The following is a 230686-nucleotide window of genomic DNA, read 5'->3' as shown; positions in this document are numbered from 1 at the left end:
TTGGTGATCTTCACGCGGGTGTCGGTGTCCGGCGTGTACGACGACAGCGCCCGTTCCAGGCCGTCGAGTTCGTCGAAGACGGGATCGGGGGCGCCGTCGCCCTCCAGGCCGAGTTCGGCCCGCAGGTGGCGTACCACCGCTTCCGGGGTGGGGTGGTCGAAGACCAGTGTCGGCGCCAGCCGTCGAAGCCCAGGTCCTTGAAGGCCCGCTCGGTGTCGACCGACTCCGGCTCCTCGTGACCGAGCACGGCGGCCACGCGAGACTGTACGAGGTCGATCAGCAGAGCCTCCCGGCCCGCCTCCGAGGCATCCGCCAGGGCGCGTGCGAGCGCGGTGGCCGCCTCCCCGCTCTCCGCTTCGTCCACCACGGCCACCGGGACGGTGTCGCTCACCGGCACGACACCCGGCTCGAGCCAGTAACGCCGACGCTGGAAGGCGTACGTCGGCAGGGCCACCCGCCCCCTGCCCGCACCGGGCACCACTGCGGTCCAGTCGACGTCGACGCCGTGGGTCCAGGCGGTGGCGAGGGCGGTGTGGAGTTGGGTGAGGTCGCCGTGGTCGCGGCGGAGGGTGCCGGTGACGCGGGCGTCGGAGCCGGTGGCCTCGATGGTTTCTTCCAGGGCGAGGGCGAGGACGGGGTGGGCGGTGGTCTCGATGAAGTGGCGGTGGCCGGAGCCGAGCAGAGCGCGGGTGGTTTCTTCGAAGCGGACGGTGTGGCGGAGGTTGGTGTACCAGTAGTCGGCGTCGAGCTGGGTGCCGTCGATGGGTTGGCCGGTGACGGTGGAGTAGAGGGGGATGGTGGTGGGCTGGGGGTTGATGCCGGTGGCTGCTTGGAGGACGGTGTCGCGGATGCTTTCGACTTGGGCGGAGTGGGAGGCGTAGTCGACGGGGATGCGGCGGGCCCGAACTCCTTGGGTGTTGCAGGTGGTGTGTAGTTCGTCGAGGGCGTGGGTGGTGCCGGAGACGACGGTGGAGTGGGGTCCGTTGACGGAGGCGATGGACAGGTCTTGGCCCCAGGGCTGGATGAGTTCGTGGGCTTGGTGGTGGGGGAGGGCGAGGGAGGTCATGCCGCCGAGGCCGGCGAGGGGGAGGAGGGCTTGGGAGCGTAGGGCGACGATGCGGGCGGCGTCGTTGAGGGTGAGGGCTCCGGCGATGTGGGCGGCGGCGATTTCGCCTTGGGAGTGGCCGATGACGGCGTCGGGGTGGATGCCGTGGTGTTGCCAGAGGCGGGCGAGGCTGACCATGACGGCGAAGAGGGCGGGTTGGACGACGTCGACGCGGTCGTAGCCGGGGGCTCCTTCGGTGCCGCGCAGGACGTCGGTGAGCGACCAGTCCACGAAGTCGTTGAGCGCGGTCTCGCACTCGGCGATGTAGGCGGCGAACTGCTCCGAGGTGTCGAGGAGTTCGCGTCCCATGCCGGTCCACTGCGAACCCTGACCCGGGAACACGAACACCGTCTTTCCCGCTACCGCTCTGCCCGGCTCCACCACGTACGGTGCTACCGACTCCTCCCCGAGCGCGAGCAGTCCGTGTAACAAAGTCCCGTGGTCGTCGGTGACGAGTGCGGCGCGGTGTTCGTGGGGGGTGCGGGTGGTGGCGAGGGCGTGGGCGATGTCGGTGGGGTCGGGGTGGGGGTGGCGGGGGAGGTGGGTGTGCAGGCGTCGGGCCTGGGCTCGCAGTGCTGCCGGGGTCTTGGCGGAGAGCAGCCAGGGTGCGGCGGGTACGGGTGGGGCGGGTTGCTGGGGGTCTTGGGTGGGGGCTTGTTCGAGGATGACGTGGGCGTTGGTGCCGCTGATGCCGAAGGCGGAGACGCCTGCGCGGCGGGGGCGGTCGGAGTCGGGCCAGTCGACGGGTTCGGTGAGCAGGGTGACGGCGCCGGAGGACCAGTCGACCTGCGGGGTCGGCTCGTCGATGTGGAGGCTGCGGGGCAGGACGCCGTGCCGCATCGCCATCACCATCTTGATCACCCCGGCCACACCGGCGGCGGCCGACGTGTGCCCGATGTTCGACTTCACCGAGCCCAGCCACAGCGGACGGTCCTCGGGACGCCCCTGACCGTAGGTGGCCAGCAGGGCCTGCGCCTCGATCGGGTCACCCAGGGTGGTGCCCGTGCCGTGCGCCTCGACGGCGTCGACCTGTTCCGGTGACAGCCGTGCGTTGCGGAGCGCCTGGCGGATCACGCGCTGCTGGGAGGGGCCGTTGGGGGCGGAGAGGCCGTTGCTGGCGCCGTCCTGGTTGACGGCGGAGCCGCGGACGACGGCCAGTACCCGGTGACCGTTGCGGCGGGCGTCGGACAGGCGCTCCACGAGCAGCACGCCCGCGCCCTCGGACGGCCCGAACCCGTCGGCGGCCGCGGCGAACGCCTTGCAGCGGCCGTCCGGAGCGAGCCCCCGCTGGCGGCTGAACTCCACGAAGCCGGACGGGTTCGACATCACGGTGACCCCGCCCACCAGGGCTGCCCCGCACTCGCCCCGGCGCAGGGCCTGCGTCGCCAGGTGCAGGGCCACGAGCGACGATGAGCAGGCCGTGTCGACGGTGAGCGCAGGGCCTTCCAGCCCGAACGTGTAGGCCAGCCGGCCGGACAGCACGCTGGCGAAGTTGCCCGTGCCGAAGTACCCCTCGACGGCCTCGGGGACGCGGGCGTGACCCCACGTGTAGTCGACGTTGCTGATGCCGACGAACACGCCGGTGTCGCTGCCGCCGAACGACTGGGGGTCCAGGCCCGCGTGCTCGAACGTCTCCCAGGCGACCTCCAGCATGATGCGCTGCTGCGGATCCATGGCGAGTGCCTCACGCGGGGAGATGCCGAAGAAGTCGGCGTCGAACTCCGTCGCGTCGTGCAGGAAGCCGCCCTCTCGCACGTAGTTGCGGCCGGGGCGGTCGGGGTCGGGGTCGTAGAGCTCCTCGGTGTTCCAGCCTCGGTCGTCGGGGAACTTCGAGATCGCGTCGCCGCCCTCGGCCAGCAGCCCCCACAGGTCGTCGGCGGACCGTACGTCGCCCGGGTAGCGGCAGCCCATGCCGACGATCGCGATCGGCTCCGTGTCCGCGGCCTCGGCCTCACGCAGGCGTCGCTGCGTCTGCTTGAGGTCGGCGGTGACCCGCTTCAGGTAGTCGAGGAGTTTCTCTTCCGTGTTCGGCATCCGTGACACCTCCATGCGTGCCTGGGGGTCCTGATCCGGGCGGTCAGGACAGTCCGAGGTCCCGGTCGATGAGGTCGAACATGTCGTCGGCCGTGGCCGAGGCGAAGTCGCCGTCCGTCGCGCCTCGTTCGTCCGGGTCGCCGGACGGCGAGGCCGTCCCGCCGGACGCCGCGGACCTGTCCGCGAGCTTCCAGAGCATCTCCTGGAGCCGGTCCTGCACGGCGTGCAGCAGGTCGGCGTCGGCCGGACCGTCGGACAGCGACGCGTCCAGTCGGTCGATCTCCTCCAGGACCGGCAGCCGGGCACCGGAGACATCGGGCAGCAGCTGGGCCTCCACGTACGCGGCGACCGCGGCCGGGGTGGGGTGGTCGAAGACGAGCGTGGCCGGCACCCGCAGTCCCGTGGCAGCGTTGAGGCGGTTGCGCAACTGGACCGCGGTGAGGGAGTCGAAGCCGAGCTCCTTGAACGCGCGGTGCGCGTCGACGGCCGCACCACCGGTGTGGCCGAGCACGGCCGCGGCGTTCGACTGGACCAGGTCCAGCAGGGCGGCCCGCCGGTCGTCCGGGGACATGTCGGCCAGTTCCCGCGCCAGCGTGGAGGCGTCGGAGCCGCTCTCCGTCTCCTCGGCCAGCTCGGCGAGCGCGCGGCGCGCTTCCGGGATGTCGTCCAGCAGGGGGCTGGGACGCAGTGACGTGAACCCGAGGACGAAGCGTTCCCAGTCCATGTGGGCAACCGCCACGAACGTCTCGTCATGCTCGACCGCGGCCACGAGCGCGGCGACGGCCCGCTCCGGCTCCATGTCCAGCACGCCACGCCGGCCCATGTACGCGGCAGCGCCCTCCGCGGCCATCATTCCGCCCGCGGCCCAGGCACCCCACGCCACCGACGTCGCCGTACGCCCGTGAGCCCGGCGCCGCTCGGCGAGCGCGTCCAGGTAGGCGTTCGCCGCCGCGTAGGCGCTGTGGCCGCCGCTGCCCCACACACCCGCGTTCGAGGAGAAGAGCACGAACGCGTCGAGCGGGGCGTCGGCCAGCAGCTCGTCCAGGTGCCGGGCGCCGAGCACCTTCGCGGAGAGGATCTCCTCCACCTCCGCGGGGGTCAGCTCCTCCACCGCGCTCTGCTGCGGCACGCCCGCGGCGTGCACCACCGCGGTCAGCGGATGCGCGTCGGGCACCGAGGACAGCAGCCGCTCGACCGCGTCCCGGTCCGCCACGTCACACGCGACGACGCTGACGCGCGCCCCCGACGCCGCCAGGTCCGCTTCGAGTTCGGCGGCTCCGGGCGCCTCGGGTCCGCTCCGGCTGACGAGCAGCAGGTGCTCGGCGCCGGACGTGGCGAGCCACCGCGCGACGCGGCCGCCCACACCCCCGGTTCCTCCGGTGACGAGCACCGTGCCGCGCGGCTTCCACGATCGCACCGGCGCAGCGGCCCCCAGGGGCGCCCGTACCAGCCGGCGTCCGAACACGCCCGACGCCCGCACCGCGAGCTGGTCCTCGTCGCCGTGCTCCGCCAGCACCCCGACGAGCCGGACGGCCACCTGGTCGTCGACATCCCCGAGCTGTCCCGGCAGGTCGATCGTTCCGCCCCACCGCTGTGGCTGTTCCAACGCCACCACGCGTCCCAGACCGGCCACCGCTGCCTGCTCCGGCAGCGCGTACTCGGTGGCGGACACGGACACCGCCCCGCTCGTCACGCACCACAGCGGCGCGTCGACTCCTGCGTCGCCCAGCGCCTGCACCAGCGCGACGGTCGTCGCCAGAGCCGACGGAACCCCGGGACGTCCCGACTCCGCGGTTCCGGCACCGCACGCGAGCAGGGACAGCACCCCGACGGGCTGCTCACTGTCCGCGAGGTGCTCGCGGATGCGCTCGCGGAGCGTCTCCCGGTCGAGCCCGGCGGCGTCGACGGACAGCGTGCTGACCTGCGCCCCGCGCGATGCCATGGCCCGGGCGACGACCGCGCTCCACGCCTCACCGGACCGCTCCGGACCTGTCACCAGCAGCCAAGTGCCGGTCAACGTAGGCAGGTTCGGGACGGTAATGCGCTTCCAGGAGATCCGGTAGCGCCAGCTGTCGAGGGTCGCCTGTTCACGCTGCTGACGCCGCCAGCTGGACAAGGAGGGAAGCACCGCACTCCAGGACAGCGCCTCACCGTTGCCGTCGAGGCTCAGCGTCGAGGAGAGCGCCTCCAGGTCTTCCCGCTCCACTGCCTCCCAGAAGCGCGCATCCGTGTCATCGGCAGGGCCGGCAGGACCCTGCGAGGCGGAGAGCGGCGCCGACTCCAGCCAGTAGCGCTGGCGTTGGAAGGGGTAGGTGGGGAGGTCGAGGTGGTGGTGGGGGGTGTGCCAGGTGGTGGGGAGTCCGGTGGTCCAGGCGTGGGCGAGGCTGGTGTGGAGGTCGGTGGTGGTGCCTTGGTTGCGGTGGAGGGTGGGGATGGTGGTGGCGGTGGGGTGGGTTTCGGTGATGGCGGGGATGAGGACGGGGTGGGGGCTGATTTCGAGGTAGTGGGTGTGGCCGTGGGTGGTGAGGGTGTGCAGGGTGTCGTGGAAGCGGACGGGGTGGCGGCAGTTGTCGTACCAGTACTCGGCGGTGAGCTGGGTGCCGTCGATGGGTTCGGTGGTGACGGTGGAGTAGATGGGGGTGGTGCCGGGTTGTGGGGTGATGTCGGCGAGGAGGTGGATCAGGTCGTCGTGGAGGGGTTCGACGTGGGGGCTGTGGGAGGCGACGGTGGTGTCGATGATGCGGGCGCGGGCGCCTTGTTGGCGGGCCCAGTGGGTGAGGGTGGTGAGGTCGGTGTGGGGTCCGGCGACGGTGCAGGTGGTGGGGCTGTTGATGCCGGCGATGGTGAGGCGTCCGTCGTACTGGGTGAGCTGGTGTGTTACTTGGGTGGCGGGGAGGGTGAGGGAGGCGATGGCGCCGTGTCCGGTGAGGTGGTCGGCGAAGAGTTGGGAGCGTAGGACGACGATGCGGGTGGCGTCGTCGAGGGTGAGGGCTCCGGCGATGTGGGCGGCGGCGATTTCGCCTTGGGAGTGGCCGGTGACGGCGTCGGGGTGGATGCCGTGGTGTTGCCAGAGGCGGGCGAGGGAGACCATGAGGGCGAAGAGGACCGGTTGGAGTATTTCGATGCGGTCCAGGGGTTCGCCCTGGCGTAGTACGTCGGTCAGGGACCAGTCGACGTACGGGGTGAGGGCGGCTTCGCATTCGGTGATGTGGGTGGCGAAGACGGGTGAGGTGTCGAGGAGTTCGCGTCCCATGCCGGGCCACTGTGAGCCCTGTCCGGGGAAGACGAAGACGGTTTTGCCGCGGTTCTCGGTGGTCGCGGTGACGACTTGCGGCGAGGGCCGGCCCTGCGCGAGGGCGTGCAGCCCTTCGAGGAACCCCTCCCGGTCCTCGGCGAGGACCGCCCCGCGATGGTCGAGTGCCGCACGCGTGGCGACGAGGGACGCGGCAACCTGCGCAACAGGCAGCTCAGGGCGGCCCGTGAGATGGGCGTGGAGCCGATCGGCCTGCGTCCGCAGCGCCTCGGGGGTATGGCCGGACAACACCAACGGCATGGTGGAGTCCTCGTCCACGGGCGACAGCTCCGGCACCTCTGCGACGTGTTCGAGGATGACGTGGGCGTTGGTTCCGCTGATGCCGAAGGAGGAGACGCCGGCGCGTCGGGGGCGGTCACCGGCCTGCCAGTCCACCGGTTCGGTGAGCAGTGAGACGGCGCCGGCGGTCCAGTCGATGTGCGGGGACGGCTCGTCGACGTGGAGGGTGCGGGGGAGGATGCCGTGGCGCATGGCCATGACCATCTTGATGATGCCGGCCATGCCGGCGGCGGCCTGGGTGTGGCCGATGTTGGACTTGATCGAGCCCAGCCACAACGGCTGCTCCGTGGGCCGGTCCTGACCGTAGGTGGCGAGCAGGGCTTGGGCTTCGATCGGGTCGCCCAGCGCGGTTCCGGTGCCGTGCGCCTCGACGGCGTCGACGTCGGCGGGGGTGAGGCGGGCGTTGGCGAGGGCCTGGCGGATCACCCGTTGCTGCGAAGGGCCGTTGGGTGCGGTGAGGCCGTTGCTGGCGCCGTCCTGGTTCACAGCCGAGCCGCGGACCACGGCGAGCACCTGGTGGCCGTTGCGGCGGGCGTCGGACAGGCGCTCCACCAGCAGCACGCCCACGCCCTCGGAGAAACCGGTGCCGTCGGCCGCCGCCGCGAACGCCTTGCAGCGGCCGTCCGCCGAGAGCACCCGCTGCCTGCTGAACTCCACGAACTCCAACGGCGTCGCCATGACGGCGACCCCGCTCGCCAAGGCCATCGTGCACTCGCCGTTGCGCAGCGCCTGTGCGGCCAGATGGAGCGCCACCAGCGACGAGGAGCAAGCCGTGTCGACCGTGACGGCCGGCCCTTCGAGACCGAAGGTGTAGGCCACGCGCCCCGACGCGACACTGGACGACGTGCCCGTCCCCAGATAGCCCTCGATGTCCTCGGGCGTGTGCGGGAGCCCCGTGCCGTAGCCCGTGTTGACCGCACCGACGAAGACACCGGTCTGACTCCCGCGCAGACTGCGCGGGTTGATGCCGGCCCGTTCCAGGACTTCCCAGGAGGTCTCCAGCAGCAGGCGCTGCTGCGGATCCATCGCCAGGGCCTCGCGGGGCGAGATGCCGAACAACTGCGCGTCGAAGTCGGCTGCGTCGTAGAGGAAGGAACCGGATCGCGTGTACGACGTTCCGGACCGTTCGGGATCCGGGTCGTACAGCCTCTCCAGGTCCCAGCCGCGGTCGACCGGGAAGTCGGAGACGGCATCACGGCCCTGGACGACGTACTGCCACAGGTCGTCGGGCGACTCGATGCCGCCGGGGAAGCGGCAGGCCATGCTGACGATGGCGAGGGGTTCGTCGGGTGCGGGGGCGGTGGTGGGTGGTGTGTTGATCGGCGTGGGGTGGGTGGTGCCGGTGGTTTGTTGGTGGAGGTGGTGGGTGAGGGCGTGGGGGGTGGGGTGGTCGAAGGTGAGGGTGGCGGGGAGTTTGAGGCCGGTGGCGGTGGTGAGGCGGTTGCGGAGTTCGACGCTGGTGAGGGAGTCGAAGCCGAGGTCTTTGAAGGGCTGGTCGGGGTTGATGGTGTCGGGGGTGGTGTGGCCGAGGACGGTGGCGATGTGGGTGCGGACGAGGTCGAGGAGGATCGCCTTCTGCTCGGTGGTGGAACGGCCGGCCAGTGTCCGAGCCAGCGCCGACTGGTCCGCGGCACCCCCCGTCGCGGCCGTACGCCGTGCGGGCCCCCGCACCAGCTCGCGGAAGACCGGGGGCAGCGCCCCGCCGGCGTGCTGCTCGCGCAACGCACCCGTGTCGAGCCGCACGGGCACCAGCACGGCATCCGACTCCCGCAGCGCCGCGTCGAACAGGGCCAGCCCGTATGCCGGGGACATGGGTAGCAGCCCCGTACGGCCGATCCGCGCGAGGTCGGTCCGGTCCAGGTGCCCGGTCATGCCGCTGGCCTGCTCCCAGTGACCCCAGGTCAGGCTGGTGGCGGGCAGTCCGTGGGCGTGGCGGTGGTGGGCGAGGGCGTCGAGGAAGGTGTTGGCGGTGGCGTAGTTGGCCTGCCCCGCCCCGCCGAGCACGCCGGCGGCGGAGGAGAAGAGGACGAAGGCCGACAGGTCCAGGTGCCGGGTGAGGTCGTGCAGGTTCCACGCCGCGTCGACCTTGGGACGCAGCACCGCCTCGAAGCGCTCCGGGGTGAGCGTCGGCACGGTGCCGTCGTCGAGGGCGCCGGCGCAGTGGATGACGGCCGTGAGGGGGTGCTCGGCCGGAATCGAGTCCAGCAGGTGGGTCAGTGCGGTGCGGTCGGCGGTGTCGCAGGCGGCGATGGTGACGTGCGCGCCCAGGTCCCGCAGCTCGTCCGCGAGTGGGGCGGCGCCGGGTGCTGCCATGCCCTGGCGGCTGGTGAGGAGGAGGCGGCGGGTGCCGTGGGTGGTGACGAGGTGTCGGGCGGTGAGCGCGCCGAGGGTGCCGGTGCCACCGGTGATCAGGACGGTGCCCCGAGCGTCCGGGGACTGCGGTATCCGCAGCACGATCTTTCCGATGTGGCGGGCCTGGCTCATGTGCCGGAAGGTTTCCGGGGCCTGGCGGACATCACGCACGTCCAGCGGCAGGTGCGTCAGCGCGCCCGTCTCCAGGAGCCGTACGACCTCACCCAGCATCTCGCCGATACGCTCGGGCCCCGCCTCGGCCAGTACGAAGGCCCGGTAGAACACCCCGGACACGTCCCGTACGTCCGTCCTCCCCATCTCGATGAAGCGGCCGCCGTCGCGCAGGAGGTGCAGGGAGGCGTCGATGTATTCGCCGGTGAGGGAGTTGAGGACGACGTCGACTTCGTCGAACTGGTCGCTGAAGTCGAGGGTGCGGGAGGAGGCGATGTGGTCGTCGTCCAGGCCCAGGGCGCGCAGGGGGTGGCGTGGACGGTGGCGCCCCAGTGGCGGGCGAGTTGGACGGCGGCCATGCCGACGCCGCCCGCAGCGGCGTGGATGAGGACCGACTCCCCGGCCCGCAGGTCGGCGAGGTCGCGGAGGCCGTAGTAGGCGGTCAGGAAGACGATCGGCACGGCGGCGGCCTGCTCGAACGACCACCCCTCCGGCATCCGCACGACCGTACGGTGATCGACCACCGCGAACGGACCGAACGACTCGGGGATCAGCCCCACGATCCGGTCGCCGACCGCGAACTCCGTCACGTCCGGCGCCACTTCGACGACGACCCCGGCGCCCTCGCTGCCCATCGTCGCCTCACCGGGATACATGCCGAGCGCGATCAGGACGTCGCGGAAGTTCAGCCCGGCGGCACGGACGGCGACCCGTATCCGGCCCGGTTCCAACGGCTGTGCGGCCGCGGTGCCCGGAAGCACCGACAGACCCTCCAGCGTGCCCGGACTGCGCGAGTCCACCCGCCAGTCGGAGCCGTCGGCCGGCAGGGCGAGCGCGCCGGACACCGCACCGCGCACGAGCCGGGGGACCAGCACCGCCCCGTCGCGGAGGGCGAGTTGACTCTCGTCGCTCGCGGCGGCCCCGGCGAGCACGGCAGCCGATGCCTCCGTGCCGTCGGTGTCGAGCAGCACGAACCGCCCCGGGTTCTCCGCCTGCGCCGACCGGATCAGCCCCCACAGCGGAGCGGTCACCAGGTCGGTCGTCCGGTCCTCGGGCGACGCGGCCACCGCGCCCCGGGTGAGCACGACCAGGCGTGAGGAAGCGAACCGGGCGTCGCTGAGCCAGGCCTGCACCCTGTGCAGCAGCTCATGGGCGGCGCGGCGCACCCCATCCACGACGTCGGCGATGCCGGATGCGGCGTCGGCAGCGTCGGCTGTCGCGTCGGCGCAGGACAGCAGGACGGTCTCGGGAACCTCGGCCGAGTCGTCGGACACCTCGTCCAGCGGAACGGGCGTCGTCGAGTTGGCAGCGAGGGCCGGCAGACCCACCCATGCCACGCGGTACAGGGACTCCAGGGCCTTGCCCGACGTCTGCCGCACCTGGTCGGCGGAGAGCGGACGCGACACCAACGCGCCGACGGTGGCGACCGGGTGCCCCTCGGGATCGGTGAGCGACACCGCCAGCCCATCGGCACCGGACGGGGAGTCCGCACGGGAGGGGGAGATGCGGACACGGAGGACGCCCGCGCCCACCGCGTCCAGCATGACCCCGCTCCACACGAACGGCAGCCGCACCTGAGCGTCACCGCCCACCTGGTCGAGCAGGGCCGGGTGCAGGGCCGCGTCGAGCAGCGCGGGATGGATCCCGTACGCGGAAGCCTCCTCCCGCACCTGCTCCGGCAGCGCGACCTCGGCGAACATCTCCTCGCCGAGCCGCCAGGCCGCCCTCAGCCCCTGGAAGGCGGGCCCGTACCCGTAACCGGCGTCCGCGGCGTCCGCGTAGAAGTCGGCCACGGGCAGGGCCTCGGCCCCGGAGGGTGGCCACACCGCGCCGGGAAGCGCGACGTCGGCACGGTCGGCGTCGCCCGCCACGGCGAGCACGGCACGGGCATGCCGCGTCCACGGGGCCTCACCGCCGTAGTCGCCGTCGCCGTCGCCGTCGCCGTCCGGCCGCGCGTACACGCCCAGTTCGCGCCGCCCCTGCGCGTCGGGTACCCCGAGCACGAGTTGGAGCCGTACGCCCCCGCGTTCCGGCAGGAGGAGCGGTGCCTCCAGAGTGAGCTCCTCGACCAGATCACAGCCGGCCTCGTCCCCGGCACGCAGCGCCAGCTCGACGAAGGCCGCACCCGGCAGCAGGACGGTCCCGGCGACCGCGTGGTCCGCCAGCCACGGCAGGGCCTCCCGGGACAGCCGCCCGGTCAGGAGGACCCCGTCCTCGCCGGCGAGCCGGAGAGCCGCGCCGAGCAGGGGATGACCGGCACCCTCCAGGCCCAGCGAGGACGCGTCACCGGACGTCCGGGTCGCGGGTTCCAGCCAGTACCGTTCGCGCTGGAAGGCGTACGTGGGCAGATCCACCGGACGCGCACCGCGCCCGCCCAGCATGCCGACCCAGTCGACGCCCACCCCGCGCACCCACGCCATGGCGAGCGACGTCCGGAAACGGTCGATCCCGCCTTCGTCGCGCCGTAGCGTCCCGACGACCACGGCTTCGCGCTCCACCGCGCCCACGGTCTCCTCGACGGCCATGGTGAGGACCGGGTGCGCGGTGGCCTCGATGAACGCGTTGTGATCGTCGCCGAGCAGAGCGCGGACCGTCTCCTCGAAGCGGACGGTGTGGCGGAGGTTGGTGTACCAGTAGTCGGCGTCGAGCTGGGTGCCGTTGATGGGTTGGCCGGTGACCGTCGAATAGAGGGGGACGGCTGTCGGCTGTGGGTTGATGCCGGTGGCTGCTTGGAGGACGGTGTCGCGGATGCTTTCGACCTGGGCGGAGTGGGAGGCGTAGTCGACGGGGATGCGGCGGGCCCGAACTCCTTGGGTGTTGCAGGTGGTGTGTAGTTCGTCGAGGGCGTGGGTGGTGCCGGAGACGACGGTGGAGTGGGGTCCGTTGACGGAGGCGATGGAGAGGTCTTGGCCCCAGGGCTGGATGAGTTCGTGGGCTTGGTGGTGGGGAAGGGCGAGGGAGGTCATGCCGCCGAGGCCGGCGAGGGGGAGGAGGGCTTGGGAGCGTAGGGCGACGATGCGGGCGGCGTCGTTGAGGGTGAGGGCTCCGGCGATGTGGGCGGCGGCGATTTCGCCTTGGGAGTGGCCGATGACGGCGTCGGGGTGGATGCCGTGGTGTTGCCAGAGGCGGGCGAGGCTGACCATGACGGCGAAGAGGGCGGGCTGGACGACGTCGACGCGGTCGTAGCCGGGGGCTCCTTCGGTGCCGCGCAGGACGTCGGTGAGCGACCAGTCCACGAAGTCGTTGAGCGCGGTCTCGCACTCGGCGATGTACGCGGCGAACTCGGGCGAGCTGTCGAGGAGTTCGCGTCCCATCCCGGTCCACTGCGAACCCTGACCCGGAAACACGAACACCGTACGTGTCACCTCCAGGGCCGTGGCCTGGACGACGCCGGGGTGGGGCGTGCCCTCGGCGAGGGCGGTCAGGGCGTCCGTGAAGTCGGGGCGGTCGGAGCCCAGGACGACGGCGCGGTGCCCGAACGTGGCGCGCTCGGCGGCGAGGGCACCCGCGACCGCCGACGGCTCCAGCTCGACGGCCTCGTCCGACTGCACGAAGGAACGCAGACGCGCGGCCTGCTCGCGCAGTGCCTCGGCCGTGCGGCCCGAGACCAGCCAGGGCAGTGCGCCCGAGCCGGCGTCGGACGGTGTGTCCTGGTTCGCAGCGGTCGTGTGCAGCGCCTGTTCGAGGATGACGTGGGCGTTGGTGCCGCTGGCGCCGAAGGAGGAGACACCCGCCCGGCGCGGACGGTCGGACACGGGCCAGGCGACGGGCTCGGTCAACAGGGCGACACGGCCGGAGGTCCAGTCGACGTGCGGGGTCGGCTCGTCCAGGTGCAGGGTGCGGGGGAGCAGCCCGTGGCGCATGGCCATGACCGTCTTGATGATCCCGGCCATGCCGGCGGCGGCCTGGGTGTGCCCGATGTTGGACTTCACCGAGCCCAGCCACAGCGGGCGGTCCTCGGGGCGGTCCTGTCCGTAGGTGGCCAGCAGGGCGTCGGCCTCGATCGGGTCGCCCAGGGTGGTGCCGGTGCCGTGCGCCTCGACGGCGTCGACGTCGGCCGGGGTCAGGCGGGCGTTGGCCAGGGCCTGGCGGATCACCCGCTGCTGCGAGGGGCCGTTGGGGGCGGTGAGGCCGTTGCTGGCGCCGTCCTGGTTCACGGCGGAGCCGCGGACCACTGCGAGCACCCGGTGGCCGTTGCGGAGGGCGTCGGACAGCCGCTCCACCAGCAGCACGCCCACGCCCTCGGACCAGGCCGTGCCGTCCGCCGCCGCGGCGAAGGGCTTGCAGCGGCTGTCCGGGGCCAGTCCCCGCTGCCGGCTGAACTCGGTGAAGAGCACCGGCGTGGTCATCACCGCGACACCGCCGGCGAGCGCCAGCTCGCACTCGCCGTTGCGCAGCGCCTGTGCGGCCAGGTGCAGCGCGACCAGGGAGGAGGAGCAGGCGGTGTCGATGGTGACTGCGGGCCCCTCCAGACCGAAGGTGTAGGAGACGCGGCCCGACACAACGCTGGAGGAGGTGCCACTCAGGAAGTGCCCCTCCACGGTCTCCGGGGCGACGTTCGCTGCGTACTCCTGGTACATGGCTCCGGCGAAGACGCCCGTACGGCTGCCCTTGAGCGTCGCCGGGTCGATGCCGGCCCGCTCGAAGACCTCCCACGAGGTCTCCAGGAGCAGCCGCTGCTGCGGGTCCATGGAGAGGGCTTCGCGTGGGGAGATGCCGAAGAATCCGGCGTCGAAGTCGGCGGCGTCGAGCAGGAATCCGCCCTGGCGGGCGTAGGAGGTGCCCGGGTGGTCCGGGTCCGGGTCGAAGAGCGCGTCCAGGTCCCAGCCGCGGTCGGCCGGGAAGTCCGAGACCGCGTCACCGCCGTCCACGACCAGGCGCCAGAGGTCCTCCGGCGAGCGGACGCCCCCGGGGAAGCGGCAGGCCATGCCGACGATCGCGACCGGCTCGTCGGTGCCCGCGGCGGCGACCGGCACGGGTGCCACGGTCGACTCCGCGGCTCCGGTCAGCTCGGTGCGCAGGTGACGGGCGACCGCGGCCGGAGAGGGATGGTCGAAGACCAGGCCCGCGGGCAGCCGCAGACCGGTCACCGCCGCGAGGCGGTTGCGCAGCTGCACCGCGGTGAGCGAGTCGAAGCCGAGCGTCCTGAACGGCTGCGCGAGGTCGAGCGAGGACGGGTCGGCGTGACCCAGCACGGCCGCCGCCTCACCGCGCACGAGCGCGGCCAACTCGCGCTCCTGATCGGCCTCCTGCAGACCCGCGAGACGACGCAGCAGCGCCGACCCGCCGTCGTCCGTGCCGTCCGCCGTGGCGCGACGCACCGGCACGCGTACGATCCCGCGCAGGACGCCGGGCAGCGTGCCGTCCTGCGCACGGCGGCGCAGTGCCGACGGATCGAGCCGTGCGGCCACCACCAAGGGCCGATCGGCGCGCAGTGCGGCGTCCAGCAGCGCCAGGCCCTGTTCGGCGGGCATGGGCAGCACACCGGACCCCACGATCCGGGCCTCGTCCCGCTCGCCGAGGTGCGCCCGCATGGCGCTGGACGGCGCCCACAGACCCCATGCGACGGACACGGCGGGCAGCCCCTGCGCCCGGCGCCGCTCGGCGAGCGCGTCGAGGAACGTGTTGGCAGCCGCGTAGTTGGCCTGCCCTGGGTTGCCGAGCACGCCGGCCGCGGACGAGAACAGCACGAACGCCGACAGGTCCAGGTCACGGGTCAGCTCGTCCAGATGAGCGGCCGCGTCGGCCTTGGGCCGCAGCACCCGCTCCAGGTGCTCCGGGGTGAGCGCCGCCACCGTGGCGTCGCTCAGCGCGCCGGCCGCGTGCACCACACCGGTCAGCGGACGGTCCGCCGGAACGCTCGCGAGCACCCCGGCCAGCGCCTCACGGTCCGACGCGTCACACGCGGCGAACGTCACCCGGGCGCCCGACGCGGCCAACTCGTCCGCCAGGCCCCCGGCGCCCGGGGCGTCCGCGCCCTGACGGCTCAGCAGCAGCAGATGCCGGACACCGTGCTCCGCGACGAGGTGCCGGGCCACCAAGCCGCCCAGAGTCCCGGTACCGCCGGTGACCAGTACGGTCCCTTCCGAGGAGAAGGGGGCACCGGCCGCTGACGACTCGGCCTCCGTCCCCGACGGCACGGACGCGCGTGCCAACCGGGGTGTCAGCAGCGCTCCTTCACGCAGCGCGGCCTGCTCGTCGCCGGAGGCCGCCAGACGGCGCACCGCCTCCTCGGGAACGTCCGTATCGCTGTCGAGGAGCAGGAAACGGCCCGGGTTCTCGGACTGCGCGGAGCGCACCAGACCCCACAGCGCGGCCTGCGCGAGATCGTCCACGCCCTCGCCGGGCAGCACAGCCACGGCACCGCGGGTGACGACGACCAGACGCGAGGCGTCGAACCGGTCGTCCGCCAGCCACGTCCGCACGGCGTCCAGCAGCGCGGACGTCCCCTGCCGCACCTCGTCCGTGACCGCACCGCCCCGACCGGGGCCACAGAACAACAGCGCGACCTCCGGCACACCCGCCCCGGAGTCCAACGCCGCGACGAGCGCGTCGACATCGGGGTACGAGGCCGCAACGGCCCGCGTCGCAGGGGCGTCCGCGCCGATCGCCACCCAAGAGGGCGCCCCGCCAACGGTGTTCGGGTGCCGGTCGGGTGCGGAGACAGGGACGGGGACCCAGTCGACCCGGTACAGGGCCTCCTCGTCGGCCGACCGGGCGCTCTCGCGTACCTGCTCCGCGCTGACCGGCAGCACCGTGAGCCGCTCGACGGTGACCACCGCACCGCCGGCGCCGTCCGTGGCGACGAGGGTGAACTCGTTCTCGCCCACGGGCGAGATCCGCACCCGAAGCGCTGTCGCCGAGGCGGCGTGGAGGGAGACACCCGACCAGACGAACGGCAGTCGGACCGTCGTGTCGCCCCCCGACCGGTCGAGCAGCAGAGCGTGCAGTGCCGCGTCGAACAGGGCGGGGTGGAGACCGTACCCCGCTGCCTCCTCGTGCCGTTCGTGGGGCAGTGCGACCTCGGCGTACAGGTCCGAGGCGCCGCGCCACGCCCTCCGCAGTCCCTGGAACGCCGGACCGTACCCGTACCCGGACTGCTCGGCCTCCGTGTAGAGCCCCTCGGTGTCCAGCAGTCGTGCGTCGGCGGGCGGCCAGTCGGCCGGCGGCGGTACGGCGACGTCGGCGGCCTCCGCCGTGAGCGTGGCCGTCGCGTGGTGCCGCCAGGGCGTGGTCGGGTCGTGCGGGTTCTCCGGCCTTGAGTGGATCCGCGCGGTCATCCGCCCGGCCGCACCTTCCGGGGCGACCGTGATCTGGAGCTGCGTCGCACTCTGCGCGTCGAGCACCAGGGGGTTCTCGAGCGTCAGTTCGTGGATGTGCGGGGTCGCCGTGTACTGCGCCGCGTGGAGCACGAGCTCGGTGAAGGCGGTGCCGGGCAGCAGCGTCGTCCCGTGCGCGGAGTGGTCCGACAGCCACGGGTGGGCGTGCGCCGTCAGACGCCCGGTCAGCATCAGCCGACCGGTCTCCGCGTGATGGATCGCGGCGGTCAGGAGGGGGTGCTGCGTGGCGTGCAGGCCGTAGGCACTGGGGTCGTCGGCCGTGGTGGTCTCGGTGAGCCAGTAGCGCTGGCGTTGGAAGGGGTAGGTGGGGAGGTCGAGGTGGTGGTGGGGGGTGTGCCAGGTGGTGGGGAGTCCGGTGGTCCAGGCGTGGGCGAGGCTGGTGTGGAGGTCGGTGGTGGTGCCTTGGTTGCGGTGGAGGGTGGGGATGGTGGTGGCGGTGGGGGGGGTTTCGGTGATGGCGGGGATGAGGACGGGGGGGGGGCTGATTTCGAGGTAGTGGGTGTGGCCGTGGGTGGTGAGGGTGTGCAGGGTGTCGTGGAAGCGGACGGGGTGGCGGCAGTTGTCGTACCAGTACTCGGCGGTGAGCTGGGTGCCGTCGATGGGTTCGGTGGTGACGGTGGAGTAGATGGGGACGCTGGCGGCCTGTGGGCTGATGTCGGCGAGGAGGTGGAGGAGTTGGTCGTGGAGGGGTTCGACGTGGGGGCTGTGGGAGGCGACGGTGGTGTCGATGATGCGGGCGCGGGCGCCTTGTTGGCGGGCCCAGTGGGTGAGGGTGGTGAGGTCGGTGTGGGGTCCGGCGACGGTGCAGGTGGTGGGGCTGTTGATGCCGGCGATGGTGAGGCGTCCGTCGTACTGGGGGAGCTGGTGTGTTACTTGGGTGGCGGGGAGGGTGAGGGAGGCGATGGCGCCGTGTCCGGTGAGGTGGTCGGCGAAGAGTTGGGAGCGTAGGACGACGATGCGGGTGGCGTCGTCGAGGGTGAGGGCTCCGGCGATGTGGGCGGCGGCGATTTCGCCTTGGGAGTGGCCGGTGACGGCGTCGGGGTGGATGCCGTGGTGTTGCCAGAGGCGGGCGAGGGAGACCATGAGGGCGAAGAGGACCGGTTGGAGTATTTCGATGCGGTCCAGGGGTTCGCCGTGGCGTAGTACGTCGGTGAGGGACCAGTCGACGTAGGGGGTGAGGGCGGCTTCGCATTCGGTGATGTGGGTGGCGAAGACGGGTGAGGTGTCGAGGAGTTCGCGTCCCATGCCGGGCCATTGCGAACCCTGTCCGGGGAAGACGAAGACGGTTTTGCCGCGGTTCTCGGTGGTCGCGGTGACGACTTGCGGCGAGGGCCGGCCCTGCGCGAGGGCGTGCAACCCCTCCACGAGCCCTTCCCGGTCCTCGGACAGAACGACGGCCCGGTGCTCCAGGGCCGCGCGTGTGGTCGCGAGAGCGGCTTCGACCGCGTGGGCGTCGAGCGCGGGCTCGGACTCGGCAAGGGAGTGGAGCTGCGAGGCCTGGGCACGCAGAGCCTGAGCCGTCTTCCCCGAGAGGACCCAGGAGACGGGTCCGCTGTCCCGCTCCACGGGCTCGCTGGACGAGGCGTCGTCGACGGGGGCCTGTTCGAGGATGACGTGGGCGTTGGTTCCGCTGATGCCGAAGGAGGAGACGCCGGCGCGTCGGGGGCGGTCACCGGCCTGCCAGTCCACCGGTTCGGTGAGCAGTGAGACGGCGCCGGCGGTCCAGTCGATGTGCGGGGACGGCTCGTCGACGTGGAGGGTGCGGGGGAGGATGCCGTGGCGCATGGCCATGACCATCTTGATGATGCCGGCCATGCCGGCGGCGGCCTGGGTGTGGCCGATGTTGGACTTGATCGAGCCCAGCCACAACGGCTGCTCCGTGGGCCGGTCCTGACCGTAGGTGGCGAGCAGGGCTTGGGCTTCGATCGGGTCGCCCAGCGCGGTTCCGGTGCCGTGCGCCTCGACGGCGTCGACATCGGCGGGGGCGAGGCGGGCGTTGGCGAGGGCCTGGCGGATCACCCGCTGCTGCGAAGGGCCGTTGGGTGCGGTCAGGCCGTTGCTGGCGCCGTCCTGGTTCACAGCCGAGCCACGGACCACGGCCAGCACCCGGTGGCCGTTGCGGCGAGCGTCGGACAGGCGCTCCACCAGCAGCACGCCCACGCCCTCGGAGAAGCCCGTCCCGTCGGCGGTCGCGCCGAACGCCTTGCAGCGCCCGTCGGGTGACAGCACCCGCTGCCTGCTGAACTCCACGAACTCCACCGGGTTGGGCATGATCGTGACGCCGCCCGCCAGCGCCAGCGAGCACTCGCCGTTGCGCAGCGCCTGAACGGCGGAGTGCAGGGCCACGACCGACGAGGAGCAGGCGGTGTCGACCGTGACCGCCGGCCCTTCGAGACCGAAGGTGTAGGAGATGCGCCCGGAGATGATGCTGCCGATGTTGCCGGTCAGCGAATGCCCCTCCACTCCCGGCCGGGCCTGCTGCATGCCGACGAGGTAGCCGAGATTCCCGGCACCGACGTACACGCCCGTGGCACTCCCCTTGAGGGAGTCCGGGGCGATCCCCGCGCGTTCCAGGACCTCCCAGGACACCTCCAGCATCAGGCGCTGCTGCGGGTCCATGGCGAGGGCCTCGCGCGGCGAGATGCCGAAGGGCGCGGGATCGAACTCCGCCGCATCGAGGAGGAACCCGCCGGATCGGGTGTACGAGGTACCGGAGCGGTCCGGGTCCGGGTCGAAGAGGGCGTCCAGGTCCCAGCCGCGGTCCGTCGGGAAGCCGGTGATCGCGTCACGGCCCTCCGCGACCAGCTCCCACAGGCGTTCCGGGGTGTCGGCGCCGCCGGGGAACCGGCAGGCCATGCCGACGATGGCGATCGGCTCCTGGTCCTTCTCCTCGACCGCGCGCAACCGCTGCCGCGTCTCGTGGAGGTCGGTGGCGACGCGCTTCAGGTAGTCGACCAGCTTGTCCTGGTTAGCCATGTGCCGTGCTCCTCCTATGAGCAAGTCGCGGAAGGCGGCGTCCCTCGTTCACGAGACCCCGAGTTCGTTGTCGATGAAATCGAGGACCTCGTCAGGCGTCGCAGCCTGGAGCCGGTCCGCGACACTGGCGCGCGCGGCAGAGTTCTGCGCTTCCTTCCATTTCGCCAGGAGCAGTTCGAGGCGGGTCGTGATCGTGCCGTCGTCCTGACCGTCGGTCCCGACCGAGGCGAGCGCCGACTCCAGGCGGTCGATCTCGCCCAGCACGGAGACGGAGTCCTGCGGCCCTTGCGGGGCGAGTTGCTCCAGCAGGTGCCCGGCGAGAGCTTCCGAGGTCGGATAGTCGAAGACGAGCGTCGAGGGCAGCCGCTGTCCGGTCGCCGCACCCAGTCGGTTGCGCAGTTCGACAGCGGAGAGGGAGTCGAAGCCGATCTCCTTGAACGAGCTCGTCGCCCCCACCGCGCCAGGCGAGGCGTGCCCGAGGACCGCTGCCACGTGCGTGCGCACCAACTCCAGCACGCTGGAGCGCCGTTCGGCCGGACTCTGCGACGCCAGCCGCTGAGCGAACGACGGTCCCTCGGCCGCGTCCCGCGCTGTCGCCGCGGTACGCCGTACGGGCCCCGTCGCCCGCACCAGGTCCCGGAGAAGCGGCGGCAGAGCCCCCTCGACCTCGCGCGCGCGCAGCGCCTTGAGGTCCAGCCGCGCCGGTACGAGCAAGGCTTCCGTGAAGGTGCCCGTAGCGGCGTCGAGGAGCGCCAGAGCCTCGTCGGTCGGCATGGGACGGATGCCGGCACGGGACAACCGCGCGAGGTCGGCCTCCGACAGCTCCCCGGTCATGCCGCTGGCCTGCTGCCACTGGCCCCAGGCGAGGCTGGTGGCGGGGAGGCCGTGGGCGTGGCGGTGGTGGGCGAGGGCGTCGAGGAAGGTGTTGGCGGCGGCGTAGTTGCCCTGGCCCGGATTGCCGATGACACCGGCGACGGAGGAGAAGAGGACGAAGGCCGACAGGTCCAGATGCCGGGTGAGGTGGTGCAGGTGCCAGGCCGCGTCGACCTTCGGGCGCAGGACGGCGTCGAGCTGGTCGGGGGTGAGCGCCGGGACGGTGCTGTCGTCGAGGGTGCCGGCGCAGTGGATGACGGCGGTGAGGGGGTGCTCGGCCGGAATCGAGTCCAGCAGGTGGGTCAGTGCGGTGCGGTCGGCGGTGTCGCAGGCGGCGATGGTGACGTGCGCGCCCAGGTCCCGCAGCTCGTCTGCGAGTTGGGTGGCGCCGGGTGCTGCGGTGCCTTGGCGGCTGGTGAGGAGGAGGTGGCGGGTGTTGTGGGTGGTGGCGAGGTGGCGGGCGGTGAGGGCGCCGAGGGTGCCGGTGCCGCCGGTGATCAGGACGGTGCCGTGTGGGTCGAGGGGCTGGGGTATGCGCAGGACGATTTTTCCGGTGTGGCGGGCCTGGCTCATGTGCCGGAAGGTCTGGGGGGCTTGGCGGATGTCGCGTGTGTCGAGGGGGAGGTGGGTGAGTGTGCCGGTCTGGAGGAGCTGGACGATGTCGGTGAGCATGTCGCCGAGGCGTTGGGGTCCGGCTTCCATGAGGTCGAAGGCGTGGTAGGACACGTGGGGTGGGGTGGGGCGGATGTCTGTCTTGCCCATTTCGATGAAGCGGCCGCCGTTGCGCAGGAGGTGCAGGGAGGCGTCGATGTATGCGCCGGTGAGGGAGTTGAGGACGACGTCGACTTCGGTGAACTGGTCGCGGAAGTCGAGGGTGCGGGAGGAGGCGATGTGGTCGTCGTCCAGGCCCAGGGCGTGCAGGGTGTCCCACTTGTGGGGGCTGGCGGTGGCGTGGACGGTGGCGCCCCAGTGGCGGGCGAGTTGGACGGCGGCCATGCCGACGCCGCCCGCCGCGGCGTGGATGAGGACCGACTCCCCGGCCCGTAGATCGGCGAGGTCGCGGAGACCGTAGTAGGCGGTCAGGAAGACGGCCGGCACGGCGGCGGCCTGCTCGAACGACCAGCCCTCCGGCATCCGCACGACCGTACGCTGGTCGGCCACCGCGAACGGGCCGAAGCACCGCGGGAGCATGCCCATGACCCGGTCCCCGACCTCGAAGCGCGAGACGCCCGGACCGACTGCGGTGACGATCCCTGCTCCCTCGCTCCCCAGGGACAGCTCACCCGGGTACATGCCGAGTGCCATCAGGACGTCGCGGAAGTTCAGCCCGGCCGCGTGCACGGACACCCGCACCTGTCCGGGACCGAGGGGAGCGAGGACGTCCGGGCACGCAAGCAGCTCGAGATCGTCGGGTGTCCCCGGGCGCACGGTGTCGAGCCGCCAGGCGTCGGCGTCGGACGGCGGACTCAACTCGCCGTCCGTGACCGATCGGAACAGCCGAGGCACGAGCATGGCGCCTTGGCGCACGGCGAGTTGCGGCTCGGCGGACGCGACGGCCTCCGGCAGCGCGGCGTACGAGGCCGGGTCGTCGTCGAGATCCAGCAGGAAGAGCCGGCCCGGATGCTCCGACTGCGCCGACCTCAGAAGGCCCCAGACACCGGCGTGCACCAGGTCGCCGACGTCCTCTCCCGCGTGGGTCGCCACGGCGCGCCGCGTCACCACGACCAGGCGTGAGTCATCCAGCGCCTCGTCCGCCAGCCACGTCTGGACATCGGCGAGTGCCTGCCTGGTGGCACGGTGGACCTCGGCCGGGAGACCGTCACCGTCGGCAGGATGCGGGGTGACGTACGGCAGGACCACCGCCTCCGGTACCGGCTCACCGCCCCCGACTGCGGCACGGAGCGCCGACAGGTCGGAGCAGGTGCGTAGGGAATCGCGCGCCTCACCGAGGACGACGGCCAGTTCACTCGCCGCGGCAGTGATCACGGCCCAGTCGCCGTCGGCACCCTGCGACCCGGGGCCGTCGACGGCGAATGGAGACCAGTCGACCCGGAACAGAGCGTCGGAGTCGGCTCCGCCACCGTCGGCTGTGCGCAGCTGTTCGTCGGAGACCGGCCGCAGGACGAGCGAGCCGATCGACACCACCGGCCGCCCGGTCGGGTCCGACGCTTCCACGCTGAACGTGTCGTCCGCCGAGCCGGATACGCGGACCCGCAGCTCCGTCGCTCCGGTGGCGTGCAGGGTCACGTCGCTCCAGGCGAAGGGGAGCCGTGCGGACGGCCGGACGCCGGAGTCGTCGAGCAACACGGTGTGCAGGGCGATGTCCAGCAGGGCCGGGTGGATGCCGAACTCGCCCGGCGAGAGGGCGGCCTGGCTGAGCTCCTCGGGCATGACCACCTCGGCGTACAGGTCCTCACCGTGCCGCCAGGCGCTGCGCAGACCGCGGAATCCCGGGCCGTACCCCTTGCCGTGACCGTCGTAGAAGTCCTCGACCGGCAGGGGCACGGCGCCCGTGGGAGGCCAGACGGTGTGGCCGGCGGGCTCGGCGCCGTCACCCGTACCGAGCGAGCCGCTCGCATGGCGGACCCACGACGCGGTGCTTCGACCGTCGTCCTCGGGCCGTGCGTACACCTGGACCGACCGGCTGCCGTCGGCGTCCGGCGGTCCGACGAGCAGTTGCAGCTGGACCGCGCCGTGACGGGGCAGGACCAGCGGCGCCTCCAGCGTCAGCTCCTCGACCCGCGAGCAGCCGACTTCGTCACCGGCCCGCAGCACGGCCTCCACGAGGACCGTGCCCGGAAGCAGCACGGCTCCGCCGACCGTGTGGTGCGCGAGCCATGGATGCGTGCGCAGGGACACTCGGCCGGTGAACAGGTGCTGCTCCGAGTCCGCCAGCACGGCCGCCGCGCCGAGCACCGGGTGGTGGGTCGCCCCGAGCCCCAGCCCGGCCGCGTCGACCACGGCACCTGACCCGGACGGCAGCCAGTAGTGCTGGTGGTCGAAGGGGTAGGTGGGCAGGTCGATGTGCCGGTCGGCGGGGTGCGGCCAGGTGACGGGGGTGCCGTGCACCCAGAGCTCGGCGAGGGCTGTGCGCAGGGCGTCCGTGTCGGTGCGGTCCTTGCGCAGGACGGCGGTGGCGTGGGTGTCGTCGAGGGTGGTGCGGGTGAGGGCGGTGAGGGTGGCGTCGGGTCCGAGTTCGAGGAAGGTCGTCACACCCTGCTGGGTGAGGTGGTGGAGGCTGTCGGTGAAGCGGACGGGGCGGCGGATGTGCTGGGTCCAGTAGTCGGGGGATGTGAGGTTTTCGGCGGGCTGTCCGGTGGTGTTGGAGATGACGGGGATGCGGGCGGGGTGGTAGTCGAGGGTGGCGGCGATCTGCCGGAAGTCGTCGAGGACGGGGTCCATGTGGGGGGAGTGGAAGGCGTGGGAGACCTTCAACCGGCTGGTCTTGCGGCCGAGGGCGCGGCAGCGGTCCGCGATGGCTTCTGCCTCGGCGGTGTCACCCGATATGACTGTGCTGCTGGGGGAGTTGAGGGCGGCGATGTCGACCCCCGGGGTGAGCTGCTGGGTGATCTCGTTTTCGTCGGCCTGGATGGCGATCATGGTTCCGCCGGTGGGTGCGGTTTGCATGAGGCGTCCGCGGGCGGTGACCAGGCGTGCGGCGTCGGGCAGGGTGAGGACGCCGGCGGCGTGGGCGGCGGTGAGTTCTCCGATGGAGTGGCCGAGGAGGTAGTCGGGGCGCAGGCCGTAGGTGTCGGTGAGGAGCCGGTAGAGGGCGGTCTCGACGGCGAAGAGTGCGGGTTGTGCGTACTGGGTCTGCTGCAACAGCTCCGGGTCGTCGCCGAAGACGATCTCGCGCAAGGGCCGTGGCAGGTGTGGGTCCAGTGCCGCGAAGGCTTCTTCCAGTGCTGCGGCGAAGGCGGGTTCGGTGTCGTAGAGCTCGTGGCCCATGCCGAGGCGTTGGGAGCCCTGGCCGGTGAACATGAACGCCAGCCGCCCCGGCCGCACGCTCCCCGTCACGACCCGGGGGCTGTCCTGTTCGTCGGCCAGTGCGTGCAGGCCCTCCAGGAGCTGGTCGCGGTCCGGGCCCAGGACCACCGCACGATGCTCCAGGGCCGCCCGTGTCGTCAGCAGGGCGGTGCCCACGTCGGCGGCGGGCAGGTCCTCCCTCTCCTGCACGTACGACACCAGCCGTGCCGCCTGGGCGCGCAGTGCCGTGCGTGAGCGGCCCGAGACCACCCACGGCGGGGTGCCGGTGGGTCCGTCGCCGGGCTCGTCCGTGACCGGTGCCGGGGCTTCGAGGACCACGTGGGCATTGGTGCCGCTGATGCCGAAGGACGAGACGGCGGCCCGGCGCGGGCGGCCCGTCTCGGGCCAGGTGGTGTCCTCGGTGAGCAGGGAGACGGCTCCCGTGCTCCAGTCGACGTGCGGGGTGGGCTCGTCGACGTGCAGGGTGCGGGGCAGCAGGCCGTGCCGCATGGCCATGACCATCTTGATGACGCCGGCGACCCCGGCCGCGGCCTGTGCGTGCCCCATGTTCGACTTCACCGAGCCGAGCCACAGCGGACGGTCCTCCGCCCGCTCCTGCCCGTAGGTCGCGAGGAGTGCCTGCGCCTCGATCGGGTCACCGAGCCTGGTGCCCGTGCCGTGCGCCTCGACCGCGTCCACCTCACCTGGGGTCAAGCGGGCGTTGGCGAGCGCCTGGTGGATCACGCGTTGCTGGGAGGGGCCGTTGGGGGCGGTGAGGCCGTTGCTGGCGCCGTCCTGGTTGACGGCGGAGCCGCGGACGACGGCCAGGACCCGGTGGCCGTTGCGGCGGGCGTCGGACAGGCGCTCCACCAGCAGCAGTCCGACACCCTCCGACCAGCCCGTGCCGTCGGCCGCCGCGGCGAAGGACTTGCAGCGGCCGTCCGCCGCGAGGCCCCGCTGCCTGCTGAACTCGACGAAGACGCCCGGCGTCGCCATCACCGCGACACCGCCCGCGAGGGCCAGTTCGCACTCGCCGTTGCGCAGGGACTGGCAGGCGAGGTGCAGGGCGACGAGCGAGGAGGAGCAGGCGGTGTCGACCGTGACCGCCGGGCCCTCGAGGCCGTAGACGTAGGCGATGCGGCCCGAGACCACGCTGCCCTGCGTTCCGGTGAGGGCGTAGCCCTCGACGCCCTCGGGGAGCCGGTCGCCGGGGCCGGCGTAGTCGTGGTGCATGAGGCCGGCGAAGACGCCGGTCCGGCTGCCCTTGAGGGCGGTGGGGTCCAGTCCCGCCCGCTCGAAGACCTCCCACGAGGTCTCCAGCAGCAGCCGCTGCTGCGGGTCCATGGCGAGGGCCTCGCGCGGGGAGATGCCGAAGAAGGCGGGGTCGAAGTGGCCCGCATCGTGGAGGAACCCGCCCTCGCGGGCGTACGAGGTGCCGGGCCGGGCCGACTGGGGGTCGTAGAGGCCCTCCAGGTCCCAGCCGCGGTCGGCCGGGAAGCCGGCGATCACGTCCCGGCCCTCGGCCACCATTTGCCACAGGTCCTCCGGCGACCGTACGTCCCCCGGGTAGCGGCAGGCCATGCCGACGATCGCGATCGGCTCGGTGTCGGTGGCCGCGCGGGTGACCGCCGGCGGCCGGCTCACGGCGGTGGGCGTGGTTCCCAGGACGGCGGTCCGCAGCCGTTCGACGACCGAGGTGAGCGTCGGGTGGTCGAAGACGAGCGTGGCCGGCAGGCGCACCCCGGTGGCGGCGGCGAGCCGGTTGCGCAGCTCGACCGCGGTGAGCGAGTCGAAGCCCAGTTCCTTGAACGCCCGTTCGGCGTCGATGGTCTGCGGCGAGCGGTGCCCGAGGACGGCGGCGACATGGCTGCGCACGAGCGTCAGCAACTGCTCGTCGCGCTCGGCGTCGCCGAGCCCGGACAGCCGTGTGGCGAGTGCGGAGCCGTCGGGTTCCGCCCCGCGCCGCGCGGCTTGGCGCACCGGGGTACGGACGAGCCCCTGCAACAGGTGGGGGAGCAGGCCGGAGGCGGCCCGCTCGCGCAGCGCCGCGCCGTCCAGCGCCACCGGCACCAGCAGGCCGCTCCCGGCGCCGTCGGTCGCCGCGTCGAACAGGGCCAGGCCGGTGTCGGAGGGCAGGGAGCGGATGCCCGAACGCGCCATCCAGGACAGGTCGTCGGCGGCGAGGTGGCCCGTCATGCCGCTGCTCTCGGCCCACAGCCCCCACGCCAGCGACACGCCCGGGAGGCCCTCGGCACGCCGGCGTTCGGCCAGCGCGTCGAGGAACGCGTTCGCGGCCGCGTAGTTGGCCTGACCCGGGTTGCCGAAGACACCCGCGACGGACGAGAAGAGCACGAACGCGGAAAGGTCCGATCCCCGCGTCAGCTCGTGGAGGTTCACGGCCGCGTCGACCTTCGGCCGCAGCACCCGCTCCAGACGGGCCGGGGTCAGCGCACCGATCACACCGTCGTCCAGTACGCCGGCCGCGTGCACCACCCCGGCGAGCGGATGCCCGTGCGGGACGTCGGCCAGCACCCGGGCCAGCTCGTCCCGGTCCGCCGCGTCACAGGCCGCCACGGTGACCTGCGCTCCCGCCGCGTTCAGGTCCGCGACGAGTGCGCCGACACCAGGGGCGTCCGCGCCCCGGCGGCTGGTGAGCAGCAGGTGACGTACGCCGTGCTCGGCCACCAGGTGGCGGGCGACCAGACCGCCCAGCGTGCCGGTGCCACCCGTGACGAGCACCGTGCCGGACGCGGACCAGGGCGTCGCCGCCTCCGCCTCAGACTTCGCCTCCGACTTCGACTCCGCGTCCGCCTCCGCGGTCGTCGCCCGGCGCAACCGCGGGACCCGGACCTCGCCCCCGCGCACGGCGAGCTGGGGCTCGTCCGTGGCGAGCACGGCCGCCACCGCGGCGACCACCGAACCGCTGCCCTCCTCCTGGGACCCTCCGTCGGCCTCCGGTGACCCCCCATTGGCCTTCACCGACGCCTCGCCGGCCGCTACGGACGCCCCGCCGGCTGCCAGCGACCCGCCTTCGGCCTCCACGTCGACGAGGACGAACCGACCCGGGCTCTCGGCCTGGGCCGACCGCAGCAGCCCCCACACCGGCGCGAGCGCGAGATCGACCCGTCCGCTCTCCCCGCCTACGGCGACGGCGCCCCGTGTCACGACGACCAGCCGCGAGGACTCCGTGTGCTCCGAGGCCAACCACTCCTGGGCGACGCCGAGCACCCGTTCGGCGGTGTGACGAGCCGCGGCGGCGACCTCCTCCTCACCGGTGGGTGCGGTGACCGGGAGGAGGACCAGCTCCGGGACCGGCTCACCCGCGTCGAGTGCCGAAACCAGCTCGGCGACACTCCCGTAGGCGCGGACGGACGCCCCGAATTCCGGACCGGCGTTCCGGCCGATCACGGCGCAGGACGCCGAGGCCGGCCGGTCCTCGACGGTCGTCGACGCGGTGAGCGTCGTCCACTCGATCCGGTACAGGTCGTCATGCCCCGCCGAGGACACACCGCGCACCTGCTCGGACGTCACCGGCAGCAACGTCAGCGAGCCGACGGTCGCCACCGGCCGGCCCGCGGGGTCCGCCAGGTCCAGCGAAACCGAGTCCGCACCGGTGCGCGTGGCCCGTACCCGCAGGGACGTCGCCCCCACGGCGTGCAGGGCGACACCGGACCAGGCGAAGGGCAGCCGCACCGACGCGCCCTCACCCACGGAGTCCACCAGCGCGGTGTGCACCGCCGCGTCGAACAAGGCGGGATGGATCGCGTACCGGCCGGCCTCCTCCACCTGCTCCTCGGACAGCCGGACGTCGGCATACACCTCGTCGCCGAGCCGCCACGCCCTCTCCAGCCCCCGGAAGGACGGCCCGTACGCGTAACCCGTGAGCGCCGCGTCGTCGTAGAACCGCTCGACCGGGAGCACTTGAGCACCGCGCGGGGGCCACTCGCTCAGCTCAGCGGCCTGTTCACCCCGGGCTGCCGAGACGGCACCGGTCGCGTGGTGCGTCCACGGTTCGTCGGGGTCTGCCGCGTCTCCTGGCCGGGAGGGCCGGACGGGTCGGGAGTAGAGGCGCACCGTGCGCTCCCCGCCGTCGCCGGGCGCGTCGACGACGAGCTGGATCTGCACGGGCGCCGCCAGCGGCAGCGGTGTGTGCAGCGTCAGCTCTTCGACGTAAGGGCAGCCGACCTCGGCACCGGCGTGCAGAACGAGCTCGGTGAAGGCGGTGCCGGGCAGCAACGGGGTCCCGTGCGCGGCGTGGTCGTCGAGCCAGGCGTGCGTGCGCGGGGCGATGCGCCCCGTCAGCGTGACGCGGCCCGTCTCGGCGTCGTGCAGGGCGGCGGTCAGGAGGGGGTGCTGGGTGGCGTGCAGGCCGTAGGCACTGGGATCGTCGACGGTGGTGGGCTCGGTGAGCCAGTACCGCTGGTGCTGGAAGGCGTAGGTGGGCAGATCGGGGATGTGGGTGTCCCCGGATCGCGGCCTGGTCCAGGTGGTGGGGAGTCCGGTGGTCCAGGCGTGGGCGAGGCTGGTGTGGAGGTCGGTGGTGGTGCCTTGGTTGCGGTGGAGGGTGGGGATGGTGGTGGCGGTGGGGTGGGTTTCGGTGATGGCGGGGATGAGGACGGGGTGGGGGCTGATTTCTAGGTAGTGGGTGTGGCCGTGGGTGGTGAGGGTGTGCAGGGTGTCGTGGAAGCGGACGGGGTGGCGGCAGTTGTCGTACCAGTACTCGGCGGTGAGCTGGGTGCCGTCGATGGGTTCGGTGGTGACGGTCGAGTAGATGGGGATGGTGCCGGCCTGTGGGCTGATGTCGGCGAGGAGGTGGATCAGGTCGTCGTGGAGGGGTTCGACGTGGGGGCTGTGGGAGGCGACGGTGGTGTCGATGATGCGGGCGCGGGCGCCTTGTTGGCGGGCCCAGTGGGTGAGGGTGGTGAGGTCGGTGTGGGGTCCGGCGACGGTGCAGGTGGTGGGGCTGTTGATGCCGGCGATGGTGAGGCGTCCGTCGTACTGGGCGAGCTGGTCTGTGAGGTGGGTGGCGGGGAGGGTGAGGGAGGCGATGGCGCCGTGTCCGGTGAGGTGGTCGGCGAAGAGCTGGGAGCGTAGGACGACGATGCGGGTGGCGTCGTCGAGGGTGAGGGCTCCGGCGATGTGGGCGGCGGCGATTTCGCCTTGGGAGTGGCCGGTGACGGCGTCGGGGTGGATGCCGTGGTGTTGCCAGAGGCGGGCGAGGGAGACCATGAGGGCGAAGAGGACCGGTTGGAGTATTTCGATGCGGTCCAGGGGTTCGCCCTGGCGTAGTACGTCGGTCAGGGACCAGTCGACGTACGGGGTGAGGGCGGCTTCGCATTCGGCGATGTGGGTGGCGAAGACGGGTGAGGTGTCGAGGAGTTCGCGTCCCATGCCGGGCCATTGCGAACCCTGACCGGGAAAGACGAACACCACCTTGCCGACACCGCCGACGCCTCCCGTGAGCACACCCGCTCCCGCCTCACCCCCGGCCAGGTCCGCCAGTGCGGCGAGCACGTCCGCGCGGTCGTGTCCGACCACAGCCGCGCGCTGGTCCAGGGCCTCCCGCCCGTGCAGGAGGGTGAACCGGACGTCGGACAGAGGGATGTCGGGCCGTTGTTCGACGAAGGAGTGGAGCCGGGCGGCCTGTGCGCGCAGCGCCTGCGGATCGTCCGCGGAGAGGACCAGGGGGGTCGCCGACGCGTCGTCCTCGGGGGACGACGGCTCCTGGTCGTCGAGCACGTCCTCGAGGATCACGTGGGCGTTGGTTCCGCTGATGCCGAAGGAGGACACGCCGGCGCGTCGGGGACGGTCCCCGACGTGCCAGTCCACCGGTTCGGTCAGCAGGGACACCGCGCCCGACGTCCAGTCGATGTGCGGGGACGGTTCGTCCACGTGCAGGGTGCGCGGCAGCAGCCCGTGCCGCATCGCCATGACCGTCTTGATCACGCCGGCCACCCCGGCCGCGCACTGGGTGTGCCCGATGTTGGACTTCACGGAGCCCAGCCGGAGCGGCCGGTCCGCGGGCCGGTCCTGCCCGTAGGTGGCCAGCAGGGCGTCCGCCTCGATCGGGTCGCCCAGCCGGGTGCCGGTGCCGTGCGCCTCGACCACGTCGACGTCCGCCCCCGAGAGCCGGGCGTCGGCGAGGGCCTGGCGGATCACCCGCTGCTGGGAAAGGCCGTTGGGTGCGGTGAGCCCGTTGCTGGCGCCGTCCTGGTTGATCGCGGAGCCGCGCACGACGGCCAGCACCCGGTGCCCGTTGCGGCGGGCGTCGGACAGCCGCTCCACCAGGAGCACGCCTGCGCCCTCCGCCCATCCGGTGCCGTCGGCGGCTGACGAGAAGGACTTGCAGCGGCCGTCCGGGGACAGGGCCCGCTGCCGGCTCAGCTCGACGAACATGCCCGGCGTGGCCATCACGGTCACCCCGCCGGCCAGGGCCATCGTGCACTCCCCGGCCCGCAGCGCCCGGCAGGCCATGTGCAGGGCGACCAGCGAGGAGGAGCACGCCGTGTCGACGGTCACCGCGGGTCCCTCCAGGCCGAGGGTGTAGGCGATCCGCCCGGAGGCCACGCTCGGTGTGCCACCGGTCAGGAGGTAGCCCTCGGTGGTCTCGGTGCCCTGGTGCAGCCGGGGTCCGTAGTCCTGGAAGGTGGTGCCGACGAACACCCCGGTGCGGGTGCCGCGCAGGGAGCCAGGGGCCACGCCGGCCCGCTCCAGCGCTTCCCACGACGTCTCCAGGAGCAGCCGCTGCTGCGGGTCCATGGCGAGGGCCTCGCGGGGGGAGATGCCGAAGAACGCGGCGTCGAAGTCGGCGGCGGAGTCCAGGAACCCGCCCTCGCGCACGTAGTTCTTCCCGGTCCGGGTGGGGTCGGGGTCGTACAGGGCGTCCATGTCCCAGCCGCGGTCGGTGGGGAACCCGGAGATCGCGTCGCCGCCCTCGGCCACCAGCCGCCACAGGTCGTCGGGGGAGGCCACGCCCCCGGGGAAGCGGCACGCCATCGCCACGATCGCGACGGGGTCGTCGTCCGGGGCCGGGGCCGCCGACGCGTCGGGCGTGTCCTGCGGCGCGTCGCCCTCGACGAGGGTGCGCAGGTGCTCGGCGAGCCGGGCCGGTGTGGGGTGGTCGAAGAGCGCCGAGGGCGTGAGGCGGAGTCCGGTGGCCCGGGTCAGCCGGTCGCGGAGTTCGACCAGGGTGAGGGAGTCGAAGCCCAGCCCCTTGAAGGTGGTGCGCAGGTCGATGTCACCGGGCGCGTCGTGCTCCAGCACGGTCGCCACCTGGGCCCGGACCACGTCCGCCATGGCCCGCTCGCGCGTGGCCGGTTTCGGCGCCGAGGTGCTCCGCCCGGCCTCCCGCCCACCCCGTCCCGACAACCCCGGGTCGTCCGCCGTACCGGCCTTCACACCCTCGGCTTCGGCCGTGCCGGCCGACGCCTCTTCGGGTTCGGGCCTGCCCGCTGCCTCGTCCCGCGGTGCCGGTACGGTCTCGCGCGGATCGCCCGGTGCCGCGGGCACGTCGATCCAGTACGGGCGTCGCTGGAAGGCGTACGTCGGCAGGTCGACGCGTACGGCGCCGCAGCCGTCGTAGAAGCGCCGCCAGTCGACCGCGACCCCGTGCGCGTGGAGGCGGCCCAGTGCTCCGGCGGCCGCGCGGACCTCGGGACGCGAGCCGCGCAGGACGGGGACGAAGGCGGTGTCCGTCGAGGTGACACAGTCCCGGGCCATCGACGTCAGGACGCCGTCCGGGCCGAGTTCGACGAACGTCGTGACGCCTGCCGCCTCCAGGGTGCGCACCCCGTCGTGGAAGCGGACGGCCTCGCGGGCGTGACGCACCCAGTAGTCGGGCGAGCAGACCTCGTCGGCGGTCGCCGGGCGACCGGTGACGTTGGAGACCAGCGGGGTGTGCGGGGCGTGGTACGCCAGCCGGGCCGCGGTCCGCCGGAACGCGTCCAGCATCGCGTCCATGCGGGGCGAGTGGAAGGCGTGGCTGACGTGGAGGCGTCTGGTCTTGCGGCCCTCGGCCCGCCAGCGCGCGGCGAGTTCGAGCGCCGCGTCCTCGTCGCCGGAGACCACCATGGCGGTCGGGCCGTTGACCGCGGCGAGCGACAGCCGCGTCCCGTGCTCGGCCAGTGCGGCACGCACCTCGTCCTCGGTCGCCTGTACGGCGATCATGGCGCCGCCCGTGGGGAGTTCGCCCATCAGCCGGCCCCGTGCCGCCACCAGGGCACAGGCGTCGTCGAGGGACAGCACCCCGGCCGCGTGGGCCGCCGCGAGCTCGCCGACGGAGTGGCCGACGAGGAAGTCGGCGGTCAGACCCCAGTGGCTCAGCAGCCGGTACAGGGCCGTCTCGACGGCGAACAGCGCGCGCTGGGTGTACTCGGTGCGGTGCAGCAGCGCCGCCCCGGGCGAGTCTTCGGCTGCGAACACAACGTCCCGCAACGGGACTTCGCGGCCGAGGTGGGCGTCCAGCAGGGCGCAGACCTCGTCGAACGCCTCGGCGTAGACGGGGAACGCGGTGTGCAGTTCGTGTCCCATCCGGGCGCGCTGGCTGCCCTGGCCGGAGAACAGGAAGGCCGTGCCGCCGTGCAGCGGCTCACCCCGCAGGACCTGCGCGGAGGGCTCGTCGGCCGCCAGGGCGTCGAGGGCGTTGAGGACGCCGTCCCGGTCGGCCGCCAGCAGCACCGCGCGGTGCTCGAAGGCCGTACGGGTCGTCGCCAGCCCGTACGCGAGGTCCAGCGGCCGCACGGCGGGCTCGGACCGGACCGCCGTGGCCAGCGCGCGGGCCTGTGCGCGCAGCGCCGGTTCGGTGCGGCCGGAGACGGGGAGCAGCAGCACCGGGGTGGCGGAGGTGCCGGGTTCCGCGGGCCGGGGGGCCGGCGCGGGTTCGGACAGCACCAGGTGGCAGTTGGTGCCGCCCATGCCGAAGGAGCTGACGCCCGCGACCAGGGGACGGTCGGCCCGCGGCCACGACTCCAGTGCGGTCTGCACCCGCAGGTTGAGTGTGTCCAGGGGGATGTCGGGGTGGGGGGACACGAAGTTGAGGTGCGGGACCAGCCGGCGGTGCCGGACGCACAGGGCGGCCTTGATCAGACCGGCGATGCCCGCGGCGCCCTCCAGGTGGCCGATGTTGGTCTTGGCGGAGCCGACCCGTACTGGAGCCTCGGCGCCCTGGAAGACCGCGCCGAGCGCGGCCGCCTCGAGGGGGTCGCCGCGCCGGGTGCCGGTGCCGTGCAGCTCGACGTACTGCACGTCGGCCGGGGTGACGCCGGCCCGCGCCTGGGCCAGCCGCACCACCTGCTCCTGGGCCCGGGCACTGGGCACCGTGAGCCCCTCCGTGGCACCGTCGTTGTTGACCGCGCCGCCCCGGATCACGCAGTACACGGTGTCGCCGTCGGCGACGGCCCGCTCCAGCGGCTTCAGGACGACGAGGCCGCCGCCCTCGCCGCGCACGTAGCCGTTGGCCCGCGCGTCGAAGGTGAAGCAGCGCCCGTCGGGGGAGAGCCCGCCGAAGCGGGCGGCCATCAGGGAGCTGCCGGGCACCAGGTTGAGGTTCACCCCGCCGGCGAGGGCGAGGGTCGACTCGCCGCGCAGGATGCTCTGGCACGCCTCGTGCACGGCGACCAGCGCGGAGGACTGGGCGGTGTCCAGGGTGAGGCTCGGACCGCGCAGGTCCAGCACGTACGAGAGGCGGTTGGCGATGACGCCGCGGTTCACGCCGGTCGCCGTGTGGCGGCCGATGGACGCCGCACCGCCCTGGCGGGTGAGGGCGGCGTAGTCGTCCCAGATCGCGCCGACGAACACGCCGGTGGCGGTCTCCGCGAGGTCGGCCGGCACGATCCCGGCGTCCTCCAGGGCCTCCCAGCCGAGCTCCAGCACCAGGCGCTGCTGCGGGTCCATGGCGGTCGCCTCACGGGGCGACAGGCCGAAGAACGCCGGGTCGAAGCCGCTGACGTCGTCGAGGAACGCACCGAAGCGCGTGCCCGGGTCCGTGGTGTCCTCGGCGACGTTCCAGCGCCGCTCCGGCACGCGGGTGACCGCGTCGACGCCGTCACGCAGCAGCCGCCAGTACGCCTGGGGGCCGGTCGCCCGGGGGAAGCGGCAGGAGAGACCGACCACGGCGATCGGTTCGTGCCGCGCTGTCGCCGCGTTCTCCTGCGTGCGTGCCGCGGAACCCACATGCCCTCCCGTAATTCTCCGTACCCGGAAAGTCCGACGGACCTGGAAAGACCGAAGAAAAGCAGCGCGCTCCGAAAGGAAATAGGGGAGCACGCCTCTGTCGGAGCGTAGGAGGGGCTGATCCGTGGACCAACCCCTAACCGTGCGGGGCCGAGTCTGGGGGAGGTAGGGGGAAGGTCAGGGGTGGGGCGGCGGCCTGGTGTTTTGTAACGTAACCCCGCCGCGGCCCACCTCCCATAGTCCCCTTGCGCGTACTCCCCGGCTTCGCGGTCCACTGACGAAAGGACTCATGGGCATGGCACAGCAGCGTTTCCCGACGGTTGCGGTCGTCGGGCTCGGCATAACGGGTTCCGCCCTCATGACATTACTGGCCCGTACCGGACACCGGGTGGTCGCGGTCGACGTGGACGAGGCGGCTCTGGAGCGCGCCCGGGACCGGGCTCGCGCGGCGGGAGTGGAGGGTGTCGACTTCACCACGCGGTTCGCCGACGTCGCCCGGGCCGATCTTCTCGTCGAGGCGGTGCCCGAACAGCTGGAGGCCAAGCGGCAGGTCCTGCGCCGCGCCCACGAAGTGTGCCCGGGCGCCACCGTGTTCGCGACCACCACGACGTCCCTGTCGGTGACCGGTCTCGCCTTCGAGTCCGGGCGGATGGCGAGCACGATCGGCCTGCACTTCTTTCCCACGGCCCCTGAAGACGGCCTCGGAGCCGTGGAGTTGATCGCCACCCCGGTCACGGCCCGGGCGCTGCTGGACGACGTCCGCGAGCTGCTGCACGGCCTCGGCAGCACCGCCGTGTCCAGCACCGACAGCCCCGGTTTCGTCGGCGGCGCCCTGACGATGTCGTACCTGAACGGCGCCGCCGCCATGTACGAGCAGCGCTACGCCGCCGAGGAGGGCATCGACGCCGCGATGACCCTGGGCTGCGGCGTGCCCCTCGGCCCGCTCGCGCAGCTCGACGCGATGGGCCTGGACACCGCCCACGACACCCTGGAAGCGCTCTACCAGCGCACCGGGGACCGCGGTTACGCCCCGGCCCCCGTGCTGACGCACATGGTGGCCGCCGGGCTGCTCGGCGTGAAGTCGGGGCGCGGCTTCCACGACTACGCGGGCGGACGGGCGGCCGGCGACGCCCGCACAGGAGCGCAGGCGGCCGTGCCGCGCACCGTCCGCACCATCGGCGTGGTCGGCTCCGGCGTCATGGCCACCGGCATCGCCGAGGTGTGCGCGCGCTCCGGACACCCCACCACGCTGGTCGCCCGCAGCGGGGTGAAGGCGAAGGAGGCCCTGGCCGCGGTCGGGCGCTCACTGGAGCGGCAGGTCCGCCGCGGCAGGCGGACCCCCGAGGAACTCGCCGCGACCACCGCCCGGCTCAGCGGCGCGTCGGCCTACGAGGCGCTTGCCGACTGCGACCTCGTGGTGGAGGCCGTCGCCGAGGACCTCGCGGTCAAACGGGGGGTGTTCGGCGCACTGGACCGGGTGTGCCGGCCCGGCGCCGTGCTCGCCACCTCCACCTCCAGCCTGCCCGTCGTCGAATGCGCCACGGCCACCGGTCGCCCGCAGGACGTGCTGGGCATGCACTTCTTCAACCCGGCACCGGTCATGAAGCTCGTGGAGGTCGTACGGACGGTGCTGACCGCCCAGGACACGGTGTCCACCGCCCTCGCGGCCGCCGCCGCCCTCGGCAAGCGGCCCGTCCAGTGCGCGGACCGGGCCGGCTTCATCGTGAACGCCCTGCTCTTCCCTTACCTCAACCGGGCGGTGTGCATGATGCGCGAGGGGGTGGCCACCGCCGACGAGATCGACACGGTGATGACGGCCGGCCACGGCTTCCCGATGGGCCCCTTCAAGCTGCTGGACGTGATCGGCCTCGACGTCTCACTGGCCATCCAGAAGACCCTGCACCGCGCGTTCCGCGAGCCGGCGCTCGCCCCTGCCCGCCCGCTGGAACAGCTGGTGGAGGCGGGTTACTTGGGACGCAAGGCGGGACGCGGCTTCCGCTCGTACGACACCGTGTGACACGGCACCCACGGGGCCGTGCCCTTCCCCTCGGGGACCCCCAGCTCGCGGCGCACCGGACGCCGCGAGCCCTGTCGTGCGACCGCACACGACAGGGCTTCGAGGGCGCGGCCCCAGGGGCCGCTAGCGTTCGGCTGCCGTCGGTCGTGCCTGCGGTGTCCGGAACCGGTTGAGGGCCGCCAGGTGGCGTTCCCTGGTCTCCGGGTCGCGCACGCCCAGTCCTTCGGCCGGGGCCAGGCCGAGGACACCGACCTTCCCGCTGTGCCGGTTGGCGTGCACCTCGCGCGTCGCCTCGCCGGTAGCCGTGAGCGGGAAGACGGCGGACAGCGTGGGATGGATCATGCCCCGAGCGATGAGCCGGTTGGCCTCCCACGCCTCGCGGTAGTTGGCGAAGTGGGTGCCCACGATCCGCTTCAGCGACATCCACAGGTAGCGGTTGTCGTACTGGTGCTGGTACCCGGCCGTCGAGGCGCACGTCACGACGGTGCCGCCGCGGCGCGTGACGTAGACACTGGCACCGAACGTCTCCCGGCCCGGGTGCTCCACGACGATGTCGGGGTCCTGGCCGCCGGTCAGCTCCCTGATCCGGGCGCCGAAGCGCCGCCACTCCCGCGGATCCTGGGTCTGCGGGTCCTTCCAGAAGCGGTAGCCCTCGGCGGCCCGGTCGATGACCAGGTCGGCGCCCATCGACCGGACCAGCTCGGCCTTGCGGGGCCCCGACACCACACACACCGGCACCGCCCCGCCGTTGAGGGCGAGTTGGGTGGCGTAGGAGCCGAGGCCGCCGCCGGCGCCCCAGATCAGCACCACGTCCCCCTGCTTCATCCCGGCCCCGTTGCGGGAGACGAGCTGGCGGTACGCCGTGGAGTTGACCAGCCCGGAGCACGCCGCCTCCTCCCAGGTGAGGTGCTCGGGCATGGGCATCAGCTGGTTGGCCTTGACCAGCGCCAGTTCGGCCAGGCCGCCGAAGTTGGTCTCGAAGCCCCAGATGCGCTGCTCGGGATCGAGCATGGTGTCGTCGTGGCCGTCGGGGGACTCCAGTTCGACCGACAGGCAGTGCGCCACCACCCGGTCGCCCGGTTTCCAGCGCCGCACCCCTGGCCCGGTGCGCAGCACCACCCCGGACAGGTCGGACCCCAGGACGTGGTACGGCTGGTCGTGGCGGGCCGCGTCCGGGCCGGAGCGCGCGTACCGCTCCAGGAACCCGAACGTGGGCAGCGGTTCGAAGATCGCGCTCCACACGGTGTTGTAATTGATCGCGCTCGCCATGACGGCGACGAGCACCTCGCCCGGTGCGGGCAGCGGGGTCGGCACGTCCTGGACGTGCAGGGACTTGCCCGGGTCCTTGTCGGCGGTGGCCAGCCCCTCGAACATGGCTGTCTCGTCCCTGAGGACCACTGCCCCGCGGTAGTGGTCGGGCACCGGCAGGGCGCCGAAGTCCCCCTCGACCGCGTCCTCGGACAGTACGGCACTGATGATCTCTTCCACCCTGGTCCCCCTACGTGGCGATGGACTGGCAGTCGTTCTCGTACGGGCTGAACTGGAGGTCGGGCGGCAGCTGTTCACGGCGTGAGATGTGCAGCTTCCGGTAGACCCGGGTGAGGTGCTGCTCGACCGTGCTGACGGTGATGTACAGCTTGGCCGATATGTCGCGGTTGGTGTATCCGCAGGCGGCCAGGGCGGCCACCCGCTTCTCCGACTCGCTGAGCTTGGTGAGGGCGGACGGCGCGTGTCCCTCGGCCGACCAGTGCCGCCGTGAGGCCGGCACAGACCGGGAGGCGGTGGACTGCGGAGCGCCGCCCCACGCCGTGGCTCCGCACTCGCGGGCCATGTGGCGGGCCCGGCGCTTGGCCGCGGCGGCCCGGGTGGTGTCGCCCAGGGCCTGCTGCGCGTCGCCCAGGGCGTCCAGGACGCGGGCCATCTCCAGCCGGTCCCCGGACGTCTGCAGGGCTTCCACCGCCTTGGTGAGCAGTCGTGGGCGCACCTTGGCGTCCGCGGTCATCGCGCGTAGCCGCAGCGAGATGCCCCGCACCCGGGAGTTGATCGCGTCGCGCATCTGGAGCTGGTCGGTGATCAGCCGCTCGGCCTGTTCCGGGTTGCCCAGTTCGAGCCAGGCCTCGGCGGCGTCCGAGCGCCACGGCAGCAGCGTGGGACGGTCGACGCCCCAGCGCGCGGCGAGCCGGCCGGCGTCGAGGAAGTCGCCCAGGGCGGTGTGCGCCCGGTTGGTGGCCAGGTAGTAGCGTCCCCGGGCGCGCAGGTAGCGCAGTCCGTACACGTTCTTGAACAGCGCTTCGGGCACCGACTGGTTGAGCCGTCGGGCCGCGGACTCGTAGTCGCCCATCGCGGTGTACGCCAGCACCAGGCTGGACAGGGGACCGCCGATGAAGAACACCCCGGTGTGCTCCGGGACGGCCGCCAGCGCGCGGTCGGCGTACTGTTCGGCGTCGGTGAGCCGGCCCTGGTGCAGCGCGATCTCGGCGCGCAGGGAGGCGAACAGCACCTCCCAACCGGGGGCGTCGCGCCGCTCGGCCTCCTGCAGGAAGGCGTCGCACCAGCTCTCGGCCAGGTCCACGCGGTCGTGGTGGATGAGCGACTTGATCGCCGTGGTGACGGCGGTGAGGGTGGTGTCGGTCAGCGGCGACACCCGCAGGAACCGCTCGATCCCCGTGGCGTGGACGGGATCGGGCCGGCCGCCGTGCGAGCTCAGCAGACGGATGTCCCGGCCGGACGTCGCCGGAGTGGCCGGCGCCAGGGCGTGGGGGAAGTGCACGTCCCACTCCCAGGGGTGCATGATCTCGGTGTCCGCCGGCAGGGCCTGGCCGGGACCGGTCGACTCCTGCAGCCGGCCGAGGACGTGACGTGCCTCATCGAGGCGGCCGTGGGCGACGAGCAGGTTGGCCAGCGGCGCGATGAAGGGCACCGGCAGCAGCCCGGACCACAGGGCGGAGAGGGACTCCGCCAGGTACAGGCTCTCCGCGGTGGCCGGGTTGAGGCGCCACATGACGCAGGCGAGCCGGACGGTGATCTCCGCCCGGGTACGGGCGTCGGTGGAACCGGCGTGGGCCAGCTCCAGGAAGGCGACCGCCTCCTGTGCCCGGTCGGCGGCGAGTGCCTCCTCGGCCGCCTCCTTGAGTGCGGTGACTCCCCAGGCGTCCGGCGTGCCGCCGCCGGCGAGCAGGTGGGCGGCGACCTCGCGGACGGAGGCGCCGTGCCGGTGCAACAGGGTCGCGGCCTTCAGGTGCAGGGCGCGCCGGTCCGCGGGGGTGATGCTGTCCAGCACGGCGGCTCTGGCCAGGCGGTGGCGGAAGCGGTGCTCCGCGGTGATGCCGGTGGCGTCGAGGGCGTGCCGGGCCTGGGCGAGCGCCGCCGCCGACAGGCCCGCAAGGGGGCCCAGCAGGGCGGTGTGCTCGGACTCGCCCAGAACGGCCAGGGCGGTGGCGGCGTCACGCATGCGGCTGCCGCCCCGGTGCAGACAGGTGAGCACGGCCCGGCTGAACGCGACGCCGGGCTCGGCGCGTTCACCCGACGGACCCGCGAAGCGGCGGGCCGCCAGGTGGTCCTCGATCAGCGCGCGCAGCAGCAGCGGGTTCCCCCCGCTGACGGAGTGCAGTTCCCGCGTCAGGTCCTCGCCGGCGTCGACCTCGGGGTGGTTCGCGAGCATCGCGGTCACGCCGTGCAGGTCGAGCGGGGCGAGCCGGACCCTGCGGAAATTGGGCTGGCGCAGCAATTCGGTGTCGAACGTGGGGTCTTGGGGAGCGCACGACAACGACTGGGTGAACAGGGTGAGAATCCTGCTCCGGCGGGTGTGGCCGACGAGGTGGAGGAGGCAGTGCAAGGAGGCGGCGTCCACGTGGTGCAGGTCGTCTACGCTCACCACCACCGGTAAGCGGACGGCTATATTCCGCAGCGCTGCGGAGAACTGTGCGTAATCTCCCCTTTCCACGTCCGCGAGGAGGTTTTGGCCGGCGGTTGCGGGGAATGAAGGGTATTCGACGAGTTGGCGTACGACGCCGAGCGGTGTTCCGCTGCCGGACAACGAGCCCACGGCGTGCAGGACCAAGGCGCCCCGGGCCGCGGTGTAGTCGCCGATTCCCTCCAGAACCGTGCTTTTCCCGCAGGCGACTCCGGCTTCTATCAGTACCGTCCGGGATATTCCGGACGCCGCGTCGTCGAATGCTGTGTGAAGCGTACGCCATTCTGTTTGCTGTTCAACGGATTCCATGACAGAGAAGGGCACCCCCGTATCCTTTGCCGTTCTGGCCGTTCAGAGCTGGCTGTTGTTCGGCGCGCGAGATCCATCCTTTGCCGGTTGCATGGACTTCCTTTAATGGCGCTTTGCTCGCTGCGGTGCAGGACCGGTCGGAAGTGGTTGCGGGACCGAACGAAATGGAATCCTGAAACGCCGACTGCCGTCAACTGATCGACTGGCAAATGCCTGACGACGTTGTCCTAAAAACCTGCACCCTGGCCTCGGGGGACCGCTGTCGCCGCCCGCCGCGGCTCTTCTTCGAGCCGGACGGCGTTCGGGCGGCCCGCAGGTGGAAGCGGTGCCCCCGGTTGTACACCGCACGCTTGTGCGGGCGGCCGTGTGTTCGCCGTTCGACTGTCTGAAAGCGATGCTACGTCGGCCGGCGGGGGCGTGGAACAGTGCAGTCCGGGAGATCAGGGGGCGTTGAGGGGGTGGATAGGGGTTGCCCCTGCGCGTGAAAAGGTTACGCGCCACCGCCGCTCCGGCGAAGTGGCCGGAGCGTGATGGACGTGGAGACCAGGTGAGGGATTTGACGTTACGTCAGGAATTTCCCTCCTGCTGACGCCAGCGCTCCAGCATTTCCGACAACTCCTTCTGCATGAACTCGAAGAAGGGCAGTGTCGCCGCGAGCTTCGCCCCGGCGGGGGTGTCCCTGCCGAGGGTCTCGACACCCTCGCGCAGGCTGTCCTCCCAGCGGACGAGTTCGCGGTCACGGCGGCGCATGAGCTCGTACCAGACGTTGCCGTCCACCCGGAAGTGGTCCTGGCGGGCGCCCGGTTCACGCTCCCGGATGGCCAGGTTCACCTGCGTCAGGTACCGCACGGCGCCCGAGATGGCCGCGGGGCTCACCTGGAGCTGCTCGGCGAGCTCGCCGGCGGTCAGGTGATCGGAGTCCGAGGCGAACAGGGCGACGAAGACCCGGGCGGGCATCCGCGGGAAGCCCGCCTCGGTGAGCGCGGCCGCGAAGCGCTCGATGAACTTGAGCACGGCCTCCTGGTCCCGGGCCTGCGTCGGCTTCTCGGTCACCCTGCGTCGCCTCCTTCACTCGTGCGTGCGGCTGGAAGTTTACATCATTCATTGACTTCACGTATGTGTGAAACTAATGTCGCGCATGAAAAGCGTGGCACATCAGAAACAACCGAAGGATGGAGGCCGTCATGAGCGTCTCGGATGCCCGACGATGGTGGGCGGTGGGCGCCCTGGCGTTGAGTGCGCTGGTGGTGGGCCTGGACACGACGGTCCTGAACGTCGCCCTGCCCACGCTCGCCACCGACCTGGAGGCCTCGACCAGCGAACTGCAGTGGTTCGCCAACGCCTACAACCTGGTCTTCGCCGCGGTGCTGCTGCCGGCGGGGCTCTCCGGTGACCGCTATGGCCGCAAGAAGCTGCTCGTGGTGGCACTGGTCCTGTTCGGCGCCGCCTCCGTCGGCTGCGCCTACTCCGGCTCCACGGACGCCCTGATCTGGTGGCGCGCCCTGCTCGGCCTGGGCGCCGGGTTCATCTTCCCGCTGTCCCTGTCGGTGCTCCCCGTGATGTTCTCCGACGAGGAGCGACCGAAGGCGATCGGCATGGTCGTGACCGCCAGCGCGCTCGGGCTCCCGCTCGGCCCGATCGTCGGCGGCTGGCTGCTGGACAACTTCTGGTGGGGCTCGGTCTTCCTCATCAACGTCCCCATGGTCGCCCTCGCGATCGTCGCCGTCCTGCTGCTGCTGCCCGACTCCCGCAGCCCGGAACCTCCGGGGCTCGACCTGGTGGGCGTCCTGCTCTCCAGCGCCGGCCTCGCCGGCATCACTTACGGGGCCATCAAGGCCGGCGAGAAGAGCTGGGGCGACGGCACGGCCCTCACGATGCTGATCGGCGGCGTGGTCCTGATGCTGCTGTTCGTCGTGTGGCAGCGCCATCTCGCGGCGCGCCCCGACGGCAAGCCCCTGGTCGACCTCTCGCTCTTCAGGTCACCCGCGTTCACCTGGGGCGCGGTGATGGCCACAGTCGTGTCGTTCGCCCTGTTCGGACTGCTGTTCACCGTGCCGCAGTACTACCAGGCCGTCCTCGGCGCCGACGCCCTCGGCACGGGACTGCGGCTGCTGCCGATCATCGGCGGCATCATCGTCGGCGCCCGGGTGGGCGGCAAGGTCACCGCCAAGGCGGGGCCCAAGCGGCTGGTCTCCGTGGGCTTCCTGCTGATGGCCGTCGGACTGTTCATGGGAGCGGTGACCGACACCGACACCTCCTACGGCTACGCGGCCACCTGGATCGCCGTCGTCGGCCTCGGCACGGGCCTCGCGCTCCCCCTGGCCGTCGACTCGGCGCTCGGCGCGCTGTCGACCGAACGCAGCGGCGTCGGCTCCGCCGTGATCCAGACGGTCCGCCAGGTCGGCGGCACCATCGGCGTGGCGCTCCTCGGCACCATCCTGACCTCCTCCTACCACAGCCACCTGGAGGTGGGTTCGATCCCCGACCGGGCCGCGGACGCGGCAGGGGAGAGCGTTTCCGCCGGCGTCCTCGTCGCGCAGAAGCTGCACTCGCCCGCCCTGCTCTCCAGCGTGCAGGAGTCGTTCGTCCACGGCATGAACGTGATGCTGGTCGTCTGCGGCGCCATCGCCGTCGTCGGCACCGTGCTCGCGGCGCTGTTCATGCCGCAGCAGGCGAAGCGGGAGCAGCCGGGCACCGACCCCGTCGCCCCGGCCGACGCCCAGCCGCGGGGCGCGCTCTAGCGTCCCCCTCGACCGCCGACGGCCCGGCCGGCCTCCCCCGACGGTCGGGCCGTCGGTGTTTTCCCGGAGGGTGCCGACCCGGTCGGCCGGAGCACGTCGGCGAAGATAGGGGTTACACGCCACCCGCTCCTTGGCTAGGGTCGCCGCCAGGGCCACGCCCTAGGTGTCAGGAATGGTGAACGTCGTAAGGGGGGCGGCCCGGTTGAGTACATCGGTGGGCAGCGGTACGTGGATACGGCAGTACCGCACGGCCGGGCCGGGGGCGCCCCGTCTGGTGTGCTTCCCGCACGCCGGAGGCTCGGCCAGCTTCTACTTCCCCGTGGCCACCGCGCTCAGCCCGGACGTCGACGTCCTCGCGGTGCAGTACCCCGGCCGGCAGGACCGCATGGGGGAGCAGCCGCTCACGGACCTGCGGCGCCTCGCCGACCAGGTCGCCGAGGCACTCGAGCCCTGGCGCGACCAGCCCCTGCACCTCTTCGGACACAGCATGGGCGCCGTCATCGCCTACGAGGTCGCCCTGCGTCTCCAGCAGTCCCCGGGTCCCGGCCCGGCCGCGCTCTACGTGTCCGGCCGGCGCGCCCCCTCCACCCGGCGCACCGAGACCGTGCACCTGAGGGACGACGCCGGTCTGATCCGTGAGCTGAAGACACTCGCCGGGACGGACGCGGCCCTGCTCGCCGACGACGACGTCCTCGCCATGATCCTGCCGGCGCTGCGCGCCGACTACCGGGCGATCGAGACGTACGAGCACCGCCCGGCGCCCCTGCTCACCTGCCCGGTGACCGCCCTGCTGGGCGACGCCGACCCCAAGGTCACGCTCGCCGAGGCCGAGGTGTGGCGGGAGCACACCGACGAGGACTTCGACCTGCACGTGTTCCCGGGCGGCCACTTCTACCTGACGACCCACCAGCCGGCCGTGCTGACCCTGCTCCGGGAGCGTCTGAAGGCCTGACCCGGGTCATCCGGTGTCTCAGCCGTCCCCGGGCGCCCCGTCCCAGCGCACCAGCGCGGTGCCGAGGGACATTCCTCCGCCGAACCCGGCGAGCAGCACCGTGTCCCCGTCCTCCAAGAGGCCCCCGCGCCGGACCGTGTCCAGCGCCAACGGCACGGACGCCGCACCAGTGTTGGCATGCTCGGCCACCGTGAGGTGGGTGCGTGCCCGCGGCAGTCCCAGCAGGGGCAGGACCTCCCGCAGCATCATGCCGTTGGCCTGGTGCGGGACGAAGTGGTCCACCGCGTCCGGGGCGATGTCGCAGACGGTGAGCAACCGACGTACGCCTGCCGGGAGTTCGGTCGTGACGAAATCGCGTACGGCGCGCCCCTGCATGTGGAAGTAGTGCTCGCCCGAGGCGAGTGTCTCCTGCGACGCCGGCCTGCGGCTGCCCCCCGCGGGAACGCCGATCATGTCGTGGTGCTGCCCGAACCCGATCAGGTCCGAGCCCACGATGCCGTACCCGGCGCGCACCGGACCGAGCACCACCGCGCCCGCACCGTCCCCGAACAGCACCGCCGTGCGCCGGTCGGCGGGGTCGATGATCCGCGAGTACACCTCGGCACCCACGACCAGGCCGTGCCGCCGTGCCCCCACCGTGCCGCCGGAGAGCAGCGCGGCCACGGTGACCAGCGCGTACACGAAGCCGCTGCACACTGCGTTGAGGTCGAAGACGGCCGCGCCCTCGGCACCGAGCCGGTGCTGCACGAGGCTCGCGGTGGCCGGCTGCGGCTGATCCGGGGTCGATGTGGCCACCACGATCCAGGCGAGATCCCCGGCCCGCACGCCGGCGTCGGCCAGGGCGGACGCGGCGGCGGCCACGGCCAGGTCGGAGGTCGCCTCGTCGGCGGCGGCGTAACGGCGCTCGCGGATCGCGGTCTTGCGCACGATCCAGTCGGCCGTCACACCGGCGCGTTCGGCGACGACGGAGTTGGGCACCGTCTCGACGGGCAGGAAGGAGCCCGTGCCGCGTATGCCGATGCCGAAAGGTCCCCGTCGAGCGGTCACAGGCTGCTCCAGATGGATGGTCCGCGCGCGTCCAAGTGCCCCAGTGAGCGTAGGAATCGGTGCGGCGGGCCGGTAACCCCTAACGTTCCCCGCCGCCCCCCTTACTGGCGACTTCGTCGATCGTCTCGTCAATCCGTGGGCGCTCCGGGCATCCTGTTCACCGGCGTCCGGTGGCCGTGCCGACGGGGGACACGGCCGACGCCCATGCGTTCCGGGGGGAACCACATGCCACAGTCACCGCACCGCACCGCGTCCGAGTCGTCGATGGGCCGAGGCGTCCTGAAGGGGGCGTTCGCACTGCTGGACGAGTTACGGCGGCAGGGGGGCGAAGCGGGACTCACTCAGATCGCCAACGCCTGCGGGCTGCCCAAGGCGAGCACCCACCGGCTGCTGCACCAACTGCTCATGGTGGGCGCCGTCGAACGCCACCGCGGCCGCTACCGCGTGGGCGGCCAGCTCTACCGGATCGGCCAGGCCTGGCAGCCCCATCCCGGACTGCGCCTGGCCGCCCGCCAGCCCCTGCACGGGCTGCGCGCCGCCACCGGCGCCAGCGTCGTGGTCACCGTCCTGTACGAGGACCTCGCGCTGACCATCGCCTCCGTGCCCGGCGAGGTCGAGCCGGTCGCGCCGGTCCGCGACGGCATGGGCTTCACCCTGGACACCGCCGCGGGGCAGGTGCTCACGGCCGGCCCGCCCCGCCGGGCGGCGGGCCGGCCGGAGACCGCCCTCCTGGAACGCGAGCAGGTCATGGACGGGGTGTGCTGCGCGGCCCTCCCGGTGTGTTCGCCCGACGGTCGACTCCGCGCGGCCATCACCGCGATGGTGCCGCCCCACCGACGGCTCCAGACCGTCGCCGAACACACCGCCCGGGCCGGCGCCGCCATCACCGCCAACCTCGGCAGGGCCGCGAGGAGCACCGCTCCGTTGCCGCCCGTGCTGCGCCACTGAGCGGTTCCGCTCAGCGGAACGCGCGTAGAGAAGGCGGCGTCCGACAGGCAGGGTGAGTGCCGTGCCGGTCAGGGGGACCGGCGCGCACCACGAAGGGGGAACACCATGAACGTGCGACTCGCCGGCGTCACCGCCGTCACCGCGCTGGCTCTCGTCACCCTGCCGGGCACCGCGGGTGCCGCCCAGGCCGCCACGCAGTCCGCCGACCACGGCGGGCACTGCGTGCTGGACCTGACCGGCCGGGCCCGGGTCAGCTGCTTCGACACCTTCAGCGGCGCGATCGCCCACGCGACCGGCGGCAAGGTGCAGCTGCCGGCCGGGGCGACCCAGGTCGAGGGCCGCTACCTGACCCAGCTCCGCCAGGCCAACTCCGCCGCCCTGAGTTCGGTGGCGATCGGCACGCTCTACAACGACGCCAACCGCAAGGGCCACTCGTGGACCATCACCCGTTCCTCGGACTGCGACGCGGACCCGGACATCGACTGGACGTACAGCAACCTGTCGGGCGTGAAGGACGCCTCCGGGTTCGACTGGAACGACGAGATCGGCTCCGCCGTCCAGTACGGCCAGTGCGAGGCGGTCTACTACGAGCACTCCTACTTCCAGGGCGCCCGGGTCAGCGGGGACTGGTCGGGAGGTGCCCTGGACGACGAGGTGTCCTCCATCGCGTGGAGCTGACCTGACCGGGACCGACGGTCCCCGCGGCGGCAGCGGCAGGGCTGCCGGGGCGTGCGGCCCCCGGCAGCCCTGCCGCTGCGGTCCGTCCCGCGGGCGTGGGTGCGCCGGTCACACCTCGGCCGTTCCGCTACCCCACGTGCCGTCCCGCCCCGACGCGGCCCCGCCGGTAGGCTGCGTCGGTGCGTACGGTCGAGCTCCTGGTGGATGACGCGGCGGACCAGGTGGTCCGGGAGGCCTGGCGGCGGCTGGCGGACGCGGGGCTGCCCAGTCAGGCCCGGCACGGCTCACCCACCAACAGCCCGCACCTGACCCTGGCCGCCTGTCCGGAGCTGACCGGTCCGATCCGCTGGGAGCTCGCCGAGGTGGCGGCCGCCCTCCCGCTCCCGGTGCGGTGCACGGGACTCATCCGCTTCGAGCGACCCACCTCCGTACTCGCCTGGGCGCTCGCACCGGACCCGGCGCTGACCGCCCTGCACCGCCGGGTGTGGGAGGCGGTGGCCTCCGACAGTCCGCCCGAGACCCTCAACCCCCTGCACACGCCGGGACGGTGGAGTCCGCACATCACCCTCGGCCGCACCCGGCGTGCGGGCGCCTTCGCCGACCGGCGGATCCCCGGTCTGCTGCCCATGCCGCCGCAGTCCTTCCTGCTCACGACTCTGCGCAGCTTCGACACCCACACCGGCACCCTGGAGGTGCTGGAGCCCCGCGGGTGAGCACCCACCCGCGCGGTGCTGCTCGAATGTTTCGAGTTTCTTTCCGAACGCCGGCCTAGAACATAGGGCTTGTGTGGTCGGAGGTCAATCAATCACGCACCCGTGGGTGGAAGTTGCCGCACAGGGGCGGGGGTCCGACAGCCTCTACGGGGCCCAAAAAACGCGGCTGCCGCGCCGGTTGACGTCCCCTCCGGCGACCCATACCGTTGCGCCGCGCTCTTCCGAAAGCGCCTCGAAACATTCGGAACTCCACTCTCCCTAGGAGGAGTGCTAGTGAAGGTGCCCCGCCTCGTCCTGGCAGCCGCCATGACGTCGTCCCTCGCTCTCGTCCCCCTCGCCGCCGCCGGCTCGGCCGCCGCGGCCGAGGCCCCGGCCCACGGCGGCAAGGAGCGAACGCTCCGCCAACTGGCGGCCGACGACCGGCTGCGCGTCGGCACGGCCGTCGACATGTCGGCGCTCGCCGACGACACCGACTACCGCCGGATCACGGGTGAGCAGTTCTCCACCGTCACCCCGGAGAACGTCATGAAGTGGGAGGTGATCGAGCCGCAGCGGGGCGTGTACGACTACGCCGCGGCCGACCAGCTGGTCGCGTTCGCCGCGCGGCACGGGCAGAAGGTGCGGGGCCACACGCTGGTCTGGCACAGCCAGTTGCCCTCCTGGCTGACCACCGGCGACTTCACCGCCCAGGAGCTGCGCCAGATCCTGCACCGCCACATCACCGACACCGTGCGGCACTTCAAGGGCCGCATCTGGCAGTGGGACGTCGTCAACGAGGCGTTCAACGACGACGGCACCCTGCGCGACTCGATCTGGCTGCGCAAGCTGGGCCCGGGGTACATCGCCGACGCGTTCCGCTGGGCGCACGAGGCGGACCCGCACGCCAAGCTGTTCTACAACGACTACAACATCGAGTGGTCCGGCCCCAAGAGCGACGCCGTGCTCGACCTGGCCGGCCGCCTGAAGGCCGAGGGCGTTCCCATCGACGGGGTCGGCTTCCAGGGGCACTTGGGCATCCAGTACGGGCTGCCCGGCGGACTGCCCGAGAACTTCGCCCGCTTCGAGAAGCTGGGCCTGGACACCGCGGTCACCGAGGCGGACGTCCGCATGGTCCTCCCGGCGGACGACGAGAAGCTGGCCACGCAGGCCGAGGGCTACCGGCTGCTGCTGGACGCCTGCCTGCGCACCCGGCACTGCATCTCGTTCACCGTCTGGGGCTTCACCGACCGGTACTCCTGGGTGCCCGGCGTGTTCGAGGGCGAGGGCGCCGCGAACCTCCTGGACGAGGACTACGGCGTGAAACCGGCCTTCCGCGCGGTCCAGAAGGCGCTCTCGGGCCACGCCCGCACGAAGTCGGCGACGCGGTAACCGCTGACGCCCACCCCGCCCCGCCCTGTCCGGCACGGCCCCCTCCTGCGAGGGCCACCCGGGCGGGGCGGGGCTCTTCGCGTTCACCGCCCCGGTCGGCCCGGTGATCGAGCGAGCCGAGTCGCCCTCCGAAGTCGGTACCGGACACGGGAGTTCGCCCCCTCACCCCACCGCCGGCCCCGCCGTCGTCTGGCGCACCACCAGCCGCGTCGCCAGTTCGATCCGCCGGGCCGTGCCGTCCGGGTCCGCCGGCTCCAGCAGCATGCGGGTCGCTTCCTCGGCCATGTGGCGCAGGGGCTGGTGGACCGTGGTGAGGGGCGGGCTGGTCCACTGGGCGAGCGAGACGTCGTCGTAGCCGACCACGGACAGGTCCCGCGGGACGCTCAACCCGCGTACCCGCGCCGCCTGCAGGACGCCGAGGGCCTGGAGGTCGCTGCCGGCGAAGAGCGCCGTCGGCGGGTCGGGCAGCGCGAGCAGCTCCATGGCGTGCCGGTAGCCGCTCTGGACGTGGAAGTCGCCGTACCGGACGAGGGCGGGGTCGACGTCCAGGCCGGCCATGGCCATCGCGGAGCGGTAGCCGTCGAGACGCGCCAGGGAGCACATCAGGTCCTCGGGCCCGGTGATCACGGCGACGCGCCGGTGCCCCAGTTCGGTGAGGTGACGGGTGGCGGCTAGGCCGCCCGACCAGTTGGCCGAGCCGACCGAGGGGACGTCGGGGTCCGGGTCGCCGGCGGGGTCGATGATGACGAACGGGATGCCGTAGGAGCGCAGTCGGCCCTTGACGGGCTCGGGGAGCGTGGAGAAGACCAGCACGACGCCGAGCGGCCGCCGTCGGAGCACCCCCTCGATCCAGTCCTCGGCGGGCGCGTGCCGGGTGCCGCTCTCGGTGAGGACGACCGTCGCACCGTTCGCTTTCGCGACGTTCTCGACGCCCAGGATGAGTTCGACCGCCCACACGCTCTCGAGTTCGTGGAAGACCAGCTCGACGAGCGGCGCCCGGGAGGGGCCGGGCGGGCGGCGCCGGTAGCCCTGGGCCGCGAGCAGGCGCTCCACCTTGGCACGCGTCCGGTGGGAGACGTCCGCACGCCCGTTGAGCACCTTCGAAACAGTCGGCAGCGAGACCCCGGCCTTTCGGGCCACGGTCGCAAGGGTCACACGTCCCTCGTCCGTCGCGTCGTCGTCATCGTCCATGCAGCGCAGGATAGGTCACCGGGGTCACGGCCGGGGTAACGCTTTGGTCGCGTGGCTGCAAGGTCATTGACCAGAATCCGGATCGGCCCCTACTGTCCGTCCGCATGGACTTTCGGCAATGATGCCGAAACTTTCGAGAGGCGGACGATGAAGACACGCACGCGGTTGCACGGACTGCTCGCCTGTGGCGCCACCCTCGCCATGGCCTTGAGCCTGACGGCCTGCGGGGGGAACGACAGCGGCGGTTCGTCGAAGGACGGGAAGATCCACGTCCTGGTCTACGGCGACGCCAGCAACAAGGTCGAGAAGCAGATCGTCGAGACCTTCAACAAGACGTCGGACGTCAAGGCCGTGCTCGACACCATCCCGGGTGCCGACTACCAGCAGAAGCTGCAGACGATCATCAGCACGCCCCAGGCGCCGGACGTCTTCTTCAACTGGGGCGGCGGCAGCATCCAGCCGTTCGTCAAGGCCGACCTGCTGATGCCGCTGGACGACTTCATCGCCAAGGACCCGAACCTCAAGGACAAGTTCCTGCCCTCGGTGTTCAACAGCGCCGTGGTCAACGGCAAGTCCTACGGCATCCCGATGCGCGGCACCCAGCCGGTGCTGCTCTTCCACAACAAGAACGTCCTCGACAAGGCGGGCGTCCAGCCGCCCAAGACGTGGGACGAGCTGCTCGCCGCGGTCAAGACGCTGAAGAAGAAGAACGTCACCCCGATAGCCCTCGGCGGCGGCGACCAGTGGCCGACGCTGATGTGGTTCGAGTACCTCTACGACCGCGTCGCCGGCCCGGAGCTGTTCCAGAAGGCCCTGGAGGGCGACAAGGACGCCTGGGCGAGCGCCGACAGCAAGAAGGCCCTCGGCCAGATCAAGGAGCTGGTGGACGCCGGCGCCTTCGGCACCAACTACGACTCGGTGAAGTACACCAACGGCGCCTCCCCGGCGCTGGTCGCCTCCGGCAAGGCGGCCTTCGAGCTGATGGGCTCCTGGTACTACTCCCAGCAGCAGACGGACGCCAAGGACTTCGCCGCCAAGGGCCTCGGCTACACCACCTTCCCGACGGTCCCCGGCGGCAAGGGCGACCCGGCCAACGTGGTCGGCAACACGAACAACTTCTACTCGGTGCTGAAGAAGACCAAGCACCCCGAGGCCGTCGCGCAGTTCCTGAAGCTCATGTACTCCGACGAGTTCGTCAAGGCGCAGATGGCCATCGGCAACCTGCCCACCACGACCAACGTGCCGAAGTTCCTGACCACGTCCGCGAGCCCCGAGTACTCGCGCTTCCAGTACGACCTGGTCGCCGCCGCCCCGTCGTTCCAGCTCTCGTGGGACCAGGCCTACCCGCCGGCCGCGAGCACCCCGATGCACCAGGCCGTGCAGCAGTTCTTCAACGGCCAGCTGGACGCCGACGGATTCATCAAGGCCATGCAGGCCCTGCCCACCGAATGACACTCATGACCACTCAGACCACGAGTGCTCCCACCGCCGCCGAGACCCCCAAGAAGGTCCGGCGGCGGCCGGAGGGCTCCTCCGCCGTCCTCGTCGGGCGCCCGGGCTTCGTCTGGGCGCTGCCCGCCACCCTTTTCTTCGCCCTCTTCGCCATCGCACCGCTGATCATGGTGGCGGTGCTGTCGTTCATGAGCTGGAACGGCCTCGGCTCGCCCCAGTGGGTCGGCACCGACAACTGGAGCCGGATCCTCGACGACCCGGTGATGATCAACAGCATCTGGCTCACCCTGCTGCTGACCGCGCTCGGCGTCGCCATCCAGACCCCGCTCAGCATCGTGCTCGGCGTGTGGGCGGCCGGCCACCAGCGCAACCGCGCCGTCCTGTCCGCGATCTACTTCATCCCGCTGCTGCTGTCCTCCACCGCGGTCTCCGTGCTGTGGCGGGCGCTGCTCGACCCCAACTTCGGCATCCCCGCACGCGCCACCTGGCTGTTCGGCGACGGCAACCTGTTCGGCAAGCAGGCCACCGCGATCGGCGTGCTGGCGTTCGTGAGCACCTGGCAGTTCACGCCCTTCCACACCCTGATCTACCAGGGCGCCGCACGCGCCGTACCCGACGTCCTCTACCAGGCCGCCGAGATCGACGGCGCCGGACGCTACCGGCAGTTCTTCCACATCACCCTGCCGCAGCTGCGCAACTCGATGATCACCTCGATGATCCTGATGATCGTCGGCGGACTCACCACCTTCGAGACGGTGCTGATCCTGACCCAGGGCGGCCCGGGCAGCGACACCACGATCAGCGCCTACTACATGTACCAGAAGGCCTTCAAGAGCTTCGACTTCGGCGCCGGCTCGGCGATCGCGCTCTGCCTGGTCGTGGCGGCCACCATCATCTCGCTGATCGTCGTGCGCGTCTCCGGCTACGACAAGATGCGCAGCGACATGGAGGGTGTGTCATGAGGCACCGCCCCAACTACCTCGCCGGCGCCGGATCGTTGGTCTGGCTCCTCTTCGTCGGCCTGCCGCTGTACGTGCTGCTCGCCGCGACCCTGCGCACCCGCGAGGACTACGCGAAGAACGGCCCGGTGTCCTGGCCGGACACCTTCACCCTGCACAACTACACCGGCGCCTTCGACTCGGGCTTCGGGCAGTACTTCTTCAACACTCTGCTGGTCACCGTGTGCGTGGTGGGCATCGTGCTCGCCCTGGTGCCGCCGCTCGCGTACGCCATCGTGCGCAGCCGCAGCCGGGTCACCTCGCAGATCTTCCGCCTGTTCCTGCTGGGCCTCGCGATCCCCGCGCAGGCCGTCATCGTCCCGATGTTCTACCTGATCAGCGAGGCCGGGCTGTACGACAACCTGCTGGGCGTCATCCTGCCGACGGCGGCCTTCTGCCTGCCGATGTCGGCGCTGATCCTCAGCGGCGCCATGCGGGACATCTCACCCGAGCTGTTCGAGGCGATGGCGATGGACGGGGCGACCCCGCGGCGGATGTTCTTCCAGCTGGTGGTGCCGCTGTCCCGCGGCGGCCTGTCCACCATCGTGGTGTTCTCCGCCCTGCAGGCGTGGAACGGCTTCCTGTTCCCCCTCGTCCTGACCCAGTCCGACTCCACCAAGGTCGTGACGCTCGGTCTGTACAACTTCCAGACCGAACACGGCGTCGACATCCCCGGCCTGCTGGGCGCGGTGACGTTGTCCATGGTGCCCGTCCTTCTCGTCTACCTGTTCGCCCGTCGCGCCCTGGTCCAGGGCCTGATGGGCGTCGGAGGAAAGTGACCCCCAACGTGGCCGTTGAGACCACCCCCGAAACCCCTCAGATTCCCTTGTGGAACGATCCCGCCCACGACATCGACACGCGGGTCTCGGCGCTGATCGAGGCCATGACCCTGGACGAGAAGATCGCCCAGCTCTACGGCGTGTGGGTCGGCGCTTCCGCCGAGGGCGGCGAAGTCGCCCCGCACCAGCACGACATGGACGACGCCGTCGACCTCGACGCCCTGCTCCCGGCCGGGCTGGGCCAGTTGACCCGGCCCTTCGGCACCGCGCCCGTCGACCCGGCGCTCGGCGCGCTGTCCCTGATGCGCACCCAGGCGCGGATCACCGCCGCCAACCGCTTCGGCATCCCGGCCGTGGCCCACGAGGAGTGCCTGGCCGGCTTTGCCACCTGGCAGGCCACCGCCTACCCCGTGCCACTGTCCTGGGGCGCCTCCTTCGACCCCGGACTGATCCGCGAGATGGCCGCGGCGATCGGCCGCGACATGCGCGCGGTCGGCGTCCACCAGGGCCTCGCACCGGTCCTCGACGTGGTGCGCGACGCCCGCTGGGGCCGCGTCGAGGAGACCATCGGCGAGGACCCCTACCTGGTCGGCACCATCGGCACCGCCTACGTGCAGGGCCTGGAGTCCGCCGGGATCATCGCCACCCTCAAGCACTTCGTCGGCTACTCCGCCTCCCGCGCCGGACGCAACCTCGCCCCGGTGAGCGCGGGCCCGCGCGAACGCGCCGACGTGCTGCTGCCGCCGTTCGAGATGGCCCTGCGCGAGGGCGGCGCCCGCTCCGTCATGCACGCCTACACCGACACCGACGGACTGCCGTCCGTGGCGGACGAAGCCCTGCTGACCGAACTCCTGCGCGACACCTGGGGTTTCGAGGGCACGGTCGTCGCCGACTACTTCGGCATCGCCTTCCTCAAGATCCTGCACGGGCTGGCCGGCGACTGGGCCGACGCGGCGGGCACCGCCCTGCGGGCCGGCGTCGACGTGGAACTGCCCACCGTCAAGACCTTCGGGGCACCCCTGACCGAGGCCGTGCGCGCCGGACGCGTCCCCGAGGCCCTGATCGACCGCGCTTTGCGCCGCGTCCTCGCCCAGAAGGCGCGGCTCGGCCTGCTCGACCCGGACTGGAGCCCGGTGCCGCCGGCCCTGGCCGGAGCCGACCCGGGCGACCCCGACGCGCTGCGCGGCACGGTCGACCTGGACAGCCCCGCCAACCGCGAGCTGGCCCGCACGGTCGCCGAGGAGGCGGTGGTGCTGCTCAGCAACGACGGCGTCCTGCCGCTCGCCGCACCGCGCCGCATCGCCCTGGTCGGCCCCAACGCCGAGGAGGCCACGGCCGTCCTGGGCTGCTACTCGTTCCCGCAGCACGTCGGCGTGCACCACCCCGACCAGCCCGTGGGCATCGAACTGCCCACCCTGCGCGAGAGCCTGGCGCGCGAGTTCCCCGGCGCGGACCTGACCGTGGTGCGCGGCACCGGCGTCGACGACGGCGACACCTCCGCCCTCGCGGACGCGGTGGCGGCGGCGCGCGACGCCGACGTGGTGGTGGCCGTCCTCGGCGACCGGGCGGGCCTCTTCGGGCGCGGCACCAGTGGCGAGGGCTGCGACGTGGAGTCGCTGGCCCTGCCCGGCGCCCAGCAGCAACTCCTCGACGCGCTGCTGGACTCGGGCACGCCGGTGGTGACCGTGCTGCTCGCCGGACGCCCCTACGCGCTCGGCCGGGCCGTGGAGGAGTCGGCCGCCGTCGTGCAGTCGTTCTTCCCCGGCGCGGAGGGCACCCCGGCCCTCGCGGGGGTGCTGAGCGGGCGGATCAACCCGTCCGGGCGGCTGCCGGTCAGCGTGCCCCGCGGCTCCGGCACCCAGCCGTCCACCTACCTCGGCGCGCGGCTCGCGCAGGCCAGCGAGGTCTCCAACGTCGACCCGACGGCCGCGTTCCCGTTCGGGCACGGCCTGTCCTACACGCGGTTCACGTGGAGCGACCTGGCCGTCGACGCCGACACCGCCGGGACGGACGGTGAGGTGACCCTCGCGTTCACCGTCCGCAACGCCGGTGAGCGGCCGGGCACCGAGGTGGTCCAGCTGTACCTGCACGACCCGGTGGCGTCCGTGGTCCAGCCGGTGCAACGGCTCGTGGGCTTCACCCGGGTGTCCCTGCGGGCCGGCGAGTCCCGGCGGCTGCGGGTGACCGTCCCGGCCGACGTCGCCTCGTTCACCGGCCGCGACGGCCGGCGCGTGGTCGAGCCGGGTGAGCTGGAGCTGCGGCTGTCCGCGTCCAGCGGCGACACCCGGCTCACGGCACGGGTCACGCTGGACGGTCCGGAGCACCACGTGGACCACACCCGGCGCTTCCACGCGCTGTTCGAGGAGGACACCGCCATGACGGCGTAGGGGGGCCGTCGGGCGGGGAAGACGGGTCGGTCGCGGAGGAACGTCGTCCGTGGCCGACCCGTCGTCGTGTGCGGTCTGGGAAGCTGCCCCACGGTGACGACCACTTCGCGGAAGGGAATGCCCACGTGCCTCAGGACGACCTCCCGGCGCACCCGCAGGCCGCCCTGTCACCGGAGCGGGCGGCCGAGATCGACGACGTCATCGACCGGATCACGTCCTGGTGCGGGGACCGGGAGGACGTCGTCGGACTCCTCCTGGTGGGTTCCTGCGCCCGGGGGACCGCGCGACCGGACTCCGACGTCGACCTCGTCCTGCTCACCACGGACCCCTCCCGCCACCTGCTGGAGGACGCCTGGGTCGCGGACCTGCGGCTGGGGGAGGTGATCCGCACCCGGTCGTGGGGGCCGGTCACGGAACGCCGCTGCCGTACGGCCTCCGGGCTGGAGGTCGAGCTGGCTGTCGGCTCCCCGGACTGGGCGAGGACCGACCCCGTGGACCCCGGGACGCGACGGGTCGTCAGCGACGGCGCCCGCGTCCTGCACGACCCGGCCGGCGTGCTGGCCGCGCTCGTCGCCGTCTGCTGAGGTCACTCCCCGTCGCGACGGACGGCTTCCACGCTCACGGCGTGCGCCAACGCCATGATCGTGACCTGGGGGTTCACCCCGGGCGAGGAGGGCAGCAGACACGCGTCGGCGACCACGACCCCCTCCGTCCCGCGCAGCCGTCCGTCCGGGCGCACCGGGGAGTGTCCGCCGTCCGACCCCAGGGCCGCTGTCCCGGTGGGGTGGAAGGCCGACAGGTGGAGGCGGCGATGACCGGTCCGCCCGACCAGGTCGTCCAGGGCGTCGGGCGAGGTGACCGAGGGGCGTGCCGGGAGGCCGGTGAGGACCTCGCGGGCGCCCGCGGCGAACAGGATGCGCCCCATGTGGCCGACGGCCCGCAGCAGGCGGCGGCCGTCCTCCGCGTGGAGGGCGTACGAGGCGAGCGGCCGGTGCGCTCCTCGGACCCGTCCCGAGGGGCGGTCCGAGACCATCGCGCCGAGGAGGGCGAGGCGGGGCGCGTCGTCCAGCTCGCGTTTGAGCGCCGCCCCCAGGTGCGGGAGGACGAACGAGGTCATCCCCGGCGGTGCGGCCGTCGCCTCGATGAGGATCCCGTCGGCGTGCCACTGGTCGACACCGACGCTCTGCAGGACGTTGGGGCCGGCCCCCGGGCCGGTGACGGGTTCGCCGAACCGTCCGGCGAGGCTGACCGCCGGGTGGATCGCCAAGTTCCGGCCCACCCGCGGGTGACCCGCCAGACCCGAGCGCCGCAGCAGGGCCGGCGTGTGGAGGGCGCCCGCCGCCGCGACCACGAGGCCGGTGGTGAGGGTGAAGACCGAGCCGTCCGGGCGCACCGCCTCCACCGCGACGGCCCGGCGGGCACCCCCACGGTGCTCGGTGACGATCCGGGTGGCGCGGGCACGGGTGACGATCCGCGCCCCCGCCGCGCAGGCCCCCGGCAGTACGGACAGGTGCACGGCCCTCTTGGCACCGGTGGGACAGCCGGCGACGCACTCACAACACCCCCCGCACCCCTCGGCGTTGCGGCGCAGGGCGGCGGCGGACCACCCCAGGCGGTCGGCACCGAGCAGGGCCAGCGCACCGTTGCGGCCGAGGACCGCCGGGTCGGGTACGGCGACGCCCAGGAGCTGCTCGACGTGGTCCAGGTGGCGCGCGAAGTGCGCGGGGTCGGCCAGCTCGACGCCGTGCTCACGGTGCCAGCGCCGCAGGACGTGGTCTGGTGTGCGGAAGCAGGTGCCGGAGTTGACCAGTGTGGTGCCGCCGACGGCCCGCCCGAGCGGCAGCAGCACGGGCGGCAGGCCCCAGGCGAACGTGGCGCCGCCGTCGCGGTAGGCGTCGGCGAAGCGGTCCAGGGGCGGGCGGGAGGCCAGTTCCCGGGTCGAGAAGTGCCGCCCTTCCTCCAGGACGACGACCGAGCGCCCGGAGGCCGCGAGGGTCAGCGCCGCCACGGCCCCTCCGGCGCCCGAACCGATCACCACCGCGTCGGCGCGATGGGTGTCCGGCCAGTCGGACGAGGGGCACAGGTCCAGGGGAGGATCGGCGCGCGCGAAGGACGCAGCGGCGCGTGTCCCGTGGCGACTCGACCCCGCGGCCAGCAGCACCGGGACCTTCACGCTGTCGAGCAGCGCCTCGCAGCCGGGCAGGCGGACCAGCCGCCGCAGGAGCCGCGCCCGGGCCTCCGGCGGCAACCGGTGGGCGCGCCGTGCGGTGGTCAGCAGGGACAAGCCGTCCAGCGCCAGGTCCGCCGCGCCGAGGCCGGCACGGACGCCCGGCGGCAGGGACGACGCGAAGGCCGACAGGCGTTCCGGCACCCGGCGTTCCCAGGACGCCCCGTCGGTGTCCTCGCCGATGTCCAGCAGTACGGCGGCCAGGGCCCGGCCGCGGTCCGGGGTCACCGCAGCCCCACTTCGGCGTGTGCGGTGCCCCGTACGTCCCAGACCCGCTCGGTCCGCCACCGGCCGGCGCTCCGCTGCTCCAGACGGACGTGGACGTCGGCCCGCTCACTGTTGTGGCAGGTCGCCCCGGACCCGTCGGGGTCGGTGTAGGCGACGGCGGTCCTGCGCTCCGCGGGCAGGTGCACGCGCACCGTGATGCGGTGTCCTCCCGCGCGGCCCTGCACGCTCCAGGTCGGCAGCTCGGGCCTCGCCGTGAACCGCCCCGCACCGCACACGCCCAGTGCGCTGCGCCAGTCGCCCCGCGGCCAGTCACGTCCGGCCCGGCGCAGTCGCAGGAACACCAGCGGCGGAAGGCGCCGCAGCAGCGGCAGGGTGGACACGGCCGCCACCACCTCCAGGACGGTGTCGTCGTCCAGGTCGGCGTGCAGCCAGGCCCAGCGGTGAGCGTTGCCGCGGCCCACGATGCGGGCACCGGCCCCCAGGGCGTCGGCCACCGGGAGCGACCGCCCGTCGAGGCGCACGGAGCCGGAGCAGCGCGCCCGCACCTGGGGGACGACGTGCACGGCGGGCAGCAGCCGGCACCGCCAGGCGAGGCGGGGGAACGTGTGCAGGGGCGCGGACCCCGCGCTCACCTCCAGGTCCCAGGCCAGCCGGCCGGCGCTTCCCCGGAGTCGGCGGGCGGTCGCGAGGGCCGCGGGGGAGTGGAACCCGGGTGCCCCGGCGGCCACCGCGTCGACTCCGGACGACGGGTCTCCGCCGAGGGGGTGCGGGCCGAAGCGCTCGATGACCGGGGACGTGCCGGGCGGGTACACGGCTGCCCAACCATGGGTGTAGGGATCGCCGTCGACCGGGCGCACGAGTTCGTGGTGGAACCAGTACCCGGTGCCGGTGACCGGGTCGGAGAAGGTGCTGTACCAGACGTTCAGCCGGCCCGGGCGAGCCGAGTCGTAGGCCCCGGCGGCATCGGAGGCTGCCGGGAAGCGCCAACTCGCCAGGAAGCCCGGCAAGGCGCGCAGGCGGAACCGCAGGACGCCCTCCCCACGGGACGGCACCGAGGCGCCTCCCGCGCCGTCCGCCTCCGCGGGCCGCAGGCGGACGGGCAGGAAGGTCATCGACCGCAACGGGTTCCGCCAGGTCGGGGACTTGTGGCCCTCGAGCACGTAGGCGTGGCCGTCCCGGGCCGTGAACCGCACCTGGTAGTCGATCCGGCCCCGGGCCAGCGGGGCGATGAGCATGCGACCGCAGGCGTGCGGGTCGTCGGCCCAGCCGCTGATGCGCACGCGGCCCGTGACATCGGCGGTGGTCGAGCCGAGCGGCCGGACCAGGTGGTGGGCGTCGACCCGCAGGTCGAGCCGCAGACCCCGCTCATGGCTCCCGCCGGAGTCGAGCCGCAGCGTTCCTTCCATCGTCTCCGCGAAGTGCGTCGTGCGGCCGTCTCCCACGTACGACACCGTTCCTCTCCGAACGGAACCCCAGCAGACCGGTGGCCCCGGTGGCCGACTGGCTCAGTGGCTCATCCACTGCCGGAAGGGAATCAGCCCACTGCCGCCGGGTCAAGACCCCCGACCGGTGTGCGCCGACCCGTCGTTACCTCCGACGCCCGTGCCGGGCAAGGTCGGCGGTCATCTCCTCCGCGGTCAGCCGGAAGTAGTCCTCGGCCGCGCGTCCGGCCTCGTCGGCCTTGCCGTCCGCCACGGGTTCCACCACGCGGAGGACGCGGTCCGCGACGGTCGCGGGGTCCGCGAAGGACGTGGTCATGAGGTGGCGGACGGGCAGGTAGGCGTTCAGCAGCGTGTTCGTGAGCAGGACGTAGACGCGGTTGCCGGTGGTGCGGGCGAGTTCCCGGTGCACCTCCAGCTCGGCCAGCTGCGCACCGGCCGCGTCCGGGGCGCCGGCCACCGCGTCGACCGCGGCGCGGAGCCGGACCGCCTGCGCGGCGCCGCACTCCGCGGCGGCCTTGCGGGCGATCAGCGCGCCGATCGCCCGCCGGGCCTCGAACACGTCCGCGAGCCAGCCCCCGTCCTGGCCCACCAGCAGCGGGAGCAGGTCGGCGCCGCCGGACTTCAGGAAGTCCAGCACCCGGGTGCCGACGCCATGCCGGGTGCGGAGCAGGCCCGCCTGCTCCAGCCGGGACAGGGCGTGCTTAAGGGTAGTCCGGGTGACGCCGTAGGAAGCGGCGAGCTCCCGCTCGGGCGGGAGCAGGGAGCCGGGTTGCAGCGCGCCGTCCAGGATGCTCGTCCGCAGGCGCTCCTCCAGCACGTCGACGACGGACTGGCGGACGATCGCTTCGGCTGACATGGCCGCACCCCTTCGCTTCGGTCCCGGCCCCCACCACGGGGTCCGGACCGGACGTCGCATCCTGGCAGGCAGTGGACCAGCGCGGACTTCCCACCGTCAAGCGCGGGCGGGGACGCGTACCGCCTCCGCTGCCGGGGCCGGGTGAGCCGGGGGAGCCGTCACGCCGTCGACGCGGCCTTGCGCCGGGCCGCACGGTGGCTGATCGCGCCGAGCACGGCGCCCACCGCGAGCACCACGAGCCCCCGCCACCAGACCTCGGCCTCGACCTGGGTGGCGAGCACCACGCAGGAGACCGCTCCCAGCACGGGCAGCACGGTGGGCGTGCGGAAGTGGTCCGCCGTACCGGTGTCACGGCGCAGGACCAGCACCGCGATGTTGACCATGAGGAAGACGACGAGCAGCAGCAGGACCAGCGTGGAGGCCAGCGTGGCCACGCTCCCGGTCACCGCGAGGACCATCGCCAACAGCGTGGTGGCCGCGATCGCGACCCAGGGCGTACGGCGGGCGGGCAGCACCTTCGTCAGCACCGAGGGCAGCAGCCCGTCGCGGGCCATGCCGAAGGCCAGCCGCGAGGACATGATCCCCGTCAGCAGCGCGCCGTTGGCGACGGCCACCAGCGCGATCGCGCTGAACAGCCGCGGCGGCACCCCGCCCGCCGCGTGGACCACCTCGAGCAGCGGCCCGCTGGACGCGGCGAGGCGGCTGGTGGGCACGGCGGCCGACGCGGCGATGCCGACCAGGACGTACACGGCACCGGCCGTGGCCAGTGCGCCGAACAGCGCGCGCGGGTAGGAGCGGCGCGGGTTGCGGGTCTCCTCGGCGACGTTCACGGACGTCTCGAAGCCGACGAAGGAGTAGTAGGCGAGGACGGATCCGCTGAGCACGGCACTCGCCGCGTTCTCGCCGGGCGTGCCGAGCTGGGTGAGCCGCCCGACGTCGCCGTCGCCGCGCAGCAGCAGCCAGCCGCCGAGGGCGACGATGATCAGCAGCCCGCCGACCTCGATCACGGTGGCGACGACGTTCGCCCGCGTCGACTCCTGGATGCCCCGCGCGTTCAGCGCGGCGAGCAGCGCGAGGAAGACCACGGCGACGCCGGCCACCGGCAGGTCGACGAACGCCGACAGGTAGTCGCCGCCGAACCCGCGGGCGAGCGCGGCCACGGAGACGACACCGGCCGCGAGCATGCAGAAACCGGCGATGAAGCCGGCGAACGGCCCGAACGCCTTGGTCGTGTAGTGGGAGGCACCGCCCGCCTTGGGGTACTTCGTGGCCAGCTCCGCGTAGGACGAGGCGGTGAGCAGGGCGAGCAGGAGGGCGACGAGCAGGGGGACCCACACGGCCCCGCCGGCGTCCGAGGCGACCTGCCCCACGAGGACGTAGACCCCGGCGCCGAGGACGTCGCCGAGGATGAAGAAGTACAGCAGTGGGGTGGTGAGGGCTCTCTTGAGGCCGGCGCCGGAGGCGGTGTCCGGCTGTGCGTTCTGGACCGAGGACATACGACGCGTGTCCCCCACGACCGGGAAAACACGCACTCCACGTCCGTCACCTGGGTCACTCCGCCACCCGTCCGCGTCAGGACAGGGTGTGGAACTGGGGACCGTAGGTGCTCCGCCTGCCGGGGATGCGGGTCTCCATCAGCTGCAGTGCGGGTTCTTCCAGGCCGCGCATGGCGTGGACGGCCGCACCCAGGGCGCGCGGGCCGCCGCCCGCCCAGGCGGCGTCGAGGGAGGTCAGCACGGTGGTGTAGGTGGTGTCGAACCGGTGGAGGAGCTGCCGTACCGGCGCCGGCGGGCGGGACCAGCCGCCGGCCGGGACCCGCGCCATGGGGCGGGTGTCGGGGAAGGGGACGCGCGCCCCAGTGAAGGTCCAGCCCCGGTCGGTGACGCGCAGCTGCCGGCCGTGGTAGATCTCGCTGAACGCGTAGTAGTGGGCGGGGTGGTCGTCGGCGAAGGAGTCGGCCGGTGAACTGCCGGTGCCCTCGCCCTGCTCCCTGACGACGTCGATGGCGCGCTCCACGTCGAGGAGCGTCCTGACCGGCCGCAGGTCGTCCGAGCCGATGCGCGTCTCCAGCTGCCCGCGGGTGGACAAGTGCGGGGACGCCAGCCAAAAGCCCTCCAGCACGGCCGTGTAGAAGTCGCCCACGGAGGGGGAGGCGCCAGGCTCGCGCGAGAGGGGTGCGTCGGGTGCCTCGATGGCCATCATCACGTCGTGCACGAAGGACCGGGTGAGCCCCGACAGGTACACGGTGACCCCCGGGTGCACGCCGCCGGGCAGGGGGCCGGGGTAGGTGGGTGCCCCCGCCCTGATCCGGGGCGTCCCGCCCACGGCCACGAGGAGGTTGCACGCCACGCCCAGGTGGTACATCTCGTCGTCGATGATGCGCCGGATCAGGCGCGCGGTGTTCGAACCACGGTCCTTCACCGACCACCAGCCGCACAGGTACGGCGGGATCGTGGACAGCTCCAGCTCCACGGCGACCTGGAGGGCGGACCTGAGCCACTCGACCCCGCGGCCGGCCGCGGGCACGGCCAGAAGGCGGGCCACGGCGCCGGACAGCCGCGCCCCGGCCGGTGCCCCGGTGCCCGCCGCGGCCGGGGCGGGCACCGCGCCGACGGCGGACGCACCGGCCGCCGCGGCGGCGGTGGCCAGCAGGGTCCTGCGCTTGGGCTCCGCCACGGTCGGCCTCTTCGCGTCCTCGGTCATGCCCGCCGTCCTCGCCTTGGCTCACGCTCCGGGCCCCGCCTGCGCCGCAGCGGTACGAGGCTCATGATCAGCTCGTGAAGCTAGCAGGGGGCACCGCGGAGGACGGGCGCGTCGGGGGAGTGCGGGCCCCTCCACCACCCGGTCAGGCCAACCCGGATGCGCCGGGGGCCACCGGAGCGGGACGGTCGGCGGCAGGCCGGGTGGTGCGAACCGGTGATCACTGGCTCCGGGGTTTGTTAGGCTCCCCTTGCCTCCCGCGGGGGAAGTCCGGTGAGAACCCGGCGCTGACCCGCAACGGTGTGCGCGGGACCGAGAGTTCGGTCCCGTGCGAGCCCGATCGCCTGTGGGGGGCGTGTCGACCCGTTGACTGCTCGCCGTGGACTGCGAGGAAGGGGCCGTGCACGGCCGCACGCGCCGTACGGGCTGCTCCTGCTCGACGTCCAGCAGGCGGCCCGTGTGAAGGACGGCCCCGTGCGCCGACGTACGGCCCCCAGCCGGATACCCGTGCTGCCGCTCGGCCTGGCCCTGGCGCTGCTGCTCCTGCTGTCCCTGGTCGGCGGGGTCGGCCTCGGCGCCGCCGGCGTCGGCCGGGGCGAGGTGCTGCGGTTCCTGTGGGCCGGGCTCACCGGCGGGACGGTGCACGCGCCGGACGCCGCCTCGTACACCATCGTCTGGGAGATCCGGCTGCCGCGCGTGCTGCTCGGCGCCGTGGTCGGAGCGGGCCTCGCCGCCGTCGGCGTGGCCGTGCAGGCCATGGTGCGCAACGCGCTGGCCGACCCGTTCGTCCTCGGCATCTCCTCCGGCGCGGCGGTGGGCGCCAACGCCGTGATCCTGCTGGGGGCGTTCGCCGGACTGGGCGTCTGGGCGCTGTCCGCGTCGGCGTTCGCCTCCGCGCTCGCCGCCATGGCCCTCGTCTACGCGGTGGCCCGCTCGCCGCACGGGCTGACGCCGCTGCGGCTGGTCCTCACCGGTACGGCACTGGCGTACGGCTTCGAGGCGGTCACCACGGTCATGGTGTTCGGCGCGGCCCGGGGCGAGGCGGCCCGGTCGGCGATGATGTGGCTGCTGGGCAGCCTCGGCGGCGCCACCAGGGCCCACCTCCCGCTCGCCGCGGTCACCGTGGCCGCCGGGTGGGCCTGGCTGTACGGGCGTGCCGGGGCGCTCGACGCGCTCGCCATGGGCGACGAGACCGCGTCGGCGCTCGGTGTCCGGCCGGCCCGGCTGCGTCGGGAGCTGTTCCTCGTCACCGCGGCCGTGACCGGGACGGTGGTCGCGGTCAGCGGCGCCATCGGGTTCGTCGGGCTGATGGTGCCGCACGTCGTCCGGATGGTGGTGGGCGCCGACCACCGCCGGGTGCTGACGGTCGCCCCGCTCGCCGGGGCCGTGCTCCTGGTCTGGGCGGACGTGCTGTCCCGGCTGCTGTTCGCCCCCGCCGAGCTGCCGGTCGGAGTGATCACCGCGGTGGTCGGGGTCCCGGCGTTCCTGCTGCTGATGCGGCGGGGCGGCGGCTACGCGTTCGGGGGGCGCTGAGCATGCGACTCGACATCGAGGACGTCACCCTCGAAGTGGCCGGGACCCGCCTGGTCGAGCACATCGACCTCACCGTGGGCAGCGGGGCGTTCGCCGGACTCGTCGGCCCCAACGGCAGCGGCAAGTCGACCCTGTTGCGCGCGCTGTACCGGGCGCTGCGGCCGGCCGGGGGAGTGGTGCGGCTGGACGGCGACGACCTGCACGCCATGGACGCGCGGGCCGCGGCCCGCAGGCTGGCGGCGCTGCCACAGGAGTCCTCGGCCGAGTTCGACTTCACCGCCGCCGAGGTGGTCGCCATGGGCCGGCTGCCGCACCGCGACCGCACCGCCGCCTCGGACCGGGAGATCGTCGCCCGGGCCATGGAACGCACCGGCGTCGCCCACCTCGCCGACCGCGGCTTCCTCGGCCTGTCCGGCGGCGAGAAGCAACGCGTCCTGATCGCCCGGGCCCTGGCGCAGCAGCCCGGCGTCCTGGTCCTCGACGAACCCACCAACCACCTCGACGTCGCCCACCAGTTGGAGGTCCTGTCCCTGGTCCGGGACAGCGGCCCGACCGTGCTGGCGGCACTCCACGACCTCAACCTGGCCGCCGCCCACTGCGACGTCCTGTACGTCCTCGACGGCGGCCGGATCATCGCCCACGGGCCACCGCACGACGTGCTCCGACCCCCGCTGCTCGCCGAGGTGTTCGGTGTCCGCGCCCACCCCGTCCGGCACCCGGTGACGGGCGCCGTCCAGCTCCTGTTCGACCTGCTGCCGCCCCCCGCCTGAAGGACACCCATGCGCAAGCCGCTCCTCGCCGCCCTCCTCTGCCTCACCGTGACCGCCACCGGATGCGGCGCCACGGTCGAGTCGTCCCCGGACGCGAAGTCCCCGGCGGTCACGCTCACCAACTGCGGCCGCGAGGTGACCTACGACAAGGTCCCCGAGCGGGTCGTCACCAACGACGTGGGCATCACCGAGCTGATGTTCGCCCTGGACCTGGAGGACCGCATGGCGGGCTACGCCATGCCCGACGACAAGGGGGAGCTGCGCGGCGTCCCCTGGAAGGACGGCTACGACAAGGTCGCCTGGCTGTCCAAGGACCAGCTCACCAAGGAGAACGTGCTCGACGCCCGCGCCGACCTCGTCCTCGCCGGCTGGAACTACGGCTTCCGCGAGGACAGCGGCTTCACGCCCGACGCCCTGGAGAAGCTCGGCATCCCCTCGTACGTGCTCACCGAGTCCTGCCGCAACGGCCGTTCGAAGACCGCACGCGGCATCATGCCGCCCCTGGACGCCCTGTACACCGACCTCACCAACCTCGGCCGGCTGTTCGGCGTGGAGGAGCGGGCAGCGGCCCTGATCGCCGGGTTCAGGAAGACGATCGCGGACGTCCGGGCGAAGGCACCCGCGGGAGCCGACCGCCCCTCGGTCTTCCTCTACGACAGCGGCCGGGACACTCCCTTCACCGCCGGCCGCTACGCCGCCCCGGAACAGATCATCACCGAGGCCGGCGGGGTCAACGTGATGCACGACGTGGCGGACTCCTGGACCACGGTCGGCTGGGAGAGCGTCGTGCGGCGCGACCCGGACGTCATCGTGATCTGTGACTACGGCGACGTCAGCGCCGAGCAGAAGGAGGAGTTCCTGCTCTCCCACGCCCCCCTGCGCGACGTCTCCGCGGTCCGGCACCGGCGGATCATCTCCCTGGACTACGCCGACCTGGTCGAGAGCCCGCGCAACCCCTCGGCGATCGCCCGCCTCGGCGCCTACCTGCGCGGCGTGCCGGGCGACTCCCGCTGACGCCCTCACCGGGGCGGCGACGCGTCGGCCGGGCGCCCGAGGCAGGGGGCGAGCAGACGGCGCGGTGACGGGGCGACGTTCCCCTCCCCGAGGTGGACGGCGGTGACCTCCCGGTGCGCGCTCTCCCGCAGCGGCTCGGCCTCCACCGCCGTCATGGCGTACACCAGCGCCTCACACATCCGCCCGGCGCGCCGGTAACGCCGGCTGATGGCCTCCAGGGCGTGCAGTCGCGTCTGGTGGAAGTGCTCGCGCGCGTCCACGAGCCAGTCGTCGTACCAACTCGGCAGCAGTTCGTCACGGAGCTGGGCGGGACGTCCGAGCCCGGAGCGCTGTCGTGCCGGCCACTGGCCCCGTTGGTGTCGCTGACGAATTCGGGTGCAGCAGCGAGTGGTAGCGCAGGGCACCGGCCACATTCGGGTCCGTCTCGCACCTTCTGCGCCGTCGGGGTGCCTCTTCACCGTGGCGAACGCGGCCCTGCTGTCCGTACGCCTCCGCACGGAGAACGCGGCCCCTGCGGCAGGCGTCCGCTGCCCCTCACCGGACGGGCAGCGGACCGTCACGACGCCCCTTGCACCCCGCCCCGTTGCGCCCGGACGGCTGCCGTGAGGGCCTCGCCGAACGCCCGGGCGCCGGCGTCGTTGGGATGCAGCGCGGCGGCGGGACGGTCGGGCGCCAGGCCTTCGATGTAACGGTCGCCCGGGGCGGCGCAGATGTCGTGCCCGATGCCCGGGCGGTAGGTGTCCACGAAGGTGGCGTGGTGCTCCTCGGCGGTCCGCCGCAGGACGGCGGTGAGGCGGTCGATCGTCTGCTGGAGGTAGGTGGCGTCCTGGTCCCAGAGGGGCTGGACGGGGTAACAGCCGCCGGGGCGCACGTAGTTGCCGTAGCCGACGACGAATACCTCGGCGTGCGGAGCCCGTCGGGCGATCTCGTCCAGGACGGCGGCGAACGTCGGCGCCCATGCGTCGATGCGCGCCGCGAGCCTGTCGGTGCCGCCGGCGGTGTTCCGCTCCGCGCAACTGGTGCCCAGGGGCGGCGGTAGGACGTTGACGCACCTCAGCGCCTCGGAGAAGAGCCGGACGTCGTTCGCGCCGATGGTGATGCTGACGAGGTCGGTGTTGGGGGAGAGGGCGTCGTACTGGGGCGGGACACCCGGGTGCTGGGGGGTGCTCAGGTCGCCGGTGGTCGCGGCCGAGCAGCTGACGTCGGTGAGGTCGGCGCCGAGGGCCCGGGCGGCGACGTGCGGGTATCCGGCCAGGGAGCGCAGGCACGCGGGGTCTGCCGGGTCGGCGGGCGGCACCAGCGGCTCGGCCGCGTAGGAGTCGCCCAGCGCGACGTAGCGCGAGGACGGGGAGGGGGCGGCCGAGGCGGCCCCGTCCGGTGCCGTGACCGCCAGGGCGGCGACGGAGAGCACGGTGGCGAGGGCCAGGCGCAGGGCTGTCTTCAAGGACGTCTCTCCGTCCGTGTCCGTGAACATCCGGGGTGGGTGGGAGCTTCGGGGTTCGGTCGGGGCGTGCGTGCCCGGGGGGCCCGGTCATGGCCTTGTGCAGTGAGCCCACGACCCCAGAACCACCGACAGCATAGCGTGACGGAGGGCTGCACACGGTGACGGGCGTCGGGGTGGGGGCGCGACGCACCCGCACCGTGCCGCCGCGTGGCCGCACCTCCGTCAGCCGCGGCGCAACTCGCTGACCGTCTCGCCGAATTCACGTTTCATGGCCCTGCCCAGGTGCTTGGGGTCGGGTACTCCCCAGCGGGCCGCGATGACGGCGGTCGAGACGTGCGCCGACGCCGGGTCGAGGAGGTCCCGGCGGATGCGCACCAGGCGTTCGTGCCGTATCCATGCGGCGAACGTCAGGTCGCCCCCATGGAACAGCGCGTGCAGGTGCCGGACGGAGATGCGGTGCCGGCGCGCGACCTGTTCGGCACAGAGCCGGGGGTCGCCGAGGTGGGCCAGGACGTAGGCGCGGATGCGGTCGACCAGGTCGCTGGTGACCGGAACCCGCTCGGGGGAGGAGTCCGCGAAAGCGGCGAGCAGCAGCGCGGTGAGGGCGTCGGCCAGGTGGGTGCCGGCCGCGCCCCGCCGGGGGAGGCCCGCGTCGGTCGCGGACAGCGCGTGGCCGAGGAGCCGGCCGATCCCGCCCGCCGTCGGCACGGGGAGCGCCGTGCGCCGGCCGATCGAGCTCGCGTACCCGCCGAGGCTCGCCCGGGGGACGCAGAGCACGGTCATGTCGATGCGGTCGGCGCCGATGAGCCGATAGGGCCGGGTGTTGTCGCAGGCGAACAGTTCACCCGGTCTCACCCTGGTGGTCCGGTCGGCCTGGGTCGCGATGACCGGGCCCTGGTGGTGCAGGTTGAAGTGCATCCACTCCCTGTCGGTCGAGGTGATGCTGCGCTCGTCCCGCGTCACCACCGCGCCGGTGGCCCGGACACGGGCGACGACCAAGGGCCCGACGGCCGTGTGGTCGACCACCGCCTCGAACCCCCGTGGGTCGGGATCGGTCACCCGCAACGGGGCGAACAGCCCTGACGCCACTGCCTCGAACGACTCGGTTCCCCGTAAACACATGCCCTTGCGTTCCGTCATGCCGATGCGCCCCCCAGCCGCCGACTGGACAAAAACCCTACAGCCGGGTCCTGGTGGTGTGCAGGGGCTGGGGAGCGGGCAGCGACCGGCAGCAGCTCGGAGGGGTCGCGGATCTCGTCGTCCCAGTGCATCGCGTGAAGCACCAGCGCGTCCCCGTGGACCCCGAGCAGGCCCAGGCGCTCCCGCCCGCTCCACGCGTAATTCGCCACAGTCCACCTTCGAGGAGCGGCGCAGTGCCTGGACGAGCAGCTTGTACGGCTTGGCCGCCAGCAGGAGACGACCGTGTTCGTCCCCCGCTCGACACCCGCAAGGCTGGTCCAGAGGGTGCGCCGAGTGTTCTGTGCTGCGGCGCCGCAGTGCGCGCCGCCGGGACGACAATCCGGGGGAGGGGGGAGGGTACGTGTGTCGTGGAAGCTGTCGTTAAAGGCGCTTGGTAGCCGGTTTCGGCGGTTGGTGGGGGTTTCCACGATCGCTGGCAGAGGCGGTGACCATGAGGCGTGAGCCTCTTGCCGGTGCGGCCGGAAGAACGACGGCTCTCCGTCCGGAGCACGGATGAGAGCACTGACCTCTTCCCAACTGCCGGGCCGTTCGCCGTGGAGAACGCGGCGCACCTGGTCGGCGCTGAGGTGGTGCCCGGTGGCGACGGCGACGCTGTGTGCGGGGGGGACTGGCCGCGCGTTGATGGAGAGTACGCAGAGCTGCGGCGAGGGAGGTGCCGACGTCTGGTTCTTCTGTCACGGGTTGTTGGCGCGGGCGGCGTGGGCGGATAGCCGTGGCGGTCACGTTCGTCCTGCCAGACCTTGCGTAAGGCGTCGATGTCAGCTCCGAGCGTGAGGGCGATCTTCTCTGTGAGGTCCAGGCGGGAAACTTCTCGCCACTCAATACGCGGGAGGTGTAGCCGGCAGCGACCTGGACGCGCAGTCCCAGTTGGCGCAGGGGGATGCCGCTGGCGGTCTCCAGGCAGGGCCTGCCTGCGGCTGGGCGGGGGCCAGGTGGGGGCGTAGCCGTCCAGGCGGCGCTGCACGACACGCTCGTGGTAGGTGTGCCGGCCCGTTTGCGGGCTGATGCTACCGGGCGTCCGCTGCCCTCCCGCCCTCGCTGCGCGGCCTTCGGACCCTCACGGCTCGGGGCCGGGGGAGCCGGAACGGCTGGGAGACGCATCCGAGCACCGCGGAAGAGCCCGAGTGGCACCTCGGTGAGCGGGGCGAACGGGCAGTGACGACCGCACCTCCTCCTCAAGTGCGTGCCTCCGTTGGGCGTAGCGGACGCCCAGCGGGATCATCACTCGTTCGGGCTAATTTCGGCGCCTGGCAGTGCAGTCCAGGGCGCGGTCCGGTCACGGTGGGGACATGGACGGCCCGCGGACAGATCAGGTCGGTCCCGGGCCCGAGGCGGTGCTGCGATGGGCCCGGGCAGTGGGGCTGGCGGTGGACGAGGGGGAGCAGCGGCGGCTTGCCGCGATGAGGCTGGATGTGCTCGCTGCAGGGGCTCTGCCGCGGGCCGGCACCCGTGACGTTGCTCTGACAGCCCAGTGGGCGGCGTTCATCTGCCTGGTGGACGACATGATCGATCGGCGAGGCACAGGGCCGGTTCCTGGCGAGGTGGAGGCGTTCACTGCTCCCTTGCGTGAGGTCCTGGCCGTCGGCGGTGGTGTGCGGCCTGCGGCGACGTCTGTGCCTGCCGTGGTGCTGAGAGGGCTGTGGGAGCGCACGGCCGAGGGGATGTCCGACCGGTGGCGGGAGCGGTTCACCGAGGATTACACCGACTTCCTGGACGCGACCGAGGAGGAAGTGGCCCTGCGCCGTGAGGGTGTCCGGCTGTCTCTCGAGCCGTACGTGCGGTTGCGCCGCCGCACGATCACCCTGCTTCCCCTGCTCGACGTGCTGGAACGCACCGGCCATGCCCCCTGGGTGGAGTGTGGGCAGGTCAGTGTCCGACTGGGCGAGCTGCGGCAGGCGTTGGCGGATGTGGCCGGCTGGACCAATGACCTGGCCTCGGCCGCCGACGACGCGGCTGCCGAGCAGGAAAACCTGGTGACCGTCCTCGCCCGGCAGGACGGCTGCTCCCCGGCCGCGGCCCGTGCACGGGCCGCGGACTTGATCGCCGAACGCCGCCGCGACTTCAGCACCGCCGCCACCACCCTGCGCGCAGGCCACGGCGTGCCCCTCGAGCGGCAGGCGGACGTGTGCCGGTACGTCGACCTGACGCAGACGTTCATGGCCGCCACGCTGCGGTGGCTGGCCCGCACCGGACGCTTCACCCCCGAACCCGGGCAGCCGGCACCCTCCCACACGTCGGGGCCGCTGCTCTGACCCGGAAAAGGACCATCCGACCGGGCGCAGCAGGCACAGGCCGGACGACGATGCGGAGGAACCGAGCCCGATGAGGATCGCTGCCCCGGCCGCGCGCGTACCCCCCTGGCCGCATTCCGCGCTGCCTGTCGAACTGGTCCCCGCCACCGCACGCCTGCGTGCTCATGTCCTGGGCCTGGTCCGGCCGGACGGAACCCTCCACAGTCCCTGCCGCAGCCGCGTCCTGGAATCCGCACTGCTCCTGGCCCTCCTGGACCGCACCGGGTTGGAGCCCGCTGCCCGCAGCCGCGTGGCCGCCTACCTGTCCCTGCACTGCGACTCTCCCGAACCACTGGACCGGCTTCTGGCCCGGGCCGCCCTGCGCCACGAACCCGCCCCGGACGGTCTGCTGGACGTGGAACGGTTCCTCGCCCGGGCCCCGGACTTCACCGGCCCCCGCAAGCGCGCCCTGCTGCACGCGGTCCTGACACTCCTGGGCGCCGTACCAGCCGGGGAGATCTCCGTCCCTGAGGCCTTCCACCTGCACGGTCTGCACACCTGGGCGCGCGTTCAGGTCACCGCCGTCAAGACGATCCTCGCCCACGCCCACGGACACCGTGCGGTCGATGAAGGTGATCTGGAACTGCTGCGCTCCACGCAGCGGCCCGGGACCGTCTGGGAGGCCAATCTCCTCATCCACCTGTCGGTCCTGCACGCTCTGGTCCCTGTTGCGGGCCAGTACCCGCTGGTCGTCGAGGGAGTGCGGACCGCGCTGCGGCACCAGCGTCCTGACGGCGGGCTGCCGTTCATCTACGACGAGGACACCTGGTCCACCGCCACGGCCGGAGTCGCCCTGCACGCTGCCGGAGCCGGCGCACAGGCCGTGGACCGCCTCGCCCGGCGCCTGGCTGCTATCCAACACCCCGCAGGCGGCTGGTCCTTTACCGAGAGCGTCCAACTCCCGGACGTGGACTGCACCTCGGTGGCCGTCGAAGTCCTCCACCTCGCCGGCCCCGCCGTCTACCGCGTCCCGTTGCGCCGCGCACTGGGCGCACTGCACGCTCTGCGGGGCAAGGACGGCGGCTTCCCGACCTACCTGGCCGACGCGCCGTCGGAAGCCTGCATGACCGCCGCAGCAGCCAACGCCCTCAGCACTCAGGGCCCCACCCACCGTCATGAGGTCGAAGCGGCCCTTGTCCACCTCGCCTCACAGCAGCGCCCTGACGGTTCCTTCCCGCCGGACTGGAGCAGCAGCCGCCTGCACACCGTCTTCCGCGCCGTCCTCGCAGCATCCCGGCACCCCGGAACCAGTCCCGACAGCCCCGCGCGGCGGATCATCACAAGGGGCGTGGCCCTGGTGGCAGACTGCCAGAACGCCGATGGCGGGTGGGGTCAGCAGGACGGCGACGCGAGCGACGCGCTCAGCACCGCCTACGCCCTGGCGGCCCTCAGCACCCAAGACACTCCGGGCCCCGCAGCCCGGGGCGTCGCCTACTTGCTCTCTCAGCAGCGCCTCGACGGGTCGATCTCCAGCGTGGCGGACTCCATCGGACCTCGCCCGTTCGGCTTCACCGTCCCCGCGCTCGCCGACGTCTTCACCCTGCTGGCCCTCGGCCACCTCGCCCGCCGCCTGGGACCCCCACCATGCCGTACCCCTCCCATGGACGCTGACCCCGAGGGCGAACCCGACACGGCCTCGTCCCCAGCCGTCGCCGGGCTGCCGATCCGTCCGTGAACATGCCGTTCAAAGCCGGACCACGGCCTCGAAAGCTCTCGTACGGTCCGCACCCGCGCCCTGCCTGGTTCGTTGATCACACGATGCCGTGGGTACAGGGCGCACGGCCGTCAGGGATGGGGAGGCAGGCGTGATGGTTTGGACGGCCACCTCGGCCGACCGCTGCGCTCAGCGCAGCGTGGTGGTCATGGGGGAACGGGCGGTATCGGTGCGGCGACGGTGTTGCGGTTGGCTCACTCGGGCTGGGACATGATCGCTGCCGCGCGCAGCCAGGAGAAGGCGGATGTCCTGGTCGCCGCCGCAGCGGGGCGATCACGCACTGCCTGCGGGTGGATATGGCGCACGCCGGGGTACGAGTGTCGGTGGTGGAGCTCGGTGCTTTCGTGACGTCGATGCTGGACCGGACTGTCGCCGACCTCACCAACACCGCCCCCAGCGGCAGCAGAGCGGGGCATGACCGCTCGCGTGACCTGTTCACCGCGGTGAACCAGCGGGTACCGGGGCCTGAGCCGGTGGCCAGAACGATCACCACAGCGCTTGCCGCCCGCCGCCCCAAGCTCCGTTACACGGTCGGCCTCGACGCCCGCTTCCTCATCCCGCTCCACACCGCCTCACCGCTGCGGCTCTCCGACCGCATCAAGCACGCAGTCACCGGCCTGCCCCGCACAGCACCCAAAGCGCCCACCGCGGCTGTGGAGGCAGCGGCATGAACGCCTACAGCCGGATCACACAGGTCGCGGTCCACCAGCCCGACCATGCCGCCCGCCGTGCTGCTGTCCCAGCTCGTGGAGGGCGACGAGGAGAGCTTCAACCTGGCCCTTGTCGCCGGTCGGCTTCGGCTCGATGCTTATTGCCTCGGCCGTCTTCGACGCCCTCGAAGCACACCGCGCCCACTACCAGGTCGCCGACCGCGCCGACGACCCCGACGCCGGCATCAACCTCGACGTCCTCGGGCTGGCCTGCCACGCCCGCCGCCGCGGCTGGGCCGTCCGCGTCGAATCCTCGTACCTCCCGCAGGACCTTGTGCAGGCGGCTCGACCCTTCTGACCGACTTGTCCGGGTCGCCGGGGTGTCGGTGCCGACGACGCTTGCCAAGCCTTTACCCCCGGCGAGTCCCGGGCCATGACCGAGCTCGACAACTTCTCATCGCGTCTGATTGTGCAGAGAGGCATTCGGGTCGGTTCCCGTGCAGTGGTTGACAGCGTTCGCATCGGCCTTCATGCCGACCAGCAGCGCCTACTCCACCGGGGTGGGCCCTGGTTCACCGCCTTGTGCTACTTCGCGTTGGACGGGAGGCATCATGCCGTTCGCGGAACGGTGCGATCCGCGGCTACATCATCTGGCGCAAAAAATGCGCGTCGTCCGCTGCCCTTGTGCGGTCGTGAAGCGGGCGAAAGTTGTCGGATGGGGAAATAGGTGTATTGAGCTGAGTCGATGAGCTGTCGCCAGGGGAGCGCGGGCCGTTCGGGACCGGAGGTCCTGCGTTGCCGGTGACTGATGCTCAGCAGGTGGCGCCACAAGGGCTGTTGCCCGTCGTCCGGTCATCCGGGCCGGGGTGGACGCCGCCTTCCGGTATCGCCTTGTGAAGGCGCGCGCCGGCGCTGCGGTGGGGCGTGACCTGCTCGTGCTGGGCAGTCGGCGGGGGCCGTGCCGCTGTCAATCCCTCGATCCAGCCGAGTCGGTGGGCGGTCGGGCGGGTGCCGAAGGGCCGGGACGGCGGCCTCGGGGGTGGTACGCGGGGTATCGGGATGCGCGCCAACTTTTCTTCCGCACCCCGGGTTTGAGTGTGAAACGGCGGGATACACGCGGTCATTGGCGGGTTGCTGAACGGCCACCCCCTTCGATTTCGGGGGGTTGCCATCCGATGACCCAACGTGAAAACTGTGAGCGCACTCGGCCCGGACGAACTGTGTCGAAGCGCGTTCTTGACACGCACATCGTGGAATAGGGGATTCGCGCAGGGCCGCTGCGCGTGAGAGATCACTGGGGGGACGTGGTGGTGTCTGCAAGGTGTCCTGGCCTCGTGTTGCCAGGCTGCGCACGGGCGGGTCTGTCCGCCGCCCGGCGGGCGTCCGGTCCGCTCGGAACCGCCGCCCCGCCGTCCCTTTTCCGCCCCCAGGTCCGCTGACCAGCCGGACCGGCCACGTCCAGGCGGCGGACCGACCGCCGCCCGCAGCCGGCCGACCCGGCCGGACCACGCACCGGCCACCTGGCACGGAGACACCACCCCGCGGGACCACCGTCCGACGTCCGCGCCCCTGACGGCCACCGCTGCCCGCGGCCGGCCACGCGGCACCGCCGGTCACCCACCGCCGGGCCCGCGCGTCCTCACCCAAGGAGAAACGGTGACAAGCACACAACTGACCGGGGCCGATTCGCCCCTTGACGCGTTACCCGAGAGATGGCGGTCCTTACGCGACGCGGGCCCCGTGACGTACGACGAGGAGCGGCGGCAGTGGCACGTCGTGGACGCCGAGGGCGTCGCGGCGATCCTGTCCGACCCGGCGACGTACTCCTCCGACATGACGCCGATCGCCCCCACCCAGGAGGACTTCGAGACCTTCACCCAGGGCAACTTCGTCGGCATGGACCCGCCGGAGCACCGCAAGCTCCGCACCCTGGTCAGCCAGGCCTTCACCCCGCGCGTGGTCCACGGACTCGCGCCGCGCATCGAGGCCATCTGCGCGCGGCTGTTCGACGGCGTCGCCGACCGCGACCGCTTCGACCTGGTCGACACCCTCGCCTACCCCCTGCCGATCATCGTGATCGCCGAACTCCTCGGGGTCCCCGCCGAGGACCACCGGCTGTTCCAGGAGTGGGCCGCGACCCTCTTCGGCGGCGACCAGCTCGGCGACAGCCTGGACATGGCCGACCTGGAACGCGCGCTGGAGGCCATCGCCCCGACCGTGCGCGAGATGAACGGCTACGTGCTGGACCACATACGCCGCCGCCGGGCCGACCCCGGTGACGACCTGACCAGCAGACTCCTGTCCGCCGAGGTCGACGGGACCCGGCTGGAGGACCAGGAGATAGTCGGCTTCGTCGCCCTGCTGCTGGTCGCCGGGCACATCACCACCACCGCGCTGCTCGGCAACGCCGTGGTCACCTTCGACCGGCACCCCGGCACGCTCGCCGCGCTCCGCAAGGACCCGGACCGGGTGCCCGTCGCCGTGGAGGAAGTCCTGCGCTGGCTCCCGCCCTTCCCCGAGCTGGGCCGGCGCACCACCCGCACCGTGGAGCTCGGCGGCCACGAGATCCCGGCCGACACCCTGCTGATGGTGCACCTGGGGGCCGCCAACCGCGACCCCTCCCGCTTCACCGCGCCGGACGTCTTCGACCCGGCCCGCGATCCCAACCCCCATCTGACCTTCGGGCACGGCATCCACTTCTGCTTCGGCGCCCCCCTGGCCCGGCTGGAAGCCCGTATCGCCCTGCAGATGATGATGGATCGTTTCCCCGACATCGCGGTGCCCTCGTACGCCGACGTCACGTACCAGAACCCGGCCGTCATCGTCGGCGTACGCCACCTGCCGATCGCCGTCACCAGGCCGTAAAGCACGTCGACGCGCACCCCCCGCACCGCTCACCGCGGGCCGGCGCGTCCGCTCTCCCGCACCCGCTCTCACCAGGAGTCACGTCCCCATGCCCTACTCGACCGCCGCGCCGGCCACCGACCGGCCATCGGCCCCCTCACACCACGAGTTGCGCAGTCACCTCGACTCCCTCGCGCGCATCCACCGCGTGCCCGGCGCCCAACTCGCCGTCCACACGGGAACCCACCTCGTCAGCCTGCACACCGGCACGGCCGACGCCCTGACGAACACCGCGTTCACCGCGCGGACGGCCGTCCCCCTGGGTTCCGTCACCAAGGTCGCCACCGCCACCGCCGTCCTGCTCCTCGCCGACGACGGCGACCTCGACCTGGACGATCCCGTCAGCGACCTGCTGCCCGACTTAGCGGGCGAGCTGCCCGACGTGACGGTCCGCCACCTGCTGAGTCACACCGCCGGCCTCCCCACCGGCCCCGACTCCGACAGCGCCGTCGGCACCACCGCCTCCCGCTACCTCTCGACCGTCTGGACCGCCCGGAACACCCTCTTCGCCCCGGGCACCGGATTCTCGTACTCCAACGCCGGCTACGTCGCCGCCGGCCGCATCCTGTCCGAAGTGACGGGCATGACCTGGCAGGAAGCGGTGACGGCACTCGTCCTGGAACCCCTGGGCATCGTCCCCGCCTTCCTCGGTGACACTGCCCCCGCGCGGCCCCTCGCCAGCGGCCACGCCCTGAACACGGCCACGGGCCTGGTGCGCCCGGCCCACCAGAACCTCGCCCCGGTGGAGGCCCCGGCCGGAGCCCTGCTGGCCAGCGCCGAGGACCTGGTCACCCTGGGCAGAGCCCTGATCGGCAGGTCGGCCGCGTTGCCGGCCGCCGTCGCCGACCGGATGCGCCGCCCCGAACGGGCCGCCGACGCCGGTGCTCTGGCGGACTCCTGGGGCCTGGGTCTCGCCCTCTTCCAGCAGGACGGCCGGGCGTGGTGGGGCCACGACGGCAACGCCCAGGGCACCTCCTGCCACCTGCGGGCCGACGCCGACACGGGCGTCGTGGTCGCCTTCACCGGCAACGCCGGTGCCGCCACCGCCCTGTGGCGCGACATCGCCGCGGAACTCGCCCGGCTCACCGGCATCCGCGTGCCCACCGGCCCGTCCGCCGACACCCGCCGCGGACCCGCCGTGACCCTCACGGACTGCGCCGGGACGTACCGCAACGGGAGCATCGAGTACACCGTCAAGCTCGACGGGGAGGGCAAGCCGACCCTGTCCGTCGACGGCGACTACCCGATCCCGCTGGTGTGCTACGCGGACCTGGCCTGCGACCTGGTGGACCCGTCCACCGACCGGCTCGAACCGGGCGGCCGCTTCCACCGCGACCCGGTCACCGGGGTCATCGACCGGCTGCAGATATCCGGGCGCACCGCGCGCCGAATAGGCACCGGCTGACCGCACGCGGCACCGGCACCCGGCCGGTCACCCGCCGCACCGGCACCGGCTGATCGCGCGTCGTCCAGGCGCCGGTCCGCCGCCCGCGGACGGGTGCCGACGGGCCCGGCGCCGCAGCCGTGACGTCCGACCGCGCGCGATCCACGCCGACTGACCGTGCGCGCGAAGGACGCCGACGATCCGTGCGCGCGACCGGCGCTGGCTGGCCAGTGCCCCAGGACACCGACAGGCCGGCACTCCTCGAACGCCGACCGACCGGTGTCCGGGGGACGCCGACCGCCCGTCCGCCCGATCGGCACCGTCCGCCCCGCGGCCGGTCCGGCACCGTCCGCCCGCGTGGCACCGGCACGGCCCGGTCGCGCCCCGCACCCGCCCCGTACGCAAGGACTCCCGCCCCGCTCCGGTGTGCCCACGGGCCGCCCGGAAGCGGCGCGGCGGGCCCGCGCGCCGCCACCGCCCGAAGGACTGCACCCCGATGACGGACCTGCACGCCCAGCGCCCCGCCACGCCCCCGTCGGCCGGCTCCGTCCCGCCGGCCCCCGCTCACGTCGCCGCCCGTCACGTGCCGCTCGGTGAGCTGTTCGCCCGGCAGGTCGCGCGCGACCCGGACGCCCCCGCGGTCACCGACGGCCGGCGCACCTGGTCGTACGGGGAACTCGCCCGCAGGGCCGGCCGGCTCGCCACCCACCTCGCCGCGCACGGGGCTGGACCGGAACGGACCGTGGCACTGGTCCTGCCGCGCTCGATCGAACTGATCGCGGCCGAGCTGGCCGTGACCCTCGCCGGGGCGGCCTTCCTCCCCGTCGACCCCGACTACCCGGCCGAGCGACGGGCGTTGATGCTCGCCGACGCCGCGCCCGCCGTCGTCCTGGACGACCCGGACCGGGTGAGCGCGCTGCTGGACGGCGAGGCCGGAGAGGGCGAGGAGGCGGACCTCGCCCCCAGCGGCGTGCACCCCGACCACGCCGCGTACGTCATCTTCACCTCCGGCTCCACCGGCACCCCCAAGGGCGTCACCGTCACCCACCGGGGCATCGCCGGTTTCGCCGCGGCGGCCGCCGAACGCTACGCCGTCGGCCCCGGCGACCGCGTGCTGCAGTTCTCCTCGCCCAGCTTCGACGCCTCCGTGCTGGAGCTGTTCATCTCCGTGCTGTCCGGCGCCGCCCTGGTTGTCCCGCCGCACGGGCCCTGGCTGGGCGACGAACTGGCCGCCGTCCTCGCCGAACACCGCATCACCCACACCCTCATACCGCCGGCGGCCCTCGCCACCCTGCCCGACCCGGCGGACCTCGGCGGGCTGCCGTCGCTGCGCACCCTGATCGTCGGCGCCGAGGCGTGCCCGGCCGCCCTCGTCGACCGGTGGGCCCCCGGCCGCCGCATGATCAACTCCTACGGGCCGACCGAGGCCACCATCGTCGCCACCTGGACCGGACCGCTGGCCGCGGGCACCGGGACCCCCACCATCGGCGGCCCGCTGCCCGGCACCGAGGCCCACGTCCTGGACGCGGCGCTGCGCCCGGTGCCGCCCGGTGGCGAGGGCGAGCTGTACGTGGGCGGCGACGGACTGGCCCGCGGCTACCTCAACCGCCCCGGACTGACCGCGACACGCTTCGTCGCCCACCCCTCCGGGCCGGCCGGCGCCCGCCTCTACCGCACCGGCGACCGGGTGCGCCGGCGCGACGACGGCGAGCTGGAGTTCCTCGGCCGCGCCGACCGGCAGGTCAAGGTGCGCGGCTTCCGCATCGAACCCGGCGAGATCGAGGCCGCACTGACCCGGGACCCGCAGGTCCGCGAGGCCGTCGTCGTGGTCCGTGACCAGGACCCGGGCCGCGGCCGGCTCATCGGCTACGTCACCCCCGCCGACCCCGCCCACAGACCGGGGCCGGCCCGGCTGCGCGCCGCCCTCGCCGCCGCGCTGCCCGCGCACATGGTGCCCTCCGCGATCGTCGTGCTGGACGCGCTGCCGCTCACCCCGCAGAACAAGATCGACCTCAGGGCGCTGCCCGCCCCGGGCGCGGTGCCGACCGAGCGGCACGTCGCACCGCGCACCGACGGCGAACGCACCCTGGCCGCGATCTGGGCCGACGTCCTCGGCCTCGACACCGTCGGCGTCGACGACGACTTCTTCGACCTCGGCGGCGACTCGATCCTCGCGGCCCGCGTGCTGACCCGCATCCGGGAGGCGTCCGGTGCCCGGCTCACCCTGCGCGACGTGTTCACCGCGCGCACCGTCGGCGCTCTCGCCCCGCTGACCGCCGAGCCGTCCGCCGCCCCGCCGGAGCCGATCCCCGCCGCCCCGCGCTCGGAAGCCGTACCGCTCTCCAGCGCCCAGCGGCGCCTGTGGTTCCTCGACGACCTCACCGACGGCGGCACCGAGTACAACACCGGCGTCGCACTGCGCCTGCGCGGCCCCCTCGACCCGCCCGCCCTGGAACGCGCCCTGCACCGGCTCGCCGCCCGCCACGACTCCCTGCGCACCACCTTCGCCACGGTCGACGGACAGGGCGTCCAACTCGTCGCGCCCGAGCCCGACCTGCCGCTGCGCACCGCCGACGTCGGGCGCGTGCCGGCCGACCGGCGGGACAGCGCCGTCGAGCGCCTGCTGACCGAGGAACTGCGGCGCCCCCACGACCTGACGACCGGGCCCCTGACACGGGCGCTGCTCGTCCGCCGGGCACCCGAGGACCACGTGCTGCTGCTGGCCCAGCACCACATCGTCACCGACGGCTGGTCGGTCGGCGTCCTGACCCGGGACCTGGCCGCGCTCTACCGCGCGGAGGCCGCAGGCGAACCCGATGGGCTGCCCGAACAGGACGTGCAGTACCCGGACTTCGCGCTGTGGGAGCGCGGGCGGCGCACCGCCGACGCCCACGCCGACGACCTCGCCTACTGGAGACGCCACCTCGCCGGCCTGCCACAGCTCGAGCTGCCCACCGACCGGCCGCGCCCCGCGGTGCGCACCACCGCCGGCGCCGCCCACCGCCAGGACGTACCGCCCCAGCTGGTGGACCGGCTGCGGCAGCTGGCCGCGGGCCGTGACACCACCGTCTTCACGGTGTTCGCCGCCGCGGCGGCCGTGCTGTTCGCCCGCTACTCGGGACAGCGGGACGTCGCGTTCGGCACCGTCACCAACGGCCGGGACCGCCGTGAACTCGAGGACGTGACCGGCTTCTTCGCCAACACCGTCGTGCTGCGCGGCGAGGTCGACGACGCCGCCACGGTGGACCGGTTCGTGCAGAGCATGAGGGCGACCGTGCTGGACGCGTTCGCCCACGACGGCGTGCCCTTCGACCGGGTGGTCGAGGAACTGGCCCCGCCCCGCGACCCCAGCCGCACCCCGCTGGTGCAGGCACTGGTGGTGCAGCAGGCCGCCCCCGCCCGGCCGCCGGTCGCCGCCGGACTGCGCATCGAGGACCACCCGCTGCCCCGCCCGGCCGCCCGCTTCGACCTGGTGCTGGAGTTCGCGCCGCGCGCCGACGGCGGGCACGAGCTGACGGTCGAGTACAACACCGACCTGTTCGACGCGGCGACCGTGGCCCGGATGGCCCGGCAACTGCACCACCTGCTCGAAGGGATGGCGGACGGCCCCCAGCGGACGCTGGCCGACCTCCCGCTGCTGTCCGACGACGAGCGGCGCGTGCTCCTCGACTCCTGGAACCCGCCCGTGGCGGCCGCGGACCCGGCCGCCGACACCACGCTCCCCGCGCTGTTCGAGGAGCAGGTGGCCAGGACGCCCGACCGGACCGCCGTGACCTGCGGCGACGCCCGGCTGGACTACGCCGGCCTCAACCGGCGCGCCAACCGTCTGGCCCGCCTGCTCGCGGCGCGCGGCGCGGGACCGGAGTCGCTGGTCGCGCTGTGCCTGCCGCGCACCGCCGGCCTGCTGCCCGTGCTGTGGGCCGTCCTGAAGTCGGGCGCCGGCTACCTGCCCGTCGACCCGGCCTACCCGGCCGAGCGCATCCGTTTCATGCTCGGCGACGCGGCCCCCGCTCTCGTCCTCGCCACCCGGGAGACCGCGCACGCGCTGCCCGAGGACTGCGAGCCGCTGCTGCTGGAGGACGTGGCGCCCTTCGTCACCGACACGACAGCCGACGCCCCGGCCGGTGCCGACGCCGGCCTCGCGGACCCGAGCGGTGCCGCAGCCGACCCGACGGACCCGGCCGGTGCCGACGCCGGCCTCACGGATGCCGGCTTCACGGATGCCGACCTCACCGACGCCGACCGCACGGCGCCCCTCCATCCGTCCCACCCCGCCTACGTCATCTACACCTCCGGCTCCACCGGCCGGCCCAAGGGCGTGGTCGTCCCCCACCGCAGCGTGGCCGCGCTGGCCTCCTGGGCCCGCGACACGTTCGGGGCGCGCGGCTTCTCCCACGTCGTCGCCTCCACCTCCCTCAACTTCGACGTGTCCGTCTTCGAGCTGCTGTGCCCCCTGCTGGCCGGCGGCAGCGTCGACCTCGTCGCCGACCTGACCGCCCTCGCCGACCTCCCCGCCCCCACCGACGGCTCCGGCCCCCGCCGGGCCGGGCTGCTCAGCGGTGTGCCGTCGGCGCTGTCCCGGGTGTTCGGCGGCACCGGCGCCCTGGAGGCGGACACCGTCGTCCTGGCCGGTGAGGCACTGCCCGCCCGCACCGTCCGGGACCTCAAGGATGCGATGCCCGCGGCCGAGGTGGCGAACATCTACGGCCCCACCGAGGCCACCGTCTACGCCACCGCCTGGTTCGCCGGCGGCACCGTCCCCGACCAGGCCCCGCCCATAGGACGCCCCGTCGCCCGCACCCGCGCCTACGTCCTGGACCACCTGCTGCGCCCCCAGCCGCCCGGCGTCACCGGCGAGCTGTACCTCGGCGGCGGCGGACTCGCGCGCGGGTACCTGCACCGCCCCGGCCTGACCGCCGCCCGCTTCGTCGCCGACCCGTTCGGCGTCCCCGGGGAGCGCATGTACCGCACGGGCGACCTGGTGCGCTGGAGCGCCGACGGCCAGCTGGAGTACCTGGGCCGCGTCGACCAGCAGGTCAAGGTGCGCGGCTTCCGCATCGAACTCGGCGAGGTCGAGGAGGCCCTGCGCGGCTGCGCGGGCGTCGCCGAGGCCGCCGCCACCGTCCGGGACGCCGACGGCCACCGCCGCCTCGCCGGGTACGTCGTCGCCGCCCCCGGCGCCACCGTGGAGCCCGAGGCCGTACGCCGCGCCCTCGGCCGCACCCTGCCCGACTACATGGTCCCCTCGGCCGTCGTGGTGCTGCCCGCCCTGCCGCTCAACCCCAACGGCAAACTGGACCGCGGCCGGCTCCCCGACCCGGCGCCCGCCGAACGCGCCGCCCGCCACGTCGCGCCCCGCACCGCCACCGAACGGGCCCTCGCCGCCATCTGGGCCGGCGTCCTGCACGTGGAGCGGGTCGGCGCCGACGACAACTTCTTCGCGCTGGGCGGCGACTCCATCCTCAGCATCCAGGTCGTGGCCCAGGCCCGGCAGGCGGGCCTGACGATCAGCTCGCGGGACCTCTACCAGCACCAGACGCTCGCCGCCCTGGCCCGCCGAGCCGACGAGGCCGGCAGCCGGCGTGGGGCCGCCCCGGCCGCCCCCGTCGAGGCCACCGGCACCGCGCCGCTGACCCCCATCCAGCACTGGCTGTTCGACAGCGCCGCCGAGCGGGCCGGGCACTTCGCCCAGACGCTGTCGCTGGACCTGCCCGCCGACGTCGACGAGGGCGCGCTCCAGGCCGCCCTGGACGACGTGGTCGCCCACCACGACGCGCTGCGGTCCCGGTTCCTCGCCGACGACGCGGGCGTACGGTGGCTGATCGACCGGCCGGCCACGCGCCGCCGCCTCACCCGCCACACCGGCCCGGACACCGACGCCCCGCACCTCGGCCCGTACGACCTGGACCACGGCCCGCTGCTACGCGCGGTGCTGCACGACCGGGGCGACGGACGCCCGCCCGTCCTGCACCTGTCCGTGCACCACCTCGTCGTGGACGGCGTCTCCTGGCGCCTGCTCCTCGAAGACCTCGAACTCGCCTACCACGCGCGCCGCGAGGGCCGCGACGGCGCGGCCGCGCTGCCCCGCAAGTCCTCCCCGCTGCGGCAGTGGGCCGAGCGGCTGGCCGCGCACACCGCCGCCGGCGGCTTCGCCGCGGAGGAGGCCTACTGGACCCGGGAGACCGAGGGCGCCCGGGCGGCCCTGCCCGCGGACCTGGAGGGCACCAACACCTACGCCTCCCAGCGCTCGGTGACGGTGCGGATCGGCCCCGAGGAGACCGACCTGCTGCTGCGGACCCTCCCGGAGACGTACCGCACCCAGGTCAACGACGTCCTGCTCGCCGCGCTCGGCCGGGTGCTGTGCGGCTGGAGCGGGCACGAGCGGGTCCTGGTCGACGTGGAGGGGCACGGCCGCGAGGACCTGTTCGCCGACGTCGACACCAGCCGCACCGTCGGCTGGTTCACCACCCGCCACCCCGTCGCCCTGGCCGTCCCGCCCGAGGGCGGCTGGGACGGCGTGCTCAAGCAGGTCAAGGAACACCTGCGCGCCGTGCCCCGGCACGGCATCGGCCACGGCGCCCTGACCCTGCCGGGCCGCGACGGCGCACCGCTCCCGGCGACCAGTGCGCAGATCAGCTTCAACTACCTCGGCCGGTTCGGCCTGCCCGAGACCTCCGCGGAGGGCCTGTTCCGCGGGCTGGCGCGCCCGCTGGAGCTGGACGCCGACCCCGCCTCGACGCGCCCGCACCCCCTGGAGGTGGTGGGGCGGCTCGACGGCGACAGCCTGGAGTTCACCTGGTTCTACTCCGACCGGCTGCACCGCCCGGAGACCGTCGCGGACCTCGCGGAACGCTACGCCGACGCGCTGGCCGGCCTCGCCCGGCACGCGGCCCGCCCCGGCGCCGCCGGACGCACCCCCTCGGACTTCCCGCTGGCCCCGCTCGACCAGGACCACGTCGACCGGATCGCGGGGGAGGACCCGGCGGGCCTGGAGGACGTCCACCCGCTCACGCCCACCCAGGCCGGCATGCTCTTCCACCGGCTCTCCCAGGCCGACCGCGGCGTGTACTTCCAGCAGTTGACGTTCGTCCTGGACGGCGTGCCCGACCCGGCGGTGCTGGCCGACGCCTGGCAGCGGGTCACCGACCGCACCCCGGTGCTGCGCGCACGGGTGGTGTGGGAGGACGTGCCCGAGCCGCTGCTCGTGGTGCAGCGCCGGGCCGCCGTACCGGTGGAGCACGCCGACTGGCGGGGTCTGACCGCCGCCGAGCAGGACGAGCGGCTGCGCGACCTGCTCGACCGGGATCGCGCCCGGGGCGTCGACCTGACCCGCGCCCCGCTCCAGCGCCTGGTGCTGGCCCGGGTCTCCGACGGCGCGGTGCGCGTCGTGTGGTCCTTCGACCACCTGATCCTGGACGGCTGGAGCCTGTTCCAGGTGCTGTCCGACGTGTTCGCCGGCCACGCGGGCCTGTCCGGCACCGCACCGATGACGCTGCCCGAGCGCCGCCCGTTCCGCGACTACGTCGCCTGGCTGCGGGAGCACACCGACGGCACCGAGGGTGAACGGCACTGGCGGGCCCGCCTGGACGGCCTGGCCGAGACCACCGCGCTGCCCTTCGACCGCGAGCCCCGCGAGAGCCACCGCGCGGAGTCCACGGCGGCGGTGCGCGTCACCCTGCCCGAGGCCGTCACCAAGTCCCTGCTGGACGTGGCGAGGACGGCGGGCCTGACGGTCAACACCCTCGTCCAGGGCGCCTGGGCGGTCTTGATGAGCCGTCAGGCGGGCCGCGACGAGGTCGTGTTCGGCACCACCGTCTCCGGACGGCCGCCCGAGCTGCCCGGCTCCGACGCCATCACCGGCCTGTTCATCGCCACCCTGCCCACCCGCGTGCGGGTGCCGCGCGACGAGCCGCTGCTCACCTGGCTGGCCCGGCTCCAGCAGGAGCAGAGCGAGGACCGCCGCCACGACCACGTGCCGCTGCACCGGATGACCGCCTACACCGACCTGCCCGAGCGGGCCGCCCTGTTCGACAGCATCGTCGTGTTCGAGAACTACCCGGTGGACGACGACCTCGCCGCCGCGCACGGCCTCGGGCTGACCGGCCTGGAGGGGATCGAGACCACCAACTACCCGCTCAGCCTGGTCGCCTACCCCGGCGCGGAGCTCGTCCTGCGCCTCGGCTACGACCCCGACCTCTTCGACGCCGCCACCGTCGAGCGGATGGCCGAGTACCTCACCGTCCTGCTGGAGGGCTTCGCCACCACCCCGCGGTCCACCCCCGCCCGGCTGTCCCTGCTGACGGCCGCCCGCCGCGAGCAGGTGCTGCACACCTGGAACGACACGGCCACCGACGCGCCCGTCACGACCACCGCGGACCTCTTCGCCGCCCAGGTGGGACGCACCCCGGACGCCGTCGCCCTGCTGGCCGGCGACGAGCGGCTGACCTACCGCGACCTCGACGCCCGGGCGAGTGCCCTGGCCGGCCGGCTGGCCGCGCTCGGGGTGCGCCCCGAGGTCGCCGTCGGCGTGCTCATGGACCGCTCGACCGCCCTCGTCCTCGCCCAGCTCGCCCTCGCCCGCCTCGGCGGCGTGTACGTCCCGCTCGACGGCCGGGCCCCCGGCGACCGGCTGCGCACCATGCTCGCCGAGGCCGGCGCCGAGCTGCTCCTCACGGACGCCGAGTGGCACGCGACGGCCACGGACCTCCTCCCCGAAGGACACGTCCTGCGCCCGGACCTGGACACCGACGGGCCCACCGCGGACCTCGCCACCATGCCGCGCGTGCACCCGGACAACGTCCAGTACCTCATGTTCACCTCCGGCTCCACCGGCAACCCCAAGGGCGTGGCCGCACGGCAGCGGGACGTCGCCGCGCTCGCCCTCGACCGTGCCTTCGCGAGCCACGACCGCGTCCTCGTGCACTCCCCGCACGCCTTCGACGCGTCCACGTACGAGCTGTGGGTGCCCCTGCTGCGCGGCGGCACGGCCGTCCTCGCCCCGCCGGGAGAGCTGGACGCCGCCGCCGTACGCCACGCGATCACCGAACAGGGCGTCCGGTGCGTGTTCCTGACGATCGGCCTGTTCCGCCTGTTCGCCCAGGAGGACCCCGCCTGCCTGCGCGGCGCCCGCGAGGTGTGGACCGGCGGTGAGGCCGTGCCCGGCGCCGCCGTACGGCGCGTGCTCGACGCCTGCCCCGACCTCACCGTCGTCGACGTCTACGGCCCCACCGAGACCACCACCTTCGCCACCCGCCGTCCCTTCCGCGCCGACGACACCCTGCCCGCGGCGCTGCCCATCGGCCGCCCCCTGGACGACACCCGCGCCTACGTCCTCGACGGCGCCCTCCAGCCGCAACCACCGGGCGTGCCGGGCGAGTTGTACCTCGCGGGCGCCGGACTGGCCCGTGGCTACACCGGCCGCCCCGGCGCCACCGCGGCCCGCTACCTGCCCGACCCCTACGGGCCGCCCGGCGGACGGATGTACCGCACCGGCGACATCGTGCGCTGGAGCGCCGACGGCGACCTGCACTTCGTGGGCCGCGCCGACGACCAGATCAAGATCCGCGGCTTCCGCGTCGAGCCCGCCGAGATCGAGGCCCGGCTCACCGCCCACCCGGCCGTCGCCGAGGCGGTGGTGTCGGTGTCCCGGCACGAGGGCCGCAAGCGCCTGGTCGCGCACCTGGTGCCGGCCCCCGGCGCCGCCGTGCCGCAGACGGCGGAGCTGCGCGCCCACGTGGCCGCGGAACTGCCCGACTACATGGTCCCGGCCGCGTTCGTCCCGCTCGCCGAGCTGCCCCTGACCACGAACGGCAAGGTCGACCGGCGCCGGCTGCCCGCCCCCGAGTGGTCGGCCGCCGCCGACACCGCCTACCGCGCGCCGCGCACCGAGGCCGAGCAGGTGCTCGCCGGCATCTGGGCCGACCTGCTGGGCGTGGAACGCGTCGGCCTGGACGACCACTTCTTCATGCTGGGCGGCGACTCGATCGTCAGCATCCAGGTCGTCTCCCGGGCCCGCACCGCCGGGCTCGCGCTGACCCCGAGGGACCTCTTCCGCCACCCCACGCTCGCCGCCCTCGCCGCCGCCTCGACCGGCGCCGCCGCGACCGTAGCGGGCACCGGCACGGTGACGGGCGAGGTGCCCCTCACTCCGATCCAGCACTGGTTCCTCGACGCCGAGCCGCCGCGCCCGGAGTACTTCAACCAGTCGGTTGTCGTCGAGACCGGCGAGGACGTCGACCCCGGCGCCCTGCACGCCGCCCTCGCCGCGCTGTGGACCCACCACGACGCCCTGCGCGCCCGCTTCACCCGAGCCGCCGACGGCACCTGGCATCAGGAGTACACCGCCGCGGACACCGGCGTGCCGGAGCTGCTGCGCACCCACGACCTGGGCGGCCAGGACGCCGACGCCGCCGCACGGGCCGAGGCCCGCCTCACCCACGAGGCGCACACCGGCTTCCGCCTGGACACCGGACCGCTGATCGCCGCACGCCTCTTCACCGGCGGCGGCCGGCCCCCGCGCCTGCTGCTGACGGCCCACCACCTGATCGTCGACGGCGTCTCCTGGCGCGTCCTCCTCGAGGACCTGGAGACCGCCTACCGGCAGGCACGGACCGGCGAGCCGGTCCGCCTGCCGCAGCGCACCACGTCGGTGCGGGAATGGGTACGGCGGCTCACCGCCCGCACCGGCGAGGCGGACCTCGCCGCGCAGCGCGCCCACTGGGCCGACGTCTCCCGGCACTGCGCCGCACCCCTGCCGGTGGACCTCGACGGCGGCAACACCGCAGGCGACCTGCGCGCCGTGACCGTGCGCCTGGACCGGCAGCGCACCGAGGACCTCCTGCGCAAGGTCCCCGGCGTGTACCGCACCCGCGTCGACGACGTCCTGCTGACCGCCCTCGGCCGCGTCCTGGCCGACTGGACCGGCCGCAGCACCGTCGCCGTGGGGCTGGAGGGCCACGGGCGCGAGGACCAGCACTTCGACGACCTCGACCTGTCCCGCACCGTCGGCTGGTTCACCAGCCTCTTCCCGGTCGCCCTCGACCTGCCCGACGGCGACTGGGGCGCCGCGCTGAAGGCCGTGAAGGAACAGCTGCGGGCCGTTCCCGACCGCGGCATCGGCTACGGCGCCCTGCGCCACCTCGCGGGCGACGCACACCTCGCCGGGGCACCGCTGCCCGGCATCAGCTTCAACTACCTCGGCCGGTTCGACTGGTCCACCGCCGACGCCGAGCTGGTCCGGGCCGTGCCCGGCGGCATGGACGGCGCGGAGGACCCCGGCGCGCCCCGGCCGCACCTGCTGGACGTGGTGGCCCGCGTCGAGGACGACCAGCTGGAGATCACCTGGCACTACAGCGGCGGCCGCCACCGCGAGGAGACCGTCGCCTCCCTCGCCGGGGGCATGCTGCGCTCCCTGGAGGAGATCGTCGCCCACTGCGCCGCCCCGCGGGCCGGCGGCCGCACCCCCTCGGACTTCCCGCTGGCCCGGCTCGACCAGGCCGCCGTGGACCGGGTCGTGGGCGACGGCCGCGGCGTCGAGGACGTGTACCCGCTGACCCCGATGCAGGCGGGCATGCTGTTCCACAGCCTGATGGACCCGCAGGGCCGCACCTACGTCAACCAGGTGCAGGTCGTCCTGCACGGCGTCACCGACCCGCACGCCCTCGCCGGGGCGTGGCAGGACACGGCGGACGCCAACGCGATCCTGCGCACCCGCCTGGTGTGGCAGGAGACCGCCGAACCCCTCCAGGTGGTGGAGAAGCGGGCCGCCGTGCCCGTCACCCACCACGACTGGACCGGCTGGAGCGCCGAGCGCCGCGCGCACGAGACGGACGCGCTGCTCGCCGCGGACCGCGAGGCCGGCATCGACCTCGGCGCGGCGCCGCTGATGCGGCTGGCGCTGATCCGGCTGGCCCCCGACCGGGTGCGCATGGTGTGGACGTTCCACCACGTGCTGCTCGACGGCTGGAGCGCGGCCCAGGTGTTCGACGAGGTGTGCGAGCGGTACGCGGCCCGGACCGGCGGCCGCCGCCCGCAGGTGCCCGACCGGGCCCCCTTCGCCCGCTACCTGGAGTGGCTGGCCGGCCAGGACACCGCCCGCGCGGAACGGCACTGGCGCGACACCCTCGCCGGATTCGCCGTACCCACCGAACTGCCCCGCGACCGGCGGGGCGCCGACACCCACGGCGCGTCCTCGTCGGGCACCGTGCGGGTGGCCCTCGGCAAGGAGGTCTCGGCCCGGCTCAGGGACACCGCCCAGCGGGCCGGCCTGACCGTCAACACGGTCCTCCAGGGCGCCTGGGGCCTGCTGCTGCACCACTACGGCGGCGGCGACGACGTCGTCTTCGGCACGACCGTGTCCGGCCGCCCGGCCGAGCTGCCCGGCGTGACCTCGATGGTCGGCCTGTTCATCAACACCCTGCCGACGCGGCTGCGCGTCGACCGGCGCCGCCCCCTGCTGGAGTGGCTGCGCGAACTGCAGGCCGCCCAGTCCGAGTCGCGCCGCCACGACTTCGTCTCCCTCGCCCAGCTCCAGTCGTGGAGCGAAGTCCCCGGCGGCACCGGCCTGTTCGACAGCATCGTCGTCTTCGAGAACTACCCGTTCGACGCGGGCGCCCTGGCCCGGCACGGACTCGCCGTCGAGCAGGAACGCGACGTCGAGCCGACCAGCTACGCGCTCAGCGTGGTGGTCGCCCCCGGCGACGACGTCACCGTGAGCCTCGACTACGACCCGGCCGCCTTCGACGCGGCCACCGTCGAGGGGATCGGCGCGAGCCTGCGCACCCTGCTGGCCCAGTTCGCCGCCGACGCCGACCGCAGCCTGGCCGACCTGACCCCCCTCGAACCGGCCGACGGACGCCGCCTCCTGGACCGCCTCGCCGGACCGGGTGCGCGACTCCCGTGGCGCACCCTCCCGGACGCCTTCGCGGACCAGGTCGCCCGCACCCCCGACGCGCCCGCCGTCCTGTACGGCGCCGAGGAGTTGACGTATCGTCAGCTCGACGAGCGCGCCAACCGGGTCGCCCGCCTGCTGATCGAGGCCGGGGCCGGACCGGAGCGGTTCGTCGCCCTGGCCCTGCCCCGCACCGCCGACCTGATCGTGGCGCTGCTCGCGGTCCTCAAGAGCGGCGCCGCCTACCTGCCCGTCGACCCCGGCTACCCGGCGGAGCGCATCGCGTTCCTCTTCGAGGACGTACGCCCCGACGCGGTGATCACCAGCGCGGAGACCTCCGCGCGGCTGCCGGAGGGCCCGTACACGCGGATCGCCCTGGACGATCCGGAGTGGGCGGCCCGGCTGGCCGCCGCGTCCGCCGCGCCCGTCGGCGACGGCGAGCGGCGCGGCAGGCTGCTGCCGGACCACCCGGCCTACGTCATCCACACCTCCGGCTCCACCGGCCGGCCCAAGGGCGTCGTCGTCCCGCACGCCTCCGTGGTGGCGCTGACCGACTGGGCCGCCGCCGAGTTCACCGGCCGCGGACTCGCCCACGTGGTGGCGTCCACCTCGCTCAACTTCGACGTGTCGGTGTTCGAGATCTTCTCGCCGCTGCTGGCGGGCGGCCGGGTGGAGGTCGTCCGCGACCTGCTGGCCCTCGCCGAGCGGTCCGAGCCGTGGCGGGCGGGGCTGCTCAGCGCGGTCCCGTCCGCCCTCGGCCGGCTGCTGGCCGAGGACACCGTGCACGTGGGGGCCGACACCGTCGTCCTGGCCGGCGAGGCACTGCCCGCCCGCGCCGTCCGGCAGGTGCGCGCGGCGGTCCCCGGCTGCCGGGTGATGAACATCTACGGCCCCACCGAGGCCACCGTCTACGCCACCGCCTTCACCTGCGACCCGGCCGACCCCGACCGGGTACCGCCCATCGGCCGGCCCGTCGGCGGCGCCCGCGCCTACGTCCTCGACGCCCGCATGCGGCCCGTGCCCGTCGGGGCGCCCGGCGAGCTGTACCTCGCCGGGACCGGGGTGGCCCGCGGATACCTGAACCGGCCCGGCCTCACCGCCGGCCGCTTCCTCGCCGACCCCTTCGGCCCGCCCGGCAGCCGCATGTACCGCACCGGCGACCTGGTCCGCTGGAGTGCCGACGGCGACCTGCTGTACCTGGGCCGCACCGACGACCAGGTGAAGGTGCGCGGCTTCCGCATCGAACTCGGCGAGCTGGAGGCCGCGTTGGCCCGGCACCCGCAGGTCGCCGCGGCCGCCGCCCGCGTCGTGGAGCACGACGGCCACAAGCGCCTCGTCGGCTACGCCGTGCCCCGCGCCGGGGACCTCCCGGCGCCGGCCGAGCTGCGGGCGTTCCTCGCCAAAACGCTGCCCGACCACCTGGTCCCGGCGGCCGTGGTGCCCCTGGAGCGGCTGCCGCTGGGCGCCACCGGCAAGCTGGACCGGCGCGCCCTGCCCGAACCGGTGTGGTCCGCGGCCGTCACCGCGCAGGACACCCGCCCGCCGAGCACCGCGACCGAGCAGACCCTCGCCGCGATCTGGGCGCAGGTGCTCGGCGTGCCCGAAGTGGGCGCCACGGACAACTACTTCGCGCTCGGCGGCGACTCCATCCTCGGCATCCAGATCGTCTCCGCGGCCCGCCGCGCCGGGCTGACCCTGACGCCCCGTCACCTGTTCGCCCACCAGACGATCGCCGAGCTCGCCGCCGCGGTCGACACCTCACCGGCCGGCCCCGCCCCCGCCACGGCCGACCAGGGCCCCGTCGTCGGCGACGTCCCCCTCACGCCCGTGCAGCACTGGCTGTTCGACGTCCTCACCGGCGACCCGGCCCGCTTCACCCAGGCCGTCTCCTTCGAGGTGGCGCCCGACACCGACGAGGCGCTGCTGCGCGCCGCCCTCGCGGCCGTGCTGGAGCAGCACGACGCGCTGCGCATGCGGTACGAGCCCGCGGGCGACGGCCGGTGGCGGCAGGTGGGCACCCCGCCCGGCGCCGCACCGCACCTGGAGGTGCACCGCGCCCCCGAGGAACCGGCCGACGTGGCCGCCGACCTGTGCTCCGGGTTCGACCTGGCGGACGGGCCCCTGCTGAAGGCCGCCCTGTGCCACCGGGACGGCGACCGGCCGCCCGTGCTGCTGCTGGCCGCCCACCACCTGGTCGTCGACGCGGTGTCCTGGCGGGTGATCCTCGAGGACCTCGAGGCCGCCCACCGGGCGCTGAGCGCCGGCGAGGCCCCCGACCTGGGCGCCAAGACGACCTCCTTCCGCGACTGGGCCCGGCGCCTGGCCGCGCACACCGCCGACGGCGGCTTCGACGACGAGGCCGCCCACTGGAACGCCCTGCACCCGACCGACCTGCCGGTCGACCTCCCCGGCGGCAACACCGCCGCCGACGAGGGGACCGTGACCATCGGCCTCGGCGCCGAGGAGACCCGGCGCCTGCTGACGGAGGTGCCCGACGCCTACCGCACCCGCGTCAACGACGTCCTGCTGTGCGCGCTCGGCCGCGTCCTGGCCCGCTGGACACGGGAGGACCGGGTGGTGGTCGCCCTGGAGGGCCACGGCCGCGAGGACCTCTTCGACGGCGTCGACCTCTCCCGCACCGTCGGCTGGTTCACCACCATGTTCCCCGTCGGCCTCGACGTGCCCCGCGACGCCGACCTCGGCACCGCGCTCAAGACCGTCAAGGAGAACCTGCGCGCCGTACCACGCGGGGGAGTGGGCTACGGCGCGCTGCGCCACCTGCACCCGACGGCGGGGGCCGGACTGCCCGCCCTGCCGCAGATCGGCTTCAACTACCTCGGCCAGCAGGACCGGAACGCCGGCGGGGACGGCCTGCTGCGGGCGGCCCACGAGGGCCTGACGGGCGGCATGGACCGCTCGGCGGAGCGGCCCCACCTCATCGACGTGCTCGGCCGGGTCACCGACCGGTGCCTCGAGTTCACCTGGTCGTACTCCCGCGCGGTGCACCGGCCGGAGACCGTCGCCCGCCTCGCCGAGGACACGGCGGAGGAGCTGCGCCGGATCGTCGCGCACTGCTCCGGGCCCGGCGCGGGCGGCCGCACCCCGTCCGACTTCCCGCTGGCCGCCCTGGACCAGGCCGCCGTCGACCGGCTCGTCGGCGACGGCCGGGACGTGACGGACGTCTACCCGCTCACCCCCACCCAGACCGGCATGGTCGTGCACGGCATGGACGAGCCCGGCGAGGGCCTCTATGTCGAGCAGATCACCTTCGTCGCCGACGGCGTGCACGACCCCGCGCTGCTCGCGGACGCCTGGCAGCACGTCGTGGACGCCACGCCCGTGCTGCGCACCGCCGTCGCCCTGACCGGGGTCCCGGTGCCGTTGCAGACCGTGCACCGCCACGTGCCCCTGCCCGTCACCCGGCTCGACTGGAGCGGCCTCGGCCCGGCGGAGCAGGAGGGCGCACTGCGCCGGCTCCTCGACGAGGACCGCGCCCGCGGCATCGACCTGGGCCGCCCCCCGCTGCTGCGCGTCACCCTGATCCGGCTCGGCCCGGACGAGGTGCGCGTGGTGTGGACCTTCCACCACGTCCTGCTGGACGGCTGGAGCGTCTTCCACGTCCTGTCGGACGTCCTCCAGGCGCACGCCGCGCTCGCCGCCGGGACCGAGCCCCGCCTGCCGGCCCGACGGCCGTTCGCCGACTACGCCGCCTGGCTGGCCGGCCGGGACGGCGCCGCCGCCGAGGAACACTGGAAGGCCGCCCTCGCCGGGTACGCCGCACCGACCCCGCTGCCGTACGACCGCAGGCCCGCCCCGGGCGCCGCCGCCCGGTCGGGCACCTGGCTGTCGCAGCGGCTCGACGCGGCCGGCACCGCCCGCCTGACCGACTTCGCCCGCCGCCACCGGCTCACCCTCAACACCCTCGTCCAGGGCGCCTGGGCGCTGCTGCTGGCGCGCTCCGGCGGCGAGCGGGACGTGTGCTTCGGCACCACGGTGTCCGGGCGGCCCGCCGACCTGCCGGGCGCGGACACCATCACCGGCCTGTTCATCACCACCCTGCCCGCGCGGGTCACCGTGGACGACTCCACGCCGTGCCCCGCCTGGCTGCGCGAGGTGCAGGCCGCCCGCGCCGAGGACCGGCGCTTCGACCACGTGCCGCTGACCGACCTCCACCAGTGGAGCGAACTGCCCGCCGGCACCGCCCTGTTCGACAGCCTGCTGGTGTTCGAGAACTACCCGGTCGGCGACGGCACCGCCGGCGCGCACGGTGTGCGCGTGCACGGCCTCGACGCCCGCGAGGCGACCAACTACCCGCTCACCGTGGTGATCTCGCCCGGCGACGAGCTGACCGTGGAACTCGGCTACGACCCGCGGTACTTCGACGAGGCCACCGCCGACGCCCTGGCCGCGCGGCTGATGCACACCCTGACCGCCCTGGCCGCCTCCGGCGACGAGGCGCCCCTGCGGGCGGTGGACGTGCTGCCGCCGGCCGAACGGGACCGGCTGCTGCACGGACCCTCCCGCCCGGACCAGGCGCCCCCGCCCCCGGCGACGCTGCCCGCGCTGATCGAGGCCGCCGTCGACCGCCGGCCCGGCGAACTCGCCGTCGAGGCGGGGGAGTCGACGCTCACCTTCGCGGAGGCGGAGGCCCGCGCCAACCGGCTGGCGCACCGGCTCATCGCCCGCGGGGCGGGGCCCGGCGACATCGTCGCGCTGGTCCTGCCGCGCTCGGCGGACATGGTCCTCGCCCAGCTCGCCGTCATCAAGGCGGGCGCCGCGTTCCTCCCGGTGGACCCCGGCTACCCGGCCGAGCGGGTCGCAGTGATGCTGCGCGACGCGCGGCCCGCCGTCACCCTGACCGCCGAGGAGGTCGCCGACCTGCTCGCCGCACCGCCCGACGGCACGCCGGACCACCGGCCCGCCGACCCCGACCGCGTCCGCCCGCTGCACCTCGACGACCCGGCGTACGTCATCTACACCTCCGGCTCCACCGGCACCCCCAAGGGCGTCGTCGTCACCCACCGGGGACTCGCCGCGTTCGCCGCCGCCGAGGCCGCGCACTACCAGGTCGGCGCCGGGGACCGCGTCCTGGCCTTCGCCACGCCCAGCTTCGACGCCTCCGTGCTGGAGCTGTGCATGTCCCTGCCGCAGGGCGCGACCCTCGTCGTACCGCCGCCCGGGCCGCTGCTCGGCGAGGAACTCGCCGGCGTCCTGCGCGACGCGCGCATCACGCACACCCTGCTGCCGCCCGCCGCGCTCGCCACCCTCCCGCCGGACATCCCCGGCACCCTGCCCGACCTGCACACCCTGATCGTCGGCGCGGACGCCTGCCGGGCCGAGCTGGTCGCCCGCTGGGCACCCCACCACCGCATGATCAACTCCTACGGGCCCACCGAGGCCACCGTCGTCGCGACCTGGTCCGACCCGCTCGCACCGGACGGCGAGGCACCGCCCATCGGCCGCGCCCTGCCCGTCACCGCCGCCTACGTCCTCGACGCCCGGCTGCGCCCCGTCCCCGACGGCGTGCCCGGCGAACTGTGGCTCGCCGGACCGGCCCTGGCCCGCGGCTACCTCCACCGCCCCGGCCTGACGGCGACGCGCTTCACCGCCGACCCGTTCGGCCCGCCCGGCACCCGCATGTACCGCACCGGCGACCTGGTCCGCCGCGACGCCCGCGGCGAACTGCACTACCTGGGCCGCACCGACCACCAGCTCAAGTTGCGCGGCCACCGCATCGAGGCCGGCGAGGTGGAGGCGACCCTGGTCCGCCACCCGGCGGTCCTGGACGCCGTGGTGAGCGTCCGGGAGGACGAGCCGGGGCTGCCGCGCCTGGTGGCCCACGTGCTCGTCGCGCCCGGCGCCGAACCGCCCGCCGGCGCCGAACTGCGGGCCCTCGCCGCCCGCACCCTGCCCGGACCCATGGTGCCCTCGGCGTTCGTGACGATGGACCGCTTCCCGCTCACGGAGAACGGCAAGACCGACCGGTCCGCGCTCCCCGCCCCCGCACCGGGGACGCGGCAGCCCGACGCCGCGCACGTACCGCCCCGCACCCCCACCGAGGAGGCCGTCGCCGCCCTGTGGGAGGAGGCCCTGGAGACCACGGTGGGCGCCGAGGACGACTTCTTCGCCCTGGGCGGCGACTCCCTGCGGGCCCTGCTCATCGCCTCCCGCGCCAACGACGCCTTCGGCGTGCACCTCACGCCCCGCGACGTCCTGGTGGGCCGCACCGTCGCCGCCCTGGCGGACCTGGTGGAGGAACAGGTGCTGAGCGAACTCGAAGACGCCGCACGCGGCGACAGCGACCACGATGAACGGTGAGGACCGGACGACCATGACGTCTTCGAAGCGAAACCGTGCCGAGGCCCTCCCGCAGGACCTCCAGGAAGCACTCCGCCGCCGGCTGGCCGGACGGGCCGCCGCGGGCGCCGCCGGCACCGCCCGGCAGGCCATCCCGCGCGCCGACCGCACCCGGCCGCTGCCGCTGTCCTTCGCCCAGCAGCGCCTGTGGTTCCTGGACCGGCTGCGCCCCGGCGACCCGCGCTACAACAGCGCCGTCGCGCTGCGCCTGACCGGCGCCCTCGACCACACCGCCCTGGCCGCCGCGCTGGAGCACGTGGTGGCGCGGCACGAGGCGCTGCGCACCACGTTCGAGGAGCACGACGGCACCCCCGCACAGACCGTGCACCCCGCCGGACCGCTCCCGCTGCCCGTCCACGACCTCACGGGAGCGGCCGGCGCCGACCTGGAGGCGGCGCTGCTGGCCGAGTACGAGCGCCCCTTCGACCTGGAGGCCGGGCCGCTGCTGCGCGCCCTGCTCCTGCGGGAGGCACCCGACGCGCACGTCCTGCTGCTGACGGCCCACCACATCATCACCGACGGCTGGTCCATGGGCGTCGTGCTCGATGAGCTGATCACCGCCTACGACGCCCTCGCCCGGGGCGAGAGCCCCGCCCCGGCACCGGTGGCCATCCAGTACCCGGACTTCGCCGTCTGGCAGCGCGAGCAGCTGTCCGGCGCCCGGCTGGAACGCCACCTGGCGTACTGGAAGGAGCACCTGTCCGGGGCGGTCGCCCCCGAACTGCCGCTGGACCGGCCCCGCCGCGGCGAGGAGTCCGGCGCGGGCGCGGTGCACACCTTCACCGTCCCCGCCGCCACCACCGCCCGGCTGAAGCAGCTCGCGGCCGACCGGCACACCACCCTGTTCACCGCCCTGGTCGCCGCCTGCCAGACCCTGCTGGCCCGCTGGTCCGGGCAGGACGACATCACCGTCGGCTCGCTCACCCCGGGGCGCGGCCGCACCGACCTGGAGCGGGCCGTCGGGTTCTTCGTGAACACCGTCGCGCTGCGCACCCGCGTCGAGACCGGCGGCTCCTTCCGGGACCTGCTCACCGCCGCCGCGGACACCGTCAACGACGCCTTCGCGCACGGCGACACGCCGTTCGAGCGGCTGGTCGAGGCCGTCGGCGCGCCCCGCGAGGCCGGCCGCAACCCCCTGTTCGACGTGATGGTCCTGCTGCACCCGGCACCGCCCACCGCGCCCGACCCGCACGGCCTGGCCGCCTCCCCGGTCGCCGTGCCCCGGCGGGCCGCCACCTTCGACCTGAGCGTCGAGTTCGTCCCCGACGGCGACGGGCTGACCGGCCTGCTGGAGTACCGCACCGACCTGTTCGACGCGGCCACCGCCGCCCGCATGGCGGACCAGCTGCTGCGCACGCTGGACGGCGCCGCCGCCGAGCCCGACCGGCCACTCGGCGCCCTGCCGCTGCTCTCGCCCGAGCAGGAGCGGCAGGTGACACACGACTGGAACGCCACCGCGCTCACGGTCCCCGAGGAGACCCTGCCCGAGCTGTTCGCGCGGCAGGCGGCCCGCACCCCGGACGCCACCGCCCTCGTCGCCGGGGACGTACGCCTCGACTACGCGACGCTCGACGCGCGCGCCGACCGTGTCGCCCGCCACCTCGTGGCGCGCGGCGCGGGCCCCGAGCGCCTGGTCGCCCTCCGGCTGCCGCGCACCGCCGACATGATCGTGGCGATTCTCGCCGTCTGGAAGGCCGGAGCCGGCTACCTGCCCCTGGACCCGGCGCTGCCCGAGGACCGGGTGCGGTTCCTCCTCGACGACGCGCGCCCCGCGCTCGTCCTCGACGAGATCGCGCTGCGGGAGGCGTACGACGCTCAGGACGGCGCTCAGGACGGCGCCACCGACGCTCCGTCGGCGCCCCCGCACCCCGACACCACCGCTTACGTCATCTACACCTCCGGCTCCACCGGGCGCCCCAAGGGCGTCGCCGTGGCGCACCGGTCGCTGGCGAACCTCCTGGCGGGCCACCGCGAGGGCTTCGTCGCCGAGGCGGGCGGCGGACCGCTGCGGGTGGCGCTCACGGCGTCGTTCTCCTTCGACACCTCCCTGGAGGGCGTGCTGCTGATGGCCGACGGCCACCCGCTGCACCTGGTCGACGAGACGACCCGGCTGGACGCCGCCGCCCTGGTCGAGTACGTCGTCGAGCACCGCATCGACTTCCTCGACCTCACCCCCACCTACCTGCGTCAGCTGCTGCCCGCCGGGCTGCTCACCGACCCCCGCCACCACCCGCGCGTCCTCATGCTCGGCGGCGAGGCCGTCGGACCCGCCCTGTGGCGGGAGCTGGCGGCGCGGCGGGACGTGGCCGCGTACAACTTCTACGGCCCCACCGAGTGCACCGTCGACGCGCTGGCCTGCCGGATAGCCGGCGACGGCCGGCCGACCGTGGGCCGGCCGCTGCCCAACGTGCGCGCCTACGTCCTCGACGACCGCCTGCGTCCCGTCCCGCCCGGCGTCGGCGGCGAGCTGTACCTGGCCGGTGTGCAACTGGCCCGCGGCTACAGCGGGCGGCCCGGACTGACGGCCGCCCGGTTCCTGCCCGACCCGTTCGGCCCGCCCGGCGCCCGCATGTACCGCACCGGCGACCTGGCCCGCTGGAGCACCGACGGACGCCTGGACTACCTCGGCCGCGCCGACGACCAGGTCAAGGTGCGCGGCCACCGCATCGAGCCCGGCGAGGTCGAGGCGGCCCTGACCGACCTGCCCGCGGTCTCCGCCGCCGCGGTCGTCGCCGTCACCGACCCGCACGGCCACGTCCGGCTCGCCGCCTACCTCGTCCCCGCAGACCCCGGCGCCCGGCCCGCCGCGGGCGAGGTGCGGGCCGCCGTACGGCAGGTGCTGCCCGACCACATGGTGCCGTCCTCCTTCACCGTGCTCGACGCCCTGCCGATGACCGTGAGTGGCAAGGTCGACCGGCGTGCCCTGCCCGCGCCCGACTTCGAAGGCGCCGAGCAGGAACGGGAGTTCGTCGCCCCGCGCACCCCCGAGGAGGAGACCCTCGCCCGCATCTGGGCCGAGGTGCTGGGCGCGCGCCGGGTCGGCGTCACGGACAACTTCTTCGAGCTGGGCGGCGACTCCATCCTCAGCATCCAGGCCGTCTCCCGGGCCCGCGCGGCCGGGCTGCACCTGACCTCACGGGACGTCTTCCGCCACCAGACCGTCGCCGACCTCGCCGCCGCCGCGTCCGTGCGCACCGCCCAGGTGCCCGCGCCCCGGCGCCCCGCCGAGGAGGGCCCGGCACCGCTGACCCCCGTACAGGAGTGGTTCTTCGCCACCCACGGCCCGCTGCGGCACTTCAGCATGTCGATGCTCCTCGACCTGCCGCACGACCTCGACGCCCCGGCGCTGGAGCGCGCCCTGGAGGCGCTGGCCGCCCACCACCCGGCGCTGCGCACCCGGTTCGCCCGCTCGGGCGACACCTGGCGGCAGCACCCCGGCGAGGGCCCGGCCACCGGGCTGCTCACCCGCCACGACCTCTCCGGCGCCGCCGACCCGGCGGCGGAGCGCGAACGGGCCGCCGAGGCCGCCCGCGCCGCCCTCGATCCCGAGACCGGCGCCCTGCTGCGCGCCGCCCTCTTCACCGGCGCGGGCGGGCGACCCCAACTCTTCGTCACCGCACACCACTTGGCGGTGGACAGCGTCTCCTGGCGGATCCTGCTCGCCGACCTCGCCGAGGCCTACCGGCAGGCGGCCGGGGGAGGAGCGGTCCGGCTGGAGCCCGTGGCCACACCGTTCACTGACTGGGCCGCGCACCTCGCGCGCCGGGTCCGCGACGGCGACCTCGACGCCGACCTGCCGCACTGGACGGCCGAGGCCGCCGAACCCCGCACCCCGCTGCCCGTGGACCGCCCCGGCACCCCGCCGGCCGGTTCCGTCCGCACCCTCGACGCCCGCCTGGACCGCGCCACCACCGAGGCGCTGCTGCGCCGGGTGCCCGCCGTCTACCGCACCCAGGTCAACGACGTGCTGCTCGGCGCGCTGAGCCGGGTCCTCGCCGACTGGACCGGCGCCGAGCGGGTGACCGTCCTCCTCGAAGGTCACGGCCGCGAGGACGACACGCTGGACCTGTCCCGCACGGTGGGCTGGTTCACCGCCCAGTACCCCGTCACCCTCGCGCCCGCCGGACCGACCGGTGCGCCCGACTGGGGCGCCACCCTCAAGGCGGTGAAGGAGCGGCTGCGGTCCGTGCCCCGGCACGGCCTGACGTACGAGGCCCTGGCCCGTCTCGGCTCGCCCGACCCGGCCGCCCGCGCCCTGAAGGACGTGCCGCTGCCGCAGATCAGCTTCAACTACCACGGCCAGTGGGAGGCCGCCGACGGCGGCGACTTCGCCCCGGCGGGTGAGACGCCCGGCCGCGACATCGCCCCGGACACACCCCTGGACCACCTGCTGGACGTCTCCGCCGTGGTCACCGACGGCGAACTCCACCTCACCTGGCACTACAGCGACCAGGTCCACGACGAGGCCACCGTCCGCGCCCTCGCCGACGGCATGACCGGCGCGCTCGCCGCGATCACCGAGCACTGCGCCCTGCCCGGCGCCGGCGGCCGCACCCCGTCCGACTTCCCGCTGGCCCGCCTCGACCAGGACCGCCTGGACCGCCTCGTCGGCGACGGCCGCGACGTGGAGGACGTCCTGCCGCTCACCCCGCTCCAGGAGGGCATGCTCTTCCACCGGCTGGTCGGCGGCCCCGACGACGTCTACGTCGACCAGGCCGGCCTGCTCCTCGACGGCGTCACCGACCCGCACGCCTTCGCCGTCGCCTGGCAGCGCGTCATCGACCGCACGCCCGCCCTGCGCACCTGCGTCGTCTGGGAGGACGTGCCCGTACCCCTCCAGGTCGTGCGCCGCGACGCCCAGGTGCCGGTCACCCACCTCGACTGGCGCGAACTGGACGAGGTGGAACGCGCCGAGCGCCTGACCTCGCTGCGCGCCGACGACCTGGCCCGGGGCATCGACCTCGCATCGGCCCCGCTGATGCGGCTCACCCTGGTCCGGCTGCCCGACGCCCGGCTGCACCTGCTGTGGACCTCCCACCACCTGATCCTGGACGGCTGGAGCCTCGCCCAGGTGCTGACCGAGGTGTGCGAGGAGTACGCGGCGCTCACCGCGGGCACCGCGGCCCGGCCGCCGCTGCGCCGCCCCTTCGGCGACTACGTGCGCTGGCTCGCCGACCAGGACCCCGACGCCGCCCGCGCGCACTGGCAGGGCGTCCTTGCCGGCTTCGCCGAACCCACCCCGCTGCCCGCCGACCGCCCCCTGCGCGAGGCCCACCAGGCCCGCTCCGCCGCCCTGCACACGGCCGGCCTGGACGCGGAGGCGTCGGCCCGCCTCGCCCGCACCGCCCGCGAGGCCGGACTCACCCTCAACACGGTCGTCCAGGGCGCGTGGGCGCTGCTGCTGTCCCGCTACGCCGCCCAGGACGACGTGCTGTTCGGCACCACCGTCTCCGGACGCCCCGACGACCTGCCGGGCGTCGAGTCGATGGTCGGCATGTTCATCAACACCGTGCCCACCCGCGTCCGCGTCGACCCCACCCGCCCCGCCGGGGACTGGCTGCGTGAACTCCAGGACGCGCAGGCCGAGTCGAGACGCTTCGCCGCCGCCTCGCTCGCCGAGCTGACCCAGCTGAGCGACGTGCCGTCCGGCAGCCCGCTCTTCCACAGCATGGTCGCCTTCGAGAACTACCCCTTCGACGAGGCCCGCACGGCCGGGTCAGGGATCCGCCTGGCCGACGTGTCCTCCCGCGACGCCACCAACTACCCGCTCGTCCTGCGCGCCTACCACGGCGAACGCCTCGGCTTCGACCTCGCCTACGACCCGGACCTGTTCGACGCGGCGACCGTCCGCGCCCTCGCCGGACGCCTCTGCCTGCTCCTGAGCGGGCTCGCCGACGGCACCGACCGGCCGCTGCGCACCCTGGCCTGGACGACCGCCGAGGAACGGCACCGGATCCTCACCGACTGGAACGGCACCGCGTCCGGCCGCCCCGCCGGGACGCTGGTGGACCTGTTCGAGGCGCAGGCCGCCCGCACCCCCGGCGCCGTCGCCGTCACCTGCGGTACCGAGCACCTCGACTACGCGACCCTCGACGCCCGCGCCGGCCGCCTCGCCCACCGGCTCGCCGAACTCGGCGCCGGACCCGAACGGTTCGTCGCCCTCGCCCTGCCCCGCTCCACCGACCAGGTCGTCGCGGTCCTGGCCGTGCTGAAGGCCGGCGCCGCCTACCTGCCGATCGACCCGAACTCGCCCGCCGAACGCATCGCCCACCTCCTCACCGACGCCACCCCGGTCACCCTGGTGACCACCACCGGCACCGCGGCCCGCGTCGACGGCACCGGTGTGCCCGTCGTCCTCCTCGACGCCCCGGACGAGGAAGCCGACCTGGCGCGGCGCCCCGCGACCGGCCCGGCACCGGCCCGCCGCCCCCTGCCGGAGAGCCCCGCCTACGCCATCTACACCTCCGGCTCCACCGGCCGCCCCAAGGGCGTGGTGATCCCGCACGCCAACGTGGTGCGGCTGTTCACCCGCACCCGCCCGTGGTTCGACTTCGGCCCGGACGACGTGTGGACGCTGTTCCACTCCTACGCGTTCGACTTCTCCGTGTGGGAGTTGTGGGGCCCGCTGCTGCACGGCGGCCGGCTCGTCGTCGTGCCCGACGAGACCGCCCGCTCCCCGGAGGACTTCCTGCGGCTGCTGGCCGACGAAGGCGTCACCGTCCTCAACCAGACGCCGTCCGCGTTCTACCCGCTGGTCCGCGCCGACGCCGAACACCCCGGCACCGGCGCCCGCCTCGCCCTGCGCACGGTGATCTTCGGCGGTGAGGCCCTCGACGTCGGCCAGCTCACCGACTGGTGGGCCCGCCACCCGGCCGACACCCCGCGCCTGGTCAACATGTACGGCATCACCGAGACCACCGTGCACGTCACCCACGCCCCGCTCGATCCCGCCACCGCCGCGCACGGCCCCGCCAGCCCCATCGGCGTCGCGATACCCGACCTCAGGGTGTACGTGCTCGACGCGGACCTGGCGCCCCTGCCGCCGGGCGCGACCGGCGAGCTGTACGTCGCCGGGGAGGGCCTGGCCCGCGGCTACCTGGGCCGCCCCGGCCTGACCGCCACCCGGTTCCTCGCCGACCCGTTCGGCCCGGCGGGCAGCCGCATGTACCGCACCGGCGACCGGGCGAAGTGGCGGCCCGACGGCACCCTGGAGTACCTGGGCCGCGCCGACGCCCAGGTGAAGATCCGCGGCTACCGCATCGAGCCCGGCGAGATCGAGGCCGCCCTGCACGCCCACCCCGAGGTCGCCGACGCCGCCGTCGGCGTGTTCGAGGACGCCTCCGGCACCCGCCGCCTGGTGGCGCACGTCGTCGGCACCGGCGGGGCGACACCCCCGGCGGCCGAGCTGCGCGCCCACCTGGAACGGCTGCTGCCCGCCCACATGGTGCCCGCCGCCTACGTCCCGATGGACGCCCTCCCGCTCACCGTCAACGGCAAGCTCGACCGGCGCGCCCTGCCCGCCCCGACGGCGGACGGCTACGCCGCCGACACCGACCGCACCGCACCGCGCACCCCCGCCGAACGGGCCGTCGCCGCCGCCTGGTCGGACGTCCTCGGGGCCCAGGAGGTGTACGCCGGGGACAACTTCTTCGCGCTCGGCGGCGACTCCATCCTCGCCGTCCGCGTCACCGCCCGGCTGCGCGCCGCGTTCGGCCCCGACGTGTCCCCGCGCGTGCTGTTCACCCACAGCACCGTGTCCGCGCTCGCCGCCGAACTCGGCGAGCCGGTGGGCGACGCCTCCGCCGCGCCCGCCGACGCGATCCCCGCGACCGCACCGCAGACCCCGGCGCCGCTGTCGTACGCGCAGCAACGCCTGTGGTTCCTCGATCGGTTCGAGCCGGGCAGCAGCGAGTACACGACGCTGTCCGTGCTGCGCCTGCGCGGCCCGCTCGACGAACGGGCCCTGCGCACCGCCCTGGACGGCCTCGTCGCCCGCCACGAGTCCCTGCGCACCACCTTCGCCGAACACGACGGGCAGCCCCGCCAGGTGGTGCACCCGCCGCACCCGGCCGCCCTGACCGTGGACGACCTCACCGCCGCGCCCGACCCGCAGGGCGCGCTGGAGGAGCTCCTCGAGCGCGAGGCCGCCACGCCCTTCGACCTGGCGACCGGACCGCTGCTGCGCGCCCGCCTGGCCCGCACCGCGGCCGACGAGCACGTGCTCGCCCTCGCCGTCCACCACATCGTCACCGACGGCTGGTCACTCGGCGTCCTCGGCCGGGACCTCGGCGAGCTGTACGCGGCCGCCCACGAGGGCCGCGACCCCGAACTCCCCGACCTGCCCGTGCGCTACGCCGACCACGCCACCTGGCAGCGCGCCCGCACCGACCAGGTCGAGCGGCAACTCGCCCACTGGCGCGAGCAGCTGGCCGGCGTACCGCCGCTGGAGCTGCCGACCGACCGGCCGCGTCCCGCCGTCCGCACCCGCGACGGCGCGCTCGTGACGTTCACGCTGCCCGCCGAGCTGACCGACCGGCTGCGCGAGCGGGGCCGGGAGGCCGACGCCACCCTCTACATGACCCTGCTCGCCGGCTGCACGGTCCTGCTGTCCCGCTGGGCCGACCAGGACGACTTCGCCGTCGGCACCGTCACCGCCGGCCGCGAGCGCCCCGAACTGCACGACGTCGTGGGCATGTTCGTCAACACGCTGGTACTGCGCAACCAGGTCCGGTCCGGCACGTCGTTCCGCGCGCTGCTCGAGCAGGTGCGCGGCACGGTCCTGGACGCCTTCGCCCACCAGGACGTGCCGTTCGAACGGCTGGTGGACGTCCTCCAGCCCGAACGCGACACCAGCCGCACCCCCCTGTTCCAGGTCATGGTCGCCCTGCACAACCTGGGCGCCGAGGCACCCGCGCTGCCCGGCCTGGACGCCGAGCCGCTGCTGCCGCCCGTCCGGCACGCCACCTTCGACCTGGCCTTCGACTTCGTGGAGGGCGACGGCGGCGTCACCGGCCACCTGGAGTACGACACCGCTCTGTTCGACGAGGACACCGTCCGCGGCCTGGCCGCCCGCCTGCGCCTGCTGCTGGAGGCGGCGGTACGGGAACCGGACCGCGACGTACGGGCGCTGGACCTGATGACCGCCGACGAGCGGCGGCGGGTGCTGCTCGACGGACAGGGAGCCCACCTCGCCGTCCCGGACACCACCTTCCCCGCCCTGTTCGAGGCGCAGGCCGCCCGCACTCCGCACGCCACCGCGCTGGTCGCCCGGGACGCCACCCTCGACTTCGCCGCCCTGAACGACCGCGCCAACCGGCTCGCCCACCACCTGCTGGCCCTGGGCGCCGGACCCGAGCGGGTGGTCGCCGTCCGGCTGCCGCGCACCTCCGAGCTGGTGGTCGCGGTCCTCGCCGTCGCCAAGGCCGGCGGCACCCTGCTCCACCTCGACCCCGACCTGCCCGCCGAACGCGCCGCCGGGCTCCTGGAGGACGCCGCCCCGCACACCGTGCTCACCGCCGACACGCTCCGCGCCACCCCGTGGGACCGGCTGCCCGCACACGACCCCACCGACCGCGACCGCCCGGCGCCGCTGCGCCCGCAGCACGCCGCCTACATGATCTACACCTCCGGTTCCACCGGCCGCCCCAAGGGCGTCGTCGTGGAACACCGCCACCTGGTCAACCTCTGCCACGACCACCGCGAGGGGCTCGTCGCCCCGCACACCGCGGACGGGCGGCGGCTGCGCGCCGCGCTCAGCGCCTCGTTCTCCTTCGACACCTCCTGGGAGGGCCCGCTGCTGCTCGCCCTCGGCCAGGAGGTGCACCTCATCGACGAGGACGTGCGCCTGGACCCCGAGGCGTTCTGCGCGCAGATCGCCGACCGGAACCTCGACCTGGTCAACGTCACCCCGTCGTTCCTGCGCGAACTCCTCGCCGCGGGCCTGCTCGCCCCCGGCCGCCACCACCCCCGCGTCCTCCTCGTCGGCGGCGAGGCGACCGGCCCCGACACCTGGCGCGAGCTGTGCGCCGCCGCCGAACTCGGCGTCACCGCCTACAACATGTACGGCCCCACCGAGTGCACCGTCGACGCCACCTACGGCCGCGTCACCGATCGCACCGACCGGCCGGTCATCGGACGGCCCGGCGCCAACCTGCGCGCCTACGTCCTCGACGGCGCCCTGCGTCCGGTGCCGCCCGGCACGCCCGGCGAGCTGTACCTCGCCGGCGCCCAGGTCGCCCGCGGCTACCTGGGCCGCCCCGGCCTGACCGCCGCGCGGTTCCTCGCCGACCCGTTCGGCGCGCCGGGGGAGCGGATGTACCGCACCGGAGACCGCGCCCGCCGCGACGCACAGGGACTGCTGGAGTTCCTGGGCCGCGCCGACGAACAGATCAAGATCCGCGGCTTCCGCATCGAACCCGGCGAGATCGAGGCCGCGCTGCTCGCCCACCCGGACGTCGCAGACGCCGTCGTCACGGCACGCGACCACGCGGGCCGCCTCATGCTCGTGGCCTACCTGGTGCCCACCGGGGACACCGCCCCGGCCGCCGACGACCTGCGCCTCGCGCTGCGCCGCACCCTGCCGGACCACATGGTGCCGGCGGCGTTCGTGCCGCTGACCCGGATCCCGCGCACCACCAGCGGCAAGACCGACCGGCGCGCCCTGCCCGCCCCGCCCGCGCAACCCGACACCACCGCCGGCTACGTGGCACCCCGCCCCGGCACCGAACAGACGCTGGCCACCCTCTGGGCCGACGTCCTGCGGGTCGAACGGGTGGGCGCACGCGACAACTTCTTCGCGCTCGGCGGCGACTCGATCCTCAGCATCCAGATCGTCTCCCGGGCCCGCCAGGCCGGTCTCGCGCTGACCACCAAGGACGTCTTCCGCCACCAGACCGTCGCCGAACTCGCCCTGCGCGTCACCGAGTCGACGCCGGTCACCACCGACACGACCGCCCCCGCCGAAGCGCCGCTCACCCCCATCCAGCGCTGGTACCTCGACGGCCGGAGCCCCGGCGACCCGCTGCGCTTCACCATGTCGCAGCGCCTCGAACTCGCCCCCGGCACCGACCTGTCCGCCCTGCGCACCGCCGTGGACGCCGTCATGGACCACCACCCGGCGCTGCGCACCCGCTTCCGCCGCACCGGGGACGGCTGGCGCCAGGAGGTCCTGCCCGGCGTCCCGGACGGCACCGTCACCCGGCACGACGTGACCGGCCTCGACGGCCCCGCCCTGGAGTGCGAGGCGGCCCGCCTCGCGGACGAGGCCCGCGCCGCCCTCGACCCCACCGAGGGCCGGGTGGCGCGCGTCCTCCTCCTCGACCGGGGCCCGCACGCCCCCTCCCAACTGGTCTTCACTGTCCACCACTTGGCCGTCGACGGCGTCTCCTGGCGCATCCTGCTGGCCGACCTGGAGACCGCCCACCGGCAGACGGCCGCCGGACACCCCGTCGAGCTGCCCCCGGCCACCACCGCCTACGGCCACTGGGCGGCCCGGCTGGAGGACCACACCCGCTCCGGCGCCCTGGACGGCGACCTCGACCACTGGCGGCGCACCGCCGAGGCCCCCGCCGACCTGCCCGCGGGCCGCCCCGGCCCCAACACCCACGGCACCGCCGCCACGGTCACCGTGGCACTGGAGCCGGAGACCACCGAGGCCCTGCTGCGCCAGGTCCCCGAGGTCTACCGCACCCAGGTCAACGACGTCCTGCTCAGCGCCCTCGGCCGCACCCTGGCCCGCTGGTGCGGACGCGACGGCGTGCTGGTCGGCGTGGAGGGCCACGGCCGCGAGGACCTCTTCGACGACCTGGACCTGTCCCGGACGGTCGGCTGGTTCACCGCCGAGTTCCCGCTCGCGCTGACCGTCGCCCCCGACGCCGGCTGGCACGACACCCTCCGCTCGGTCAAGGAGCAGCTGCGCGCGGTGCCCCTGCACGGCCTGAGCCACGGCGCCCTGCGCCACCTGCTGCCCGACAGCCCGCTGGCCGGCGCCCCGGCACCGCGGGTCGGCTTCAACTACCACGGCCGGTGGGACGCCGACGCGGGCGGCGACGGCCTGTACGCCGCCGCCCTGCCCCCGGCCGGCTCCGACACCGATCCCGACGCCCCCCGGCCCTACCTGCTGGACATCACCGGCGTGGTGCAGGACGGCCGGCTCGAACTCGGCTGGACCTACCCGCCGGCCGTCTACGACGAGTCCACCGTCCGCACCCTCGCCGAGGAGATGTGCGCGGCGCTGCGCGAGATCGCGGCCCACTGCGCCCGCCCCGACGCGGGCGGCCGCACCCCGTCCGACTTCCCGCTGGCCGGACTCGGCCAGCCGGAGCTGGACCGCCTCGTGGGCGACGGCCGGCACGTGGCCGACGTCCTGCCGCTCACCCCGCTGCAGGCCGGCATGCTCTTCCACGGCCTGGTGGACACGGCGGGCGCCTACTCCGACCGCGTGGCCGTCCGCCTGTCCGGGGTGAGCGACCCGCAGCGCTTCGCCGCCGCCTGGCAGCAGGTCGCCGACCGCACCGAGGCCCTGCGCACCAGCGTCCACTGGCAGGGCCTGCCGCACCCCGTGCAGGTCGTGCACCGGCACGCGGAGCTGCCCGTCACCCACCTGGACTGGCGAGGCCTGACAGCCGCGGAACGCGAGGCGGCCACCGAGGACCTGCTGGCCGCCGACCGCGCAGCGGCCATGGACCTGACCACGGCGCCGCTGACCCGCATCACCCTGGCCGCGCTGCCCGGCGACGAGGTCCTGCTCCTGTGGTCCTCCCACCACCTGATCCTGGACGGCTGGAGCACCGGACAGCTCCTCACCGAGGTGTGCGAGCGCTACGCCGCCCTCACCGGCGGTCGGGCGGCCCCCGCACCGGTCAGGCGCCCCTTCGCCGACTTCCTGCGCTGGCTGCACGACCAGGACGAGGCCGCCGCCGAGGCCCACTGGACCGACACCCTCGCCGGGTTCCCCGCCCGCACCCCGCTGCCCTACGACCGCACGCCGGCCGAGGAGCACCGGGCCCGCGCCGCCGCCCTCACCGGCCGGCGGCTGGACGAGGACCTGTCGGCGCGGCTGCGGCAGGGCGCCGCCCGCGCCGGGCTCACGGTGAACACCGTCATCGAGGGCGCCTGGGCGCTGCTCCTGGCGCGCCACAGCGGCCGCGACGACGTCGTGTTCGGCACCACCGTCTCCGGACGCCCGGCCGAACTGCCCGGCGTGGAGTCGATGATCGGCATGTTCATCAACACCGTGCCCACCCGCGTCCGGGTCACCGGCGGCGGAGCGGCGTCCTGGCTGCGCGCGGTGCAGGAGCACCAGAGCGACACCCGGCGCTTCGACCACCTCGCCCTGCCCCGCATCCAGGCGCTGAGCGAAGTCCCGGCCGGCGAGGCGCTGTTCGACAGCATGGTGGTGTTCGAGAACTACCCCGTCGACGAGTCCGCCACGGCCCGCACCGGCGTCCAGGTCGAGGAGGTGCGCGCCGAGGACGCGCCCACCTTCCCGCTGTGCCTGCGCGCCCACCTCGGCGACCGCCTCGGCCTCGACCTCGCCTACGACGCCGGCCTGTTCGACGCGGACACCGCCGACCGCCTCGCGGACCGCCTCACGGTCGTCCTGCGCGCCCTCGCCGACGCGCTGGGGACCGACGCGGACGTGACCGGCCTGGAAGCGCTGACCGAGGACGACCGCGCCCTGCTGGAGCGGTGGAACACCACGGCCCGACGGACCGAACCGAGCAGCCCCGTCGCCCTGTTCGCCGAGCAGGCCCGCCGCACCCCCGAGGCGCCCGCCCTGCGCGACGGCGACACGCACCTGACCTACCGTCAACTCGACCAGTGGTCCGACGCGGTGGCCTCCCGGCTCCTCGCCGACGGACTGCGCGCCGAGGACCGGGTGGCCCTGCTGATGGACCGCTCGGCCGCCCTCGTCGTCGCCCAGCTCGCCGTCCTCAAGGCGGGCGGCGCCTACGTGCCCGTGGACGCCCGCGCCCCCGAGGACCGACGCCGCACCCTGATCGAACGCGCGGGCGCGACCGTCCAGTTGTCCGCCGAGGACGTCACCGCCGTCCGCACCCCCGTGCCGGACGCGCCCGTCGCCGCACCGGCTGACCCCGACCGGCTCGCCTACGTGATGTTCACCTCCGGGTCGACCGGCGAGCCGAAGGCGGTCGCCGTACGCCACCGTGACGTGGCCGCCCTCGCCACCGACGGCCGCTTCACCGGCGGCGTGTGCGACCGGGTGCTGCTGCACTCCCCGGTGGCCTTCGACGCCGCCACCTTCGAGGTGTGGGCGCCGCTGCTCACCGGCGGCTGCGTGGTCGTGGCTCCCGCGCGGCCGCTGGACGCCGCGCTGCTGCGGCAGCTGGTCCGTGACACGGGCCTGAGCGCGCTGTGGCTGACCGCCGGCCTGTTCCGGCTGCTCGCGCAGGACGCCCCGGACTGCTTCGCCGGTCTGCGCCAGGTGTGGACCGGCGGCGACGTCGTGCCCGCCGCGGCCGTACGCCGCGTCCTGGCCGCCTGCCCGGGCCTGGCCGTCGTCGACGGCTACGGCCCCACCGAGACGACGACGTTCGCCACGTCGTTCCCGCTGGCCGACGCGGCCACCGTCCCCGACACCGTGCCCATCGGCCACCCGCTCGACGACATGCGCGTCCACGTCCTCGACGGCCGGCTGCGGCCCGTGCCGCCGGGCTGCCCGGGCGAGCTGTACCTCGCCGGCGAGGGCGTCGCCCGCGGCTACCTCGGCCGCCCCGGCGACACCGCGGCCCGCTTCCTGGCCGACCCGGCCGGCCCGTCCGGCAGCCGGATGTACCGCACCGGCGACCTGGCCCGCCGCCGCCCCGACGGCACCGTGGAGTTCCTGGGCCGCGCCGACGACCAGGTGAAGATCCGCGGCTTCCGCGTCGAACCCGGCGAGGTCGAGGCGGTCCTCGCGGGACACCCCGGCGTCACCGACGTGACCGTGCTCGCCCGCGAGGACCGGCCCGGCAGCCGCCGCCTGGTCGCCTACGTGGTCGGCACCGAAGACGTCACCTCCCTGCGGGAGTTCGCCCGCAGCTCCCTGCCGGACTACCTCGTGCCGTCGGCGTTCGTCGTCCTGCCCGCGCTGCCGCTCAGCCGCAACGGCAAGGTCGACCGGGCGGCCCTGCCCGCGCCGGAACCCGCGAGCGGCGCACAGGACGCGCCGGCCGAGCCGCGCACCGACGCCGAGCGCCGCACGCTGGAGGTCTTCGCCGACGTCCTGTCCGTGCCGTGCCCCGGCGTGCGGGACGACTTCTTCCAGCTCGGCGGCGACTCCATCCTCAGCATCCGCCTCGCCGTCCGCCTCGCCGAGGCGTTCGGCACCGAACTGTCCCCGCGCGCGGTGTTCACCCACCCGACCCCCGAGGCCCTCGCCGCCCTGCTCACCGAGAACCGTCCCGGCGACACGGCGCCCGCCACGATCGCCCCGGTCACCCGCGACACGCCCGCCCCGATGTCGTACGCCCAGCAACGCCTGTGGTTCCTGGAGGAGTTCGCGCCCGGCAGCGGCGAGTACGTCACCTCGCTGGCCCTGCGGCTGCGCGGCCGGCTCGACGTGCCCGCCCTCACCGCGGCCCTGCGCGCCCTGGTCGAGCGGCACGAGGCGCTGCGCACCACCTTCGACGCGGTCGACGGCCACGGCGTGCAGATCGTCCACCCGGCCGGCGACGTGCCGCTGACCCTGCACGACCTGTCGCGGCTCACCGGCGGCGAACGCGACACCCGGCTCGCGGACCTGCTGGACGCCGAACGCGCCCGCACCTTCGACCTGCGGCACGGCCCCCTCCTGCACACGGGCCTGTTCAGGCTCGCGGACGACGAGCACGTCCTGACGCTGACCCTGCACCACATCGTCACCGACGGCTGGTCCACCGGCGTGCTCACCGGCGACCTCGCCCACTTCTACCGCACCGAACTCGGCGCGGAGACCGGCACGTTGCCGCTGCTGCCGGTGCAGTACGCCGACTACGCCCACTGGCAGCGCGGGCGCGGCACCGACGACCACCTGGCGTATTGGAAGGAGCACCTGGCCGGTCTGGAGACGCTGGACCTGCCCACCGACCGGCCCCGGCCCGCGGTGCGCTCCCACCACGGCGCCTCCGTACGGCTCTCCCTGCCCCGCGAGACGACCCGCCGCCTCGCCCGGGTGGGCCGCGACCGGCAGGCCACCCTGTTCACCACCCTGGTCGCCGCCGCCCAGGCCTACCTGGCCCGCCTCACCGGCGGCGAGGACATCACCGTCGGCACGGTCACCTCCGGCCGCGACCGCGCCGAGGTCCAGCATCTCGTCGGATTCTTCGTCAACACCCTCGTGCTGCGCTCCCGCGTCGCACCCGACCGCCCGTTCCCCGAGTTCCTCGGCGACGTCCGCGAGACCGTCCTGGACGCCTTCGCCCACCAGGAGGCGCCGTTCGAGCAGGTCGTGGACGAGGTCCAGCCGGTCCGCGACACCAGCCGCACCCCGCTGTTCCAGGTCATGGTGGTCCTCCAGAACGCCCCGGCCGCCGCCCTCGACCTGCCCGGCCTGGAGGTCGCCGACGTCGACACCGAACTGCGGCACGCCGCGTTCGACCTCACGCTGGAGTTCGCCGAGACCGGCACCGGCGAACTGCACGGCGTCCTCACCTACAACACCGACCTGTTCGACGCGGCCACCGCCGAACGCATGGCCGACCAGCTCGGTACCCTCCTCACCGCCGTCGCCGACAACCCCGACCGGCCCCTGGGCGCCCTGCCCCTGGCCAGCGACGAGACGCTCAAGGCCGTGCTCGACCAGGGCCGCGCCACCGCCCGCCCGGTCCCGCCGGCCACCCTGCCCGAGCTGTTCGAACGACAGGCCGCCCGCACCCCCGACGCCGTCGCCCTGGCCGACGCCGACGGCCGGGAACTGACGTACGCGCACGTCGAGCGCGCCGCCAACCGGCTGGCGCACCGCCTCATCGCCCGGGGCGTCGGTCCCGAGCGGATCGTGGCGCTGGCGCTGCCCCGCGGCGCCGGGACGGTCGTGGCGCAGCTCGCCGTCACCAAGGCCGGCGGCGCCTTCCTGCCCGTCGACCCCGACTACCCCGAGCAGCGCCGGGAGTTCATGCTCCGCGACGCCGGCGCCTGGCTCGTCCTGGACGACCCGGCCGCCGTGTGGGACGCCGACGGCCCGGACACCGCGCCCACGGACGCCGACCGCACCTGCCCGCTGACCGTCGACCACCCGGCGTACGTGATCTACACGTCCGGCTCCACCGGCACCCCCAAGGGCGTCACCGTGACGCACCGCGGCCTCGCCGCCTTCGCCGCGGGAGCCGCCGACCGCTACGACGCGGGCCCCGGCGACCGCGTCCTGCAGTTCGCCTCACCCAGCTTCGACGCCTCGGTGCTGGAGCTGTGCGTGTCGCTGCTCAGCGGCGCCACCCTGCTCACCGGCGAGGAGGGCCCCCTCGTCGGCGAACGCCTCGCCGAGGTCCTCGCCGGGCGGCGCGTCAGCCACACCCTGATCCCGCCCGCCGCCCTCGCCACGGTCGACCCGGGGATCGCCGACACGCTGCCGTACCTGCGCACCCTCATCGTCGGTGCCGAGGCCTGCCCCGCCCACCTCGTCGAGCAGTGGACCCCCGGCCGACGGATGATCAACTCGTACGGCCCGACCGAGGCCACCGTCGTCGCCACCTGGACCGGCCCGCTCACCCCGGGCGCGGGCGCCCCGCCCATCGGACGCCCGGCCGGCGCCACCCGCGTCCACGTCCTGGACGCCGCCCTGCGCCCCGTCCCGCCCGGCGTCACCGGCGACCTCTACGTCTCCGGACCCGGCCTGGCCCGTGGCTACCTCCACCGGCCCGGCCTGACCGCGTCCCGCTTCGTCGCCGACCCGTTCGGCGCCCCCGGCGAGCGCATGTACCGCACCGGCGACCGCGCCCGCTGGGACGCCCACGGCGACCTGCGCTTCGCCGGACGCGCCGACGCCCAGCTCAAACTGCGCGGCTTCCGCATCGAACCCGGAGAGATCGAGAGCGCGCTGCGCGGCAGCCCGCTGGTGCGCGACGCGGTCGTCACCGTACGCGCCGGTGGCAGCGACCCGGACGGCCGCTCCGGGGCACGGCTGGTGGCCCACGTCGTCCCCGCCGACGGAACCCCGGACCCCCTGCCCGTCCCCGAACTGCGCGACCACCTCGCCGGACTGCTTCCGGCGCACATGATCCCCTCGGCGTTCGTGCCGCTGGACCGGCTGCCGCTCACCCCGAACGGCAAGACCGACCGCAACGCGCTCCCCGAACCCGGGCCCGCGCACACCGCCACCGGCCCGCACACGCCGCCGCGCACCGACACCGAACGCCGCATCGCCCGCATCTGGGGCGACGTCCTCGGCGTCGCCGACGTCGGGGCGCACGACAACTTCTTCCACCTCGGCGGCGACTCCGTCCTCAGCATGCAGGTCGTCTCCCGGATGCGGCGCGACGGGCTGCACGTGACCACCCGCGACCTGTTCACCCACCAGACCGTCGCCGAACTGGCCGGCGTCGTCACCACGGCCCCGCGGCACACCGGGGAGGAGGCGGTGAGCGGGGACGTGCCGCTCACCCCCATCCAGGAGTGGTTCCTGACCGGACGGCGCGCCAGCCACGCCCACTTCAACCAGTCCCTGCTGGTGGAGCTCGCCCCCGGCGTCGACGCCACCGCCCTGGAAACGGCCCTCAACGCCCTGCTCGACCACCACGACGCCCTGCGCATGCGCTTCACCGCCGGCCAGGACGGCTGGCGCCAGTACAACCCGCCCGCCGACGACACCGACCGCAACGGGCTCCTGACCCGCCACGACCTCGGCGGCCTCACCGCCACCGACGCCGACACGGCGATGGAGAAGGCCGCCGACGACCTGCACACCGGCTTCGACCTCGCACGCGGCCCGCTGCTGCGGGCGGCCCTGTTCACCGGCGCCGCCGACCGGCCCGACTTCCTCCTCCTGGTCGGCCACCACCTGGTCGTGGACGCCGTCTCCTGGCGCATCCTGCGCGACGACCTGGAGGCCGCCTACCGGCAGGCGGTCCAGGGCGAACCCGTGGCCCTGGGCGAACGCACCACCTCCTTCCGCGACTGGTCCCGCGGTCTCGCCGCACACGTGGCCTCCGGGGCCCTCGACCACGAACTGCCCTACTGGGAACGCGCCGTGGACACCGAGCCGCTCCCGTCCGAGACAACGGACGGCCCCGACACCGGCGTCGTCGAGACGCTCACCGTCGAACTGGACGAGGCGGACACCGAGGCCCTGCTGCGCGCCGCGCCGACCGCCTACCGCACCCGCGTCAACGACGTCCTGCTCGCCGCCCTCGCCCTCGCCCTGGCCCGCTGGACCGGCCACGAGGACGTCCGCCTGGACCTGGAGGGACACGGCCGCGAGGACGTCCTGGACGACGTCGACCTGACCCGCACGGTCGGCTGGTTCACCACCGTCCACCCCGTCGCCCTCCAGGTCCCCGAACCCGCCGACCTCGGCCCCGACCGCGACTGGCGCACCCTGGTGAAGTCGGTACGCCGCCAGCTGCGCGCCGTACCCGGCAACGGCCTCGGCTTCGGCGCCCTGCGCACCTTCGGCCCGCCCGAGGTGCGCGAGCGCCTGGGACGCGCCGCCCACGGACAGGTCGTCTTCAACTACCTCGGACAGTGGGACTCCCGCCCGGAGAACCCCGGGGACGGCCTGGTCCGCGCCGAACACGGCTCGTTCGGCCGCCACCACGACCCGCGCGACAGCGGCTCCCACCCGCTGGAGATCGTCGGCGCCGTCCAGCGCGGCCGACTCTCCTTCACCTGGCACCACCGGCCCGCCCTGCACGCCACCGACACCGTGCGCCGGGTCGCCGAGGACTTCGCCCGGGCCCTGCGCCACATCGCCCACCACGCCCGCGAGCGCCGGTGACCCCCCGCCCCGTGGGCCGCGCCCCACCACCGCACCGCACGACCGGACCCACCACACACCGGAACCACCCACCCGTCACGACCCAGAGAGCGAGACCGACAGACATGGACGAGAACACCCGCTACCAGGTGCTGCGCAACGACGAGGACCAGTACTCGCTGTGGCCCGCCGACATCGAGGTGCCCGCCGGCTGGCAGCCCGTCGGCAAGGAGGGCACCGAGGCCGAGTGCTCCGCCTACGTCGACGAGGTCTGGACCGACATGCGCCCGCGCAGCCTGCGGGAGCGCATGGAGAACGCCGAAGCCTGACGCACCTGCGCGGGACCGGTCCGGGGCGCACCCGGTGACGACGCGCCCCGGACCGGTCCCGCCCGCCTGGCCCGCACCGCCCGAGGAGCCCACATGACACCCGTCCTGCACACCGAACGACTCATCTTCCGCCCCTACCGACCCGAGGACGAGGACCACTTCGTGGAGCTCCTGCGCGACGAGGAGGTCTGCCGCTGGATGGGCCAGGACCGCGTGCCCGAGGCGGAAATCCGCACCCTGTTCCGCGCCATCCTCGACGACGTCTACCCCCAGCAGCTGTTCGACGTGTGGGGGCTCTGGCAGGACGAGGAGTTCGTCGGGCACGCGGAGGTCAAGAAGACCGGCAACGTCGACGGACACGAACTGGTCGCCGCGCTCGCCCCGCCCTACTGGGGCCGGGGCCTGGGCACCGAGGTGGTCCGCGGCCTGCTGCGCCACGCCGCCGACAACCTCGGCCTGAAGGAGGCCTACGGCATGGTCGGCGCCGACAACGAGGCCAGCCTCGCCATGTGCCGCCGCCTGGGCTTCAGGCCCGTGCGCGACGTGGTCGACGACGACGGCAAGGTGACCAAGCTGATGGTGATCACGACGACGGAACCGGACTGACCGGGGCGGCGACGGCCGTCGGCAATTCACCGGCGGTCCCGGCCGCGGCGGCCGCCCGCAGAGGCCGGCGGCGCCGGGGCTCGGGGCCCGCCGCTCAGGAGAAGTCCGCCGCGGTCATCCCGTCGGGGTGTCCGGCCGGCCACTCCACCAGTTCGATCCGGTACCCGTCCGGGTCCGTGAGCCACGAGGTCCTCGGGCCCGCGGGACCACCCGGACTCAGGACGGGCCCCGGGTCCAGACCGGCCCCGGCCAGCGCCTCCAGGGTGCGGGCCATGCCCTCCACCTGGACCGCGAGGTGGTCGACGCCGCTGCCCACGTCGACGGGTCCGTCGGCGGGACGGTGGACCAGCTCCAGCGAAGCCGCCGTCTCCTCGGGGAACTTCAGGATCACCAGGCGGCTCCCGTCGCCCGCTTCGACCCGGCCCAGCACGCCGTAGCCAAGGGCGGTGTAGAAGCGCAGGGAGCGCTCCAGGCCGGTGACGCGGTACGAGACGAAGAGCGTCCTCACGCCGCCTCCCCGGCCCGGCGCACCCGGTAGCGGAGGTGCGTGACGTCCCGGTCCTCGAGCCGCCGGACGAGTTCGAGCTCGGTGTGCTCACCACCGAGGTGGTCGAACAGCCGACGGCCGCCCCCGAGCAGGACCGGCACCAGGTGGATCTCCATCTCGTCCAGCTGCCCGGCGCGCAGCAGCGCCTGCGCCGCCCCCGCGCCGTGCACCATGACGGGCCGGTCCCCGGAGGCCGCGCGCGCCAACCGGGCGCACTCGTCGACGTCGGTGACGAACCGCGCGTGGCCGGGCGGCTCGTCCCCGTCGTCCACGTGGTGGGTGAGGACGAAGATGGGCACCCCGTCGTGATGGTCGCCCTGCCAGCGCCGGGCGAGCTCGAAGGTCCGCCGACCGGAGATCAGCGCGCCGGTCGCCAGCGCCTCGCGGTAGACCTGGCCGCTCGGCCCGTCGGACTCCCGGTCGTCGAGCCAGTCGAAGAGCCGTCCGCCGTCCCGTCCCAGCTCCTGACCTGGCCGGTCGTCCGGCCCGGCGATGAACCCGTCGAGCGACATCGACATGTACAGCCGAATCGAGTGGGGCATCGTGGACTCCCTCGCTCCGCCACGCCTCCGGCCCCGCGGCCCCTGCTCGGCCGACGGAGGTGCGTGTACAGGGGAGACTGCCGACGGCCGGCGAACTCATCGCACCGGCACGCCGATAACGGGCCGACGCCTCCGGGCACCGCGCGCACATCACGGCAGCCGAGGTCCCCGCCCGCGCCGGATCACCGGTCCTCGTTCACCATCCGGGTCGTCGCCCCTCCGCCGGGCAGGGCGGTGAACACGCAGTCCCAGCGTGCGCCCAGGTCACGCAGCGCCTGCGCGAGGGACGCCCGCCGGTGGCCGCGTTCAGCTCGGCCATCTCGGCGAAGAAGCCGTCCAGCGCCGGCGAGGTGATGAACAGGAACCCGCACCTGGACCGGGCCGGCGTTGTAGGGCCGGTGCACCGCCCCGCGCGGCACGACCGCGTACGCGCCCGCGCCGAGCGTGAGCGTCCGGTCGTCGACGTCCAGGCTCAGTTCCCCCTCCAGGACGCGGAACGCCTCCTCGTGCCGCTCGTGCGCACGTTCGGCGGTTCGTGACGTCCGGCCTTCCGCGTGGACCACCGGCCGCGGCCCGCGGCCGGGTGCGACACCGGTCGGCTCGAGGGGCAACCGGGGTGTGGGCGGCGCGCGCGACGCGCCGCTAGAAGCGGTCCAGGCGGTGGGCGTACGGGGTGGACAGGGAGGGGGTGCCCCCTCCCGGGAACCAGGCCGAGCACAGGTCGCGGTACCGCTCGGGCACCGCCGCGCCCGCCGCATCGGCGTCATCGCTTGACCAGTGACCGAGCAGCAGCCGAACGAGTACCGCGTCATCGGGGACCAGATCGCCGCGCCGGAGCGCGGCGAGCGCCGTGTCGCAGTCCGGGTCCGGCTGCTCCCGGCCGGCCCGGCGGCGCAGCTCGGGCTCGAGCTCGCGCACGAGCGCCGACCGGTTCAGAACGGCCGCCATCATGCCGCCGCTCGGCCGGAACCCCCGCTGCTCGCTGCAGCCCATCCGACGTGCCACGCGGCCCACCAGGCTGTCGGCCGGCTCCCGGACCGAGAACTCGCTCAGCCGGCTCTGCCAGCACAGCCCGGCGAGGGCAGAGAGCAGCAGGGCTGCCGCAGCCGCGTCCTCGGCCACCAGCTCGTCCGCGACCACCGACCTCACGGGGTCACCGTAGGCCCGGCCCTCCAGCACGGCGTAGCCCGCGAGGGCGCCGTGGGCGGGCAGGACGAGGACCTGTGACCCGGGCTGCCACGTGGCCCCGGCGACGAGCCGGTTCCAGCCGACCCGTCGTTCCTGGGTGAAGGGCCGCTGAGCGTGCGCCGCGTTGTACAGACGGACCATCGCCGGCAGATCCGCCACCGAGCGGCCGTGGACACCCGGGACGGCGGCTCCCGCATCGACTCCCGTCGCGCGTTCGACGTTGCGCACGGGGACGACCAGAGTTCCCTCCGGCACAGCGCTCACGAAACCGAACTTCTCGTACACCCCCTCGATGCCGTCGGACACGAACGCGACGTCCACCCGCTGCGCCATGCCGGTCAGCGCCTGGCGCAGGAGCCGGCCCATGTGACCCCGCCGCCGGAACCCGGGCTCGGTCTCCACGCCACCGATGCCCTCCGCGTCGACGGTCACCGCGCCGAAGCGGACCCGCAAGGAGACCACCTCGAGCTCGGCGACCGGTGCGCCCGCCCCGGTGCGCAACCGGCAGTAGCGGGTCCGCAGACTGCGCACCTCCTGGTCCGCGACCTCGGTGTAGTGGACGGCTGGCTCGTGTCCCGGTTGTGGCACGGGCGTCTCCTCGGCACTCCTGGTCGCACGGCGTCGTGGTGGGCCGACCGGCAAGCCGTCGCCGACTCCCGTGCGGCAGCCCTGGACCCCGCATCCCCTCCCGAAGGGGGCGTGACACCTCGACGACCGCTGGTTGTCCATCAGACACTTGTGCGGTGGGTGCGGCAGCCGGGTCGCGCGCCAACGAGTGCGGTCGGCCCACGTACTTCAGCCCTGGAACACCGCCGTCGCCACGGGCACCGCCAGCAGCAGACTGAGCCCGACCAGCGGGACCCGGTCCAGCCACAGGACGGCGGCGAACTCGCGCAGGGTCGCGGAAAGCCAGTACGCGGGGGAGGTCGGCGCGCCGATGACGTCGACGGGGACCCCGGCTCGGCGGGCCAGCAGGGTGGTGCGGTAGACGTGGAAGCCGCTGGTGACCACCGTGGCCCGGTGGCCGGGACCGGCGCGCTCCATGAGGGCCCCGCTGAAGCGCAGGTTCTGCCGGGTGTTGACGGAGCGGTCCTCCCGCACGATCCGGTCGGAGGACACTCCGCGGGCGCGCAGGTAGTCGGCCATGGCCTCCGCCTCGGAGACGACCTCGTCGTCGCCCTGCCCGCCCGAGACGACGAACGTCACAGGATCCGAGTCCGCTACGCCAGGGGCGTCGACCGCGAGGGCGCGCTCCAGCCTGCGCCGCAGCAACGGCCCGGGCCGGTCACCGTCGAGCCCGGCGCCCAGCACGACGACATGGGTGGTCCCGGGCGGCGGGCTGCTGCGCCCCCGAACGATCACATATCCCGTGAAGACGAGGAAGAGCAGCGAGAGGTACCCCGCGGCCGCGTTCACCGCGACCATGAGCCCACCCGCCACCTCGCCGCCGACCCCGTACAGGACGGCGTCGAGGCCGAGCACCGCCAGCACCGCGCAGCCGGCGGCGCCGGTGGCGAGCAACGGCGTCTGCGGCCCGTAGCGCCGCACCAGGAGGACGGCGTCGACCAGCAGGAGCAGGCCCAGCGCCAGCGCCCCGAGCAGCGCGAGGACGGCGAGCACGGTGGTGACGGTCTGGTGGGTCTCCGCACTGCGAGCGGCCACACCGAGCCCGGCGGACGTCACCGCGAGGCAGAACAGGACCGCGGTGGAGAACCGGTGCGGCGCCAGCACGGCATGCACGAGGCCGCCCGCGGCGAACACCGCCGCGGCAAGGTACTCCGGGTACTCCGGCACGTCCCGCACCACTCCGCTCTCCCACCCGCGGGGCCCCTGGACCCGACCCCGCCCGCCTGTCGCCGCCTGCGCGTTCCCGGGCCCGCGCAGCGCGGCGGACCCGGTGCGGACGGCCGCCGACATCCTCGCAGACCGGCCGGGACGCGCCGCAGGCGGGCGAAGGTTGCCGCCGTCGACGGAGACCGACTCACGCGGGACAGCCCGCCGCCCGGAAGCGGCGTACGCCCGTCGCGCGGAACCGGCGTACGCCCGTCGCCCGGGTCAGATGCGCCAGGAGCGCAGCGCCTCAGCGACGGCGTAAATGCCCAGCCGGCTGTCGCGGACCTTCCTGACCAGATCCGACAGGGCGCCGTACGGCGGGTCGATGCCTTCGCCGGACTGGTCCATGTACTGGGCGGCCACGAAGGCGGCGAAGAGACTGTTGCGATGGGGGAGGGGCTCCAGCCGGACGACCGTGTGCAGGAGCGCGGCCGCGCGCCAGGCGGTGTCCGGGTCGGACGCCTCCAGCGTCGGCATCCGGGTCTTGTGCCGGGCGACGGCCGCGACCAGCGCGGAGTAGTCGGTGACGGTCACGTCCTCGTGCCCGAGGGCGGCCTCCTGGACGTCGAGCAGCCAGGAGACGTCGATGTGCAGGACCATCAGGCGGCCGCAGCCCCGCCGCGCCGGGCCGACGGGACCTCGTCGGGGAACGCCTCGTCGAACTCCTGGCGCAGCCTGTCGGCCCACGCTGTGGCACCGGCGACGAACTGCTTGCGGTGCATCTCGCGCACGCCCAGGTCGTGCAGGTACTGCTTGAGACTCTTGCCCTCGGCGGCGGCGGCGGCGCGGACGCCTTCCATTTCCTCGTCGGAGAAGGACACGTTCAGTGACGGCATACCCACGATGGTACCTAGTTGGTACCAGACGGCTCAAGGGAGGGGGCGTATCGCCGCTCGATCCGCCCAGGACGGGGGCGAGGGACGCGACGACGGCTGGTCACGCCCGGAGCGCCGCCTCGGGACCCATCACCACGACCGGGTGCCGGGACGCGTCCAGGACCCGCAGCAGCGCCACCATGTACGCCTTGTTCAAGGCGATGCAGGCGTTCGTCGGCCCGCCGTGGTCCACGTGGAGCCACACGCCGCCGCCCTCGCCGTCCCCCAACGGCCGGGTCTCGTCCAACGGGCTGTTGCCCGGCACCCGGTTGTAGTCGATGGCGATGACGTAGTCGAAGGCGCCGTCCAGCGGCTCGCCCAGGTGTCCGGCGCCGGAGGCGGTGAAGCCCTCGTCCTGGTGGTACGGCAACCGGGTGCCCGGGTCGGGCAGCAGCCCCCCGGCGTCGCTGAGCGGGAAGACACCGATCGGGGTGCGCAGGTCGTTCTCGTTGTGGTCGTCGGCCCACCCGCGCAGTCCGTTGCGGGCCGGCCACGGACCCGCGACGGGGATCCAGCCCGCGTCCGGCTCCAGTTGGTAGAGCATGACCCGGGCCTCGTTGGTGTCGGCCGCCGGGCCGGTGACCACCAGCACCTGCCGGGCGGCCGCGGGGATACGGCCGAGCACGGCCGGTCCGATCCCCGGCAGCGTGCGGGCGACGGGGCGCGGGGGAGCGGGGTGGGCCGGGGACCCCGGTGCGGTGGGTGCGGCCGGGTCCGCCGCCTCCCGCTCGCACCCGGCGATGCCCGGAACTCCGACACACACGGCCGCGCCGGCCAGCGCGGCCAGGGCCCTTCTGCGGTTCACTGCGACCTCCGACGGGGGACGTGGACGAGTGATGCATAACCGTCCACGTGGCCGCCCTGCCCGCCGACACCGCTACCTCCCCCGTATGGCCTGCCTCCGGTGACCACTCGTGCGGCGGGCACTCGCCGCAGACAGGGTCAGACGAAGGTGTGCCGCAGGTGCTCCGCGACACGTTCGGGTGTGGCGGGGTGGAAGCGCCCGGAGACGTACCCGTCCGGACGGATGAGGATGGCTTCCCCGTCCTGCGGGGCGTAGGCGTCACGGAACTCACCGGCCGCGTCCCGCACGCGCGACGGGCGCAGACCGACCGGACGGGCGTCCTGCGGTACGTCTGCGCCGGTGATGAAGTAGGCGTCGAGCAGACCGTGGGCGGCGCGCTGCGCCGCGGAGGCGCACGCCTCGAGCTGTTCGGCACCCCGGTCCGAGGCGTGCTCGGGCCCCGCGAACAGCAGCAGCACGTGCCGCGGCGTACGCAGCAGGTCGAACAGCCGTCGTGGGTAGGCGGCGAGGTCGCTGATGAGGCCGCGGCAGTCCGGTGCCCGGTGACCGGCGGCGGGGCCGGCTTCGGCGGTGCGGTTCTCCGTCTGCGCGGCCGTCAGCGGGCTGTCCGGGTAGGAGACCAGCAACTGGGCCTGACGCCACAGCATCATTTCCGCCTGGGCGCCGCCGTTGAGGGGACCGGAGCCGACCTGGCGGACGTTGCGGGCGTGTTGGACGGTGCGGTTGACCATCTCCTGCGCGACCGGGTGGCGTTCGGCGTGGTACGTGTCGAGCAGTTCCTCCGCGGCGAGACCGCGCACGACCAGAGCCAGCTTCCAGGCGAGGTTGTGCGCGTCCTGCACACCGGTGTTGAGTCCCTGGCCACCGATCGGCGGGTTGATGTGCGCGGCGTCCCCGGCGACGAAGAGGCGGCCGTTGCGGTAGCGGTCCACCAGACGGTGACTGGTACGGAACGCCGACGACCAGCGCAACGAGGAGGCGGTCGTCACCTCCGGCGCCAACCGGTCGAGCACGGCTTGGATCTGCCCGAGGTCGGGGCCCTTTCCGCTGCCTGAGCCAAGGGTGGTGTCGTCTGGGGTGGTGCGGCTGTTCTCGGTGGTGGCGGCGGTGGTCGTTGTGCGGGCGCCTGTGTCGGTGCCTGTGTCTGCTGGGGCGGCGGGAGTGGCTTGGGAGTTGTTGGGACGCAGCATGGACAGCCAGTAGCGTCGAGCGCCCATCGGGATGCAGACGAGCATGTCGTCCATCTCGCCGTTCTCGTCCAGGTTGACCGATCGCATGCTGTAACCGGCGGGCAGTTCCCAGTCGAGCTCGACGTCGCCGATCATGTACAGCTCGGGGAGCGCGTCGCCGTCGAAGGTCAGACCGGCCGCCTTGCGGACGAGGCTGTGCGCGCCGTCGCAGCCCACGATGTAGCGGGCGGACAGTCGTTCGGTTCTGCCGTCGGGGTGCGCGAGGACGGCTTGGACTGCGTCCGGACGTACCTCCACCGCTTGCAGCCCGACGGGTCGCTCGACTTCTGTCCCGAAGCGGGCGAGGTGCTCGGTGAGCAGACGCTCCGTCGTGCACTGGGGGAGCGTCGCGAAGGGATAGGGGACCTCGGGCGGCAGGGTCAGCTCGACCTGGGGGCGTGCCTTGCCGTCGACGTAGACGATCTGGCCCAGGTGCGGCACGGCCTCGTCCAGCACCCTGTCCACCAGGCCCATGGTGTCCCACACCTCCAGGGTGCGGGGCACGATGCCGATGGCCTTGGCGTGGGGCTGGGGGTCGGACAGCCGATCGACGATGCGGCAGTCCACGCCGTGCCGCCGCAGCTCGGCCGCCAGGGTCAGGCCCACGGGTCCTGCGCCGACCACCAGTACGTCCGTGTCAGTCATCGGTCAGGCCTCTCGTCGTATGGACGGCTTCCTGCTCGCACGAGCTTCACGGGAGCGCCGGTCAGACACCGGCGCGGTAGGGCTCGGGTCCCCCTGGCATGCGGAAGCACATGGTCACCGCTTCAGCGTGGACTGTCCTGTGAAGCGGTGGCATGCCTTGCTGGGCCGTTTGGGTGGGGCGGTCGGCGGAGGTGGCCGACGACAGGAGCGTTGACGATACCGGGGAGTCGGTTTATTGCCGAAGATGTTGGGTCGGGCGGGTAGGGCCGGTTCCTCTTCGGTTAGCCGGTTGTTTCCGCTGCTGTGGTGGGCGCCGGGGGTGCGGGTGGACAGGCAGGCGGCTGTGAGGCGGGTGTGGCAGGGGCCGGCCTCGCGGGTGCCGGTCCTGGGTGGGCGGGGCGGGTACTGGTGGAGGCGGACGCCTGGCGCTGCTGTTGCCGGCGGGCCGCCGAGGGTGCTCGTGGCGGGGCGGCTGGACCAGCCTCCATGGGGTTTGTTCGCCGGTGCTCCGTCCGGTGCGAATGGTTCGTGGCCTGAGCGTGTGCGTGGACCGGGGGGAGGGGGGCGATCTCTCAGAAGCCTGGGGTGGGGATGAAGCTCGGCCACCACGGGGGCACGCCGCTGGGGCACGCCGGAGTCACGCTGAATTCCCAGAAGATCGAAATGACGCACCAGACGGCGCCGAGGAGCGTCACCGCGAGGGCAAGAGTACGGAGTGGAGGACGGTTCTCAAGAAGCGCGCCCACCGCTGCCCAGAGCAGCAGCAGGACCGTCCACAGACCTGGGATGAACAGCCAGAGCAGGAAACCGCTGTTGGCCGCGTTGTTGACTCCTACGTCACAGGCGCTCCACGACCTGCCTAGCAGCGTGGCTGCAGATACCGCGAGAAGCAGGGCCACCGCCGTCCCGAGGCTTCCATGCAGCTGTCGACTCCGCATAGCCCCCCCCGTTCGCCGTCCGCTGCGGGAAGCATCGGATCCTGACCTCTGGATCCTAGTGATCACATGATCCGTCGGGCAGTGGCTAGGGTCGGGGAGTGTAGGGCAGGAAGTGCTGGCGGGGCGTCGTGGCCGGGCCGAGATCGGTACCTCGTTGGGCCGGTCGCATCACTCTTGGCTCCCTGATCCCTGATCCGGCATGGCTCACGTGGATGCGGGCGGCTGTGGGCGGAGGGGGTGTTGACGGGCGCGAGGTGGGGTACTCGCGCGGATTGACTCTGGGGGCGTTCTGGGTGGTGTGGGGTGGTGGGTGGGGGGAAGGGGTGTGGGTTGGGTGTTTGGCTCTGGTGGTTGGTTGGGTTTCTGCTTAAGGTACCTCCTAGTCGGTTTTTTTCTGGTGGTTCCGTGCCGGTGTTGCGCGGCTGGTTGGTGGGAGGAGGGTTCCATGGCGCAACAGGAGCGGGCGATCAGGACCCGTCTTGCTGTGGTGGAGGCTGCGGCGCGGGTGTTTGCGGAGCATGGGTATGTGGCGGCGAAGGTGACGGATATTTTGCGGATTGCGGGGGTGACGAAGGGGGCGTTGTATTTTCATTTTGATTCGAAGGAGGCGTTGGCGAGGGGGGTGTTGGAGGAGCAGACGTCGTATCGGCCGCCGGTGCAGGAGGTGAAGTTGCAGGAGGTGGTGGATCTGGCGATGTCGGTGGCGCATCGGTTGCGGCATGATCCGATTTTGCGGGCGGGTGCGCGGTTGTCGGCGGATCCGGTGGGGCGTGATCATTACGGGAGTGCGTGGTCGCAGTGGGTGGGGTTGTTGACGGAGATTTTGCAGGAGGCGGGGCGGCGGGGGGAGACGTTGTCGCATGTGGTGCCGCGGGAGATCGCGGAGTTGGTGGTGGGTGCGTTCAACGGTGTGCAGATGTATGCGCAGTTGGAGACGGATCTGGCGGATGTGGAGTACCGGGTGTCGTTGTTGTTGAAGAATTTGTTGCCGTCGATTGCGTCGCCGTCGGTGTTGTTGCGGCTTGATCTGGCGGTGGACCGGGGGGCGCGGTTGGTGGCGGAGCAGCGGGAGGAGCGGGTGCCTGCGTCGGTGTGAGGCCGCGGCGGGGGGTGCGGTTGGTGGGGGAGCCGGAGGGCCGGGTGCCTGCGTCGGTGTGAGGCCGCGGGGCGGGTCCTGTTGGTGTGGTCGGTGGCCTGTGGGGCGGCGGGTGGGTGGGCCGGTGGCGGTTGCGGCAGGGGGGGGGGGGCCGGGGGGGGCCGTGGCTGGGGGGGGGGGGCTGGGCTGCTGGGTGTGGTGGGTGTGTGCTGGGGGGGGGTGGTGAGGGGGTCGGTTGTTGCCGGCCCCCCTTGTCGTGTGGTTGGGGTGCCTGTTCTGCGGCGGGGTCGTTGTCGTCTGAGGGACGCCGGGCTGTCTCGGTCTGGGTGGGCAGGTCCGGCGAGGGGGCTGTGGTTCGGGCGGTCTGTGGGTGCGGGCTTTGCGGGTGGGGCGGTGTTCGGTGGCTGTCCGTCTGCGGGTCGTGGCCGCTGTGGTTGGCTGTCGGCGCGGGCGCGGGGGGCGCGCGGTTATGGCCGTGGTGGGTGCGTCCTGTAGGTGTTGTCTATGTGATGTGTGTGATTGTCCGAGTCGTGTGCCGGGCACGGCCTGGCCGGAGGGGTCGGGTTGGGTAGAGCGGCCGGCGCCATCCGGCTTGCCTGGAGCATGCGGTCCTTGTCGGGTACCGCCGGTCGGGGATGCCTCTCAGGGTCTGAGCCGGTCGTGCTGCACGTCGGTGCAGTTCAGTCCCATCGAGTCAGCCAGTTTTGCTGCGTAGTCCGAGGCTTCGTCGGCCCTGTTCTAGTCCATGCCGAAGTAGATCAACGGACCGCTTGCAGCGTCGATCAGCGGCCCGACCGGCCAGGGTGAGGTTTCGTCCTCGTCTTCGGTGATGTCGCACCACTGCTGGAGAAGCGCGGTGACGTAGGCCGTGATGCCTGCGGATGGCGGCTGCGTGACTTCACCGTCGAGGTATCGGTCGTACAGGTCGCTGAAGACCCGGCGGGCGATCTTGCCGTCCGCGGGCCGCTCGCCTTCCCGGACGGCCAGGTCGTAGCTCATGCGCGGAGGCTCCTCACACCGCACCGGCAGTCAAAAGAAACGCCCTCTGAGAGGTCGTTTTCACCCTCACTGCCCACTTATCGGTGGAGTCTCGAAGTGTCGGGTTGTGGTTCAGGTGAGGTGGCGGAGGCGGCCGATATCTATGAGGCGGGCGGGGTTGCGGATGAGGCAGAGAGAGACATAATCCTGTCTCATCCCAGGATGCCCGGCCTTCGCAGTCGTGTGTGCTTCGACTGTCGCCGCTATGCGCCTGGGCGCACTCCGCCTGGAGCGGTACGTCGGAGGCATGGCGAAGCGACGTCCGTATCCGAGTGATCTGTCCGATGCGCGCTGGGAGTTGATCGAGCCGGTCCTTGCGGCCTGGCGTTTCGAGCGCCGCGGCCGAGCCCTGGACTTCGGCCGGCCGCCCGAACACGACCTGCGCGACATCATGGACGCGATCTTGTACGTGGATCGCACCGGGGTGCAGTGGCGCTACCTGCCGCATGATTTCCCGCACTGGAACACCGTCTACGGCTACTTCGCCAAGTGGGCGGACGAGGGTGTGTTCGCCCAGCTCAATGGCCTGCTCCGGCAGCTGCTGCGAGAGAAGGAAGGGCGGGCGGGCGAGCCTTCAGCGTGCGTGATCGACGCCCAGAGCGTGAAGACCTCGACCAGCGTGCCGGCCTCCGGTCAGGGCATCGACGCGGGCAAGAAGATCGTTGGCAGGAAGCGGAACATCGTCACCGACACGCTCGGCCTTCTCCTCGCCGTGCTGGTCACCGCGGCGAGCGTGCAGGACTCCATCGCCGGCGCCCGGCTCCTGGACCAGGTCGCCGCCGACCACCCCGGGATCCGCAAGGTCTGGGTCGACGGCGGCTACCGTCAGCACCTCGTCGAGCACGCAGCCACCCTCGGCATCGACATGGAAATCACCGCCCGCAAGCCTGGGACCAGGGGTTTCACCCCGATCCGGAAACGGTGGGCGGTCGAGCGGACCTACGGCTGGCTCATGCTCCACCGCCGCCTCGCGCGCGACTACGAAACCCTTCCCAGCCGATCCGAAGCCGTGATCCATATCGCGATGACAGACCTCATGGCCCGCCGCTTCACCGGCGAGAACACGATCTCCTGGCGCGATCCGAGGAAGGACGCGAAACAACCGATTACGGGATGAAACAACGGGAGAAAACGACCTCTGAGCAGTTTCGCGCCTGGACCCTCATGAAGGGCGCGACGGCTCCCGAGGCTGCGGGAGTCGTCCACACCGACTTCCCGGAGGGGCTTCATCAAGGCGGTGGTCGCGGCGTAGGCGGGGAGTTGGTGGGTGCGGGGTGCGTGATCGGTTTGGTGGACGTGCGGGTGACGGAAGGGGGTCTGGCGGGTCCGGGTCCGGGAGGTTGGGGCAGGAGGGAATCAAGGATCGACTTGGTTTCCGGGTGATCCGGTTCGCCTCCTGTCGATCGTCAGTCCTGCCGCGGAAGCATGCGGCAGTCAGGGCCTGGGGCTTTTCGCGGGCGGTGTCTTGCCTGTTCGCTCCACGCCGTGAACGGCGTCGGGACGGTCTTGGCCAGGTCTGCGGCGGTGGGTGAGGGGTGGGGCTTCGGTGACCTGGGCCGGTGGCTTGTGCTGGCGTTGGAGCGTGACTTCGTTCCCTGTCAGGTGGTTGTGGTCCGGCTTGTGTGGACCGGTGATGTTCAGTTCCGGCGGGGGTGTCGGTGGGAGGGTTGATAATGCCGGTCATGGCAGATCACAGTCCGGTTCTCCGGATCGTCACCTCGGCGGCGAGGGAGTTTTTGGAGCCGTTGGGTCTGGCCCGGCGTGGGCGGTCGCGGCTGTGGGTTGATGATCACGGGTGGTGGCTGGGGGTTGTGGAGTTCACCCCGCCGCGGACTGCCGGCAGTGGTCTGCACGTCGGTGCGATGTGGTTGTGGCACGACGTGGACCACTTGGCCTTCCACGTGGATGCAGTCCGGGTCGGCGCTGAGCTGTTCCGCTCGGAGGATCAGTTCACGCCGCTGGCTCGGGGACTCGGCCGGCAGGCGGCTGCGGAGGTGAGCGCGCTGAGGGAGAGGTTCCCGGCGCTGCCGGACGTCGCCCGGTATCTGACGTCCAGGCCGGTGCGCCGGGGATTCCTCTGGGACGGTTTCGACGCCGGGATCGCGGCCGCTCTGGTCGGTGATCCGGACACGGCCCGTGATCACTTCGAGCGGGTCTTTCGGGAGGACGCGCTGGCTCCGTGGATGGTCGCGGCGCGTGAGAAAGTGTGTGAGCTGCACGCGATCGCGGCGGATCGCGATGCCGTGACCGCATGGGTCGTCCGGGGTGTCGATTCCTGCCGGAGCAGGCTGGGCCTGGGTCCTGTGCCGCTCGCGATCAGCTGAATGGATCCGCCCGTTGGGCAACAGAGCTGCGTTCAGGCCGGCAGGACTTGCTTCCGCGGCAGGTCGAGGCCGGCCCGCCCGTGCATCTGGCGCTTGACTATGTTGGTCCGGTTGACGTGGCCTTCGGCGGCGCCCGAACTTCACGGCAGTGTCAGGCCGGCGGTGACGCGGCGAGATCTCGTTCGAGACCGTCGGCGAGGGTGTGGAGGCTGGGCAGGTCGTCGGCGCGGACCGCCTCGATCCACTGTGGAAGCTAGAGGTTGTCCCGTATTACCTGGCACAGGCTGCCTGACAAGGCGCTGATTGCCCAGCACGCCCCTGCTGAGTCGTTTTAGATGAGGTTCGGCCTGAGCGGGACCTGCGTGATCGGCTAGGGTCTTCGTCTTGGGCTTGGCCCTGATCGGGTCCAGCGGACATAGAGGAGGGTGGCCGTGGCTGTCCCGTGGGAGATAGTGATCTCGACCGCGGGTGGTGTAGCCGCCACGGTCGTCGGTGTCTTCGCAGGTGGTGTTGTCGGACGGCGTGGTCAGAACGAGCAGTGGGTCCGGGACAATCGGTCAACCACGTATGCGACCTTCCTGCGCGAGTTCGTCGCGGTTGAGATCGAGCTTCGTACGGCGTTCCTCGCGGACCGGCCCCACAGGCTTGACTGGGCGCCGTGGAACGCGGCGTTGGTCGCGCTCAGTCTGGTCGCTACGCGGGAGGTGGCGGCAGCAGCCGCAGAGTTGACCGGCGCGGTGGGGCGTTTCGCGGAACTGGTCGCCCGCTCGCCGAAGACCCGCGAGGACCTGCGGGAGGTCCAGGAGGCGCTCGCCGCAGGTCAGTTGCGATTCGTGAACGCGGCCCGCTCGTCCTTGGACGGCTCACAGGCGCCGCTCGACTGGCAACTCGGAGGACCACCGGCCTGGGCGATGACCGAGCCGTATGCTCCTGCGTCGGTTGCTGAAGGTTCTGTCTAGAAGCTGTCTGTATGGGGTGTGAGTTATCCGGTGAGGGCCAGGTTGTGCAGCCGGGCGATGCCGAGCATGGCCTGATGAACGCCGTTGCCCTTGAGCCGGCAGTCGCGCAGGATCTTCCAGTTCTTCAGCCGGGACAGCGCGTGTTCCACCCGGGCTCGGGCTCGGCGATGAACGGTGTTCTCCGCCTCCTGCTGCGGGCTGAGACGCATCTGGCCACGCCGTTCGCGGTGCGGGATGAGTAGGCCGGTTCCCTGGTAACCGCCATCGGCGATGACCGGGGCTCCGCGGCAGGACCGGTTGACACCAGACTCCGTGAACGCCCGGCAGTCATTGCGACTGCCGGGCAGCGGGAGGCCGATCGCCACGACCAGGCGGCTGTTGGCGTCGATGACGACCTGCAGGTTGGTCGCGTACCGGTAGTTCTTGCTGGAGGCGGCGACGCTGCGGTCACGGGTGGGCACGAGGGTGCCGTCGACGATGTAGACAGTGTCCTTGCGCGGTCGTGGCGCTGGCGAGATGGCCAGCAGCGGTGCGAGGTGATTGAGGATGCGATCGGCCGCAGATTTCGAGACCCCGAACAACGGTGCCACCTGCCGCAACGTGAGGTTCGTGCGCCAATACGTCGCCACCAGCAGCACCCGGTCCGCCAGCGTCAGCCGCCAAGGCCGACCCCGCTGAACATCGCCGCCACGACGCCGCGCCAAAGCCACCAGCCTAGCGAACTGCACCTCGGTCAACCCGGAGAACGGCTCGATCCACTTCGGATCATCCGCTGAGATCACCCCACCCATGCTCGGCCAACACACCAACCACGACACCGGTTACGGGACAACCTCTAGTCGCCCTGGGGCTGGGTGAGCATCTGCCCGGACGTGCGGACGTGCCCGGTGGGGGCATCCGGTTCGGGGCAGCCGGCGAGGACGGCTTTGAGTTTCACCGCGCTCGCTCTGCGGCAGGGGGTGGGTGTGGGGGTGGGTCAGGATCCCGCCGGTGTCCGTGCGCGGGGACGGTGGACGGGCGGCCGGTGCGGTCGGGGTTGTGCGGAACGGCCGGAGGTAGGCGAGGACGGCTCGGTAGCCGCCGGGATAGCGGTGCCTCTTGGTCTCGTCCCGCTGGATCCAGGCGTTCGTGCAGCGCTTCGGCCCCTTGCTCGTGCAGGTGGGGCTTGAAGTCATCGGGCGTCGTGCGGTTGTGCCACTGCCCCTGGAACAGGTCCTCTGGCTGCGCGGCGTGTGCCGGTCGTTGGACGGTTCGGTAGGTCATGCCGAGCTGGCGCTGGATCGGGCGTCGGCTGTGGCCGGCCGGCAGCGCGTGGACGGTGGCGTGCTGGGCGCGGGTGCGGCGGCGGACCGGTGCCGGTCGGCCACGGCCTCCCGCTCCCGCGAGCCGCCCGCGCCTTTCCCGGCACCGATTCTGTGATGGCTGCGCGGAGGCACGGGCGGTCGCGGGGGACGCACCGCTGGGCCGCTTCGCCGGGTGACGCACCCACCCATGACTGTCCCCGGGAGTTGCCGGTACCAGCACCGCCCCCGGTCCCGGCCCCGCAGGAGGCCGTCAGCCTTCGCACTACTTGCGTCATACCGCTCATCCAGGCGGTGGGTGTGTGGTCTTGTTGGCCGGGCCGTCGGGGTCGAGGCGCGTCAGTGGTTGGCCGGGTTGGAGCGCACATGCCGCCCGGCTTCGCGGGCCGGGCGGCCTGTGCGCTGTAACCGGGTGCGGGCCCCGTGGCTTCGGATCGGGTCGTCAGGCCATGGGGTCCGCACCGGGCTGTGCGGTGGTGCGTGGTGCGGGGCCGGGCTGTGCGGGGGTGGGCCGGTGGGGCCAGGACTGCAGGCGGTTTCGGGGTGTCCTGGGGCGGCCCTTTTGGTGCGGTTGCGGGGGGTGGTGGTGCCGGGCTGGGGGCTTTCGCCGTCGTGGGAGTGGTGCGGGGTGTGCGGCTGTGGGTGGTGCCGGCTGGGGCTGGAGGTGTGGGGGGCCGGTCCGGCTGTGGGGGCCTGTGGTGGGGTGTGCTGCCTGGTGGTTCGGTGTGGTGCGGCGGGCCGTCCGGTGGGGTGATGTGGTCCGGGCTCGTGGTGTGGTCCCGGGCCGGCGGCCTGGTCCGGGCCTGCGCGCTGGGGCCCCGGGGGGTGACGTCTGACCGGATGTCACCTGGGTACGGCCCGTGGGCCGGTTGCGCGGGCGGGTGGGCCTGTTCGGTGGGCCGCTTTGGTGGTCCCGGGTGGTGCGGGTTGGTGGGGTTAGGTGGTGGTGATGGTGGTGGTGAAGATGGGGGTGTTGTCCTGGTGGCCGGTGATGAGGATTTGTTGGGGTTGTGTGGGGTTGTGGGTGAGGGTGCGGGCGGTGATGAGGCAGGGGGTGTCGAGTTCGGCGTAGCGGGTGAAGTGGCTGTGGATGGCGGTGGGCAGGCAGGGTTGTCCGAGGTGGGCGGTGGTGGCCTGGCGGGCGGCTTCGAGGAGGACCATGCCGGGGATGTGGTCGACGGGGTGGTCGAAGAGGACGGGGTGGCGGGTGTCGGCCCGCAGTTGCCAGCGGTCGGGCTGGGGGGTGGGGGAGAGGACGACGTCGGTGGGGGAGAGGCGGCCGACGTCCTGGGGGGCGAGGGGGCTGGTCAGTGGCAGGGGTGCGGGTGCGTTGTGGCCGATGCGGGCGGCGCGCAGGCGCTGGTAGACGGCGGGTGAGGTGCAGTTGAAGGAGGCGGCGCCGGTGGCGGCGATGTGGCCGTCGCGGCGGATGACGACGTCCAGGCGCAGGCCGGAGATGGTGGTGCCGCGGCGTTTGATGTCGGTGCAGGTGACTTCGATCTCGGGGGCCGCGGGGGTGCTGGTGATCAGCAGGTGTTCGGGTCTGGTGTCGACGCTGAGGTCCCACATGAGGAACTGGTGGCCCAGGGGGACGGCGAACTCGGTGTGGGCGAGCAGCAGTCCGGCCTGGCGGATCGTTTCGGCGACCAGCAGCGGGTCGTGGTGGCCGTCGACGGTGGCGAAGAACCCGTGCAGGCGCGGCCACTGGGCGCTGACCGTGAAGCGGTGTTCGTCCCGGCGTCGCCAGCCGGTCAGCATCACCTCGGCGACGCTGGCGCGGTGGACGTACTCCTTGGGGACGGTGGTGGTCAGGGACGGCTGGTGCAGTACTGCGGTGGGTGCCGTTCCCGTGGTTCCCGTGGCACCGTGCGGGGTGTGGTGGGTGGCGGGAAGGGCGCGTTCGATCTGGAACGTGCTCGCAGACATGTCTGTCCCCCTCAGCTGACATTGACTGGAAGTGAGGGTTTTCCTCGCCAGGGAAGATACATACCACCCGGTTTAGTTTCTAGGGGAACGAGACCCTCCGCCTGCACGACTTGTGGACTGATCGATTCCACCTCGCGTCCCGGCAGGGCCCCGGCAGAGTCCCGGCCCCGGCCCGGCCCCGGCCCGGGGCCGCTCCCGCCGGCCGCTCCACCCCCTTGGACCTGCAAGGCCGCGGGAAACCGGCGTGTGGCGCGGTTTCGCCTGCCGGGGTGCGGGCCTGCTCCGGGCGGCCTTGCGGGGGTGCGGGGGTGCGCCGGTATTTCCGGGGGCGAGCGGCGGAACGGCTGCTTCCGGTTGGGGGTTTACCGGCATCCAGGGGTGCGTTCGCCGGGCCGCGGGTGTCTGCCGGTGGGGTGCGGCCGGGCGGGAGATGGCGTCAACCCGCCACCCCTGCCTGTTCCTGCCCCCGGCGCCGGGCACGGTGCGGGGGCCGGTGCGGCCGGTCGTTCCGGGGGCCGGCAGGGGGCGGGCGCGTGCGGGATGCGGCCTCACCGGTGGCCGTGGGGCTCTCGGGCCCGCCGGTCCTCGGGCCCGCCGGTCCTCGGGCCCGCCGGTCCTCGGGCCCGCCGGTCCTGGGGGCCTGCTGGTTTTCCTCGGGGTGTGGCAGTCCTTGCGGAATGGGGGGACGGCGTCACCGGCCCTGCGCACCAAGGCTCACCAAGGCCGGTCCCGTCGGTGTGTGGGCAAGGGCCTGCTTCGGCGGGTGGTCCCCGTGTGCGGCCGCTTGGCGGACTGCTCCGGGGTGGGTGTGTGTGGTGTGGCTTGATCGGTGGCTGCGGTGTCGAGGCCCACGATAGGCGTGGGCCAGGGCGGGGGCGCAGCCCGCCCCGGCCGGCCGAGTGGTGGGGCGCCGTCGGCGTGTCTCGGCGGTGCTGCGGGGTTCGCGGGCGGGTCCGGGACCGCGGCGAGCTGTCCCGCTGTCCTTGGGGGCGTGCTCCGAGTGCGTCACGTGCCGGCACCTCGGCAGAAGGCCGCTTCGGGTACGGGCCGGTCGGCGGGACCGGGCTGTTCGCATGCTTCTGCCCCCGCCGGCACGCCGGTGGTGATCATGTGGTCCGGGCCAGTCAGCGCCAGTCGGCCCTCGCCGCTGGGGAACAGCCGGCTGAACATGCCCTCGAACTCCCGGGCGGTGTCCCGGTAGGCCTCGGTGAAGACCTGCTCGACGCGCTCGTCGACCGGGGCGCGGGCGCCGGTGGAGCGGTGGCGCCCACCCCGCCCCTCAGTCGGCCCCGCGGACCCGTCCCGTCCGTCACCACGGCCCGACCGTGAACCCGCGAATCCCCCCTCGTCCCGTCCCGGCCCGCGGGCAGGCAGGCGGCGGAGCTGGTGATGCCGCATGTGCGGGCAACTGGGCCTTTGCTGACGCTACTTGGTGTTCTCCGTGGCCCGGGGGAGCGGCTGCTTCGCGGTGCGTTGCGGCGTCTGCGGGCATCCGCGCAACCGCCCCTGTCTGACCCGGGTTTCCCGGATCACGGCCGGGGCGGCGGGCTTCGGCAGGCGACCGTCCTGCCAGGACGGACCGAGGGGAGGGGCGCCCCGGCCGGTCTGAAGCTGCCCAACGACGCCGGGGCGGCAGCCCCGAGGGCTGCCTGTTCCCCGCCACGTATCCACTGGACGCGCGGACGGCGCCCCGGTCGCTGCTGTCCGCGATGGTGGAGACCGCCGGCCGGAGGTTCAACGGGGTGCCCGTCGCGGCCGGCGCCCCCGGTGCACCGCGCCGCCCGGCGGCCGCCCGGCCGTGTTGTCGTCGGGTTTCCCGGTTCTCGGCTTCGCTCGGGCGGGAGGGAGCTGTTGCTTCTCGCTGTGTTTCGTCGCTGCGCATTGCTTTGCGGCTGCACGTACCGGCGTGCCCGACTGCACGTACCGGCGTGCCCGGCTGCATGCGCCGCCGCGCCCGGCCGGGCTCGCACGCAGGCGTGGGCGGGCGGGTGTCCGCGGCGGCGCTCACCGGCTCTTGTGGGGCAGCGGCTGTCCCGGCCGGGCTGAACCGGGACACACCGGGACTGACCCGGAAGGCATGGTCCTCGAAGGGGTGTGTGGTCGGTGTCTGCGGTGGTGCTCGCGCGTGGTTGTGGACGTGCTTCGCCCGGGGGGTGGGGGAGGGCGTGGGGCGGTTTGTGTGCAAGCAGTCCCTGGTGATCCTCGAGTGAGTCCGGACCGCCTCTCGAGGCGTGCGGTTCACGATGACCGGACCGGGACAGCGCAGGAGACCGGAACCGGGGCCGGGACCGTGCCAAGAAGCCGGGGCCGGGGCCGGGACTCGGCGGTGTGTGTGGCCCGGGGCCTGCACTGACTGTGCGGGAGGACCGGGCCGGGGCCGTGGATGTCCGGGGCCGGGCGGGACGGGCGGGACGGACGGGAGGGACGGGATGGAGGGTGCGCACACCGTGCTGCGGGTGGAACGCGGCCGGGCCGACGCTCAGGAGCTGGCCGCTGTGACGGCGGTGCTGCTCGCCCTGCGGGCCAGGGACCAGGCGCACAGCGGGCCGCAGGACGCACTGGCGGGCCGGACACCGGACGGGCCGCCGGCGGCGGAGTGGTCCTGGTGGGCATCGGTGCCGGACTTCACCCCGCCCGGCAGCTGGCGGTGAACCGGCCCGCCCCCGGGCCGGCACGCACAGGCAAGTGATCAGGCGGTTTGACCATGTTCGGTGTGAAGCGGGGCGGGATGTGTGTGGACCTGCCCGAGGGAAGGGGCCAGCGATGACGACGACGACGGCGTTCGCTTCTTTGGAGCCGGCTGACCTGCACGGCCGGGTGGCGGAGCTGCAGCAGATCCGTGAGCAGGCGCTGGCCGGCCCGGGCCGGAAAGCCACCGAGGCGCAGCACGCGCGGGGCAAGCTCACCGCCCGTGAACGGATCGACCTGCTGCTGGACGCGGGCTCCTTCCAGGAGGTGGAGCCGCTGCGCCGCCACCGCGCCAGCGGTTTCGGGATGGAGGCCAAACGCCCCTACACCGACGGTGTGGTCACCGGCTGGGGCACGGTCGAGGGGCGCACCGTGTTCGTCTACGCGCACGACTTCCGCATCTTCGGCGGCGCGCTCGGCGAGGCCCACGCCGCCAAGATCCACAAGATCATGGACATGGCCATCGCGGCCGGCGCCCCGCTGGTCTCCCTCAACGACGGTGCCGGCGCCCGCATCCAGGAAGGCGTGACGGCACTGGCCGGCTACGGCGGCATCTTCCGCCGCAACACCCAGGCCTCCGGGGTGATCCCGCAGATCTCCGTGATCCTGGGCCCCTGTGCCGGCGGCGCCGCCTACAGCCCCGCGCTGACCGACTTCGTGTTCATGGTCCGCGACACCTCGCAGATGTTCATCACCGGCCCCGACGTGGTGCGCGCGGTCACCGGCGAGGAGATCACCCACAACGGCCTGGGCGGCGCGGACGTGCACGCCCAGACGTCCGGCGTCGCCCACTTCGTCTACGACGACGAGGAGACCTGCCTGGCCGAGGTGCGCTACCTGCTGTCCCTGCTGCCCTCCAACAATCGCCAGCCCCCGCCGCGCACCGCGTGCACCGACCCGGCCGCCCGCCGCTCGCCGGCCCTGCTGGACCTGGTCCCCGCCGACGGCAACCGCCCCTACGACATGACCCGCGTCATCGAGGAGATCGTCGACGACGGCGAGCTGATGGAGGTCCACGAGCACTGGGCGCGCAACATCATCTGCGCGCTCGCCCGCCTGGACGGCCACGTCGTGGGCATCGTCGCCAACCAGCCCCAGACTCTCGCCGGTGTCCTGGACATCGAGGCCAGCGAGAAGGCCGCCCGCTTCGTGCAGTTCTGCGACGCCTTCAGCATCCCCATCCTGACCCTGCTGGACGTGCCCGGCTTCCTGCCCGGCGTCGACCAGGAACACGGCGGGATCATCCGCCACGGCGCCAAGCTGCTGTACGCCTACTGCAACGCCAGCGTGCCGCGCATCTCGCTGGTGGTGCGCAAGGCCTACGGCGGCGCCTACATCGTGATGGACTCCCAGTCCATCGGCGCGGACCTCACCTACGCCTGGCCGGCCAACGAGATCGCCGTGATGGGCGCCGACGGCGCCGCCAACGTCATCTTCCGCCGGCAGATCGCCCAGTCCGAGGACCCCGAGGCCACCCGCGCCGAGCTGGTCAAGGAATACAAGTCCGAGCTGATGCACCCCTACTACGCGGCCGAACGCGGCCTCATCGACGACGTCATCGACCCCGCCGCCACCCGCGAAGTACTCATCAAGTCGCTGTCGATGCTGCGCACCAAGCACGCCGCCCTGCCCTCCCGCAAGCACGGCAACCCCCCGCAGTAACAGCAACCGCACAACGGCCGCACCGGCCGCGACGACTGCCGCGGCCCCAACGGCACACCCCGCCGGGCCCGCAGCAGCCGTCCCGGCGGTGCGCAACCGGGCGCCGCGCTGCGCCCGGTTGCATGGGTGCCCGCTGCGGGGCGGCGGGCGGCGGGTGCCCGCGGGGGGCGGGCGAAGGGATGCTGCCCGCCGCGGTGGGTGCGGGGTGCGGGGTGTGGTGGTGGGTGTTGGTCGAGGAGAGGGCAGATGGTCAAACAGGAGCGGGCGGCCCGTACCCGGCAGGCGCTGATCGAGGCGGCGGCCGCGGTGTTCGCCGAGGAGGGCTTCGCCGCGGCGTCGCTGAGCACCATCAGCCGGCAGGCCGGTGTCAGCAACGGGGCACTGCACTTCCACTTCGCCAGCAAGAACGCGCTCGCCGACGCCGTCGAGGCCCAGGCCTGCGAGCGGCTCGCCCGGATCACCGCAACGGCACCGGCCCGCCCGCTCCCGCTGCTGCAGAGGGTCATCGACGCCACCCACGCGCTGATGGACGCCCTCGCCGCCGACACCGTCCTGCGCGGCGCCTTCGCCCTCGCCTGCGAGCCCACCCGCCCCCGCCAGGGCAGCCCGCACACCCACTGGCAGCACTGGCTCGAGGACATCCTGCGCCGGGCCGAACGCAACGGCGCGCTCGCCCGGGGCATCCGCGCGGCGGACACCGCCCGCACGCTCACCGCCGCGACCGTGGGCTTCGCCGTCCTCGGCGCCGACGACCCCTCCTGGCTCGGCCGGACACACATGACCGCCCTGTGGAACACCCTCCTGCCCGGCCTGGCCCCCCGCCAGGACCTGCCCCGCCTGCGCACCACCGGCTCCCACCCGACGCCCCCCCCCCCCCACCCACACCCCCGGCCCTGACCCCCCCCCCCCCCCGCAGCCTGCCCCACTCCCGGACCCGGCCCTGGCGCTTACTTGCGCGCCCCGCCCCGGACCCGCCCTGCACCCCGGCACCCGGCCTGCCGCGCACACCCACTTCAGGGCCGGCCGGCCTGCTTCCGTGCCCGCCTCAGGGTCCGCCCCCCGCGCCCCGGCAACGGGCACGCCTCACACCCCGTCTCCGGGCCGCTCCGCGCCCCGCCCCGCCCCCAGGGCCAACCTCGCACTCCGGTTCCCGGCCTGGTCCCGCCCCGGCGCCCGCTCTGCCCCGCCCCGCGAGGGCCCGCCTCCTCCGGCCCGACCCCCTGCTTCCCCGGCCCCCCGCCCCCGGCGCCGCCCGCCTCCTTGCCGGCCCGGCCCCGCCCGCACGCCCCCTCCCTCGCGTGCGGGCCTTGCCGTTCCCCGCAAGCCACGCCCCCTCGCCCGGCCCCGCCCCCCCCCCCCGTCCCCCCCCCCCCGGCCCGCCCCCCGCGGCCGCCCCCTCACTGCCGCCCCGTGCTCCCGCCTCCGCCCCCTTCCGCCCCACGAGCCCCCACCACCCCTCACACCCCCACCCCCAGACCAAACCTCGGAGTCGGTTTAGCGACCGGAGTTCGATCATCAAACCCCCGTTTCCCGCTCGACGGCTCCTCGCGTCTGCCCACAGGACGGCTCAAGGATCGCTGGAGAAATGCATACCCCCAGGTCAGAGCGATCCGTCGCCTGAGATCCCCTTGGAAAATACAGGGCAGGCGGTTTGGTATTGACGTACCCGCTGTGCTGTTTTTAGTCTGGTCGCGTCGCCGGTCCAGGCACGAGGGGACGGCCGCGGCGACCGAGCACTCGGGCATCAGACAGGGGAGGACCGCGTGGACATCGAGGTACTGGGCGCACTGGCCGTACGGGAGAGAGGCATCTCCATCACGCCGACGGCTCCCAAGCCGCGCCAGGTGCTGGCCCTGCTGGCACTGCACGCCGACCGGGTGGTGCCGGTCAGTTCGCTGATCGACGAGCTGTGGGGCGCCGCCCCGCCGCGCAGCGCCCGCACCACCTTGCAGACCTACGTCCTGCAGCTGCGCGAACTGATCTCCGCGGCCCTGCAGGCCGGCCCCCCGCAGCCGGACACCGACGGCGCCGCCCGGCGCACCGCCAAGGACGTCCTGGTGACCATGCCGAGCGGCTACCTGCTCGCCGCCGGCGGCGGCAGCAACGACGTGCGCACCTTCGAGCGCCTGGCCGGTACCGGCTACCGGGCCATGGACGCCGGCGACTACACCGCCGCCGCCCGCCAGCTGCGCGAGGCCCTCGGGCTGTGGACCGGCACCGCCCTGGCCGACGTCCAGGCCGGCGCGCAGCTGGAGATGGAGATCCGCCGCCTGGAGGAGAACCGGCTGTGCGCACTGGACCAGCGCATCGAGGCCGACCTCAAGCTCGGACGCCACCGCGAACTGCTCGCCGAACTGACCGTCCTGGTCAACCGCTACCGCACCCACGAGAGCCTGCACGGGCAGTTCATGCTCGCCCTGTACCGCTCCGGACGCCGCGGCGAGGCCCTGGAGGTCTACCAGCGGCTGCGCGCCACCCTCGTACGCGACCTGGGACTTGAGCCCTCCGCCGAACTGCAGCGCCTGCAGCGCTCCATCCTCATGGCCCACCCCGAGACGAGCGCCCTGGCACCCGCCGCCACCGGCCGCCGCCTCGTACCCACCACCTGACCCACCGCCAGACCCCGGCCACCACCCCAGGCCACCCGGCCGCCGGCCACCACCCCCGGCCCCGGCCGTCACCCCAAGCCCCCCGGCCACCACCCCTGGCCCCGCCACCATCCCCGGCCGCCCCGGCCGGCCCTGGCCGACTCAGGCCCCCCTCCTCTTCGGCCCTTCCCGGCCGTCGAGCGCCTCCCCCCCCACGCACACGGCGGCGCGCCCTGCCAGGACGCGCCCCTGCCAGGCCGGCCCGGCGGCCCGGTGCCCCCACCCGCGGGCACCGGGCCGCCGCCGCATCCCCCCGGCCCCCCCGCATCCCGGCCGCCGGCCCCCCCCACACGCGCACCGCATGCGCACCCGCATGCGCACCGCATGCGCACCCCGCACGGCCCCCGGGATCCCCCCACGGATCCGAAAGGGGGAATTCCGCATTCCGCATTCCTCATTCACCTGCACCGCTCAATACCTCACGAAAGCAATTCCCGCCGCACGCGGTCGAGCCGCTATTCACCCGTTCTCGAGCCGGCCGTGCAACGGCCCCGGCGGACAGTCGAAACGTCCTCAAGTCCCGGTCGAGAAAAACGGGGCCCCGCGTGATTGCCGCTAGTGTGCTCCCGGCGATGGAATTCAGCCACGAGAGGAACCCGACGAGTACGGAGGAAAGCAGTGAAGATTCAGGTTCTGGGTCCCTTGAGCGCCGAGGTCAACGGGGGATCACTGGTCCCCACGGCCGGCAAGCCGCGGCAGATTCTCTCCCTGCTCGCCCTCTACCCCGGACGGGTGATGCCGGTCCCCACGCTCATGGAGGAGATCTGGGGAACCGAGCCGCCGCAGAGCGCGCTCACCACCCTGCAGACCTACATCCTGCAGCTGCGCCGGCACCTGGGCACCGCCATGGGACCCGACGCGCCCGGCCGGGCCAAGGAGGTGCTCGCCACCCGGCACGGCGGATACCTGCTGCAGATACCGCCCGAGTGCGTCGACGTCCACGAGTACGAACGCCTCGTCACCGAAGGCCGCTCGGCCTTCGAGGCCGGCGACGACGAGGCCTCCGCCGACCGCTTCCGCAAAGCGCTGGAACTGTGGCGCGGACCCGCCCTGGTCGACGTGCGCGTCGGCCCGGTGCTGTCCATCGAGGTCATGCGCCTGGAGGAGAGCCGGCTGGGCACCGTGGAGCGGCGCATCGACGCCGACCTGCGCCTTGGCCGGCACTCCGAGCTCATCGCCGAGCTCGCCGAGCTGACCGCCCGCTACCCCCACCACGAAGGACTGCACTCGCAGGCCATGGTGGCGCTGTACCGCTCCGGACGCCAGGCATCCGCCCTGGCCGTCTACCGCAAGCTGCGCATCCGCCTCATCGAGGAACTGGGCGTGGAGCCCTCGCCGCAGCTGCAGCGCCTGCACCACGCCATGCTGTCCGTCGACCCGCAGCTCGACGTCGCCGCCGGCGCCCGGCGCACCTCGACCTTCGACCTCTACGCCGCCTGAGGCCGACCGGAGCGGGGGCCGCATCGTACTGAGACGTCACACACCCACCACCGTGCACGGCACCCACCACCGGGTGCCGTGCACACGGCATTCCCGCCCCCCCGCCCGCAGTCCGCCCGCATTCACCGAAGAACCCGAAGAAGCCTCCCGGTGCTTTCCCCACCTGATCCTTCCCGGGCCGTACGGCAATGACACACCACACCCCTCCCGCATTCCGCACCGGCCGGATACGCACCCCTGCGGGATACGGAAAAGCACCCGGAACACAAACGGAATCCGGACGGCCGGGGGAGGGAAACAGAACAAGCCGCCCCCCGGACCCCGGGGCGGATGACGGCCCAGGGTCCGGGGGAGGGGGCGAGGAGGGGTGAAGGGGGCAGGGGCGGGGAGTTATTCCACCGGCTGCCGCTGCGACTGCGGCTGCGGCTCGCCCTGCGCCTGCGACGCGCCCGCCGGCGGCTCACCGCCCTGAACGCCGCCCTGAACGCCGGCCGGGGTCTTGACGGAGTCCAGCAGGAGCTGGGCGACGTCGACGACCTGGACGGTTTCCCTGGCCTTGCCCTCGTTCTTCTTGCCGTTGACGGAGTCGGTGAGCATGACCAGGCAGAAGGGGCAGGCGGTGGAGACGATGTCGGGGTTGAGCGACAGTGCCTCGTCGACGCGTTCGTTGTTGATGCGCTTGCCGATGCGCTCTTCCATCCACATGCGTGCACCGCCGGCGCCGCAGCAGAAGCCGCGTTCCTTGTGGCGGTGCATCTCCTCGTTGCGCACGCCGGGGACGGCGGCGATGATCTCGCGCGGCGGGGTGTAGATCTTGTTGTGGCGGCCCAGGTAGCAGGGGTCGTGGTAGGTGATGATGCCCTCGACCGGGGTGACGGGGATCAGCCGGCCCTCATCGACCAGGTGCTGCAGCAGCTGGGTGTGGTGGATGACCTCGTAGTCGCCGCCGAGCTGGGGGTATTCGTTGCCGATGGTGTTCAGGCAGTGCGGGCAGGTCGCGACGATCTTCTTCGCCGACCTGGGCCTGGCCGACTCGGGGACCACCTTGCCCTCGTCGTCGAGTTCCTCGCCGAACGCCATGTTGAGTGCGGCGACGTTCTCCATGCCGAGTTCCTGGAAGAGGGGCTCGTTGCCCAGGCGGCGGGCGGAGTCGCCGGTGCACTTCTCGTCGCCGCCCATGATGGCGAACTTCACGCCCGCGATGTGCAGGAGTTCGGCGAAGGCCTTGGTGGTCTTCTTGGCGCGGTCCTCCAGGGCGCCGGCGCAGCCGACCCAGTACAGGTACTCGACGTCGGTGAGGTCTTCGATGTCGCGTCCGACGACGGGGATGTCGAAGTCGACTTCCTTGAGCCATTCCAGGCGCTGCTTCTTGGCCAGGCCCCAGGGGTTGCCCTTCTTCTCGAGGTTCTTCAGCATGGTGCCGGCCTCGGAGGGGAACGCGGACTCGATCATGACCTGGTAGCGGCGCATGTCCAGGATGTGGTCGACGTGTTCGATGTCGACGGGGCACTGCTCGACGCAGGCGCCGCAGGTGGTGCAGGACCACAGCACGTCCGGGTCGATGACGCCGCCCTCTTCGGCGGTGCCGATCAGGGGGCGTTCGGCCTCGGCCAGCGCCGCCGCCGGCACGTCCTTCAGGGCCTCCTCGGAGGCCTTCTCCTCGCCCTCCATGCTCTTGCCGCCGCCGGCGAGCAGGTAGGGGGCCTTGGCGTGGGCGTGGTCGCGCAGCGCCATGATCAGCAGCTTGGGGGAGAGCGGCTTGCCGGTGTTCCAGGCGGGGCACTGCGACTGGCAGCGGCCGCACTCGGTGCAGGTGGAGAAGTCCAGCAGGCCCTTCCAGGAGAACTGCTCGACCTGGGAGACGCCGAAGACGTCGTCGTCACCGGGGTCGGTGAAGTCGATCGGCCTGCCGCCCGACGTCATCGGCAGCAGCGCGCCCAGGGAGGTGGCGCCGCCGGCGTTGCGCTTGAAGAAGATGTTCGGGAACGCCAGGAACCGGTGCCAGGCGATCCCCATGTCGATCTTCAGCGACACGACGATCATCCAGATGAACGAGACACTGATCTTGGTCATCGCGACCAGGTAGACCAGGTTCTCCAGCGCCCCGGTGTCCAGCCCGGACAGCGCGCGCACCAGCGGGTAGGAGAACAGGTGCGCCGCCTCCCAGTGATCCACCCCCGACAGCGCGCCCTCCAGGCCGCGCAGGGTCATGATCGCCAGGCCGATGGTGAGGATGACGGACTCGACGAAGTACGCCTGGCCGAAGTTCGACCCGGCGAAACGCGACTTGCGCGCGGGCCGGCGCGGGTGGCTCAGCTGGCGGACGACGATCAGGGTCAGGATGCCCAGCGACGTGAAGGTCGCGATCACCTCGACGAACACCTCGTAGGGCAGCCAGTGCCCGATCACCGGCAGCACCCAGCGCGGCCTGAACAGCTGCCCGGTGGCGTTGACCAGGGTCAGCAGCAGCGTGTAGAAGCCGATCGCCACGAACCAGTGGGCCACCCCGATCACCCCCCACCGGTTCATCCGGGTGTGACCGAGGAACTCCTTCACCAGCGTCACACTGCGCCGGTAGGGGTGGTCGAAGCGCGTCCCGGCGGGCACCGGCTGGCCGAGCAGGAAGAACCGGACGAGCCGGCCGATGGCACGGACGAACAGGGCGACGCCGACGGCGGTCAGGGCCAGCGACACGATGATCGCGGCGAGTTGCATGGGCGGACTCCTCAACCTGCGATTCTACTGAGCGGTAGCTTATGGGGGTGGTGCGAGGTTACCCACTTTCCCCCGCCGCCATGAGCCCTTCCACCCCCGCCACCTGTCCCGCCGTCACCACCCGTGCGACCGCGGCGACTTGGGGAATCCTGCGGGTGGGGGAGCGAACGGCCTGATCAGTGGGCCCGGCCGGCCCCCTCGCGGCAGGTGACGGCACCACCCGGCCCGCCCGCCCCACCCCGGGACACCGCTCCACCCGGACTCCACCCGCACTCAAGACACCCCGCCGGACCCGGGGGAGAGGGCCAACTCCCGCCGCCGCAAGCAGATCACGGACCAGCTGCGGCCCCCCCCGCAAGCCCACGGACGCCCGCGCATGCCCGCCGAACGTCCGCGCATGCCCGCCGGGCGTCCGCGCATGCCCGCCGGGCGTCCGCGTAAGCCTGCGCCCGCCGTCCGCGCCCGCCCGCACGTGCCCGTTACCACCGCCCGCGACCACCCCCCAGACGCCCCGCCACCACCCCCCACACGCCCCGCCGGCGCCTCGCGGGCGCCCCCCGGGGCGGCGCATGGGTGTGCCGCGCCGGGGTGTTGGGGCGGTCCTCAGCCCGCTCTCGAGCGGAAGTCGAGGCCGTCGGGACACTCTCAGGACTCCACGCCGCTACGAGCAGGGGCGCAGTCACAGGAGGGTGCCATGTCGGACGAACGGCCGGTGCGGCTGCACTGTTTCGCGCACTCGGCAGACGGTGTCTCGGTCTTCGACCGGTGGTCGGCGAGCACCGGCACGGGCGTCGAGGTGGTCCCGGTCGTCCTGCCCGGCGGCGCGGGCCGCGGCACCGGGCCCCGCCCGGTCACCCACGCCGGGCTGCTCGCCCAGCTGCTGCCCCGCTTCACCGACCCCGGCCCCGGCCCGTACGTGCTCTACGGCCACGGCCTGGGCGCGATGATCGCCTTCACGCTGACCCGCGCGCTGCACGAGGCCGGACTGCCCGGCCCCGCCCTGCTGGCCGTCGCCTCCCTGGCACCGCCGTGCGCGCCCCTGGCCGCCCAGGTGCGTGCGATGAGCGACGCCGAACTCCTCGACGTGCTCGGCGGACACGGCACCGTACCGGCCGCCAGCGACGAGGGCATCATGCTGCGCGCGATGCTCCCGGTGCTGCGCGCGGACCTGGAACTGGCCCAGGCCCTGGACGAAGCCGCCCTCACCCCCTCGGCGGCGGGTCCGCTGAACACGCCGGTCCTGGTGGTGGCCTCCCAGGACAACCCGCTCGCACCGGCCGCCGTCGCCGACGGCTGGCGGCAGTGGACCCAAGGGCCCGTCCGGGTGCGCACCGTCCCCGGACGCCACTTCTTCGTCCGCGGCGCACGCGAACTGCCCCGGCTGCTGGGACGGGCCTGCCGCGTCACCCGCCGCCTGGTTCCCGAGCCGGCGCCCGTCGGCTGATGCCCGTGCCGCAGCCCTGTCGCGCGGGCAGGCGGTGTCCCGCGCACCGGGCACACCGGCGCGCAGCACACCGGCCGAGGCCGCCGCGCCCTGCATGGAGGTGTTCAGATGTCTGGTGAGCGTGTCGAGGGAGCGACGCACACGGTCGAGGTGGCCGCGCCCGCCGGCGTGGTCTACGCGGTCCTGGCCGACGCCACGAAACTGCCCCTGTACTTCTCCCCGAACATCCACGCCGAACGCCTGGACTTCGACGGCGAGAGCGAACGGCTGCGGATGTGGTCCCTGGTGGACGGACAGCTCAAGTCCTGGACGTCCTGGCGCCACCTGGACGCGGTGCGCCGGCGCATCGACTTCCGCCAGGAACCGCCCGCCTCCCCCCTCACCTCCATGAACGGCACCCTGCAGGTCACCGAGCGCGGCCCGCACCGCACCGAACTGCACCTGCGCTACCACTACGGCGTCGACACCGCCCGCCCCGCCGACCGGGCCTGGGCCGAACGCGCCGCCCACGACATCAGCCGCACCCAGCTCGCCGAGCTCAAGAGCTACGCCGAACGCTGGACCCGCCTGGACGACCTCGTGCTGTCCTTCGAGGAAGCCGTCCGCGTGCACGGCCCCGCCGAACTCGTCTACGACTTCCTCTACCGGGCCGGGGACTGGCCCGACCTGGTCCCGCACGTCACCCGCACCGACGTCCACGAGGACACCCCCGGCGTGCAGCGCATGACCATGGAGACCCTCACCGAGTACGGCTGCCACACCACCGACTCGGTCCGCATCTGCTTCCCCCACGCCGGCCGCATCGTCCACAAGCAGACCGCCCCCCACGTCCTGCTGGAGGCCCACACCGGCGAATGGTCCGTCCTGCCCGACGAACGCGGCGTGACCGTCCTGGCCCAGCACAGCGTCGTCCTGCGCGAGGACAACGCCGCCGCCGTACTGGGCCACCACGCCGACCTCGCCCACACCCGCCGGCACGTACGCGAGGAACTCGGCCGCGACAGCCGCGCCCTGCTCGCCCACGCCAAACGGCACGCCGAAAGCGCCGTACGCATGCTGTGACCCGCCCCGCAGCCCCGGGCTCCGCCCCGCCGCACCAGGGCTCCGCCCCGCCGCGCCGGGCTGCGCCGGTCGGGGCCCCGTTCCGCCGGGCCGGACTGCGCCCGTAGCCGCCCCCTCCCGGCTGCGGGCGCCGTCCGGCCGTCCCGCCCTCAAGGCCGGCCGCCGCCGGCCGCTTCCGCTGCCCGGGCATCGGACACCGAGCGGGGCGGGTGCCGGGTGCCGGGCGGGGCGGGTGTCGGCGTGCCCGGGTGCGCGGGTTCGGTGTGCGCGGGGGCGGGGGTGCTCGGGTCCCGCTTGGGCTCCGCTCCACAGCCGCTTGGGAAACCGGACCCCGCGCGCGCCCGGCACCTAGCGTGGTGATGACCGCCCCTCTCACCGCACGACGCCGGGCAGGAGAGACCATGTACGCCAGTGCGCAGCGCAGGACCCGGGCCCGCCCCCGGCCACCCTCCTCTAGGGGGCCGCGCCCGGCGGCCCCCTGCCCGCACTCCCGGCACGCCCCGGTGACGGCCCGCCCCGCCCCGCGGCCCGCCACCCCGGCACGCCCCTGAACCCCGCCCGCCGTACGACCCGCCCGCCCCGCCCCCGGAGAGGAGAGAAGGGGACCCCGCGCCCGCCCGCGCGTCCCCGAACCCCAGATGACTGCTCTCCCCTCGCACGAGGCGATCCGCGTGGTCCTCGAGCCCGCACCCGGCCCGCACCCGGGCACCTGGACCTGCCAGGTGCACGGCCCGCTGGAGCCGGCCGCACTCGAACACGCCCTGACCGCCGCCCAGGCCCCGGACCCGGCCCGCTGGCACCACCACCTGGTACGCCACACCCCCGAGCACCACACCCTGCGCCTCACCCCCGCCCAGGACACCCCCGCCGCGACCGTGCCGGGCCGCCTCGCCGACCTGCTCACCCGGACACCCCCGACCGGCCACCCGCTCACCCCCGCCCAGTACGCGGTGCTCCCGCCCACCAGGAGCGGCCGCTACGAAGCGGTGTACCTCGAACCCGCCACCGCGCCGCAGCCGCGGACGGTGCGCGAGGCGCTGCGCGCCGTGCTGGCCGCCCACCCCCAGCTGCGGTGGCCCCTGGACCTGGCCGGCGGACGCCTCACCGGACAGGCCGCACCCGCACGCCCCGGGGCGCAGGACCCCCACGACGGCCAGGAGGACCTGGTCGTGGGGGAGTTCACCGACGAGGCCGGCTTCACCGCGGCCGTCGCCGCCGTGGGGTACACCCTCGATCCCCGCCGCGGCGTGCACCTGCGGGCCCTGCTCGCCAGGGACCGCCGGCCGGACGGACCGGGCACCGACCGGCTCGTCCTGGTCGCCCACGAACTCGCCGTCGACGCAGCGTCCTGGCGCACCCTGCTCGACGACCTGACCACCGCCCTCGCCACGACCACCGCCCAGGGCCCGGCCGCAGCCCCGGCTTCGGCCGCCACCCCGGACCGGGTCCCGGACTCGCCCACGACCACGACCACGACCGCGACCGCGACCGCGGCCTCGGCCTCGGCCCCGGAGCCGGCCACGGCAGCGGATGCGCACCCGGCCCTCACCCCGGACCCAACCCAGGCCCCTACACACAGCCCTGACGGTGCCTCAGCTCCGAGCCCGGCTCCGACCCCGCACTCCGCCTCGGCTCCGGCTGCCCCCGCACCCGCACCCGCAGGCCCGTCACCGGCATGGCGCGCACCCGGCACCCCGGCCGGCTGGGTCGCCGTACTGCGGGAGCTGGCGCGTGACCCGGCCGAGGCCCGCCACTGGGCGCAGGTCGCCGAGAGCAGGTCCCACGCGGCCGGCACCGGCCGGCCCACGACCGACCCCGCCACCGAGGCAGGCCCCGCCACCGCGCCCGGCCTCACCGCCGAGACCGGTCCCGCCACCGCGCCAGGCCCCGCCTCCGCGCCCGGCCCCGCCACCGGGACCGGCCTCACCACCGCGCCCGCCCCCGCCCGGCGCACCGGCTTCACCCTCGGCCCGGACGACACCGACCGTCTCACCCGGGTGCTCGCCCCGCGGCTCGGGCTCAGTGCCGAGCAGCTGCTCACCGGGGTGTTCGCGCTGGCCCTGGCCCACTGGCAGGAACGCGACGAGGTCAGCCTCGACGTCGTCACCGACCCCCGCACCGGCCACCCCGAACTGCGCCACCACGTGGGCCGCCTGACGGGTGCGTATCCCGTCCACCTCGGCCTGGAACCCGGCCTGGACCCGCTCGGCCGGCTCGCCGCCGCGTCCGGCGCGCTGGCCGCCGCCGCGGGCCGGGCCGCCGCCGGCGGCGGGGTCGGCGCCTGCCGGGGGTGGAGGCCCGGCCCGCCGCCGGCGGCGGGTTCGGCGCCTGCCGGGAGTGGAGCCCCGACCCGCTGCTGCGCGACACCCTGCGCAGCCTGCCCCCCGCCCCCGCCTGCCTGACCCTGCACGGCCCGCACGAGCCGCTGCCCCACCACGCCCGCCGAGTGGCCACCCCCCGCCGCACGCCCTACCCGGTGCACGCCGGCGCCCGGTTCACCGGCTCGGGGCTGCGCCTGGAGCTGGACTGGCTGCCCGACGCGGCCCGGACCGTCACCGCCACCCCGCCACCGGCCCTGGCCGAACAGCTGCACCAGCTGCTGCGGGACCTGGCCCAGGCGGCCGGCGCGCCCATCCCCTCCGCGTTCGCGCCCACCCCCCAGCAGACGGCCCTGTTCACCGGCGCGGACGCCCGCCCCGGCACCGGCCGCCACGTCGAACAGCTCGTCTGGGTCTGGCACGGCCCGCTGGACACCGACCGCTTCACCGCCGCCTGGCAGTCGGTCTTCGACCACGAGAGCGTCCTGCGCACCGCGTTCCTGGGCGGCGCCCGCCCCCAGCTGATGGTGCACAGCCGCGTCACCGTGGAGATCACCCGCCGCCTCCACCGCGCCGGCGACTGGTCCCCCCTCCTCGAACGCGACCGGCTGCGCGGCTTCGACCTGCGCCGCCCCGGAGCACTGCGCCTGATGCTGCTGGAACCCGGACCCGCCCGGCCCACGGCCGCCTCCCTGCCCACCCGCATCGTGCTCACCTACCACCGCGCCCTGATCGACACCTGGAGCGCACACCTGCTGCTGCGCGAGTTCTACCGCGCCTACCTCGCCGGCGGCACCCTGCCCGGCGGCGAACGCCGCCCCGACCTGCGCGACTACAGCGCCTGGCTCGCCGCCCAGGACCGCGGTGCCGGCCGGGAGTTCACCGCCCGCACCACACCGCCCGCCCCTCCCGCCAGCCGGCCCGCCCGCCCGGCCCCCGCCACCGGACTGAGCGGCGTCGGCCGCGCCCGGCTGCGCCTGGACGCGGCCGAGACCAGCCGCCTGGCCCACTGGGCGGGCCGCTGGGGCACCACCGAGAGCAGCGTGCTGCAGGCCGTGTGGGCCATGCTCATCTACCGCGCCTGCGGCGCCGGCGGACCCGCGCCGGTGTTCTTCGCGGTCAGCGTCCCCGGCCGCGGCATCCCCCTGGACGGCGCCGACCGCATGCCCGGACCCCTGCGCAACGCCCTGCCCGTGCACATCGAGGTCGACCCCGCCCACACCGTGCCCCGCCTGCTGCGCACCCTGCGCGACCGCGCCCTGGACATGGCCGCCTACGAATGGGTCTTCGGCGACTTCCTCCACCCCGACACCACCGACACCGCCGCCACCGCCGCCGCCACCGCCGCCGCCCAGGCCGGCACCCTCATCGTCTTCGAGGACCCCCCGCACCCGCTGCACGCCCTGCACGACGACCTCGCCGCCCACGGCATCCGCGCCGAGTTCGCCGGCACCGTACCCGCCCGCTCCGTGCTGCCCCTGGGACTGCTCGCCCACCACGACGACACCGGCGGCCTGGTGGTCACCACCGTCCACGACCGCGCCCTGCTCGACGAGTCGAGCTACTCGGGCGGGAACATGTCCGGCGACCACCCGATCGCCTGGTGCAAGGACTACCAGGGAGGCAGGGCCTTCTACACCGGGGGCGGTCACACCGAGGAGTCGTACGGTGACACCGCCTTCCGGCGCCACCTCCTGGGTGGCATCCGCTGGGCCGCGGGCATGACCGAGGCGGACTGCCGCCCCGAGAACGGCTACACCGCTCTGTTCGACGGCTCCTCCACCAGCGGCTGGCGGCAGGCGGGTCCCGGGGGCTTCACCCTCACCGACGGCAGCCTCTCCTCCTACGGCGGACTGGGCCTGCTCTGGTACGCGGCCAAGGAGTTCACCGGCTCGTACTCCCTGAAGCTCGACTGGAAGGCCGCCGGCGACGACAACTCCGGTGTCTTCCTCGGTTTCCCCGCCTCCGACGACCCCTGGTCGGCGGTGAACAACGGGTACGAGATCCGCGTCGAGGGCACCCGCACCCCCGACCGGACGACGCGCTGGACCGCCAGGGCGCCGGCGACCAGGGCCTGATGTTCGGCTACGCCACCGACGAGACGCCGAACCTGATGCCGCTGCCCATCGAGCTGGCCCACCGCCTGTCCCGCCGCCTGACCCAGGTCCGCAAGGACGGCACCGTGCCCTACCTGCGCCCGGACGGCAAGACGCAGGTCACCATCGAGTACGACGGCGACAAGGCGGTCCGCCTGGACACCGTGGTGGTCTCCTCCCAGCACGCCGCCGACATCGACCTGGAATCGCTGCTCACCCCCGACATCCGCACCGAGGTCGTCGAGCACGTCCTGGCCCAGCTCGCCGAGGACGGCATCAAGCTGGAGACGGACGACTACCGCCTGCTGGTCAACCCCACCGGCCGCTTCGAGATCGGCGGCCCGATGGGCGACGCCGGCCTGACCGGCCGCAAGATCATCATCGACACCTACGGCGGCATGGCCCGCCACGGCGGCGGCGCCTTCTCCGGCAAGGACCCCTCCAAGGTGGACCGCTCCGCCGCCTACGCGATGCGCTGGGTCGCCAAGAACGTCGTCGCCGCCGGCCTGGCCGCCCGCTGCGAGGTCCAGGTCGCCTACGCCATCGGCAAGGCCGCCCCGGTGGGCCTGTTCGTGGAGACCTTCGGCACGAACACGGTCGCCGTGGAGAGGATCGAGCACGCCATCCGCGAGGTGTTCGACCTGCGCCCGGCCGCGATCATCCGCGACCTGGACCTGCTGCGCCCGATCTACGCCCCCACCGCCGCCTACGGCCACTTCGGCCGCGAACTGCCCGACTTCACCTGGGAGCGCACCGACCGCGCCGACGCCCTGAAGAGGGCCGCGGGCGGCAACTGACCCCCCCTTTTTGCCGGGCGGCCGGGCGCGGCCGGCCCGCGTGCCGGTGACCGAAGCGATTCAAGGAGTTCTCGTGCGCATCGCGGTGACAGGATCCATCGCCACCGACCACCTGATGGTCTTCCCCGGCCGGTTCACGGACCAGCTGCTGCCCGACCGGCTCGCCCACCTCTCGCTGTCCTTCCTCGTCGACGACCTGGAGGTGCGCCGGGGCGGCGTCGCGGCCAACATCGCCTTCGGGCTCGGCGGCCTGGGCCTGTCACCGCTGCTCGTCGGCGCGGTCGGCGCCGACTTCGCCGAGTACGAGGTGTGGCTGAAGGAACACGGCGTCGACACCGCCGGCGTCAGGGTGTGCGCACAGCGCCAGACGGCCCGCTTCCTGTGCATCACCGACCAGGACGCCAACCAGATCGCCGCGTTCTACGCCGGCGCGATGGCCACGGCCCGCGACATCGACCTGGCCGCCCTGTTCACCGCCACCGGCCGCCCCGACCTGGTCCTCGTCTCACCCGACGACCCCGAGGCGATGCTCCGCCACACCGCCCGCTGCCGCGCCCTGGGCATCCCGTTCGCCGCCGACCCCTCCCAGCAGCTGGCCCGCCTCGACGGCGAGCAGACCCGCGCCCTGGTCCAGGGCGCCACCTATCTGTTCACCAACGCCTACGAGGCCGCGCTGCTGGCCGAACGCACCGGCTTCAGCCACCAGCAGGTCCTCGACCAGGTCGGCACCTGGGTCACCACCCTGGGCGCCGACGGCGTGCGCATCGAACGCGCCGGCCGGCCGGCCCTGACCGTCCCGGCCGTGCCCGCGGACGTCGTCGACCCCACCGGCGTCGGCGACGCCTTCCGCGCCGGGTTCCTGGCCGCCGTCAGCCACCGCGTGCCCACCCTCGCCGCGGCCCGCCTGGGCTGCGCCCTGGCCGGCGTCGCCCTCGCCGCGGTGGGCTCGCAGTCCCACACCGTCGACGCCGCGCACCTGTCCGCCCTCGTCGAGCAGGCCTACGGCCCCGGTGCGGCCGGCCCGCTCGCCCCCGTCCTGGGAGAGACCGCATGAGCGCCCACGACCCCGCCCGCGTCCAGGCCCTGCGCGAGGCACTCACCACCCGCGTGGTCGTCGCCGACGGGGCGATGGGCACCATGCTCCAGGCCCAGGAGCCCACGCTGGCCGACTTCCAGCAGCTCGAGGGCTGCAACGAGATCCTCAACGTCACCCGCCCCGACATCGTGCGCTCGGTGCACGAGGCGTACTTCGCCGCCGGGGTCGACTGCGTGGAGACCAACACCTTCGGCGCCAACCACGCCGCGCTCAGCGAGTACGACATCCCCGGGCGCATCACCGAACTGTCCGAAGCCGGCGCCCGGGTGGCCCGCGAGAGCGCCGACGCCTTCACCGCCGGCGACGGCCGCCCGCGCTGGGTGCTGGGCTCGATGGGCCCCGGCACCAAACTGCCCACCCTCGGCCACGCCCCCTACACCACCCTGCGCGACGCCTACCAGGCCAACGCCGAAGGCCTGATCACCGGCGGCGCCGACGCCCTCATCGTCGAGACCACCCAGGACCTGCTGCAGACCAAGGCCGCCGTCCTGGGCGCCCGCCGCGCCCTTCACGCCGCCGGCACCGACCTGCCGCTGATCGTGTCGGTGACGGTGGAGACCACCGGCACCATGCTGCTCGGCTCCGAGATCGGCGCGGCCCTGACCGCGCTGGAGCCGCTGGGCATCGACATGATCGGCCTGAACTGCGCCACCGGGCCCGCCGAGATGAGCGAGCACCTGCGCTACCTGGCCCGCCACGCCCGCCTGGGCCTGTCGTGCATGCCCAACGCCGGACTGCCGGTGCTGGGCGCCGACGGCGCCCACTACCCCCTGTCCGCGGAGGAACTGGCGAGCGCCCACGAGGACTTCGTCCGCGACTTCGGCGTCGGCCTGGTCGGCGGCTGCTGCGGCACCACCCCCGAGCACCTGCGCCAGGTCGTCGACCGCGTCCGCCACCTCACCCCCACCCCCCGCACCCCCCAGCCCGAACCCGGCGCCGCCTCCCTCTACCAGTCCGTGCCGTTCCGTCAGGACACCTCCTACCTGGCGATCGGGGAGCGCACCAACGCCAACGGTTCGAAGAAGTTCCGTGAGGCGATGCTCGCGGGCCGCTGGGACGACTGTGTGGAGATCGCCCGTGAGCAGATCCGCGAGGGCGCGCACATGCTCGACCTGTGCGTCGACTACGTCGGGCGGGACGGGGTCGCGGACATGCGGGAGCTGGCCGGACGCCTGGCGACGGCCTCCACGCTGCCGGTCGTGCTGGACTCCACCGAGGTCGAGGTCCTGCGGGCGGGTCTGGAGAAGCTCGGCGGCCGCGCGGTGATCAACTCCGTCAACTACGAGGACGGCGACGGGCCCCAGTCGCGGTTCGTGAAGGTCACGCAGCTGGCGAAGGAGCACGGGGCGGCGCTGATCGCGCTGACCATCGACGAGGAGGGCCAAGCCCGCACCCCCGAGAAGAAGGTCGCGATCGCCGAGCGGCTCATCGCCGACCTGACCGGCACCTGGGGCATCCGGGAGTCGGACATCCTCATCGACACCCTGACCTTCACCATCTGCACCGGCCAGGAGGAGTCCCGCAAGGACGGCATCGCGACGATCGAGGCGATCCGTGAACTCAAGCGCCGCCACCCCGAGGTGCAGACCACGCTCGGCCTGTCCAACATCTCCTTCGGCCTGAACCCGGCCGCGCGCATCCTGCTCAACTCCGTCTTCCTCGACGAGTGCGTCAAGGCCGGCCTGGACTCCGCGATCGTCCACGCGTCGAAGATCCTCCCGATCGCCCGCTTCAGCGAGGAGGAAGTCCGCACGGCGCTCGACCTGATCCACGACCGGCGCAGCGAGGGCTACGACCCGCTGCAAAAGCTCATGCAGCTGTTCGAGGGTGCGACCGCGAAGTCGCTGAAGGCGGGCCGGGCCGAGGAACTGGCCGCGCTGCCGCTTCACGAGCGGCTCAAGCGGCGCATCATCGACGGCGAGCGCAACGGCCTGGAGGCCGACCTCGACGAGGCCCTGCGGGAGCGGCCCGCACTGGACATCGTCAACGACACGCTCCTGGACGGGATGAAGGTCGTCGGTGAGCTGTTCGGCTCCGGACAGATGCAGCTGCCCTTCGTGCTGCAGTCCGCGGAAGTCATGAAGAGCGCGGTCGCCCACCTCGAACCCCACATGGAAAAGACCGAGGGGGAGAGCGGCAAGGGCACCATCGTGCTGGCGACCGTGCGCGGCGACGTCCACGACATCGGCAAGAACCTCGTCGACATCATCCTGTCCAACAACGGCTACACCGTCGTCAACCTCGGCATCAAGCAGCCCGTCTCCGCGATCCTGGAAGCCGCCGAGGAGCACCGGGCCGACGTCATCGGCATGTCCGGGCTCCTGGTCAAGTCCACGGTGATCATGAAGGAGAACCTCGAGGAGCTCAACGCCCGCGGACTGGCCGCCACCTACCCCGTCATCCTCGGCGGCGCCGCCCTGACCCGCGCCTACGTCGAGCAGGACCTGCACGAGATCTACCAGGGCGAAGTCCGCTACGCCCGCGACGCCTTCGAGGGCCTGCGCCTGATGGACGCCCTCATGGCCGTCAAGCGCGGGGTGCCCGGCGCGAAACTGCCCGAGCTCAAGCAGCGCCGCGTCAAAGCGGCCGCCCGCGCCCTGACCGTCGACGAGCCCGCCCCGCAGGGCCGCTCCGACGTGGCCACGGACAACCCCGTGCCCGTCCCGCCGTTCTTCGGCACCCGCGTCAGCAAGGGCATCGCGCTCAAGGAGTACGCCTCCTGGCTCGACGAGGACGCCCTGTTCAAGGGCCAGTGGGGACTGAAGCAGGCCCGCACCGGCGACGGACCCACCTACGAGGAACTCGTCGCAAGCGAGGGCCGGCCCCGCCTGCGCGGCTGGCTGGAGCGCCTGCAGACCGACAACCTCCTTCAGGCCGGCGTCGTCCACGGCTACTTCCGCTGCGTGTCCAAGGACGACGACCTGATCCTCCTGGACGAGCACGGCAGCGAGACCACCCGCTTCACCTTCCCCCGCCAGGCCCGCGGCCGGCGGCTGTGCCTGGCCGACTTCTTCCGCCCCGAGGAATCCGGGGAGACGGACGTCGTCGCCCTGCAGGTGGTCACCGTCGGCTCCCGCATCGGCGAGGAGACCGCCAGGCTCTTCGCCGCCGACGCCTACCGCGACTACCTCGAACTGCACGGCCTGTCCGTCCAGCTCGCCGAAGCCCTCGCCGAGTACTGGCACGCCCGCGTGCGCGCCGAACTGAACATCACCGGCGCCGACCCCGCCCACCTGGGCGGCATGCTGCGCACCGAGTACCAGGGCTGCCGCTACTCACTGGGCTACCCCGCCTGCCCCGACCTGGCCGACCGCGCCAAGATCGCCGCCCTGCTGCAGCCCGAACGCATCGGCGTGAACCTCTCCGAGGAATTCCAGCTGCACCCCGAGCAGTCCACCGACGCCATCGTCGTCCACCACCCCGCGGCCGGCTACTTCAACGCGAAAGGCCGCCCATGACGACCTTCTCCTTCGAGTTCTTCCCGCCCAGGACCGCCAAGGGCGAGCGCACCCTGTGGGACGCGATCCGCCGGATCGAACCCCTCGCACCCGACTTCGTGTCCGTCACCTACGGCGCCGGCGGCTCCTCCCGCGAGCGCACCGTCGACGTCACCAAACGCCTGGTGACCGAGACGACGCTGCGGCCCGTCGCCCACCTGACCGCCGTCGGGCACTCGGTGGCCGAACTGCGCCACATCATCGGCCAGTACGCCGACGCCGGCGTGCGCGACGTGCTGGTGCTGCGCGGCGACCCGCCCGGCGACCCCGCCGGCCCCTGGGTCCCCCACCCCGAGGGCTTCACCCACGCCCACGAACTGGTCCGTCTGGTCAAGGAGTCCGGACAGTTCACCGTCGGCGTCGCCGCCTTCCCCGAACGCCACCCGCGCTCACCCGACTGGGACAGCGACATCCGCCACTTCGTCGCCAAGTGCAAGGCCGGCGCCGACTACGCCATCACCCAGATGTTCTTCCACGTCGAGGACTACCTGCGCCTGCGCGACCGGGTCGCGGCCGCCGGCTGCGACACCCCGATCATCCCCGAGATCATGCCCGCCACCGACGTACGCCAGATCGCCCGCTTCGCCCAGCTCAGCGGGGCCGCCTTCCCCGAAGCACTCGCCCACCGCCTGGAAGCCGCCCGCGACCGGCCCGGCGAAGGCCACCGCATCGGCGTGGAGTACGCCACCGCCATGGCCCACCGGCTGCTCGCCGAGGGCGCCCCGGGCCTGCACTACATCACCCTCAACCGCTCGACGGCGACCCTGGAGATCCACCGCGCCGTCCTTGACTCCCTCACCCCCGCGCCGGCCGCCCCGGCGCCCCACTCCCGTGTACCGGACCCAAGGAGAGCACCGCATGCCCTCGCAGCCCACCGCTGACGCCACCGACTTCCGCGTCGCGGACCTCTCCCTGGCCGAGTTCGGCCGCAAGGAGATCACCCTCGCCGAGCACGAGATGCCCGGCCTGATGGCGATCCGCACCGAGTACGCCGCCGCCCGGCCGCTGGCCGGCGCCCGGATCACCGGCTCCCTGCACATGACGGTGCAGACCGCCGTCCTCATCGAGACCCTGGTCGCCCTCGGCGCCGAGGTCCGCTGGGCGTCCTGCAACATCTTCTCCACCCAGGACCACGCCGCCGCCGCCATCGCCGTCGGCCCCGACGGCACACCCGACAACCCCCGCGGCGTGCCCGTCTTCGCCTGGAAGGGCGAAACCCTCGAAGAGTACTGGTGGTGCACCGAGCAGGCCCTGACCTGGCCCGGCCACAGCGGCCCCAACATGATCCTCGACGACGGCGGCGACGCCACCCTGCTGGTCCACCAGGGCGTCGACTACCACAAGAGCGGCCGGCTGCCCGCCGCCGACAACGAGGAACTGGCCGTCATCCGCGCCCTGCTCGAGCGCAGCACCCTCGACTGGACCCAGGTGGCCTCCGAGATCCGCGGCGTGACCGAGGAGACCACGACGGGCGTGCACCGCCTGTACGAGATGCAGCGTGACGGGGTGCTGCTGTTCCCGGCGATCAACGTCAATGACGCGGTGACGAAGTCGAAGTTCGACAACAAGTACGGCTGCCGGCACTCGCTGATCGACGGCATCAACCGGGCCACGGACACGCTGATCGGCGGCAAGACGGCCGTGGTGTGCGGGTACGGCGACGTCGGCAAGGGCTGCGCGGAGTCGCTGCGCGGGCAGGGCGCCCGGGTGATCATCACGGAGATCGACCCGATCTGCGCGCTGCAGGCGGCGATGGACGGCTACCAGGTCACCACGCTCGAGGACGTGGTGGAGACGGCCGACATCTTCATCACGACCACCGGCAACAAGGACATCATCCTGGCCTCGGACATGGCGCGGATGAAGCACCAGGCGATCGTGGGCAACATCGGCCACTTCGACAACGAGATCGACATGGCCGGCCTGGCGAAGATCGAGGGCATCGTCAAGGACGAGGTCAAGCCGCAGGTGCACACCTGGACGTTCCCGGACGGCAAGAAGATCATCGTGCTGTCCGAGGGCCGTCTGCTGAACCTGGGCAACGCCACCGGCCACCCCTCGTTCGTGATGTCGAACTCCTTCGCCGACCAGACGCTGGCGCAGATCGAGCTGTTCACCAAGCCCGGCGCCTACCCGGTGGGTGTGTACACGCTGCCCAAGCACCTGGACGAGAAGGTCGCCCGCCTGCACCTGGACGCACTCGGCGTGAAGCTCACCACCCTGCGCCCGGAGCAGGCCGCCTACATCGGCGTCGACGTCGAGGGCCCGTACAAACCGGACCACTACCGCTACTGACCCCAGGAGGACACCGTGTACGACATCCCGGAAGACGGCGGCCGGCGCGAGGCACGGCTCTACCAGGACCTCCCGGCCCCCGCCGTGTCGCGCATCCCGCCGCTCAGGCTCGCCGGTGTCGACGAGGACGACACCTGGGAGCCGCATGTCGTACGCGGCATCGACTGACCCGCCCGGCCCGGGCACCGTCCCGGGCCGGGCCGCTTCGAGGGGAGGGCCCACCGATGGAACGAGACGAACAGCGCGACCGGCAGCGGGAGACCGGCGCGCAACCCCCGCCCCGCGCCGTGCCGGCGTACCGGGGGCGCACCAGGGCGGAGCGCTGGCTGCGCGAGCTGTGGCGGTCGCTGGTGGCCTACGGCGCCACCTGTGTCGGGCCGACGGCCTGCCTGGAGGCACTGCTGTACGCCGCGCCGGCCGCGTCCGTGCACGATCCGCTGGTGCTGCTGGCCCGCGCGGACCTGGCGCCGGGCGCGGGCGGGCCGCCGCCCGCCCACCCCGAGCGGCTGTGTGAGGACGTGCCGCTCAGCCGCACCGAGCGGCTGCTGGCGAGCGAGCTGTGGCCGGCGTACTACAGCCCCCGCCACACCCCCGGCGACGGCTGAGGCCCCGGACGGGCCGGACGCGGCGCGCGGACGGGGGGAAGGGGAGGGGCCGGCGGGTGTGGGTGCCCGCCGGCCGCGGGGTCACACGGTGGTGATGACCTCGTCGGCGTCCAGGCGCGGGCCGCGGGCGCGGAAGGCGTCCGGGCCGGGCCGGCCGAGGGCGAGGACGACCAGCGGGGTGTGGTCGTCGTCGAGGAACTCCTTGCGCACGGCGGCGGCGTCGAAGCCGCTCATCGGGCCGGCGGCCAGGCCCGCGGCGCGCACGCCGATGATGAAGTAGGCCACCTGCAGGGCGGTGTTGAGCAGCGCGGAGGCCTCGCGCACCGGCCGCTCGGCGTAGATGAGGTCCTTGGCCTGGGGGAAGTGGGGCAAGAGGCGGGGGAGTTCCTCGTGGAACTCGTTGTCCGCGCTGAGCACCGCCACCAGCGGGGCGGCGGCGGTCTTGGCCCGGTTGCCCGGTGCCATGTGCCGCACCAGGCGGGCGCGGGCCTGGGCGGAGCGGACCAGGGTGATGCGCAGCGGGCACTGGTTGAACGCGGTCGGGGCGTACTTGACCAGGTCGTACACGGTGCGGACCTGCTCGTCGGTGACGGGCTCGTCGGTGAAGGTGTGGGCGGTGCGGGCCTCACGGAAGAGGAGGTCCTGGGCGGCTTCGTCGAGGGCGAGGGACATGGGTCGTCGGCCTTTCGGCAGAGGCGGCAGAAGCGGCAGAAGTGACAGGCCCGGCAGGCGCGGCAGGGCCGGCAGGTCCGGCGGGGGCGGCCGGGGCGGGGGGCGTGGTGGGGGGAGGGGTGCGGTCGGCGGCGAACACCACCAGGCGCAGCACCAGGAACCGCCCGAGGCCGGCGAGCGCGGCCGCCGACAGGTACACGCCCTGGGCGAGGAGCACCCCGGGCGCGCTCACGCAGGCGTGCAGGGCGGCCATCGCGGCGCTGGTGACGGCGTAGGCGGCCACCGCGGAGCCGGCGCTCTGCATCTGCTGGCGCCAGGTGCTGCGGGTGCCGGCGAAGGTGAACCGGGCGTGCAGTTCGGTGGCCGCGGCGGTCGAGGCGATGGTGACCGCGGCGTTGGCCAGGGCCCACGGCACGAGCGTGGCGAGCGCGGTGACGGCGGCGCTCGCCGCCAGGCCGACCGTGCCGCCCAGCACCACGAACCGTACGAAGGAGGCCGCGGCGCCGGGCCGGCCGGTGCCGGCCCGCGCGGTGCGGGCCGGGCGGCCTGCGGCGGCCGGTAACGGGGCGGGGTGGGGCGCGTTCACCACTGCAGGAGCGCGAAGCTCGCCGCCATGCCACCGCCGAACCCGGCCAGCAGGATGAGCTCGCCCGGTGCGAAGGCGCCCCGGCGGGCGGCCTCGTCCAGGGTGATGGGGATGGAGGCGGCGCCGGTGTTGCCGTAGCGGGCGAGGGTCTGGTGCATGCGGGCGTGTTCCATCCCCAGGTGGGGGAAGACCTCGTCCAGCATCACGCCGTTGGCCTGGTGGGGCACGAAGTGGTCGATGTCGGCGGCCTCCACGCCGGCTTCGTGCAGGAAGTCCTTGACCAGCTGCGGCAGTTGTTCCACGACGAAGCGGCGCACCTCGCGGCCCTGCATGGCGAAGTACTGCAGCCCGGCGTCCAGCGTGCCGGTGTCGGCGGGCAGGCGGCTGCCGCCGGCGGGCACCTGGATCAGGCCGGACAGTTCCCCGAAGGTGTGCAGGGCGACGTGCCGCACCAGCGGGCCGCGGCTGGTGGGGCCCAGCACCATCGCGCCGGCTCCGTCGCCGAAGAGCACCACGGTGCGGCGGTCGGCGGGGTCCAGGATGCGCGAGTAGACGTCCGCGCCGATGACCAGGGCGTGCCCGCCGCGGCGCAGCAGGGTGGAGCCGACCGCGGACAGCGCGAACACGGTGCCCGAGCAGACGGCGTTGACGTCGAAGGCGGCCGTGCCGGAGGCGCCCAGGTGGTGCTGGACGTAGGCGGCGGTGGGCGGCTGCGGCCGGTCCGGGGTGGAGGTGGCGACCGCGATCACCGACAGCTGCTCGGCGGTGATGCCCGCCGAGCGCAGCGCGGCCCGCGCCGCGGCGGTGGCCAGGTCGGAGGTGGCCTGCCCGGGCTCGGCCCAGCGCCGCTCGCGGATGGCGGTCTTGCGGGTGATCCAGGCGTCGTCGACGCCGGCCGGCGCGCCGACCTCGTCGTTGGAGACGATCCGCTCGGGCACGTAGGCGCCCGTGCCGAGGATCCTGATGTCCTGCATGGGGCTGCCGGGGGCGCGGATCGTGCTGTGGGCCATGCGGCTGCCCTCCCCTCACATTGGTCGGTGGATGGCTGGGGGCCGGACCCGTGGCCGGCGGCACACCTCCTCCCCGGCACAGGGAGGAGGGGGTGTGCCGCCGGCGGCTGGTGGGGCCCGGCACGGACGGGTGGGGCTCAGCGGGCCTGGTAGAGGCGCTTGTGGCCGCTGATGCCGGCCAGCCGGAACGGGCCGGTGGTCTGCTCGGGGGTGGCGTGGTCGCCGCCGTCGGTGGGAAAACGCCACTCGTGCAGGTCGCGGTAGCGCGCGTAGTCGACCTCGGTGCGCCTGTCGATGGCCTGCCGGTTGGCGTCGGTGCGCAGGTGCTCGCGGTAGCCGGCCACCACGGTCCCGGCGAAGAACTCCGCCACCGACCCCGAGCCGTAGCTGAGGAACGCCAGCGGCCGGCCCGTCAGGTCCTCGGAGCGGTCCAGCAGCGCGGCCAGCCCCAGGTACACCGACGCGGTGTAGCTGTTGCCGATCACCCGGTTGTAGGCGGTGGTGTGGCCCAGCGCGCGGGCGATGACCGCCTCGTCGGTGTCGTACCCGCAGTAGTTGAGCAGGTGGCGGTGGGCCTTGTAGGCCATCTTCGTGAACGGCTGGTGGTAGCAGAACGCGGCGAACTCCTCCAGGGTGCGCCCGCCCTGCTCGGTGTAGTCCTTCCAGGTGCCCTCCACCGCCTGGAGGTAGGCGCCGATCGACTCGTGGCCGTCGACCAGGGCCGCCTCGCGGTAGTTGGGCCGCCAGAAGTCCATGACGTCGGCGGTGAACAGCCCGGAGGGGTCCTCGATGCGCACCAGCGCCGGGTCGACGCCGACCAGCATGGCCACCGCGGCCGCGCCCTGGGTGGCCTCGCCGGGGCTGTCCAGCTCGTACTTGGACACGTCACTGGCCACCACCAGGACCTGCTGGGCGGGGTCGCGCTGGACCAGGCCGATGGCGAACTGCAGGGCGGCGGTCGCCCCGTAGCAGGCCTGCTTGAGCTCCACCACCCGCGTCGCGGAGGGCAGGCCCAGCAGCGAATGCACGTACACGCCCGCCGACTTGGCCTGGTCGATGGAGGACTCGGTGGCGAAGACGACCGTGCGGATCCGCTCGGCGCCGTGCCGGGCGATGATGGGGGCGGCGGCCGTCGCGCCCAGGGTGACGATGTCCTCGTCGGCGGCCGGCACGCTCATCGACTCCTGGCCGATGCCCAGGTGGTACTTGCCGATCTCGGTGCCGTTGTGCGCGGCGAGCGCCGTGTGCGGCAGGACGAACTCACCGGTCGCGAACGACAGGTCGTGGATTCCGATGGACAGGGACATGGCTCATACACCAACCTTCGCGGTCTTGTTCTCGCGTTCGAGCTGCACGTGCGCGCGCATGAGTTCGCCGGGATTGGTCTGTGCCGCCAGCAGGGACAGCTCCCCGCACAGCACGGTGGCCGCCGCCAGGACGGCCAGGCGGCGGGCGTTGTCGCCGGGGGCGGCGTCCGCCCGGCAGCCCAGCCGGGTCAGGTTCGTCTCGACGAAGCCCAGTCCCTTGCCGTTGCCGACCGTGCCGACGATCAGGTTGGGCAGGGTGCAGGCGAAGTACAGGTCGCCGTCGCGGTCCTCGGCCATGACCACGCCCTGGGAGCCTTCGACGATGTTGGCCGCGTCCTGCCCGGTGGCCAGGTAGAACGCCAGCAGCATGTTGGCGTAGTGGGCGTTGGCCGAGCGGATCCCGCCGGCCAGCAGGGTGCCCAGGAGGTTCTTGCGGATGTTCAGCTCGACGACCTTGGCGGCGGTGGTGCGCAGGGTGTCGGTGACCACCTCGCGCGGCACGAGGAGTTCGGCGACCACGTTCTTGCCCCGGCCCAGGATGCCGTTGATGGCGGTGGCCTTCTTGTCGGTGCAGTAGTTGCCGGAGATCGACCCGTAGGAGATGCCCGGGACGGTCTGCAGCAGGTGCGCCAGCAGCCGGTCGGAGGCGAGGGTGGCCATGTTGTGGCCGGAGGCGTCACCGGTGGAGAACTCGAACCGCACGAACAGCAGGTTGGCGTTGATCTCGTGGCGCACCCCGATCAGCTGCGCGAACCGGCTGCAGCCGCGCACCACCTCGCGCAGTTCCTCGATGCGTGCCTCGATCGTGCGGGCGGCCGCGAGCGCGGTGGCCGCGTCGGTCGCCTCGATGAGGACCGAGCGGGTCATCCGCTCGTCGACCAGGGTGGCCACGATGCCCTCGTCGGTCAGGCGGGAGACCTTCGCGCCGCGGCCCACCGACGGCCACAGCGGGCTTTCGTAGGTGGCCAGCGGCACCTGCGTCTCGGTCCGGGCGACGTTGCCGGAGATGCGCAGCGGGCCCACCCACCGCATGGGGACCCCGGCGATCGCGTGTGCTTCGGTCATCGTGTGCTTCCCGTCAACTCGTTAAGGGCTTCGATGGAGGTGGAACGCTGCGCCAGGTGCCGCGTGTCGATGCCCCGGTCGGCGCAGAAGGCGCGCAGCTCGCCGCTCACCAGGACGTCGCAGCGGGTCAGGTCGGCCGGGGTGCGCGCGCCGAGCATCGTCTGCAGGGCGGCCAGCTGGTCGAGCCAGGAGCCGATCTTCGCGATCAGCGCGTCGACGCCCTCGTCCAGCAGGGTGCGCAGGAAACCGCCGGAGGAGCCCACGGCGCGGGCGCCCAGGGCCAGCGCGCGGGCCACGTCCAGCGGGTGGCGCACCCCGCCCGAGGCCAGCACGGGCAGCGCGACGTCCTGCGCGTCCAGCAGGCAGGCGGCCGTGGACTGGCCCCAGTCGTGCAGGTAGGCGTAGTCGGCGTGCTCGCGCCGGCCGTTCTCGATGCGGGCGAAGTCGGTGCCGCCGCGGCCGCTGACGTCGGCGGCCGCGACCCCCAGGGCGGGCAGGGCCAGCAGCGTCTGCCGGCTCAGCCCGTTGCCGACCTCCTTGACGATGACGGGCACCCCGACGCCCGCCGCGATCCGCTCGATCTGCGCCGGCCACGACCCGAAGGAGCGGTCGCCCTCGGGCATCGGCGTCTCCTGCGCCGTGTTCAGGTGGATCTGCAGGGCGTTCGCCTGCAGCAGGTCCACCGCGCGGCGGGCGTCGTCGACACGGGCGGTGGCGTTGACGTTCGCCATCACGAACCCGTGCGGGTTCTCCTCGCGCAGCACCCGGAAGGTGTCCGCGCAAGCGGGGTCCTTGAAGTAGGCGTGCATCGAGCCCGAGGCGATGGCCACCCCGCTCTCGCGGGCGGCTGTGGCCAGGTCGCGGTTGATGCGGCCGGTCATCGCGCTGCCGCCGGTCATCGCGTTGATGTACAGCGGCACCGGCCAGGTGATGCCGGCGAACTCGGTGGCCAGCGACACCTGCGGGCGGTCGATGCCGGCCAGGGCGTGGTGGACGAAGGACACCTCGTCGAACTGGTTGCGTCCGCTGTGCGCGTGCTGCTGCTCCATCGCCAGGCGGACGTGGTCGTCCTTGCGCTGGGCACTGCTCATGGTCGGTTCCCTTCCGGCGCGGCCGCCACGGGCAGGGGCAGCACCCCGGCCGCGGCCCACCGCTGGTGTACGTGGGCGAGATGGTGTGCGGCGCCGACGTCCAGCAGGGCGATGCCGCAGTCGCCGCCGCCGGCACCCGAGGGCTTGGCCGCGCCGCCGGCGCTCTCGGCGGCGTCGCACAGCGCCGTCAGCGCGGGCGTGAAGATGCCCAGGCCCACCTCGTCGTCCAGGCGGGCCAGCTCCTGGCGCGAGCGGCGGATCTGCTCCAGCAGGCTCCCGTCGTCGCCGGCCTCGAGCGCGTCGATCGCGGCGGTGACGAAGTCGGCGCTGGCGGCGAGGAACTTCTGGTGCGAGGGCGTGCCGCGCCAGGCCTTGCGGTGCAGGGCGGCCACCAGCGACGTCGTCGAGGCGGGGCTGCCGCTCCAGCCGACGTGCAGCGACAGCGCGCGCGGCGCCGGCAGCCGCCGCACCTGAAGCCCGGGCCAGTCGGCCTCCAGGGCGGCCTGTACGCCGCGGCGGCGGGCCAGGTCCGCGACGAACGCCCGGTCCGGCGCCCGGTAGGCGATCCAGCCGCCGTAGGTGCTGGCCGCCAGGTCACCGCCGGAGCCGCCGGCGTCGATGCGGGCGCTCGCCAGCAGCGCCAGCCGCAGCCGCTGCGCCGCCCCCAGGTCCAGCCCGCAAGCGGCGGCGACGGCCGCGACGGCCGCCACGGTCACCGCGCCGCTGGAGCCCAGCCCGTACTTGGTGCCCGCCTCGTGCAGCGTGCTGGTGACCGACACCTCCAGCCCCGGCACCTCAAGGCCCCGGTCGGCCAGCAGCGCGGCCACCGTCTCGATCGCGGCGACCACGTGCGGGACACCCCCCGCACCCCCGCCCAGCCGGCCCCCGTCGAACGTGTAGTGCTCGGGGCGGGGGAGCAGGTCGGAGGCGATGACGACACCCGGGCGCTCCACCGCGGTGACCGCCACGGTGACATGGCGGTCGACCGCCACCAGCACGGCCCGGTTGCCGGGCTCGACCACCGCGTACTCGCCCGCCACGTACAGCTTGCCCGGCGCGTGCCGCACCACCGTGCGCGCCTGGTTCATCGCCCGTCCCCGTCGGTGAGGCGGGCGCCGGGGCCCGGAGCAGCGATGTGCACCGCACTGTCCGGGGCGGCCTCGGCCACCGCCCGCGCCACCCGCTGCGCCTGCGCGCGCGGACACAGCACCTTCACGTTGGGGCCGGCGTCCATCGTCACGTAGGCCGCCACCCCCTCCTGGCGCAGCTGCAGCACCGCGTCCAGCACGGTCAGCGAAGCGGGCGCCATGTACCTGACGGCGGGGCGCGCCGCGAGCATCGTGGCGTGCATGCCCAGGGCGTTGCGCTCGGCGATCTCCCCGACCGCCGCCAGGTCGCCGCGCCCCAGCGCCGCACGCATCTCGACCAGGTCGGCCCGGCTGGAGGCGGCCCACGGCTCGTACAGCGGAGAGGTGTCCACCGTGCGGCGCATCGCCTCACGGCTGGAGACCGCCTTGGGCCCGGCGTTGACGACCGCGATGACCAGCGCCGGGTCCACCCCGGGCGCGGCCACCGGCTCGGCGTAGGAGCTCGAGTCGGCCTGCTCCTCGTCGGCCGACGCCTGCCCGGCGTGCCAGAGCACGAAGCCGCCGAACACGGACCGCGACGCCGAACCCGAGCCGCGCCGCGCCAGCCGCGACAGCGCCCTGGCATCACCCTCCAGCCCGTAGGCGGCGGCCGCGGCCAGCGCGAGCGCGGCGAACCCGCTGGCCGAGGAGGCCAGTCCCGCGCCGGTGGGCACGGTGTTCTCGCTGTCCACCACGGCCCGCTCACCGCGCCCGCTGCGCTCGCGCACCAGGTCCAGGAAGGCGGTGATGCGCCGGGCCGCCTCACCGGTGGCCGGCCGGCCGCCCAGGGTGACGGAGTCCTCGCCGGCGTGCGGGTCCAGCCGCACCCGGGTGGTGGTGGGGAAGATGTCCAGCGTCATCGACAGGCTGTCGGTGCGCGGCAGCACCAGGCGCTCGTCGCTCTTGCCCCAGTACTTGATGAGCGCGATGTTCGGGTGCGCGACGGCGGTGGCGTCCCCCGCCGCCGCCTGCGCCCGCGACCGCGCGAGAGGTTCAGTGCGCATGCCCGGCATGCCTCCTCAACGGTACGACCCACGTCTGGACGGCGCCGGCGTCGTGCAGGTGCCGGGCGACCCGCCCGGCCTGCTCCGGCTGGGTGAGGGCCAGGACGCAGCCGCCCAGCCCACCCCCGGTGATCTTGGCGCCGAGGCTGCCCGCGCCGCGCGCGGCCTCGACCATCGCGTCGATGCGGCCGGTGCTCAGCCCCACCGCGCGCATCAGCTCGTGATAGCGGTCCAGGGCCGACCCCAGCTCCTCCAGCGCGCCCTCGGCGAGCGCGTCCTGGCCCTCGTCGACCAGGCGGGCGGCCCGCGCCAGGAACTCCTGCTGGGCGCCCGCCTCGCGGGTGAAGGACTCCCGCAGCAGCTCGACCGCCTCCTTGGTGCTGCCGGCGGTGCCGCTGTCGGCGATGATGAACAGCCCCTCGCCGCCCACCTCGAGCTCGCTGGCGCGGCCCGCCTGGAAGCGCAGCGGCCCCGACGCGCCGACCGCGACGGCGTCCACGCCGCTGGCCCGGCCGTGCGTCATGTTCTCCGCCGTCTGCACCAGCTCGAACGCCGCCGCCTCGGACAGCTCGACACCGAACAGGTCCGCCAGCGCGAACACGATCGCCCGTGAGCTCGCCGCGGACGAACCCAGCCCCCGCCCGGGCGGGATGGCCCCGTCCAGGATCACGTCCAGGTGCGCCCCGCCGGTGACCCCCATGCGCTCGGTGAACGCCGCGGCCAGCCTGCGCAGCCCGTCGGAGGCCAGCGTCACCACCGCCCGCGAGGCGGAACCGGTCATGGTGAACGACAGCCCGCCGTCCGCGCCGCGGCCCGGGGAGGACCAGCCGGCACTCGCCGTGGCCGTCAGCTGCGGAACCGGCAGCGCCAGCGCCGCGGCGCCGTACACGACCGCGTGCTCGCCCAGCAGGATGGCCTTGGCGTGGGCGCGACCGATGCCCACCGAGCGGGCCCGGCGGTTCTGCGGAACCCCCTCCACTGAGGTCGGTGGCGTCAACGCACTCACTCCTCTTGTCATTGTCGCGAAAAGGTCGCCGCCGGACGGCGGTTGCCCGGCGCCGGGCACAGGCCGGCGCCCACGCACGGGACATCCGGGCGGGAAAACTCGATCGGGAAGAACCGGACGGAAAGCCGGGGCGGAAAGCCGGGGCGGGAAGAACCGGGTGGGGCCGGTCCGTGCGGGACGCGCACCCGGGCGCCTTCCCCCACGAAAAAGCTTGATGGTGCGTCAGGGGGCTTCGCTGCGGCGCCGCAGCGCGATCTCCTGGAGTTCCTCGATGTCGAATTCCGAGCGGCAGTTCGGCGCCCCGTAACGGGTGATCTTCCCGCGGCTCACCCACTTGCGGATCGTCGCCTCGGACACCCCCACGGCCAGAGCGGCCACCCGGGTGGGAACGAGCCGGTGGCGCGGCGGTTTCGTCATGCGGTGACATCCTTTCGCTGCCGTGTCATCAGCGGCCTGAGCGCCAGCCACTCCTGCGCCGGCCAGGAATGCCCCGCCGTGCACTCCAGCCGGGAGGTGCCCGGCCCCGCGGTGGCCTTCGGCGCGGCGCTGATCGTGCCCGCACAGCCCTCCACCACGCACGCCAGGTGCAGCGTGTGCAGCGCGGCGGGCTCGGGGTCGAGCAGCGCGCTCAACTCCGTGACCAGCTCCTGCATCTCCTCGGCGAAGTCGCCGGCCGGGGGCTGCGCGGCCAGCCACGCCAGGTGCCCCGCGAGGAACCGCGCGAGCTGCGGCACCGAACGGGCCGGCGCACTCACCCCGAGCCCCTCCGCGACGACGTCCGCCCACGCCTGCAGCACCGCACGCGAGCGCAGCCGCACATCCAGCACCGACAGGTTCACCTGGTCCCGGTTGCGGCTGCCGGACACCCGGGTGGGGTTGGTCCGCCGCCGCCCCGGAGACACCTGGTGCAGGCACTCCTGGTACAGGGCCGGCAGCGAGCGCAGACAACGCTCCGCCTCACCCACGCACGCGGCACACACAACGGATCCGGCACCACGGCCGCTCTCACGCAAGGGATGTCTGGGGCAGGGGTGGACCATCACACACATCTCCTTCATGGGGCGGCTTCCGCGCCGGTGTCGCCGCGCGCCGCGCCCCGTCGCCGAGCCGGTCCGGTGACGCCTTTTTCCCGAACGTAAGGACCGCGGCTGGAGTCTCGATACAGCCGCGTTCGGGGCCCGCCGGAAGCCCGCCCGCACCCCTCGTGCCGGCGCCCGCACCACCCGCCACCTGGGCGCCTGCCGTTCCTCGAGCCGATCTCCGCCCAGGGCCGAGCCGTGGTTGAGCGCCTGCCCCGACGGTGGCCCGAGGAAGGAGGCACTGTGGACGGTACGCATGGAGGCGAACGCACAGCGGACGCCGGACCGACCCCCTACGGGACGACGGCCCCCCGGCCCCCGTACACCGGCAACGAAGCGCTCACGCACCTGGAGGTGTGCCTGGTCGGCGCAGGACCGCGCGGCCTTTCCGTCCTGGAACGGCTCTGCGCACAGGAGGGCAAGTCGCCCCGCTGGGACGCCGTCACCGTGCACGTCGTCGACCCGGACCCGCCGGGCGCCGGACGCGTGTGGCGCCCCACGCAGTCGCGGCACCTGCTGATGAACACCGTGGCCTCGCAGGTCACGGTCTACACCGACGCCAGCGTCCGCATCGACGGCCCGCTGCAGGAGGGGCCCAGCCTGCACCAGTGGGCCAAGGCCCTCAGCTCCCGCACCCTCGACAACAGCCCGCACGGCGGCTACGACCCGGACGTCCTGGCCGAAGCCGACCGCCTGGGCCCCGACAGCTACCCCACCCGCGCCCTGTACGGCTGCTACCTGACGTGGGCGTTCGGCCGCGTCGTCGACAACGCCGCAGCCCACATCACGGTGCGCCACCACCCCCAGCGCGCCGTCGCCCTCCAGGACGAGGGCAGCGGGCCGCAGGCCACCCAGGCGGTCGTCCTGGAGGACGGCACCCGGCTGGGCCGCCTGGCCGCGGTCGTCCTCGCCCAGGGCCACGTGCCCACCCGGCCCAGCGACAGCGAACGCCGGCTGACCGACTTCGCCCGGCGCCACGGGCTGACCTACCTGCCCCCCGCCAACCCGGCCGACGTGGACCTGTCCGCCGTCAAGCCCGGCGAGCGGGTCCTGCTGCGCGGGCTGGGACTGAACTTCTTCGACTACCAGGCCCTGTTCACCCACGGCCGCGGCGGCGTCTTCACCCGCGTCGACGGCCGCCTGGTCTACCGGCCCTCCGGCCGCGAACCGCGCCTGTACGCCGGCTCCCGGCGCGGCGTGCCCTACCAGGCCCGCGGCGAGAACGAGAAGGGCGCCCACGGCCGGTACCACCCCCGGCTGCTGACGGCCGGCTACATCGCCCGGCTCCGCAGCCGCGCTCCGGGCCGCCCCGCCATCGACTTCGCCGCCGACCTGTGGCCGCTGGTCTCCAAGGAGGTGTGCAGCGTCTACTACGCGGCCCTGCTCACCCAGCGCGGCCGAAGCCGTGCGGCCGTCGACGACTTCGTCGAGCGCTACCTGTCGGCCGAACCCGGCGCCGACGAGGACCGGCTGCTGGAGCAGGCCTCGATCACCGGGGACGAGCGCTGGGACTGGCAGCGCGTGGCCCGCCCCTGGGGCGAGCGCGTCTTTTGCGACCTGGCCGCGTTCCGCACATGGCTGCGCGGCCACCTCGACGACGACGTCCGCCTGGCCCGCCAGGGCAACGTCAGCGGACCGGTCAAGGCCGCCCTGGACGTCCTGCGCGACCTGCGCAACGAGCTGCGCCTGGCCATCGACCACGCCGGCCTGACCGCCGCCTCCCACCGCGACGACCTCGACGCCTGGTACACCCCCCTGAACGCCTACCTGTCCATCGGCCCGCCGGCCGCCCGCATCGAGGAGATGGCCGCCCTCATCGACGCGGGCGTCCTGGAGGTGACCGGCCCCGGCCTGCGCGTGATCGCCGACGAGGACGACCCGCACGGGCCCTGCTTCACCGCCGTCTCCAGCGAGATACCCGACGTACGGGTGCGCGCCACGGTCCTCATCGAGGCCCGCCTGCCCGAGATCGACCTGCGCCGCACCGCCGACCCGCTGATGAGCGGGCTGCTGACGAGCGGGCAGTGCAGCCCCTACCGCATCCCCGCCGGCGACGGCACCGACGGCCCCGGCCACGAGACCGGCGGACTGGCGGTCTCCGAGCGGCCCTACCACCTCCTCGACGCGAGCGGCACCGCCCACCCGCGCCGCTTCGCCTACGGCGTGCCCACCGAGTCCGTGCACTGGGTCACCGCCGCCGGCATCCGGCCCGGCGTCGGCTCGGTCACCCTGGAGGACTCCGACGCCATCGCCGCCGCGGTCCTCGCCCTGCCGGCCGTGCAGCACCGGCCGGACCGCGCACCCGCGCACCCGGCAGGGGACCGTACAGCCGCGGACCGTACAGCCGTGGACCGTACGGCGGTTGAGGCCGCCGTCGGCGTGGAGGCGGCCGTGGGCGCGCGGACGGCCGCAGGTGTCGGTGTGGAGGCGGGCGTGGGTGCGGAGGTGGCTCCATGACCTCCGCGCCCCCGGCGCCGCGCTCCGCGGCCCCGGCCGCCCACCTGGACGCCGGGCTGCTCTCCCCGGTGCGGGCGGGCACCCCCGTCGAGGCGGCCGTCGGCGACAGCGCCTGGCTGCAGGCGATGCTGGACGCGGAGGCGGCCCTGGTCCGCGCCCAGGCCCGCTGCGGCACGGTGCCCGCCCGCGCGGCCGAGGTCATCACCGCGGCCGCCCGCGCCGACCTGCTCGACCTGCGCGAACTGGCCCTGGCCGCACGCGAGACGGCCAACCCGGTCGTGGGCGTGGTCAAGGCGCTCACGGCCGTGGTCGCCGAACGCTCCCCGCAGGCCGCCGAGTACGTCCACCGCGGCTCCACCAGCCAGGACATCCTCGACACCGGCGCCATGCTGGTGGCCGCCCGCGCCCTGCGCCTGATCGCCGCGGACCTGCGCACCACGGCGGCCGCGCTGGCCGGCCTCGCGGCCGAGCACCGCGACACCGTGATGGCCGGCCGCACCCTGGCCCTGCACGCCGTGCCCACCACCTTCGGGCTGAAGGCGGCCGGCTGGCACCACCTGGTCACGGACGCCGCCGAGCGCCTGGACCACCTCGCCGGGCGGCTGCCCGTCTCCCTCGGCGGCGCGGCCGGGACCCTGGCCGGCTACCTGCAGTACGCGGGCGCCGGCGCCGACCCCGCCGCCGTCGTGGACACCCTGGGCGCCGCCTTCGCCGAGGAGAGCGGTCTGGCCGCCCCGCACCTGCCCTGGCACGCGCTGCGCACCCCCGTCGCCGACCTGGGCGCCGCCCTCGCCCACACCAGCGGGGCACTGGGCAAGATCGCCGCGGACGTGCTGGTCCTGACCCGCACCGAGATCGGCGAGGTGAGCGAGCCCACGGCCGCCGGACGGGGCGCCTCCTCGGCGATGCCCCACAAACGCAACCCCGTGCTCGCCACCCTGATCCGCTCCGCCGCCCTCCAAGTACCGGCCCTGGCCACCGTGCTGACACAGTGCCTGACCACGGAGGACGAACGCTCGGCCGGGGTGTGGCACGCCGAGTGGCAGCCGCTGCGCGAGGCCCTGCGCCTGACCGGCGGCGCCGCGCACACGGCCGCCGAACTCGCCCGCGGCCTGAGCGTCCACCCCGAGCGGATGCGGGCCAACCTCGCCGCGACCGGGGGACAGCTCGTCTCCGAACGCGTCTCGGCCGTCCTGGCACCGCGCCTGGGCAAGGCCGCCGCCAAGGACCTGCTCACCCGGGCCTCCCTGCTGGCCTCCGCCACCGGCCGGCCCCTGGCCGACGTCCTGGCCGAACTCCCCGAGCTCGCCGGGACGCTGGACCGCACCGAGGCGGCTGCCCTGCTCGACCCGTCCGGCTACACCGGGGCAGCCGGCCCCCTGGTCGACCGGGCCCTGCACACCCCCGACCCGGCAACCCGCACACCAGCACCCTGACCCGGGCAGCGGCGGGGGAGCGGACCCCTGACCGGGGGACGGCCCCCCGCTCAGGGGCCGGCCGCATGACCGGCGCACTGCCCGGCCGGCCGCCTGCGTGGCGGGAGTCGGCGCAGCGCACGCCGGCCCGGCCGGCCCGGTTGCCGGGCAGCCCGGCGGGGGAGCGGACCGGCGGGGCAGGACCCGGACCGCGGCGCCACCGGCGGGAGCCGGCAGGCCACGCCGGAACCCGGGCACCCCGGACCCCGGCCGCCCCGGACCCCGGGCACCCCGGCCCCCGGGCACCCCGGCGGGGGAGCGACCCGGGGGCAGGGCCGGCCGGGACGCCGACCGGCGGCCCCGGGCGCCCCGTTGGTGCGTCTCGGGCCGTGACCGCCCAGGTCCGGGCGGCCGGCCCGCACCCGCCTGCCCGGCCGGGCGGGAAGGTGTCCGCGTCCCGCCCCGCGCGGGTGCGCTCGAGTCTTCCTCGGGCCGGCCTCGAAGGCCGCTCGAGGCGGCGCGGAAGGCGGCCCCCGGCCGGGCCGCGCCCCGCATGATGCACACGACGACACCCAGGGGAGGGCGGCCGGGATGAAGGTGAACGCACGTGTTGTCCCCGAAGGCGGCGGCCACGGCCACGCCGTGGTGATCGGCTCCAGCCTCGCCGGGCTCGCCGCGGCGGGCGCCCTGGCCGGCTTCATGGACCGGGTCACCGTCATCGAACGCGACTGGCTGCCCCGCGGCCCCGGCCGGCGCCGGGGCGTGCCCCAGGCCCGGCACACCCACAGCCTGTCCACCGCCGCCCACGAGGGCCTGGAGCAGCTGTTCCCCGGCATCCGCGAGGACCTCGTGCGCGCCGGGGCCGTCCACCTGCGCGTCCCCGAGGACCTGCTGCTGCTCGGCCCGGCCGGCTGGCTGCCCCGCTTCGACGCGGGCCTGTCGCTGCTCAGCGCCGGCCGCGACCTGCTCGACGCGGTCGTCCGCGACCGGCTGCGCGCCGACCCCGCCGTGAGGTTCCTGCACGACCACGACGTCGTCGGCCTGCGACCGGGCCCCCAGGACACCGTCACCGGCGTCCTGGCCCGCGCCCGCGACCGGCGGGCCCCCGGCGGCTGGAGCCCTCCGCACCTGATCCCCGCCGACTTCGTCGTCGACGCGAGCGGACGCGGCTCGCGCGCCCCGCAGTGGCTCGCCGAACTCGGCTACGAATCCCCCGCCGAGACCGTCGTGCGCACCGGCACCACCCACGCGACCTCCCTGTACGCGCCGCCGGTCGGCCACGTCGCCGACTGGCAGGGCGTGTGGCTCATGGCCGCCGGCGACGACCCCCGCCAGGGCCTGCTCCACCCCGTCGAGGGCGGCCGCTGGTCGGTGTCGCTGAGCACCCCCGACACCGCCCCCGCCCCCGCCGACCACGAACAGATGCTGCACGCCGCCGCCGCGCTGCGCGACCCGCTGCTGCGCGACCTGCTGGCCACCGCGACCCCGCTGGGCCCCGTCTACCGCTGCGCCGGCACCGACAGCCGCTGGCGCCACTACGAGCGGCTGCGCCGCTGGCCCGACCAGTTCCTCGTCGTCGGCGACGCCTTCGCCGCCCTGGACCCCGCCCACGGCGACGGCATGACCCTCGCCGTGCAGGGCGCCCTGCTCCTGCAGCGCATGCTCACCGCCCACGGCACCGCCGTCGGCGTCACCTACCGCCTGCGCCGGGCCCTGGCCCACCAGCTGGCCCCGCTGTGGCGCTCGGGCACCCGCCTGCGCGTCCCGGCCGGCCCCGGCCGCACCGGCCGGCCGCCCCTGCGGGAGCGGCTGCACGGACGCCAGCTGTCGCGGATCGCCGCCGCCGCCACCACCGACCCGCACGCCGCGGCCCTGCTGCTGCGCCTGCACCAGAGCCTCGCTGCGCCCGGCGCCTTACTGGGCCCGCGGGCGCTGCGGGCGGCCCTGCGCCGCCCCGCACCCCCGCCGGTACCCGCCGTGCCGCCCAGCCTCACCCACGGCCCCCAGGCCCGGCGCCGGCGCCCCGTCGCGCCGGTGGCCCCGGCCATCGGCGTGGCCACCGGCTCGGTGCGGCCCCGCCCCACCGGCTCCTCGGCCCACTGGCCCACCACCGCCCCCGCGGGCGACCCCCGATGACCACACCTTTCCGGCCACCTGGCGCATTGCACCCCATCGCGGACCCGGGGACACCGACCTACGCTCCGCATATGACGGCAGTGCACCAACGGGCGCGTACGGAGGCCCACTTGAGACCACACAGACCCACCCGCACCGCCAACACCCCGCCGCCGCACGCCCGATGGGCGGCCAGGCGGGAACGCCCGCATGCCGGCAACTCACAACTGGCTCGAGAAACACCGCACTTGTCACTTGAGTATCGCTTGAGCGCGGTTGTTCGGGCCGGGCGCACGTGGCTAGCGTTTCACCTGCTCCAGGGCACGGACCTGCTGGCGCCGCGGCAGGCCGCCCCCACAGCCGACCGCTCACCGGTCGGCCCGGGTGTGCCCATGACAGCAGAGCGGCGAGGGGAGGGTGCGCGGGTATGACCGCGACCGACGAAAGGGCGCCGCGCAGCGCGCGCACCACAGAACCGAAGGGCGCACGCGTCGCCGACTGGGCGGACTCGCGGCTCGGGATCTACAACTTCCGGTTCCTGATCCGCAAGGTCTTTCCCGACCACTGGTCGTTCATGTTCGGCGAGATAGCGCTCTACAGCTTCATCGTGCTGCTGCTGACCGGTGTCTGGCTCACCATGTTCTTCGACCCGAGCATGCGCGAGACCGTCTACAACGGCTCGCACACCGAGCTGCACGGCATCCCGATGTCCCAGGCCTACGCCTCCACCCTGCGCATCAGCTTCGACGTGCGCGGCGGCCTGCTCATCCGCCAGCTGCACCACTGGTCGGCCCTGGTCATGATCGCCGCGCTGTGCGTCCACACGCTGCGCCACTTCCTGACCGGCTCCTTCCGCAAGCCGCGCGAGGTGAACTGGCTGATCGGCTTCACCCTGCTGGTCCTGGTCACCCTGGAGGGCTTCGTCGGCTACTCGCTGCCCGACGACCTGCTCTCCGGCACCGGCCTGCGCATCGCCGAGGGCGTCACCCTGGCCATCCCGGTGGTCGGCACGTACCTGACGATGTTCCTGTTCGGCGGCGAGTACCCCGGCCACGACGTCATCCCGCGCTTCTACAGCTTCCACATCCTGCTGATGCCGGGCATCATCCTGGCCCTGGTCACCGTCCACCTGATCTACGTCTTCTACCACAAGCACACCCAGTTCCGCGGCCCCGGACGCACCGAGAACAACGTGGTCGGCCAGCCGCTGATGCCGGTGTACACGGCCAAGGCCGGCGGGTTCTTCTTCCTCGTCTTCGGCGTGCTGGCGATGCTGGCCGGCATCGCCCAGATCAACCCGGTGTGGACCTACGGCCCCTACCGCGGCGACCAGATCTCCCAGGGCTCCCAGCCCGACTGGTACATGGGCTTCCTCGAAGGCGCCCTGCGGGCCATGCCCTCCTGGGAGTTCGTCATCCCCGGCGGCTACACCGTCAACATGGGCGTGCTGGTGCCGGCCGTCATCCTGCCCACCGTGCTGATGGCGGTGGTCGCGCTGTGGCCGTTCCTGGAGGCCTGGGCCACCGGCGACCGCGAGGAGCACCACCTGCTGGACCGGCCGCGCGAACACCCCACCCGCACCGCGTTCGTCTCCTCGATCGTCGCCTTCTACCTGGTGCTGTTCTTCGGCGGCGCCAACGACGTCATCGCCGAACGCTTCCACCTCTCGCTCAACCAGATCACCTGGGCGGTACGCATCGGGGTGTTCGTGGTGCCGGCGCTGGCCTACTTCGTCACCCGCCGCATCTGCCTCGGCCTGCAGCACCGCGACATCGAGAAGGTCCTGCACGGCCGCGAGACCGGACGCATCCGCCGCCTGCCGCACGGCGAGTTCATCGAGGTGCACGCCCCGCTCGACCAGGGCACCGCCTACAGCATCCTGGCCCGCGAGGAGCGCCCGATCGCCCCCGCCCCCGTGGCGCAGGCGGACGGCGTGAAGAACCCCCACGCCCGCAAGCAGATGCTGCGCCACCGCGTCAGCCGCTGGCTGTACGGCGACCAGGTCCCCAAGCCCACCCGCGAGGAACTGCTGCGCTCCCTGGAGCACTTCGACCCCGCCTCGGCAGACGGCCACGGCTCCTCCAACGGCCACGGAAGCTCCAACGGGCACGGCTCCTCCAACGGCCACGGCTCGTCCAACGGGCACGTCTCCTCCAACGGGCACGCGGCGGCGCTGGAACAGCAGGAGCAGCAGACGCACTGACCCCGGGGCGCACGGCGAGCACCGGGCAAGCACGCGACGGCGGCGCGGGTGATCAGGGGACGATCACCCGCGCCGCCGCCGTCTCCCGCCGCACGCCACCCCGACCACCCACGGGAGCTTGGATGAACCGCCCGCCCCTGCGCCGCGACGCCCGCCGCGCCGAGTCCATCACCCGGGCCCGCACCGGCCTGACCCAGGACCTGCGCGGCCGCCAGCGCCGCTACATCACCGCCATGCTGATCCGCACCGCGTGCGTGGTGGCGATGGCCCTGACCTGGAGCCGCTGGCCCGTGGTCGCCGTCCTCGCCCTGGCCGGCGGCGTCCTGATCCCCTACGTCGCCGTGGTCGCCGCCCAGGCCGGCTGGCGCCAGCAGCGAGGCACCCGCGCCCAGCTGGTCGCACCCGCCCCCGTCCCGGCCCCCCGCGTGGTCCTCGAACCCACCCTCATCCTGCCCCCCGAACACGACCGGGCAGCCTGACCAGCCCCGCCGCGAAACCCGCCGACGCCCCAGCACACCCACGTCACCCGGCACGCGTGCTCACACAACGGCGTCCCGCCTGGGCCGACTTCACACGCCCCGCGCCCTACGCGGCGCGCCCCCGCCCAACGCGCGCTCACCCGACGGCAGCCCCAGCACGCCCGGCCTCACCGGCACGCAACACCGCCTCCACCGGGCCGACTTCACGCATCGGCGTGCACCCTCACCACCCCCGCCTCCGCGGAGGTGCACCCCCGCCAGGCCTTCACGGCCGGCCAGCAGACGGCACCCCGCCCCCCTCCCGCGCTTTCCGCACCCCGGGCCACCGCGGGACCTGGACGCCTCCCGCCCGACAGCGAGCCGCACGACGGACCGCCCACGACACCGACGACCGTGCCCCCGGCCCCTGTTGCAGGGGGCGGGGGCACGGTCGTGGGAGGCCGGCGCAGGGGGCGGTGGGTCAGCGGTGCAGCTGCTCCTGCGGGGGCTGGTTGCGCCAGGGACGGCACACCGTGACGAAGCAGACGATCGCGGCGAGCGCGCTGCCCAGCTGGACCACGGCCATCGGCACCGCCGACTGCTTGCCGGCGATGCTCACCAGCGAGGAGGCGATCGCCCCCATCACGAAGCACGACATGCCCACCAGCGCGGAGGCGGAGCCCGCGGCGTGCGGGGTGCGCATCAGGGCGAGCGCGTTGGTGTTGGGCAGCACCAGGCCGAGCGAGGAGATCATCACGAACAGGCTGGCCGCCAGCGGCACCGTGCCCACCTCGCCGAACACCCCCGAGGTCACCAGCAGCAGCACCACCCCCGCCGAGGCGAGCACCGCGAGCCCGCACCCCAGGGTCTTGTCCAGGCGCACCCGCCCCACCAGGACCTTGCCGTTGACCTGCCCGACGACCATCAGGCCCAGGGAGTTCAGGCCGAACAGCAGCGAGAACGTCTGCGGGGAGGCCCCGTAGATGTCCTGGATGATGAACGGCGAGGCGGCGATGTAGGAGAACAGCGCGCCGTAGGTGAAGCCGTTGGTCATCAGGTACCCGGTGAACACCCGGTCGGCGACCAGGCCGCGCATGACCCACAGGGCCGCGCGGACCCCGCCGCTCTGGCGCCGCTCGGGCGGCAGCGTCTCCGGCAGGCGCCGCCACACCAGCACGCTCAGCACCACGCCGATGGCCGCGAGGATGAGGAAGATGCCCCGCCAGTCGGTCAGGTGCAGCACCTGCCCGCCGATGACGGGCGCCACGATGGGCGCGATGCTGGAGATCAGCAGCAGGCTGGAGAAGAACCGGGCCATGGCCAGCCCGTCGTACAGGTCGCGCACCACCGCGCGGGCGATGACGATGCCCGCCGACCCCGCCAGGCCCTGCAGCAGCCGGAACCCGACCAGCACCTCGGCGCTCTGCGCGAACGCACACATCAGCGCGGCCAGCACATAGGCGGCCAGCCCGGCCAGCAGCGGCCTGCGCCGCCCCCACCGGTCGCTCATCGGACCCACCACCAACTGGCCGAGCGCCATGCCGGTCAGGCACGCGGTCAAGGTGAGCTGGACGACCGAGGCGTTCGAGTCCAGGGTGCGGGTCACGTCCGGCAGGGCCGGGAGGTACATGTCCATCGACATCGGCGGCACCGCGGCCAGGGCGCCCAACAGCACGGTGACCAGCAGCCCCGTCCGCCGCGCCGGCGCACCCGCGCCCCCCGCGACGGCCGCGCCCCCGGCCGGCGACCGCCGCCCGGGCGATCGCCCGCCACCGGCGGTGGCTTCCTCCGCTTGCTGAGACATGCGCCCTCCGCGTGAACGTCGTTACGTGGTCAGGCCGATGCTCGCAGCCGCCCGCTACAGAACCGGCAGCGCGAGGGTTGCGCCGAAGACCGGCAACCGTTTGACGAAGGCCGCGCGGACACCGCAGTCGAGAGCCGTCAGTGCGCCACTCGAATTTCCCTCGCAATGGCCCCGAACGCCCACCGGCGGCCCTTGGCGTGAGCTGTTCGAACGTGTCACTATTCCTGCACGCCTTCCCTGCCCAAAACTCGAACGAGACAGAGCGGACAGGGAATTGAGCCCGCGGACACCGGTTCGCCGCCGGTGGGACCCGCACCCCGTGCCGCATATTCCGGCCCGGGATTCCTCTCGTATCCGATCCCCGCGCGCCGCGGTGTATTTCCGTGTGCTGCGCTCTCTCCGGAAGCTGTGCGCAGATTCGGCGCACAGAAGGCAGACTCTAGAGAAAGTAGAGCAACCCTATGCCCAGGCTATGCAAGCCCGCGGTGAGCGCGCCGGAACACGTCATCACCCTCGACGAGACCCTCGCGTTCGCCGAGGAGGCCCACGCCGGAAAGCCGCAGCTGCCGCTGGCGCTGCGCCTGATCCGCAACACCGGAGTGCTCAAGCGGCACATCGTGCAGCCCATCGAGAAGACACTCCAGCACCCGGGCCTGACCGAACGCAACCGCATCTACGAGGCCGAGTCCAAGCACCTGACCCCGCCGGTCATCGAACAGGCCCTGAAGAACGCCGACCTGGCCGCCCGCGACATCGACGCCATCATCTACGTCTCCTGCACCGGCTTCAGCATGCCGTCGCTGACCGCCTGGCTGATCAACAACCTCGGCTTCCGCTCCGACACCCGCCAGATACCCATCGCCCAGCTCGGCTGCGCGGCGGGCGGCGCGGCCATCAACCGCGCCCACGACTTCTGCCTGGCCCACCCCGGCAGCAACGTCCTGATCGTCTCCTGCGAGCTGTGCTCGCTGTGCTACCAGCCCACCGCCGACGACATCGGCTCGCTGCTGTCCGACGGGCTGTTCGGCGACGCGGTCGCGGCCGCCGTGGTCCGCGGCAACGGCGGCATCGGCATCGACCTGGAGCGCAACGCCTCCTACCTCATCCCGCACACCGAGGACTGGATCTCCTACGCGGTCAAGGACACCGGCTTCCACTTCCAGCTGGACCGCCGCGTGCCCGGCACCATGGAGCCGCTCGCCCCGGTGCTGCGCGAGTTCGCCAAGGACCACAGCTGGGACGCCGGCAACCTCGACTTCTACATCGTCCACGCCGGCGGCCCGCGCATCCTGGACGACCTCGCCAAGTTCCTCGAGGTCGACCGGCAGGTCTTCCGCCACAGCTGGGCGACGCTGACCGAGTACGGCAACATCGCCAGCGCCGTCGTCCTGGAGGCGGCCCGCCGCCTGTTCGAGGAGGAGACCCCCGCACAGGACGCCACCGGCCTCATCGCCGGCTTCGGCCCCGGCATCACCGCCGAGATGTCCCTGGGCCGCTGGAGCTCCTCCGACGACCGGGAGCTGGACTGACCCACCGCCCCCTGCCCGCACCGCACCCTCGCTCGAGTGAAATTCTGCGCGGACAAAGGAACCTGAGCACATGACTGGCCTCATCCTCCCGCCCGGTCAGGGGCGCAAGCTGATCACCAAGGCGCAGGAAGTGACCTTCAAGGCCACTAAGGACCACGGCTCCGTCATATCGATCTTCGAGGTGGTCGTCCCACCCGGGTTCGATGTGGGGGCCCACGTCCACAGTGATGCGCAGGAGTTCTTCTACGTCCTGGACGGCGAACTGGAAGTACTGGCCTTCGAGCCGGTCCAGCGCACCGAACAGGACTGGCACACCTGGCAGTCCCCCGACGGGGACAGCGCCGTGCGTGCCACCGAGGGTGCCTTCATGTTCGTGCCGCCCGGAACTCCGCACGCCTTCAGGAACGCCTCCGACAGACCGGCGCGGATGCTCTTCCAGTGCTATCCGTCACCCGTCCACGAGCTGTACTTCGAAGAGATCGCGGAGATCTGGGCGGCCGGCGGCGCCGATCCCGACGCCATCGTCGAGATGCGCAAGCGCTACGACGTCACCCAGATCACCCCGCAGCGCTACGAACCGCCCGCCCTTTTTGATCCCCACTCCTCCGATTCCCGCGGAGCGTCCAAGAAATGAGCGACACCGACAAGATCCCTCTCGTTTTCGCGAGCCTCGGGGAACAGGAACTGGCCGCCGTCGCCGAGGTGTTCGCCTCGGGCTGGCCGGCCGGCCAAGGACCGAAGGGCAAGGCCCTGGAAGCCGAGCTCACACAGCGCTACGGGGCAGGCGACGCCGTCGCCGTCAGCAACTGCGGCGCCGCCCTGCACCTGGCGATGCTCGCGTTCGGCGTCAAGCCCGGCGACGAGGTCATCGTCGCCGACTACACCTTCCCCGCCCCCGCCCACGCCGTGCGCTACGTCGGCGCCACGCCCGTCTTCGCCGACGTACGCCGCGACACCGGCACCGTCGACCCGCGCGCGGTGGCCGACCTGGTCACCCCCCGCACCGTCGGCATCATCGCCGTCGACACCGTCGGCCTGCCCGCCGACTACGCCGACCTGCAGGCCATCGCCGACCGGCACGGGCTGTTCCTCGTCGAGGACGCCGCCTGCGCCGTCGGCGCGACCTACCAGGGCCGCGAGGCGGGCTCCCTGGCCGAGGTGGCCTGCCTGTCCTTCCACGGACGCAAGGGCGCCACCAGCGGCGAGGGCGGCGCCCTGATCGCCACCGACCCCGCCATCGGCGCCAAGGCCCGCCAGCTGTCGTCGTTCGGCATCGGCAGCATCTACGACATGGGCCAGGTCATCGGCCTGCCCATCCCCGAATTCACCGAGATCGGCTACAACTTCAAACTGTCCGACATCGCCGCGGCCATCCTGCGCGTCCAGCTCGGCCGCATCGAGGAACTCCTCAAGCGGCGCACCGCCGTCGCCGCCCGCTACGCCGAACTCCTCGCCGACGAGGAACTGCTGACGGTGCCGCACGTGCCGGCCGACCGCACCCACGCCTGGCAGTCCTACCTGGTCACCCTCGACCCGAGCGTCGACCGCGGGGCGGTCGCCACCGAGCTGCGCGCCAAGGGCATCGGCACCCTGCACGGCACCTGGGCCAGCCACCTGCAGCCGGCCTTCGACGCGGCCCAGACCTGCCCGGTCTCGGCCGACCTCTTCCAGCGCAACCTCGGCATCCCCATGCACGCCGAGCTCACCGAGAGCCAGATCGAGCGGGTCGCCGAGGTCCTGCGCGGCGCGCTGCGCACCCACGCCAAGCCCACCCGAGCCCTGAAGGGAGCGGCATGACCACCAACCAGCCTGCACCGGACGGTGTGATGAGGCTGATCAACGGCTACTGGAACACCGGCATCATCGCCGCAGCGGCCACCCACCGCCTCTTCACCCACCTCGAGGAGGGCGCCGGCACCGCGGCCGAGATCGCCTCGCGCGCACAGGTCTCCGAACGCGGCGCCCAGGCCCTGCTGGACGGCCTGGTCAGCATCGACCTCGTCACCCTCGACGGCGGCCGCTACCGCAACACGCCCGCCGCCTCCGCGTTCCTCGTCGAGGGCAAGCCCGCCTCCCTGGCCGGCTTCGCCAAGCTCAAGCTGAGCCACGTCGCCAGCGTCACCGACCTGCCCGAGGTCGTCCGCGTCGGCGGCCCGCTGACCGGCGGCGAGACCGAGGTCGCCGACAACCCGCACTGGGAGGGCATCGTCCCGGCCATCGCCGCGGTCTCCGTGCCCGCCGCCGACCTGGGCGTCACCGCGCTCGGCATCGCGGACGCCGGCGAGATCACCATCCTCGACGTGGGCGGCGGCTCCGGCATCTACTCCTCGACCTGGCTCAAGGCCAACCCGGCCGCCCGCGCGGTCCAGCTCGACTGGGAACCGATCAACCAGATCGCCCGCCGGCTGGTCGCCGAGCAGGGCGTGGGTGACCGCTTCACCACCGTCAACGGCGACTTCCACACCACCGCCTTCGGCACCGGCGAGTACGACATCGCCGTCTACTCCCACATCGCCCACCAGGAGAGCCCCGAGAGCAACATCGAGGTCTTCACCCGGCTGCGCGAGTCCCTCAAGCCCGGCGGCGCCCTGGTCATCGCCGACTACGTCGTCGACGACGACCGCAGCGCCCCCGCCTTCCCGCTGCTGTTCGCCGGGGAGATGCTCCTCAAGAGCAACGAGGGCGGCACCTGGCGGCGCACCGACTACCACGAGTGGCTGACCAAGGCGGGCTTCGAGGACGTCACCTTCCACGCAGCCCCCCCGGCCACGGTGGTCATCGCCCGCTAGTACCGCTCCTGGACGGAGTCCGTACGGGTGCCGTACGGGAACCGGCCCGCCGGGGGAGGGGCGTTCCAGGCGCCCCGCGCACCGCACGGGCCCGCGCCCGGCGGCGCCGCTCGCAACGGTTCGGGCCGTGTCCCGGAGACGCCCGCCGGGCGTCTCCCGGCGGCGACCCGGGACAGTCACCGGGCGCCGGTACCGGCGGCCACCGTACGGCGCCCACCCACCGCCCGGCAGCGCTGACACCGCCGGACGGCACCCGCACCGAGCCGTCGACCGCCCCTGCCCACCGCCCACCGTCCACGCAAAGGAGACAGCCCACATGAAGGGCTCCGTGGCCTACCGATCCATACAGAAGCGCGGTCTTCACATCGGCCTGCTGCCGGAGATGGCCGCCGCCGTCAACCCCACCACCCCGATCACCCTCGACCACGACCTCGGCGTCCTGCCCGAGGCCGGGCGCCGCCTGACGGTCGCCCAGTACGCCGACCACGTCGACGACCTCGCGGCCCGCCTGTGGGCGGCCGGTGTCCGCACCGACGAGCACGTCGTCATCTACAAGACGGCCAACGCCGACCACTGGATGCTCGCCGCCGCGGTCTCCCGCATCGGCGCGGTCGTGGTGAACCTCTCCCCGGCCCTGGACGCCAAGACCGTCGGCGTGCTGCTGGAGCGGGTCGGCCGGCCGACCCTGCTCTCCGACGGCGCCAAGCTCGACGTCCTCGCCGACGTGCCGCTGGCGGACCTGACCCGCAGGGTCATCACCTCCGCCGGCGAACGCGAGGGCGCCGTCGCGCTCACGGACCTGGCCGGCGCACCGCGGGTGAAGCCGGTGGTGCGACCCATCGACGAGGCCGCCGTCATCACCCACACCTCCGGCACCACCGGCATCCCCAAGCTGGTCGTGCACACCCCGCGCACCCAGGGCATCCGCCTGCTGCCGCAGTGGCGGCTGCTGTCGCTGATGCGCAAGAAGGAGACCGTCGCGATCAACGTGCCGTTCGTGCACTCGCGGATGGTCGCGGCGATGTCGCTGGCCCTGCTCAAGGAGTACCCGGTCCTCCTCATGCGCGAGACGGCCCCCGCGGAGGTCGCCGAGCAGTTCGTCAAGCACCGCCCCGCGTTCATCGAGGCCCTGCCCAACTCGCTGATGGAGTGGGAGGAACTCGCCGAGGACCCGCGGGCCCCGTTCGGGTCGGTGAAGGTGTTCAGCAGCACCTTCGACGCCATCCACCCGGGCACGATGAGCCGCCTGCTGAACGCCTCCGACCGGCGCGGCGCGCTGTTCTTCCAGATCTACGGGCAGAGCGAGGTCGGCCCGGCCGTGGGCCGCGCCTACTTCCGCCACTCCGCCCACAAGGCCAACGGCCGCTGCGTGGGCTGGGCGATGCCGGGCGGCGCCGCGAAGGTCCGCGTGGTCAGCCGGGACGGCAACCCGCCCTCGGAGACCAACCCCGGCTCCATCGAGGTCGCCTGGGACGGCATCGCCAAGACCTACTACGGCGAGCAGGACCGCTACGACACCAACCGCGACGGCCAGTGGTGGCGCACCGGCGACGTCGGCTACCGCACCCGGTTCGGCTGCCTGCACATGCTCGACCGGGAGGTCGACATGATCCCCGGGGTCAAGAGCTCCCTGGAGATCGAGGACGTGCTGCTGAGCCGGCTGCCGGAGCTGACCGAGCTGGTCGTGGTGCAGGGCCCCAAGTCCGAGCCGGTGCCGGTGATCTGCACCGTCGACGACAAGCCCCTGGACCTCAACCGCTGGCGGGCGTCCGCGGCCGTGTTCCCGCAGCTCGCCGACCCGGTGCAGATCCCGCAGGCCGAACTGCCCAGGACCGCCACCCTGAAGGTCCAGCGCCTGGCCCTGGCCCGCCGCTTCGAGGAGCAGCTGCAGGCCCAGGCCTGAGCGCACCCGACGACCGGCCCGACCGCGGCCCCGCCCGACCGGGCGGGGCCGCCGCCGCGTTCACGCCCGGGCCGGGCCCGGTCCTGCCGGTGCCGTCACACACCGCGGGGCCGGACGACGCCCGGCCCCTGACCCTGCCTTCCATCATCGCCCCGCGCCCCTCGAAAGCCGCTGGAGCTTTGCTCGGCACCGGCTCGGCACGCCCCGCCCCGCCGCCCGCACCCGCGCACAATGGCCGGGGAATTGCCTGCCCGCAATCCACGACCCCACCGACCCCACCCGTGGAAAGGGAGAGTGCGCGGATGGCGAACGAGAGGGTGACCGCCGGCCTCGCGAGCCCCGGCGCCGCGCATGCCTGGCGCATCGCGGAACTGGAACGCGAGGTACGCGAACTGCGCCGCACCAACACCCTGCTGCGCACCTACGTGGCCCAACGGCTCGACCTCGATGCGCACCACGACACCGGCCGCCCCCGCACACCGGCGACACCCGGACACGCGCAGGACGCCCGGCATCCCGCGGGGGAGCGCCCGCCGAACCGGCCCGCACCCCACCCCGCCCCCGCCCTCGCCCCCGCGCCGGCGGTGGTGCTGCGCGCCCTGGGCCCGATCGAGGCCGTCGTCGGCGGCCGCCCGGTCGACCTCGGCGCGCCCAAGCAGCGCGCCCTGCTGGCCCTGCTGGCCAGCACCGTGGGCCGCCCGGTGGCGTGCGACGTCCTCGTCGAGGAACTGTGGACCGGCAGCCCGCCGCCCGCGGCGCTGTCCTCGCTGCACGCCTACGTCGCCAACCTGCGGCGGGTGCTGGAACCGCACCGCGCCCCGCGCACTCCGCCCACCGTGCTGCGCACCTCGGGCCGCGGCTACCTGCTCGAGCGCCGCAGCGTCGACGTCGACGTCGACCGCTTCACCGGACGCGCCGCCCTCGCCTGGCAGTTGCAGGAGAGCGGCGATCCGCACGGCGCGCTGCGCGCCTTCGACCAGGCGCTGGCCCTGTGGCGCGGCCCGGCCTACGCCGAGGCGGCCGACAGCGCCTACGTGCGCCCGGACTCCGCGCGGCTGCACGAGCTGCGGCTGTCGGTGACCGAGGGACGCTGCGCGGCCCTGCTCGCGGCCGGCGCCCACGAGATCGCGGTGGCCGACCTGGAGGCGTTCGTCCAGGACCACCCCTTGCGCGAGTACGGCTGCGAGCTGCTGGGCCTGGCCCTGTACCGGGCGGGCCGGCAGGCCGAGGCGCTGGCGGTGCTGCGCACCCACCAGCGGCGCCTCGCCCAGGAGCTGGGCATCGACCCGCGCCCGGCGCTGCAGCGGCTGCAGCAGCAGATCCTGCACCACGCGCCGTCACTGGACTGGCACCCCCGGCCCCGGCCGGCCCGGCCCGCCGCCCCCCGCGTGCGCCCGCCCGTCGCGGCACCGCTGTAACCACCCGCCCCCTCCTCCTTCTGCCGTCCGCTGTCTGCCGGCGCCTTTGCCCGCACAAGACGGCGCACCGCCCCCGGAGTTGCTCCGGGGGCGGTGCGCCGTGTGCCCTGCGGCGTCAGGTGCCGGTCAGGCGTTGGCGGCCTCGGGGGCGTGTCCCGTGGCGGGCGCCGGACCCGTGCCCGTGGCGGCGGCGGGCTCCTCCTCCGCCAGCACCCCGGCGGCCTCGGCGTGGGCGTCGCGCGGCTTGGCGCTGACCTTGCCGAGCAGGAGCAGCGCGATCACACCGGCGGCGGCCAGGACACCGGCCGCGACCCGCAGCGACAGCGCGTAGGCGTCGGAGGCGACCGCCGGCAGGTTGCCCTCGCCGGCGTGGTCGTTGACGTAGCGCAGGGCGATGGGCACCAGGGTCGCAAGACCCAGCGCGGCACCGATCTGCTGCATCGAGGTCTGCACACCGGAGGCCAGGCCGGAGTCCTGCCCGGTGACCTCGTGCAGACCGCCGTTGATCAGGACGGGGAAGCCCATGCCGTTGAAGAAGGCGAACACCACCAGGCCGGGCATGACCCCGCCGACGTAGCTGGCGTCGGGGTCGAAACCGCCGGCGGCGATGAGCTGCCCCACCGCGCTGCCGAAGAAGGCGATCACCACGATCGGCTTGACGCCGATGCGGGGCATCAGCCCGGTCGACAGGCCCATGCCGATGCCGGTGGCCAGCGTCAGCGGGATGTAGGCCAGACCGGTTTCCATCGGCGAGTAGTCCAGCACGTGCTGCAGGAACAGCGTCGCGACGAAGGCGTAGGTGTAGAACGAGGCGAACGACATCATGCTGATGACGTTGCTGGTCACCCGGGTGCGGTTGCGGAAGAACCGCAGCGGGATCATCGGCTCGTCCACCCGCGTCTCCCACAGGGCCGTGAAGACCAGCGCGGCGACACCGCCCAGCAGCGGCACCAGCACCGTCGAGGAGCCCCACGGCTCGTCGGCGGCCTTCAGCAGGCCGTAGACGACCGCGACCAGTCCGGCGGTGACGCCGACGGCGCCGACCGCGTCCAGGCGCTGGCCCTCACGGCGCGCCATCCGGCTCTCCGGCATCAGCCGCGGGATCGCGATGAGCGCCAGCAGCACGACGGGGACGTTGATGTAGAAGGTCCAGCGCCAGTCGATGAAGTCGGTCACCAGACCGCCCACGACCGAGCCGACCGCACCGCCCAGGGCGGCCATGCCGCCCCAGATGCCCAGCGCCTTGCCGCGCTCCTTGCCGTCGGTGAACAGCACCGCGATCAGGCCCAGCGCGGACGGCCCGGCCAGCGCCTCACCGAAGCCCTGCAGGAACCGGCCGGCGACCAGCAGGCCGGAGGTGTTCGCGGCACCGCACATGACCGAGGAGACGCCGAACAGCAGGACGCCCGCGATGAAGATGCGGCGCCGGCCCAGCAGGTCGGCGACGCGGCCGCCCAGCAGCAGGAAACCGGCCGCCATCAGCAGGTAGCCGTTGACCACCCAGGCCAGGTTCTCGGTGGAGAAGTGCAGGTCGTCCTGGATGTTGGGGAGCGCGATGTTCACGACGGTGACGTCCAGCATGAGCATGAACTGCACCGCGGTGAGTACGGCCAGCGCCTTCCAGCGCCGGGGGTCGCCGGCGGTCGGGCCGCCGGCCTGCTCGGGTGAATCTTTGAGGGTACTCATGACGTTAGTGGTCCTCCCAGGGATCCGGGGGCTGGACGATTCCTTCCGCTTCTTGTGCCGCTGGCCGTTCGGTGGTGCTAGCCGTGGGTGGTGCTAGCCGACGATGTAACGCTCGACGGTGGGCGCGAGCAGGGTGACGATCTCGTCGACCGACGCCGACGCGATCGGCTCCACACCCAGGACGTAACGCATCAGGAACACGCCCCACAGCTGCGCCGCGGAGGCGTTGATGTGGATCGGCTTGATGCTGAGCTTGCCCGCGAGCTCGTCGATGCTCAGCGGGTCCTCCTCCAGCGCCACGCCCGCCTGGGCGAAGACCTGGGCGGAGAAGAGGTTGCGCATCGGCTCCGCACCCTCCTTGCTGGTGGTCGCCGTGCGCAGGGCCTGCAGCAGCTTGGGCTGCCACTCGGGGTCCTCGAAGAAGTCCAGGGTGATCCGGACGATGTTCTCGGCGAGCTTCTCGCGAGGCCCGTGGTAGGCGGCCGCACCGGCCTTCGCGAACGCCTCCCCGTACGCGGTGATGATCGCCTGCGCCTCTTCGACCTCAACTGCCGTAGTCATGCGTGCTCCTTGGGAAAAAAGGACCTTGGCTTTTCGCGGGTATGCTCACCGACCCCGCTCGCACCGGACTCGACCCGAACTTGATGCGGGCTCGGCACCACTGCTGTCGTTCCACCGCGGGCACCCGCACGGGCGCCCGGGCCGGCCCTACGCGGCCGCGTCCTCGCGCTTGGCCGCGAACGCGGCGTTCGAGGCCCCGCGCGCCTTCTGGTAGTAGGCGGCGAGCTTGTAGTACGCCGCGCCCGAGGGGGCCAGCGCGACGGCGGAGACGAACTCCCGTCCCCCCTCGTACACATGGGGGACCTCCCGCGCGAACGCCTCGGTCGGCTCGTCGTGCGGGGCGGGAAGCTCGCCCGGCTGCTGGGTCTTGACGGAGAAGCAGATCCGCTCCGCCGCCGAGGAGTCCCAGTTGAAGGTCGGGTACAGGGAGAACGACCGCTCGATGAACTGCCGCACCCGCGCGTCCGGCTCCGGGTACCCGAACGCCCGCAGCAGCGCGAGCTTGTCGTCGGTGGCCACGGCGGACGCGGCCAGGTACACGTTCAGCGTGTTCTTGCGGTAGTTGACCCCGATCGCGGACACCTTGTCGTCCAGGCCCAGCCGGGTGAGCGTGTCCACGTGCCCGGCCAGGCACGGCGGCACCGACGGGATCCGGGCGAACTCCGCCAGCGGCGGGAAGTCGTCCAGCGGGAAGAACGCGTACGACTTCTTGAACCCGCCGACGACGCCGTACTCCACCCCGTAACTGGCTATCTCACAGCGCTTGTTCACCTCGGCCAGCACCGAGCCGACGGGGTGATCGGTGGGCTCGATGAAACCGTGCTCCAGCGCGGTGGTGTAGGGGTCGGCACCCTCGGGGCGCAGCGAGAAGTCGAAGTCGAGCTCCCCGCGGTGCGCTTCGCCGGCCGCCATGCTGAACACGAGGTGGGAGTCGGGCAGCTGGTCCCCGAACGCCTTCCACACCGGCTCGAACCGGTCGGGCGAACAGGGCACGTCCAGCAGCCGGGACGTCCGCTCGACCGCCGCGTACACCTCGTCCAATCCAGCGGGTCCTGCCATGAGCTCCTCCAAGAAGTTCAGCCTGTCTGCGCGGCATGCGCCCACCACCCTCGCGCACCCCGCTTGGCGACCACTTGGCGCGCGCTGGAGCCAACTCCCGCCGTCCGACCTGCACTTCACCGGCCACCGCCCCCGCACCGCCCCGGCGCCCGGCTCGGCCGGTACTCCAACCACACTCCACCTGCGCTGCATTCGCACCGCGCACGCTGACGCAGCCAGCCCTTGAGCGCTTGCGCCCCCAGCGCCCGAGCCCCGTCCAAGGAGATGAGTCGTGACCACTGCAGTGACCCGCCGGGCCGCCACCGACCAGGCCACCTCCGCGCGGCGCACCGTCGAGGACCTGCTCCAGCGCGTCCAGCACCGGCTGACCTCCTTCCTCGCGGCCGAACGCGCCCACTACGCCGAGGTCCACGAACACGCCGTCGTCGCCATCGACGCCCTCGCCGACCTCGCCGCCGCCGGCGGCAAGCTGCTGCGCCCGGCGTTCTGCCTGACCGGCTACCTGGCCGCGGGCGGCGACCCCGAGGCACCCGGCATCGTCGACGCGGCCGCGGCGCTGGAACTGCTGCACATCTCCGCCCTGGTCCACGACGACGTCCTGGACGACTCGCGCACCCGACGCGGCAAGCCGGCCGTGCACGTCCTGCACTCCACGCTGCACCGCACCCGCGGCTGGCAGGGCGAGTCCCGCCGCTTCGGCGAGGGCGTCGCCCTCCTGGTCGGCGACCTCGCCCTGGTCTACTCCGACGAACTGATGGCAGCCGCCCCCGCCGGCGCCTTCGCCGAATGGCACCGGCTGCGCTCGGAGGTGATGATCGGCCAGTACATGGACGTCGCCGCGGCCGCCGAGTTCAGCGTCGACCCCGACCTCTCCCGCCTCATCGCCCTGATCAAGTCCGGCCGCTACACCATCCACCGCCCCCTGGTCCTCGGCGCGGGCGCGGCCGGCCGCACCGACCTCGCCGGCGCCCTGGCCCACTACGGCGAAGCGGTCGGCGAGGCCTTCCAGCTGCGCGACGACCTGCTGGACGCCTTCGGCGACGCCGCACAGACCGGCAAGACCGCCGGCCTGGACTTCTCCCAGCACAAGATGACCCTGCTGCTGGGCTGGGCGATGCAGCGCGACAGCCGCATCCACGACCTGATCACCGAGCCCGGCCACACCCCCGACGAGATCCGCGCCCGCCTGCTGGACACCGGCGTCCCCGCCGACGTCGAACAGCACATCGCCCACCTCGTCGACCAGGGCTGCGCCGCCCTCGCCGACGCGCCCCTGCAGCCGCAGTGGCGCGCCCAGCTGACCGACATGGCCCTGCGCGTGGCCTACCGCGACAAGTGACCCGCGCCCGTCCGACAGGGGAAGCAACCATGCCGGCCACCACCCACCAGGACCTGCTCGCCGGGATCCAACGAGCGGCGGGACTGATCGACGTCACCTGCTCGCCCGAGAAGGTCCAGCCCGTCCTCACCGCCTTCGAGGACGTCCTGGACCAGGCCATCATCGCCTTCCGCGTTGCCACCAACGCCCGCCACGAAGGCGAGTTCGACTGCCGCTTCACCATCCCGCACCACATCGACCCCTACGACCGCGCCCGCACCCACGGCCTGCTCACCCCCTCGGGCCACCCCGCCGAGAACCTCCTGCACGACATCAGCCGCACCTGCCCCGTCGACAGCTACGGCATCGACTTCGGCGTCGTCGGAGGCTTCCGCAAGGTCTGGACGTACTTCCCCGGCGGCACCGGCCAGAACCTCGCCACCCTGCGCGACCTGCCCTCCATGCCGTCCGCCCTGGCACACAACTTCGCCTTCTTCGCCGACCGCGGCCTGGCCGACAAGGCCGACATCGTCGCCGTCGACTACCGCAACCACACCGTCAACCTGTACTTCACCGGATTCCCCGACCACCTGCGCAGCCCCGCCGAGGTCCTGGCCATGCACCGCGCCACCGGCATGCCCGACCCCAGCGAGCAGATGCTGCGCTTCTGCGAGAAGTCCTTCGGCCTCTACACCACCCTGAGCTGGCACAGCCCGGCCATCCAGCGCATCGCCTTCTCCATCAAGACCCAGGACCCGCTGGCCCTGCCCGCCCGGCTCGGCACGAAGATCGAACACTTCGTCCGCACCGTCCCCTACGGCCGCGACGACCCCAAGATGGTCTACGCCGCCATGACGTCCTCGGGCGAGGAGTACTACAAGCTCCAGTCGTACTACCGGTTCCAGCCGCGCAGCCGGCTGGACCTGATGCCGTCGATCGACCATGCCGCCGACGCCGCGTGACGCCGACCGCCCGCAGGAACTGCGCTTCAGCCGGATGGAGCGCCTCCTGGGCGGCCACCCGATCAGCACCGTCAGCGTGGACGGCACTACCGCCCGCTTCGTCACCGACCCGGCCCTTGTGCGCCGCATCCTGGTCACCGACGCCCGGCACTACGGCAAGAGCGAACTGCTGCAGAAGGCCAGGATCCTCAGCAAGAGCGGACTGCTCGCCCCCGACGACGCCCGCCACCGCCACTACCGGCGCCTGGCCCACCCCCACCTGCGCACCACCGCCGTCACCGCCCACACCCCGCTCATGGAGGACGTCGCCCGCGCCACCGCGGCCTCCTGGCGGCCCGGACAGCCGGTCGACATCCAGGCCGCCATGTGCCGGGCAGCCGGCCGCATCGCCCTGAACGCCCTCCTGGGCCCCACCTCCGGCCAGACGTCCGCCTTGCTCACCGAACGCCTCGCCGCCCTGTCCTGGGAAATGATCACCAAGCCGCTGTACGGGAACGCCGCCCGCGCCCGGCGGCCCGCCCACCGCCTGCGGCAGGCCTCCACCGACTTCCGCACCCTGCTCGCCCGGTGCATCACCGACAGGCTGAACCCACCCGGGCCCACGACGCACTACCTCTCCGCGCTGCTCGCCGACGCCGGGCCGGCCGCCGGCGGCGCCCTGAGCGGCGAACAGGTCTGCGACGAGGCCGTCATGATGCTCACCGCGGCCACCGTCACCACCGCCTCGGTGATGTCCTGGGCCCTGTACACCCTCGCCCGCCACCCCCTGGCCGAGGAGAAGGTCCTCAAGGACCTGGCCCAGCCCGCCGACACCGGCACCGACACCGGCATCGGAACCGGCGCACGCCCCGGCCACGGCCACGGCCCGCCCGGCTACACCCTGCGCTTCCTGATGGAGGTCCTGCGGCTGCACCCGCCCGTGTGGATCACCAGCCGCCGCACCCTCACCCCCGTCACCCTCGGCGAGCACACCCTGCCCGCCGGCACCGACGTCGTCTTCAGCTCCTACCTCCTGCACCGCCACCCCGCCCACTACCGCGACCCGCACCGCTTCGACCCCGACCGCTGGCTCACCACCCGCCCCCGCCCCCAGGACGCCACCTACCTCCCCTTCGGCACCGGAGCCCGCGGCTGCGTGGGGGAGACCTTCGCCTGGCAGGAACTGCACGTCCTGCTCGGCGTGCTGGCCCAGGAATGGCGCCTGACCCTCCACCCCGGCACCCGCCCCCGCGCGGCCGCCCACACCACCCTGCACCCGCACCGCCTGCTCATGATCCCCCAGCCGCGATAGCCCACCCCGCCTGGAGCGCGCTCATGACCAAAGCGCCGACCCCCGCCCACACCGCCGACCTCACCACCCGCGCCCTGACCGAGGCCCGCTCCATGACCGGCCCCGGCCGGCCCCGCCCGCCCCACGACGGCCTGGCGGCCGCCGCCCTGCGCGCCCACAGCGCCCTGCAGGCCGGCTACGGCCACCCCGTCCCGCTCACCGCCCTCACCGGCGACGCCCCCCACGCCCTGGCCGCATTCCTGGCCGTCTACGCCGCCCACGCCCCCCACCAGCCGGCCCCGACGACGGCGCCTGCCCCGGTCACGGCACTCGCCCCGGTCACGGCGCCCGTCCCGGTCATGGCACTCGCTCCGAGCACGGCGGCCACCTCGGCCACCCCGCTCTCGGAGCCCGCCCCGGCCGCTCCGGCCACGGCGCCCGCTCCGGCCACGGCGCCCGCTCCGGCCACGGCGCCCGCTCCGGCCACGGCGCCCGCCCCGGCCACGGCGCCCGCCCCGGCCATCCCGGCCACGGCGCCCGCCCCGGCCACGGCGCCCGCCCCGGCCATCCCGGCCACGGCGCCCGCCCCGCTCGCGGCACCCGTCCCGGCGGGCCCCGGGCCGTCGCCCGTCGGCCGGCCGCGGGAGCCGGCCGGGCGCAGCCGCGTCCCGGTTCCCGGTGCCGGGTGCGCGGACTCGCCCTGCGCATCAGCCCCGCTCGAACTCCGCTCGAGCGACCGGGACTTGACTGTCTCCCGACCCTAAAGTGGGGCTGCGAGTCACCCCCGCCCGCCGTTCCCCCCTCCGGCGGGCGGGACGGCATCCGGCACACCCCCCAGCCCCCAACGCCCGTACCGGCCCGGGAGAGCGCCCGGCGCCGCCGACGGCCTGACGCCCGCCCGGACACAAGGAGGGGCCCGGATGAGCCGGATCGAGGAGTTCGAGAAGGCGCGCCCCCTGCTGCTGTCGATCGCCCACCGCATGCTCAGCAGCGCACGCCAGGCCGAGGCCGCGGTGCACCAGGCGTGGCTGCACTACGAGGCCAGCCCCGAACAGCCCGTCTCCGGAAGGGCGTTCCTGACCACCGCGCTCACCGACATCTGCCTGGACGCCCTGCGCCGCGCCCACGCCCGCCAGGACCGACTCGCCCGCAGCGCGCAGCTCCCGCCGCGGCGGGAGGGCGACGCCGCCCACTCCGGCGCGGCGGCGCTCTCGCTGCTGCAGCAACTCGGCCCCACGGAACGGGCGGTGTTCATCCTGCGGGAGGTCCTGCACTGCACCCCCGCCCAGACGGCGGCCATCGTGGGCTGCCCGGAAGCCGCCTGCCACCGCACGGCCGCCACCGCCCCCCGGGCGGGCGACGGCATGACGGTCCCGTCCTGGCCGCGGCGCATCATCGGCGCCGACCACATCGCCCGGGTCTTCGCCACCATCGTCCCCGCACTGGACCACGTCGGCGTCACCCTCGCCCCCCAGCAGGTCGGCGACCACCCCGGCGCGGTCTTCCGCGACCGGCACGGCACCGTCCTGAGCACCCTCGCCTTCGACGTGCGCGACGGGCGCATCCAGACCATCCACTGGGCGACCGGCCCCCACCTGACCACCGACACCCCCGCCCAGACCTGACCGCCCGCCCCGCCCGCCCCACCGCACGAGCACCGAACCGCCCCGCCGCACGGCCACGGAACCGCACCGGACGCGCAGGACCGCAGACAAGGAGCAGTCCCCCCATGACCCGGACCCGGACACAGGAGTTCGACCACCTGCGGCCCCTGCTGTTCGCGATCGCCTACCACCTCCTGGGCAGCGTCGGCGAGGCCGAGGACGCCGTGCGCACCACCGGCCGGCACTGGCGCACCCTCCCCGCCGCCCCGCGCGACGCCCGGGCCCACCTGACCGCCCACCTCACCAGGACGGCCATGGACATGCTGCACGCGGCCCGCGCCCGCCGCGCCGCCTACACCGGCACCTGGCTGCCCGAACCCCTGCTCACCGACCCGCACGGCGCCCCGGCCCACGGCCCGCACCCGGCCGGTTCCCTGCCCACCGCCGTCCTGCTGGAGCTGGAACGCCTGGACCCGCTGCAGCGCGCGGTGTTCGTCCTGGACGAGGTGTTCGCCTTCGAATACGCCCAGATCGCCGCCGCGGTGGGCCACCCGGAGGCGGCCTGCCGCGACCTCGCCGCACAGGCACGCCGGCGCACCGCTGCGGCCCGCACCCGCCCGCAGGCCGACCGCGCCCAGTGCGCGGCGCTCGCGGCCCGCTTCTTCGACGCCCTCAAGGACGGCGACGCCGGCGCCCTGCGCGAACTGCTCGCCGCCGACGCCCAGCTCGTCGGCGACGGCGGCGGCAAGGCACCCCAACTGGCCCGCACCGTCACCGGGGACGACCGCGTGGCCCGCCTGCTGACCTCCCTGGTCACCCTGCTCACCCGCATCGACGTCACCGTGCAGGCCCGCACCGTCAACAGCCGCCCCGGCGCCCTCCTGCGCGACCGGGACGACAAGGTCCTGGCGACCTGGACGCTGGACGTGCGCGACGGCCGCATCCACACGATCCACTCGGTGACCAACCCCGACAAACTCGCCCACCTGGGGCCGGTCGCGGACGCCTGGGCCCTCAACCGCGAGGCCGGACGCACCCGCCGGGCCACGACCTGAAAAAAGGCCCTGCAGATCCGCTGGAGAAACACGGCAATGCACCTCGAGCGGCACGACCGCACGCACCCCGTTCCCCTAATCTGACACCGCGTTTCGCCACCCCGTTCTAGAAATTGCGGGCCCTTCCGGCACGCAAATAAAAAGGAGCGCTGAAGGAATGCAGAATTCCCGCAGAAGCCTCACGCGGCGCATGCTCGCGATATCGGCGTGCGCCGTCGCGCTGCCGCTGGCCACCGCCGGGCTCGCCGGCGCCGCGCCGGCCGGCACCCACGGCATATCCGACACCACGGTCAAGGTCGTCGCCACGGGCCTGAAGAACCCCCGTGACGTCACCGCGCTGGCGGACGGCACCCTGCTGGTGGCCGAGTCGGGCGAGGGCCTGCCGGGCTGCCCGGTCGGCCAGGTGTGCCTGGGCAAGACCGGCGCCGTCTACAAGATCAGGGGCCCGTGGCAGGGCCGCGTCGTCACCGGCCTGCCCTCCCTCGGCCCGGGCGTGGCGCCCGGTGCCGCGGTCCAGGCGGTCGGCCCGGCCAGCGTCCTGCCCGACCCCAACGGCGGCTACCTCGTGCTGAGCATGGGCGGCTTCGACAGCAACGGCCGTGCCGCGCTCGGCCCGGACGCCGCCACCCTGGGCACGCTCTCGCGCACCCGCGACGGCTCCGTCGTCGCCGACTACGTCGACCACGAGACGCGGCTGAACCCCGACGGCCGCCAGCCCTACTCCAACCCGTGGAAGGTCCTGCGCACCGGCGGCGGTTACCTGGTCACCGACGCGGGCGCCAACACCGTGCTGCGCACCGCGGGCGGTACCACGACCACCCAGTTCGTGCTGCCGACCATCGAGAACGACCGCGACGGCGTGCCCACCGGCATCGCCCGCACCGCCGACGGCACCACCTACGTCTCCGGCCTGGGCGTCTACGCGGGCCAGTCCCGCATCTACAAGGTCGGCCCCAACGGTCCCGAGGAGTGGCTGTCGGGCCTGACCAACGTCGTGGACCTGGCCGCCGCCCCCAACGGCGACCTGATCGCGCTGACCTACACGCCCGGCTACCTCGAGGACCCGCCCCAGCCGAGCAAGGTGCTGCGCATCAACACCACCACCAAGGAAGTCACCGAGATCCCGACCGGTGACCGGCTGATCATGGGCACCGGCCTGGACGTCAACCGCGAGGGCCAGATCTTCATCGTCAACAACGCCCGCGGCACCAGCGGCGAACTGCTGCGCCTGACCTACTGACCCGCCCGCCCCCGCGCGCGCACGCCCCACCCGACGGCCCCGCCGGCCATCCCACACCGGCGGGGCCGTCCCCGTCTCCCAACCCCCGCGCCGACCAGCCCGATCGGCCCGCCACTACAGTGCGGTGCATGTCGAACGCCCACCCGTCAGCGCCCGGCCCCCAGGGCCCGTACGGGCCGCCCCAGCCCCCGCAGACCCCCGCCGGGCCGCCCCAGCCCCCCGGCCCCTACGGCGCCCCCGCCCCCTACGGCGCCCCGGGCCCCTACGGGCCGGGACCGGCGGGCGGTCCCTACCCGCACCCCTTCACCGCGCCCTTCCCGCTGACCATGCCCGCCGGTGTGCGGGCCGCGCAGTCGGTGAACTTCGCCGTCGCGGGCCTGGGCCTGCTGCTCACCGTCGTGGTCTCCGTGACGGCCGGCGCCTACGAGTCCGGGCGCTTGATCAGCGGCTACCTGCTGGCGTTCGTGCTGTGCGCCCTGGCCTTCGCGTACCCCAAGGCGGGCAACGGCGTGCGGGTGGCGTCGATCGTGGTGGCCGTCCTGCAGATCCTCATGGGCCTGGGCTCCATGGCCAACGGCACGTTCCTCGGCATCGTCCCGCTGGGCGGCGCCGTCACCGTCGTCGTCCTGCTCACCCAGCGCACGGCCACCCAGTGGTTCACCCGCCCCCGCACCCCCCAGCAGCAGGCGCCCCACGCCTGACCCGGCCGCCGTGCCCCGGTGCCGGAGGGGCGGCCCGCCCCGGCACCGCACCGCCGGCGCGTCAGTCCTTCTCCCGCAGCTCCGCGGCCAGCGCGGCCAGCGGTTCGGCCTCCTCGTCGTGGCCGGCGGCCCTCAGCCGGGTGACGGCCGCGTCCAGGCGGGCCAGGGCGGGCGCGGGGCGTTCCAGGTAGATGCCCTCCACCGCGCCCGCGAGGCGCACGCACTCCGCCCACTCACCGGCGTGTTCGCCCCCGGCGCCCGCCTCGCCCAGCAGCGCCAGGCCCTTCTCCAGCGCCGCCAGCGCCTCCTCGTAGGTGCCCGCGTAGGCGTGGACGCGGCCGTGCTCGTAGGCCAGCGCGACATCCAGGGGACGCCCGCCCGCCGCGTACCCGGCCGCGCCCGCCTCCTCCGCGATCCGCGCGGCGTCCTCGAGGAAGCCGAGCGCGTCCGCCAGCCCGTCGGCGCCCTGCTGCTTGGCCTGCAGCCGGGCCAGCTCGCGCAGGCAGTTGCTGAGCTGCTCGTAGCGCGGCGCCCGGGCGTGCGCGGCGAGCGCCTGGCCGGCGGCCTCCCGCGCCCGGCCGAACTCGCCCGACTCGGCGAGCAGTACGGCCGTCTCCGCGGCGATCATGGCGTGGCTGCCCGGATCGTCGTCCCAGCCTGCCGACTCGGCGGCGAGGGCGACGAACTCCGCCGTGGCCGCCTTGAGGTCCTCACCCGTGTGCAGCGCGCGGGCCCGGGTCAGCCGCAGCTGCGCGGTGAGCCGGGCGTCCAACTGGCCCGCGGCGACGTCGGGTTCGGCCAGCAGGGAGTCGAGCAGGGCGATGCTGTCCTCCACGCGCCCCAGGTCCAGGCTGAGCTGCGCGGCGTTGCTGTAGGTGCACAGCGCCTCGATGCGGCTGCCGTGCCGCAGCTGCACCTGCGCCGCACGGCTCAGGTGCCGCAGGGCCTCCTCGGGGCGGCCCAGGTGCAGGCACGCCTCGGCCAGGTCGGCGTGCAGACGGCCGGTGTCCATGGCGTGGGCCGGCCAGTCGGCGGCCACCCGCAGGGCCTCGGTGAGGTCCGCGTGCGCGGCCTGCGCGTCGCGCATCCCCAGCCGCAGGCGGCCGCGCAGCCCCAGCGCGCGGGGCAGGTGCCAGGCCGGTCCGTGCGCCTGCAACCGCTCCTGCAGCGCGTCGAGTTCGGTGACGGCGGCCGGCAGGTCACCGGTGAGGGCGTGGGTGCCGGCGCGCAGCAGCGCGGCGCCGGAGATCTGCGAGGCGATGTCGTGGCGCACGGCGAACGCGTGCAGCAGGTCCACCTCGGCCAGGACCGGCGCGACGTGCTCCTCCTGCCGTGTCGTCTGCAGCCTGAGCCCCAGCACGGTCGCGCGCAGCCGCAGCAGCCGGGCCTCCAGGTACGGGGCGAGCGCGGGCGCCTGCTCGTGCAGGCGGACCATGCCCGCGTGGGCGTCGCCCAGCGCGGCGGCCTTCGCCGCCACCCCGTCCCCGTCCCCGTTCTCCTCCGTGTCCGGCGCCGGGGGGAGTTCGGCCCGGGCCAGCAGGGCGCAGGCGCGGGAGAGCGCCGCATGCCCCGCCGCCCCGGCGTCCTCGTACAGGGCGGCCGCTTCCTCGTGCAGGGCGGCGGCCTCGGCGAACTCGTCCTGCTGGCCGGCCCGGTCCGCGTCGTCGGCCAGCAGGTCCGCGCGCAGCAGCACCAGCGGGCCCACTCCGTCGTCGTCGGGGTGGACGTAGTCGCGGGCCGTGACGAGCGTGCGCACACGCGCCCACACCAGCCGCCCCTCCGGGTGCCCCTCCACCTCCAACCGACGCGCGTGCGCGATGAGTTCGGGCAGCGACTCGGGCAGGGCGGCGGCCGTGCGGGAGGCGGGTGCGGGGGCCGGGGTGGCGGGGGTGACGTCGTCCAGGCTGCGGGTGCGCAGGGTCAGCTCCAGCGCCTCCAGCAGCGGAGCACGCTCCAGGCGGGCCCGGCGGCGCTCGGCGTGCGCGGTGGTGCCGTTGCGGGCGTCGAAGCGGGCGGCGAGGTCGTCGGCGCGGCGGCCCGCCTCGGCGCGCAGGCCGGCCACCGTCCAGGTGCGGCCCGCCCACCCGGCGGCCGGCAGCTCACCGTGGCCGAGCTGCTCGACGCGCTGCAGGAGCACCTGCACCCCGGTGAGGAAGTCGAACTGGTCCAGCGGCGAGTCGACCTCGTCGAACAGGGTGCGGTTCTCCGCGAGCAGCTCCAGACCGCGCGCCTCGTTGCCGGTCAGCGCGCAGAACTCCAGGTGCCGCCCGACCTCCCCGGCCATGGCGGGGTTGCGGCGGCAGGCACGGTAGCCGGCCAGGTGCAGCTCCCGGGCCCGCTCGGGATCATCGGTGCGCAGCAGCGGCAGCAGCGCGTACGACACGGACCGGGCCGGCTCCTCCTGGCAGGACTCCTTGCCCGCCAGGACCGGCTCCCACACGCGCAGCGCCCGCGCGTCGTCGCCCGCGGCCAGGTGGTAGCGGGCGCGCTCGCAGATCTCGCAGGCCTCGCAGTCGCTGAGCCGGGTACGGGCGCGGCCCGCCCACAGCTCGTAGGCGAGGGCGGTGTCCTCACCGACGTGGGCGGCCAGCTGGTAGGCCTGGCCGTAGTAGGGCTGCAGGGCGAGCCCGGCCTTCTCGTAGCGGTCGCGCATCTCCGCCGACCACTGACGCAGGCTGGCCAGCGGGACCTCGGGCAGCTGGCGCAGCGCGTGGGCGACCCACTTGAACCGCCAGAACAGCAGGTGGCGCAGGCGCTCGTCGAAGACCTCGGGCTGCTCGTCGAACAGGGTGAGCAGCCGGGCGAAGACCACGGGCGACTTGCGCGGCTCCGAGCCGTAGGTGTACGCCTCCTGCAGCTCCAGCAGTGCCCGCACCAGCGCGACCGGATCGGCGAACTGCTCGGCGGCGTCGGCGAGTTCCTCGGCGGCGACGGTACGGGTACGGCCGTAGGGGCGCCGGCCGTTCTCCTGCAGCGCCCGGTACAGCTCGTCGGTGGTCTGGGGTGCGGTGGGCATCGTCAGCTGTCCTTGCGGAGGGCGTGGGCGAGGAGGTCGAGGAAGGAACGGTTGATCAGGCTCGACTCGGCGGGCCTGAGCGGACGCCGGGACAGCATCGCGGCCTGTCCGTAGAGCGCTTCGGCGCTGGTGCGGGCCAGTTCGGGCTCGTCGATGGTGACGGCGGTGCGCACCAGCGGGTTGAGCTGGTTGAGGATCAGCTGGGCGCGCGGGGCCTCCTGGCGCAGGGCGCCCAGGATGTCCCCCCACACCCCGCCCTGCTGCTCACGGGCCAGCTGGGAGCGGGTGCGCTCGTGGCGGGCCTCGCGGCTGTCGACGAGCAGGGCGGGCGCGGAGGCCGGCTGGAAGGTGCGCAGCGCCACGTCGCAGTCGAACACGGCGAGCGCGTCGCGGGCCCGGGCGAGGTAGGCCGCGGCGGCCAGTTCCGTCTCCCGGTCGACGGGGTCGAGGTGGGCGGTGAGGGTCTCGGGGTCCAGGTCCGCGACGGTGGCCCCGGCCCGGACCTCGGGCAGGCGGTGCACCAGGTCACGGTCGTAGGTGTAGCCGCCGTTGACGACGCCGAGCCCGGCGGCCGAGGCGATCGCGGCGACCTGCCGGAACTCCTCCACGCTGGAGGTCACCAGCACGGTGCGGTGGGTGCGCGCGAACTCGTCCAGGGTGGTGTGCCCGTCGGTGGTCTCGAACGGCAGCCACGGCAGCAGCATGCGCAGGATCTCGTCGTCGTGCACCGCGAGCGACTTCACCGCCAGGTGGTGGGCCTGCAGGAACCGGCCGAGCAGGTCGGGGTCGCTGGCCGCGGCCCGCGCGATCCACGCCCGCAGCCGCTCCGCGAGCGCCTCGCGCACGGCGGCGAGGGTGTCGTCCTCGTACAGGGACTCCCGCGAGGCGGTCGGGCGCAGCGCCTCGGCGTCCACGACGCAGCGCACGAAGAACGCCCACTCGGGCAGGATCTCCTCGGCCTGCTCCGACAGCAGCATGCCCTTGACGTGGACCCGGTGGCCGTGGCGGCGCCCGGCCGGGACCGTCTCGGGCAGCACGCACGCGATGCCCTTCAGGCCCACGGCCGGCAGGTCCAGCTCGATGGTGTCCAGCGGCGTGAACCCGAAGACCTCCTCGCCGTAGGCGGCCAGCGCGCGGGCGCGGGCGCCCGGCGTGGGGTGGGCCCGGGCCCAGGGGGCGGGCTCGGGGTTGACCGGCACGGCGGGGGCGCCGGAGCCGTCGTCGAAGACCACCGGGTGGCGCAGCAGGGAGCCGAAGTGCCGGGCCAGCGCGTGCACCTGGGACGGCCGCGTCCACTCGGCGGCGTCGGCGCGCGGCGTCAGCGTCACGGTGGTGCCGGGCCGGGGGCGGGCGGAGGCGGGCAGGGTGCGCACGGTGTACCGGCCGTCGCCGCGGCCGCGCCATTCCACCGCCGGGGCGTCGGGGGTGCGCGCGGAGCGGCTCAGGACGTGGATCTCGTCCGCGACCAGGAAACAGGACAGCAGGCCGATGCCGAACTGGCCGATGAAGTCCGCCCGTTGCTGGGCGATCGAGTCGGCGCGCTTGCTGCTGCGGCCGATGGTGGCGAGGAAGCCGTGCACGTCGGCCTCGGTCAGACCCACGCCGTCGTCCTCGACGCGGACCACGCTGCCGTCGGCGTACAGGCGGATCCCCAGGCCTGCGGGTGGGGCGGCCGCCCCGGCCGGGGGCAGCTGGCGGCGGGCGGTCAGCGCGTCCACCGCGTTCTGCAGCAGTTCGCGCAGGTAGACCCGGGGGCTGGAGTACAGGTGGTGGGACAGGAGGTCGACCAGGCCGCGCAGGTCGACCTGGAAGGTGCGGTCGGCGCCGAGCGGGCCGGAAGGGGTGTCATGCAAAGTCATCGGGCAGTCCGGGGTGCGGTGAGCGGCAAGGGGCGGAAGCGGACGGCGCGGTCGGGCGCCGGGACGGGAACGGACACGAGCACGGCATCGGGCGCCGGGACGGGACCGGGCGCCGGGACGGCAGCGGGCACGGCCGGCGTGGTCAGGCGCGGCGCCGGAAACGGGCGTACATCGCCTCCGGCTGCGCCGCGTACTTCCACGGCCACGGCGTGAAGGCACCGCCCAGCTCGCGGTAGACGCGCCGGGCGGCCTCCTGCTCACCGGCGAGCGACAGGGCCATGGCGAAGATGTTGAAGTCCTCCTGCCAGCCCGGGCGCCGCTCGTAGGCCGGGTGCAGGATGCTGCGCTCGGCCGCGTGCCTCAGCTCCTGGCGGACCTGGGCGTTCTCGAGGTGGTTGCCGCGGTCGGACTCCACCCACTCCTCGATGTGGGCCATGGGGACCACGCAGCCCAGCCGGTGGCCCTCGGGCGCGCCGTCGAACGCCTGGCGGGCGAACGCCAGGGCCCGGCCGGGCTCTCCGCTCCAGCGCGGCTGCAGCTGCGACAGCCACTCCATGTGGGCCCCCAGGTCGAGCGGGTCGCGCCGCAGCGCGGCGTCGAACCGCGCCCTGGTCACGGCCCGGCCCAGCGACATGCCGCGCCCGGAGGTCAGCAGGCGCCGCCAGGGCGAGATCCACTGCGGGCGCAACTCCGCCGCCTGGAGGAGCTGTTCCTCCGCGATCTCCAGCCGCTCGTAGAAGACGCGCCACTGCTCCCGCGAGACGTCCACGGCACGCGCCGAGGTGCGGGCCTCCCACCCCCAGACGACGTGCCGGGCGCCGGAGACCAGCAGGGCCAGCGCCCGGTGCTCCTCGTCCTCCTCGACGGCCCGGCCGATCCAGTCCTGCACCCCGGCGACGTCGCAGACCTCCGCCAGCACCTGGTGCTCACGGCCGAGGTCGAACGGGACCGCCGCCCCCTTCACCGCCTCCCAGTCACCCGCCTCGGCGGCCTGCACCAGCGCCAGCACCCGCGTGTCCCCGAGCGCCTCCAGCCGGTACACCCCGCCCCTGCCCCGCGGGGCGGGAAGCGCGTGCGGATCCGCCGCCGGTCTGCGACCGCCCCCGCCGAACAGCCTGCCGAACATGCCGCGCCCTCCCCGTGGTCCCGCGTGATCGTGCGAGGCAGCATAAACGCTCCCCCTGACAGCACCTCCACGGGATTTCCACCGCCCGTACCCGGCCCCGCGACCACTCCCACCACGGCCGGCCGGACCCCCGCTCGCCGCAGCCGACCGTACCCTTCGCCGCGGCCGGCCGGGGCCGCCCGTGCCCCGTCGCTCCGCCGCAACGCGGCAGGCACCGCAAGCCGCCCCACGGCAGGTCCGCGCACGACGGGCCTGGTCGGTAGGGTTCTCCCTCTCGTCGACGATCAGTGGGGCGGCCCGGGGGCCGTCGGGGGAGGGAGACCGAAGTGGGCAAGCTGCCCCACGTGTTCGCGCTGCCACGGATGCTGCGGCACTTCACGGCCACCGGCGAAGGGCTGCCGCCCGACGGGGCGGTGGAGGTGGACGCGCCGGACCCCGCCCTGCGGGCCGCGCTGTCGGCGGCCCGCTCGGGCGACTGGCAGCCGGCGGCGGACCTCATGGCCCGCACGCGTACCGCCCGGGACTGGGAACGGCGCGGACAGTACAGCGCCGGCCTGGCCGAACTCGCCCTGCACCACACCGGATGGCTCGAGACCTGGCAGCAACAGCGGCCCGACGACCCCGACGTGGCTCTCGTGGCGGCCGAACTGGCCATCGACCGCGCCTGGGAGATCCGTACCGCCGCGCGCGCCCGGTACGTCTCGCAGGAGCAGTTCCGGGCGTTCCGCACGGTGCTGCGCGACGCCGAACCGGTCCTGCGCACCGCCGCCGACCGCAACCCCGGCGACCCCGTCCCCTGGCGGGTTCTCATCGCCCACGCGATGGGACTGGGCGCTCCCCGCGCCGTGTTCGACACCTACCTGGCCCGAGGACGTGAGGCGGACCCGCACCACGGGGGCCTGCACGCCCGCGCGGTGCAGTACCTGGCCGGCAAGTGGTACGGCTCCCACGAGGAGATGTTCGGCTTCGCCGAAGCGGCCGCCGCGGCGGCACCCGAGGGGTCACCGCTGCGCGGACTGCCCCTGCACGCGGTCACCGAGTACGCACTGGAGCACGACGCGGGACCCGGGCACGGACCCGTCGCCTGGTCCCGGATCGAGCAACTGGTCGAGGCAGGACTTCAGTTGTCCGCCGGGTACGAGCCGGGCGACCGGCGGGCGGCGGGCTTCCGCAACCACCTCGCGCTCGCCCTGATCCGCTCCGGACGCGAAGCCGAGGCCCTGGAGGTGTTCCGCCTCATCGGCACCGACGCCCGCACCTTCCCCTGGGCGTACCTGGGCGATCCGCGGGAGACCTTCCTCCTGCTGCGCAAGGGCGTGCGCACCCAGGTGGCGTCCCGGACGCCGTACTTCGCCGGCTCCGTCCCGCCACCGGCCGTCGGCACGACCGGCACGGCCGGTACGGCGCCGGTGCAGGACGCCGCCACGGCCCCCGTGGCCATGGCCGTCGCGCTCGCCGGCGCACCGCTGCCGGAGGTCCGCACAGCCGTCCTGCTCACCGGCACGGCCCTGCGCCTGGCCCCGGCCCGCGGGGGCCGCACGTTCGTGGAGATCGCGGCCTCGGCGGAGCCGGCGGGCCGCCGCAAGGGCCTGCGCCGGACCCTGCTCGGCGAGGGCGGGCTGCCCCGGCTGGCCGCCACGTTCAGCAGGGGCGAGACGTGGCCGGTGCTGGTGGCGGTCAAGGAGGGCACGGACTGCACGCTCCACCTGTACCGCGACGGCCGCCTGGTGACCGCCCACGCCTGGTGGGCCGATCCGGCCGAAATGCCGACGCAGGAGGATGCGGCGCAGCGCGCGACCGCGCTGGCGGCGGCCTACGGCAGGACGGACCACCGGCCCCTCGCCGCGGTCCTGCGCGGCACCGGTGACCCGCGCCGGCACCTCGACGAGGCGTTCACGGCACTGGGACTGCCCCCACTCCCGGCCCGCTTCGGGGACCGCCCCGAGCCCCTGGCCGAGATGCCGGGCGCCGAACTGGTCGAACGGCGTTCCGTCTTCCGCGCGATCAGGGAGTCACTCTCCGAGGACGACGGCGCCTCCGGCGGAGAGCTGCCGCCGCTGTCCTGACGACCGTGGGCCCGCCCCGTCCCCAGAAGCGGTCCTGCCGGGGGGAATGACGCCGGGGTCCGTGCTGTTGTGAGGGGTGTGGTCGTGGAGGGGACAGTGTCCCCGGGCCTCACCCCTTGCCTGTCGGGACGATCGTTCGGCTGAAGCCCGGCAGTGCCTTTCGCCGCGTAGGCGACCGCCCTCCACGACCACACCCCCCTCTTCCTACGCTGCGGCCCCGGACCGGCATCTGCCCCCGGGGCCGCAGCGTTTGTGCCCGCGGTGCGGGGTCACAGCGGGTGCCAGTCCGCCGTCGCCGTGTCGTCGGTGCGGGCGCGGCCGAAGACGACGTCGGCGAAGTGGATGCCGAAGCCCAGGGTGTCGGGGCGCAGGAGTTCGGTGACCAGGGCGCGGCGGTGGTGTTCGGCGGCGGCCGGGTCGGCCTCGCGGATCACGGACCACTCGGGGTGGCGTATCTGCAGCGGGGACAGCAGCGCGTCGCCGAAGGCCAGCAGGCGGCTCCCGCCGGAGGCGATCACGAAGCCGGTGTGGCCCGGGGTGTGGCCGGGCAGGGCCATCGCGTGGACGCCGGGGAAGACCTCCTCGCCCGCCAGCAGGGGCCGGGTGCGCGGTTCGAGGGCGCTCAGCGCGTCGTCGCGGTCGTCCCACTCGCCCTTGGGGACGGCGAGGGCGGCGCGCGGGAACAGCGGCGGGTCGGTGAGGGCCCAGCCGGTGTGGTCGGGGTGCAGGTGGGTGAAGGCCACCGTCTCGATGTCGTCGGGGGAGCGGCCCAGCAGGGCGAGGTTGCCGGGCAGCAGGCCGCCGTGGACCGCGCCCCGGTAGGGGTGCGCGGGGTCCTCCGGTACGGCGCGGGGGCCGAACCCGGCGTCGATCAGCAGGGCCCGGGTGCCCGACTCCACGAGCAGGCCCCCGGTGTTGGCGACGAGCCGGCGGGTGTCGTTGAGGTAGGCGCCGTACCTGACCCAGTGGCGGTCGGCGGCCACCGGGGGAGCGGTGTGCGGCTTCAGGAGCATCGCCCCGTCGGGCACGTAGCTGACCTTCAGCGCCCCCACGCGCAGGGTGCGCACCGCGGAGGGCCTGCGCAGCCGGCTGTCGCTGTCGCTGCCGTCGTTCATGGGTGGTCTCCTCGTCCTGCGATGCGTGCCGTGCGGCTGCGGGTACGGGCGCGGCGCGGCCGTCCGCCGACGAGAGACGGCGGACGGCCGCGCCGGATGCGCGGGTCGGACGGGCGGCGGACTACGCGGGGGTCCGCCCGCGCAGCAGGACGCCGACGAGCAGCGCGCCCACCAGGGCGACCACACCGGCGGTGACCATGCCGGCGTGCAGTCCGCCCAGGACGTCCGCGGGGGTGGGCGTGCCACCGGAGGACAGCGCGTTGGTGCGGGCCGCGGCGATCGCGCTCAGACCGGACACGCCGATCGCGGCGACGTACTGCGGCAGCTGCGACAGACCGCCGACGACGCCCTGGTCCTCCTCCGTGACGCCCGTGGTCATCACGGTGATGAAGGAGACCACGCTGAAGACGTGCCCCAGACCCATCACGGACGACGTCACGAGCAGGGCCGCCAGGTTGACGTCCTGCGGCAGGGCGAACATCGCGACGGTGCCGACGCCCTGGATGAGCAGGCCCGCGGCGAGGACCTTCACCCCGCCGAACCGGCCCAGCAGCCGGGCCACGTACATGCCGCCCAGGGTGGCGGCGGCGCCCTCACCGAGGTAGCTCAGGCCGGCCTGCAGGGCGCTGAAGCCCAGCACGTCCTGCATGTACAGGCTCAGCAGCACCGTCGTACCGGCGCACATGCCGAAGGTGATGACACCGAACAGGCCCGACCACTTCACCGACGGCCGGTTCAGCACGGACAGCGGCACCAGCGGCTCCGGGTGACGCCGCTCGACCAGCAGGAACACCACCAGCAGCAGCACGCCGCCGACGATCGGGCCGAGCGCGCCGGGACGGGTCCAGCCCTGGTCGCCGCCGGTGGAGATGCCGTACACCAGACCGAACAGGCCGAGCGTGGCGAGGATCGCGCCGGGGATGTCCATGCGCCGGGCGGCACCGGACTCGTGGATCACGGGCAGGGCCAGCGCACCGGCCAGCGCCAGCGCGCCCATCACGCACAGCGCGACCATCGTCCAGCGCCAGCTGAAGCCGTTGGTGATGACACCGCCGCCGAGCGCGCCGAACACGAAGCCCAGCGACATCACGGCGCCGTTCAGGCCCAGGGCACGCGCCCGCTTGGGGCCCTCCTGGAAGTAACCGGTCATCAGCGCGATGGCGGCCGGGGCGATCATCGCGGCGGCGGTGCCCTGCCCGATGCGGGTGGCGATCAGCACGCCGGGGCTGTTGGCCAGGGCCGCGCCCAGCGAGAACAGGGTGAACACCCCGACGCCGAGCGTGAACAGCCGCTTGCGGCCGATCAGGTCGGCGACCCGCGCGAACAGCGGCAGCAGGCTCGCCGACGGCAGCAGGCTGGCCGTGGCGACCCACTGCAGCGTGCCGGCCGAGGAGAAGCCCAGCGCGGAGCCGATGTCGGGCAGGGCGACGGTGACGATGGAGAAGTCCAGGCCGCACATGAACGTCGCGCAGCACAGGGTGATCAGCACCAGCCACTCGCGCGGGCCGAAGACGGCGCCGGCGGCGGGCCCGGGTGGTGCGCCGGCCTCGGTCGTGGTCGGGGCGGGAGGTGAGGATTCGGTGACGGCCATGAGCGGTCCTTCCTGGCGATCCGGGGTTGCCTGATCAGCTTCGAATCGGCGGGCCTGCGCAACAAGGACGATCTGTGCAACGATCGATTCGCTGGGCTAATCGTTCGAGGTCACGCACGACCGAGGGGCGCGGGAGAGTCGTTCATGGAACGCCAGGAGATCGAGATTTTCCTGACCCTCGCGGAGGAACTGCACTTCGGGCGGACCGCCGAGCGGGTGGGCGTCTCGCAGAGCAGGGTCAGCCAGACCATCGCCCGCCTGGAACGCCGCGTCGGGGCGAAGCTGTTCGACCGCACCAGCCGGCAGGTCACCCCCACGCCCATCGGGGAGCAGCTCAGGGACGACCTGGGGCCGGCCTGGCGGGGCGTGGAAGAGGCCGTCGCCCGCGCCATGGCGGCCGGGCGCGGCATCACCGGCTCGCTGCGCATCGGCTTCTCCGGCGCGTTCACCGGCCACCTGCTGCACAGCATCACCGAGGTGTTCGCCCGCAGCTACCCGGACGTGGACGTGCAGATACGCCAGGTGCAGATATCCGACCCCTACGGGCCGCTGCGCGCCGGTGACGTCGAACTGCAGGTGACCGAACCGCCCCTCACCGAACCGGACCTGACGCTGGGCCCGGTGCTGGTGTCACAGCCCAGGGTGCTGCTGATGTCGTCCTCGCACCCCTTCGCGCGGCGCGAGACGGTGGGCGTGGAGGACCTGGCGGAGGCGACACTGCTGACGGTCGCCGGGAACGTGCCCGCCCACTGGCTGGACCACCACTTCCCGCGGCAGACGCCGTCGGGCCGGCCCATCCCGCACGGACAGGCCATGACGCACTGGGAGGACGCGCTCTCGCTGGTCCTGGCGGGCAAGGGCGTCACCCCCGTGGCGGCCGCGGGCGCGCACTACTACAGCCGGCCCGGGCTGGTCTTCAAGCCCCTCGACGGCGCCCCGCGCATCGACTACGCGTTCGTGTGGCCCACCGGCCACGAGACGGCCCGCCTGCGGGCCTTCGTCCGGGCGGCGATGGACCGCATCCGTGAACTGGGCGGCCCCACCCGGGCGGTGGAAAGCCTGTGGGGCGACCCGGCCCCGGGCCCGTGACCGTCCCGGGGCGCGGCCCTCACCCCAGGGCCCCCGCTCCCGCCGCCGCCAGGTAGCGCTGGTCGGGGTGGTCCTGGAGCATCACGTGGTGCAGGGTCGTGGTCGACGGGGACGGGGGCAGGCCCAGGTCGTCGGTCATCCGGCGGTGCAGCGACTGGTAGACGTCCAGCGCCGCCGCCCGCCGCCCCGACGCGTACAGCGCCCGCATCAGCTGGCTGTGCAGGTTCTCGTGGTACGGGTGCTCGCCCACCAGGGCGACGGCCTCCCCGACCGCCTCCTGGAAGCGCCGGCACAGCAGCAGCGCGTCGATGCGGACCTCGCAGGCCGCCAGGTGCGCCTCGTTCAGCACCCGGGCCTGCACGGTGAGCCGGCTGCCGTGGCGCACGTTGCCGAAGGGCGCCCCGCGCCACAGGGCCAGCGCCTGGCTGAGCACCTCGGTGGCGGCGTGCGCCCGCCGTTCCTCCAGCAGGCCGCGGGCGGTCAGGACCAGCTCCTCGAAGCGGGGGCGGTCCCATTCCTCGGGCCGCAGCCGCAGCACGTAGCCGTTGCCGTCGGTCACCAGCCGCTGCTCGGCGATGTCGCGGGCACTGCTGCCGCTGCCGGCGGCCAGGGCCTTGCGTATCGCCCCGATGTACGTCTGCAGCGCGGTCGTCGCGGTGCGCGGCGGTTCGCCGTCCCACACCTCGCTCAGCAGCGCCGGCACGGACACGCGGTGGTTGGCCTTCGCCATGAGCAGGGCGAGCACCTGCCGCTGCTTGGGTGCGCTGGGGGTGATGTCACGCCCCTGTGCGCGCACGTCGATCGGTCCAAGGACACGGAACTCCACAGCCCCTCCTCGAGGTCGGGTCTCACCGCCCGGCGCGGCGCGCGGTGTGCGGGCGAACAGTCGGCGGGAGCTGCGCGTCACTGCGGGGCTCCCGTGGTGCGGTGGGGGGAGGGGGCCGGCGGCCGGGCGCTCCCGTGGTGCGGGTGTGGGGAGGAGGGCCGCGGGCCGGCCGGGGCGAGGGTCAGCAGTCGCCGGGTGCCAGGCACATCTCGTGGCCCAGGCGGCGGTGCGCCGCGGCGACGGAGACGAGCGTGGCGTGCCGGTGCCAGCCGGGGTAGGACCGGCCGGCGAAGTCGTGCAGGCCCAGTTCGGCCTCGGTGTCCCCGATCCGGGCGGCGGGCGCGCTGCCGAGCAGCCCCAGGACGCGGGGCTGGTGGGCGGGGGGCAGGTTGGTCAGCCAGATCCGGTCCGGCCGGGGCCGGGCGCTGCTCCAGACACCGGCCAGCACGGCCGGCTCGCCGCCCGGGAGCAGCACCCCCGTGGTGCCGAGCCGCTGCCTGCCCGGGGCGGGCGGGCCGGCCGGGTCCGGGCGGGCGTGCCGGCGCAGCCGGTCGGCGACCGTCTCCAGGGCGGTGTGGCGCGCCACGAGACGGCGCCCGGCACCCCGCCGGGTCCCGCCGTCCGCCCTGCGGACGCTGCTCGCCGGGTGGGGGCCGGGGAGCGGGGCGAGGGACAGGGGCAGGGTGTCGGGGACGACGACGACCCAGTCCAGACCGCGGGCCTGAAGCCCCTCGATCACGGGCTCGGCGTCGATGTGCCCGTCGGTGTGGACCACGACCGGCGCCTTCACCGGGCTGGTCCGCACCAGCCGGTCGGCGAGGGCCAGGCACAGCTCGGCCGCGCTGGCGTGGCCGGCACCGTCGGGGATGCGGGCCTGGTGGCGCAGCGCGGCGTCCTCGCTCCAGCGCCGGGGCAGGTACAGCCGCCAGTCCACGGAGAGGTCACCGAGCTCCCCGGAGAGGAACGCGCCCACCGCCAGCTGGCAGTTGACGGTGCGTCCGGAGGCCGGGACGAAGCGGCGGTGGACGCCGACGGCGAGCGCGCCCCGCTTGGGGATGACCACCGGGCACAGCGTCCAGGCGTGCGCGGGGGCGTGCTCGGCGACCCAGCGGGTGAGTTCGGCGCGCACCGGGCGCCAGGGCCAGGCGCTGTCGTTGACGAACTGCTGGAGCGACTGCGGCGCGGTCGGCGACGGCGTCACCGAGGCCGCGATGCGCCGCAGGGTCTTCTTGCCGGGCGTGCACAGCAGCCCCTTCACGTACACGCCCGCCCAGCGCCGCTGGTCGGCCCGCGGCAGGTGGGCGAACAGCCGCTGGGCCGACGGGACGTGCTCGGTGGCCGGATGCATGAGGACTCCTCTCTCCCGGTCGCCGTAAATATACAGAACATTCTCTATGTTTCTAGGGCCCGGGGAGGAGGCGGCGGGGGAGCGGGGCGGATACAGGGGGTCTGAGCTGGGCGGGAAGGGGCGCGCCGGGCACGAGAAATCCCTGCGGGAGGGCGGGCGACGGGCCGTGGGACCGGCAGCGGGGGCGTGTGCGGGGCGGGTTCAGCGAGGGGGTTCCGGCTGTGGAACGGTCCGTCGCCCCGGGGCGTGCAGCTGGCGCGGCCCGGCCCGTGGTACGCGCCGGGCGGCGGATTCAGCAAGGGGGGCTCCGGGCGGCCCGACGCGGCCGCACCAGCTGGGCCCGGCCCGGCCACACGCCGGCTCGATGCCGGATCGCGCCGGCCTGACGTCGACCGGACGCCCGGCCTGACGTCGACCGGACACCGGCCGGACGCCGGACCGCGCCGGCAGGCACCGCCAGACGCCGACCCGCAGCCGGTCACCACGCGAGGCCCGACGTCGGCCAGGCGCCGGTCGCAGACCGCCCCCCGGCTCAGGCGCCGCAGGTCTCCGTGTCGGCGGGGCGGGACAGCAGCGTGCCCAGGGCCTTCAGGGCCTGGGCCAGGTTCTCGTCGGGGGCGTCGCCGGTGACCGGGCGCAGTGCCTCCGGTGTCGAGGCGGCGGCCTCGGCGCCGAGCACGACGTGGGAGAGCAGGGTCGTCACCGCCAGCGGGGTCAGCCCGCTGTCCGCGCGCTGCTCGTACCAGGACCGTTCCAGCGCGTCGCGCAGGCCCGGGGCCCAGCAGTCGTACCAGCCGCCGTGGCCCGTGGCGTGGCCCTCGCGGGTGAGGCGGGCGGCGGCGCGCACGCTCGGCGTGGTGCGCAGCGCGCCGGCGAGGGCGAGCACCGTCTCCAGCGCGCCCTGGAAGCCGGGGGCGGCGGCGGTGGCGTCCAGCGCGGCGCGGGTGGCGGCGGCACCGGACTCCTGCACGGCGTCCGCGAGGGCCGACTTGCTGCGGAAGTGGAAGGTCAGCGCGCCCATGGTGACCCCGGCGGTTCTGACGATCCCGTGCAGCGAGGTGCCGTCGTAGCCGTGTCCGGCGAACTCGGAGGCGGCGGCCTCGACGATCCGCTGCCGGGTCTGCTCAGCCCGCTCCTGCCTCGCCACCTGTCTCGCCTCTCCTCCCGCCCCCCGTGGTCGGTCCGTGACGCCCACGATAGGTCAAGAAATTCCCAAGAACTCCGGAGAACGAGCAGCTCGGAACGTTCTTGGCAGGTTGGCTGGTAACGGCCCGTCCCAATCGCCTGACCGTCCGTGAGCCGAATGTTTGACTGACGGTCATGATCGAACGCACGTACGCAATGAGTGGCCGGGTCGTCATGGTCACCGGCGCCTCGTCGGGCATCGGCGCGGCGGCGGCCCGGCTCTTCGCCGAGCACGGCGCGGCCGTCGTGCTCACGGCCCGGCGCGAGGCGCAACTCGCCTCGGTGGTCCAGGACATCGAGGCCAAGGGCGGCCGCGCGACGCACGTGGCCGCCGACATACGCCGCGGTGAGGAGGTCGAGCGGGTGGTGGCCGCGGCCGTCGAGCGCTACGGCCGCCTGGACGCCGCCTTCAACAACGCCGGCCACGCCACGCTCGGCACCGACCTGCACGAGATGAGCGACGACGACTACGACACCGTGATGGACGTCAACGTCCGCGGGGTGTGGAACTGCATGCGCCACCAGATCCGGGCGATGCTGCCCACCGGCGGCGGCGCCATCGTCAACACCGCCAGCGTCGCCGGTCTGGTCGCCACGGGCGTGGGCGCGCCCTACGTCGCCGCCAAGCACGCGGTGATCGGGTTGACCAAGGCCGCGGCGGCGTCGTACGGGGAGCGGGGCATCCGGGTCAACGCGCTGGCCGTGGGCAGCACGCTCACCGAGATGATGGAGTCGCTGCGCGAGCAGATGCCCGGCGTGGACCAGGCGTTCTTCGCGCGCGCCGTGCAGAAGCGGTTCGCGGCGCCCGTGGAGGTGGCGCAGGCCGCGCTGTGGCTGTGCAGCGAGGCGTCGTCGTTCGTGACCGGCGCGACCCTCCCGGTCGACGGCGGCACCCTCGCGGTCTGAACGCCGAACGGCAGGCGGCGCTGGCCCCGCACGCCCCACCGTACGGGACGCGTACGCACCTCGTACGCACCCCGTACGGCAACCGCACGGCCGAACGCGCCACCACCCGGGCGGCTCGTGGGCGGGCCGGCGCTACCCGGCCGCCACCGCCACCCGCTCCCCGGCCGCTCCGGCGGCCGCCCCGGTGGTCCACAGCGTGCCCGCCGCCGCCTCGGCGTCCACGGTGCGCAGCAGCCGTTCGTCGATCTCGTCCAGGCCGGCCACCAGGTGGCGCACGCCGGCCCGGCGCATCAGCTCGCCCTGGTGGCTGTGCTCGAAGTCGCTGGGGCGGCCGATGAACGGCGCCCCGAGCGCGCGGGCCGCCTCGGCGACGCGGGCCACGTCGTCGACGAAGAGGACCTGGCCGTGCTCCAGGCCGAAGTGCGCGGTGATCTCGCGCAGTCCGGGGCGCACGTCGTTGGTGCACAGGTAGTGCGGCGGGGTGAACAGGTGGGCCAGGGCGCCGAGGTGCTCGTCGAAGTGCGACTTGGCCAGGCCGCCGTAGCAGACCACGTCCAGTCCCGCGGCGGCGAGCCTGCGCAGCAGCGCCTCGGCGCCGGAGGTGACGTGCACGGGGTGGTCGGCGAGGTAGGCGGCGCGCTCCTCGAAGTAGGCGGCCAGTGCCTCCTCGCCGGTCAGCTCCTGCGGCACCGCCGCCGCCATGGCGAGTCCGGCGTCGCTCTGGCGCTGGGAGAAGACGCTGCGCTCGACGTCGGCGGAGTAGACGCCGCCGCGGCGGGTGACGAAGCGGTGGATCAGCGGGCTGAAGGTGTCGTTGAGCAGGACGCCGTCGATGTTGACGGCGGCCAGTCTCAGCCGGTGCAGGCGGTCGGTCATGGTCGGGTTCCCTCCCCTTCGGCGGGCGCGCCCAGGGACGTCCACAGGGACAGGGCGCGCTCCTCGCTGTTCTCGATCCCGTCGAGCGCCGGGCCGGTGGCGATGCCGGGCAGCAGCAGCCGCCACATGCTGACCGTGCGGCGGGGCAGGTCGGCCCGCCGGGACACCACCTGCGCGTACTCCTGCATGCCCGTGCAGGCGCCGACGACGAACTCGGCCAGCTCCTCGCTGTGCACGTGCTCACGCAACTCGCCCTGGGCGCGCGCCACGTCCAGGCAGTCCTGGAAGCTGCGGGCCCAGGCCGTGTACGGCGTGGCGTCCTGCAGGCCGCTGGCGGCCTGTTCGGCGGTCAGGCGCACGCCGGCCCGCAGCAGCGGGTCGGCCTGCAGCGAGTGCGACCAGATGAGGGTGATGTCCACCAGGCGCTGCAGGCCGGTCGTGGGCACGTGCGGCTCGATGGTGCTGCGCTGGGCGTTCATCACCTCCTGCGCGAGGTTCTGCTTGTCCTTGAAGTGGAAGTACAGGGCCCCTGCGGTCACCCCCGCGCGCTGCAGGATCTTGTTGATCCCCGCGCCGGCGTAGCCGAACTCGTCGAAGACCTCCGCGGCAGCCTTCAACAGCTGCTCTCGGGTGTGAATCGCGCGCTCCTGCTTGAGCGCGCGACTCGTGTTCGCTCGTGCCATGGCTGCATCCCGGTCTCGACAAGAAAAAGAACGTCCTCTATGTTACTGGCCGTGGCGCGGCCCCGCCAGGGGTGTGGGGCAGCGCATGTCGGTGCGGCAGCCAACGGCCGCGCACAACAGGGGGGTTACACACATGAACACGTCGATGACGGCCGTCGCCTCGAGAGCGCTGCGCGTCGAGAAGGGCCTGGTCCACAAGCACGACGCCGGGCAGGTGCTGCTGTCGGGCCTCACGCGCCTGGGCCAGGACGAGTTCCTGATCGGGGCCGACTGGACCGACACCGCCGGACTGGGGGACGGCGCCGTCCTGCTCACGGAGACGATCCGGCAGACCTTCCCGCTGCTGTCGCACGCCGGGTACGACGTCCCCTTCGGCCACCGCCTGGCGTGGAGCGAGTACCGCTACGCGCTGAACCTGCCCTCGCTGCGCGAGAACGGCATCGGCGGCCGGCCCGACCTGCACATCCGCTGCTACGACGTGATCCGCCGGCGCGAACGGGTCACCGGCCTGTCGCTGCACATCACCGTGGTGCGCGACGGCGTGCAACTGGCCACCGCCCACACCCGGTTCACCATCCAGCCGCCCGCCATCTACGACCGGCTGCGCGGCGCCCGCGGCGACGCCTACCGCATGCTGGAGCTGGCCCGCAGCCGTCCGCTGCCGCCGCCGGTCGCGGGCGCCGGGGTCGGTGAGGAGTTCCGCGACGTGGTGCTCTCGCCCACCGACGCCACCGACCGCTGGCAGCTGCGGATCGACACCCACCACCCGATGTACTTCGACCACCCGAGCGACCACGCCCCCGGCATCCTCCTGCTGGAGGCGGCCAAGCAGGCCGTGCGCACCCTGCGCCACCCGCGCGTGGGCGTCGCCGAGGCGATGGAGACGGTCTTCCACCGCTACGTCGAACTCGACTCGCCCTGCTGGGTCGACGCCCAGCTGCTGCCCGACGACCAGCTCGGGCGGGCCCGCTTCCTGGTGACCATGCACCAGGAGGGCCGGCTGTGCTTCACCGCGCTGGTGTCCGTGGCCAAGCAGGAGCAGGAGCAGGAGCAGGAGCGGTCGCGGCCGACGGCCGGCTGAGCGGGGCCGGGCCGATGCCCGGCAGGGTGCCTCCGCCCACCCCGGCGACGTGCGCGCCGAGGACCAGGTCCTCGCCGACCGCGACGGGATGGCCCACGGACCGCAGCAGGTCCAGGTCGGAGGCGTGATCGGCATACGCGGCGGCGCGCGAGGGATCCACCGCGCGCCGCCGCATCAGCGCGCGCGCCAGCCGGCCCTTCTCGGCGCCGATGACCGGGCGCTGCACCACACCCGTGCAGTACCCGCCCTCGTACGACGGCTCGCTGCACAGGATGTCGTCGGCGCCGAGGAGCGCGGCCACCGGCTCCAGGCACGGCCGGAACGAGCCCGACACCAGCACGATCCGCGCACCGCGCGCCCGGTGGCGGGCCAGCGCGTTGACCACCGGCAGGTGCAGCAGGGTGCCGCAGGCCAGCTCCGCGTCGAACCAGGCCCGCCCGTGCGCGAACAGCTCCTCACGCGGGCGCCCCGCATACAGCCGGTAGTACTCCCGGTTGGTGACCAGCCGCGATATCCCCGCCGCCGACCTGCGCCGCAGGGTGCCCGCCGCCTGGTCGTAGGCCGACTCGGGCAGTCCGCGCTCGCGGTAGTGGAAGCGCAGGAAGCGGAACATGCTCTTGACGGTGATCAGTGTCTCGTCGACGTCGAAGAACGCGAGGTCCACGGGGGCGGGATCGCCGTCGGCGGATTCCTGCTCCCGCTCCTCGCGTGCCCGCTCCTCCTCGCGTGCCCGCTCGTCGTGCGGTGCCGCGAGCGCGGGCCGGGGGAGGGTGGTCCGGGTGTGTGACATGGCTTCGGCCTTCCGGTCGGGTGACAGGGGTGAAGCCGGGCGGCGGCCCCCGGGGGAGGTCGGGGCCGCCGCCCGGCTGTTCGGGGCGGCCGGCCGGCGCGGCCGGCCGCGGTGCGGGCCGTCGCCGCAGCGGGAATTCGGCCCGCGGGCTCAGGCGGCTGCGGCGACCGGGGCGGCCGCGCGGGCGGCGAGGTAGGTGCGGGTGCCCTTGCCCGGGGTCTTGCGGCCCAGGTGACCGGCCTCGACCAGCTCCCGCAGCAGCGCCGCCGGCCGCGGTGCCCGCAGCCGCGCATCGCCCTCGAGGCGCCGCTGCACCTCCAGCGCCACGTCCGCGCCCACGGTGTCCAGCAGCCGTACGGGCCCCAGGGGCTGGCCGCCGACCGACTTCACGGCCGCGTCCAGGGCGGCGGTCGTCGTCTCGTCCGCGTCGAGCAGCTCCAGCGCCTGGTTGAGGTAGGGGAAGAGCAGCGCGTTGACGATGAAGCCGGCCCGGTCCCCGCACGTCACGGTCTGCTTGCCCAGCCGCTCGGCGACCGCGCGGGCCCGGGCCAGGGTGTGCTCGCTGGTGCCCGCGAGGGGGACCAGCTCCAGCAGCCGCATCAGCGGGGCCGGGTTGAAGAAGTGCAGGCCCAGCACGTCGGCGGGGCGGCCCGCGGGCGCGGTGCACTCGGCCACCGACAGGCTGGAGGTGGAGGTGGCCAGCAGGGCGTGCGGCGGGCACACCTCGCCCAGCTCCGCGAACAGGTGCTGCTTGACGGCGAGGTCCTCCACGACGGCCTCGACGACGATGTCCGCGCCGCCCAGCACCGAGCGGTCGGTGCCCGCGGTGAACGCGGCGTGGCCGCCGGGCTCCGGCTCGCCCGCCGTGGCGGTGCGCCCCAGCGCGAACTGGACGCGCTCGGCGGCGGCCCGGGCGCTGTCCTCGCTGCGGGCCAGCAGCGCGGTGGCGAACCCGCCGCGCACGAAGCACTCGGCGATGCCGGTGGCCATGGTCCCCGAGCCGACGACCACGACGCGGCAGCCGGGCGGGGCGGTCGGCTCCACGGACCGCCTCGCGCCGCCCGCGCTGCCGTGGACGTGGAACCCGCGGCCGCTCTTGCGGCCGAGCGCGCCGGCCGCTATCAACTCGTCGAACACGGGCGCCGGTTCGCTGTGCCCGCCGTCGCGGGCGAGGCGGGAGAGCAGGTCGCGCGCGGTGTCCAGGCCGATCGCGTCCAGCACCGCCAGCGGGCCCTGCTCCCAGCCGCAGCCCAGCCGCAGCGCGGTGTCGACGTCCTCGGCGCTGGCGTACCCGTCGTGGACCATCCACGCGGCCCGGTTCAGCAGGCCGAGCAGCAGGCCGGGGGCGAGCGAGCCGGGCCGGTCCAGGACCCGGTGCGCGGTGATGCCGGCCGCGGTGAGGACCTCCTCCAGCCGCTCGGCGGCGCCCTCCCCGGCGCGCGGGCCGCGGGCGACCTCCACGGCGTCCAGGCCGTCGGCGCGCAGGAAGCGCAGCGCGAACAGGTCGGGTCCGGCGGACTCCTCCAGCGCGGTCAGCGGTGTGGTGAGCGCGGTGGTCGCGACGGGGGTGCCGGGGGCGAGGTGGGGGCGGATCGCGGCCAGGACGCGGCGTTTGAGCGCGGCTGGTTCCGGCACGGCCTCGACGACGAGGTCGGCGCGCGCGACGGCGTCCAGGGAGCGGGTGAGGGTCACGGGGTGCCCGGGCCGGTCCTGGCGGCGGGCGCGCTCCAGGGCGCCGGGGTCGTCGTCGACGCCCACGACGTGCAGCCCGGCGCCGGCCAGGTGCCGCACCAGCGCAAGACCGGCACCGCCGAGCCCTACGACGACCACGGTGAACTGCTCGGACATGGTGTGCTCCTGTCGGTGGAAGAAGGGGAAGCGCGGTGGGGCGGGCGGAGGGGGGAGAGGGAGCAGAGGGGGGCGGTGTCAGTAGCGGTCCCCGGCGGCCGGCGGCGCCGCGTTCAGTTCGTCCAGGTCCTGACGGGTCAGGCGCAGCCCGGCCGCGGCGAGGTTGTCCGCCAGGTAGCGGGGCTGCTTGGTGCCCGGGATCGGCACGACGTGCTCGCCCTGGGCCAGCGTCCAGGCCACCGCGACCTGTGCCGCCGTCGCCCCGTGCCGCGCGGCGACCTCCTGCACGGTCCGCGTGATCCGCAGGTTCGCCTCGAACACCTCCTGCGCGAAGCGCGGGTTGCCCGCCCGGAAGTCGCCCGCCTCGAAGTCCGCGGGCCCGCTGTAGCGGCCGGTGAGGAACCCGCGCCCCAGCGGGGCGAACGGCACGAACGCCGCCCCGTGCGCGGCGCACCACCCGGAGATCCCGCTCCCCGCGTCCAGCGGTTCGCGGGTCCACAGGGACAGTTCGGACTGCACGGCGGCCACCGGGTGGATGCCGTGGGCGCGGTCGGCCTGCTCGCGGGTGACCTCCGACAGCCCGAGGTGGCGCACCTTGCCCGCCCGGACCAGCTCGGCCAGGGCGCCCCAGGACTCCTCCAGGGGGACGGCCGGGTCGACCCGGTGCAGGTAGTACAGGTCGATGACGTCGACGCCGAGGCGCCGCAGCGAGGCGTCGGCGCAGCGCCGGATGCGCTCGGGCGAGCCGTCGCGGCTCAGCGTGCGGGTGGCGAGGTCGTCCACGACGATCCCGGTCTTCGTCGCGACCACGGCGTCCTCGCGGCGCCCGGCCAGGGCCCGGCCCACGAGCCGCTCGTTGTGGCCGGCGCCGTAGGCGTCGGCCGTGTCCAGCAGGACCGGGCCCGCGTCCAGGGCCTGCCGGATCACCGCGACCGACACCTCGTCGTCGCGCCGGGACTCGTCGTAGCCCCAGCTCATGCCCATGCAGCCGAGACCGACAGGGTGGACGGACAGCCCGGTGGGGCCCAGGACGCGCAGTGTCACGGGGAGTTCCTTCCGCAAGCGGAGAAAGAGAGAAAGACGAGAAGGGAGAAGAGGAAGAGAGGGAGAAGAGAGGGAGGGGGAGGGGGAGGCGCGAGGGAAGGGGTGGGGGCGGGCCCGGAGGGCCGGGGCGGTGGGGCACCCCGGCGCCTCCGCCGGTGCACCGTCAGGCCGCCGCCGTGAGGACCAGCGCGGCGTTGTGCCCGCCGAACCCCAGCGACGTGCTCGCCGCGACGCTGATCGGCCGGTGGCGAGCGGAGCGGGTGACCACGTCGATGTCGACGTCGATCGACGGGTCCAGCGACTGCACGTTGGCGGTGGGGGGTATCGCGCCGTGGTACAGCGACAGCGCCGTGTACGCCGCCTCGACCGCGCCCGCCGCGGCGAGGGTGTGCCCGGTGACGCCCTTGGTGGAGGTGACGGCCGCCCGGTCGCCGAGGACCGAGTGCAGCGCGCGGGCCTCGGTCAGGTCGTTCATCGGGGTGGACGTGCCGTGCGCGTTGACGTGCTCCACCTCGTCGGGCAGCACGCCGGCGTCGTCCAGCGCGGCCCGCAGCGCCCGGGCCAGCCCCTCGCCCCGCGGGTGCGGGGCGGTGGCGTGGTGCGCGTCGGAGGTGGCGCTGAACCCGGCGATGTCGGCGTAGCGCCGCGCCCCGCGGGCGGTGGCGTCCGCGCACCGCTCCAGGACGAGGATCGCCGCGCCCTCACCGGCCACGAAGCCGTCCCGGTCCGCCGCGAACGGCCGCGACGCCGCGCCCGGGTCGTCGGTGCGCCCCGACAGCGCGCCCATCCGGGACAGCCCGTTGAGCGTGCCCGGGCTGATCGCGGACTCGGTCCCGCCGGCCAGCACCACGTCGCACAGGCCGGACAGCAGCCATTCGCGGGCGGTGCCGATCGCGGACGCCCCCGAGGCGCACGCGGTCGCGGTGACCAGGCTGGGGCCGTGGATGCGCAGGTCCATCGCGACGTACCCGGCGACCATGTTGACCATGCTCATGGGGATCATCAGCGCGGACACGTCCTCGGGGGTGCCCTCGCAGTAGGTGCGCAGCTGCTTCTCCAGGGTGCTCGCGCCGCCCAGGGAGTTGCCGATGACGACCCCGACGCGGGTGCAGTCCCACGAGCCGGTGTCCAGGGCGGCGTCGGCGACGGCCTGCCGGGCGCCGACCACGGCGAGCTGGGTGAAGCGGTCCAGCTTCCACGCGGTGCGCCGGCCCAGTTCGGCCGTGGGGTCGAAGCCGGGGACGCGGCAGGAGATGTTGACCTTCTCGCCCTTGAGCTCGGGGTCGGTGGCGGCGGCGGAGACCCCGGACAGCACGCGCCGCCAGTTCTCCTCCACCCCGATCCCGGCCGGGGTGACCAGGCCCATGCCGGTGACCGCGACACCGCGGCCCCGGGCCACGCCGCTCACGACCGATCCGCCTTCGCACGGATCACGGCGACGGCCTCGTCCAGGGTGAAGGACGACTTCAGCTCGCCCTCCTCCAGGACGATGCCCAGGTCCTTGCGCAGGATCAGGCTCAGCTCCACCAGGATCAGGGAGTCGATCTCCAGCTCGTCGAAGGTGGCGCCGGACGCCAGTTCCGCCTCGTCGAGGCCGAACTTCTCGCTGATCAGCGCGGAGACGCGGTGCTTGAGGGACTCCTGGGTCGGCATGACGGGAGCGCTCATGATGGTGGTTCCTTCCGGTGAGATGCTCGAATTCCCAGCGAATTCAGGGTGTTTGATAGGGTTCGTACGGTGGTTCAGCGGTGCGGCCGGCCGGTTTCCAGCTCCGGCCAGACCAGTGCGGCCGATCCCCAGGTGAGCCCGCCGCCGAAGCCGGTGAGCAGGACCCGGTGACCGGGCTGGAGCTCCCCGCCGGCGACGGCGTCGCGCAGGGCGAGGGGGATCGAGGCGGCGACGGTGTTGCCGACCCGGTCGAGGTTGGCGACGATCTGCTTCTCCTCCAGGCCGAGCTGCTCGCCGACCGCGTTGAGGATGCGGATGTTGGCCTGGTGCGCCACGACCTTGTCGACCTCGGCGGCGCTCCAGCCGACCCGCTCCAGCAGGCTCTGCGAGGAGCGGCTCATGTCCAGCACGGCCCGGGTGAAGACGGGCCGGCCGTCCATGGTGAAGAACTCCTCGCCCTCGGCCGCGGGCCCGGGCACCGAGCGCTGCCGCGAGCCCCCGGCGCGCACGGTGATCAGGTCGGCGCCGGAGCCGTCGCTGCCCAGGTCGAACCCGAGCAGGGCGCCCGGCTCGCCGCTGTCGCCGGCCCGCAGCACCACCGCTCCGGCGCCGTCGCCGAAGATGGCCCGGGTGGTGCGGTCGGCGGGGTCGAGGATCGTGGAGAAGGTGTCCGCGCCGATCACCAGGGCCCGCCCGGCGATCCCCGCGGTGATCATGGAGGCGGCGGTGGCCAGGGCGTAGACGAAGCCCGTGCACACGGCCGACACGTCGAAGGAGGGCACGGGGCCCAGTCCGAGCCGGTGCGCCACGTCCGGCGCGGTGGCCGGGCAGGGCCGGTCCGGCGTACTGGTGGCGAGCACCACGAGATCGACCGGGTCGACCGGGTCGACGCCGTGGTCCGCCCGCCCGGCCGTCGCGCGCGCCGAGGCCAGTGCCTGCGCGCCGGCCGCCACCGCCAGGTCGGAGGTGGACTGGCCCGGGGCGACGACGTGGCGCTGCCCGATCCCGGTCCGGGTGCGGATCCATCGGTCGGAGGTGTCGAGCTGCTCGGCCAGTTCCTCGTTGGACACGATCCGCTCGGGCAGCGACCCGCCCAGCCCGCACAGCACCGCCGCGCGGCTCACGACGCCAACTCCTCGGCCACGCCGGTCACCTCGGCCGTCGTGGCCGTGATGCCGTCCGCGGGGCCGGGCCCGGGCGCGGTGCGCGCGGCGGGGACCGTCAGGGCCCGGACCGTGCCCGTTCCCGCCGCGGGGCGGAAGCTGCTGCCGGCGCGGCGCAGCGCGGTGCGCACCGCCGTCGGCTCGGGCTCGACGATCGCCGCCACGTGCCCGTCGGGACGCACCACCAGCGCCCGGGGCGCGGTGCCCAGCAGCGGGGCGAAGCCCGGCCAGCCGGACACGTCCCGCACGGGGACCCCCTCGGGCACGGCCGCCGTGACCGAGGCGCGCGCGGCCAGCCACGCGGCGTCCTGGCGGGCGCCGGCCCACAGCATCACCGTCAGCCGGGCCGGGTCGATCGCCGGCCAGCGCTCGGCGTTCGGCTGGGGGGCGTCGTGCGCGGCGAACACCGGCAGCCGGTCGCCGGTGCGGATGCGGCGGGTCAGTCCCGGCAGGGTGTCGCGCAGGGACTCGGCCGGCCGGTAGCTGACGTCGTGCTGCGCCATCAGCGGGGCGCCGAACCGCTGGAGCGCGCCGGTGCGGTGGGCCAGGCGTACCGTCGCGTCGCGCAGGGCGAGTTCGTGGCGCCGCTTGAACAGGCCCCAGCTGGTCTGCTTCGCGGTGGTCAGCACGATGCGCTCGGCGGCCAGGCGCCGGTCGGTGTCGTAGGTGTCGAGGATGCCCGGCTCGAAGGCGCCGCGCACCACGCCGGCCAGCTTCCAGGCGAGGTTGACCGCGTCCTGGATGCCGGTGTTCATGCCCTGGGCGCCGGCCGCGCTGAACACGTGCGCGGCGTCGCCGGCGAGGAAGACCCGCCCGGCCCGCATGGTCTCGGCGACCCGGCGCCGGGCGCGGAAGATCGTGGACCACTCCAGCTCGCCCACGATGCCCGGGCGCGGGGAGCGTTCGTCGACGAACCGCTGGAACAGCTCCGGCGGCGGCCCCTGTTCCCCGCGCCAGTCCGGGACGCTGATGGCCAGGCGGTAGGTCCCGCCGCCGAACGGCGCGATGCCCAGGGCGCCGGAGCGCGAGTAGCAGTAGACCAGGGCGTGCTGGTCCAGGTCGCCGGCGACGGGGCCGTCACCGATGGCGAACAGGACGTCGTTGCCGGTGCCGAGGAGCTCGATGCCGGCGAAGCGGCGCACCGCGCTGTGCGCGCCGTCCGCGCCGATGACGTACTCGGCCTCGACGCGGTCGGTGCTGCCGTCGGCGCGGCGCACCTCGGCGACGGGCCGCTCGCCCGCGGTGTCGAGCCCGGTGAGGGTGCCGAACTCGATCTCACCGCCGTAGGCGGCCAGGCGGGTGCGGATGACCTCCTCGGTGGTGTCCTGCGGGACGACCACGCCGAACGGGTAGGGGGTGCCGGCGAGCCGGCTCATCTCGACGGCGCCCAGGTGGCGCTTGTCGGAGTAGTACTGCACCGAGTCCAGCCGGTTGCCGCGCTCGATCAGCGGCTCGCTGGCGCCGATCCGGCCGAGCAGTTCCAGGCTGCGCGGCCACACGACGCTGGCCCGCGAGTGCTGCTGGGGCTGGGCGGCCGCGTGGTCGACCAGCCGGACCGGCACGCCCTGCGCGAGCAGCTCGGTGGCCAGGACGAGTCCTACGGGGCCCGCGCCCACGACGAGGACGGGACGCCGTTCACCGGGCCCCCCGCGCTGAGGGAACGTCATGACAGTGCCTTTCAGGAAGGTGGGAGAAGGAAGTTGAGGGGGTGAGGGGGGAAGGGGGGCGGGCTCGCGGGCCGGGGTTTTCAGTTCCGGCGCACGACGGCCGCGCTCCAGGTGAACCCGGCGCCCGCGCTCAGCACGGCCGCGTGAGCGCCGGGTGCCAGGCGGTGCGGGCCGCTGTCGTCGGCCAGCGCGGCCAGGTTGGACAGCAGGTCCCCGGCGCCGAGGTGCCCGGTGCGCTCGCCCAGGTCGGCGACGGGCGCGTCGGTGACCTCGGCGACGGCGGGGCCGTAGACGTCGCGGGCGGTGGCCCGCCCGAGCCGCGGCAGCAGCACGGTGCTCAGCCGCCCCGCGCCGCCGCTGCCCGCGCCGTCGAGGCCGGCCTGCGCCAGGGCGTCGGCGAGGACGGCGCTGGTCTCGCGCCGCAGCCGGCCCAGGAAGGCCTCCCGGCCGCCCTGCGCGGCCAGGAACGCCTTCTTGGTGCGGCGCACGTCCACGGTGGCGCTGCGGGTGTGCGGCGCCGGGTGGAAGGCGTCGGTGTCGCGGTGGGCGCTCTCCAGCTCGGGCGCCGCCCGGGTGACCAGGGCGCACAGGGTGAGCGCGCCGGCCGGGGCCGCTCCGGTGCCGGCGACGGCGGCGGTGGCGCCGTCGCCGTACCAGACGCCGTAGTCGCCGTGCCACCGGTCGAAGCCGGGGGGTGCGAAGCGGTCGGCGGTGGTGACCAGCACCGGCCCGCCGCCGGGGTGCGCGGTGAGCTGGTGCAGCGCGCCGCGCAGGGCCGCCCCGGCGCCGTTGCACATCTGCTGCACGCCGGTGGGGACGGCGTCCAGGGCGCCGGTGCGGGCGGCGACGTAGTGCGCGGGCGACCAGAAGTCGTGGCCCTGGTAGTAGGTCCAGGCGTACCAGAGCGCGCTGAGGTCCTCGGCCGGCAGGCCGGCCCGCGCCAGTGCGTGCCGGGCGGCGCGCACCGCCATCTCGGGGGCCGACGGGCCGTCGGAGACGGGCAGTTGCTCGTAGCCCATCGCGTCGGCCTCCTCGGCGGTGATCCGGCCGGCGGCCAGCGCGTCCGCCGTCTTCTCGGCGGCCGGCGGCAGCCACTGCCCGGGCACCAGCCACACCGCCGGAGCGCCGGCGCCTGCGGTGTTCACAGGCACTCCTCGCCCTCGAGGAGCGCGGTGCCGGTGGACGCGGTGGTGGTGTGCATCTGCCCGGAGGCGATGATGTCGCCGTCCTGCTCGAAGTCGATGTGGAAGGTCCGCAGGTCCGGCAGCATCAGGCTGAGGTTGTCCTCGTGCGCGTAGGGCTCGGTCTTGCGGATGTGCACGGTGGTGGGGGAGTCGAGCTCGGCGTAGCGGGTGAAGGAGAACTCGAACCCGGCGACCGTGCTGCGGCTGACCGAGGCGCCCCACAGGTCCGACACCCCGAGCAGGCACAGCTGGCGGGCGGCCTCCATGAGCACCATGCCGGGCACGTGGTCCTGGCCGTGGTCGAACATGCTGCGGTTGTCCAGCGGCACCCGCACCGTCGCGGTGGCGTTGTCGCTGCCCACGGTCGCGTCGGCGAGGACGACGTTGGCCGGGTCGCTGCGGCCCACCAGGTGGGGGGTGACGTAGGAGGTCTGGCGCGGCAGGTCCTTGAACGGCACCAGCGGCCGGCCGCGGCCCTGCAGGCGGACCTGGTCGTAGACCTCGGCGGGGATGTAGCCCACGTCCATGCGCACGAAGCCCAGGCAGCGCTGGGCGAGCTTCATGTCGATGCCGAACGACAGCCGGCGCACGTCGCCGGGGGTGCCGCGGCGGTTGCTGGTGCGCACCGAGATCCGCAGCTCGCCGGGGCGCTCCTCCTGCGGCAGGGTCAGCAGCCCCGGCAGCTCCATCGACCAGTTGCGCAGCAGGAACTTGCTCTTGCGCGAGACACCGGCGTACTCGTGGCCGCCGTAGGTCTCGGCCTGCCGGCAGCACTCCAGCAGCAGCATCGGGTCGGGCGCGTTCAGCCGCGAGCCGTGCTCGGTGTAGTAGGCGTGCAGCGGGGGCAGCTGGGCGGCGGCGAGGTACTCCTCGTCACCGGTCTTGCGGGCGTCGGTGAGGAACACCTCCGAGAGCGCCCAGCGGTGCAGCAGGGAACGGTCCACGGTGCGCATG

At 73.8% G+C, this 230686-nt stretch carries 134 protein-coding genes and 3 pseudogenes (2 of these 137 only partly in view); 70 read left to right on the top strand and 67 right to left on the bottom strand.

Translation table 11 applies throughout. From position 1 onward, the window contains the following. The 5 genes and pseudogenes from E4U91_RS38810 to E4U91_RS39540 all read right to left on the bottom strand — a co-directional run. Nucleotides 1–14, bottom strand: the start of a protein-coding gene (locus tag E4U91_RS38810) for a hypothetical protein (protein WP_174867730.1). Its footprint begins 136 nt before the window's first position; 14 of the gene's 150 nt are visible here — the first part of the coding sequence; the start codon lies at nucleotides 12–14; its stop codon lies beyond the left edge, outside the window. Beyond that, entirely contained in the window at nucleotides 11–3139 is a 3129-nt protein-coding gene (locus E4U91_RS00960; protein ID WP_137304744.1) for a type I polyketide synthase, read from the bottom strand. Before E4U91_RS00960 ends, E4U91_RS38810 begins: the two co-directional genes overlap by 4 nt. A 43-nt stretch (nucleotides 3140–3182) precedes the next feature. Next, nucleotides 3183–9740, bottom strand: coding sequence for a type I polyketide synthase (locus E4U91_RS39745; RefSeq protein ID WP_137304743.1), 6558 nt, complete (start codon nucleotides 9738–9740; stop codon nucleotides 3183–3185). 131 nt (nucleotides 9741–9871) lie between these two features. Continuing rightward, a pseudogene (locus E4U91_RS38790) lies at nucleotides 9872–19552 on the bottom strand (type I polyketide synthase); the annotation flags it as partial. A gap of 66 nt (nucleotides 19553–19618) precedes the next feature. Further along, nucleotides 19619–34579, bottom strand: coding sequence for a type I polyketide synthase (locus E4U91_RS39540; RefSeq protein WP_137304742.1), 14961 nt, complete (start codon nucleotides 34577–34579; stop codon nucleotides 19619–19621). A 295-nt stretch (nucleotides 34580–34874) separates the two neighbouring features. Between E4U91_RS39540 and E4U91_RS00930 the strand changes: the two genes are divergently transcribed. Further along, complete coding sequence (locus tag E4U91_RS00930) at nucleotides 34875–36596, top strand: 3-hydroxyacyl-CoA dehydrogenase family protein (RefSeq protein ID WP_137304741.1); 1722 nt, start codon at nucleotides 34875–34877, stop codon at nucleotides 36594–36596. Nucleotides 36597–36719: 123 nt separating this feature from the next. On the opposite strand, the gene ccrA is transcribed toward E4U91_RS00930, so the two are convergent. The 3 genes from ccrA to E4U91_RS00915 form a co-directional block, all read right to left on the bottom strand. Further along, the gene (ccrA, locus tag E4U91_RS00925) at nucleotides 36720–38084 is read right to left on the bottom strand and encodes a crotonyl-CoA carboxylase/reductase (protein WP_137304740.1); all 1365 of its coding nucleotides are present in this window, start codon (nucleotides 38082–38084) and stop codon (nucleotides 36720–36722) included. Nucleotides 38085–38094: 10 nt separating this feature from the next. Beyond that, nucleotides 38095–40470, bottom strand: a complete 2376-nt coding sequence (locus tag E4U91_RS00920) for a helix-turn-helix transcriptional regulator (protein ID WP_241678458.1) — start codon at nucleotides 40468–40470, stop codon at nucleotides 38095–38097. Nucleotides 40471–41385: 915 nt separating this feature from the next. Continuing rightward, the gene (locus E4U91_RS00915; protein ID WP_241678457.1) at nucleotides 41386–41871 is read right to left on the bottom strand and encodes a GbsR/MarR family transcriptional regulator; all 486 of its coding nucleotides are present in this window, start codon (nucleotides 41869–41871) and stop codon (nucleotides 41386–41388) included. Nucleotides 41872–42002: 131 nt separating this feature from the next. On the opposite strand from E4U91_RS00915, the gene E4U91_RS00910 reads away from it, so the two are divergent. Both E4U91_RS00910 and E4U91_RS00905 read left to right on the top strand, forming a co-directional pair. Then, the gene (locus E4U91_RS00910) at nucleotides 42003–43559 is read left to right on the top strand and encodes an MFS transporter (protein WP_137304738.1); all 1557 of its coding nucleotides are present in this window, start codon (nucleotides 42003–42005) and stop codon (nucleotides 43557–43559) included. Nucleotides 43560–43731: 172 nt separating this feature from the next. After that, the gene (locus E4U91_RS00905; RefSeq protein ID WP_032492344.1) at nucleotides 43732–44511 is read left to right on the top strand and encodes a thioesterase II family protein; all 780 of its coding nucleotides are present in this window, start codon (nucleotides 43732–43734) and stop codon (nucleotides 44509–44511) included. 18 nt (nucleotides 44512–44529) lie between these two features. Here the strand turns inward: E4U91_RS00905 and E4U91_RS00900 are convergent, their stop codons facing one another. Continuing rightward, nucleotides 44530–45558 (bottom strand): 3-oxoacyl-ACP synthase III family protein, encoded by a 1029-nt coding sequence (locus E4U91_RS00900; protein ID WP_241678455.1) that lies wholly within the window; start codon nucleotides 45556–45558, stop codon nucleotides 44530–44532. Nucleotides 45559–45783: 225 nt separating this feature from the next. Here E4U91_RS00900 and E4U91_RS00895 point away from each other — a divergent pair, with 225 nt between their 5' ends. The 4 genes from E4U91_RS00895 (at nucleotide 45784) to E4U91_RS00880 (ending at nucleotide 49265) form a co-directional block, all read left to right on the top strand. After that, nucleotides 45784–46506 carry an IclR family transcriptional regulator gene (locus E4U91_RS00895; protein ID WP_137304737.1) on the top strand — a complete coding sequence of 241 codons (723 nt, stop codon included), beginning with the start codon at nucleotides 45784–45786 and terminating at the stop codon, nucleotides 46504–46506. A 105-nt stretch (nucleotides 46507–46611) separates the two neighbouring features. Then, nucleotides 46612–47184 carry a hypothetical protein gene (locus E4U91_RS00890; RefSeq protein ID WP_137304736.1) on the top strand — a complete coding sequence of 191 codons (573 nt, stop codon included), beginning with the start codon at nucleotides 46612–46614 and terminating at the stop codon, nucleotides 47182–47184. A 179-nt stretch (nucleotides 47185–47363) separates the two neighbouring features. After that, complete coding sequence (locus E4U91_RS00885; protein ID WP_032492340.1) at nucleotides 47364–47897, top strand: 2'-5' RNA ligase family protein; 534 nt, start codon at nucleotides 47364–47366, stop codon at nucleotides 47895–47897. Between the two features lie 306 nt (nucleotides 47898–48203). After that, a complete protein-coding gene (locus E4U91_RS00880) occupies nucleotides 48204–49265 on the top strand; it encodes an endo-1,4-beta-xylanase (RefSeq protein WP_137310597.1) in 1062 nt (353 codons plus the stop codon). Nucleotides 49266–49427: 162 nt separating this feature from the next. Here the strand turns inward: E4U91_RS00880 and E4U91_RS00875 are convergent, their stop codons facing one another. Continuing rightward, complete coding sequence (locus E4U91_RS00875) at nucleotides 49428–50456, bottom strand: LacI family DNA-binding transcriptional regulator (protein WP_168218046.1); 1029 nt, start codon at nucleotides 50454–50456, stop codon at nucleotides 49428–49430. 147 nt (nucleotides 50457–50603) lie between these two features. Between E4U91_RS00875 and E4U91_RS00870 the strand changes: the two genes are divergently transcribed. The 5 genes from E4U91_RS00870 (at nucleotide 50604) to E4U91_RS00850 (ending at nucleotide 56656) form a co-directional block, all read left to right on the top strand. Further along, entirely contained in the window at nucleotides 50604–51908 is a 1305-nt protein-coding gene (locus E4U91_RS00870; RefSeq protein ID WP_137304735.1) for an ABC transporter substrate-binding protein, read from the top strand. 5 nt (nucleotides 51909–51913) lie between these two features. After that, on the top strand, nucleotides 51914–52870 hold the full coding sequence (locus E4U91_RS00865) for a carbohydrate ABC transporter permease (protein WP_137304734.1): 957 nt from the start codon (nucleotides 51914–51916) through the stop codon (nucleotides 52868–52870). After that, nucleotides 52867–53685 (top strand): carbohydrate ABC transporter permease, encoded by an 819-nt coding sequence (locus E4U91_RS00860; RefSeq protein ID WP_137304733.1) that lies wholly within the window; start codon nucleotides 52867–52869, stop codon nucleotides 53683–53685. Before E4U91_RS00865 ends, E4U91_RS00860 begins: the two co-directional genes overlap by 4 nt. Next, nucleotides 53682–56072 (top strand): beta-xylosidase/alpha-l-arabinosidase, encoded by a 2391-nt coding sequence (locus tag E4U91_RS00855; protein ID WP_137304732.1) that lies wholly within the window; start codon nucleotides 53682–53684, stop codon nucleotides 56070–56072. Before E4U91_RS00860 ends, E4U91_RS00855 begins: the two co-directional genes overlap by 4 nt. 125 nt (nucleotides 56073–56197) lie before the next feature. Next, nucleotides 56198–56656, top strand: coding sequence for a nucleotidyltransferase domain-containing protein (locus E4U91_RS00850; protein ID WP_241678454.1), 459 nt, complete (start codon nucleotides 56198–56200; stop codon nucleotides 56654–56656). 2 nt (nucleotides 56657–56658) lie between these two features. On the opposite strand, the gene E4U91_RS00845 is transcribed toward E4U91_RS00850, so the two are convergent. The 5 genes from E4U91_RS00845 to E4U91_RS00825 form a co-directional block, all read right to left on the bottom strand. After that, nucleotides 56659–58527: a GMC family oxidoreductase gene (locus E4U91_RS00845; protein ID WP_241678453.1), complete on the bottom strand. Its 1869-nt coding sequence runs from the start codon at nucleotides 58525–58527 to the stop codon at nucleotides 56659–56661. After that, on the bottom strand, nucleotides 58524–59978 hold the full coding sequence (locus E4U91_RS00840) for a hypothetical protein (RefSeq protein WP_241678452.1): 1455 nt from the start codon (nucleotides 59976–59978) through the stop codon (nucleotides 58524–58526). Before E4U91_RS00840 ends, E4U91_RS00845 begins: the two co-directional genes overlap by 4 nt. A 136-nt stretch (nucleotides 59979–60114) precedes the next feature. Further along, nucleotides 60115–60825 (bottom strand): FadR/GntR family transcriptional regulator, encoded by a 711-nt coding sequence (locus tag E4U91_RS00835; RefSeq protein WP_137304731.1) that lies wholly within the window; start codon nucleotides 60823–60825, stop codon nucleotides 60115–60117. A gap of 158 nt (nucleotides 60826–60983) precedes the next feature. Then, on the bottom strand, nucleotides 60984–62321 hold the full coding sequence (locus E4U91_RS00830; RefSeq protein WP_137304730.1) for an APC family permease: 1338 nt from the start codon (nucleotides 62319–62321) through the stop codon (nucleotides 60984–60986). 76 nt (nucleotides 62322–62397) lie between these two features. Further along, the gene (locus E4U91_RS00825; protein WP_137304729.1) at nucleotides 62398–63528 is read right to left on the bottom strand and encodes a ferritin-like domain-containing protein; all 1131 of its coding nucleotides are present in this window, start codon (nucleotides 63526–63528) and stop codon (nucleotides 62398–62400) included. 471 nt (nucleotides 63529–63999) lie between these two features. Here E4U91_RS00825 and E4U91_RS00820 point away from each other — a divergent pair, with 471 nt between their 5' ends. Genes E4U91_RS00820 through E4U91_RS00810 form a run of 3 tightly spaced genes read left to right on the top strand, consistent with a single transcriptional unit; the run spans nucleotide 64000 to nucleotide 66842 of the window. Then, nucleotides 64000–65058 (top strand): FecCD family ABC transporter permease, encoded by a 1059-nt coding sequence (locus E4U91_RS00820; protein ID WP_137304728.1) that lies wholly within the window; start codon nucleotides 64000–64002, stop codon nucleotides 65056–65058. Nucleotides 65059–65060: 2 nt separating this feature from the next. Next, nucleotides 65061–65828, top strand: a complete 768-nt coding sequence (locus E4U91_RS00815; RefSeq protein WP_137304727.1) for an ABC transporter ATP-binding protein — start codon at nucleotides 65061–65063, stop codon at nucleotides 65826–65828. A 9-nt stretch (nucleotides 65829–65837) separates the two neighbouring features. Further along, nucleotides 65838–66842 (top strand): ABC transporter substrate-binding protein, encoded by a 1005-nt coding sequence (locus tag E4U91_RS00810; protein WP_137304726.1) that lies wholly within the window; start codon nucleotides 65838–65840, stop codon nucleotides 66840–66842. 5 nt (nucleotides 66843–66847) lie between these two features. Here E4U91_RS00810 and E4U91_RS38760 read toward each other — a convergent pair whose 3' ends face one another. From E4U91_RS38760 to E4U91_RS00795, 3 genes are all read right to left on the bottom strand, one after another. Then, complete coding sequence (locus tag E4U91_RS38760; RefSeq protein WP_241678451.1) at nucleotides 66848–67102, bottom strand: BTAD domain-containing putative transcriptional regulator; 255 nt, start codon at nucleotides 67100–67102, stop codon at nucleotides 66848–66850. Nucleotides 67103–67398: 296 nt separating this feature from the next. After that, a complete protein-coding gene (locus E4U91_RS00800) occupies nucleotides 67399–68286 on the bottom strand; it encodes an SGNH/GDSL hydrolase family protein (RefSeq protein WP_241678450.1) in 888 nt (295 codons plus the stop codon). 222 nt (nucleotides 68287–68508) lie between these two features. Further along, nucleotides 68509–69426, bottom strand: a complete 918-nt coding sequence (locus tag E4U91_RS00795; RefSeq protein ID WP_137304723.1) for an AraC-like ligand-binding domain-containing protein — start codon at nucleotides 69424–69426, stop codon at nucleotides 68509–68511. 1349 nt (nucleotides 69427–70775) lie between these two features. Here E4U91_RS00795 and E4U91_RS00785 point away from each other — a divergent pair. The 10 genes from E4U91_RS00785 (at nucleotide 70776) to E4U91_RS00740 (ending at nucleotide 118498) form a co-directional block, all read left to right on the top strand. Beyond that, on the top strand, nucleotides 70776–71738 hold the full coding sequence (locus E4U91_RS00785; protein ID WP_137304722.1) for a terpene synthase family protein: 963 nt from the start codon (nucleotides 70776–70778) through the stop codon (nucleotides 71736–71738). Between the two features lie 70 nt (nucleotides 71739–71808). Further along, nucleotides 71809–73452: a prenyltransferase/squalene oxidase repeat-containing protein gene (locus E4U91_RS00780; protein WP_137304721.1), complete on the top strand. Its 1644-nt coding sequence runs from the start codon at nucleotides 71809–71811 to the stop codon at nucleotides 73450–73452. 383 nt (nucleotides 73453–73835) lie between these two features. Further along, entirely contained in the window at nucleotides 73836–74162 is a 327-nt protein-coding gene (locus tag E4U91_RS00775; protein WP_206666899.1) for a Rossmann-fold NAD(P)-binding domain-containing protein, read from the top strand. Between the two features lie 133 nt (nucleotides 74163–74295). Further along, on the top strand, nucleotides 74296–74499 hold the full coding sequence (locus E4U91_RS00770) for an Imm49 family immunity protein (RefSeq protein ID WP_137304719.1): 204 nt from the start codon (nucleotides 74296–74298) through the stop codon (nucleotides 74497–74499). A gap of 1298 nt (nucleotides 74500–75797) precedes the next feature. Next, the gene (locus E4U91_RS00765) at nucleotides 75798–77006 is read left to right on the top strand and encodes a cytochrome P450 (RefSeq protein WP_137304718.1); all 1209 of its coding nucleotides are present in this window, start codon (nucleotides 75798–75800) and stop codon (nucleotides 77004–77006) included. 88 nt (nucleotides 77007–77094) lie between these two features. After that, a complete protein-coding gene (locus E4U91_RS00760; protein ID WP_137304717.1) occupies nucleotides 77095–78450 on the top strand; it encodes a serine hydrolase domain-containing protein in 1356 nt (451 codons plus the stop codon). 475 nt (nucleotides 78451–78925) lie between these two features. After that, on the top strand, nucleotides 78926–97636 hold the full coding sequence (locus E4U91_RS00755; RefSeq protein ID WP_137304716.1) for a non-ribosomal peptide synthetase: 18711 nt from the start codon (nucleotides 78926–78928) through the stop codon (nucleotides 97634–97636). 13 nt (nucleotides 97637–97649) lie between these two features. Then, nucleotides 97650–117584 carry a non-ribosomal peptide synthase/polyketide synthase gene (locus E4U91_RS00750; protein ID WP_137304715.1) on the top strand — a complete coding sequence of 6645 codons (19935 nt, stop codon included), beginning with the start codon at nucleotides 97650–97652 and terminating at the stop codon, nucleotides 117582–117584. 104 nt (nucleotides 117585–117688) lie between these two features. Next, nucleotides 117689–117892: an MbtH family protein gene (locus tag E4U91_RS00745; protein WP_137304256.1), complete on the top strand. Its 204-nt coding sequence runs from the start codon at nucleotides 117689–117691 to the stop codon at nucleotides 117890–117892. Nucleotides 117893–117985: 93 nt separating this feature from the next. Continuing rightward, entirely contained in the window at nucleotides 117986–118498 is a 513-nt protein-coding gene (locus E4U91_RS00740; protein ID WP_137304714.1) for a GNAT family N-acetyltransferase, read from the top strand. Between the two features lie 94 nt (nucleotides 118499–118592). On the opposite strand, the gene E4U91_RS00735 is transcribed toward E4U91_RS00740, so the two are convergent. The 10 genes from E4U91_RS00735 to E4U91_RS00685 all read right to left on the bottom strand — a co-directional run bounded on the left by E4U91_RS00735 (nucleotide 118593) and on the right by E4U91_RS00685 (nucleotide 127061). Then, nucleotides 118593–119006, bottom strand: coding sequence for a VOC family protein (locus E4U91_RS00735; protein ID WP_137304713.1), 414 nt, complete (start codon nucleotides 119004–119006; stop codon nucleotides 118593–118595). Next, complete coding sequence (locus E4U91_RS00730) at nucleotides 119003–119587, bottom strand: dihydrofolate reductase family protein (protein WP_137304712.1); 585 nt, start codon at nucleotides 119585–119587, stop codon at nucleotides 119003–119005. The genes E4U91_RS00735 and E4U91_RS00730 overlap by 4 nt, the downstream gene beginning before the upstream one ends. Nucleotides 119588–119769: 182 nt before the next feature. Further along, on the bottom strand, nucleotides 119770–120345 hold the full coding sequence (locus E4U91_RS39875) for a cupin domain-containing protein (RefSeq protein WP_422070929.1): 576 nt from the start codon (nucleotides 120343–120345) through the stop codon (nucleotides 119770–119772). Further along, nucleotides 120230–121363 (bottom strand): GNAT family N-acetyltransferase, encoded by a 1134-nt coding sequence (locus tag E4U91_RS00720; protein ID WP_241678447.1) that lies wholly within the window; start codon nucleotides 121361–121363, stop codon nucleotides 120230–120232. Before E4U91_RS00720 ends, E4U91_RS39875 begins: the two co-directional genes overlap by 116 nt. Before the next feature lie 207 nt (nucleotides 121364–121570). Further along, nucleotides 121571–122569, bottom strand: a complete 999-nt coding sequence (locus E4U91_RS00715; RefSeq protein WP_168218043.1) for a YdcF family protein — start codon at nucleotides 122567–122569, stop codon at nucleotides 121571–121573. 261 nt (nucleotides 122570–122830) lie between these two features. Beyond that, nucleotides 122831–123208, bottom strand: coding sequence for a toxin Doc (locus E4U91_RS00710; RefSeq protein ID WP_137304708.1), 378 nt, complete (start codon nucleotides 123206–123208; stop codon nucleotides 122831–122833). Beyond that, nucleotides 123208–123444, bottom strand: a complete 237-nt coding sequence (locus tag E4U91_RS00705) for a hypothetical protein (RefSeq protein WP_168218042.1) — start codon at nucleotides 123442–123444, stop codon at nucleotides 123208–123210. Before E4U91_RS00705 ends, E4U91_RS00710 begins: the two co-directional genes overlap by 1 nt. A gap of 100 nt (nucleotides 123445–123544) precedes the next feature. Next, complete coding sequence (locus E4U91_RS00700) at nucleotides 123545–124288, bottom strand: hypothetical protein (RefSeq protein WP_168218041.1); 744 nt, start codon at nucleotides 124286–124288, stop codon at nucleotides 123545–123547. Between the two features lie 137 nt (nucleotides 124289–124425). After that, nucleotides 124426–126162, bottom strand: coding sequence for an FAD-dependent monooxygenase (locus E4U91_RS00695; RefSeq protein WP_137304707.1), 1737 nt, complete (start codon nucleotides 126160–126162; stop codon nucleotides 124426–124428). Nucleotides 126163–126734: 572 nt separating this feature from the next. Next, on the bottom strand, nucleotides 126735–127061 hold the full coding sequence (locus E4U91_RS00685; RefSeq protein ID WP_137304705.1) for a hypothetical protein: 327 nt from the start codon (nucleotides 127059–127061) through the stop codon (nucleotides 126735–126737). Nucleotides 127062–127545: 484 nt separating this feature from the next. Here E4U91_RS00685 and E4U91_RS00680 point away from each other — a divergent pair, with 484 nt between their 5' ends. Next, on the top strand, nucleotides 127546–128196 hold the full coding sequence (locus E4U91_RS00680) for a ScbR family autoregulator-binding transcription factor (RefSeq protein WP_137304704.1): 651 nt from the start codon (nucleotides 127546–127548) through the stop codon (nucleotides 128194–128196). A gap of 738 nt (nucleotides 128197–128934) precedes the next feature. Here the strand turns inward: E4U91_RS00680 and E4U91_RS00675 are convergent. Beyond that, nucleotides 128935–129195 carry a hypothetical protein gene (locus E4U91_RS00675; protein ID WP_241678446.1) on the bottom strand — a complete coding sequence of 87 codons (261 nt, stop codon included), beginning with the start codon at nucleotides 129193–129195 and terminating at the stop codon, nucleotides 128935–128937. Between the two features lie 286 nt (nucleotides 129196–129481). Between E4U91_RS00675 and E4U91_RS00670 the strand changes: the two genes are divergently transcribed. From E4U91_RS00670 to E4U91_RS00655, 4 genes and pseudogenes are all read left to right on the top strand, one after another. Continuing rightward, complete coding sequence (locus tag E4U91_RS00670) at nucleotides 129482–130351, top strand: IS5 family transposase (protein ID WP_137304608.1); 870 nt, start codon at nucleotides 129482–129484, stop codon at nucleotides 130349–130351. Between the two features lie 23 nt (nucleotides 130352–130374). Beyond that, nucleotides 130375–130477: pseudogene (locus tag E4U91_RS38600) on the top strand (DUF933 domain-containing protein); the annotation flags it as partial. 439 nt (nucleotides 130478–130916) lie between these two features. Beyond that, complete coding sequence (locus E4U91_RS00660) at nucleotides 130917–131558, top strand: hypothetical protein (RefSeq protein ID WP_137304702.1); 642 nt, start codon at nucleotides 130917–130919, stop codon at nucleotides 131556–131558. A 431-nt stretch (nucleotides 131559–131989) separates the two neighbouring features. After that, nucleotides 131990–132517 (top strand): hypothetical protein, encoded by a 528-nt coding sequence (locus E4U91_RS00655; protein WP_137304701.1) that lies wholly within the window; start codon nucleotides 131990–131992, stop codon nucleotides 132515–132517. Between the two features lie 23 nt (nucleotides 132518–132540). Here E4U91_RS00655 and E4U91_RS00650 read toward each other — a convergent pair whose 3' ends face one another. Further along, nucleotides 132541–133308 (bottom strand): transposase, encoded by a 768-nt coding sequence (locus E4U91_RS00650; RefSeq protein ID WP_137304700.1) that lies wholly within the window; start codon nucleotides 133306–133308, stop codon nucleotides 132541–132543. 337 nt (nucleotides 133309–133645) lie between these two features. On the opposite strand from E4U91_RS00650, the gene E4U91_RS37920 reads away from it, so the two are divergent. Next, nucleotides 133646–133936 (top strand): hypothetical protein, encoded by a 291-nt coding sequence (locus E4U91_RS37920; RefSeq protein WP_206666898.1) that lies wholly within the window; start codon nucleotides 133646–133648, stop codon nucleotides 133934–133936. An 818-nt stretch (nucleotides 133937–134754) separates the two neighbouring features. On the opposite strand, the gene E4U91_RS00645 is transcribed toward E4U91_RS37920, so the two are convergent. Both E4U91_RS00645 and E4U91_RS39870 read right to left on the bottom strand, forming a co-directional pair. Continuing rightward, nucleotides 134755–135744, bottom strand: a complete 990-nt coding sequence (locus tag E4U91_RS00645) for a ScbA/BarX family gamma-butyrolactone biosynthesis protein (RefSeq protein WP_137304699.1) — start codon at nucleotides 135742–135744, stop codon at nucleotides 134755–134757. A 1080-nt stretch (nucleotides 135745–136824) separates the two neighbouring features. After that, nucleotides 136825–136980: pseudogene (locus tag E4U91_RS39870) on the bottom strand (AAA family ATPase); the annotation flags it as partial. Nucleotides 136981–138173: 1193 nt separating this feature from the next. Between E4U91_RS39870 and E4U91_RS38735 the strand changes: the two are divergent. The 5 genes from E4U91_RS38735 (at nucleotide 138174) to E4U91_RS00610 (ending at nucleotide 144182) form a co-directional block, all read left to right on the top strand. Next, nucleotides 138174–138395 (top strand): acyl-CoA carboxylase subunit epsilon, encoded by a 222-nt coding sequence (locus tag E4U91_RS38735; RefSeq protein WP_241678445.1) that lies wholly within the window; start codon nucleotides 138174–138176, stop codon nucleotides 138393–138395. A gap of 112 nt (nucleotides 138396–138507) precedes the next feature. Then, nucleotides 138508–140094 (top strand): acyl-CoA carboxylase subunit beta, encoded by a 1587-nt coding sequence (locus tag E4U91_RS00625; RefSeq protein ID WP_137304697.1) that lies wholly within the window; start codon nucleotides 138508–138510, stop codon nucleotides 140092–140094. Nucleotides 140095–140340: 246 nt separating this feature from the next. Beyond that, nucleotides 140341–140991, top strand: a complete 651-nt coding sequence (locus E4U91_RS38595; protein WP_137304696.1) for a ScbR family autoregulator-binding transcription factor — start codon at nucleotides 140341–140343, stop codon at nucleotides 140989–140991. A gap of 866 nt (nucleotides 140992–141857) precedes the next feature. Then, the gene (locus tag E4U91_RS00615) at nucleotides 141858–142703 is read left to right on the top strand and encodes an AfsR/SARP family transcriptional regulator (protein ID WP_137304695.1); all 846 of its coding nucleotides are present in this window, start codon (nucleotides 141858–141860) and stop codon (nucleotides 142701–142703) included. Nucleotides 142704–143360: 657 nt separating this feature from the next. Continuing rightward, nucleotides 143361–144182, top strand: coding sequence for an AfsR/SARP family transcriptional regulator (locus E4U91_RS00610; protein ID WP_137304694.1), 822 nt, complete (start codon nucleotides 143361–143363; stop codon nucleotides 144180–144182). Between the two features lie 390 nt (nucleotides 144183–144572). Here the strand turns inward: E4U91_RS00610 and E4U91_RS00605 are convergent, their stop codons facing one another. Beyond that, nucleotides 144573–146897, bottom strand: coding sequence for a (Fe-S)-binding protein (locus tag E4U91_RS00605; protein ID WP_137304693.1), 2325 nt, complete (start codon nucleotides 146895–146897; stop codon nucleotides 144573–144575). Nucleotides 146898–147591: 694 nt separating this feature from the next. Between E4U91_RS00605 and E4U91_RS00600 the strand changes: the two genes are divergently transcribed. The 11 genes from E4U91_RS00600 (at nucleotide 147592) to E4U91_RS00555 (ending at nucleotide 162107) form a co-directional block, all read left to right on the top strand. Continuing rightward, nucleotides 147592–148341, top strand: coding sequence for a thioesterase II family protein (locus E4U91_RS00600; RefSeq protein ID WP_137304692.1), 750 nt, complete (start codon nucleotides 147592–147594; stop codon nucleotides 148339–148341). A gap of 108 nt (nucleotides 148342–148449) precedes the next feature. Further along, nucleotides 148450–149403 carry an aromatase/cyclase gene (locus E4U91_RS00595; protein WP_137304691.1) on the top strand — a complete coding sequence of 318 codons (954 nt, stop codon included), beginning with the start codon at nucleotides 148450–148452 and terminating at the stop codon, nucleotides 149401–149403. Nucleotides 149404–150041: 638 nt separating this feature from the next. Beyond that, nucleotides 150042–151805: a hypothetical protein gene (locus tag E4U91_RS39535; RefSeq protein ID WP_137304690.1), complete on the top strand. Its 1764-nt coding sequence runs from the start codon at nucleotides 150042–150044 to the stop codon at nucleotides 151803–151805. Continuing rightward, on the top strand, nucleotides 151694–153799 hold the full coding sequence (locus tag E4U91_RS00585; RefSeq protein ID WP_137304689.1) for a condensation domain-containing protein: 2106 nt from the start codon (nucleotides 151694–151696) through the stop codon (nucleotides 153797–153799). The genes E4U91_RS39535 and E4U91_RS00585 overlap by 112 nt, the downstream gene beginning before the upstream one ends. After that, on the top strand, nucleotides 153799–154614 hold the full coding sequence (metK, locus tag E4U91_RS00580; protein WP_422070883.1) for a methionine adenosyltransferase: 816 nt from the start codon (nucleotides 153799–153801) through the stop codon (nucleotides 154612–154614). Before E4U91_RS00585 ends, metK begins: the two co-directional genes overlap by 1 nt. Nucleotides 154615–154687: 73 nt before the next feature. Further along, nucleotides 154688–155668 carry a carbohydrate kinase family protein gene (locus E4U91_RS00575; protein WP_137304688.1) on the top strand — a complete coding sequence of 327 codons (981 nt, stop codon included), beginning with the start codon at nucleotides 154688–154690 and terminating at the stop codon, nucleotides 155666–155668. Further along, nucleotides 155665–159168, top strand: coding sequence for a methionine synthase (metH, locus tag E4U91_RS00570; RefSeq protein ID WP_137304687.1), 3504 nt, complete (start codon nucleotides 155665–155667; stop codon nucleotides 159166–159168). Before E4U91_RS00575 ends, metH begins: the two co-directional genes overlap by 4 nt. Beyond that, nucleotides 159165–160088 carry a methylenetetrahydrofolate reductase [NAD(P)H] gene (metF, locus tag E4U91_RS00565; protein WP_137304686.1) on the top strand — a complete coding sequence of 308 codons (924 nt, stop codon included), beginning with the start codon at nucleotides 159165–159167 and terminating at the stop codon, nucleotides 160086–160088. Before metH ends, metF begins: the two co-directional genes overlap by 4 nt. Continuing rightward, nucleotides 160066–161502: an adenosylhomocysteinase gene (gene ahcY, locus E4U91_RS00560; RefSeq protein WP_137304685.1), complete on the top strand. Its 1437-nt coding sequence runs from the start codon at nucleotides 160066–160068 to the stop codon at nucleotides 161500–161502. Before metF ends, ahcY begins: the two co-directional genes overlap by 23 nt. A gap of 15 nt (nucleotides 161503–161517) precedes the next feature. Further along, on the top strand, nucleotides 161518–161670 hold the full coding sequence (locus E4U91_RS37915; protein ID WP_168218039.1) for a hypothetical protein: 153 nt from the start codon (nucleotides 161518–161520) through the stop codon (nucleotides 161668–161670). Nucleotides 161671–161726: 56 nt separating this feature from the next. Then, nucleotides 161727–162107 (top strand): DUF6059 family protein, encoded by a 381-nt coding sequence (locus E4U91_RS00555; protein ID WP_137304684.1) that lies wholly within the window; start codon nucleotides 161727–161729, stop codon nucleotides 162105–162107. 81 nt (nucleotides 162108–162188) lie between these two features. Here E4U91_RS00555 and E4U91_RS00550 read toward each other — a convergent pair whose 3' ends face one another. The 11 genes from E4U91_RS00550 to E4U91_RS00500 form a co-directional block, all read right to left on the bottom strand. Then, complete coding sequence (locus tag E4U91_RS00550; RefSeq protein WP_137304683.1) at nucleotides 162189–162779, bottom strand: malonic semialdehyde reductase; 591 nt, start codon at nucleotides 162777–162779, stop codon at nucleotides 162189–162191. Then, nucleotides 162733–163365: a GtrA domain-containing protein gene (locus tag E4U91_RS00545; protein WP_137304682.1), complete on the bottom strand. Its 633-nt coding sequence runs from the start codon at nucleotides 163363–163365 to the stop codon at nucleotides 162733–162735. The genes E4U91_RS00550 and E4U91_RS00545 overlap by 47 nt, the downstream gene beginning before the upstream one ends. Then, nucleotides 163362–164375, bottom strand: a complete 1014-nt coding sequence (locus tag E4U91_RS00540) for a 3-oxoacyl-ACP synthase III family protein (RefSeq protein WP_371554083.1) — start codon at nucleotides 164373–164375, stop codon at nucleotides 163362–163364. The genes E4U91_RS00545 and E4U91_RS00540 overlap by 4 nt, the downstream gene beginning before the upstream one ends. 137 nt (nucleotides 164376–164512) lie before the next feature. Then, nucleotides 164513–165682 carry a hydroxymethylglutaryl-CoA synthase gene (locus tag E4U91_RS00535; protein WP_137304681.1) on the bottom strand — a complete coding sequence of 390 codons (1170 nt, stop codon included), beginning with the start codon at nucleotides 165680–165682 and terminating at the stop codon, nucleotides 164513–164515. A 3-nt stretch (nucleotides 165683–165685) separates the two neighbouring features. Continuing rightward, nucleotides 165686–166747, bottom strand: a complete 1062-nt coding sequence (locus tag E4U91_RS00530; protein WP_137304680.1) for a hydroxymethylglutaryl-CoA reductase — start codon at nucleotides 166745–166747, stop codon at nucleotides 165686–165688. Then, nucleotides 166744–167838, bottom strand: coding sequence for a type 2 isopentenyl-diphosphate Delta-isomerase (fni, locus tag E4U91_RS00525; RefSeq protein ID WP_137304679.1), 1095 nt, complete (start codon nucleotides 167836–167838; stop codon nucleotides 166744–166746). The genes E4U91_RS00530 and fni overlap by 4 nt, the downstream gene beginning before the upstream one ends. Further along, complete coding sequence (locus tag E4U91_RS00520; protein ID WP_137304678.1) at nucleotides 167835–168926, bottom strand: phosphomevalonate kinase; 1092 nt, start codon at nucleotides 168924–168926, stop codon at nucleotides 167835–167837. Before E4U91_RS00520 ends, fni begins: the two co-directional genes overlap by 4 nt. Further along, nucleotides 168923–169969: a diphosphomevalonate decarboxylase gene (gene mvaD / locus E4U91_RS00515; RefSeq protein ID WP_137304677.1), complete on the bottom strand. Its 1047-nt coding sequence runs from the start codon at nucleotides 169967–169969 to the stop codon at nucleotides 168923–168925. Before mvaD ends, E4U91_RS00520 begins: the two co-directional genes overlap by 4 nt. Continuing rightward, the gene (gene mvk / locus E4U91_RS00510) at nucleotides 169959–170966 is read right to left on the bottom strand and encodes a mevalonate kinase (RefSeq protein WP_241678444.1); all 1008 of its coding nucleotides are present in this window, start codon (nucleotides 170964–170966) and stop codon (nucleotides 169959–169961) included. Before mvk ends, mvaD begins: the two co-directional genes overlap by 11 nt. A 231-nt stretch (nucleotides 170967–171197) precedes the next feature. After that, the gene (locus E4U91_RS00505) at nucleotides 171198–171392 is read right to left on the bottom strand and encodes a MerR family transcriptional regulator (protein ID WP_137304675.1); all 195 of its coding nucleotides are present in this window, start codon (nucleotides 171390–171392) and stop codon (nucleotides 171198–171200) included. Continuing rightward, nucleotides 171389–171940, bottom strand: a complete 552-nt coding sequence (locus tag E4U91_RS00500) for a hypothetical protein (protein WP_241678443.1) — start codon at nucleotides 171938–171940, stop codon at nucleotides 171389–171391. The genes E4U91_RS00505 and E4U91_RS00500 overlap by 4 nt, the downstream gene beginning before the upstream one ends. Before the next feature lie 462 nt (nucleotides 171941–172402). On the opposite strand from E4U91_RS00500, the gene E4U91_RS00495 reads away from it, so the two are divergent. The 5 genes from E4U91_RS00495 to E4U91_RS00475 all read left to right on the top strand — a co-directional run bounded on the left by E4U91_RS00495 (nucleotide 172403) and on the right by E4U91_RS00475 (nucleotide 180723). Further along, nucleotides 172403–174511 carry an FAD/NAD(P)-binding protein gene (locus E4U91_RS00495; protein ID WP_137310589.1) on the top strand — a complete coding sequence of 703 codons (2109 nt, stop codon included), beginning with the start codon at nucleotides 172403–172405 and terminating at the stop codon, nucleotides 174509–174511. After that, a complete protein-coding gene (locus E4U91_RS00490; RefSeq protein WP_137304673.1) occupies nucleotides 174508–175947 on the top strand; it encodes a nitrosuccinate lyase in 1440 nt (479 codons plus the stop codon). The genes E4U91_RS00495 and E4U91_RS00490 overlap by 4 nt, the downstream gene beginning before the upstream one ends. Nucleotides 175948–176517: 570 nt before the next feature. Then, nucleotides 176518–178062, top strand: a complete 1545-nt coding sequence (locus tag E4U91_RS00485; protein ID WP_137304672.1) for an FAD-dependent monooxygenase — start codon at nucleotides 176518–176520, stop codon at nucleotides 178060–178062. A gap of 406 nt (nucleotides 178063–178468) precedes the next feature. After that, nucleotides 178469–180244 (top strand): cytochrome bc1 complex cytochrome b subunit, encoded by a 1776-nt coding sequence (gene qcrB / locus E4U91_RS00480; protein ID WP_137304671.1) that lies wholly within the window; start codon nucleotides 178469–178471, stop codon nucleotides 180242–180244. A gap of 122 nt (nucleotides 180245–180366) precedes the next feature. Continuing rightward, entirely contained in the window at nucleotides 180367–180723 is a 357-nt protein-coding gene (locus E4U91_RS00475; protein ID WP_137304670.1) for a DUF3099 domain-containing protein, read from the top strand. A 460-nt stretch (nucleotides 180724–181183) separates the two neighbouring features. Here E4U91_RS00475 and E4U91_RS00470 read toward each other — a convergent pair whose 3' ends face one another. After that, a complete protein-coding gene (locus tag E4U91_RS00470) occupies nucleotides 181184–182506 on the bottom strand; it encodes a multidrug effflux MFS transporter (protein WP_137304669.1) in 1323 nt (440 codons plus the stop codon). Between the two features lie 461 nt (nucleotides 182507–182967). Here E4U91_RS00470 and E4U91_RS00465 point away from each other — a divergent pair, with 461 nt between their 5' ends. From E4U91_RS00465 to E4U91_RS00440, 6 genes are all read left to right on the top strand, one after another. After that, nucleotides 182968–184035 (top strand): type III polyketide synthase, encoded by a 1068-nt coding sequence (locus tag E4U91_RS00465; RefSeq protein WP_137304668.1) that lies wholly within the window; start codon nucleotides 182968–182970, stop codon nucleotides 184033–184035. Nucleotides 184036–184105: 70 nt separating this feature from the next. Then, nucleotides 184106–184669, top strand: a complete 564-nt coding sequence (locus E4U91_RS00460; protein WP_137304667.1) for a cupin domain-containing protein — start codon at nucleotides 184106–184108, stop codon at nucleotides 184667–184669. Next, nucleotides 184666–185832, top strand: a complete 1167-nt coding sequence (locus E4U91_RS00455) for a DegT/DnrJ/EryC1/StrS family aminotransferase (RefSeq protein WP_137304666.1) — start codon at nucleotides 184666–184668, stop codon at nucleotides 185830–185832. The genes E4U91_RS00460 and E4U91_RS00455 overlap by 4 nt, the downstream gene beginning before the upstream one ends. Then, the gene (locus E4U91_RS00450; protein ID WP_137304665.1) at nucleotides 185829–186824 is read left to right on the top strand and encodes a methyltransferase; all 996 of its coding nucleotides are present in this window, start codon (nucleotides 185829–185831) and stop codon (nucleotides 186822–186824) included. Before E4U91_RS00455 ends, E4U91_RS00450 begins: the two co-directional genes overlap by 4 nt. Nucleotides 186825–187140: 316 nt before the next feature. Beyond that, on the top strand, nucleotides 187141–188727 hold the full coding sequence (locus E4U91_RS00445; RefSeq protein ID WP_137304664.1) for a class I adenylate-forming enzyme family protein: 1587 nt from the start codon (nucleotides 187141–187143) through the stop codon (nucleotides 188725–188727). A gap of 302 nt (nucleotides 188728–189029) precedes the next feature. Next, on the top strand, nucleotides 189030–190145 hold the full coding sequence (locus E4U91_RS00440; RefSeq protein ID WP_137304663.1) for an AfsR/SARP family transcriptional regulator: 1116 nt from the start codon (nucleotides 189030–189032) through the stop codon (nucleotides 190143–190145). Between the two features lie 126 nt (nucleotides 190146–190271). Here the strand turns inward: E4U91_RS00440 and E4U91_RS00435 are convergent, their stop codons facing one another. From E4U91_RS00435 to E4U91_RS00425, 3 genes are all read right to left on the bottom strand, one after another. Beyond that, the gene (locus E4U91_RS00435; RefSeq protein WP_137304662.1) at nucleotides 190272–191831 is read right to left on the bottom strand and encodes a DHA2 family efflux MFS transporter permease subunit; all 1560 of its coding nucleotides are present in this window, start codon (nucleotides 191829–191831) and stop codon (nucleotides 190272–190274) included. A gap of 93 nt (nucleotides 191832–191924) precedes the next feature. After that, on the bottom strand, nucleotides 191925–192392 hold the full coding sequence (locus tag E4U91_RS00430) for a TetR/AcrR family transcriptional regulator (protein WP_137304661.1): 468 nt from the start codon (nucleotides 192390–192392) through the stop codon (nucleotides 191925–191927). Between the two features lie 147 nt (nucleotides 192393–192539). Further along, a complete protein-coding gene (locus tag E4U91_RS00425; RefSeq protein WP_168218037.1) occupies nucleotides 192540–193451 on the bottom strand; it encodes an aromatic prenyltransferase in 912 nt (303 codons plus the stop codon). Nucleotides 193452–193722: 271 nt separating this feature from the next. Between E4U91_RS00425 and E4U91_RS00420 the strand changes: the two genes are divergently transcribed. From E4U91_RS00420 to E4U91_RS00385, 8 genes are all read left to right on the top strand, one after another. After that, nucleotides 193723–194790, top strand: a complete 1068-nt coding sequence (locus E4U91_RS00420; RefSeq protein ID WP_137304659.1) for a polyprenyl synthetase family protein — start codon at nucleotides 193723–193725, stop codon at nucleotides 194788–194790. A gap of 29 nt (nucleotides 194791–194819) precedes the next feature. Beyond that, on the top strand, nucleotides 194820–195731 hold the full coding sequence (locus tag E4U91_RS00415; RefSeq protein ID WP_137304658.1) for an aromatic prenyltransferase: 912 nt from the start codon (nucleotides 194820–194822) through the stop codon (nucleotides 195729–195731). Next, on the top strand, nucleotides 195712–197022 hold the full coding sequence (locus E4U91_RS00410) for a cytochrome P450 (protein WP_137304657.1): 1311 nt from the start codon (nucleotides 195712–195714) through the stop codon (nucleotides 197020–197022). The genes E4U91_RS00415 and E4U91_RS00410 overlap by 20 nt, the downstream gene beginning before the upstream one ends. Before the next feature lie 23 nt (nucleotides 197023–197045). Continuing rightward, a complete protein-coding gene (locus E4U91_RS39530; protein WP_174867728.1) occupies nucleotides 197046–197765 on the top strand; it encodes a hypothetical protein in 720 nt (239 codons plus the stop codon). Between the two features lie 156 nt (nucleotides 197766–197921). Next, complete coding sequence (locus E4U91_RS00400) at nucleotides 197922–198626, top strand: sigma factor-like helix-turn-helix DNA-binding protein (RefSeq protein ID WP_137304656.1); 705 nt, start codon at nucleotides 197922–197924, stop codon at nucleotides 198624–198626. A 104-nt stretch (nucleotides 198627–198730) separates the two neighbouring features. Further along, a complete protein-coding gene (locus E4U91_RS00395; RefSeq protein ID WP_137304655.1) occupies nucleotides 198731–199660 on the top strand; it encodes a sigma factor-like helix-turn-helix DNA-binding protein in 930 nt (309 codons plus the stop codon). Between the two features lie 157 nt (nucleotides 199661–199817). After that, a complete protein-coding gene (locus E4U91_RS00390; RefSeq protein ID WP_137304654.1) occupies nucleotides 199818–200900 on the top strand; it encodes a ScyD/ScyE family protein in 1083 nt (360 codons plus the stop codon). Nucleotides 200901–201028: 128 nt separating this feature from the next. Then, nucleotides 201029–201601: a hypothetical protein gene (locus E4U91_RS00385; RefSeq protein WP_137304653.1), complete on the top strand. Its 573-nt coding sequence runs from the start codon at nucleotides 201029–201031 to the stop codon at nucleotides 201599–201601. 61 nt (nucleotides 201602–201662) lie between these two features. On the opposite strand, the gene E4U91_RS00380 is transcribed toward E4U91_RS00385, so the two are convergent. The 3 genes from E4U91_RS00380 to E4U91_RS00370 form a co-directional block, all read right to left on the bottom strand. Continuing rightward, on the bottom strand, nucleotides 201663–204617 hold the full coding sequence (locus tag E4U91_RS00380) for a hypothetical protein (protein ID WP_137304652.1): 2955 nt from the start codon (nucleotides 204615–204617) through the stop codon (nucleotides 201663–201665). A 2-nt stretch (nucleotides 204618–204619) separates the two neighbouring features. Continuing rightward, on the bottom strand, nucleotides 204620–206476 hold the full coding sequence (locus E4U91_RS00375) for an HSP90 family protein (RefSeq protein WP_137304651.1): 1857 nt from the start codon (nucleotides 206474–206476) through the stop codon (nucleotides 204620–204622). A 142-nt stretch (nucleotides 206477–206618) separates the two neighbouring features. Continuing rightward, the gene (locus tag E4U91_RS00370; RefSeq protein ID WP_137304650.1) at nucleotides 206619–207602 is read right to left on the bottom strand and encodes a hypothetical protein; all 984 of its coding nucleotides are present in this window, start codon (nucleotides 207600–207602) and stop codon (nucleotides 206619–206621) included. A 326-nt stretch (nucleotides 207603–207928) separates the two neighbouring features. Here E4U91_RS00370 and E4U91_RS00365 point away from each other — a divergent pair, with 326 nt between their 5' ends. Further along, nucleotides 207929–209668 carry a hypothetical protein gene (locus E4U91_RS00365; RefSeq protein WP_137304649.1) on the top strand — a complete coding sequence of 580 codons (1740 nt, stop codon included), beginning with the start codon at nucleotides 207929–207931 and terminating at the stop codon, nucleotides 209666–209668. 269 nt (nucleotides 209669–209937) lie between these two features. On the opposite strand, the gene E4U91_RS00360 is transcribed toward E4U91_RS00365, so the two are convergent. Together E4U91_RS00360 and E4U91_RS00355 are read right to left on the bottom strand one after the other, a co-directional pair. Continuing rightward, the gene (locus E4U91_RS00360; protein WP_174867727.1) at nucleotides 209938–210783 is read right to left on the bottom strand and encodes an MBL fold metallo-hydrolase; all 846 of its coding nucleotides are present in this window, start codon (nucleotides 210781–210783) and stop codon (nucleotides 209938–209940) included. A gap of 121 nt (nucleotides 210784–210904) precedes the next feature. Then, a complete protein-coding gene (locus tag E4U91_RS00355; protein WP_137304648.1) occupies nucleotides 210905–212374 on the bottom strand; it encodes an MFS transporter in 1470 nt (489 codons plus the stop codon). A gap of 144 nt (nucleotides 212375–212518) precedes the next feature. On the opposite strand from E4U91_RS00355, the gene E4U91_RS00350 reads away from it, so the two are divergent. After that, the gene (locus tag E4U91_RS00350) at nucleotides 212519–213463 is read left to right on the top strand and encodes a LysR family transcriptional regulator (RefSeq protein ID WP_174867726.1); all 945 of its coding nucleotides are present in this window, start codon (nucleotides 212519–212521) and stop codon (nucleotides 213461–213463) included. Between the two features lie 19 nt (nucleotides 213464–213482). Here E4U91_RS00350 and E4U91_RS00345 read toward each other — a convergent pair whose 3' ends face one another. The 3 genes from E4U91_RS00345 to E4U91_RS38590 all read right to left on the bottom strand — a co-directional run bounded on the left by E4U91_RS00345 (nucleotide 213483) and on the right by E4U91_RS38590 (nucleotide 216784). Beyond that, on the bottom strand, nucleotides 213483–214289 hold the full coding sequence (locus E4U91_RS00345; protein ID WP_137304647.1) for an AfsR/SARP family transcriptional regulator: 807 nt from the start codon (nucleotides 214287–214289) through the stop codon (nucleotides 213483–213485). A gap of 181 nt (nucleotides 214290–214470) precedes the next feature. Next, nucleotides 214471–215637, bottom strand: coding sequence for an IS701 family transposase (locus E4U91_RS00340; RefSeq protein ID WP_137304646.1), 1167 nt, complete (start codon nucleotides 215635–215637; stop codon nucleotides 214471–214473). 532 nt (nucleotides 215638–216169) lie between these two features. Beyond that, nucleotides 216170–216784 (bottom strand): TetR family transcriptional regulator, encoded by a 615-nt coding sequence (locus tag E4U91_RS38590; protein WP_206666897.1) that lies wholly within the window; start codon nucleotides 216782–216784, stop codon nucleotides 216170–216172. Between the two features lie 173 nt (nucleotides 216785–216957). Here E4U91_RS38590 and E4U91_RS00330 point away from each other — a divergent pair, with 173 nt between their 5' ends. Next, nucleotides 216958–217728 (top strand): SDR family NAD(P)-dependent oxidoreductase, encoded by a 771-nt coding sequence (locus E4U91_RS00330; protein ID WP_174867725.1) that lies wholly within the window; start codon nucleotides 216958–216960, stop codon nucleotides 217726–217728. A 132-nt stretch (nucleotides 217729–217860) separates the two neighbouring features. On the opposite strand, the gene E4U91_RS00325 is transcribed toward E4U91_RS00330, so the two are convergent. Further along, on the bottom strand, nucleotides 217861–218604 hold the full coding sequence (locus E4U91_RS00325) for an HAD family hydrolase (protein WP_174867724.1): 744 nt from the start codon (nucleotides 218602–218604) through the stop codon (nucleotides 217861–217863). Beyond that, on the bottom strand, nucleotides 218601–219287 hold the full coding sequence (locus tag E4U91_RS00320) for a ScbR family autoregulator-binding transcription factor (protein ID WP_174867723.1): 687 nt from the start codon (nucleotides 219285–219287) through the stop codon (nucleotides 218601–218603). The genes E4U91_RS00325 and E4U91_RS00320 overlap by 4 nt, the downstream gene beginning before the upstream one ends. A gap of 133 nt (nucleotides 219288–219420) precedes the next feature. On the opposite strand from E4U91_RS00320, the gene E4U91_RS00315 reads away from it, so the two are divergent. After that, complete coding sequence (locus E4U91_RS00315; RefSeq protein WP_168218036.1) at nucleotides 219421–220368, top strand: ScbA/BarX family gamma-butyrolactone biosynthesis protein; 948 nt, start codon at nucleotides 219421–219423, stop codon at nucleotides 220366–220368. Here the strand turns inward: E4U91_RS00315 and E4U91_RS00310 are convergent. From E4U91_RS00310 to E4U91_RS00270, 9 genes are all read right to left on the bottom strand, one after another. Further along, complete coding sequence (locus E4U91_RS00310) at nucleotides 220295–221158, bottom strand: HAD family hydrolase (protein WP_137304644.1); 864 nt, start codon at nucleotides 221156–221158, stop codon at nucleotides 220295–220297. The genes E4U91_RS00315 and E4U91_RS00310 overlap by 74 nt on opposite strands. A 150-nt stretch (nucleotides 221159–221308) precedes the next feature. Beyond that, the gene (locus E4U91_RS00305) at nucleotides 221309–223006 is read right to left on the bottom strand and encodes a 3-hydroxyacyl-CoA dehydrogenase family protein (RefSeq protein WP_137304643.1); all 1698 of its coding nucleotides are present in this window, start codon (nucleotides 223004–223006) and stop codon (nucleotides 221309–221311) included. Between the two features lie 78 nt (nucleotides 223007–223084). After that, nucleotides 223085–224050 carry an aldo/keto reductase gene (locus E4U91_RS00300; RefSeq protein ID WP_137304642.1) on the bottom strand — a complete coding sequence of 322 codons (966 nt, stop codon included), beginning with the start codon at nucleotides 224048–224050 and terminating at the stop codon, nucleotides 223085–223087. Between the two features lie 163 nt (nucleotides 224051–224213). After that, nucleotides 224214–225449 carry a beta-ketoacyl-[acyl-carrier-protein] synthase family protein gene (locus tag E4U91_RS00295; RefSeq protein WP_422070928.1) on the bottom strand — a complete coding sequence of 412 codons (1236 nt, stop codon included), beginning with the start codon at nucleotides 225447–225449 and terminating at the stop codon, nucleotides 224214–224216. Nucleotides 225450–225454: 5 nt separating this feature from the next. Continuing rightward, on the bottom strand, nucleotides 225455–225718 hold the full coding sequence (locus E4U91_RS00290; protein WP_067237474.1) for an acyl carrier protein: 264 nt from the start codon (nucleotides 225716–225718) through the stop codon (nucleotides 225455–225457). Nucleotides 225719–225792: 74 nt separating this feature from the next. Next, nucleotides 225793–226842, bottom strand: coding sequence for a beta-ketoacyl-ACP synthase III (locus E4U91_RS00285; RefSeq protein ID WP_137304641.1), 1050 nt, complete (start codon nucleotides 226840–226842; stop codon nucleotides 225793–225795). Beyond that, the gene (locus tag E4U91_RS00280; RefSeq protein WP_137304640.1) at nucleotides 226839–228548 is read right to left on the bottom strand and encodes an FAD-dependent monooxygenase; all 1710 of its coding nucleotides are present in this window, start codon (nucleotides 228546–228548) and stop codon (nucleotides 226839–226841) included. The genes E4U91_RS00285 and E4U91_RS00280 overlap by 4 nt, the downstream gene beginning before the upstream one ends. An 80-nt stretch (nucleotides 228549–228628) precedes the next feature. Beyond that, a complete protein-coding gene (locus E4U91_RS00275) occupies nucleotides 228629–229693 on the bottom strand; it encodes a beta-ketoacyl-[acyl-carrier-protein] synthase family protein (RefSeq protein ID WP_206666896.1) in 1065 nt (354 codons plus the stop codon). Continuing rightward, a protein-coding gene (locus E4U91_RS00270; RefSeq protein WP_137304639.1) for an AfsA-related hotdog domain-containing protein crosses the window boundary here: on the bottom strand, nucleotides 229690–230686 show its 3' portion. 53 nt of this gene lie beyond the right edge of the window; only the last 997 of its 1050 coding nucleotides appear in the window; its start codon lies off the right edge, out of view — the gene reads right to left on this strand; its stop codon occupies nucleotides 229690–229692. The genes E4U91_RS00275 and E4U91_RS00270 overlap by 4 nt, the downstream gene beginning before the upstream one ends.

The organism is Streptomyces lasalocidi, assembly GCF_005280215.1.
In the GTDB taxonomy this organism is placed as follows: domain Bacteria; phylum Actinomycetota; class Actinomycetes; order Streptomycetales; family Streptomycetaceae; genus Streptomyces; species Streptomyces longwoodensis.
This window is presented reverse-complemented; position numbering and strand designations above follow the sequence as displayed.

Coding starts and splice junctions, on each gene's coding strand:
- E4U91_RS00960 (WP_137304744.1), bottom strand. CDS start 3,139: ATGCCGAACACGGAAGAGAAACTCCTCGACTACCTGAAGCGGGTCACC.
- E4U91_RS00930 (WP_137304741.1), top strand. CDS start 34,875: ATGGCACAGCAGCGTTTCCCGACGGTTGCGGTCGTCGGGCTCGGCATA.
- E4U91_RS00910 (WP_137304738.1), top strand. CDS start 42,003: ATGAGCGTCTCGGATGCCCGACGATGGTGGGCGGTGGGCGCCCTGGCG.
- E4U91_RS00905 (WP_032492344.1), top strand. CDS start 43,732: ATGGTGAACGTCGTAAGGGGGGCGGCCCGGTTGAGTACATCGGTGGGC.
- E4U91_RS00895 (WP_137304737.1), top strand. CDS start 45,784: ATGCCACAGTCACCGCACCGCACCGCGTCCGAGTCGTCGATGGGCCGA.
- E4U91_RS00890 (WP_137304736.1), top strand. CDS start 46,612: ATGAACGTGCGACTCGCCGGCGTCACCGCCGTCACCGCGCTGGCTCTC.
- E4U91_RS00880 (WP_137310597.1), top strand. CDS start 48,204: ATGACGTCGTCCCTCGCTCTCGTCCCCCTCGCCGCCGCCGGCTCGGCC.
- E4U91_RS00875 (WP_168218046.1), bottom strand. CDS start 50,456: ATGGACGATGACGACGACGCGACGGACGAGGGACGTGTGACCCTTGCG.
- E4U91_RS00870 (WP_137304735.1), top strand. CDS start 50,604: ATGAAGACACGCACGCGGTTGCACGGACTGCTCGCCTGTGGCGCCACC.
- E4U91_RS00865 (WP_137304734.1), top strand. CDS start 51,914: ATGACCACTCAGACCACGAGTGCTCCCACCGCCGCCGAGACCCCCAAG.
- E4U91_RS00860 (WP_137304733.1), top strand. CDS start 52,867: ATGAGGCACCGCCCCAACTACCTCGCCGGCGCCGGATCGTTGGTCTGG.
- E4U91_RS00835 (WP_137304731.1), bottom strand. CDS start 60,825: ATGTCAGCCGAAGCGATCGTCCGCCAGTCCGTCGTCGACGTGCTGGAG.
- E4U91_RS00830 (WP_137304730.1), bottom strand. CDS start 62,321: ATGTCCTCGGTCCAGAACGCACAGCCGGACACCGCCTCCGGCGCCGGC.
- E4U91_RS00825 (WP_137304729.1), bottom strand. CDS start 63,528: ATGACCGAGGACGCGAAGAGGCCGACCGTGGCGGAGCCCAAGCGCAGG.
- E4U91_RS00815 (WP_137304727.1), top strand. CDS start 65,061: ATGCGACTCGACATCGAGGACGTCACCCTCGAAGTGGCCGGGACCCGC.
- E4U91_RS00810 (WP_137304726.1), top strand. CDS start 65,838: ATGCGCAAGCCGCTCCTCGCCGCCCTCCTCTGCCTCACCGTGACCGCC.
- E4U91_RS00795 (WP_137304723.1), bottom strand. CDS start 69,426: ATGACGGAACGCAAGGGCATGTGTTTACGGGGAACCGAGTCGTTCGAG.
- E4U91_RS00785 (WP_137304722.1), top strand. CDS start 70,776: ATGGACGGCCCGCGGACAGATCAGGTCGGTCCCGGGCCCGAGGCGGTG.
- E4U91_RS00780 (WP_137304721.1), top strand. CDS start 71,809: ATGAGGATCGCTGCCCCGGCCGCGCGCGTACCCCCCTGGCCGCATTCC.
- E4U91_RS00770 (WP_137304719.1), top strand. CDS start 74,296: ATGCTTATTGCCTCGGCCGTCTTCGACGCCCTCGAAGCACACCGCGCC.
- E4U91_RS00760 (WP_137304717.1), top strand. CDS start 77,095: ATGCCCTACTCGACCGCCGCGCCGGCCACCGACCGGCCATCGGCCCCC.
- E4U91_RS00755 (WP_137304716.1), top strand. CDS start 78,926: ATGACGGACCTGCACGCCCAGCGCCCCGCCACGCCCCCGTCGGCCGGC.
- E4U91_RS00750 (WP_137304715.1), top strand. CDS start 97,650: ATGACGTCTTCGAAGCGAAACCGTGCCGAGGCCCTCCCGCAGGACCTC.
- E4U91_RS00745 (WP_137304256.1), top strand. CDS start 117,689: ATGGACGAGAACACCCGCTACCAGGTGCTGCGCAACGACGAGGACCAG.
- E4U91_RS00740 (WP_137304714.1), top strand. CDS start 117,986: ATGACACCCGTCCTGCACACCGAACGACTCATCTTCCGCCCCTACCGA.
- E4U91_RS00730 (WP_137304712.1), bottom strand. CDS start 119,587: ATGCCCCACTCGATTCGGCTGTACATGTCGATGTCGCTCGACGGGTTC.
- E4U91_RS39875 (WP_422070929.1), bottom strand. CDS start 120,345: ATGCGGCGGGCGCGGCGGTGCCCGAGCGGTACCGCGACCTGTGCTCGG.
- E4U91_RS00710 (WP_137304708.1), bottom strand. CDS start 123,208: ATGGTCCTGCACATCGACGTCTCCTGGCTGCTCGACGTCCAGGAGGCC.
- E4U91_RS00705 (WP_168218042.1), bottom strand. CDS start 123,444: ATGCCGTCACTGAACGTGTCCTTCTCCGACGAGGAAATGGAAGGCGTC.
- E4U91_RS00695 (WP_137304707.1), bottom strand. CDS start 126,162: ATGACTGACACGGACGTACTGGTGGTCGGCGCAGGACCCGTGGGCCTG.
- E4U91_RS00680 (WP_137304704.1), top strand. CDS start 127,546: ATGGCGCAACAGGAGCGGGCGATCAGGACCCGTCTTGCTGTGGTGGAG.
- E4U91_RS00675 (WP_241678446.1), bottom strand. CDS start 129,195: ATGAGCTACGACCTGGCCGTCCGGGAAGGCGAGCGGCCCGCGGACGGC.
- E4U91_RS00670 (WP_137304608.1), top strand. CDS start 129,482: ATGGCGAAGCGACGTCCGTATCCGAGTGATCTGTCCGATGCGCGCTGG.
- E4U91_RS00660 (WP_137304702.1), top strand. CDS start 130,917: ATGGCAGATCACAGTCCGGTTCTCCGGATCGTCACCTCGGCGGCGAGG.
- E4U91_RS00650 (WP_137304700.1), bottom strand. CDS start 133,308: ATGGGTGGGGTGATCTCAGCGGATGATCCGAAGTGGATCGAGCCGTTC.
- E4U91_RS00645 (WP_137304699.1), bottom strand. CDS start 135,744: ATGTCTGCGAGCACGTTCCAGATCGAACGCGCCCTTCCCGCCACCCAC.
- E4U91_RS38735 (WP_241678445.1), top strand. CDS start 138,174: ATGGAGGGTGCGCACACCGTGCTGCGGGTGGAACGCGGCCGGGCCGAC.
- E4U91_RS00625 (WP_137304697.1), top strand. CDS start 138,508: ATGACGACGACGACGGCGTTCGCTTCTTTGGAGCCGGCTGACCTGCAC.
- E4U91_RS38595 (WP_137304696.1), top strand. CDS start 140,341: ATGGTCAAACAGGAGCGGGCGGCCCGTACCCGGCAGGCGCTGATCGAG.
- E4U91_RS00605 (WP_137304693.1), bottom strand. CDS start 146,897: ATGCAACTCGCCGCGATCATCGTGTCGCTGGCCCTGACCGCCGTCGGC.
- E4U91_RS00600 (WP_137304692.1), top strand. CDS start 147,592: ATGTCGGACGAACGGCCGGTGCGGCTGCACTGTTTCGCGCACTCGGCA.
- E4U91_RS00595 (WP_137304691.1), top strand. CDS start 148,450: ATGTCTGGTGAGCGTGTCGAGGGAGCGACGCACACGGTCGAGGTGGCC.
- E4U91_RS39535 (WP_137304690.1), top strand. CDS start 150,042: ATGACTGCTCTCCCCTCGCACGAGGCGATCCGCGTGGTCCTCGAGCCC.
- metK (WP_422070883.1), top strand. CDS start 153,799: ATGTTCGGCTACGCCACCGACGAGACGCCGAACCTGATGCCGCTGCCC.
- metH (WP_137304687.1), top strand. CDS start 155,665: ATGAGCGCCCACGACCCCGCCCGCGTCCAGGCCCTGCGCGAGGCACTC.
- metF (WP_137304686.1), top strand. CDS start 159,165: ATGACGACCTTCTCCTTCGAGTTCTTCCCGCCCAGGACCGCCAAGGGC.
- ahcY (WP_137304685.1), top strand. CDS start 160,066: ATGCCCTCGCAGCCCACCGCTGACGCCACCGACTTCCGCGTCGCGGAC.
- E4U91_RS00555 (WP_137304684.1), top strand. CDS start 161,727: ATGGAACGAGACGAACAGCGCGACCGGCAGCGGGAGACCGGCGCGCAA.
- E4U91_RS00550 (WP_137304683.1), bottom strand. CDS start 162,779: ATGTCCCTCGCCCTCGACGAAGCCGCCCAGGACCTCCTCTTCCGTGAG.
- E4U91_RS00540 (WP_371554083.1), bottom strand. CDS start 164,375: ATGGCCCACAGCACGATCCGCGCCCCCGGCAGCCCCATGCAGGACATC.
- E4U91_RS00535 (WP_137304681.1), bottom strand. CDS start 165,682: ATGTCCCTGTCCATCGGAATCCACGACCTGTCGTTCGCGACCGGTGAG.
- E4U91_RS00530 (WP_137304680.1), bottom strand. CDS start 166,747: ATGACCGAAGCACACGCGATCGCCGGGGTCCCCATGCGGTGGGTGGGC.
- fni (WP_137304679.1), bottom strand. CDS start 167,838: ATGAGCAGTGCCCAGCGCAAGGACGACCACGTCCGCCTGGCGATGGAG.
- E4U91_RS00520 (WP_137304678.1), bottom strand. CDS start 168,926: ATGAACCAGGCGCGCACGGTGGTGCGGCACGCGCCGGGCAAGCTGTAC.
- mvaD (WP_137304677.1), bottom strand. CDS start 169,969: ATGCGCACTGAACCTCTCGCGCGGTCGCGGGCGCAGGCGGCGGCGGGG.
- E4U91_RS00505 (WP_137304675.1), bottom strand. CDS start 171,392: ATGACGAAACCGCCGCGCCACCGGCTCGTTCCCACCCGGGTGGCCGCT.
- E4U91_RS00490 (WP_137304673.1), top strand. CDS start 174,508: ATGACCTCCGCGCCCCCGGCGCCGCGCTCCGCGGCCCCGGCCGCCCAC.
- E4U91_RS00485 (WP_137304672.1), top strand. CDS start 176,518: ATGAAGGTGAACGCACGTGTTGTCCCCGAAGGCGGCGGCCACGGCCAC.
- qcrB (WP_137304671.1), top strand. CDS start 178,469: ATGACCGCGACCGACGAAAGGGCGCCGCGCAGCGCGCGCACCACAGAA.
- E4U91_RS00475 (WP_137304670.1), top strand. CDS start 180,367: ATGAACCGCCCGCCCCTGCGCCGCGACGCCCGCCGCGCCGAGTCCATC.
- E4U91_RS00470 (WP_137304669.1), bottom strand. CDS start 182,506: ATGTCTCAGCAAGCGGAGGAAGCCACCGCCGGTGGCGGGCGATCGCCC.
- E4U91_RS00465 (WP_137304668.1), top strand. CDS start 182,968: ATGCCCAGGCTATGCAAGCCCGCGGTGAGCGCGCCGGAACACGTCATC.
- E4U91_RS00460 (WP_137304667.1), top strand. CDS start 184,106: ATGACTGGCCTCATCCTCCCGCCCGGTCAGGGGCGCAAGCTGATCACC.
- E4U91_RS00455 (WP_137304666.1), top strand. CDS start 184,666: ATGAGCGACACCGACAAGATCCCTCTCGTTTTCGCGAGCCTCGGGGAA.
- E4U91_RS00450 (WP_137304665.1), top strand. CDS start 185,829: ATGACCACCAACCAGCCTGCACCGGACGGTGTGATGAGGCTGATCAAC.
- E4U91_RS00445 (WP_137304664.1), top strand. CDS start 187,141: ATGAAGGGCTCCGTGGCCTACCGATCCATACAGAAGCGCGGTCTTCAC.
- E4U91_RS00440 (WP_137304663.1), top strand. CDS start 189,030: ATGGCGAACGAGAGGGTGACCGCCGGCCTCGCGAGCCCCGGCGCCGCG.
- E4U91_RS00435 (WP_137304662.1), bottom strand. CDS start 191,831: ATGAGTACCCTCAAAGATTCACCCGAGCAGGCCGGCGGCCCGACCGCC.
- E4U91_RS00430 (WP_137304661.1), bottom strand. CDS start 192,392: ATGACTACGGCAGTTGAGGTCGAAGAGGCGCAGGCGATCATCACCGCG.
- E4U91_RS00425 (WP_168218037.1), bottom strand. CDS start 193,451: ATGGCAGGACCCGCTGGATTGGACGAGGTGTACGCGGCGGTCGAGCGG.
- E4U91_RS00415 (WP_137304658.1), top strand. CDS start 194,820: ATGCCGGCCACCACCCACCAGGACCTGCTCGCCGGGATCCAACGAGCG.
- E4U91_RS00410 (WP_137304657.1), top strand. CDS start 195,712: ATGCCGCCGACGCCGCGTGACGCCGACCGCCCGCAGGAACTGCGCTTC.
- E4U91_RS39530 (WP_174867728.1), top strand. CDS start 197,046: ATGACCAAAGCGCCGACCCCCGCCCACACCGCCGACCTCACCACCCGC.
- E4U91_RS00400 (WP_137304656.1), top strand. CDS start 197,922: ATGAGCCGGATCGAGGAGTTCGAGAAGGCGCGCCCCCTGCTGCTGTCG.
- E4U91_RS00395 (WP_137304655.1), top strand. CDS start 198,731: ATGACCCGGACCCGGACACAGGAGTTCGACCACCTGCGGCCCCTGCTG.
- E4U91_RS00390 (WP_137304654.1), top strand. CDS start 199,818: ATGCAGAATTCCCGCAGAAGCCTCACGCGGCGCATGCTCGCGATATCG.
- E4U91_RS00385 (WP_137304653.1), top strand. CDS start 201,029: ATGTCGAACGCCCACCCGTCAGCGCCCGGCCCCCAGGGCCCGTACGGG.
- E4U91_RS00380 (WP_137304652.1), bottom strand. CDS start 204,617: ATGCCCACCGCACCCCAGACCACCGACGAGCTGTACCGGGCGCTGCAG.
- E4U91_RS00375 (WP_137304651.1), bottom strand. CDS start 206,476: ATGACTTTGCATGACACCCCTTCCGGCCCGCTCGGCGCCGACCGCACC.
- E4U91_RS00370 (WP_137304650.1), bottom strand. CDS start 207,602: ATGTTCGGCAGGCTGTTCGGCGGGGGCGGTCGCAGACCGGCGGCGGAT.
- E4U91_RS00360 (WP_174867727.1), bottom strand. CDS start 210,783: ATGAACGACGGCAGCGACAGCGACAGCCGGCTGCGCAGGCCCTCCGCG.
- E4U91_RS00355 (WP_137304648.1), bottom strand. CDS start 212,374: ATGGCCGTCACCGAATCCTCACCTCCCGCCCCGACCACGACCGAGGCC.
- E4U91_RS00350 (WP_174867726.1), top strand. CDS start 212,519: ATGGAACGCCAGGAGATCGAGATTTTCCTGACCCTCGCGGAGGAACTG.
- E4U91_RS00340 (WP_137304646.1), bottom strand. CDS start 215,637: ATGCATCCGGCCACCGAGCACGTCCCGTCGGCCCAGCGGCTGTTCGCC.
- E4U91_RS00330 (WP_174867725.1), top strand. CDS start 216,958: ATGATCGAACGCACGTACGCAATGAGTGGCCGGGTCGTCATGGTCACC.
- E4U91_RS00325 (WP_174867724.1), bottom strand. CDS start 218,604: ATGACCGACCGCCTGCACCGGCTGAGACTGGCCGCCGTCAACATCGAC.
- E4U91_RS00320 (WP_174867723.1), bottom strand. CDS start 219,287: ATGGCACGAGCGAACACGAGTCGCGCGCTCAAGCAGGAGCGCGCGATT.
- E4U91_RS00315 (WP_168218036.1), top strand. CDS start 219,421: ATGAACACGTCGATGACGGCCGTCGCCTCGAGAGCGCTGCGCGTCGAG.
- E4U91_RS00310 (WP_137304644.1), bottom strand. CDS start 221,158: ATGTCACACACCCGGACCACCCTCCCCCGGCCCGCGCTCGCGGCACCG.
- E4U91_RS00305 (WP_137304643.1), bottom strand. CDS start 223,006: ATGTCCGAGCAGTTCACCGTGGTCGTCGTAGGGCTCGGCGGTGCCGGT.
- E4U91_RS00290 (WP_067237474.1), bottom strand. CDS start 225,718: ATGAGCGCTCCCGTCATGCCGACCCAGGAGTCCCTCAAGCACCGCGTC.
- E4U91_RS00280 (WP_137304640.1), bottom strand. CDS start 228,548: ATGACGTTCCCTCAGCGCGGGGGGCCCGGTGAACGGCGTCCCGTCCTC.